At 38.7% G+C, this 230,686-nt stretch carries 202 protein-coding genes, 1 other RNA gene and 1 pseudogene (2 of these 204 running past the window's edge); 150 read left to right on the top strand and 54 right to left on the bottom strand.

Features of this window, described 5'->3' with window-relative positions; genetic code table 11:
• Window positions 1-265 carry the 3' end of a leucine--tRNA ligase gene (gene leuS / locus RV04_RS02150; protein WP_071856826.1) on the top strand. It extends 2,249 nt beyond the left edge of the window, so the window shows 265 of its 2,514 coding nt (coding positions 2,250-2,514); its start codon lies beyond the left edge, outside the window; its stop codon occupies window positions 263-265.
• A 54-nt stretch (window positions 266-319) separates the two neighbouring features.
• On the opposite strand, the gene RV04_RS02145 is transcribed toward leuS, so the two are convergent.
• Window positions 320-1,822 (bottom strand): UDP-N-acetylmuramoyl-L-alanyl-D-glutamate--L-lysine ligase, encoded by a 1,503-nt coding sequence (locus RV04_RS02145; protein WP_071856825.1) that lies wholly within the window; start codon window positions 1,820-1,822, stop codon window positions 320-322.
• Between the two features lie 136 nt (window positions 1,823-1,958).
• Here RV04_RS02145 and RV04_RS02140 point away from each other — a divergent pair, with 136 nt between their 5' ends.
• From RV04_RS02140 to RV04_RS02105, 8 genes are all read left to right on the top strand, one after another.
• Window positions 1,959-3,596 (top strand): putative polysaccharide biosynthesis protein, encoded by a 1,638-nt coding sequence (locus RV04_RS02140; RefSeq protein ID WP_071856824.1) that lies wholly within the window; start codon window positions 1,959-1,961, stop codon window positions 3,594-3,596.
• A gap of 397 nt (window positions 3,597-3,993) precedes the next feature.
• A complete protein-coding gene (gene apf, locus RV04_RS02135) occupies window positions 3,994-4,605 on the top strand; it encodes an aggregation-promoting factor (protein ID WP_071856823.1) in 612 nt (203 codons plus the stop codon).
• 452 nt (window positions 4,606-5,057) lie between these two features.
• Window positions 5,058-6,194 (top strand): 5-methyltetrahydropteroyltriglutamate--homocysteine S-methyltransferase, encoded by a 1,137-nt coding sequence (locus RV04_RS02130; protein WP_071856822.1) that lies wholly within the window; start codon window positions 5,058-5,060, stop codon window positions 6,192-6,194.
• A gap of 10 nt (window positions 6,195-6,204) precedes the next feature.
• Entirely contained in the window at window positions 6,205-7,245 is a 1,041-nt protein-coding gene (locus RV04_RS02125) for a methionine ABC transporter ATP-binding protein (RefSeq protein ID WP_071856821.1), read from the top strand.
• A complete protein-coding gene (locus RV04_RS02120) occupies window positions 7,242-7,913 on the top strand; it encodes a methionine ABC transporter permease (protein WP_084405492.1) in 672 nt (223 codons plus the stop codon). Before RV04_RS02125 ends, RV04_RS02120 begins: the two co-directional genes overlap by 4 nt.
• 25 nt (window positions 7,914-7,938) lie before the next feature.
• Complete coding sequence (locus RV04_RS02115) at window positions 7,939-8,790, top strand: MetQ/NlpA family ABC transporter substrate-binding protein (protein WP_071856819.1); 852 nt, start codon at window positions 7,939-7,941, stop codon at window positions 8,788-8,790.
• Window positions 8,791-8,807: 17 nt separating this feature from the next.
• Window positions 8,808-9,281, top strand: coding sequence for an S-ribosylhomocysteine lyase (locus RV04_RS02110; RefSeq protein ID WP_071856818.1), 474 nt, complete (start codon window positions 8,808-8,810; stop codon window positions 9,279-9,281).
• 9 nt (window positions 9,282-9,290) lie between these two features.
• Window positions 9,291-10,064: an SDR family oxidoreductase gene (locus RV04_RS02105; protein WP_245791029.1), complete on the top strand. Its 774-nt coding sequence runs from the start codon at window positions 9,291-9,293 to the stop codon at window positions 10,062-10,064.
• Between the two features lie 35 nt (window positions 10,065-10,099).
• Here the strand turns inward: RV04_RS02105 and RV04_RS02100 are convergent, their stop codons facing one another.
• A complete protein-coding gene (locus RV04_RS02100; protein WP_071856817.1) occupies window positions 10,100-10,960 on the bottom strand; it encodes an RluA family pseudouridine synthase in 861 nt (286 codons plus the stop codon).
• 217 nt (window positions 10,961-11,177) lie between these two features.
• Here RV04_RS02100 and RV04_RS02095 point away from each other — a divergent pair, with 217 nt between their 5' ends.
• A complete protein-coding gene (locus tag RV04_RS02095; RefSeq protein WP_071856816.1) occupies window positions 11,178-13,349 on the top strand; it encodes a PBP1A family penicillin-binding protein in 2,172 nt (723 codons plus the stop codon).
• Window positions 13,350-13,416: 67 nt separating this feature from the next.
• Entirely contained in the window at window positions 13,417-13,758 is a 342-nt protein-coding gene (locus RV04_RS02090) for a YlbF/YmcA family competence regulator (RefSeq protein WP_071856815.1), read from the top strand.
• A gap of 74 nt (window positions 13,759-13,832) precedes the next feature.
• Here the strand turns inward: RV04_RS02090 and RV04_RS02085 are convergent, their stop codons facing one another.
• The gene (locus RV04_RS02085) at window positions 13,833-14,015 is read right to left on the bottom strand and encodes a hypothetical protein (RefSeq protein WP_071856814.1); all 183 of its coding nucleotides are present in this window, start codon (window positions 14,013-14,015) and stop codon (window positions 13,833-13,835) included.
• Window positions 14,016-14,217: 202 nt separating this feature from the next.
• Between RV04_RS02085 and RV04_RS02080 the strand changes: the two genes are divergently transcribed.
• The 8 genes from RV04_RS02080 to RV04_RS02045 all read left to right on the top strand — a co-directional run bounded on the left by RV04_RS02080 (window position 14,218) and on the right by RV04_RS02045 (window position 26,093).
• Window positions 14,218-15,399: a metallophosphoesterase family protein gene (locus RV04_RS02080; protein WP_071856813.1), complete on the top strand. Its 1,182-nt coding sequence runs from the start codon at window positions 14,218-14,220 to the stop codon at window positions 15,397-15,399.
• On the top strand, window positions 15,389-18,016 hold the full coding sequence (locus RV04_RS02075) for an ATP-binding protein (protein ID WP_071856812.1): 2,628 nt from the start codon (window positions 15,389-15,391) through the stop codon (window positions 18,014-18,016). The genes RV04_RS02080 and RV04_RS02075 overlap by 11 nt, the downstream gene beginning before the upstream one ends.
• A 2-nt stretch (window positions 18,017-18,018) precedes the next feature.
• Window positions 18,019-18,963, top strand: a complete 945-nt coding sequence (locus RV04_RS02070; protein ID WP_071856811.1) for a 3'-5' exoribonuclease YhaM family protein — start codon at window positions 18,019-18,021, stop codon at window positions 18,961-18,963.
• Window positions 18,964-19,160: 197 nt separating this feature from the next.
• Complete coding sequence (locus RV04_RS02065) at window positions 19,161-21,584, top strand: HAD-IC family P-type ATPase (RefSeq protein ID WP_071856810.1); 2,424 nt, start codon at window positions 19,161-19,163, stop codon at window positions 21,582-21,584.
• 103 nt (window positions 21,585-21,687) lie between these two features.
• Window positions 21,688-23,184, top strand: coding sequence for a phosphohexomutase domain-containing protein (locus RV04_RS02060; RefSeq protein ID WP_071856809.1), 1,497 nt, complete (start codon window positions 21,688-21,690; stop codon window positions 23,182-23,184).
• Window positions 23,185-23,412: 228 nt separating this feature from the next.
• On the top strand, window positions 23,413-24,084 hold the full coding sequence (gene sapR / locus RV04_RS02055) for a two-component system response regulator SapR (RefSeq protein ID WP_071856808.1): 672 nt from the start codon (window positions 23,413-23,415) through the stop codon (window positions 24,082-24,084).
• Between the two features lie 46 nt (window positions 24,085-24,130).
• Entirely contained in the window at window positions 24,131-25,153 is a 1,023-nt protein-coding gene (gene sapS / locus RV04_RS02050) for a two-component system sensor histidine kinase SapS (protein WP_071856807.1), read from the top strand.
• 76 nt (window positions 25,154-25,229) lie between these two features.
• Window positions 25,230-26,093 carry a GRP family sugar transporter gene (locus tag RV04_RS02045; protein WP_071856806.1) on the top strand — a complete coding sequence of 288 codons (864 nt, stop codon included), beginning with the start codon at window positions 25,230-25,232 and terminating at the stop codon, window positions 26,091-26,093.
• Window positions 26,094-26,466: 373 nt separating this feature from the next.
• Here RV04_RS02045 and RV04_RS02040 read toward each other — a convergent pair whose 3' ends face one another.
• Window positions 26,467-27,363, bottom strand: a complete 897-nt coding sequence (locus RV04_RS02040) for a LysR family transcriptional regulator (RefSeq protein ID WP_071856805.1) — start codon at window positions 27,361-27,363, stop codon at window positions 26,467-26,469.
• A 156-nt stretch (window positions 27,364-27,519) separates the two neighbouring features.
• Here RV04_RS02040 and RV04_RS02035 point away from each other — a divergent pair, with 156 nt between their 5' ends.
• Window positions 27,520-29,142 carry a malolactic enzyme gene (locus tag RV04_RS02035; protein ID WP_071856804.1) on the top strand — a complete coding sequence of 541 codons (1,623 nt, stop codon included), beginning with the start codon at window positions 27,520-27,522 and terminating at the stop codon, window positions 29,140-29,142.
• 15 nt (window positions 29,143-29,157) lie between these two features.
• Window positions 29,158-30,438 (top strand): 2-hydroxycarboxylate transporter family protein, encoded by a 1,281-nt coding sequence (locus RV04_RS02030; RefSeq protein ID WP_071856803.1) that lies wholly within the window; start codon window positions 29,158-29,160, stop codon window positions 30,436-30,438.
• A gap of 349 nt (window positions 30,439-30,787) precedes the next feature.
• Here the strand turns inward: RV04_RS02030 and RV04_RS02025 are convergent, their stop codons facing one another.
• Both RV04_RS02025 and RV04_RS02020 read right to left on the bottom strand, forming a co-directional pair.
• A complete protein-coding gene (locus RV04_RS02025) occupies window positions 30,788-31,978 on the bottom strand; it encodes a toxic anion resistance protein (RefSeq protein ID WP_071856802.1) in 1,191 nt (396 codons plus the stop codon).
• A gap of 58 nt (window positions 31,979-32,036) precedes the next feature.
• Entirely contained in the window at window positions 32,037-32,690 is a 654-nt protein-coding gene (locus tag RV04_RS02020) for a 5-bromo-4-chloroindolyl phosphate hydrolysis family protein (protein WP_071856801.1), read from the bottom strand.
• A gap of 278 nt (window positions 32,691-32,968) precedes the next feature.
• On the opposite strand from RV04_RS02020, the gene RV04_RS02015 reads away from it, so the two are divergent.
• The 4 genes from RV04_RS02015 to RV04_RS02000 all read left to right on the top strand — a co-directional run bounded on the left by RV04_RS02015 (window position 32,969) and on the right by RV04_RS02000 (window position 35,186).
• On the top strand, window positions 32,969-33,535 hold the full coding sequence (locus RV04_RS02015) for an NUDIX hydrolase (protein ID WP_071856800.1): 567 nt from the start codon (window positions 32,969-32,971) through the stop codon (window positions 33,533-33,535).
• Between the two features lie 32 nt (window positions 33,536-33,567).
• On the top strand, window positions 33,568-33,852 hold the full coding sequence (gene macP, locus RV04_RS02010; RefSeq protein ID WP_071856799.1) for a cell wall synthase accessory phosphoprotein MacP: 285 nt from the start codon (window positions 33,568-33,570) through the stop codon (window positions 33,850-33,852).
• A 64-nt stretch (window positions 33,853-33,916) separates the two neighbouring features.
• The gene (locus RV04_RS02005; RefSeq protein WP_071856798.1) at window positions 33,917-34,609 is read left to right on the top strand and encodes a 5'-methylthioadenosine/adenosylhomocysteine nucleosidase; all 693 of its coding nucleotides are present in this window, start codon (window positions 33,917-33,919) and stop codon (window positions 34,607-34,609) included.
• 31 nt (window positions 34,610-34,640) lie between these two features.
• Complete coding sequence (locus RV04_RS02000; protein ID WP_071856797.1) at window positions 34,641-35,186, top strand: cysteine hydrolase family protein; 546 nt, start codon at window positions 34,641-34,643, stop codon at window positions 35,184-35,186.
• A gap of 37 nt (window positions 35,187-35,223) precedes the next feature.
• Here RV04_RS02000 and RV04_RS01995 read toward each other — a convergent pair whose 3' ends face one another.
• Both RV04_RS01995 and RV04_RS01990 read right to left on the bottom strand, forming a co-directional pair.
• Window positions 35,224-35,898, bottom strand: coding sequence for an HAD family hydrolase (locus RV04_RS01995; RefSeq protein WP_071856796.1), 675 nt, complete (start codon window positions 35,896-35,898; stop codon window positions 35,224-35,226).
• Window positions 35,899-35,990: 92 nt separating this feature from the next.
• Window positions 35,991-36,983 carry an AraC family transcriptional regulator gene (locus tag RV04_RS01990; RefSeq protein ID WP_071856795.1) on the bottom strand — a complete coding sequence of 331 codons (993 nt, stop codon included), beginning with the start codon at window positions 36,981-36,983 and terminating at the stop codon, window positions 35,991-35,993.
• 111 nt (window positions 36,984-37,094) lie between these two features.
• Between RV04_RS01990 and RV04_RS01985 the strand changes: the two genes are divergently transcribed.
• The 8 genes from RV04_RS01985 (at window position 37,095) to RV04_RS01955 (ending at window position 45,603) form a co-directional block, all read left to right on the top strand.
• Window positions 37,095-38,414, top strand: coding sequence for an MFS transporter (locus RV04_RS01985; RefSeq protein ID WP_071856794.1), 1,320 nt, complete (start codon window positions 37,095-37,097; stop codon window positions 38,412-38,414).
• A complete protein-coding gene (gene rhaB, locus RV04_RS01980) occupies window positions 38,411-39,868 on the top strand; it encodes a rhamnulokinase (protein WP_071856793.1) in 1,458 nt (485 codons plus the stop codon). Before RV04_RS01985 ends, rhaB begins: the two co-directional genes overlap by 4 nt.
• Before the next feature lie 27 nt (window positions 39,869-39,895).
• A complete protein-coding gene (gene rhaA / locus RV04_RS01975) occupies window positions 39,896-41,176 on the top strand; it encodes an L-rhamnose isomerase (RefSeq protein WP_071856792.1) in 1,281 nt (426 codons plus the stop codon).
• A gap of 79 nt (window positions 41,177-41,255) precedes the next feature.
• Entirely contained in the window at window positions 41,256-42,089 is an 834-nt protein-coding gene (gene rhaD / locus RV04_RS01970; protein ID WP_143139477.1) for a rhamnulose-1-phosphate aldolase, read from the top strand.
• A complete protein-coding gene (gene rhaM, locus RV04_RS01965; protein WP_071856791.1) occupies window positions 42,086-42,397 on the top strand; it encodes an L-rhamnose mutarotase in 312 nt (103 codons plus the stop codon). The genes rhaD and rhaM overlap by 4 nt, the downstream gene beginning before the upstream one ends.
• 70 nt (window positions 42,398-42,467) lie before the next feature.
• Complete coding sequence (fucO, locus tag RV04_RS01960) at window positions 42,468-43,622, top strand: lactaldehyde reductase (RefSeq protein ID WP_071856790.1); 1,155 nt, start codon at window positions 42,468-42,470, stop codon at window positions 43,620-43,622.
• A 40-nt stretch (window positions 43,623-43,662) separates the two neighbouring features.
• Entirely contained in the window at window positions 43,663-43,830 is a 168-nt protein-coding gene (locus RV04_RS13170; protein WP_169818175.1) for a hypothetical protein, read from the top strand.
• 330 nt (window positions 43,831-44,160) lie between these two features.
• A complete protein-coding gene (locus RV04_RS01955) occupies window positions 44,161-45,603 on the top strand; it encodes a restriction endonuclease (RefSeq protein WP_071856789.1) in 1,443 nt (480 codons plus the stop codon).
• Between the two features lie 99 nt (window positions 45,604-45,702).
• Here RV04_RS01955 and RV04_RS01950 read toward each other — a convergent pair whose 3' ends face one another.
• The 3 genes from RV04_RS01950 to ssrS all read right to left on the bottom strand — a co-directional run bounded on the left by RV04_RS01950 (window position 45,703) and on the right by ssrS (window position 46,778).
• The gene (locus RV04_RS01950; protein WP_071856788.1) at window positions 45,703-46,176 is read right to left on the bottom strand and encodes a universal stress protein; all 474 of its coding nucleotides are present in this window, start codon (window positions 46,174-46,176) and stop codon (window positions 45,703-45,705) included.
• Window positions 46,177-46,234: 58 nt separating this feature from the next.
• Window positions 46,235-46,519, bottom strand: a complete 285-nt coding sequence (locus RV04_RS01945) for a hypothetical protein (protein WP_071856787.1) — start codon at window positions 46,517-46,519, stop codon at window positions 46,235-46,237.
• Window positions 46,520-46,584: 65 nt separating this feature from the next.
• A non-coding RNA gene (gene ssrS / locus RV04_RS01940) (6S RNA) lies at window positions 46,585-46,778 on the bottom strand.
• 119 nt (window positions 46,779-46,897) lie between these two features.
• Between ssrS and RV04_RS01935 the strand changes: the two genes are divergently transcribed.
• The 3 genes from RV04_RS01935 (at window position 46,898) to RV04_RS01925 (ending at window position 52,562) form a co-directional block, all read left to right on the top strand.
• Complete coding sequence (locus RV04_RS01935) at window positions 46,898-50,419, top strand: hypothetical protein (RefSeq protein ID WP_071856786.1); 3,522 nt, start codon at window positions 46,898-46,900, stop codon at window positions 50,417-50,419.
• Window positions 50,420-50,505: 86 nt separating this feature from the next.
• Window positions 50,506-50,973, top strand: coding sequence for a MarR family transcriptional regulator (locus RV04_RS01930; protein WP_071856785.1), 468 nt, complete (start codon window positions 50,506-50,508; stop codon window positions 50,971-50,973).
• A 182-nt stretch (window positions 50,974-51,155) separates the two neighbouring features.
• The gene (locus RV04_RS01925; protein WP_071856784.1) at window positions 51,156-52,562 is read left to right on the top strand and encodes an MDR family MFS transporter; all 1,407 of its coding nucleotides are present in this window, start codon (window positions 51,156-51,158) and stop codon (window positions 52,560-52,562) included.
• Window positions 52,563-52,582: 20 nt separating this feature from the next.
• Here the strand turns inward: RV04_RS01925 and RV04_RS01920 are convergent, their stop codons facing one another.
• Window positions 52,583-53,863: a replication-associated recombination protein A gene (locus RV04_RS01920; protein WP_071856783.1), complete on the bottom strand. Its 1,281-nt coding sequence runs from the start codon at window positions 53,861-53,863 to the stop codon at window positions 52,583-52,585.
• Window positions 53,864-54,097: 234 nt separating this feature from the next.
• On the opposite strand from RV04_RS01920, the gene RV04_RS01915 reads away from it, so the two are divergent.
• The 12 genes and pseudogenes from RV04_RS01915 to RV04_RS01860 all read left to right on the top strand — a co-directional run bounded on the left by RV04_RS01915 (window position 54,098) and on the right by RV04_RS01860 (window position 66,036).
• Window positions 54,098-54,724 (top strand): DNA-3-methyladenine glycosylase, encoded by a 627-nt coding sequence (locus RV04_RS01915; RefSeq protein ID WP_084405490.1) that lies wholly within the window; start codon window positions 54,098-54,100, stop codon window positions 54,722-54,724.
• Window positions 54,725-54,726: 2 nt separating this feature from the next.
• Window positions 54,727-55,203 carry a DUF3013 family protein gene (locus RV04_RS01910; protein WP_071856782.1) on the top strand — a complete coding sequence of 159 codons (477 nt, stop codon included), beginning with the start codon at window positions 54,727-54,729 and terminating at the stop codon, window positions 55,201-55,203.
• A 58-nt stretch (window positions 55,204-55,261) separates the two neighbouring features.
• A complete protein-coding gene (gene prmA, locus RV04_RS01905; RefSeq protein ID WP_071856781.1) occupies window positions 55,262-56,209 on the top strand; it encodes a 50S ribosomal protein L11 methyltransferase in 948 nt (315 codons plus the stop codon).
• A gap of 1 nt (window position 56,210) precedes the next feature.
• Window positions 56,211-56,954 (top strand): 16S rRNA (uracil(1498)-N(3))-methyltransferase, encoded by a 744-nt coding sequence (locus tag RV04_RS01900; RefSeq protein WP_071856780.1) that lies wholly within the window; start codon window positions 56,211-56,213, stop codon window positions 56,952-56,954.
• Window positions 56,955-57,028: 74 nt separating this feature from the next.
• Window positions 57,029-59,239 (top strand): RelA/SpoT family protein, encoded by a 2,211-nt coding sequence (locus RV04_RS01895; protein WP_071856779.1) that lies wholly within the window; start codon window positions 57,029-57,031, stop codon window positions 59,237-59,239.
• Window positions 59,240-59,270: 31 nt separating this feature from the next.
• Entirely contained in the window at window positions 59,271-59,717 is a 447-nt protein-coding gene (gene dtd / locus RV04_RS01890) for a D-aminoacyl-tRNA deacylase (protein ID WP_071856778.1), read from the top strand.
• A gap of 140 nt (window positions 59,718-59,857) precedes the next feature.
• A complete protein-coding gene (fumC, locus tag RV04_RS01885) occupies window positions 59,858-61,225 on the top strand; it encodes a class II fumarate hydratase (protein ID WP_071856777.1) in 1,368 nt (455 codons plus the stop codon).
• A gap of 1 nt (window position 61,226) precedes the next feature.
• Window positions 61,227-62,399 (top strand): annotated as a pseudogene (locus RV04_RS01880) (NAD(P)-dependent malic enzyme).
• Window positions 62,400-62,441: 42 nt separating this feature from the next.
• Complete coding sequence (locus RV04_RS01875; protein WP_071856776.1) at window positions 62,442-62,786, top strand: DUF2200 domain-containing protein; 345 nt, start codon at window positions 62,442-62,444, stop codon at window positions 62,784-62,786.
• Between the two features lie 302 nt (window positions 62,787-63,088).
• Window positions 63,089-65,098, top strand: a complete 2,010-nt coding sequence (gene metG, locus RV04_RS01870; RefSeq protein WP_071856775.1) for a methionine--tRNA ligase — start codon at window positions 63,089-63,091, stop codon at window positions 65,096-65,098.
• Between the two features lie 61 nt (window positions 65,099-65,159).
• On the top strand, window positions 65,160-65,465 hold the full coding sequence (locus tag RV04_RS01865) for a hypothetical protein (protein WP_071856774.1): 306 nt from the start codon (window positions 65,160-65,162) through the stop codon (window positions 65,463-65,465).
• Window positions 65,466-65,844: 379 nt separating this feature from the next.
• A complete protein-coding gene (locus RV04_RS01860) occupies window positions 65,845-66,036 on the top strand; it encodes a monovalent cation/H(+) antiporter subunit G (protein ID WP_071856773.1) in 192 nt (63 codons plus the stop codon).
• Between the two features lie 39 nt (window positions 66,037-66,075).
• Here the strand turns inward: RV04_RS01860 and RV04_RS01855 are convergent, their stop codons facing one another.
• Window positions 66,076-66,588, bottom strand: a complete 513-nt coding sequence (locus RV04_RS01855; protein ID WP_071856772.1) for a type 1 glutamine amidotransferase domain-containing protein — start codon at window positions 66,586-66,588, stop codon at window positions 66,076-66,078.
• A gap of 460 nt (window positions 66,589-67,048) precedes the next feature.
• On the opposite strand from RV04_RS01855, the gene licT reads away from it, so the two are divergent.
• Both licT and RV04_RS01845 read left to right on the top strand, forming a co-directional pair.
• Window positions 67,049-67,891 carry a BglG family transcription antiterminator LicT gene (gene licT / locus RV04_RS01850; protein ID WP_071856771.1) on the top strand — a complete coding sequence of 281 codons (843 nt, stop codon included), beginning with the start codon at window positions 67,049-67,051 and terminating at the stop codon, window positions 67,889-67,891.
• Between the two features lie 27 nt (window positions 67,892-67,918).
• Window positions 67,919-69,817 carry a beta-glucoside-specific PTS transporter subunit IIABC gene (locus RV04_RS01845; protein WP_071856770.1) on the top strand — a complete coding sequence of 633 codons (1,899 nt, stop codon included), beginning with the start codon at window positions 67,919-67,921 and terminating at the stop codon, window positions 69,815-69,817.
• A gap of 48 nt (window positions 69,818-69,865) precedes the next feature.
• On the opposite strand, the gene RV04_RS01840 is transcribed toward RV04_RS01845, so the two are convergent.
• The gene (locus RV04_RS01840) at window positions 69,866-70,783 is read right to left on the bottom strand and encodes a MurR/RpiR family transcriptional regulator (protein ID WP_071856769.1); all 918 of its coding nucleotides are present in this window, start codon (window positions 70,781-70,783) and stop codon (window positions 69,866-69,868) included.
• A gap of 217 nt (window positions 70,784-71,000) precedes the next feature.
• Between RV04_RS01840 and RV04_RS01835 the strand changes: the two genes are divergently transcribed.
• The 6 genes from RV04_RS01835 (at window position 71,001) to RV04_RS01810 (ending at window position 83,213) form a co-directional block, all read left to right on the top strand.
• Entirely contained in the window at window positions 71,001-72,389 is a 1,389-nt protein-coding gene (locus RV04_RS01835) for a 6-phospho-beta-glucosidase (RefSeq protein ID WP_071856768.1), read from the top strand.
• Window positions 72,390-72,415: 26 nt separating this feature from the next.
• A complete protein-coding gene (locus tag RV04_RS01830; protein ID WP_071856767.1) occupies window positions 72,416-73,846 on the top strand; it encodes a 6-phospho-beta-glucosidase in 1,431 nt (476 codons plus the stop codon).
• A gap of 80 nt (window positions 73,847-73,926) precedes the next feature.
• Window positions 73,927-74,724, top strand: a complete 798-nt coding sequence (locus RV04_RS01825; protein WP_071856766.1) for an HAD-IIB family hydrolase — start codon at window positions 73,927-73,929, stop codon at window positions 74,722-74,724.
• Window positions 74,725-75,109: 385 nt separating this feature from the next.
• On the top strand, window positions 75,110-77,869 hold the full coding sequence (locus RV04_RS01820; RefSeq protein ID WP_071856765.1) for a SpaA isopeptide-forming pilin-related protein: 2,760 nt from the start codon (window positions 75,110-75,112) through the stop codon (window positions 77,867-77,869).
• Window positions 77,870-78,284: 415 nt separating this feature from the next.
• Window positions 78,285-81,491 (top strand): SpaA isopeptide-forming pilin-related protein, encoded by a 3,207-nt coding sequence (locus RV04_RS01815; RefSeq protein WP_071856764.1) that lies wholly within the window; start codon window positions 78,285-78,287, stop codon window positions 81,489-81,491.
• A 261-nt stretch (window positions 81,492-81,752) separates the two neighbouring features.
• Window positions 81,753-83,213 (top strand): NAD-dependent succinate-semialdehyde dehydrogenase, encoded by a 1,461-nt coding sequence (locus tag RV04_RS01810; RefSeq protein ID WP_071856763.1) that lies wholly within the window; start codon window positions 81,753-81,755, stop codon window positions 83,211-83,213.
• A gap of 56 nt (window positions 83,214-83,269) precedes the next feature.
• Here RV04_RS01810 and RV04_RS01805 read toward each other — a convergent pair whose 3' ends face one another.
• On the bottom strand, window positions 83,270-83,881 hold the full coding sequence (locus tag RV04_RS01805) for a hypothetical protein (protein WP_071856762.1): 612 nt from the start codon (window positions 83,879-83,881) through the stop codon (window positions 83,270-83,272).
• A 222-nt stretch (window positions 83,882-84,103) separates the two neighbouring features.
• Between RV04_RS01805 and RV04_RS01800 the strand changes: the two genes are divergently transcribed.
• The 12 genes from RV04_RS01800 to pcp all read left to right on the top strand — a co-directional run bounded on the left by RV04_RS01800 (window position 84,104) and on the right by pcp (window position 95,419).
• Complete coding sequence (locus RV04_RS01800) at window positions 84,104-84,880, top strand: TatD family hydrolase (protein WP_071856761.1); 777 nt, start codon at window positions 84,104-84,106, stop codon at window positions 84,878-84,880.
• Complete coding sequence (gene rnmV, locus RV04_RS01795; protein WP_071856760.1) at window positions 84,873-85,436, top strand: ribonuclease M5; 564 nt, start codon at window positions 84,873-84,875, stop codon at window positions 85,434-85,436. Before RV04_RS01800 ends, rnmV begins: the two co-directional genes overlap by 8 nt.
• Entirely contained in the window at window positions 85,433-86,311 is an 879-nt protein-coding gene (gene rsmA / locus RV04_RS01790; protein ID WP_071856759.1) for a 16S rRNA (adenine(1518)-N(6)/adenine(1519)-N(6))-dimethyltransferase RsmA, read from the top strand. Before rnmV ends, rsmA begins: the two co-directional genes overlap by 4 nt.
• A 110-nt stretch (window positions 86,312-86,421) precedes the next feature.
• Window positions 86,422-87,534, top strand: a complete 1,113-nt coding sequence (locus RV04_RS01785; protein ID WP_071856758.1) for a DUF3089 domain-containing protein — start codon at window positions 86,422-86,424, stop codon at window positions 87,532-87,534.
• A 248-nt stretch (window positions 87,535-87,782) separates the two neighbouring features.
• Window positions 87,783-88,736: an oxygen-dependent tRNA uridine(34) hydroxylase TrhO gene (trhO, locus tag RV04_RS01780; RefSeq protein WP_071856757.1), complete on the top strand. Its 954-nt coding sequence runs from the start codon at window positions 87,783-87,785 to the stop codon at window positions 88,734-88,736.
• A gap of 90 nt (window positions 88,737-88,826) precedes the next feature.
• On the top strand, window positions 88,827-89,438 hold the full coding sequence (locus RV04_RS01775) for a hypothetical protein (protein ID WP_071856756.1): 612 nt from the start codon (window positions 88,827-88,829) through the stop codon (window positions 89,436-89,438).
• Window positions 89,439-89,607: 169 nt separating this feature from the next.
• Window positions 89,608-90,312 (top strand): winged helix-turn-helix domain-containing protein, encoded by a 705-nt coding sequence (locus RV04_RS01770; protein WP_071856755.1) that lies wholly within the window; start codon window positions 89,608-89,610, stop codon window positions 90,310-90,312.
• 136 nt (window positions 90,313-90,448) lie between these two features.
• Window positions 90,449-91,612, top strand: a complete 1,164-nt coding sequence (locus tag RV04_RS01765; protein ID WP_071856754.1) for a glycoside hydrolase family 3 protein — start codon at window positions 90,449-90,451, stop codon at window positions 91,610-91,612.
• 560 nt (window positions 91,613-92,172) lie between these two features.
• The gene (gene proB, locus RV04_RS01760) at window positions 92,173-92,952 is read left to right on the top strand and encodes a glutamate 5-kinase (protein ID WP_245791028.1); all 780 of its coding nucleotides are present in this window, start codon (window positions 92,173-92,175) and stop codon (window positions 92,950-92,952) included.
• Between the two features lie 162 nt (window positions 92,953-93,114).
• Entirely contained in the window at window positions 93,115-93,795 is a 681-nt protein-coding gene (locus tag RV04_RS01755; protein ID WP_071856753.1) for a 5-oxoproline transporter, DUF969 family subunit, read from the top strand.
• A gap of 12 nt (window positions 93,796-93,807) precedes the next feature.
• The gene (locus RV04_RS01750) at window positions 93,808-94,752 is read left to right on the top strand and encodes a DUF979 domain-containing protein (RefSeq protein WP_071856752.1); all 945 of its coding nucleotides are present in this window, start codon (window positions 93,808-93,810) and stop codon (window positions 94,750-94,752) included.
• A 22-nt stretch (window positions 94,753-94,774) separates the two neighbouring features.
• Complete coding sequence (gene pcp, locus RV04_RS01745) at window positions 94,775-95,419, top strand: pyroglutamyl-peptidase I (protein ID WP_071856751.1); 645 nt, start codon at window positions 94,775-94,777, stop codon at window positions 95,417-95,419.
• Window positions 95,420-95,483: 64 nt separating this feature from the next.
• Here pcp and RV04_RS01740 read toward each other — a convergent pair whose 3' ends face one another.
• Both RV04_RS01740 and RV04_RS01735 read right to left on the bottom strand, forming a co-directional pair.
• Window positions 95,484-97,241, bottom strand: coding sequence for an ABC transporter ATP-binding protein (locus RV04_RS01740; protein WP_071856750.1), 1,758 nt, complete (start codon window positions 97,239-97,241; stop codon window positions 95,484-95,486).
• Entirely contained in the window at window positions 97,234-98,961 is a 1,728-nt protein-coding gene (locus RV04_RS01735) for an ABC transporter ATP-binding protein (protein ID WP_071856749.1), read from the bottom strand. The genes RV04_RS01740 and RV04_RS01735 overlap by 8 nt, the downstream gene beginning before the upstream one ends.
• A 496-nt stretch (window positions 98,962-99,457) precedes the next feature.
• On the opposite strand from RV04_RS01735, the gene RV04_RS01730 reads away from it, so the two are divergent.
• Both RV04_RS01730 and spx read left to right on the top strand, forming a co-directional pair.
• Window positions 99,458-100,699 carry a 3D domain-containing protein gene (locus tag RV04_RS01730; RefSeq protein ID WP_071856748.1) on the top strand — a complete coding sequence of 414 codons (1,242 nt, stop codon included), beginning with the start codon at window positions 99,458-99,460 and terminating at the stop codon, window positions 100,697-100,699.
• 365 nt (window positions 100,700-101,064) lie between these two features.
• Entirely contained in the window at window positions 101,065-101,490 is a 426-nt protein-coding gene (gene spx / locus RV04_RS01725) for a transcriptional regulator Spx (RefSeq protein ID WP_071856747.1), read from the top strand.
• Between the two features lie 84 nt (window positions 101,491-101,574).
• Here spx and ahpF read toward each other — a convergent pair whose 3' ends face one another.
• Both ahpF and ahpC read right to left on the bottom strand, forming a co-directional pair.
• Window positions 101,575-103,107: an alkyl hydroperoxide reductase subunit F gene (ahpF, locus tag RV04_RS01720; RefSeq protein WP_071856746.1), complete on the bottom strand. Its 1,533-nt coding sequence runs from the start codon at window positions 103,105-103,107 to the stop codon at window positions 101,575-101,577.
• Window positions 103,108-103,116: 9 nt separating this feature from the next.
• Window positions 103,117-103,680, bottom strand: a complete 564-nt coding sequence (gene ahpC / locus RV04_RS01715) for an alkyl hydroperoxide reductase subunit C (RefSeq protein ID WP_071856745.1) — start codon at window positions 103,678-103,680, stop codon at window positions 103,117-103,119.
• A gap of 499 nt (window positions 103,681-104,179) precedes the next feature.
• On the opposite strand from ahpC, the gene RV04_RS01710 reads away from it, so the two are divergent.
• The 21 genes from RV04_RS01710 to RV04_RS01610 all read left to right on the top strand — a co-directional run bounded on the left by RV04_RS01710 (window position 104,180) and on the right by RV04_RS01610 (window position 133,220).
• The gene (locus RV04_RS01710) at window positions 104,180-105,010 is read left to right on the top strand and encodes a hypothetical protein (RefSeq protein WP_071856744.1); all 831 of its coding nucleotides are present in this window, start codon (window positions 104,180-104,182) and stop codon (window positions 105,008-105,010) included.
• A complete protein-coding gene (locus RV04_RS01705) occupies window positions 105,003-109,316 on the top strand; it encodes a SpaA isopeptide-forming pilin-related protein (protein ID WP_071856743.1) in 4,314 nt (1,437 codons plus the stop codon). The genes RV04_RS01710 and RV04_RS01705 overlap by 8 nt, the downstream gene beginning before the upstream one ends.
• Window positions 109,247-111,508 carry a SpaA isopeptide-forming pilin-related protein gene (locus RV04_RS01700; protein WP_071856742.1) on the top strand — a complete coding sequence of 754 codons (2,262 nt, stop codon included), beginning with the start codon at window positions 109,247-109,249 and terminating at the stop codon, window positions 111,506-111,508. Before RV04_RS01705 ends, RV04_RS01700 begins: the two co-directional genes overlap by 70 nt.
• Entirely contained in the window at window positions 111,453-112,124 is a 672-nt protein-coding gene (locus tag RV04_RS01695; RefSeq protein WP_084405489.1) for a SpaA isopeptide-forming pilin-related protein, read from the top strand. Before RV04_RS01700 ends, RV04_RS01695 begins: the two co-directional genes overlap by 56 nt.
• A 721-nt stretch (window positions 112,125-112,845) precedes the next feature.
• Window positions 112,846-113,493 carry a hypothetical protein gene (locus tag RV04_RS01690; protein ID WP_071856740.1) on the top strand — a complete coding sequence of 216 codons (648 nt, stop codon included), beginning with the start codon at window positions 112,846-112,848 and terminating at the stop codon, window positions 113,491-113,493.
• Between the two features lie 73 nt (window positions 113,494-113,566).
• Window positions 113,567-114,169: a class D sortase gene (locus RV04_RS01685; RefSeq protein WP_071856842.1), complete on the top strand. Its 603-nt coding sequence runs from the start codon at window positions 113,567-113,569 to the stop codon at window positions 114,167-114,169.
• Between the two features lie 15 nt (window positions 114,170-114,184).
• A complete protein-coding gene (locus RV04_RS01680; RefSeq protein ID WP_071856739.1) occupies window positions 114,185-115,030 on the top strand; it encodes a hypothetical protein in 846 nt (281 codons plus the stop codon).
• A 15-nt stretch (window positions 115,031-115,045) separates the two neighbouring features.
• Window positions 115,046-115,843, top strand: a complete 798-nt coding sequence (locus tag RV04_RS01675) for a YveK family protein (protein WP_071856738.1) — start codon at window positions 115,046-115,048, stop codon at window positions 115,841-115,843.
• Between the two features lie 28 nt (window positions 115,844-115,871).
• Entirely contained in the window at window positions 115,872-116,633 is a 762-nt protein-coding gene (locus RV04_RS01670) for a CpsD/CapB family tyrosine-protein kinase (protein ID WP_071856737.1), read from the top strand.
• A 6-nt stretch (window positions 116,634-116,639) separates the two neighbouring features.
• Window positions 116,640-117,404, top strand: coding sequence for a tyrosine-protein phosphatase (locus RV04_RS01665; protein WP_071856736.1), 765 nt, complete (start codon window positions 116,640-116,642; stop codon window positions 117,402-117,404).
• A gap of 24 nt (window positions 117,405-117,428) precedes the next feature.
• On the top strand, window positions 117,429-118,145 hold the full coding sequence (locus RV04_RS01660; RefSeq protein ID WP_071856735.1) for a sugar transferase: 717 nt from the start codon (window positions 117,429-117,431) through the stop codon (window positions 118,143-118,145).
• A gap of 13 nt (window positions 118,146-118,158) precedes the next feature.
• On the top strand, window positions 118,159-119,355 hold the full coding sequence (gene cps2T / locus RV04_RS01655; RefSeq protein ID WP_245791026.1) for a beta 1-4 rhamnosyltransferase Cps2T: 1,197 nt from the start codon (window positions 118,159-118,161) through the stop codon (window positions 119,353-119,355).
• On the top strand, window positions 119,356-120,513 hold the full coding sequence (locus tag RV04_RS01650; protein WP_071856733.1) for a glycosyltransferase family 4 protein: 1,158 nt from the start codon (window positions 119,356-119,358) through the stop codon (window positions 120,511-120,513).
• A gap of 5 nt (window positions 120,514-120,518) precedes the next feature.
• A complete protein-coding gene (locus tag RV04_RS01645; RefSeq protein ID WP_071856732.1) occupies window positions 120,519-121,613 on the top strand; it encodes a polysaccharide pyruvyl transferase family protein in 1,095 nt (364 codons plus the stop codon).
• Complete coding sequence (locus RV04_RS01640; protein ID WP_071856731.1) at window positions 121,606-122,745, top strand: glycosyltransferase family 4 protein; 1,140 nt, start codon at window positions 121,606-121,608, stop codon at window positions 122,743-122,745. Before RV04_RS01645 ends, RV04_RS01640 begins: the two co-directional genes overlap by 8 nt.
• Entirely contained in the window at window positions 122,738-123,724 is a 987-nt protein-coding gene (locus tag RV04_RS01635; protein ID WP_071856730.1) for a nitroreductase family protein, read from the top strand. The genes RV04_RS01640 and RV04_RS01635 overlap by 8 nt, the downstream gene beginning before the upstream one ends.
• A gap of 24 nt (window positions 123,725-123,748) precedes the next feature.
• The gene (locus RV04_RS01630) at window positions 123,749-125,179 is read left to right on the top strand and encodes a lipopolysaccharide biosynthesis protein (protein ID WP_084405486.1); all 1,431 of its coding nucleotides are present in this window, start codon (window positions 123,749-123,751) and stop codon (window positions 125,177-125,179) included.
• 75 nt (window positions 125,180-125,254) lie between these two features.
• On the top strand, window positions 125,255-126,376 hold the full coding sequence (locus RV04_RS01625) for a hypothetical protein (protein ID WP_071856728.1): 1,122 nt from the start codon (window positions 125,255-125,257) through the stop codon (window positions 126,374-126,376).
• 27 nt (window positions 126,377-126,403) lie between these two features.
• Complete coding sequence (locus tag RV04_RS01620; RefSeq protein ID WP_071856727.1) at window positions 126,404-127,570, top strand: nucleotide sugar dehydrogenase; 1,167 nt, start codon at window positions 126,404-126,406, stop codon at window positions 127,568-127,570.
• 21 nt (window positions 127,571-127,591) lie between these two features.
• Window positions 127,592-128,464 (top strand): UTP--glucose-1-phosphate uridylyltransferase GalU, encoded by an 873-nt coding sequence (gene galU / locus RV04_RS01615; RefSeq protein ID WP_071856726.1) that lies wholly within the window; start codon window positions 127,592-127,594, stop codon window positions 128,462-128,464.
• Between the two features lie 379 nt (window positions 128,465-128,843).
• The gene (locus RV04_RS01610) at window positions 128,844-133,220 is read left to right on the top strand and encodes a VaFE repeat-containing surface-anchored protein (protein WP_071856725.1); all 4,377 of its coding nucleotides are present in this window, start codon (window positions 128,844-128,846) and stop codon (window positions 133,218-133,220) included.
• 57 nt (window positions 133,221-133,277) lie between these two features.
• Here RV04_RS01610 and RV04_RS01605 read toward each other — a convergent pair whose 3' ends face one another.
• Window positions 133,278-133,709 (bottom strand): DUF2922 family protein, encoded by a 432-nt coding sequence (locus RV04_RS01605; protein ID WP_071856724.1) that lies wholly within the window; start codon window positions 133,707-133,709, stop codon window positions 133,278-133,280.
• A 257-nt stretch (window positions 133,710-133,966) separates the two neighbouring features.
• On the opposite strand from RV04_RS01605, the gene RV04_RS01600 reads away from it, so the two are divergent.
• The 3 genes from RV04_RS01600 (at window position 133,967) to RV04_RS01590 (ending at window position 135,595) form a co-directional block, all read left to right on the top strand.
• Window positions 133,967-134,533, top strand: a complete 567-nt coding sequence (locus RV04_RS01600) for a VanZ family protein (protein ID WP_071856723.1) — start codon at window positions 133,967-133,969, stop codon at window positions 134,531-134,533.
• An 88-nt stretch (window positions 134,534-134,621) separates the two neighbouring features.
• Window positions 134,622-135,221, top strand: a complete 600-nt coding sequence (locus tag RV04_RS01595) for an alpha/beta hydrolase (protein ID WP_071856722.1) — start codon at window positions 134,622-134,624, stop codon at window positions 135,219-135,221.
• A gap of 53 nt (window positions 135,222-135,274) precedes the next feature.
• Window positions 135,275-135,595 (top strand): hypothetical protein, encoded by a 321-nt coding sequence (locus tag RV04_RS01590; protein WP_071856721.1) that lies wholly within the window; start codon window positions 135,275-135,277, stop codon window positions 135,593-135,595.
• A 41-nt stretch (window positions 135,596-135,636) separates the two neighbouring features.
• Here RV04_RS01590 and RV04_RS01585 read toward each other — a convergent pair whose 3' ends face one another.
• Window positions 135,637-136,500 carry a GH25 family lysozyme gene (locus tag RV04_RS01585; protein ID WP_071856720.1) on the bottom strand — a complete coding sequence of 288 codons (864 nt, stop codon included), beginning with the start codon at window positions 136,498-136,500 and terminating at the stop codon, window positions 135,637-135,639.
• Between the two features lie 248 nt (window positions 136,501-136,748).
• Between RV04_RS01585 and RV04_RS01580 the strand changes: the two genes are divergently transcribed.
• The 13 genes from RV04_RS01580 to RV04_RS01520 all read left to right on the top strand — a co-directional run bounded on the left by RV04_RS01580 (window position 136,749) and on the right by RV04_RS01520 (window position 155,026).
• Complete coding sequence (locus RV04_RS01580; RefSeq protein WP_071856719.1) at window positions 136,749-137,243, top strand: sigma-70 family RNA polymerase sigma factor; 495 nt, start codon at window positions 136,749-136,751, stop codon at window positions 137,241-137,243.
• A gap of 78 nt (window positions 137,244-137,321) precedes the next feature.
• Window positions 137,322-137,522: a DUF1659 domain-containing protein gene (locus RV04_RS01575; protein WP_071856718.1), complete on the top strand. Its 201-nt coding sequence runs from the start codon at window positions 137,322-137,324 to the stop codon at window positions 137,520-137,522.
• A gap of 21 nt (window positions 137,523-137,543) precedes the next feature.
• On the top strand, window positions 137,544-137,756 hold the full coding sequence (locus RV04_RS01570; protein WP_071856717.1) for a DUF2922 domain-containing protein: 213 nt from the start codon (window positions 137,544-137,546) through the stop codon (window positions 137,754-137,756).
• Window positions 137,757-137,943: 187 nt separating this feature from the next.
• Window positions 137,944-138,849: a magnesium transporter CorA family protein gene (locus tag RV04_RS01565; protein WP_071856716.1), complete on the top strand. Its 906-nt coding sequence runs from the start codon at window positions 137,944-137,946 to the stop codon at window positions 138,847-138,849.
• A 341-nt stretch (window positions 138,850-139,190) separates the two neighbouring features.
• Complete coding sequence (locus tag RV04_RS01560) at window positions 139,191-143,171, top strand: collagen binding domain-containing protein (protein WP_071856715.1); 3,981 nt, start codon at window positions 139,191-139,193, stop codon at window positions 143,169-143,171.
• Window positions 143,172-143,173: 2 nt separating this feature from the next.
• Window positions 143,174-147,859, top strand: coding sequence for a Cna B-type domain-containing protein (locus tag RV04_RS01555; RefSeq protein WP_071856714.1), 4,686 nt, complete (start codon window positions 143,174-143,176; stop codon window positions 147,857-147,859).
• A gap of 189 nt (window positions 147,860-148,048) precedes the next feature.
• Window positions 148,049-149,065, top strand: coding sequence for a serine hydrolase (locus RV04_RS01550; RefSeq protein ID WP_245791025.1), 1,017 nt, complete (start codon window positions 148,049-148,051; stop codon window positions 149,063-149,065).
• A 142-nt stretch (window positions 149,066-149,207) separates the two neighbouring features.
• Window positions 149,208-150,146 (top strand): zinc ribbon domain-containing protein, encoded by a 939-nt coding sequence (locus RV04_RS01545; protein WP_071856712.1) that lies wholly within the window; start codon window positions 149,208-149,210, stop codon window positions 150,144-150,146.
• A gap of 20 nt (window positions 150,147-150,166) precedes the next feature.
• On the top strand, window positions 150,167-151,105 hold the full coding sequence (locus tag RV04_RS01540; protein ID WP_071856711.1) for a serine hydrolase: 939 nt from the start codon (window positions 150,167-150,169) through the stop codon (window positions 151,103-151,105).
• A gap of 108 nt (window positions 151,106-151,213) precedes the next feature.
• Window positions 151,214-151,921, top strand: coding sequence for an N-acetylmannosamine-6-phosphate 2-epimerase (locus RV04_RS01535; RefSeq protein WP_071856710.1), 708 nt, complete (start codon window positions 151,214-151,216; stop codon window positions 151,919-151,921).
• A 165-nt stretch (window positions 151,922-152,086) separates the two neighbouring features.
• Complete coding sequence (locus RV04_RS01530) at window positions 152,087-152,740, top strand: TerC family protein (protein WP_071856709.1); 654 nt, start codon at window positions 152,087-152,089, stop codon at window positions 152,738-152,740.
• Between the two features lie 355 nt (window positions 152,741-153,095).
• A complete protein-coding gene (locus tag RV04_RS01525) occupies window positions 153,096-154,280 on the top strand; it encodes a double-cubane-cluster-containing anaerobic reductase (protein ID WP_071856708.1) in 1,185 nt (394 codons plus the stop codon).
• Window positions 154,262-155,026 carry an acyl-CoA dehydratase activase gene (locus RV04_RS01520; protein ID WP_071856707.1) on the top strand — a complete coding sequence of 255 codons (765 nt, stop codon included), beginning with the start codon at window positions 154,262-154,264 and terminating at the stop codon, window positions 155,024-155,026. The genes RV04_RS01525 and RV04_RS01520 overlap by 19 nt, the downstream gene beginning before the upstream one ends.
• A 56-nt stretch (window positions 155,027-155,082) precedes the next feature.
• Here RV04_RS01520 and RV04_RS01515 read toward each other — a convergent pair whose 3' ends face one another.
• Window positions 155,083-155,547 carry an Rrf2 family transcriptional regulator gene (locus tag RV04_RS01515; RefSeq protein ID WP_071856706.1) on the bottom strand — a complete coding sequence of 155 codons (465 nt, stop codon included), beginning with the start codon at window positions 155,545-155,547 and terminating at the stop codon, window positions 155,083-155,085.
• 120 nt (window positions 155,548-155,667) lie between these two features.
• Between RV04_RS01515 and RV04_RS01510 the strand changes: the two genes are divergently transcribed.
• Window positions 155,668-156,513 (top strand): SDR family oxidoreductase, encoded by an 846-nt coding sequence (locus tag RV04_RS01510; RefSeq protein ID WP_071856705.1) that lies wholly within the window; start codon window positions 155,668-155,670, stop codon window positions 156,511-156,513.
• Between the two features lie 67 nt (window positions 156,514-156,580).
• Here the strand turns inward: RV04_RS01510 and RV04_RS01505 are convergent, their stop codons facing one another.
• A complete protein-coding gene (locus RV04_RS01505; protein ID WP_071856704.1) occupies window positions 156,581-157,231 on the bottom strand; it encodes a DUF998 domain-containing protein in 651 nt (216 codons plus the stop codon).
• A 196-nt stretch (window positions 157,232-157,427) separates the two neighbouring features.
• Between RV04_RS01505 and RV04_RS01500 the strand changes: the two genes are divergently transcribed.
• The 3 genes from RV04_RS01500 to RV04_RS01490 are packed head-to-tail and all read left to right on the top strand — an operon-like array spanning window position 157,428 to window position 160,579.
• The gene (locus RV04_RS01500; protein ID WP_071856703.1) at window positions 157,428-158,342 is read left to right on the top strand and encodes an ABC transporter ATP-binding protein; all 915 of its coding nucleotides are present in this window, start codon (window positions 157,428-157,430) and stop codon (window positions 158,340-158,342) included.
• Window positions 158,335-159,942 carry an ABC transporter permease gene (locus RV04_RS01495; RefSeq protein ID WP_071856702.1) on the top strand — a complete coding sequence of 536 codons (1,608 nt, stop codon included), beginning with the start codon at window positions 158,335-158,337 and terminating at the stop codon, window positions 159,940-159,942. The genes RV04_RS01500 and RV04_RS01495 overlap by 8 nt, the downstream gene beginning before the upstream one ends.
• A 4-nt stretch (window positions 159,943-159,946) precedes the next feature.
• Window positions 159,947-160,579 carry a TetR/AcrR family transcriptional regulator gene (locus tag RV04_RS01490; protein ID WP_071856701.1) on the top strand — a complete coding sequence of 211 codons (633 nt, stop codon included), beginning with the start codon at window positions 159,947-159,949 and terminating at the stop codon, window positions 160,577-160,579.
• Window positions 160,580-160,654: 75 nt separating this feature from the next.
• Here RV04_RS01490 and RV04_RS01485 read toward each other — a convergent pair whose 3' ends face one another.
• The 3 genes from RV04_RS01485 to RV04_RS01475 all read right to left on the bottom strand — a co-directional run bounded on the left by RV04_RS01485 (window position 160,655) and on the right by RV04_RS01475 (window position 162,471).
• The gene (locus RV04_RS01485) at window positions 160,655-161,407 is read right to left on the bottom strand and encodes an SDR family NAD(P)-dependent oxidoreductase (RefSeq protein WP_071856700.1); all 753 of its coding nucleotides are present in this window, start codon (window positions 161,405-161,407) and stop codon (window positions 160,655-160,657) included.
• Window positions 161,408-161,466: 59 nt separating this feature from the next.
• Window positions 161,467-162,045 (bottom strand): TetR/AcrR family transcriptional regulator, encoded by a 579-nt coding sequence (locus tag RV04_RS01480; RefSeq protein ID WP_071856699.1) that lies wholly within the window; start codon window positions 162,043-162,045, stop codon window positions 161,467-161,469.
• 204 nt (window positions 162,046-162,249) lie between these two features.
• Complete coding sequence (locus RV04_RS01475; protein WP_071856698.1) at window positions 162,250-162,471, bottom strand: hypothetical protein; 222 nt, start codon at window positions 162,469-162,471, stop codon at window positions 162,250-162,252.
• 227 nt (window positions 162,472-162,698) lie between these two features.
• Between RV04_RS01475 and RV04_RS01470 the strand changes: the two genes are divergently transcribed.
• The 5 genes from RV04_RS01470 (at window position 162,699) to RV04_RS01450 (ending at window position 167,281) form a co-directional block, all read left to right on the top strand.
• Window positions 162,699-163,343 (top strand): hypothetical protein, encoded by a 645-nt coding sequence (locus RV04_RS01470; RefSeq protein ID WP_071856697.1) that lies wholly within the window; start codon window positions 162,699-162,701, stop codon window positions 163,341-163,343.
• Window positions 163,344-163,845: 502 nt separating this feature from the next.
• Window positions 163,846-164,985 (top strand): cystathionine gamma-synthase, encoded by a 1,140-nt coding sequence (locus tag RV04_RS01465; protein ID WP_071856696.1) that lies wholly within the window; start codon window positions 163,846-163,848, stop codon window positions 164,983-164,985.
• Window positions 164,986-164,989: 4 nt separating this feature from the next.
• The gene (locus tag RV04_RS01460; RefSeq protein WP_071856695.1) at window positions 164,990-165,769 is read left to right on the top strand and encodes an amino acid ABC transporter substrate-binding protein; all 780 of its coding nucleotides are present in this window, start codon (window positions 164,990-164,992) and stop codon (window positions 165,767-165,769) included.
• A 109-nt stretch (window positions 165,770-165,878) separates the two neighbouring features.
• Window positions 165,879-166,532, top strand: a complete 654-nt coding sequence (locus RV04_RS01455; RefSeq protein ID WP_071856694.1) for an amino acid ABC transporter permease — start codon at window positions 165,879-165,881, stop codon at window positions 166,530-166,532.
• Window positions 166,533-166,549: 17 nt separating this feature from the next.
• Window positions 166,550-167,281 carry an amino acid ABC transporter ATP-binding protein gene (locus RV04_RS01450; protein WP_071856693.1) on the top strand — a complete coding sequence of 244 codons (732 nt, stop codon included), beginning with the start codon at window positions 166,550-166,552 and terminating at the stop codon, window positions 167,279-167,281.
• A gap of 54 nt (window positions 167,282-167,335) precedes the next feature.
• Here the strand turns inward: RV04_RS01450 and RV04_RS01445 are convergent, their stop codons facing one another.
• From RV04_RS01445 to RV04_RS01425, 5 genes are all read right to left on the bottom strand, one after another.
• Window positions 167,336-169,993: a cation-translocating P-type ATPase gene (locus RV04_RS01445; RefSeq protein ID WP_071856692.1), complete on the bottom strand. Its 2,658-nt coding sequence runs from the start codon at window positions 169,991-169,993 to the stop codon at window positions 167,336-167,338.
• A gap of 317 nt (window positions 169,994-170,310) precedes the next feature.
• Entirely contained in the window at window positions 170,311-171,384 is a 1,074-nt protein-coding gene (pepA, locus tag RV04_RS01440) for a glutamyl aminopeptidase (RefSeq protein WP_071856691.1), read from the bottom strand.
• 19 nt (window positions 171,385-171,403) lie between these two features.
• Window positions 171,404-172,147, bottom strand: coding sequence for a methyltransferase domain-containing protein (locus RV04_RS01435; RefSeq protein WP_071856690.1), 744 nt, complete (start codon window positions 172,145-172,147; stop codon window positions 171,404-171,406).
• Between the two features lie 164 nt (window positions 172,148-172,311).
• Window positions 172,312-173,010: a DUF554 domain-containing protein gene (locus RV04_RS01430; RefSeq protein ID WP_071856689.1), complete on the bottom strand. Its 699-nt coding sequence runs from the start codon at window positions 173,008-173,010 to the stop codon at window positions 172,312-172,314.
• 191 nt (window positions 173,011-173,201) lie between these two features.
• Complete coding sequence (locus tag RV04_RS01425) at window positions 173,202-174,638, bottom strand: amino acid permease (protein ID WP_071856688.1); 1,437 nt, start codon at window positions 174,636-174,638, stop codon at window positions 173,202-173,204.
• 354 nt (window positions 174,639-174,992) lie between these two features.
• On the opposite strand from RV04_RS01425, the gene RV04_RS01420 reads away from it, so the two are divergent.
• Window positions 174,993-175,583: an ATP-dependent Clp protease proteolytic subunit gene (locus RV04_RS01420; protein WP_071856687.1), complete on the top strand. Its 591-nt coding sequence runs from the start codon at window positions 174,993-174,995 to the stop codon at window positions 175,581-175,583.
• Between the two features lie 225 nt (window positions 175,584-175,808).
• Window positions 175,809-177,368 (top strand): PucR family transcriptional regulator, encoded by a 1,560-nt coding sequence (locus tag RV04_RS01415; RefSeq protein WP_071856686.1) that lies wholly within the window; start codon window positions 175,809-175,811, stop codon window positions 177,366-177,368.
• A 46-nt stretch (window positions 177,369-177,414) separates the two neighbouring features.
• Here RV04_RS01415 and RV04_RS01410 read toward each other — a convergent pair whose 3' ends face one another.
• The 3 genes from RV04_RS01410 to RV04_RS01400 all read right to left on the bottom strand — a co-directional run bounded on the left by RV04_RS01410 (window position 177,415) and on the right by RV04_RS01400 (window position 179,880).
• Window positions 177,415-178,440 carry a threonine aldolase family protein gene (locus RV04_RS01410; RefSeq protein ID WP_071856685.1) on the bottom strand — a complete coding sequence of 342 codons (1,026 nt, stop codon included), beginning with the start codon at window positions 178,438-178,440 and terminating at the stop codon, window positions 177,415-177,417.
• Between the two features lie 103 nt (window positions 178,441-178,543).
• Window positions 178,544-179,227, bottom strand: coding sequence for a metal-dependent hydrolase (locus tag RV04_RS01405; protein WP_071856684.1), 684 nt, complete (start codon window positions 179,225-179,227; stop codon window positions 178,544-178,546).
• 179 nt (window positions 179,228-179,406) lie between these two features.
• A complete protein-coding gene (locus tag RV04_RS01400; RefSeq protein ID WP_071856683.1) occupies window positions 179,407-179,880 on the bottom strand; it encodes a YbaK/EbsC family protein in 474 nt (157 codons plus the stop codon).
• 122 nt (window positions 179,881-180,002) lie between these two features.
• On the opposite strand from RV04_RS01400, the gene RV04_RS01395 reads away from it, so the two are divergent.
• The 4 genes from RV04_RS01395 to RV04_RS01380 all read left to right on the top strand — a co-directional run bounded on the left by RV04_RS01395 (window position 180,003) and on the right by RV04_RS01380 (window position 183,270).
• The gene (locus RV04_RS01395; protein WP_071856682.1) at window positions 180,003-180,959 is read left to right on the top strand and encodes a sugar-binding transcriptional regulator; all 957 of its coding nucleotides are present in this window, start codon (window positions 180,003-180,005) and stop codon (window positions 180,957-180,959) included.
• A gap of 157 nt (window positions 180,960-181,116) precedes the next feature.
• Window positions 181,117-181,797 carry a fructose-6-phosphate aldolase gene (locus RV04_RS01390; RefSeq protein WP_071856681.1) on the top strand — a complete coding sequence of 227 codons (681 nt, stop codon included), beginning with the start codon at window positions 181,117-181,119 and terminating at the stop codon, window positions 181,795-181,797.
• Window positions 181,798-181,897: 100 nt separating this feature from the next.
• Complete coding sequence (locus RV04_RS01385; RefSeq protein WP_071856680.1) at window positions 181,898-182,269, top strand: DUF1722 domain-containing protein; 372 nt, start codon at window positions 181,898-181,900, stop codon at window positions 182,267-182,269.
• A gap of 62 nt (window positions 182,270-182,331) precedes the next feature.
• Window positions 182,332-183,270 (top strand): NADP-dependent oxidoreductase, encoded by a 939-nt coding sequence (locus RV04_RS01380; protein ID WP_071856679.1) that lies wholly within the window; start codon window positions 182,332-182,334, stop codon window positions 183,268-183,270.
• Window positions 183,271-183,377: 107 nt separating this feature from the next.
• On the opposite strand, the gene dhaL is transcribed toward RV04_RS01380, so the two are convergent.
• From dhaL to RV04_RS01360, 4 genes are all read right to left on the bottom strand, one after another.
• Window positions 183,378-183,977 carry a dihydroxyacetone kinase subunit DhaL gene (gene dhaL / locus RV04_RS01375; RefSeq protein ID WP_071856678.1) on the bottom strand — a complete coding sequence of 200 codons (600 nt, stop codon included), beginning with the start codon at window positions 183,975-183,977 and terminating at the stop codon, window positions 183,378-183,380.
• 29 nt (window positions 183,978-184,006) lie between these two features.
• Window positions 184,007-184,990, bottom strand: a complete 984-nt coding sequence (dhaK, locus tag RV04_RS01370) for a dihydroxyacetone kinase subunit DhaK (RefSeq protein WP_071856677.1) — start codon at window positions 184,988-184,990, stop codon at window positions 184,007-184,009.
• Window positions 184,971-185,390, bottom strand: coding sequence for a dihydroxyacetone kinase phosphoryl donor subunit DhaM (gene dhaM, locus RV04_RS01365; RefSeq protein ID WP_071856676.1), 420 nt, complete (start codon window positions 185,388-185,390; stop codon window positions 184,971-184,973). Before dhaM ends, dhaK begins: the two co-directional genes overlap by 20 nt.
• A gap of 100 nt (window positions 185,391-185,490) precedes the next feature.
• On the bottom strand, window positions 185,491-186,627 hold the full coding sequence (locus RV04_RS01360; RefSeq protein WP_071856675.1) for a glycerol dehydrogenase: 1,137 nt from the start codon (window positions 186,625-186,627) through the stop codon (window positions 185,491-185,493).
• A 167-nt stretch (window positions 186,628-186,794) separates the two neighbouring features.
• Between RV04_RS01360 and RV04_RS01355 the strand changes: the two genes are divergently transcribed.
• Window positions 186,795-187,799 carry a PocR ligand-binding domain-containing protein gene (locus RV04_RS01355; RefSeq protein ID WP_071856674.1) on the top strand — a complete coding sequence of 335 codons (1,005 nt, stop codon included), beginning with the start codon at window positions 186,795-186,797 and terminating at the stop codon, window positions 187,797-187,799.
• 345 nt (window positions 187,800-188,144) lie between these two features.
• Here RV04_RS01355 and RV04_RS01350 read toward each other — a convergent pair whose 3' ends face one another.
• Window positions 188,145-188,780, bottom strand: a complete 636-nt coding sequence (locus RV04_RS01350; RefSeq protein ID WP_245791024.1) for a nitroreductase family protein — start codon at window positions 188,778-188,780, stop codon at window positions 188,145-188,147.
• A gap of 763 nt (window positions 188,781-189,543) precedes the next feature.
• Between RV04_RS01350 and thrS the strand changes: the two genes are divergently transcribed.
• Complete coding sequence (thrS, locus tag RV04_RS01345; RefSeq protein WP_071856673.1) at window positions 189,544-191,448, top strand: threonine--tRNA ligase; 1,905 nt, start codon at window positions 189,544-189,546, stop codon at window positions 191,446-191,448.
• Window positions 191,449-191,486: 38 nt separating this feature from the next.
• Here the strand turns inward: thrS and RV04_RS01340 are convergent, their stop codons facing one another.
• Window positions 191,487-192,077 carry a TetR/AcrR family transcriptional regulator gene (locus RV04_RS01340; RefSeq protein ID WP_071856672.1) on the bottom strand — a complete coding sequence of 197 codons (591 nt, stop codon included), beginning with the start codon at window positions 192,075-192,077 and terminating at the stop codon, window positions 191,487-191,489.
• 102 nt (window positions 192,078-192,179) lie between these two features.
• Between RV04_RS01340 and RV04_RS01335 the strand changes: the two genes are divergently transcribed.
• From RV04_RS01335 to RV04_RS01325, 3 genes are all read left to right on the top strand, one after another.
• The gene (locus RV04_RS01335) at window positions 192,180-193,250 is read left to right on the top strand and encodes an ABC transporter permease (RefSeq protein WP_071856671.1); all 1,071 of its coding nucleotides are present in this window, start codon (window positions 192,180-192,182) and stop codon (window positions 193,248-193,250) included.
• Between the two features lies 1 nt (window position 193,251).
• A complete protein-coding gene (locus RV04_RS01330; protein WP_071856670.1) occupies window positions 193,252-193,926 on the top strand; it encodes an ABC transporter ATP-binding protein in 675 nt (224 codons plus the stop codon).
• Between the two features lie 64 nt (window positions 193,927-193,990).
• Window positions 193,991-194,995, top strand: coding sequence for a nucleoid-associated protein (locus RV04_RS01325; protein ID WP_071856669.1), 1,005 nt, complete (start codon window positions 193,991-193,993; stop codon window positions 194,993-194,995).
• A 94-nt stretch (window positions 194,996-195,089) separates the two neighbouring features.
• Here the strand turns inward: RV04_RS01325 and RV04_RS01320 are convergent, their stop codons facing one another.
• The 5 genes from RV04_RS01320 to RV04_RS01300 all read right to left on the bottom strand — a co-directional run bounded on the left by RV04_RS01320 (window position 195,090) and on the right by RV04_RS01300 (window position 199,104).
• Window positions 195,090-195,632 (bottom strand): Asp23/Gls24 family envelope stress response protein, encoded by a 543-nt coding sequence (locus RV04_RS01320; RefSeq protein ID WP_071856668.1) that lies wholly within the window; start codon window positions 195,630-195,632, stop codon window positions 195,090-195,092.
• A 74-nt stretch (window positions 195,633-195,706) separates the two neighbouring features.
• On the bottom strand, window positions 195,707-195,895 hold the full coding sequence (locus RV04_RS01315; protein WP_071856667.1) for a DUF2273 domain-containing protein: 189 nt from the start codon (window positions 195,893-195,895) through the stop codon (window positions 195,707-195,709).
• An 11-nt stretch (window positions 195,896-195,906) separates the two neighbouring features.
• A complete protein-coding gene (gene amaP, locus RV04_RS01310; RefSeq protein WP_071856666.1) occupies window positions 195,907-196,488 on the bottom strand; it encodes an alkaline shock response membrane anchor protein AmaP in 582 nt (193 codons plus the stop codon).
• 239 nt (window positions 196,489-196,727) lie between these two features.
• Window positions 196,728-198,470: an ABC1 kinase family protein gene (locus tag RV04_RS01305; protein WP_071856665.1), complete on the bottom strand. Its 1,743-nt coding sequence runs from the start codon at window positions 198,468-198,470 to the stop codon at window positions 196,728-196,730.
• A 172-nt stretch (window positions 198,471-198,642) separates the two neighbouring features.
• Complete coding sequence (locus RV04_RS01300; protein WP_071856664.1) at window positions 198,643-199,104, bottom strand: DUF441 domain-containing protein; 462 nt, start codon at window positions 199,102-199,104, stop codon at window positions 198,643-198,645.
• A gap of 139 nt (window positions 199,105-199,243) precedes the next feature.
• Between RV04_RS01300 and RV04_RS01295 the strand changes: the two genes are divergently transcribed.
• Both RV04_RS01295 and RV04_RS01290 read left to right on the top strand, forming a co-directional pair.
• Window positions 199,244-200,194, top strand: coding sequence for an aromatic acid exporter family protein (locus tag RV04_RS01295; protein WP_071856663.1), 951 nt, complete (start codon window positions 199,244-199,246; stop codon window positions 200,192-200,194).
• An 81-nt stretch (window positions 200,195-200,275) separates the two neighbouring features.
• Window positions 200,276-201,091 carry a DUF4097 family beta strand repeat-containing protein gene (locus tag RV04_RS01290; protein WP_071856662.1) on the top strand — a complete coding sequence of 272 codons (816 nt, stop codon included), beginning with the start codon at window positions 200,276-200,278 and terminating at the stop codon, window positions 201,089-201,091.
• A gap of 30 nt (window positions 201,092-201,121) precedes the next feature.
• On the opposite strand, the gene RV04_RS01285 is transcribed toward RV04_RS01290, so the two are convergent.
• A complete protein-coding gene (locus RV04_RS01285) occupies window positions 201,122-201,811 on the bottom strand; it encodes a YoaK family protein (RefSeq protein WP_071856661.1) in 690 nt (229 codons plus the stop codon).
• Window positions 201,812-202,221: 410 nt separating this feature from the next.
• Here RV04_RS01285 and RV04_RS01280 point away from each other — a divergent pair, with 410 nt between their 5' ends.
• Both RV04_RS01280 and RV04_RS01275 read left to right on the top strand, forming a co-directional pair.
• Window positions 202,222-202,977 carry an AzlC family ABC transporter permease gene (locus RV04_RS01280; RefSeq protein ID WP_071856660.1) on the top strand — a complete coding sequence of 252 codons (756 nt, stop codon included), beginning with the start codon at window positions 202,222-202,224 and terminating at the stop codon, window positions 202,975-202,977.
• Entirely contained in the window at window positions 202,970-203,287 is a 318-nt protein-coding gene (locus tag RV04_RS01275; protein WP_071856659.1) for an AzlD domain-containing protein, read from the top strand. Before RV04_RS01280 ends, RV04_RS01275 begins: the two co-directional genes overlap by 8 nt.
• Window positions 203,288-203,349: 62 nt before the next feature.
• Here the strand turns inward: RV04_RS01275 and RV04_RS01270 are convergent, their stop codons facing one another.
• The 3 genes from RV04_RS01270 to RV04_RS01260 form a co-directional block, all read right to left on the bottom strand.
• On the bottom strand, window positions 203,350-203,658 hold the full coding sequence (locus RV04_RS01270) for a hypothetical protein (RefSeq protein ID WP_071856658.1): 309 nt from the start codon (window positions 203,656-203,658) through the stop codon (window positions 203,350-203,352).
• A gap of 86 nt (window positions 203,659-203,744) precedes the next feature.
• The gene (locus RV04_RS01265; RefSeq protein ID WP_071856657.1) at window positions 203,745-204,794 is read right to left on the bottom strand and encodes a sensor histidine kinase; all 1,050 of its coding nucleotides are present in this window, start codon (window positions 204,792-204,794) and stop codon (window positions 203,745-203,747) included.
• Window positions 204,791-205,465, bottom strand: coding sequence for a response regulator transcription factor (locus tag RV04_RS01260; protein ID WP_071856656.1), 675 nt, complete (start codon window positions 205,463-205,465; stop codon window positions 204,791-204,793). Before RV04_RS01260 ends, RV04_RS01265 begins: the two co-directional genes overlap by 4 nt.
• A gap of 129 nt (window positions 205,466-205,594) precedes the next feature.
• On the opposite strand from RV04_RS01260, the gene RV04_RS01255 reads away from it, so the two are divergent.
• Complete coding sequence (locus RV04_RS01255; protein ID WP_071856655.1) at window positions 205,595-207,943, top strand: ABC transporter ATP-binding protein/permease; 2,349 nt, start codon at window positions 205,595-205,597, stop codon at window positions 207,941-207,943.
• 49 nt (window positions 207,944-207,992) lie between these two features.
• Here RV04_RS01255 and RV04_RS01250 read toward each other — a convergent pair whose 3' ends face one another.
• The gene (locus RV04_RS01250; RefSeq protein ID WP_071856654.1) at window positions 207,993-209,186 is read right to left on the bottom strand and encodes a YdcF family protein; all 1,194 of its coding nucleotides are present in this window, start codon (window positions 209,184-209,186) and stop codon (window positions 207,993-207,995) included.
• A 222-nt stretch (window positions 209,187-209,408) separates the two neighbouring features.
• Here RV04_RS01250 and RV04_RS01245 point away from each other — a divergent pair, with 222 nt between their 5' ends.
• Window positions 209,409-209,891 carry a GyrI-like domain-containing protein gene (locus RV04_RS01245; protein WP_071856653.1) on the top strand — a complete coding sequence of 161 codons (483 nt, stop codon included), beginning with the start codon at window positions 209,409-209,411 and terminating at the stop codon, window positions 209,889-209,891.
• Window positions 209,892-209,929: 38 nt separating this feature from the next.
• Here the strand turns inward: RV04_RS01245 and RV04_RS01240 are convergent, their stop codons facing one another.
• From RV04_RS01240 to RV04_RS01225, 4 genes are all read right to left on the bottom strand, one after another.
• On the bottom strand, window positions 209,930-211,222 hold the full coding sequence (locus RV04_RS01240) for a serine hydrolase (RefSeq protein WP_071856652.1): 1,293 nt from the start codon (window positions 211,220-211,222) through the stop codon (window positions 209,930-209,932).
• A gap of 129 nt (window positions 211,223-211,351) precedes the next feature.
• Window positions 211,352-212,149, bottom strand: a complete 798-nt coding sequence (locus RV04_RS01235) for a TPM domain-containing protein (RefSeq protein WP_071856651.1) — start codon at window positions 212,147-212,149, stop codon at window positions 211,352-211,354.
• Window positions 212,146-213,219, bottom strand: coding sequence for a TFIIB-type zinc ribbon-containing protein (locus tag RV04_RS01230; RefSeq protein ID WP_071856650.1), 1,074 nt, complete (start codon window positions 213,217-213,219; stop codon window positions 212,146-212,148). The genes RV04_RS01235 and RV04_RS01230 overlap by 4 nt, the downstream gene beginning before the upstream one ends.
• Before the next feature lie 29 nt (window positions 213,220-213,248).
• Window positions 213,249-214,484 carry an SPFH domain-containing protein gene (locus RV04_RS01225; protein ID WP_071856649.1) on the bottom strand — a complete coding sequence of 412 codons (1,236 nt, stop codon included), beginning with the start codon at window positions 214,482-214,484 and terminating at the stop codon, window positions 213,249-213,251.
• A gap of 182 nt (window positions 214,485-214,666) precedes the next feature.
• On the opposite strand from RV04_RS01225, the gene dnaX reads away from it, so the two are divergent.
• The 17 genes from dnaX to asnS all read left to right on the top strand — a co-directional run.
• On the top strand, window positions 214,667-216,415 hold the full coding sequence (gene dnaX / locus RV04_RS01220) for a DNA polymerase III subunit gamma/tau (protein WP_071856648.1): 1,749 nt from the start codon (window positions 214,667-214,669) through the stop codon (window positions 216,413-216,415).
• Between the two features lie 18 nt (window positions 216,416-216,433).
• A complete protein-coding gene (locus RV04_RS01215; protein ID WP_071856647.1) occupies window positions 216,434-216,748 on the top strand; it encodes a YbaB/EbfC family nucleoid-associated protein in 315 nt (104 codons plus the stop codon).
• A 28-nt stretch (window positions 216,749-216,776) separates the two neighbouring features.
• Window positions 216,777-217,373: a recombination mediator RecR gene (gene recR / locus RV04_RS01210; RefSeq protein ID WP_010745627.1), complete on the top strand. Its 597-nt coding sequence runs from the start codon at window positions 216,777-216,779 to the stop codon at window positions 217,371-217,373.
• Window positions 217,374-217,430: 57 nt separating this feature from the next.
• The gene (gene tmk / locus RV04_RS01205) at window positions 217,431-218,084 is read left to right on the top strand and encodes a dTMP kinase (protein WP_071856646.1); all 654 of its coding nucleotides are present in this window, start codon (window positions 217,431-217,433) and stop codon (window positions 218,082-218,084) included.
• 3 nt (window positions 218,085-218,087) lie between these two features.
• Window positions 218,088-218,417: a cyclic-di-AMP receptor gene (locus tag RV04_RS01200; protein WP_071856645.1), complete on the top strand. Its 330-nt coding sequence runs from the start codon at window positions 218,088-218,090 to the stop codon at window positions 218,415-218,417.
• 1 nt (window position 218,418) lies between these two features.
• Entirely contained in the window at window positions 218,419-219,354 is a 936-nt protein-coding gene (gene holB / locus RV04_RS01195) for a DNA polymerase III subunit delta' (RefSeq protein ID WP_071856644.1), read from the top strand.
• A gap of 29 nt (window positions 219,355-219,383) precedes the next feature.
• Window positions 219,384-220,196 (top strand): PSP1 domain-containing protein, encoded by an 813-nt coding sequence (locus RV04_RS01190; RefSeq protein WP_071856643.1) that lies wholly within the window; start codon window positions 219,384-219,386, stop codon window positions 220,194-220,196.
• Window positions 220,196-220,543, top strand: coding sequence for a DNA replication initiation control protein YabA (locus tag RV04_RS01185; protein ID WP_071856841.1), 348 nt, complete (start codon window positions 220,196-220,198; stop codon window positions 220,541-220,543). The genes RV04_RS01190 and RV04_RS01185 overlap by 1 nt, the downstream gene beginning before the upstream one ends.
• A 119-nt stretch (window positions 220,544-220,662) precedes the next feature.
• On the top strand, window positions 220,663-221,520 hold the full coding sequence (gene rsmI / locus RV04_RS01180; protein WP_071856642.1) for a 16S rRNA (cytidine(1402)-2'-O)-methyltransferase: 858 nt from the start codon (window positions 220,663-220,665) through the stop codon (window positions 221,518-221,520).
• Between the two features lie 150 nt (window positions 221,521-221,670).
• Complete coding sequence (locus tag RV04_RS01175) at window positions 221,671-222,885, top strand: ammonium transporter (RefSeq protein ID WP_071856641.1); 1,215 nt, start codon at window positions 221,671-221,673, stop codon at window positions 222,883-222,885.
• A 12-nt stretch (window positions 222,886-222,897) separates the two neighbouring features.
• A complete protein-coding gene (locus tag RV04_RS01170; RefSeq protein ID WP_071856640.1) occupies window positions 222,898-223,242 on the top strand; it encodes a P-II family nitrogen regulator in 345 nt (114 codons plus the stop codon).
• Between the two features lie 626 nt (window positions 223,243-223,868).
• Window positions 223,869-224,972: a baeRF6 domain-containing protein gene (locus RV04_RS01165; protein WP_071856639.1), complete on the top strand. Its 1,104-nt coding sequence runs from the start codon at window positions 223,869-223,871 to the stop codon at window positions 224,970-224,972.
• Between the two features lie 180 nt (window positions 224,973-225,152).
• On the top strand, window positions 225,153-225,353 hold the full coding sequence (locus RV04_RS01160; protein ID WP_010740784.1) for a cold-shock protein: 201 nt from the start codon (window positions 225,153-225,155) through the stop codon (window positions 225,351-225,353).
• 279 nt (window positions 225,354-225,632) lie between these two features.
• Window positions 225,633-228,386 carry a helicase C-terminal domain-containing protein gene (locus tag RV04_RS01155; protein ID WP_084405493.1) on the top strand — a complete coding sequence of 918 codons (2,754 nt, stop codon included), beginning with the start codon at window positions 225,633-225,635 and terminating at the stop codon, window positions 228,384-228,386.
• 55 nt (window positions 228,387-228,441) lie between these two features.
• Window positions 228,442-228,945, top strand: coding sequence for a cell wall elongation regulator TseB-like domain-containing protein (locus RV04_RS01150; protein ID WP_071856637.1), 504 nt, complete (start codon window positions 228,442-228,444; stop codon window positions 228,943-228,945).
• Window positions 228,946-228,972: 27 nt separating this feature from the next.
• Entirely contained in the window at window positions 228,973-230,160 is a 1,188-nt protein-coding gene (locus RV04_RS01145; protein WP_071856636.1) for a pyridoxal phosphate-dependent aminotransferase, read from the top strand.
• Between the two features lie 40 nt (window positions 230,161-230,200).
• Window positions 230,201-230,686 carry the beginning of an asparagine--tRNA ligase gene (gene asnS / locus RV04_RS01140; RefSeq protein WP_071856635.1) on the top strand. Its footprint extends 813 nt past the window's final position, so only the first 486 of its 1,299 coding nucleotides appear in the window; the start codon lies at window positions 230,201-230,203; its stop codon lies beyond the right edge, outside the window.

Here is a 230,686-nt window from a genome sequence, read left to right as displayed (position 1 = left end):
GGCGATTTTAGGTCATGATGAAGATATCTCGTATATTGCATGGCCAACATACGATGAAGAGGCATTGGTTGAAAATGAAATCGAAGTAATATTGCAAGTCAATGGTAAGGTACGCTCGAAAGTAATGGTCGCGATTGATTTAGCAAAAACTGAATTAGAAAAAATTGCGATGGCAGATGAACATATCCAACGCAATATCGATGGAAAAACGATTCGTAAAGTGATCGTCGTTCCGAATAAATTAGTTAACATCGTAGCTAATTAATAAAAGAAAAGAGCTTGAGACAAAAGTAGTTACTACTTTTGTCTCAAGCTCTTTTTATTCGTCTTTAATAAACAATTCTGCTAAATGATAATCCCCTTCGTAAGGGAGGTGTTCACCATTTACGGTCATGTATTTATCGGTTCCCTTACCAGCTAAAATAATCGCATCATTTGGGCCGGCTGATTGAATCGCTTGTTGGATTGCTTGTTTACGATCTATTTCGAAGTGAACCTGAACATGCTCGTTTTGAATCCCTTGCTGGATTTCAGCAGCAATTTTTTGGGGATCTTCATAATTGGGATCATCACTCGTTAAGACGGCAACGTCTGCATACTCACCGATGGCTTGTCCGAGGCCTGCTCGACGGGACTCAGCTTTGTTTCCAGTTGACCCTGTAATGACCAAAATTTCACCAGCAGGATGTTGTTCTTTAGCAAAGGCGAGCAATGATTTCATACTTAAATAGTTATGGGCATAATCGACATAGATGTGTGCGCCATTTGATTTCAATAATAGATTCATGCGACCAGGAACTAATGCTTCAGCTAAACCTTGTTGACCAGCTGTCCGGTTGGCACCGACTAAGGCACTAGCGATTAAGGCCGCCGCCGCATTTTCTTTATTAAAATCACCAGCTAACAAAATCTGATATTGACCATTGAGCGCCAAATCGTCTTTAGCGCCGGTTAGTGAAAAGGTTAATGGATGCTCTAGTGGTTCCACTTGATAATCTGCTTCGGTATTGTTGCCATAAGTGATCACTGGGATTTTTTTAGCTTCAGCTAATTCATTTAATAAATCGAAGTGATCGATCTCATGGTGTAAAATCATTTGCCGTGAATTAGCTACCAACTGACGTTTACAATAAAAATAATCTTCAAATGTTGGATGTTCGATCGGTCCAATATGATCGGGTGAGATATTCAGAAAGATGCCTACGTCAAAAGTCAGGCCATAAACACGTGCAACTTTGTACGCTTGCGAAGAAACTTCCATCACTAAATGCGTCATACCGTTGGCAACAGCTTGCGCCATCATACGATACAAGTCTAAAGACTCAGGAGTCGTTAATTTAGATTTGAAAAAAGTGACGCCATCTAAAGTCGTGTTCAAAGTAGAAAACAAGGCTGTTTTTTGTTGGGTCGTAATATCTAAGATTTTTTTAATGAAATAAGCAACGGTCGTTTTTCCTTTTGTTCCTGTGATACCAATGAGTTTTAGTTTATTTTGTGGATAATCATAAAAAGCCATACTTAAAACAGCTAAAGCTTTGCGGATATCTGTTACGATAATGGCTAATGCCGCATCTACTTCGTAAGGCTGTTCTGCAATGTAACAAGTCAGACCTGCTTGTAGTGCTTGCTCCAAGTAACTTGTTTGAAAGTTATTTCCTTTGCAGAAAAAAAGTGTTTCTGCATCAGCTTCACGAGAATCATAGGATAGTTTGTGGAATTCTTGTGCAAAAGGAGCAGATAGACTCCAGCGCTCAGGCGTGATAAACTCACGCAATAAGTTTTCTTTTTCAAGGATTTGTTGAATTTGGGTAAGTGTCAGCATATGATAGAAACCTCCATAATATTGTCTAGGCTATTATAGCATAGCTTTAGAAATGGTAGAAAAAGTAAGAAAAGAGTGATTGTCAGAAAACGTTTTTAGTTTTACTATTAGTGTAGTACTTTTGTAGGAGGAGATCATGAAAGAGACACGACCAAGTGACCTGAGTTACCAGGAAAAAATGATCCAAGGTTCAGCCTGGCTGACTGTAGGAAATATCTTTTCACGCTTACTAGGAGCTGTTTATATCATCCCTTGGTATGCTTGGATGGGAGAAAATGCTCGAGCAGCTAATGGGTTGTTTAATATGGGCTATACGTTTTATGCATTGTTCATGATGATTTCCACCGCAGGGTTGCCTGGAGCAATCGCCAAACAGATCGCTCGATATAATTCAAAAGGTGAATATCAGACAAGTCGACGTTTATTTATCAAAGCATTACAGGCGACGGCTTTGCTAGGTATTTTTTTTGGAGGCGTGATGTTTTTAACTGCACCTTTCTTAGCTAGTTTATCCGGTGGCGGTCAACAACTAATTCCAGTAATCCGAGCATTGAGCATTGCCGTCATTGCATTTCCATGTATGAGTGTTTTGCGAGGCTACTTTCAAGGCCAACAAGATATGCGCCCTTCTGCAATTTCTCAAGTGGTTGAACAGGCAATTCGCGTATTTTATATGTTATTGAGTGTCTTTATTATTATGAAAGTTCAGCATGGCGATTATCTGGAAGCTGTGATCCAATCGACATTTGCTGCAGCTGTAGGAATGATCGGATCATATGGTGTCTTGCTTTTTTATTGGTTTAAAGACAAGAAACGCAGCGATCTACAATTGACTTATAGTTTGAATAAAGTAACGATCGATACTAAAAAATTATTATTAGAAACAATCAGGCAAGCAATTCCGTTTATATTGTTAGGCGGCGGGATCACTTTTTATAAATTGATCGACCAAGTAACCTTCATTCGGACAATGGCGGCAAACACCAATTATAGTCACCGCCAATTAGTCGATCTCTATGCGTTATTCAGTGCGAATCCAGACAAATTGACAATGGTAGTCGTGGCGTTAGGAACATCGTTAGCACTCACTAGCTTACCGATGCTAACAGAATTATTTACCTTAAGACGTCGCTTTGAGTTGGGTAAGTTAGTAAATACCAATATTCAATTATTTGCGTTTATCATGTTTCCAGCAGTCGCGGGAATGATTTTACTGGCTTACCCACTAAACACACTTTTTTATACACCAGACGTATTAGGCAGCCGTATCTTAGTGGTAGCTTGTTGGGCGGGATTTGTCTCAGCGTTGTTTATGACGCTGTCGACTACACTGCAAGGTATCTCACACAGCCGCATTGCAGTAAGATATTGGCTGATCGGGTTAGCGTTTAAAGCTGTGATCCAACTGCCGTTGATCAAATTATTTGAAGTTTATGGACCGTTGATTGCGACATTTATGGGCTTAGCTTTGACCTGTGGCTTGTGTTTATGGAAACTTCGAAGAGTTGTTCAAGCAAATTATCAATTGGCCTTTAGGCGGTGTCTTTTAATCGCGTTGCTTACGATAATCATGTTGTTAGTGGCATGGATCGTTCGTCAAGTAAGCTATGTCGTATTGGACCCTACTTCTAGGTTTCAAGCAATGCTGATTTGTATGCTAACAGCAGGGACCGGGGGCTTTGTTTATCTTAGTCTGAGTTTGAAGCTAAGATTAGCAGATAAGTTGATTGGCCCGCAAGCAATGAAGTGGCGCCGACGCTTGCGAATTAAATAAAAAAAGAAACTTCTGCCTTTTTTGGCGGAAGTTTCTTTTTTTATTTAATTTAGTGATAGCCACAATTATTTAGGCAAAATTCTTCAGAAAGACCATAGAAAGTTTAGCGACTTTCTTTACAAAAAGATTTCAATGTTTCTAAAGTTAATTTTTGTAACACAAATATAAAACAGTTACATTTTATTTAAGCCCTGATACATATAGGTTTTTAAAATTATGGATTAATAGTATATATTTCAAAGTAACACACAAATACCATTTTTGTTACATTGTTTCATATTATTGTAATGAATTGTCACAGTAATATTACCCATGAAATACAAAAGGATGGTAAAGTAACTCTCGTAGTCGAAACGACAGAAGAAAAAGAGATAAAACAATCGGAGGAATTTATATAATGAAATTAGGGAAAACACTTCTTTTTAGTACAGTATTAGTGGCAGGTGCAGGTCTAGCGATGGGAGCTACGGATGCACATGCATCAGAAACGTATACTGTTCAATCAGGAGATACTTTATCAAAGATTTCTCATAAATTGGTTGGTAATGATAGTTTAGTAAGTTCAATTGCGAAAGCAAATAAAATTTCTAACGTAAACATGATTTTTGCAGGTCAAGAATTGACCATCAATGGTGATACAAAAACTGCCACAACTTCGACTGAAGCAGCAGCTCCAGCTCAAGAAACTGCAGCACAAACAACAACAGTTCAAGCAGCAGCTCCAACAGTTGCAGCAACAACTACTACTGAAACAACGACACCAGCAGTAGAAACAACGACAACTGCCACAACTTCTTCAGCTAAAGAATGGATTGCTCAAAAAGAATCTGGTGGTTCTTACTCTGCATCAAACGGCCAATATGTTGGACGTTACCAATTATCAGCATCATACTTGAATGGTGACTATTCTGAAGCAAATCAAGAACGTGTAGCAGATCAATACGTAACTTCTCGTTATGGTTCATGGGAAGGCGCTCAAGCTTTCTGGCAAGCAAACGGTTGGTACTAAGAAAATAACTGACTAATCGAAAGTCAAGATCATTAGATCTTGGCTTTTTTTGTAGTAAAAAACCACTTTATTAAAATAAGATAAAAAAAAGTGTTGACAAGAGGAGTAAATAGTGTGATTATAGTGAACAAATAATAAAGCTTTGAAGAGAAGAGTAGCTGATACGTCATAAACACAGAGACCCCGGTCGGTGAAAAAGGGGATTATAAACGTCAGTGAAGATGAGCTCTGAGCTATTTGGCTTGTTCACGCGGACCAAACGGGAAGTGACCGATATATCACCGGGTATCAACAGGTACCGATGAGGCATTATTCGCAAGAGTAATGTAAATGAGGGTGGTAGCGCGAAAACATTCGTCCCTTTATCTATTGCAAGAGCAGTAGGTAAAGGGATGGATGTTTTTTTTGTTTCATCGGCTTTTCTTTAAAGTTAAAAATGGAGGAAATTTATTATGACAAAACGTACAACATCACCATTCACATACGATATCGTAGGGAGCTTTTTACGGCCTGAGAAATTAAAAGCAGCGCGGACAGCTTTTGAAGTTGGTGAAGTAGACCGCGAATACCTAACAAAAATTGAAGATGAAGCAATTATTGATTTAATCAAAAAAGAAGAAGCCGCGGGTTTAAAAGCAGTGACTGATGGAGAATTCCGCCGTAGCTGGTGGCACTTAGATTTTTTCTGGGGGCTTCAAGGCATCGAATTTTATATTCCTGAACATGGTTATTTCTTCCATGGAGAAGAAACACGTCCCGGAACGGTAATCGTCACTGGAAAGATTTCTGGTGAAAACCATCCTTTTGTTGAACATTTCAAATTTACTCAGGCGCATGTCAGTGAAGGAACCGAGGTGAAACAAACGATTCCCGCACCTGCTCAGATTCTGGTTGAATTATTACGACCAGATGTGATCGAAAAGGTTCGCACAATTTATCCAACGAATGAAGAATTAATTGGTGATATCGTTCAAGCATATCGACAAGTGATCACAGATCTATATGCAGCTGGTGCTCGGACGATTCAATTAGATGATTGTACTTGGGGCGTATTGGTGGCACCGTTGCCGGAAGGCTTTATTGTTGAAGAAGGCAAAAAGGAACAAGAGGTACGTAAAGAGTTAGCGCAATTATATCTAACTATCAATAATGCTGTTTTAGCAGATCAACCGGCTGATCTAACCTTGAATACCCATGTCTGTCGAGGCAACTATCACTCGACATGGGCAGCAGCCGGTGGATACGATGATGTGGCCGATCCGCTATTCACTTCAGAAAATGTCACTGCTTATTATTTAGAATATGATACGGATCGTTCTGGTGGGTTTGAACCATTAGCCAAAGTCAGTGGTGACAAAAAAGTTGTCCTAGGATTGATCACTTCAAAAGATGGTGAATTAGAAGATCGGCAACGAGTGATCGACAGAATTCATGAAGCAGCTCAGTACGTTCCATTAGAGCGCTTGTCTTTAAGTCCCCAATGTGGCTTTGCTTCAACTGAAGAGGGGAATATTTTAACTGAAGAGCAACAATGGAAAAAAATTGCGTTGATCAAAAACATCGCCGAAGAGGTTTGGCCAGAAAAGTAGGGATAGAACAATGGTGGAAAACAAACAACCTGTGATCGAATTACAAGAGGCCGTTGTAACGTTTGAGCGTAATAAAAGCGAAATTACGGCTGTCGATCATGTTTCGCTAACAATTGATCGCGGAGAAATCTATGGCATCATTGGTTATTCTGGTGCTGGAAAAAGTACACTGATTCGTTTGATCAATCATCTGCAAGTGCCCTCTGCTGGAAAGGTGATTGTGAATCAACAAGACCTAGCTGATTTAGATAAACAGCAGTTCCAACAAGCACGGAAAAAAATTGGGATGATTTTTCAGCATTTCAATTTGATGAATTCACGCACGATTTTAAATAATGTCGAATTCCCATTATTAGGAGAAAAGTTAAGTAAGACGGAACGACGAGAGAAAGCATTAGCGTTGTTGAAACTTGTTGAATTAGAAGAGTTGGCAGATGCGTTTCCAGATCAACTTTCCGGTGGTCAGAAGCAACGAGTCGCGATTGCACGAGCATTAGCCAATAATCCAGATATTTTAGTCAGCGATGAAGCAACGAGTGCTTTGGATCCGAAAACAACCTTATCGATTTTAAAATTATTGCAGCGGTTGAATCAACAGTTAGGTTTGACGATTGTTTTGATCACGCATGAGATCCAAGTGATTCAAACGATTTGTCATCGTGTTGGGGTGATGGAAGCGGGAAAAATTATTGAACAAGGCAAAGTATCAGAAGTCTTTAGACATCCTAAAGAGCGTCTGACCGAAGAATTTATCGATACATCGATCAACGTTCAAGATGCATTAAGTCGGATCCAGCAAAAACGATTAGACAATTTGTTTTTATTAAAATTTATTGGCGAAACGACCAATCAAGCAGTGGTGACTGAGATGGCGCAAAAATATGCACTTTCAGCTAATATCCTTTTTGCTAATGTCGATCAATTCGATGATCTGACGGTTGGGGTGATGATTCTGGCGTTGAATGGCCCCGAGGTTACTGCTGGGGTCAATTACTTACGGCAACAAGGAGTGAGAGTAGAAGAAATCGCGAAGAGGGTGACACAATCATGAGTCAACTATTTCCCAATGTGAGTGCGATGCAAGCAGATATTTGGCAAGCGACATGGGAAACAATCTATATGACGATTGTTTCTGCAGTGATTGCCGGGATACTAGGTCTGTTGACTGGATTGGTTTTAGTCGTGACGCAACCGGGTGGGATTGCTGAAGATCGTCCTTTTTATAGCATCTTAGATAAGATCGTCAATCTTTTGCGTAGTATCCCCTTTATTATTCTTTTAGCGGTGATTTCTCCTTTGACTAGTTTTTTAGTCGGAACGACTGTGGGAACAACGGCAGCCTTGGTTCCATTAGTTATCGGGATCTTTCCCTTTTATGCGCGCCAAGTCCAATTAGCTTTACAAGAAGTAGGTCCAGGAGTGATCGAAGCTGCTCAATCAATGGGGTTGAGTAATCAAGAAATTATTTTTCGAGTATATTTACGTGAAGGTCTAGCCGATATTATTCGCGTCTCAACACTGACGATCATTAGTTTGATTGGTTTGACTACGATGGCTGGTGCTGTCGGTGCGGGTGGATTAGGAAATGTGGCGATTAGCATAGGCTACGCCCGTTTTCAAAATGATGTGACCTTTGTCTGTATGATCATCTTATTAGTATTTGTATTCATCGTTCAATTTATTGGCGATCGCTTAGCAGATCGATTTATCAAATTTTAAAGCTAGAAAACAAAGGAGATGTACTATGAAAAAAATAATTGCTTTATTGGGTGTGATTGTTGTATTAGGTGTTGTAGGATTCGGGGTACACAGTGTCAGCCACTCACAAAAAAAAGAATCAAATACGATCGTCATCGGATCACAAGGTTCAGATTTTCAAATCTGGCAGTATATCGCTAAAAGTGAGGAAGCTAAAAAAGCTGGTTTAACCATAGAAGTAAAACAAATCACGGACGGTGTTCAGCTAAACAAAGCCACCGCAGATGGCAGTGTCGATGTTAATGCATTTCAATCGTACGCCTATTTCAGTGCCTACAATCAGCAAAATAGTGAGAAGAAGCTAGCAGCTTTAGGAACTACGTATTTAGAACCATTAGGAATCTACTCAGATAAATATGATTCGATCGAAGCTATTCCAGATGGCGCAACAATCGCGATCGCGAATAATCCTGCAAATACTGCACGTGGGTTACTTTTGTTACAAAAAGCGGGACTGATCACATTGAGTGATGATTTTGACGCGTTGAGTGGGGTAGAAGAAATCACTAAAAATCCTAAAAATTTAGTCTTTAAGCAAATTGATGATACAACTGGTCCCCGCGTCTTAAAATCGGTTGATGCTGTGTTGATTTCAAATACGGTAGCACTGGATGGAGACTTGAATGTATTAAAGGATTCTTTATTCCATGAAGAGGTTAATCAAACAACTAAAAATAATATCAATATTCTCGCAACAGCAGAAGAGAATAAAGATAATGCCAGTTTTAAAAAATTGGTGAAGTTGTATCACAATAAAACGATCCAAAAATATATCAGTAAAGAATTTGGCGGAACAAAAATCGAAGTCGATAAACCGCTAAGTTATTTAGAAAAATAAAGAGGAGTGTTTCAACAATGGCAGAAGTAGAAAGTTTCACATTAGATCACACAAAAGTAAAGGCACCATATGTACGTTTGATTGCAAAAGAAGCTGGTCCTAAAGGCGATACAATCACAAATTTTGATTTACGGTTCGTTCAGCCCAATGAAAATGCAATTCCAACAGCCGGACTGCATACGATCGAACATTTATTAGCAGATCTTTTACGCGATCGTTTAGCTGGTGTGATCGATTGTTCACCTTTTGGTTGTCGAACAGGGTTTCATTTGATCGTCTGGGGCGAACCAACTACTCATCAAGTAGCGGTTGCTTTGAAAGAATCGCTAGCAGAAATCGCTGAAAAAATAGAGTGGGAAGATGTTCAAGGAACCGATATCATTAGCTGCGGAAATTATCGCGATCATTCGTTGTTTTCTGCTAAAGAATGGTCGAAAAAAGTTGTGGCTGAAGGCATCAGTGATGATGCGTTTGAACGTCATTTAGTTTAGGTGATGACGATGTTTCCAGAGTTAAATCAAAAAGTTGTTATAGTAATCGGTAGCAGTCAAGGAATTGGTAAAGCTGTGGTGGATACTTTTTTAGCAAATCATGCAATAGTGGTCGCGGCCGATATTTCTTACACGACTCCTCAGCTTCAGCTAGTAGAGAATCAACAGTATTATCAAATTAAATTAGATATCAGCCAAGAATCAGAGATTGCAGCGGTGAACCAACAGTTGATTGAAAATCAGCTGATTCCCGATGTGTTAGTTGATGTTGCGGGAATTTCGACGATGGATTTTTTAGTCCAAAGTCAGACAAAAGATTTTGATAGGACCTTTCAAGTCAATACACGCGGAGCTTACTTGGCGTTAAAATATTTTACTAAAACTATGATTGAGCATCAAAAGCAAGGTCGAGTGATCGTGATTGCTTCTCAAGCAGGTAAAAATGGGTATCGTGGAATGGCTGCATATGTTGCTTCTAAACATGCGGTTTTAGGATTAGTCAAGACGTTAGCAATTGAAACGGCGGCCAATCAAATCTTAGTGAATGCGGTATGTCCGGGCATTATCGAGACAGAAATGAAACAGCGGGAACGAGTGGAAGGCGGATCTTTGCGGGGAATGAGTGCAGAAGCGGTGCAGCAAGAAGACATCAGCCAAGTTCCCTTAGGTCGAACGGGATTGCCGCAAGATGTAGCCAATGTTGTTTTATTTTTAGCGAGTCCTTTAGCTAGCTATATGACGGGCCAAGCAATCAATGTTACAGGTGGGATGACGATGCATTAAAAAAACAGTACAGCAAAATTTGCTGTACTGTTTTTTTACCATAATCCAGGAAGTGCTTGAACTGAGATCGTTTGTCCCGTAAAAGGATGATCGAGAGTTAGTTCATAAGCATGAAGCATCAAGCGCCCTTTAGGATGTTTACTATATAATGGATCTCCAATTAGCGAATGTCCAATGCTCGCAAGGTGCACACGGATTTGATGCGTCCGACCCGTTTCAAGTTGACAGAAAATGGCGCTTTGATTGGCTTTAGTCGATATATTTTTAGCTATGGTTACATGAGTGATTGCTGGTTTGCCATTCTTTTGATCAATGCGGCGTTTTTGTCGCTCATGTCGATCACGGCCAATTTTTTTACGGATTGTCAATTCTTGGGTTAATGAACCGTGAACGAGTGCTTGGTAGCGGCGATAGATTTTCTTTTGTTCCAATAAATGGCCCAAGATTGGTAAAACAAAAGGATTTTTAGCAAATAAAATCGCCCCACTCGTGTCTTGATCTAAACGATGAACAACATGTGGCTGTGTCTCTGGAGCCAGATAAGCTGCTAAATGATTCAATAAGGTGTCTTGCTCTTCTGGTTGATTCGGATGGGTTTTCATTCCGTATGGCTTATTGACGATAATCAAATGTTCATCTTCATATAAGGCATCGATTCTTGAAGCCTTTCCTAAACGAATCTCTCGTTTAGGGTAGTCACTCGTTTCCAGCATAATAGTGATAGTATCGCCGGCTTTGATAAGAGAGTGAAAAGGACGGGCTTCGCCATTAACTAAGATTCCTTTTCGTGTTCGGATAAAGTGCCGGATTTTTCTAGGAACAAACCATTTATTTTCTAGTAGATCTTGGATACTCAGCTCAGAAAAATTGGGTGGTAAAGTGATCGTGAATTTCATATAGCAACTCCTAGATTGATTTTATTAAAGGCTCATCGAAAAATTTTATCGGGTTTATTGTATCACTTTTAACGGATATTTAAGAAAAAAATTAGTCTTTCCTTGAGAAGCCATGCTAGAATACTACCATATGTGTATCGGTCTCTAGACCCACGCAGCAGCATTGTGTTTTATGGTACACTGTGTCTGAATTTTTTTATAGAATGGAGACCAGAAAATGGATTTTCAGGAAATTTGGCGCAAGGTAAAAAACGGAGCGAAAGCGTTTTGGTTGTGGATCAAACCTTATTTACTTCGTTTTCATCAATGGCGCAAACGGATTTGGAAAAAGTATCATGTGAATAAAATCGTGCTACTATTAGCACTTGTCGGTATTTTAGTAATGAGTGTTTACTTATTTATCTTAGCAAAATCAGTTGATGTAGAAACCTTGCAATCTAGTTTGAAGCAATCAACGGTGATCTACGATGAAAAAAATGAACAAGCCGGGACGCTTTATGGTCAAAAAGGCACTTACACGGAAAGTGATCAAATTTCACAAAACCTAAAAGATGCGGTTGTTTCGACAGAAGATCGAAATTTCTACAATCACCATGGATTCGATATCAAAGGAATCGGGCGTGCTGCCCTGGGCCTAGTGACCTCGGGACACATCACAGGTGGCGGAAGTACGATCACACAACAATTAGCTAAAAATGCGTATTTAAGTTTAGACCAAACGTTAGAACGTAAGGCCAAAGAAATTTTTATGGCAATCGAAATCGAAAAGAAATATGACAAAGATCAGATTTTGACAATGTATCTAAATAATGCCTATTTTGGCAATGGTGTCTGGGGCGTGCAAGATGCGGCACACAAATATTTTGGAGTGGATGCGAGCCAAGTAACGGTCGGTGAAGCAGCTACGATTGCGGGAATGTTGAAAGGTCCTGGAATCTACAATCCGATCGATCATTTAGACAATGCGATCGATCGTCGCAATACTGTTTTATCTGTCATGGTAGAAAATGGCAAATTGACTAAAGAACAAGAAGCACAAGAAAAGGCGGTTGATCTAGGTTCACAGTTGAACGACACGTATTCATCGGCTGATTCGGGCTATCGTTATCCATCTTATTTCGATGCTGTCATCGATGAGGCTGTGGAACGGTATGGTTTATCGGAAAAAGATTTACTGAGTAAGGGGTATAAAATCTATACTGCCCTTGATCAAGATTATCAACAACAAATGGAAGCTGTCTATGAGAATAATTATAATTTCCCAGCAAACGCAGAAGATGGTGCGATGCCGCAATCGGCTTCGGTTGCGATGAATCCTAAAAATGGTGGGGTACAAGCATTAGTTGGTCGTCGCGGAGAGCATGTTTTTCGTAGTTATAATTTTGCGACTCAGATGCAACGTTCACCGGGATCGACAATGAAGCCACTGAGTGTGTATTCACCAGCTTTAGAAGCTGGCTATAAACCAGACAGTGTGTTGAAAGATGAACCGCAATCTTATTACACAGCTAAAAATTATGATGGAACTTATCAGGGAGAAGTCCCAATGTATCAGGCAGTTGCCCAAAGTTTGAATTTACCAGCAGTTTGGTTACTACATGAAATCGGATTGAACAAAGGCTATGCTAAAGCCGAAGAATTTGGGATTCCTTTAAGTAAATCTGACAAGTATTATGGTTTAGCTTTAGGGGGATTAGAAAAAGGAACATCTCCACTGCAAATGGCTGCGGCTTATGGTGCGTTTGCGAATGAAGGAAAAGTTTATCAACCGTATTTGATCACCAAGATCATTGATTCAACGGGTGCGGTCGTGGTAGATAATAATAAGCCTAAGTATGAACAAGTGATTTCAAAACAAGTGGCGAATGAGATGACATCGATGTTGTTAGGGACTTTCTCAAACGGAACAGCTGCTCAAGCGAATCCAGCTGGCTATACAGTTGCAGGAAAAACCGGAACAACGGAGACCAATTTTGATGCAAATAAAGTCAATGATCAATGGATTATCGGGTACACACCGAATATCGTGATCTCTACTTGGTTAGGTTTTGAAAAAGTAAGTGAGACTCATTACTTGAGTGGAACGAGTGGTTCAGAAGTTGGACAAGTCTTCAAAGCAGAAGCCGAATCGATCTTGCCGTATGTGAAACAATCGGCCTTTAATGTGGCGGATGCTTATGCTACTGGTGGACAAGTTGTAGCGGCTGATCAAGTCAATAATCAAGAAGACAGTAGTTCGGACTCTAGCAAATGGAAAGAGGATTTAAAAGATATTGGTGGAAAAGCTAGTGAAGGGGTAGCAAGTTTCTTTGAAAAAGCCAAAGCCGGGGCTGATAAGCTGAAAGAAAAAGGCCAAGAACTATGGCAACAGTACCAACCAGGAAATTAGGGTATGAACCCGTTTCCATTCATGTTACAATAAAAAAGTAACTTTGATAGAAAATGAGGGATACGAAATGGCAAATATTTATGATACAGCAAACGGATTAGAACGTGAAATTCGTGAGTTACCAGAATTCAAATCTTTAGAAGAAGCTTTTGCACAATTAAAAGCAAATGAAACAGCTTATGTTGCATTTAAGGATTTCCAAGCTTTCCAACAAGGCTTACAAGAAAAACAAATGCGCGGTGAAGATTTTAGCGATGCAGATGCTGAACAAGCACAAGCATTAGCTGAAAAAGTTCAACAAGAAGAATTGATCAATGAATTGATGATGAAAGAACAAGCTTTCAGCGTTATCATCAACGATCTAAATCGTGTAATTATGACACCAATTCGTGAATTATACGAAGGTTAATTAAAAGAATAAAAGAGGTTGAGTCAAAAGTATTCGCTACTTTTGACTCAACCTCTTTTTTTACGACTGTTTGATCAAAAAAATTTTTTGAATTGTTTTTTTAAGCCCTCAACTTTTTCTGAATTCAACAGGACCTTAGCCTTGTCATAATATTCGCCTAATTCATCTTTGTGCTCTTCAACAAATAGCTTGGCTTTTTCAACATTACCTTCATTTAATAACTCTTTGATTTTTTTGATCAGCTGATCATTCGTCATAGTCATCACTCCTTTTTGATCTTCTTATTTTAACGAATCCGTCGCATTCTTTCGAGAATTTAACTTTTTAAAATCTTCACTTAAATACGAACAGACTTTCGCTTTTTTATGTTAAAATAAGTGCAGATTGGATAAAATACTTAGCAATGCAGGCTTTTAGGCTAAAAAAATAAGTGCATTGTTATAGGTGAGGAGGAGAAAAATGAAATTTTTACATGCAGCGGATCTCCATTTGGATCGCTCCTTTGAAGGTCTGACCACTGTACCCGAATATTTCGAAAAACAATTGATGACAGCTAATCAAACCATGCTACAAAATATCGTTGATGTTGCTATCAATAATAATGTCGATTTTGTTTTATTAGCTGGCGATACATTTCATCAAAATCGACCAACTTTAAAGACTCAACGTTTCTTTTTCCAAGAAATGGCTCGCCTCGAGGAAGCAAGTATTCCAGTCTTTATGAACTTTGGTAACCATGATTTTTATCAAGCAGAACGTTATTGGTTCGCTTTTCCAAATAATATTCAATTATTTTCTGATGAGCAGGTTGAAACAAAACAATTACTGACTAGAACAGGTGAACAAGTCGCTATTACTAGCTTTAGTTATCAGCATCCAACGATTGAAACAGCGATGGCCGAAACCTTTCCTTATAAGAGTTCAGTTGATTTTCACATTGGGATGTATCATGGAGGACAGATGCCCTATGCACCTTTTCAATTGGGTGAATTATTAACAAAAGGATACGATTACTGGGCACTCGGACATATTCATGTACCACAAGTATTGTCAGAAAATCCTTTTATCATCTACCCAGGAACACCACAAGGACATACGCAAAAGGAAGTTGATCTTTCTGGAGTGACATTGGTAGAATCGAACGGCAATCAATTACTGCGTCAAACGGTTCCGGTCGAAGTGATTCGTTGGGAAAAACGAACACTTTCATTAAAAGGTGTTCGCCAACCAAGAGACGTGTTTCCTTTGATTCGTAAAATTGAAGCCACGTTACCGACGATCTTACAATTAGAGTTTTGTGATGTTGAGGGTTTGGGCGACGAATTAAGCTACCAAATTGCTTCAGGGGAGTTATTAGAAGCCGTACAAGAAGAAGTTGCTGATACTATCTTTTTATGGCAATTGACGGTAGCTGAGCAGCCAAAAGAGCGACCGTATCTAGCAGTGGATGAAGCACTGGTAGAACAATTGATCACAACTTATCAAGAACCCGAGATCTTCAATGAATTATTAAGTGAGTTGAATCAAAATCCTCAATTACATCAAGTGATGAATCAATCATTTAGAGAAACGATCGTTGCAACCGTAAAAGACAAAATGGAGCAACGCTATCAGTTTAGGAGGGACGCCGATGTGGATTAAAAAAGCTGAAATCACGAGTTTTGGCAAGTGGCGTCAGCAAAATTTTATATTTGAATCTGCTAATCAATTAGTTTATGGCTTGAATGAAGCTGGGAAATCGACTTTATATCAATTTATTCAAGCAATTTTATTTGGCTTTCCGGCAAAACGTAAAAAAGGTAAAGACTATACACCAAACGACGGCAGTGGTTTTGGAGGCCGATTACAACTTGTCCATCCAACGTATGGAAATGTAACGATCGAACGTTATAAAACAAAAAATAAAGGCAAAGCAAAAGTTTGGCTAGAAGATGGTCAACAAGGGGAAGAGGATCTGTTAGAGCGAATCCTCTATCCCTTAACCTTACAATTGTTTCGTGAAGTATTTACTTTCCAGCAAGAGCAACTCCAACAAATGGATACTCTAAGTGAAGAAAATTTACATGATGCATTGATTTCATTAGGCTTATCAGGTAGCAATGAATTGTTTGAGCAACGCTTGCGATTAAAAAATAATTACGAGCGGATCTATCGTCCGCGAGGAAAAAAACAGCCATTGAATCAAGCTGTTCAAACATACCAGCGTTTGCAACAACGTATCAAAGAAAAAGAATCGCAAGAAGCTTCTTTTCAGCAACTAGTAGGTCAAGCGGACATTGAAAATGAGCAAGTAGCCAAACAAACGCGTAAAAATCGCCAATTGCAAGAGCAACAATTGAAATTAGAACAGCAACGAATGAACTGGTCGGCCTATGCTGAATATTTGACTCTACGTAAAATGGATCTTAAGCGGATAGCAAGTGATACTGAACAACAAACACTCCAAGCTTTTTATCAAGAGTATCAGCAATTATCGAAGGAACGCGAGAAATTACATGCGGCATTGCAACAGCATAGTGGGAATCAAGAGTCAGCCCGGTATTATTTCTATTTAGAATATGAAAATAAAATCCAGCAATTATTAGGAGAAAAAGTAGCGATCAGCCGAATGTTGGATGAGGAACAGCGCATTGCTAATCAATTAGCTGAGATGAATCACGGTCAAATTGCAGGCTGGCAAGATCATCCACCGCGACCATTTGCCGATGAGCAAGCGATCCAGCAGCTGTTTCTTCCATTACAAAATCAGCAAAAAACAGAAGAAGAATTGAAGATTCGCTTGCATCTCATTACTGAACAGCGAAATCAAGCAGAGAAAAATCTAAATGACTATGAACAAAAGCATCCAGAATTATTTGAACAAAAGAAAACAGTGCCATGGGTATTCATCGCAGCAGGAATCGTAGCGATCCTTTCACTATTTTTACCAGCGCCTCTGCGCTATGGCGGGTTAGTAGTAGCCGGTGTTTGTGCGTTTGGTGGCTTTATTAAACGCAATCAACCGGTTGATAAAAGTAATTGGCAGGAAAAATTAGGTCAATTAGATATTTACGAAGGTCAATTGGCTGAATTGAAAGAACAGGCCTTACAGAGTCAGAAAAGTTTGCTTGCTCTGATCAATCAGTTAGAACATGAATTGGCGCAAAGAAATTTAACTAGTGAAATCAATGAATTTGCTGTAATTAAGATAAACCAACAAGCGCAAACTTTTTTAGCGCAGTTAAAGACGAATCGAGAATTGCAGCATCGTCAAGCTGATTTGCGACAAAATTTGATGCAACAAGAACAACGCTTCGATTTTTTAGCGGAATGGTTGCCGTTGCGTGAGAAAAATCTTTCTGAAAAATTACCGATCGTGGAGCAATTCGCAAAAGAAATGGAGCAAATTCGCTTTGCGCAAACTTATCAAGAAAATACGGTCTTGCAGCAACGTATCCACGAGGCTCAGCGTCAGCAGCAACAACTTCTTGATCAACATCAAGTATTGATGGAAAATCTACGGTTGGCTTATCCAGCTGAGATTCCAGCATTCTTGCAACGAGAAGCCGATGTTGCCAAAAATCAAGTACGTCTAAAAGAACTGACTGAGCGAGTAGCGCCATTATTTGATCAAGAAACAACGCAAGCAGAAATCGAAGAAACTTTGCGTACGTTACGACAAACGATTCAAAGCGGGGAACAGCAATTACATCAATTACAAGAACAAGAACAGCGCTCACGTCTTCAGATTCAACAAATGCAAGCAGATGGGACTTTAGATAGTTTATATCAGCAGGCAAGTCAACAACGAGCCCATGTCGAACAGTTGACGAAAGATTATGCAATCACTAAATTGGAAAATCAATTGTTGCAAGATATCGCGACAGAATTGTCTGAGCAGCAATTACCGGAATTACTCGCACAAGCGACAACCTATTTCCGTTTGTTGACGAATCGAGAACAGACCAAACTAGATTTTCATGAAGGAATTTTAACGGTTGATCGGATGAGTGTCTATAATTTGTCGACTGGAACAAAGGATCAGTTGATGATGGCTTTCCGCTTTGCCTATTTAGCCTTGCAACAAAAGCACCCCTTATGCCCGGTTATCATCGATGACGGCTGGTTACACTACGATTATCAACGGAAATATCAATTTGCAAAATTATTACAGCAATTTAGTAAAAATTATCAAGTCATTTGTTTGTCATCTGACCAAGAAATGGTAAGCTATTACCAAGAGCTTCACCAGTCTGTCTGGGAGTTGAAGGGAGTCTAATGATGAAAAAAATTAAAGAATTAACGGTCGATGAGCAATTCGAGATGTATGTATTGATTAAGAATGCCGATGTCCGTTTAGCCAAAAATGGGAAAAAATTTATTGCGTTTACGTTCCAAGATACTTCGGGAACAGTAGATGGAAAATTCTGGGATGCTTCAGAAGAAGAAATCAAACGCTACAAAGCTGGACAAGTTGTACTGTTAAATGGAAAACGCGAAGTTTATCAAGGCAATCCGCAAGTTAAAATCATGCATTTACGTACAACCAAACCAGAAGAACCAAATGATCCTTCTTTATATATGGAACGTGCACCAATCAAGCGTGAAGATATGGAAGAAGAAATCAACCAAACCTTGTTTGAAATTACCAATCCGCATTGGAATCGGATCGTACGTTTCTTGTTAAACAAATACCAAAAAGAATTCTTTGAATTTCCGGCGGCTAAACGCAATCACCATGCATTTGCGGGCGGCTTAGCATTCCATACATTGACGATGTTGCGACTAGGAAAAGCGATTGCGCATGAATATCCGCAATTAAATGCGTCATTACTTTATGCAGGTATCATTATTCATGATCTAGGCAAAGTGATTGAGTTGACGGGTCCTTCTGCGACAGAATACACGGTCGTAGGAAATTTAGTTGGCCATTTAGTTTTAGTCGATGAAGAAATCACAAAAGCGTGTATCGAGTTGAAAATTAATGATGCAGACGAAGATGTCGTGATCTTAAGACATATGGTCCTTTCGCATCATGGATTATTAGAATATGGCTCACCCGTTCGTCCACGGATCATGGAAGCTGAGATTTTGCATCAAATCGATAATATCGATGCATCAATGCAAATGCTATCCGGTGCAGTTAAAAATACGGAGCCTGGAACATATACAGAACGGATTTTTGGGATGGATAATCGTAGCTTTTATGTGCCAAAAGACATTTAATAAAAGTATGTCGTAGCGATGTTACGACATACTTTTTTCTTTTCATTAGTTGGAGTAAGCGTAGAAAATAAGTTAAGAAACAATCTGTAATAATGTTCATCCCCGACTTAAAGTCCAAGTAGTGTTAAGATAAATGTAAACAAAGACATTGATTGCTGAACAGCAGCATTGGTTACAAATGGAGTGAGAGGTACGGTATGAAAAAAAAAAAAGAAACGATCCAAGTAGTGAAAGAAACGTTCGATGATGTATTGATTCCGGAAGAATTAAAAGGCTTGAGCACAGCGGCGGTCCAACAAAAAACAGCGGAAGGACAAGTGAATCAGATTGAAGAGAACCTGCTGAAATCGGATAAAGAAATCATCAAAGAAAATACGCTCAATATCTTTAACTTGTTAAACTTAGTGTTAGCTATATTGGTTTTATTAGTTGGTTCACCTAAAAATACACTCTTTTTTGGTGTCGTTATTATCAATACGTTGATCGGGATCATTCAAGAATTGCGGGCAAAACACACGATCGATAAGTTATCGGTGTTAGCTAAAACGAAAGCAGTCGTCCTACGCGACGGTCAGTTACAGCAAATTGATCAAGAAGAAATTGTTTTGAGCGATATTCTTTATTTAAGAAACGGTGATCAAGTGCCAGTCGATGGAAAATTGATTTCCGGGGCGGGCATAGAAGTCGATGAATCATTATTGACGGGTGAATCTGACCGCGTTCAAAAAAAGGAACACGATGAATTATATAGTGGAAGTTTTGTGACGGCAGGCGAGGGTTTCTATCAAGGTACAGCGGTAGGTAAAGATAATTTTGCAGAACAACTAACCAGCGAAGCGAAAACAAAAAAAACAGGCAATTCAGAACTAACAAAAGTTTTGGATCGTATGATCGCAGTATTGACGATTATTATCATCCCGGTTGGACTAGGTTTGTTTTACAGTCAATACCAAACGTCATCTTCTATCAAACAAGCTGTTTTAGGAACAGTGGCTGCGTTAGTCAGCATGATTCCGGAAGGCTTGATGCTATTAACGAGTGTGGCCTTTGCAGTCGGTGCAGCTAACTTAGCCCGCAAGAAAGTCTTGGTCCAAGCACTGCCGTCAATCGAAACCTTGGCCCGAGTAGATGTGATTTGTTTAGATAAAACTGGCACCATCACAGATGGCACGTTGAAATTTGAAGAGGCACTTTTGGAAAACCTTTCCGAGACACGTTTAAATACGATCATGGGTGCTCTGATGTACCAATTAAAAGATCAAAATGCAACAGCTAAAGCCTTGCGTAATGCGTTTCCTTTGATTGAAGATTGGTCTGTTGAAACAGTCGTTCCATTTTCATCGGCAAGAAAATGGAGTGGGGTGTCTTTCAAAGCAGAAGGGAATTTTGCGGTCGGTGCGCCGGAATTTATTTTTCATGAACGACCAGAAGAATTAGAAACTAAAATTCGACCATATTTAGAAGCTGGTCAACGCGTACTGACATTAGTGGAATATCCAACAATATTAACTGAAGAAATGGCTGCTGAACCTACATTACTAGCCATTTTGATTATTTCGGATAATCTACGCGAAAATGCTCGAGCAACATTTGGATATTTTGCTAAACAAGATGTTCAATTGAAAGTTATCTCTGGCGATCATCCATTGACTGTCTCAAAAATTGCACAAAAAGCTGGAATCAAAGATGCAGAAACATTTGTCGATATGTCGAGTTTGAAAGAACCAATCGATTACTCACAGTTAGTTGAGCATACGACTGTTTTTGGGCGCGTAACACCGAAACAAAAACAATTATTGATCCAAGCCTTGAAAAAGCAACATACTGTTTGCATGACTGGTGATGGCGTAAATGATGTATTAGCTTTACGCGAGGCCGATATCGGAGTGGCAATGGCAAATGGTAGTAGTGCCGCCCGTGCGGCAGCAGATGTCATCTTATTAGATTCGGATTTTGCGCGAATGCAAAACGTTTTGAATGAAGGGCGTCGGGTAATCAATAATATTGAACGGGTCGCTTCGATGTATTTAGTAAAAACAATTTATTCATTGATTTTAGCCGTGATCTTTATGTTCATTGCGAATCCATACCCCTTCGAACCTGTTCAGTTAACTCCGATCAATGCATTGACAGTAGGGATTCCTTCGTTTTTCTTAGCGTTGAAACCAAGTTATGAACGGATAAAAGGTGATTTCTTGAATAATATCTTACGTGTATCGTTACCTGGGGCACTTACGGTTGTAGGCGCAGTCATGATCATCCAACTGGCAGATGTTTTGTTCGATTTAGACTTTATTGCCTCTTCTACGATGTCAGTCTTTCTGACCGGTTGTGTCGGATTATTGGTTTTGTATAAAGTTTCGTTTCCATTGGATAAGAAAAAAATTGCATTGATTGCAGTATTAAGTAGCGCTTATTTTAGCTGTTACTTATTCTTTAGAGAATTTTTTGATTTTGATAAATTGTGGAACCGTAATTTGTTCTTTGTCATTCCGTTGACAATCGGAATTTATTGGTTATTTAAAGGTTTGACCATCGTAATGGATAAAATTGTTTCTTGGCGTATTCAGTGGCAGAAAAAAAGACAAGCTAAAAAAAATCCAACGTCACGCGTCATTTAAAAAAATAAAATTCCAGTAATTTAATAAAACTTCCCGGAAAAGGCTTTCTTTTTCGGGATTTTTGGTATAATAAACTAAAAGTAGAGTTGAAAGGGGCCCATTCATGGAATTAACAAAATTGCAAAATGGTTCAGACATTCGTGGAATCGCTATCACAGATGGAGAAAAAATTAAAAATTTGGGAACAGAAGAGATACGATTGATTGCACAAGGAATTCTTAATTGGCTAGAAAATAAAGGTGTAAAGCGTCCGTTTAAAATTGGTATTGGTCATGATAGTCGCTTGACTGGACCGGCATTAAAGAATGTGCTGATCGAAGTGTTTGAAAAAGCGGGTTGCGAGGTTTTAGATTTTGGCTTAGCAACAACCCCAGCTTTATTTATGGCAACTCAATTTGACGAATTCAAGTGTGATGCAGGGATTATGCTAACAGCAAGCCACTTGCCCTATTATTTCAATGGCATCAAGATTTTTAGCCAAAGTGGTGGGGCAGAAAAAAGTGATATTGCTTTTATTTTAGCTCATACAACAGCAAGCGAAGTAGCAACAGGTGCAGGGACTGTAAAAAAAGCTGATTTATTGTCTCGTTATGCCAAAGATTTAGTTGAAAAAATCCAACAAGGCAGTGGAGCTGAGCAACCGCTCAAAGGATTGAAAATCGTTGTTGATGCTGGGAATGGTGCAGGCGGATATTTTGCAGCAAACGTGTTAGCTGTTTTAGGCGCTGATACGACCGGCTCTCAATTCTTAGAACCAGATGGTCATTTTCCAAATCATATTCCAAATCCAGATAATAAAGAAGCCATGGCTAGTATTAAAAAAGCTGTTTTAACAAATCAAGCCGATCTTGGTGTGATCTTTGATACGGACGTGGACCGTTCTGCGATTGTTTCAAAAGATGGGCAAATGATTAATCGAAATAATTTGATTGCTGTATTATCGGCGATCGTCTTACAAGAGCATCCAGGCAGCACGATCGTAACGAACTCTCCGACATCTGATCATCTGAAAAAGTTTATTGAAGAAAAAGGTGGAAAGCAGTACCGTTATATTTCGGGTTATCGTAACGTCATCAATAAAGCAATTGAATTAAATAATGAAGGCATCGATTGTCAATTAGCGATTGAAACTAGTTCCCATGCAGCTTTCAAAGAAAATTACTTCTTGGATGATGGTGCCTATGTGATTGCTAAAGTATTGATGCTACTGCCAAAATTACAACAAGAAAATCGTGAATTGACTGATTTGATGGCAGAACTAGCACAGCCGAAAGAAACATTAGAGCTTCGCTATCCAATCAGCGGTGAGAACTACCAAGAAACCGGTCAAAAAATGATTGAACGTTTCCAAGTAGAGCTGGCACAACAAGCAGGTTTTACCGTCAATCCGGAGAATCAAGAAGGAATTCGTTTTTCCGTGGAAGAACCTTTTGGCGTAGGTTGGCTGTTATTGCGTTTGAGTCTACATGAACCGCTGTTAGTGATGCAAGTAGAAAACGATCAAGTAGGCCAAATCCAAAAACAATTACCGATTTTTAGAGCTATCTTAGCGCAAGATCCACAAATCGATAGTACAAAATTAGCGCAACAAATAAATTAATAACTAAGCGTCTTGATTTGAACACACCGTCAAATCAAGACGCTTTTTTGGTCGTTAAAATCCAAAAAGAAAACAAGGTTTTACAAAATAATTAATCCGTTTAGCTGCTTTGAGTCACCGAGGAATAGCTGGATCATTTTTGCTAAAGATTACATTAAATGAAGAATAGTTAGCCTTTCATTTCTTGAGCATTCTTTGATATGATGAAGACAGAAAGTGGTGAATGACATGGCAAAAATCATGATCGTAGAGGATGAAGTAGTTATCAGTCAATTGATCAGCGAAGAGCTGACCAAGTGGAAATTTGATGTATTTCAAACCAAGGATTTCAATCAAGTATTTGAAGAATTCGAACAAATCGTCCCGCAATTAGTGCTATTGGATATTAACTTACCAGCGTACGATGGCTATTATTGGTGTCAAAAAATTCGCGAGGTTTCTAAAGTACCGATTATCTTTATTTCTTCTCGCAATACGAATATGGATCAAATCATGGCGATGAATATGGGGGCAGACGACTATATCACAAAACCATTTCAAATCGATATTTTGGTTGCAAAGATTAATGCATTGTTACGCCGTTCATATAACTATGCCGAAAGTGGTGAAGCATTAGAACATAACGGGATCACGTTGAATATCGATAATAGCAGTATGACAATTGATGAAGAAGTCGTTGATTTAAGTAAAAATGAATACCGCTTATTGTTTATTTTGATGAAACAACACGGAAAAATTTTGAGCCGAGACAAATTACTGCGCGCCTTATGGGATGATGAACGTTTTGTCGATGATAATACCTTGACGGTAAATATCAATCGTTTGCGCCGAAAAATCGAACAAGCGGGCATTGAGGATTATATCCAAACCAAAGTTGGCCAGGGATATATTGTGCCATAGACAATTCAATCAATTTTGAATAGCATCCCGCTAAAAAGGAGCAATTATGACATTTATTAAGTATTTAAAAGATCGTTTGTTGATAGTGATTGGCTGGCTCATACTCAGTTTGCTAATGGTTTTTATGGTTTGGCTGACCCCAGGACTCAATCATTTTTGGGACAATATCAGTTACTTGCTTGTCTTGCAGTTATTTTTGATTTTTGTATTTTTTGTGATCGATTACTCTCGGCGTCAAAAATGGTATAAAGCATTGGCTCACCAAACCGATTCACATTTGCAACATTTTGTTGAAGTTGCCAGTACTAACGAAGAACAACTGGTGCAAGAATATATCAACCAACAGGTTCGAGAACATCATTTGATGTTAGAGCAGTTATTAGACAGTCAAAAAGATCAGAAAGATTACATGGATTCTTGGATTCATGAAATCAAAGTTCCTTTAGCCGCGGTTGATTTGATTTTGAATGCGATTGAATTTGATATCCCAGATGAAAAGTTTGTCTCATTACAAAATGAAATCCAAAAAATCGATGAGTATGTTGAGCAGGTCTTGTATTATTCTCGTTCGGATGAATTCGTCAATGATTATTTGATCCAAGAGTATTCTCTGAAAAAAATTATTCAACCGATCATTCGTAGTCAAGCCAATTACTTTATTCAGAAAAATCTACAATTGTCATTGTCTGAAGAGGATGCAAAGGTGTTGACGGATGCAAAATGGATCGAATTTATTTTCCGTCAGTTATTGAGTAATGCAATCAAATATACACCAAATCAGGGAAATATCGATATAAAAATCGTGACTAAAAGTTCAGGAACCTCTCTGATCTTGGAAGATAATGGTATCGGTATTCCAGCGGAAGATTTAGGGCGGATTTTTGATAAGGGTTTTACGGGGGAGAATGGCCGGAAGGCACAACAACATTCTACAGGCATTGGCTTATACTTGGCAAAGACATTAGCAAATAAATTAGGCGTGATGTTGACGGCCGAATCACAGGCAGGAATGGGGACTAAAATGACTTTATTTTTCCCACGGTTAGATTTTTATCACGAAGAACGTTAAATTTTCTATTTTTATATTGCAAAAAAGCCTTTTTTTCGCTAAACTGTTTCAGTTGTGAATTGAAGGGAGTAAGTTTATGAGTATTTTAATTGCCCTAATACCGATGGTGGCATGGGGAAGCATTGGTTTGGTGAGCGGGAAATTAGGCGGAGACGCCAATCAACAAACCTTAGGAATGACAATTGGTGCTTTTGTTTTTGCATTAGTCACTTATTTTGTTGTTCAACCAGCTATGAGTGGCTGGATTTTGTTAATCGGTTTCTTGTCAGGTCTTTTTTGGTCAGTAGGTCAAAATGGTCAGTTTCACGGGATGAAATTCATGGGTGTATCGGTTGGTTTACCGATCTCAACCGGCTTTCAATTAATTTTGAATACCGTCGCCGGCGCAGTCTTTTTCCATGAATGGACAAAAACAAAAGATTTCGTTTTAGGTTTTATTGCATTGGCCTTGTTAGTTTTGGGAGCGTATTTAACCGCTCGCAAAGATGACCAAAGTGGTGTGAAAACAGATAATGGGATGCTGGATTTCGGAAAAGGATTCCGTGCATTGATTTATTCAACCATTGGGTATGGTGTCTATACGATCATTATTACTTGGGCTGGGTTAGATCCATTAGCAATTATTTTACCTCAAAGTATCGGGATGCTAGTTGGCGCAAGCTTCTTTGCTTTCCGTAAAGCCAAAGTTGATCGTTACGTATGGCGTAATACGATTTCTGGTCTATTATGGGGTATCGGGAATATCTGTATGTTGCTAAGTGTTCAAAATATTGGTTTAGCCGTTGGTTTTTCATTGTCACAAATGGGAATTATCATCTCAACTTTAGGTGGTATCTTCTTACTAGGCGAACGCAAAACCAAAAAAGAAATGTACTATGTTATTATCGGCTGTCTGTTGATTATCGTCGGCGGCGTCGTGTTAGGATATATGAAAGCATAATAAAAGAAACTGGGACACCATTGTGAGTAGTCTTAGACAATAAAAGATCGACGCCAAAACTTGAAGAAAGTGGGCGTCGATCTTTTTGTGTAAATAAGGCAACGATAGAAACCTTTTGGCAAACGTGCTATAAAAACATGAATAACAGTGGCAAAAGGATTTGAGCTGGATTATAACTTTTAAACATCACTAAGCTCCTTCAGCGAGCTGTTTTTGACGAAGGGCATTACCGGCTCTTGTAATATTTTGCATACTAAAAAGGAGTTTACAACGCATTTAATGCGAATATTTGTACGCTCTTTTTTTAGTGATCGAATGCTCATAGGTTGTCTATCGTCAGTACAAACTAACCACTAGCAAGCAAAAATGATTTTTATACTTCTTCCTCCCAAGAAATCCCATCCAAAATCCGCATCAATTTCTGTAAATCTTGATTCAATACAGCACTCTTTAAGTAGGCATACTGAATATAAAAAATCTCCTTATCTTCAGGGATTAGTGGGACCTTGACCAAACCATCCATTTCTTGAAACACTGGAAAATCGGTCATCAATGTGATGCCAATATTCGAACTCACCAATTGGCCGATCGTTTGAACGTCCGAAAAATAAAATTGTACTTCAGGTTTTTTTGTTGTTTTTTCACTCAAATTTTGAAAAGCGCGCATGTGAGTATAGCCTTTTTCCAACAGGATAAATGGATATTCCGTAGCTTGTCTAAATGAAATTTCCTTTTTGTTTGCTAAAGGATTGTCTTTTGAGACAAAAATAAAAAATTCCTGTTGAAATAATAATTTGACATTTAAATGAGGATGGACGATCGGGGTAACACTACCAAGTAAACTAAAATCAATTTTTCCTGATAAAAGTTTTGAAAATAACTCATTCGACCCGCCAGAAACCAAATCAAAATTAGAAATAAAGCGAATGATTTCTTTTTCGTCTAAGAGTTTTGAAAAAACTTTAGACCGAATAATTGGTGGGAATCCAATATGCATCCGATTGTTTTTGGCATGTTCGATTGCTCGATCTAATGTTACAAATTCATCCAATATATAGCGCACATGGGCTTTCAAAATTTCTCCTTCGTTGGTTAATGCAATTGATCGATGAGAGGCCTCGCGAACAATTAAATCACAGCCATAATGCTGTTCCAAACGTTTGATAGCATAGCTAATCGTGGGTTGACTGACGGCAAATTTGTGTGCCACTTGCGTAAATGAGAGCATCTCGGCTAAAGCACTGAAGTATTCTAAATCACGTATATTCATGGACTGATTTCTCCTTTGGCTCATTCTAACATAGAAGCCGGTTTGTTATAAATGTTTTTTATGGTATCACTGTTAGTTGACTATAATTCTGAGCAAGGATTACAGTAGCAAATGGAAATGAGCACATGACCAAAATAAATAATTCGGAGGAACATGATGAAAGCACATGAAATTTTAAATAACCCATTTTTGAATAAAGGAACAGCTTTTACGTTGGCAGAACGTAAAGAATTAGGTTTGATTGGTTTATTACCACCGCATGTTCAAACCATCGAAGAACAATCAGAACAAGCCTATTTACAATATGTAACCAAAGATTCTGACTTAGAAAAACGTCATTTCTTAATGGAAATCTTTAATACTAACCGGACATTATTCTATTATTTGTTCAACCAACATATCGTTGAATTTAACCCTATCGTATATGATCCAACAATTGCAGATACTATCGAAAACTACAGCCGTTTATTCGTTGATCCTCAATATGCTGCTTACTTAGATATCAATCATCCAGAAAATATTGAAGAAACATTAAAAAATGCTGCTGGCGATCGCGATATTCGTTTGATCGTAGCTACAGATGCAGAAGGAATTCTTGGTATTGGTGACTGGGGCGTTCAAGGGGTTGATATTTCAGTCGGTAAATTAATGATTTACACAGCAGCAGCTGGTATTGATCCTGCTTCTGTCTTACCGATTGTAATCGATGCTGGTACTAACCGAAAAGAATTGTTAGAGGATCATTTGTACCTTGGAAACCGTCAAGAACGTATCTATGGTGAAGATTACTATCAATTTATCGATCAATTTGTCCAAACAGCAGAAGACATGTTCCCTAAACTTTACTTACATTGGGAAGATTTTGGCCGCTCAAATGCTGCAACGATTTTAGATAAATACAAACAAACAATTCCAACATTCAATGATGATATCCAAGGAACTGGGATCGTTGTTCTTGGCGGTATCTTCGGTGCGTTAGATATCACAGGAGAAAAATTAACCGATCAAGTATACTTATGCTATGGTGGTGGTTCTGCCGGTGCCGGTATCGCAAGCCGTGTCCACGCCGAAATGGTCAGTGAAGGCCTTTCAGCAGAAGAAGCTTATAACCACTTCTTTATGGTAGACCAACAAGGTCTGTTGTTCGATGATATGACAGATTTAACACCAGCTCAGAAACCATTTGCCAAAAAACGTGCAGACTTTGCAAATGCTGGCGATATGACTCAATTGGTCAATGTCATTAAAACAGTAAAACCAACAATTTTAGTGGGTACTTCTACTAATGCTGGTGCATTTACTAAAGAAGTTGTGGAAGCGATGTGTGAAAATACTACTCGTCCAGTAATTTTCCCTATCTCTAACCCAACCAAAAAATTAGAAGCAACTGCTGAACAAGTGATTGAATGGTCTGACGGTAAAGCCTTTGTTGCAACTGGTGTGCCTTCAGGAACAATCCAATACAAAGGTGTCGACTATCAAATTGGTCAAGCGAACAACGCTTTGATTTATCCAGGTTTAGGTTTAGGTATGTTGGCTTCAGAAGCTTCATTATTAACCGATGAAATGATTGGTGCCGCTGCACATTCATTGAGTGGTTTAGTTGATTTGAACCAACCAGGTGCGCCTGTGCTACCTCCATTCGAATATGTGGCTGATGTATCGATCAAAGTGGCTGAAGCAGTTGCAAATAAAGCAAAAGAACAAGGTTTAGCCCAAGCTGAAGAAACAGATATGGCCAAAGCAGTTCAAAATCTTAAATGGTATCCAAAATACTAGGAAGGTCTCTAAAAAATGAATAAATTAAAAACGATGAAGATTTCGGGAATTAGTCTTCCCTTGTATGTATTTTTCATGGTTGTCATATTTGGTGCGATCGCGTTAGACAAGTTGCCGTTAAATATGGTTGGTATCACTCTCTTACTGGTGGCTCTCGGTCACTTGTTGTACTTCATTGGTGAAAAGCTGCCAATCATGAATTCTTATCTTGGCGGAGGGTCAGTCTTCACCTTACTTGGTGCGACTCTTTTAGCTTCATTCAATATAGTACCTACAAAAGTTATTGACGCTGTCAGTAGCTTTATGGGAGGCGGCTTTGGATTTCTTGATTTCTATATTGCTGCTTTGATCTGTGGCTCGATTTTGGGCATGAACCGCAACTTATTGGTAAAAGCATCTACTAAATTTATTCCAGTTGCTTTGATCACTATGGTAGTTGGCTTCTTTGCAGTTGGTTTAGTGGGTATGCTTCTAGGTAACGGTTTTGCTGATTCCGTGATGTATGTATCATTACCAATGATGTCAGGCGGAATGGGTGCTGGGATTACACCACTTTCACAAATTTATGCCGATGGTTTAGCGCACGGCAATCAAGCCGCAATCTTTTCTCAGTTAGCGCCTGCGGTTACTTTCGGAAATATTCTTGCCATTATTGGAGCCTTATTTATCGCTAAAGTTTTTGCGAAAACTAAGTACAATGGTCATGGTACATTGATCAATGCTACCAAAGAAGAATTAGAAAAACCAAAAATTACTCTTGATGCACAACAAATCGGAGTTGGGATGCTGTTTTCATTCTCATTATTGATTGTTGGAGCGATTTTAAACAACTTTTTCCCTAAAATTCACGAGTATGCCTTTATGATCGTGATTGTCTTTATTTTGAAAGCCTTGAATGTTGTACCGAAAAAACTAGAAGACTCTGTTGTGATGTTCAACAATGTTATTATGACCAATTTAACTCACGCGGTCTTAGCTGGGATTGGTTTGGCATTGATTGATTTATCGACGTTAGCTTCGGCCTTTACTTGGCAATTTGTAGTGCTATGTCTAACAAGTGTTGTGTCAATGGGCGCTGCAAGTTGGTTCTTCGGTAAGTTATTAGGCATGTACCCAGTCGAAACATCGATTGGTGCAGGGATGATCAATAACTCAATGGGTGGAACTGGGAATATTGCTGTGTTATCCGCATCTGAAAGAATGGAAATGATTGCTTTCGCACAAATGGCCAATCGTTTATGTGGTGCAATCGTACTGATTTTAGGCGGGATTTTGATTCGTTTCTTTTATGCTTAACCTCACTGAAGGTCTTAGTGAGCTATTCAAGCAATGAATTGAAAAAAATTGTTGAATACTAAAAAAGGAGTTCAAAAACATTCGTATTGGATGTTTTTGAACTCCTTTTTCTTTACAAGAACAAGCGAACTTAATACTCCTAATAAAACCAAAAGTTTGCTTCTAGCGGTAACATGAATTAATTCAGCTATAATTATGTCTATTGTGATCATTTAGATTGGTGTTGTATGTTTTCTAAAAGAAGCATACTGGAATATCTACAAAAAAATATCGACTCTAACATTTTAAGTTTTAGAGTCGATATTTTTGCTGATCTGCGAGTATGCGCAAGTATCCGTCTGGTAATTATTTATTTCCCAGAATTTAATTCCATCAATTTTTCTTTTAAATCATTTTCCATATGACCAATTTCGATTTCAGCCGCTTGACGTCGTTCACGGCCTTCTTTTTGAATCCGCAATGTTTCTTCTAACGTTTCAACTAAATCATTTTGAGTTTGTTGCAGTGTCTCTAAATCAACGATGCCACGTTCATTTTCTTTGGCAGTTTCGATCGTAGAGATTTTCAACATTTCAGAATTTTTCTTCAATAAGTCATTGGTTGTTTCAGAGACTTGACGTTGGGCAGTAGCCGCATCCTTTTGACGCAATAGAGTCAACGCAATTGCTACTTGGTTTTTCCACAAAGGAATCGCCGTGTTGATTGATGCTTGGATTTTTTCGGCCAAGGCTTGGTTAGTATTTTGAATCAATCGAATCTGAGGCGCTTGTTGGATCGTGATTTGACGCGCTAATTTTAAGTCATATGTCCGTTTGTCTAAGCGATCCAAGAATTGTGTATAGTCATTCACGACTTGGACATCCATCTGATCACCAGAGGCTTGGGCTTTTTGAGTTGCTTCGGGAATCGTTTGGAATTTTAGTTCTTCCATTTTTAATTCGGCAGCTGCAATATAGATGTTCAAAGCATCGAAGTAATCTTTATTTTTATTGTAAAGTGTCTCTAACATCTGGTTGTCTTTTAATAGACCATCTTTTTCGACATTCAACTTCGTCGCAATTTTATCGATTTGAGCACCGATTTTTTGATATTTAGTGGTAATTTCATAAATAGACTGTTTTACTTTACCAAACATTTTTTGGAAAATATTGCCTTCGCCGACACGTAATTCATCAGGGTTGGCTTCGTTTAAACGATACATCAATTGATTCAATGAATCACCGATCGGACCGATATCTTGAGAAGATACAGTGTTAAGCATTGATTGGGAAAATTCACTTAATTTGGTTTGCGCAGTTGCGCCATAGCCAATGACAGCTTGAGAATCGTTCACATCGATTTTTTTTGCTAATTCGCGGGCTTGTGCTTGACGTTCCTCAGGTAATTTATCGACTAAACGATCTGCTCGTTCTTGAGTTTGCAAGTTCGAGATTTCTTCTTGCTGAACGGGGGTCAAGGCATCAGTTCCAAACGGATTGCTAAGTAAATCATCTAACGTGTTATCAACTGACTGCGTTTGCGGTTTATTTTCTGGTTCCACTACGGTTCCTCCTGTTCGAAAAAAATCTAGCTAAAGCTAGATTTTTTGTTTCGCTATTTTATTTTGTAGACAAATCAGGATCTTGTTTCAGATTCTTTTTGGCAATTGAAATCTCGATATCCATATCTTCTAGATCGTCTGCAACGAATTGTTGATAGTCTTTGACGATCAAATCGGCCATCTGATCAATGATTTGTGCACTTTCTTCTAGTTTACCATAAACTTCTTTTGACTTGACCTCATGGTCATTGATTTCGACGTAATTATCAGTCAAATCAACAATATTTGGTAAGTGGGTGTATAAAAATTGGCTTGCTTCTGGTAAGCGAGTGGGTTCTTTGACCAATTCTTTGAATAAAGCTTTCGAAGCTTTCAAGGTATCATGACGTAAATCGATCGCTTTTAATTTGGCATTTTTTTGGATGTTTTGTTGCAGTTGTAAAATTTGTTGTTTTGAGAGATTCATTGTTTCGCGGAATAATTCGATTTCACGTTCGCTCATTCCAACTTGTTTATAGTACGCTTCTTTTTCCTTTGTCAAAAATGGTAGCTCCTCTTTGTGTGGTTGGCTTTTTCGACCTTTGAAGCCACGGTAAATTAACCAAAACCCGACTACCAACATTAAAAAGACGAGAAAATCGCCAAAATCGCCTTCGAAAAAGCAAAGAACGCCCAACGCTGCGATGACAATAGGGAATATTTTCCTTCGCATAATAATCCTCCTAATCTAGTAAGAACCCTTCACATTATCTATTCAAACTACTTGATTTCTTTACATGCTAATAATAGCATGAATTTCTATAGATTTAGTATGGGACTAAAGATGGATTTTTCAGATTTAGAAAAAACGTAAGAATTATCTGTGATACAATAAAGCAGAACTAGCGAACGACTGGTCTGAGAAGAAGATACGACTTGATGTAGTGTAAACGCAGTAGTAGGCAGCATCAAGTATGATTTTTTCATGTAAAAAAGGAGGTTAGCAATCATATGTTAGAATATAAAGATTTTGAAGAAAAGACGATCGAACGCACAGAGATTTTCAAAGGAAAAATCATTGATGTTTATTTGGACGATGTGGCATTGCCGATGGGGGGCACTGCCAAACGGGAATTAGTTTTCCATCATGGTGGGGTTGGAATTATCCCGATTACTTCAGAAAATAAAATGATCATGGTCAAACAATTTCGTAAACCATTAGAAAAAGTCGTCTTAGAGATTCCGGCGGGAAAAATCGATCCTGGTGAAGGCCAACAACCAGAAAAAACAGCTAGCCGTGAGTTAGAAGAAGAAACGGGTTATCGTAGCGATAATTTGAAGTACATAAATGAGATGTATCTGTCGCCAGGATTTTCAAATGAAAAATTGTATGTTTATTTAGCAACGGATTTAGTAAAAGTAGAGCATCCCCGTCCGCAAGACGAGGACGAAGTATTGGAATTGTATGAATTAACTTTAACAGAAGCCCAACAAGCGATCCAAGATGGTTCAATTTGTGATGCAAAAACGATTTTTGCGGTTAATTATTGGGAATTGCTTCAGTATAAACAAGGCTAAAACAGTGAATAAGAATTAAGGAGAGGATATGCATGGGCCAATCCCCCCTGGTGACACGCAGTGAATTGCGTAAACGCAAGGAAGCGCAAGAACGCTTGGCAGAAGAGCAACGACAAGCTGCTGAACGAGCATACGAAAAAAGAGAAAAAGAAATCAGTTCTGTTTATCGTAAAGAGTTGAAGAAAAATAAACCAGTGACAAAAAGTCGTAGTAGTGAACGCGCGAAGCAAAAAGAACGCGGCAGTTTTTTAAACAAAGCTATTATTATCGTTTTGTTATTGTTGATCGCAGTCATGCTAGCAGTTTTTTTCCTTTAAACTGCTTCGCTTAGGATGGTAAATAGATATAACAATAATTGATAAAAAGAGTAGGAGAATTTAGATGAAAATTGGAATTATCGGCGCAATGGAACCAGAAGTAAAGGCATTAAGAGAACAATTAGAACACCCCCTTTCTTGGGAACAATCAGGAGCATTATTTATTTCTGGTAGTTTAGGAAAACATGAAGTGATTGTTGTTCAATCTGGTATCGGAAAAGTATTGGCATCGATCACGACTTCAGTCTTGATCCAACAATACAAAGTAAATATGGTCATCAATACCGGTACCGCTGGTGGTATTGGTACCGGTCTTTCTGTAGGCGATTTGGTAATTGCTGATAAAGTGGCTTATTTTGATGTTGATGCGACAACATTCGGCTATAAAATCGGACAAGTTCCAGGAATGCCCCTATACTTTGATGGTTCTACCTATTTAAAAGGTGAGATGATCAAAGCCAGCGAAAAAATGAATCAAACGACGCATGTTGGTTTAGTTGTTTCAGGGGATACTTTTGTCAGCAGTGCTGACAAAATCAATCAAATCAAATCAGCTTTTCCGGAAGCTTTAGCAGTTGAAATGGAAGGCGCCGCTATCGGCCATACTGCCGCTCAATTTGGAATTCCTTTCTTGATCGTACGTGCGGTAAGTGATACTGCCGACGGTGAAGCCACAGAGACACATGAAGAATTTGTTGAACGGACAGGTACGTTGTCTGCGCAATTAGTGATTGAATTTGTGACTCACTTAAAATAAAAAAACTATTACGAGTAGAGGAGGAAGTTAGATGCGCGCGCTGCTTTCAATTGATTACACGTATGATTTTATTGCAACCAATGGGAAATTAACAACCGGTGAAGCCGGACAAGCGATTGAAGAAGCACTAGTTGCTGTAACGAAAGATTATTTTGCTTCCGGTGATTTAGTAGTTTTTGCAATCGATGGTCATGATCCCACTGATCGTTATCATCCAGAAAATAAGTTGTTTCCACCGCACAATGTTGTGGGTACCGGCGGACGAGCGCTTTACGGCTCATTAGCTACGTTTTATCAAACCAATCAAACAGCAGAAAATGTTTATTGGATCGATAAACGACATTATTCTGCATTTAGTGGCACGGATTTGGATGTTCGATTACGCGAGCGGGGAATTACTGAATTATGTCTTACAGGTGTTTGTACAGATATTTGTGTTCTCCATACGGCTGTGGATGCGTATAACTTAGGGTACCAATTAGTGATACCGAAAAATGCGGTCGCCAGTTTTGATCCGGTGGGTCATGAGTGGGCTTTGAATCACTTCCAAAATACTTTAGGGGCAAAAATCATTTAAAAAAAACCGCAGCGAAATACTTCGCTGTGGTTTTTCTTTACTTTAGATAGGTTGAGCTAAAAGTTGAAAAATCATCAATTACGCCATCTGGGGCAAGTTTTTCTGCTTGGAAAATAGCGCGATTTTGATGGAAGGGATCAATTGCGACAATCGTGCCGATTGCAGCATTGCGTGCGGCTTGTAAGCCTGAATAAGAGTCTTCAATTACTAAACAATCTTCAGGTGAGACATTGATTTTTTTAGCAGCAATCAAGAAGATATCTGGTGCTGGTTTACCAGGAAATGAGCCATCATGATAGACAATTTTTTCTTCATAGAACCACTTACCCAAGTTTAAATAATCAAAATAAAAATCCATATTCACTTTAGGCGAAGCTGAAGCAATCGTCATTGGGATATTTTGGATTTTCAATTCAGCTAGTACATCTGTCAAACCAGTCGTAAATGTATTGTGCTCTGGACTTTCAACAACTAACTTCCGATAATACGCTTCTTTTTCGTCCGATAGTTGTTGAATGTCCTCAGTGGATAGATCAGCTGAAAGAAAATGACGTAAAATTACGTCGTTGGTTTTACCGTGGATATTTTTAAGAATATCTTCTTCAGTCATTGTTCTATTTGAGTATTTTTGAATCAGATACAGCCAAGCGGCTTCATGCAAATCAGAATCTAAAAACATGGTGCCGTTAAAATCAAAAATGACGCCTTTCATATAAAACCCTCACTTTTTATTAAGCTAGTTTCAGTGTAGCACTTTCTATTTCGAGTGGCACGAATTTATTAAAGAATAAAATAAACCGGTCCTCAGGAAATCTGAGGACCGGTTTTAGTATTTCGAAAAGCAGTCGGAAGGTCACCGTAAGTTGCTTTGAATTCTTTATAAAAATGACTTCGATTTTTTAAGCCAATCAATTCAACGATATTGCTGATTGATAAAGTCGTACTTTCTATCAAAAACTTGGCTTGTTTCATACGTTGTTTGATCAGTAATTCAGAAAAAGTCGCATTTGTTTTTTTCTTGATGATATTACTTAAATAATTTTTATTATAGCCTAATCGTTGAGCAGCGGTTTCAAGCGAGAGGCTTGCATACTCCTTTTCGATCAGCTTCAACGTATCAATGACTACTTGATTATTGGTTTTATCTTTTTGCTCTTCATGAAAATCATAGGAACAATTGCCAATCAATTCGGTGAATAAAATGGGGATATATAAAGAAATAATTTCATTAGCAAAGACCGGTTCAGAAAAATACTTATCGATCATTTGATCTAAGATCATTTGAACGTGTTCATTTTGGCCACAACGGAAAATTAAGTATTCTTTTCTTGAACGTGTAGCGATCGTTTGTGCTAAAAAATTAAATAGCACACTATTTTTATCATTTAAACTAGACAACCAATCAATATCGACGCGATCATTTGGAAAAATAATATTGATTAAAATATCTTCTTCTCCGTGCTCACCAAGTGAATGGGAGGAACCACGATCGAGCAATAGAATTTCACCACGTTGGATCACTTCACGTTTTCCATTGATATACTGAATGGATTTTCCAGAATAAACATAGTTTAGTTCTAAAAAATGATGACTATGCTTAGGGTAAGGAGCAAAACGGGGGTGCTTGCTAATGTAAATAGAGTTATTTTTTAGGAAGTATTCTCTTAATAAAATCATATCACTCTCATCTGTTTGAAAAGATTTTGCTGGAATATCCATTATAAATTCTTTCTTTTGAAACTGTTCTTTTTCGATCTGATTATGATGTTTTAGGTACTCTTTGACGATTGTATGCATGTCAACACATCCCTGTAAATTCGTTACACTTATTCTATATCCTCGTCATTGAAAGCGCAACCAAAAAATTTAATAATATGCATGTAAATAAATTTAAGGAGCGAGAAAAACATGAGTGGACAAAGCAGTGGAGGAAAGAAAGAAACGATTGCTGTTTCCTTGACCAATTACCTAGATTCAGGTTGTATCGTAGCAGGCGCGAGTGGTTTGACATTGTGGGCGGAACATTTTGGTTTGAGTAGTTTTTCTGTCGGATTGTTGGGGGCCTTGAGTGCGAATGCTTTTGGAGCTGCTGTAGGTGCGTTGGTCGGTGGACATTTATCGGATAAATATGGGCGTAAATTCATCTATACCTATAACCTATTGATTTACATGTTTGGGGCATTATTTATTATTTTCGCCATGAATTTCCCGATGTTATTGGCTGGTTTTTTAATTATGGGACTTTCAGTTGGCGCAGGCGTACCAGCTTCATGGTCATATATCGCTGAAATGGCACACCCTGATTCTAGGGCACACAATATTGGCATTTCACAATTGGCTTGGTCACTAGGTCCAGCAATTATTTTCACATTAGGTGTGATCTTAGCACCATTAGGTTTACTAGGAAATCGTTTGTTATTTGTATCGTTAGTCGTTGTTGCATTGGTTGCTTGGATCTTGCAACGTCAATTAGAAGAATCGAAAGATTGGGCAGAAGAAAATGCTCGTCAAGCGACATTGCAAGAGTCTGAAAAAGCACATCCTTATCGAGATTTATTTTCAAGTGTGGTCAATAGAAAATCGATTGCTTTCTTAGTAGGTGTTTACTTATTCTGGAATTTAGTTGCTGGGGCGATGGGATTCTTTATGCCTTTTGTATATGAAACGGTCGGGGGATTAACAAATTCCCAAGCGAATATGTTGCAAGCGGCATTGTGGGTCTTAACTTCATTGGGTTCATATTTTGGTTTTGCCAAATTAGGTGATAAAGTCGACCATCGTAAATTCTATTTTGTAGGCGCTTTATTAGCTGTAGCTTCTTGGGTCGTGTTGACTTATGTAGGAATGTCTTGGGTTGGACTATGGGTATTTGTTATTCTTTGGGGAATTTCTGCTGGTATTGGTGCGCAGGCTTTCTATGCATTATGGGCATCGGAATTATTTCCAACGAAATATCGCGGTGGCGCACAAGGAGTCATGTTCTTCTTAGTCCGCGGAAGTTGTGGTGTGTGGTCAATCATCTTCCCGATTATTTTAGCCAATTTAGGTTTTACAGTTGCCGGAACAGTCATGATTGGGTTATTACTTGTCTCTTTAGTGATCGGAACCGTTTGGGCACCGAAAACAAGGGGGAAAACATTGGAACAAATCACGCAAGAACGTTATGGCAAGAGTGAAGAAATTGTGACTGAAATGGATCTTCCTCGTGGACAAGAGGTATCAAAATGACAAAAACATACGTAGCGATTGATATTGGGGCATCTAGTGGTCGCTTGATGCTCTCAAAAAAGGATCCGTTTGATAAAATTTCTTTGGAAGAAGTCCATCGTTTTAAGAATGGATTTTCAACGATCGAAGGAACCGATTGTTGGGATACCGATCATTTGATCAAAGAAATTTTACTTGGTTTAGAAAAAATCAAAAAACAAGGAATTGATACTTGTTATGTAGGGATCGATACTTGGGGCGTTGATTATTGTCTATTAGATAGTGAAAGTCAAGCATTGAAACGACCTGTAAGTTATCGAGACAAACGAACGAATAAGGCAATGGAGGAATTTGATTCGGAATTTTCATTACGTCAACTTTATGAGAAAACGGGGATTCAACTGCAACCCTTTAATACTGTTTTTCAATTACTAAAAGAAGAGACTGAAAAATTAGCGCAAACAAATAAATTATTGTTGATGCCAGATTATCTAGGTTATGTCTTAACAGGAAAAGCTGTTTTAGAAAAAACCAATGCCTCGACAATGCAGCTGATGAATCTACAAACTCGAAAATTAGATGAGACTATTTTAGAAGCAATCAAAGTAGATCAAGCAATATTCCCTAAAATGGTTGAACCAGGCTCGATCTTAGGATCAATTTTAAAAGAAAAATTTCCTGAATATGAGTTGCCCGATGCGACATTTATCTCGATTGCCTCGCATGATACAGCCTCTGCTGTGGTGGGAACTCCCGGTAAAGGAGAGAACTGGGCGTATATCAGTTCAGGCACATGGTCGTTGATGGGTGTTGAGATGGAGCAAGGTATTTCCACTCCGGCCGCGTTTGATGCCAACTTTACAAATGAGTGGGGTGTCCAAGGCACGATCCGCTTCTTGAAAAATATTATGGGGATGTGGTTGATCCAAGAAGTCGCTCGAATCCAAGAATATCAATATTCTTATCCCGAATTGGCTGAGTTGGCAAGCAAGGAAGAGGCGTTTGTTAGTTTGATCGATGTGAATGACGCTCGCTTCATGAATCCTAAGAATATGATTGAAGCAATCCAAAGTTACTGCCAAGAATTCAATCAAAAAGTTCCACAAACAGCAGGAGAATTGGCGCGTTGTATCTATGATAGTTTGGCGCTGTGTTATGCCGTTGAATTAGAAAACCTAGAAGCAATCACAGGTAAAACGATCACGCAACTGCATATTGTTGGCGGTGGTTCAAATAATGATTTTTTGAATCAATTAACAGCAGATGCTTGCGGTATCAACGTATTAGCTGGACCTGGAGAAGCAACGGCCATCGGAAATATTATTGTTCAAATGGTCGCGACAAATGGATTCGGTACATTAGCAGCAGGCCGTGAAGGGATCAAAAAATCATTTCCATTAAAGGAATTTGTACCACAAAAAGATAATCATCAAGCAATTGAAAACTACCAAGCATTAACTAAATCATTTGTATAAATCGTATAAAAAAAAGGAGATCTTAACATGACAAAAACAGTAGAAGAACGTTATCAAGAAGCGAAAACTCGTTATGCCGAAATCGGTGTTGATACTGAAGCCGCTTTAAAAAAATTACAAGAGGTAAAAATATCGATGCATTGCTGGCAAGGTGATGATGTTAAAGGTTTTTTAAACCCAGAGGGAGAATTAACAGGCGGAATCATGGCAACGGGTGATTACCCTGGGGCAGCTCATACACCAGATCAATTGCGTCAAGATATGGAAAAAGCGTTAGCATTGATTCCCGGAAAACATAAAATCAATCTACATGCAATTTATTTAGATACGGATGAAGCCATCGATTTAGATGAAATTGAACCAAAACATTTTGAAAAATGGGCCAAATGGGCGAACGAACAAGGTGTTGGCTTAGACTTTAATCCTACTTTCTTCTCTCATCCAATGATGAAAGACGGAATGACTCTGGCACATCCAGATAAAGCAGTCCGAGACTATTGGATTGAACATGGAAAACGTAGCCGTAAAATTGCTGAATATTTAGGAAAAGAAACAGGTCAAACTTGTATCAATAATTTTTGGATGCCAGACGGAATGAAAGACAATCCGATTGATCGTTATACACCGCGTAAACGCATGATGGAATCCCTAGATGAAATTTTCGAAGAAGATCTAAATGAAACATACACGCAAGAAGCCGTAGAAAGTAAATTATTCGGCCTAGGTGCAGAAGCCTATACAGTAGGCTCGCATGAATTCTATATGGGATATGGTTTAACTCGTGATAAATTAATTTGTTTGGATGCAGGACACTTCCACCCAACAGAAGTCATTTCAAATAAATTATCCTCACTAGCATTATTTTCTAAAGGAATTATGCTTCACGTTTCACGTCCCGTTCGTTGGGATTCTGACCATGTAGTTATTATGGATGATGAATTACAAGAAATCGGTAAAGAAATCGTTCGGAATGATTTATTGGATAAAACGAATATTGGGTTGGATTTCTTCGATGCAACAATCAATCGAATCGCTGCGTGGGTCGTCGGTACACGCAACACTCAAAAGGCATTATTAAAAGCAATGCTTGAGCCAACCAATGAATTGAAACAAATCGAATTGGAAAATGATTATACAAAACGCATGGCGCTGACTGAAGAATTGAAAGATTTCCCCTATGCCGATGTTTGGAACTATTTCTGTGAACAAAACGATGCACCGGTTGGTATGAATTGGTATGAGGAAGTTATGAACTATGAACGTGATATTTTATCTACCCGGGATAAAGAATTAGCAACAGCAAAATAAATTATGGATCGTGTTAGCAAGTCTTCATATTGAAGGCTTCTTTCACGAATCTGCAAAGAAAATTTTGGAGGAATCAATCGTGAAGAATATCGTAGAAGCACCATTTGTAAAAGAAATGGTGGAGGTGACAAGCAATTTATATCGCTTAGGTTGGGACGAAAGAAATGGAGGCAATGTTTCGTATTTATTAGATGAGGAGGTTGTTCAAGAGTATCTTGATACTACGAATGTTTTACGTACGATCTCAATGGATTTTGATGGGACAGCACTGTCAGGAAAGTATTTTATCGTTACTGGCTCAGGTAAATATTTTAAAAATGTCATCCAAGATCCTGCAAATAATTTAGGTGTGATTCGTGTTTCAGAAGATGGTCATGGCGTGGAGTTGTTATGGGGATATACAGACGGGGGTGTACCAACTAGTGAATTGCCGGCCCATTTGATGAGCCATATTGCGCGGCTAGAAGTAGACCCAGAAAATCGGATCGTGATGCATTGTCATGCTAGCCATCTATTAGCAATGACTTTTACCCATGAATTAACCGCTAAAGCAATGACTCGAACGCTTTGGGAGATGTGTACGGAATGTATGGTCGTTTTTCCAGAAGGGATTCAAGTATTGCCTTGGCTGATTCCGGGTTCAAATGAGATTGGGCAAGCAACAGCGGAAAAAATGAAAGCAGCTCGGTTGGTATTATGGTCATTCCACGGTGTTTACGGAGCTGGTCGTACAATGGACGAAACATTCGGTCTGATCGAAACAGCAGAAAAAGCTGCACAAATCTACACATATGTTCAAGCTCAAGGCGGTGTTCGGCAAACGATTACGGATGAAAACTTTATTGATTTAGCAAAACAATTTGGTATTACTCCTAATCCAGAGTTTTTTGAAGCGCAGGTGACAAGTATATGATTAAAAAAGCAGTTCGGATGAAATTATATCCTGACTTAAAAGCAGAATATGCAAAACGACACAATGAATTATGGCCTGAGATGCGTGAAATGCTAAAAGATCATGGGGCTATTAGTTACTCTATTTTCTTTGATCCAGAAACAGATTATCTTTTTGGCTATTTAGAAATAAAAGATGACGCAAAATGGTCCAAGACAGCAGATACAGAAATCAATCGTAAATGGTGGGATTACATGGCAGATATGATGGAGACAAATCCGGATAATTCTCCAGTAACCGTGGATTTAGAACAAGTATTTGAATTATAAAAAGAAACTATTCGTAGTTTCTTTTATCAATTTTTGTGAATATAAACACAATTGGAAAGAGGATAAAATAATGACAGTAAATAGAATGCTACTAAATGAAACTTCTTATTTTGGTAAAGGAGCGATCGACGAAGTAGCTAATGAAGCTAAAAAACGGGGATTCAAAAAAGCATTAGTTGTCACGGACAAAGATTTACTTAAATTTGAAGTAGCTACCAAAGTTATTGATGTTTTGAAAGCAGCAGGTTTGGCTTATGAAATTTATGATGGAATCGTACCAAATCCTTCTATCCAAGCTGTTCAGTCTGGTGTAGAAGCTTGCAAAAAGGCCGAAGCTGATTATATCGTCGCTATTGGCGGGGGTTCTCCGATCGATACAGCAAAAGCAATTGGGATTATCATAGAAAATCCGGAGTTTTCGGATGTCATTAGTTTAGAAGGGGTCGCTGAAACCAAAAAAACAGCATTACCGATTTTAGCCGTGCCAACGACTTCTGGAACAGCCGCGGAAGTAACGATTAATTATGTTATCACTGATACTGAAAATCACCGTAAATTTGTCTGTGTAGATCCGCATGATATTCCAGTCGTAGCATTTATCGATAGTGATATGATGATGGGAATGCCTAAAGGATTATGTGCATCGACTGGAATGGACGCTTTGACCCATGCGATTGAAGGATTTATTACTAAAGGTGCTTGGGAAATGAGTGACATGTTACACATCAAGGCAATCGAAATCATTAGTCATTCATTGCGTGATTCAGTCGCTGGTGATCAAAGAGGGCGCGAAGAAATGGCTCTAGGTCAATATATTGCTGGTATGGGATTTTCGAATGTTGGATTAGGCTTGGTCCATGGGATGGCGCATCCGTTGTCTGCTTGGTACAACACGCCACATGGTGTGGCGTGTGCTACATTATTGCCATTGATCATGGATTTCAATAAAGAAAACACTGGCGAAAAATATCGAGAAATCGCAATTGCTATGGGCATCGATGGCGCTGCCGACATGCCATTATCAGCTGTTCGTGTCGCAGCTGTGAATGCCGTCAAACAATTGGGCATCGATGTAGGTATTCCGCAAAATTTAACTGAGCTTGGGATGAAAGAAGAAGATGTCGAACAAGTTGCTAAAGATGCTTTTCGTGATGTGTGTACCCCAGGAAATCCAAGAGACGTTTCTTTAGAAGAAATTATCGCATTGTATAAATCGATGTTGTAGTATTGGGGAGCAGCGCGGCTTTTATTATAAGGAGAAGAAGATGAAAAAGGTAGTTTATCAAGTCTTAACTGAAACAATAAAAGGGGATAAAAAAGAAAAACAATTTAAAAGTTATCGTGAGGCACTGTGCTATGCAACGGATCATGTTCACGTGAAAGTAAGCCAAATTATTCGACAAGGAGAAGTAATCAATACGTTTAAATTTTAAGTGTTTTATTTTATTAGACGGTAGAGGTAGTGCTGATTTCAGCAGACTTTTACCGTTTTTTATTTTTTTAGAAAATAAGTTGATAATTAACTATCAGATAAAATATATCAACCTTAGATTATTTATGCTTGTTCAACAGCATTCAAATAGCTTTTAAAAAAAGATTCAGGTACACTACATTAGAATAATATTAATGTACTATAAAAGAATTGAAAGAAAAAGATAGGAAACCCGATAGTATATGTGTTATATTATTCGAATTTATTGAGTAAGAAAAAATGGGCTAAGAGCATTTATTAAATAGATGAATTATTCTTTTAGAAGAGAGGAATGGAATTGGTCACTAGCAATACTTCTTTTTATGATAGTCAGTTACTGTTTAATGAACAACAAGAAAAAAGATTTACGGAAGAAACGACAGGTTGTCCTACCCTTGAGATTGGGCGAGTGCGATTTTACGAGCCGGATAGTATTTACTTAGAAGGTCGAAACCCAGTGTCAGAAGTTGGAACTCTTTTTGTGGCGGGAAAAGCCGCCTGGATTGTTTTTGATAATTTACTTGAAGATGTAAGAGTCATTCATGAAGAAGCGATGGAATTAAAAATTTTAACGTTTGTAGAATCAAATAGTGCTCAAATCACCTATAATGGGATTGTTTTAGAGCTGACAGATATGAAGCAGTGGGAACGTTTGTCCAATCATGTCCAAAGCATTGAAAAGGAAGCGATTCAGGCAGATATTTCAGAGTATCAAAAAAAATATCATGAGTTGTTAAAAGAGCACCGCATATTATTTATTCGATATACAGATAATTTTATTACGAAATTTGTTCCTCAATCCTTTTTTTATGATTTAGAATTTTTATATTTGGTAGATGAGTGTCTATTAAAAGCAGATCAGAAACTCAAAGCAGTTCGCATCATTGATTATTTGACGGCGACCCGAATGACTTATGCAAAAGAACATGGGTATGAAGGGCATGAACTTCATTTTAAAGATCGGTATCACGAAACGATCAAAAACTTTGAATTATTGAAAAGCCTATTTAAGAAAAAAATGGCGCTTGATGAAGCAACTGCAGCTTTTGTCACGCACCAAATATTTTGGAGTCGCTTAAAACATCATGGTGCTAATGAATGGCATAAAAGTCATGGGGCCTCCTTTAGAGAGTCTGCTAAAAATTTAGCTGCATATATCGAAGTTTATTCGGTCATGCCTGAAATTATTCCCGAAGATATGCGTAATATCACATTGTTTACTTTATACTTGATGGAAATGACCTCCTTTTTAGAAAAAGAAGACTACGTTTTTAGTTTGAGAAAAGTAGAAAGATCAGTTGGGAAAATATTACACGATCGTCAATTAGAAAAATTTGAACAACTTTTATTAAGCAAAGTATCAAAACCAAAAACAACAATCGAAGACATCGATCAAATGAGTAATGAAGATTTTAAAGTATTTATTGCAGGTATTTTTAGAAGTTTGGGATATGGCATCGAATTCATAACCGATGTTCCCGCAGTAGACTTAATTGCTACAATCAAAACGAATTCATTAGGAATCCAAGTGAAACAAATCTGTTTTCCACTAGGTGACACTGCAATTCAAGAAGTAATTGATGGCGTAGCGAAACTATCTTTACATGAAGGACTAGTAGTGACTAATGCAACTTTTACAAAATCAGCAACCGAACTAGCGAAAGATCATAAAATCGTTTTATGGGATCGCAAAAAGCTAATCAGGGAACTTGAAAATACTTTGATTATTAACTGACAATCAAGCAATTATAAAAAGCAAAAGGAACACAACTACTTGATAGTTGTGTTCCTTTTTTAGTATGAATACGTTCAGTACTTCAGTATTCTGATAAACTTATTTTTTTTCTTCAACTGGTACGTTATTGTCTAAGTCCGTCCGTACGATCAATACATCACAAGAAGCATTACGAATAACGTATTCTGAGACAGAACCAATGAACAGACGTTCAACGGCATTTAATCCCGTCGCGCCCAACATGATCAAATCAATTTGATTGTCTTCGGGAATTTGTTTCGCGATCATAATTTTTGGTGAACCATATTCAATGACTTTAGAGATTGTTGAAACACCAGCTTTTTTTGCTTCAGCTTCATAATCATCTAATGTTTGTTTTGCCATATCGGTTGCTTGTTCTGCCAAAACATTATCAAAAGAAGAAACTGTTTGAAACGCACGTGTATCAATAACATGAGCAAGTAATAATTCCGCTTGGTTCCGTTTTGCCACGTTTACTGCTTTTTTGAATGCTAACTCAGCTTCGTTAGATCCATCTACTGCTACCATGATTTTACTGTATTCTTGTTCCATCGTTTCCAACTCCTTTTCACACCTTTATTTTAAAACAAAACGTTAAAAAATGGTACTATTAACCTTTTTTCGTTTTTGCCCCCATCATCAAAGCAAAAATCGCTGCTATCACTAACAAAGCAACCAGATACATCATTGAATAAGCCCGATGATCGATCACACCGATAACGATTCCGATGGTTCCAAGTAAAGCATAGAGATAACCGAATTGTTTTAAAAAACTACGGGCGTCTTCTTGTTCATCTTGGCTGAACAAAACTAAAAAACCAGTGGGCTTTTTGATTAAATAATAGCTACAGAATAATACAATCAAAGCTAATAGAAATAATAAAATACGAACCATGTTCTTCCTCCAATACAATAAAAAGCAATTTGCACGAAGCAAATTGCTTTTATTCCATAAAAAATGGAAATTCCGTCGATGCCGTTATAAACCCGGTAGTATTGATCCCGCAAAGTCTAGCAGGTGGGTTCCATGGTCTAAATATTGAACTACCAAATGAAAAGGCTTGTTACCAACTTTGACACAAGACAGATCCCAAGATATCAATAAAAATGTTCGGTCAACACTGTAATGGGTAATGCGCACATCACAGAACTTCCATCTCAATCATAGCACAGAGATTATTGTGACGCAACGAAGTGGCTTGTTACTACAAATTATAGAAACCAAAAACGTTCTCGTCTTCTATACGTATATTGTATAAAAAAGGAGGGCAATATGTCAAAAAAAAGTGTTTATTTGTTGCCAATTATATATATTTTATTATTTTTAGCTGTTCCACAAGAGGCACAAAGTCAATCGTTAGAACTGATACCTGCTGTGAATCAAGGAGCGCGATATCCAGTGACCGTCGAGGGTTTCAAACAATTATTATTGGATATCGATAAAGCCGGAACAGCCGAAGAATACGATATTTTACTAGACGGTGAATTAGATTTAAGCCAAGCTTCTATTGGAAGAGACTTTGTTGTGGAAGATCCGTCGCTTGATACGATTACCTTGATGAGCATTGAAAGTAAGTTGACTATTAAAGGGAAAACGAAAGATGCCATTCTTAGATTGCCGGATCAATGTTTTCTGGGGCAAGCTATCAGCTTTAGCAATTTGACACTACAAGTTGCGCAACTATTCGGAAATGGCCATTCCTTATTATTTGAAAATATTCAACATTTAGGGAAAACGTGTTTATATGGTGGCGGTAACCGAGATTTAACAGGAGATCCAGTACTTTTGTTTGATCAAGTTGCTGGTGGTACTTGGGAAATTTATGGGGGAAATGAAAAAGGGGCATTAACAGGGGATATTCAAATAAAAATTCTTTCTATGATCGGTGAGATTGATCGCTTATGCGGTGGTTCAGCGACTGGGGAAATTACCGGCAATATCACGACAGAAATCTGTTCTTTAGATGGACGATTACTGGAGTATTACGGTGGAGGTTTAGGTACAGAATTGAATGCAGTCACTGTGAACGGCATAATTAAAAATAGACTCTCTTCTGACAACACAAATTTTACTTTAGGTAATTTTATTGGAGGTGTGGCGAGGAGCACCACAGGAATGATTACTAATAAAATTGAAGGTAAAGGAAGTTTTTCTGACAATGGATGCTTCGTAGGTGGATCTCAAATTGGTGAGATCTATGGAGGAATCACTACGTCAATTGATTCTAGAGCGTTTCATCAAGGAGAAAGAAGTTTTATTGGTGGAAATCAGAGACTTGGTGCAATTTATGGCTCTATCACGAATAAAATCTATGCAGGAAAAGCCAACGCAGGCTCGTTTAAACGAATCGATGGCGCAGGAGGGTTAGATATTTCCAAAGTCAGTCTGACCAACTCCGAAAATTTACTTCCAGCTGTTGATTTGAATGATCCACAAAAACGTACAGCAGAAGAGATTGAGTATGATCAATTAACAGCAGAATCACGTTTAGCTTTGGCTAAAAGCAAAACTAATTTTTTAGTTGTAGGCAATGTGACGACACAAGTGCTAGGTGGTTGTGTGAGCGATGTTTTAGGAATGGATAATACAATCAATGGTGCTGGCTCGATGGGTGTAATCAAAGGCGATGTTCACTTGAGTTTAGGTGAAGCTAGTCTGGCATATAGTAAAAGCTGGGGACTTCATATGCAAAAAGTAGGAAAAGATCCGGATATATTAACAACCGAAAATTATTTAGGTGCTCTCTACGGTTTTAGCGTTGCAGCAGGTGGTGGGAGTGCTCAGGAAACGTTAGAAACTTCGTTGTATATTCAAGGGAAAACAACTTTAGACATTTATGAAGCATTGGTCCAAAATGCCTATGGTGGTAGTTTTAGTGGCATTATCGAAGGTGAGTGCCAAGTAACTTGTAGAGGAGGACAAGTTACGAGTATTTTTGGTGCTGGCAGCGGTTGCTATCGAATTTATGGAGATAGTTTGTTTGAAATGACGGGCGGGAAACTAGAGAACGTTGGCGCTGCAGGGAGTGAAAAGGACCGACGAATGATTGGAACTGCCCAGACAAAAATAGTTGGGGGTGACTTTTTAGGTACGATCGTGGGAACCTATGGAAGAGTTTCGAATCATATGATTGATGGGGATGTCAAAACACATATTAGTGGTGGACGTTTCTTTAAAAGCAATGATCCAACAAAGATAATTGGAAGTGTTGCTAAAGAAGGCATGATCAGTGGTGATATAGAGCTGAGAGTGACAGGAAAAGTCGAATTAGCGGATGACTTGCAAATCATTGCAGGACGGCCTAAAGCAGCCTCTGCTAAGAATTATTTAGGTGGCCCAGCTAAACAGGTTACTTTTTCCATGGAGACGGATCAACAATTTTCGGGTATGGAAATCATTGGAGATGGTTCAGAAAATACGAAAACTTTAAGTAGTTCAAAAGTTTATTTGGACATTTGTACACCCCAAGGTAATTTTTCTTTGGTCCAAGGAATGGTAAAAAATAGTTTTGCTGGAGAATTATTGCATGAAGTAATGGTAGATATCAAAGATGCTAAGGCGATCAAGCAATTGATTGCTTCAGATACAACTAGTTTTACCAATCATTTGATTGCAAAAAGTAAAAATCAAGTAGCGCTAAAAATCGGAACTGCCAAAATAGACGAAGTGCTGAATTTTACCCATTTAACTGTATCTGATCAATTAACTGCTCAGAAAATTTTAAATGGAAGCGAGGCAAAATCAGAAAATTTTGCCCAAATGTATCATCAATTTGGCGAAGTAGAATTATTAAAAGAGGCCATTATCAAAGTAGAACAATTAAAAACGGGGTCATTGAAAGCAGCAACGGAAGCCGAGCTTCATTCACCAGCCGGAGCAGAAAACATCTATTTAAATAAGTTAGTAACAGAATCACACTTGATTTGGCGATTGTTAACATCTAGTAGACAGCAAGAAATTATTGGAACTTACTTCGGCGTACAATCAGGCTTTCCGATTATCACTTTTACAGATCAGTCACAAGGGCTGACACCAGATAATTTTATTGGATTTGATGAGTTTGGCTATTCTTATACAGGCGATAACAGTGAGCAGACAAGTTATGCAGTAGCAGCAACAATTCTTGAATATCAAGTCGTAAGTCCATATGGAGAAATAAAATATCTACCCGCCCGAGCACCGGATAATGAACCTTTGCCAGTAGCTATTTGGGGAAATGGAACGAGTAGGTTCGGACGAGTGGTTGTCCCACTGAATAGCTTGCTCCCGTTAGACATTACTTTTGTCGAATCGGAATCAGTTGAATTCCAGCAGGCAGAACTGAAAATAAGTAACGGTGAAGAAAGACAAATCATTGAAAAAAGATGGTTTCCTGAATCGGGCTATCACCACCAACTCCAAGCATCCTTTCAACAAACAACTGAAAATTTAGAATTAGTAGCAGTTCCTTCAGAAATTGATTTTGGGACGCATTCAATTGGTCAAACGACAATTTTTTATCCACAAATCGTTGGAAAATTACAGATTAAAGATACAAGAATAGAAAAAGAAAACTGGCAGCTTAAACTAAAGGCTATATCGGATAAGAAAGGTGAATTGTTTTTCAAAAAGCAAGGACAGATCTATTCACTTGAAGAGGAATTTTTACTAATGGAAGGTCAGGGGTCATTCGAAACGGATTTTAGTGAATGGGATACGAAGACAGGGATTTTTCTACGAATGGCTAAAGAACGACAGAAAATTGGCACTTATTCCTTCAGCTTTCATTGGGTACTAACAACAAAAGTTGAATGACTTTGTTGAAAAAGAAACAAAAATATCCTAAAATGAGGGAGCGTGTATCAGGACAAGAAGTCTATGTAAATAGATAGGAGAAAAAGATGAGTAAAAGAGAAGAAGTCTTAGAAGGTTACAGTGCGGTATTTAATAAACTTGCTTGGCTCAATAAAGTGAAAATGGAGCAAGCCTTGTCGAAGTATACAGCTTCTGAGGTTCATTGTATTGAATATATTGGTAAAAATGAAGATCCTAACGTAACGAAAATGGCTGAATCTCTTTATATGACTCGTGGAGCAATCAGTAAATTAACGAAAAAAATGTTGGCTAAACATTATATTGAAAGTTATCGTAAAGCAGAAAATAAAAAAGAAATTTATTTTAGATTAGCGGAAGAAGGCAAACAGGTCTTTAAACTTCATGAAAAATTACATGAAGAATTTACAGAACGCGATAAAGAAGTTTTCGCGCCTATTACAGATGAGCAATATGAAGGTTTTCTGAAATTTCTTGAGCGATATGATCAACATCTCGATCAAGAAATCAAAGAGCAAGGAATTAAGATCAATTAAGGAGTAGTCGAAAGGCTACTTCTTTTTATTTTTATTTTTTTGTTGACAAAGAAACAAAAAGGTTATATAGTTTCCTAGGAAACAAAAAAACAATTGGCTGCAGCGATTGTTTTCACGTTAGTATTTATCTAAAAGGCGAAAAAAATATAAATTAATTCTTTAACAAATGAAAGGAGTTCATTATGACTCAATCAAATAAATTACCAAAAGAAGTACTTTCGGCAGCTTGGGCGATCGCTTTAGGTGCCATTGCCCCGATGCTTGATTCTACGATGGTCAACATCGCCATCGATCAATTGACCAAAACATTTCAAACCAATTTAGCGACGATCCAGTGGGCGATCACTGGCTATGTGTTAGCGATGGCCATCGCTGTGCCTATCGCAGGTTGGTTGATGAATCGTTTCAATGGAAAGAAGATTTTTATTGGAGCGGTGATCCTATTCGGAATCACTTCGATTCTTGCCGGGATTAGTTGGAATGTCACTAGCTTCATCGTCTTTCGATTATTACAGGGATTTAGTGCAGGAATCATTACTCCCTTAATGTCTACTTTACTAGTCAAAACAGCAGGTCCAGAAAATGTGGGTCGAGTGATGGCGATTGTTAGCACCCCAATGATTTTTGGCCCAATCTTAGGTCCTGTACTTGGTGGCTTTATTGTACAGGCCGCTTCGTGGCGATGGATATTCTTCATTAATGTGTTTATCATTTTGATAGCCGCACCATTAATGGCACGGACTTTGCCTAATTTTGCGCCCTTTAATCGTAAGAGTAAACTAGATGTTTTTGGGATTGCTGACTTATCGATTATGAGCGCAGCACTAATTTATGGTATTACGAAAGCTGCCGATCATGCTACGTTTAGAAATAGTGAGTCATTGCTATGGACCGGTGTCGGAATCGTTTGTTTAATCACCTATATTCTTTATGACCGGCTTAAAAAGCATGAGACAGTTTTACCGTTAACGATTTTTTCACACCGAAGTTTTAAAGCATCCAGTATTGGGCTATTTTTTGCGAATATTGCAATTATGGGACCGATGCTGATCTTACCGCTCTTTTTCCAAAATTTTCGTCATTTTTCGGCAATGGAAGCAGCGATCGCAATGATACCGCAAGGTGTTGGTATGTTAATTACTCGTCCAGTGATTGGAAAAATGATCGATAAATTAGGTGCTAAATATGTTGTGATCGTCAGCCTGATTATTTCTTTGATTGGTACGATTCCGTTAGTATTTGTAACGAACACTACAAATATGGCTTGGATTGCCTTGATTCTATTTATTCGTGGTACTAGTTTTGGTGGGATCAATCTACCGTTGACCAGTGATGCTTATACAGGTCTAAAGGATGAAGAATTACCTGATGCTGGTGTGGGAATCAATATCATTGAAAATCTGGGCTCAAGCTTTGGTTCCGCAATGATTGCTACGGTTGTGGCGACCGTCTTACAAGGTGCGCAACCAACGATTGCTCATCAATTGGTTGCCTATCATGCCGGTTTTCTTGTATCCGTAGTTGTCTTAGCGCTGATTTTTATCCCAAGTTTATTCTTAACCAATAAAACAAAAAACACAGGCGAATAAGTTGCCTGTGTTTTTTTACTTTATTTTTTTTGTTTTTTCCATTCAGCGATTCGCTGATATTGTTGTCCAAGTGCTTGTTCGTATTTACCCGTTGCTTTGGGTTCATAGTAATGTGCATTTTTTATTTTATTAGGTAAATATTGTTGATCGACCCATGCATTTTCAAAATTATGAGGGTATTGATAACCAACACCACGCTTTAATGCTTGGGCGCCTTTATAATGACTATCACGTAAATGATCGGGAACTTCTCCCGCATTGCCCATCCGAATATCAGCGATTGCTGCATCTAAAGCAGTGTAGGCAGAATTGGATTTTGGTGACAGACAAAGATCGACGACTGTATCTGCTAAAGGAATCCGAGCTTCAGGAAAGCCCAATTTTTCAGCAGCTTGGACAGCTTGAACTGTTCGAGCTGCTGCGGCTGGATTTGCCAGTCCAATATCTTCATATCCAATCACCATCAAACGGCGACAGATAATCGGTAAATCACCGGCTTCGACTAAACGAGCTAAATAATGTAAGGCGGCATTAACGTCACTCCCACGAATTGATTTTTGAAAAGCGGAAATCACATCATAGTGCGCATCACCGTCTTTGTCGTGGGTCAAAGCTTTGCGTTGAATGCATTCTTCAATAATAGAAAGGGTCAAATGAATATGAGCGGATTCATTTACTGGTGTTGATTTGGTGGCTAATTCTAACCCATTCAAGGCGCTCCGCAGATCGCCGTTGGTCGCACGAGCAAGATGTTTCAACGCTTCTTCATCTAATTCTACTGGATATTCACCAAGGCCACGTTCATGATCATTCAAGGCTGTTTGGACGGCCGTTATTATATCCTCTTCATCAAGTGGCTTTACTTCGAAAATTTGTGTCCGACTGCGAATCGCGGGATTGATCGTGATATAAGGATTTTCAGTCGTCGCACCAATCATGATGATTCGGCCGCTCTCTAGATGTGGCAATAGGAAATCTTGTTTGGTTTTATCTAAACGGTGAACTTCATCTAGTAACAAAATGACGGTGCCACTCATCTTAGCTTCTTCGGCCACGATCTGCAAATCTTTTTTTGTATCTGTCGCTGCATTCAACATGCGAAAAGCGTAATTCGTAGAACCAGCAATAGCACTAGCAATACTTGTTTTACCGGTGCCAGGCGGTCCATATAAAATCATCGATGAAAGCATTCGAGCTTCAACCATTCGGCGGATGATTTTTCCTTTTCCGACGAGCTGCTGTTGACCGACTACTTCGTCTAGATTACGCGGACGCATACGGTAAGCTAAAGGCTGTTGCATCATAGACCTCCTTGGTTTAGTTGGTATTAGTGATAAAATAGTTGCTCAATAATTCTATGTATAAAAAGGATTCAAAAGAAATCAATAAAATTTGCTTGTTTGAACAAGTCATACATGGTGAAATCAGCAAATGTATGTTCTAATTATATCATTTTTCGCTTATGTTTGTTGGGTTTTGATTGCTGGGCGTAGCGTGGGACTGGATTATTGTGTATCATGGAGAAGGTGAATGAAATGGAACAAATCATTGAGTATTTTAATCATGAAACGACTGAGAATATTGCGAAATATCTGTTAGGAATGTATATCGAACACGAGACTCCGAATGGAAAATTAGGTGGCTATATCGTAGATTGCGAGGCCTATCTAGGTCCTGATGATGAAGCAGCCCACAGTTATGGGATGCGTGATACGCCCAGAGTTCGAGCGATGTATGAAAAGCCAGGGACGATTTATTTATATACGATGCACACGCATTTGATCTTGAATATGATCACACAACCAGTTGGGATCCCACAAGGAGTGATGATCCGAGGGTTTGAACCAGTAGAAGGCCTGGATCAAATGATTATGAATCGTCATGGTAGGCTAGGTGTTGAACTTTCTAATGGACCTGGAAAGCTAGTCGAAGCACTTGGAATCAAACCAGAATTATATGGCAGATCCATTTTTTCGAGTTCATTGCACTTGGTTCCCGAGAAACGGCGATTTCCTAAAGTGATCGATGCACTACCACGGATTGGTATTCCAAATAAAGGTGTTTGGACAGAACGTCCGTTACGATATGTTGTTCGTGGCAATCCATACATAACGAAACAAAGAAAAAAATTGATTGATGAAGAAAACGGCTGGAGGAAATAAACATGGCAAAAGAAACAATGGTCACTTATTTAGATAGTTATTTGAACCAAAAAATTCCCGATTACGAATTAGCGTTAGATTGGGATGTTCGCAATCGTAGTTTTGAGATTGCTTTTCGAATTTATGGTGAAAACAAAGGACAAATTGCAATCGATGATGTGGATGGAATTGCATCAGAAGAAGAAATTATCGAGTTTGAAGATGCGATTTTGTTAGTGGATCCAGCTAAATCTAACTATGATGCCGAGGATTTTTTGGCAGTCATTCCTTATGAAGGAAAAAAAGGCATGAAGAAAAATGAACTGACGGCCGTGGTGGATTATTTAAGAGATGTGATCGAAGAAGGTCAAAGTGATTTGTTAGACTTCTTAGCGGATGATAGTGAGGATGCAGTCTTTGAAATGGTTTGGGATGATACAATTTTTAAGGCATCAATCAAGCCCAGCGATAGTAGCTATCTACCTTATCCTAATTATTAATTAATCACTATATGTTAGCAAGACAAAAATTATTTTAAGCTGAGCAAGGAGAACCCTTATGAAATGGAATGAAGTAAAAGTTACTACTGAAAGCGAAGCAGTCGAAGCTGTTTCAAATATTTTGATGGAAGCAGGAGCATCGGGTGTGTCGATTGAAGATGCCTTAGATTTTGAAAACTATCAAGAAGATCAATTTGGTGAGTTATTAGACAAAGAAACGATTTCGAGCATTAAAGAAGGTGCGATCATAGCAGCGTATTTTCCAGAAACGATTTTTTTACCTGAAATCTTGCCATTTATCAAAGATCGAATTGCATTATTGCCTGAATTTGGTTTAAACATTGGTAAAAACATCATCGAAGTTAGTGAAGTCGAAGAAAGTGACTGGGCTACTGCTTGGAAGAAATATTACCATCCCGTTCGTGTAACGCGTTACTTAACGATCGTTCCTAGCTGGGAAAAATATGAAGCCCAACATCCTGATGAAAAAATCATTACGTTAGATCCAGGGATGGCTTTCGGAACGGGGACACATCCTACGACAAACTTAACATTGCAAGCACTGGAAACAGTCTTGCGTGGGGGAGAAACTGTCTTAGATGTTGGTACTGGTTCGGGAGTGTTGAGTATTGCCAGCTCACTTTATGGTGCCAAAGAGATCTATGCATATGACTTAGATGAAGTCGCTGTCCGTTCAGCCCAAGAGAATGTAGACTTGAATAAGAATACTGAAAATATCCATGTATCTGCAAACAACTTATTAGTTGGTATTGAACAAGAAGCCGATGTGATTGTCGCGAATATTCTAGCGGATATCATCGTATTGATGGTGGAAGATGCATGGCGTTTATTGAAACAAGAGGGTACATTGATCGTTTCTGGGATCATTGAAGATAAAAAAGAACTAGTACTAGAAAAGATGATTGCTCAGGGCTTTGAAGTGGATCGTATTTTCCAACAAAAAGATTGGTTTGCGATTATTTTGAAGAAACCAGAGGAAATTTAAAATGCAACGCTATTTTATCGACCAACCCTATCAATCAGCCATCAAAATTAGTGGAGAACCCCATCATCATATGTCACGTGTCATGCGAATGACTGCAGGGAATGAAGTGTTCCTTGTCTTCAATGATCAAGTAGCGATCAAAGCGAAAATCACTGAGATTGATAATGACCACGTTCTTTTAGTAGAGGTAGCGAAAGAAGCCTTACAACGTGAATTGCCGATCGCAATTACGATTGCTAGTGGTTTTCCTAAAGGCGAAAAACTAGAGTTGATCGTCCAAAAAGGGACGGAACTTGGAGCTTCAGATTTTGTAGCCTTTCCGGGAGAAACATCCGTTGCCAAATGGGATGCAAAAAAACAACAAAAAAAGCAACAACGATTAAATAAAATTGCGCAAGAGGCTGCCGAACAATCTCATCGCCAAGCCTTACCTACTGTGTGTTTTGCCTCAGCAAAAGAACTAATTAGGTTATTTGAGGAATACGATGCTGTCCTGATTGCCTATGAGGAATCAGCTAAGCAAGGGGAACAAGCCCAACTTGTTCAAACTTTCCAAAAATTAACAGCGGGTCAAAAATTACTGGTCGTTTTCGGTCCAGAAGGTGGTTTGACTCCGAAAGAAATCGAAGTATTCCAAACTGCTGGAGCAAAACTTTGCGGATTAGGTCCGCGAATTCTACGCACAGAGACAGCACCGTTTTATCTTTTAAGTGCGGCAAGTTTCTATTACGAGTTGCAACGCTGATTTGATTGAAAAAGCTTACCAGAGTTTGTATAATAGGAACCATCATTTTCAGAAAATAAAAGGAGGAACGTCACATGGCAAAAGAAGTTGAATTAACTGGTCCTGACGTCATCAGGATGGTTAGTACATACATGGGAAAAGAGCACGTGGCGTTTGTACAAAAAGCCTACGATTTTGCTTACGAAGCCCATAAGCCTCAAGTACGAAAATCAGGCGAACCGTATATTATCCATCCGATTCAAGTAGCCGGGATTTTAGCCGACCTGCATATGGATCCCCATACAGTAGCGACCGGATTTTTACATGATGTGGTTGAAGACACACCCGTAACATTGGAAGATTTAAAAGCAGAATTTGGAGCAGATGTGGCTTCCTTAGTCGATGGGGTGACTAAACTAGGGAAAATCAAATATAAATCTCACGAAGAACAACTTGCTGAAAATCATCGCAAAATGTTGTTAGCAATGGCTCAAGATCTGCGGGTCATCATGGTGAAATTAGCCGACCGTTTGCATAATATGCGGACATTGAAATACTTACGTGACGATAAGCAACGACGGATCGCCCGTGAAACCTTAGAAATTTATGCACCTTTAGCCGATCGTTTAGGGATGAGTCGGATCAAGTGGGAGTTAGAAGATACAGCACTACGTTATTTAAATCCTAAACAGTACTATCGTATCGTACATTTGATGCGTAGTAAGCGAGATGAGCGCGAAGGGTTTGTTGAAAAGTCGGTTAATGAGATCAAAGTAGCAACCAAAGAGTTAGGGATTGAAGCCGATATTTATGGACGGCCCAAACATATCTATTCTATTTATCGTAAAATGCGTGATCAAAAGAAACAGTTTGATGAAATTTATGATTTATTAGCGATTCGCGTCATCGTCGATTCAATCAAAGATTGTTATGCTGTATTAGGTGCAATCCATACAAAATGGAAGCCAATGCCAGGTCGTTTTAAAGATTATATTGCGATGCCGAAAACCAATATGTATCAATCATTACATACTACGATCATCGGTCCTAGTGGCAATCCAATCGAAGTACAGATCAGGACCCATGAAATGCATCAAATCGCTGAATTTGGGGTTGCGGCTCATTGGGCCTATAAAGAAGGTAAGACGGAAAAAACAGAAACAACGCAAGATAATAAACAATTAGATTGGTTCCGTGAAATCATTGAATTACAAGATGAAAGCTATGATGCCTCTGAATTTATGGAAAGTGTCAAAGGGGATATTTTTAGTGATAAAGTCTATGTGTTTACACCCAAAGGCGATGTGACTGAGCTTCCTAAAGGCTCTGGTCCATTAGACTTTGCCTATAGTATTCATACCGATATCGGAAACAAAACAACCGGTGCTAAGGTCAACGGTAAGATGGTTCAATTGGATTACAAATTAAAGAATGGCGATATCATTGAAATCATGACTTCAGCCAATTCATTTGGTCCAAGTCGCGACTGGTTGAATTTAGTCAAAACAAGTAAAGCCAAAAATAAAATCAAACGCTTCTTCAAAACACAAGACCGCGATGAAAATGTTGCTAAAGGCCATGATGCAGTTGTGAAATGTTTGAACGATCTTGGTTTTATGCCAAAAGAATTTTTGACGAAAGACAAGTTAGCGGAAGTATTGGATAAAATGAATTTCCACAGTGAAGAGGATCTATACGCAGCTATTGGATTTGGTGAATTAAGTGCGCTGACTTTTACCAATCGTTTAACAGAAAAAGAACGTCGCGAACAATTGAAACAAAAGCAACAAGATGCAGTTGATGAAATGATCAATACACCAAAAGAACCGGAAAAAATTAAGGTTCGCCATGAAGGTGGGATTGTGATTCAAGGGATCGATAATTTATTGATTCGCATTAGTCATTGTTGTAATCCTGTTCCAGGCGATGACATCGTCGGCTATATCACGAAAGGTCGGGGTATCTCGATCCATCGAGCAGATTGTCCAAATATTACAAAACAAGATGAAGAAGTCCAACAACGTTTGATCGATGTTGAGTGGGAAGATACGTCAAATTCTATTCAGGAATACGATGCGGATTTAGAAATCTATGGTTTCAATCGCAACGGCTTATTGAATGATGTTTTAAATGTTGTGAGTGGCATGACGAAAAAGTTAGTTAGTGTAGAAGCAAAACCAACCAAAGACCGTTTAGCCGTGATCAATTTGACTTTGAAAATTCAAAATTTGAGTCATCTTTATTCGATTGTTGATAAAATCAAAACTATTCCTGATATTTATAGTGTTAAGCGAACAAAAGGATAAAAAGATTTCGGCGTAAGCTGAGGAGGTTCAGATGAAAGCAGTTATACAACGAGTAAGTCAAGCAAGTGTAACGATTGATGGACAAATCATTGGGGAAATCGATCGTGGGTTTATGATTCTCTTAGGCATTCATGAAGAAGATACTCAAGCAGATGCAGATTATTTGATTCGTAAGATTCCGTTACTGCGAGTCTTTGAAGATGAAGAAGGTAAAATGAATCAATCATTGCAAGATATTGCGGGCAGTGTCTTGAGTGTTTCTCAATTCACGTTATACGCAGATACGAGAAAAGGCAATCGACCAAGTTTCATCAAAGCGGCACGACCTGAGACGGCGATTCCGCTGTATGAATACTTCAATGCTGGGTTACGTCAAGCTGGTTTGAAAGTCGAAACCGGTAAATTTGGTGGCGATATGGATGTGGCGCTAGTCAATGATGGTCCAGTAACGATTATTTTTGATACCCACGATAAATAGCAAAAAGGACAAGAGTTTTATTACTCTTGTCCTTTTTCTTTTATCAATAATAAAAACGGACATTTTGAGAAAATAAACTATTAATTAAGTGTTAAATAAGCGATAATTAAGTTAAATAATGAAAATAAAGGAGATGCTAGATGGAAACACGAACGGAACGAGATTCGATGGGAGCGATTGAGGTACCTAAAACTGCTTTGTGGGGAGCTCAAACGGAACGCAGTCGCCAAAATTTTAAAATTGGCACTGAAAAAATGCCGCAAGAACTTCTGCAAGCGCTTATTATCGTTAAAAAAATGGCTGCGATCGCAAACCAACAAACAGGAAAATTAACTCGAACAAAAGCTGAAGCGATCCAAAAAGCTGCAGATCAATTATTGACACAAAAGAAATGGGATGCTTTTCCGCTTGTTGTATGGCAGACGGGTAGTGGGACTCAAACGAATATGAATGCCAATGAAGTGATTGCTTTTCTTGCTAGTCGTGAAAATCTTGTAATCCACCCAAATGATGATGTCAATCTGTCACAAAGTTCGAACGATGTGTTTCCGACAGCCCTACATCTAGCGGGAACATTGAAAATCGAAAGGGAACTCTTGCCAGCGATTCATGAAACGATTGCTACATTGGAAGAATTAGAGGATCAAAATGGTCAAGTAATCAAAATTGGTCGAACGCATCTGCAAGATGCGACACCCATAACGTTTGCACAAGAAATCAGTGGCTGGCGTTCTGCCTTAGAACATAATGAAACGATGTTGATCCATAGTTTGGTGGAACTTCGGCAACTAGCAATTGGCGGGACAGCAGTTGGGACAGGTTTGAATGCATCAAAGGCTTATGAAGAAGCCTTTATCGAAGCGTTAAAAAAAGAAACAGGCATTCATTTTATCAGTGAAACCAATAAATTCCATGCGTTAGCCAATCGAGATGCGGTAGTTTTTGTTAGTGGTGCCCTAAAAGCATTAGCGGCAAATTGTTTGAAAATGGCCAATGACATTCGTTGGCTAGCTAGTGGCCCGCGTAGCGGATTAGGAGAGATCACTTTACCGGCAAACGAACCAGGTAGTTCAATTATGCCAGGAAAAATCAATCCTACGCAATGTGAGGCCTTATCGATGGTAGCAGTTCAGGTCATGGGCAATGATACTGCCATCGGAATTGCGGCATCGCAAGGAAATTTTGAATTGAATGTTTATTTACCAATGATTGCGTTAGATTTGATGCAAAGTATTCGTTTGCTGACCGAGGCCCTACATTCTTTCAACCAAAAATGTTTGAAGGGACTGATAGTCAATACTGAACGGATGAACCAACTAGTCGATCAGTCGTTGATGCTGGTCACAGCATTGAATCCGCACATTGGCTATGATAAAGGAGCAGAAATTGCCAAGAAGGCTTTTAATGAAGGGACGACATTGAAAATAGCGGCGCTCGCATTGGGCTATGTGACAGAAGCAGAATATGACCAGTGGGTTCAGCCGGAAAAAATGATTGGAGAGAAATAAGATGACGATTTACGATGAGGCATTGCGGGCCCATGAAAATTGGCGTGGAAAAATCGAAGTAACGAGTAAAATACGAGTGAAAACCAAAGAAGATCTAGCTTTGGCTTATACACCGGGAGTGGCAGAGCCTTGTCGGAAAATCGCTGAGGAGCAAAAAAAGGCCTACGACTACACGTGGAAAGGAAATAGTGTGGCAGTAGTGACTGATGGAACGGCAGTTCTTGGTTTAGGGGATATCGGCCCTACCGCTGCTTTGCCTGTGATGGAGGGCAAGGCACTACTGTTTAAAGAATTTGCTGGAATCGATGCGGTTCCGATTTGTTTGGATACCAAAGATCCACAAGCAATCATTAGTATCGTGAAAGCGATCGCCCCTACGTTTGGTGGCATCAACTTAGAAGATATCAGCGCCCCTTGATGTGTCGAAATCGAGCGAGCATTGATTGATGCATTGGATATTCCCGTCTTTCATGATGATCAACATGGGACTGCAATCGTAGTCACAGCTGCTTTGATCAATGCCTTGAAATTGGTAAAAAAAGAACCAGAAGCGTTAAAAGTAGTGATTTCAGGAACTGGTGCGGCAGGGAGCGCCATTATTCAAATGTTGGTTGAGCTAGGAATAAAAGAAATCATTGCTTTTAATAAAGAAGGGGCATTGAATCAGCAAATGACCAATCCAACGTTTGTTGAAAAAGAGATTTTGGAATTGATTTCACCGAAAGATTTTGCTGGGACCATGGACGAAGCTTTTGTCGGAGCAGACGTGTTTATCGGCGTCTCAGCCCCTAAAATTGTCACAAAGAAAATGGTTGCTTCTATGAACGAAGGGAGCATTGTTTTTTCAATGGCGAATCCAGAACCTGAAATTTCGTACCCGGAAGCGATTGCTGCTGGAGCAGATATCGTTGGGACTGGGCGCTCAGACTTTCCTAACCAAATCAATAATGTTTTAGCTTTTCCTGGTCTTTTTAGGGGCGCATTTACGGCCGAGGCCAAAAAAATAACTCCTCGGATGAAGGCAGCCTGTGCACACGCAATTGCAGATACGGTCCCTTATAGTGAGCTAAATTCAGACTATATCATCCCGTCAGTCTTCGATGAAAGTGTGGTCGAACAGATTACGTTGAAAGTGGCCGAAGCCGCACGGAAAGATGGGGTAACGAGAGCTTAGAATGCAAAAATGTCTCAATAGCAGAAGCGAGGGGCGACTTTTATGAGTAAAGTTTTTAAGATGCGCTTTGCCTTGATCTATGATCTTTACCTGAAGAAGGTCGAGAGAAAAAATCGCAGCAAAGCAGAATTAAATCAAATAATTGAATGGTTGACCGGATATGATGCAGTAGCGTTACAAAAGCAAATTGATTCTGATCATAGTATGGAAATTTTCTTTACGCAAGCTCCAGCATTAAATGAAAATGTTACCTTGATTAAAGGGGTCATCTGCGGCTATCGAGTAGAAGAAATCGAAGATCCATTGTTGCAGAAAATCCGCTACTTAGATAAATTAGTAGATGAATTAGCTAAAGGGAAAAAAATGGAAAAAATATTACGGCAATAGTTGAAACAGCAAGTCTATATAGACTTGCTGTTTTGGCTCGCTTTGACACGATGAGGATCAAGCGAATACAGTTTGTCATTCTGAGTTATTCCGGTTTATTTTTAGCATGATCTGATCAAATAAAGTGAAGCAACTCAAAACCAATAATTGCTCAACAAAGAGACAAGTAATAACCAAATCTGGCTAGATTCAACTTATGACCAAAAAGGCTACATAGTAATCTAATTGACAAGTATTTTTCGAAAATCATGAGTTGTTTTATGGTATACTACGAGAGAATCTATTTTTAAAGGAGGAGCCTCATGGCAGAGAAGGAAACATTTTATATTACAACACCGATCTATTATCCAAGTGGGAAATTACATATCGGTAATTCTTATACAACGATTGCCTGTGATGCGATTGCTCGTTATAAACGCTTAATGGGTTTTGACGTGTTTTATTTGACTGGGGTCGATGAACACGGACAAAAAATTGAAAAAAAAGCCGATGAATTAGGTGTAGAACCACAAGAATATGTGGACAAAATGGCGACGGATATCAAGAAATTATGGAAAACCTTAGACATCAGTTATGATAAATTCATCCGTACAACCGATGATTATCATCAAGCTGCTGTCAAAAAAATATTTGATCAATTATTAGAACAAGGTGATATCTATCTTGGTGAATACGAAGGTTGGTATTCTGTTTCTGATGAAGAATATTTTACTGAAACACAATTAGCTGAAGTTTATCATGACGAAGAAGGCAACGTGATCGGTGGGAAAGCGCCAAGTGGTCATGAGGTCGAATTAGTGCGTGAAGAATCTTATTTCTTCCGGATGAGTAAATACGCGGATCGTTTATTGGCTTATTACGAAGATCATCCTGAATTTATTCAACCTGAATCACGTAAAAATGAAATGATCAATAACTTTATCAAGCCAGGTTTAGAAGATTTAGCTGTTTCGCGTACGACGTTCAAATGGGGAATCCCAGTCAATGCGAATCCTAAACATGTCGTGTATGTTTGGATCGATGCGTTATCAAACTATATCACTGCTTTAGGCTATGGTTCTGATGATGATAGTTTATTCCAAAAATACTGGCCAGCTGATGTTCATATGGTAGGGAAAGAAATCGTTCGTTTCCATACCATTTATTGGCCAATCATGTTGATGGCCTTAGACTTGCCATTACCGAAAAAGATTTATGGTCATGGTTGGTTGATGATGAAAGACGGCAAAATGTCTAAATCGAAAGGCAATGTCGTTTATCCTGAAATGTTAGTTGAACGTTATGGTCTAGATGCTTTACGTTATTACTTATTGCGTGCAGTACCATTCGGTTCAGATGGCGTCTTTACACCTGAAGACTTTGTTTCACGGGTAAACTATGACTTAGCTAATGACTTAGGGAATTTATTGAATCGCACCATTGCGATGATCAATAAATATTGTGATGGCATCGTACCGGAATACAAATCATTAGTAACAGAATTTGATAGTGAATTATCAACTACCGCTGCCAATGTTGTTAGTCGTTACCGTGAATCAATGGATAAAATGGAATTCAATAATGCATTAGCTGAAATCTGGACATTGATTTCTCGTGCAAATAAATACATTGATGAAACAGAACCTTGGGTCTTAGCAAAAGACGAAGAACGTAAAGCAGAATTAGACAGTGTGATGGTTCATTTAGCAGAAAGCTTACGCATCGTAGCGATTCTTTTACAACCGATCATGACACAAACACCAAAACGGATTTTCGAACAATTGGGCTTGAACCCAGATATGATGGATCTTGCAACGATTCATTTTGGCGAGTTCCCAGCAAACACGAAAGTGACACCTAAGGGTACGCCGATCTTCCCACGTTTAGATATGGAAGAAGAAGTGGCCTATATCCAAGGTAAAATGACTGAAGGAGCACAACCAACAGAAGAAAAAATCAAATGGGATCCGGAAGAAACAGACTTAGCTTCAGTTAAAGACAAACAAATCAAATTTGAAGTCTTTGATAAAGTTGAATTAAAAGTGGCAGAAGTTATGGAATGTAAACCTGTCAAAGGGGCAGACAAATTATTGCAATTCCGTTTAGATGCAGGAGATGACCAAGACCGTCAGATCCTTTCAGGAATCGCGCAATTTTATCCAGACCCTGAAAGTTTGATTGGTAAAAAATTAGTGATCGTCGCTAACTTGAAACCACGTAAAATGCGCGGTGAAATCAGTCAAGGAATGATCCTTTCAGCTGAAGCGCCAGATGGTACCTTAAAAGTAGTAGAAGCACCAAAAGATATGCCCAATGGTGCAATCATCGGTTAAAGTAAAAACTCTCGAATTTTTCGAGAGTTTTTTTAAAATGAACTAAAAGGAGTTGAGTGCAATGCCATTGCTTGCATTACTAGTGGATGTTATAACAGTTGGCTGCTATTTTTTTCAGGTAAATCATGGAAGTTCAGCGCTTTATTTAGTGGGGATAGTTGTCCAGACCATTTTAACGATTATATTATTGATTATCTTGGTAGGCTATCACGGGAAAAAATATTCACGGATCAAGCCAATCGGCTATTCTTATTTTTCGATTCGTTATGCCGTGATTGTGTTATCATTCATCATCAATGGAATCGTATTATTTCTTTATGTATTAAATTATTTAGGAATCAATCATGTGATTTTCGCAGCTATCTGATCAATGTAATGCATTGATTTAAGTTATTCTTATACAAAAAGGGTCATTATTTCGTGTTTTATGTTAGTTATGCTATAATTTAATTAATACGAAAGATATTTTTATGCGACACTTTAACTCATTTTGATGAAATTTAATCAAACTGGCGTAACTATAGGGTTACAAGGATGTATTAGAAGGATTTGGGAATACATCGTTTAAACGAGAAATAGTTAATTTTTAGTAATAGTCAACACCCTCAACTTTAGAATAATAAATATTGATTAGTTAGATAGCCTGCTCAATTTTGAGCAGGCTATCGTTCATTTTAGCGAAATAGATTTAAAAAGTTTCTATCAAGATGAACTCAAGGTAAACTAAGGGAAAAGGAGTTGGATAAATGATTATCGGAGTGATTTTTTTCTTATTAGGAGTTTGGCAATTATGGATAACGAAACGAACGTATACAAATCTCAAAGCTAGTGGTAATCAGGAAACATCGCCTTTTATCATGATTAGTCTGGGAAGTAGCCTAATCATGGGGGTCTTGTTTCTAGGAATCGCTGGCTATAGTTTTACTCAAATGTTTTAAAAAAAAGTCCCGATCGCATAGCGGTCGGGACTTTTTTGATTAGGCGTGTAGGATCTCGATAATCTTTTGATTGAAAGCAGGGATGTCATCCGGTGTGCGGCTAGTAACGAGTTTGTTATCGACAACAACAGCCTCGTCTTTTACGATGGCGCCGGCATAGCCGATGTCAGGACGAACTGTTGTATAGGCAGTCATCGTCCGACCTTTGGTTAACCCTGTTTGAATAAATAATTGTGGACCATGACAAATGGCAAACAATGGTTGATCTTTATCTAGGAAATAGGTAACAAAGGCTACAAAGCGTGGATCGCTGCGTAATTGATCGGGAGAAAAGCCGCCTGGAATCAATAAGGCATCAAAATCTTCTGGTTTTACATCATCAATGCTCTTATCGCTTTTGAATTTAGTTCCTTCTTTACCGGTGATTTCTTGATCAGCTTCGAAGCTGATAATCGTCACTTCGTTGCCATCTTTTTCTAGAGCTTCTTTGGGAGAGGATAGTTCAACATCTTCCACTAAATCAGTAACAAGTGCTGCAATTTTTTTGGTCATTAAGTATACTTCCTTTCCTATCTGATAGTTTCACCCTAAAGGATTCTGCTTAAGAATTCAAATAATTTGTTTTTATCGAATAATAGTCTTCCTTTCTTGCTCTTTTTTTAGAAAACAACGAGTTTTAGTTTCAGTTAAGCTTCGTGTTTTATATTCTCCTTACCCACAAATAATCTTTTTCATTTTGCTAGTCACCCCCTAAGTGACTAGCCTTTTTTTGAAAAGTTATTGACAGCGCTTTCTACGTTTGGTAAGATAATTTTGAATTAGATAGACCAATTGACGGATAGTGATTGTTTTATTACAAGCTAAACCTGATGGGGTGTACGAAAGTTATTTGTCGTACCTTCATGAGGTTTTTTTGTTGCCTTAGATGAGGAGGAGGGAAAGCACAACTAACGAATGTTAAACAAATAAGCGATTATTTAATTGTAAATGTCAAAGGATGGGGGAGTGTTAGATGCAGATTCAAAAGGTTTTGAACAACAATGTAGTGGTAGCTACCGATCAAAATGATAACGAAATTGTTGTGATGGGCCGAGGATTGGCTTTTCAAAAGAAAATTGGCGATGAGATAGTAACTGCTTCAATTGATAAAACTTATCGTCTTGCCAATAGTGATTTAGCGCATAAGTTTCAAGAGTTACTAGCAGATGTACCGATAAAATATGTTGAAGTTGCAAATGATATCATCGATGAGGCCAAAGTTACGTTAAAAAATCCTTTGAATGATTCACTCTATATCTCAATCACTGACCATCTCTATGCTGCGATCCAACGAGTGAAGGAAGGCGTACGGGTTCGTAATTTATTACTTTGGGATGTTAAACGATTCTTTCCAGATGAATTTTCGGTCGGAATAGATGCTATAAAAAAAATCCAAGCCGAATTCGGGGTGGATTTAGGTGAAGATGAAGCCGGCAATATTGCTTTGCACTTGGTTAATGCTCAGACGGAAAATGGAAATGACAACGTTGTTGTGATGACTGAGATGATGCAGGAAATTATTCAAATCACCAGCTATTATTTTAAAGTTCAATTAGACGAAGAATCTGTTTATTTCTATCGTTTCACGACTCATTTACGTTTTTTTGCTTCCCGTATCATGAACCAACGCCAAGTAACAGATGAAACAGATGATGAATTGTTAATGATCATTCGAAAAAAGTATCAGAATGCTTACCACTGTGTTGGAAAAATTGCTGATTATATTGCGCAAACCTACCATTATGAAATGTCGAATGATGAGAAATTATATTTAACAATCCATATTGCACGACTAGTCCAAAAGGTAAACCAATAACAGGAAAACAATTAGGAGGAATAGACTGTGGGAAAATATCATGAATTAGCTGAGAATATTGTTGAAAATGTCGGTGGCAAAGAAAATATCAATAGTTTGACCCATTGCATCACTCGTTTACGGTTTAAACTAAAAGATGAAAGCCAAGCCAATGAAGAGGCTTTGAAGAATATGGACGGTGTTGTGACTGTGATGAAAAGCGGTGGACAATTCCAAGTCGTGATCGGAAATCATGTACCATTAGTTTTTTCAGAAGTCTTAGATGTTGCGGGGATCACTGGCGAGGCTTCAGAAGAAGAAACAGAAAAAGGCAATATTTTTAATCGCTTGATCGATGTGATCTCAGGTTGTTTCCAACCATTCTTAGGGGCCTTGGCTGCTTGTGGGATGTTAAAAGGATTCAATGCCTTGTTTCTCTACCTAAACTTCTACGCTGCGGGTAGTGGAACCGATCTATTCTTGACTGCGGTTGGGGATTCTATCTTTTATTTCATGCCAATCGTGATTGGGCTAACAGCAGCCCGCAAATTTAAAGTCAGTGAATTCACTGGAATGGCTATTGGAGCAGCATTGGTTTATCCAACGATCCAAGCTTCAGCGTTAAGCGCTGGCAAACCAATTATGACCTTATTTGCCAATACGATGTTTGAAAGCCCTATTTTTGTTCGCGTATTCGGCTTGCCGATCATTACCAATGACTATACAAGTAGTGTCGTGCCTATTATCTTAGTAATTTGGTTTGCTAGTCATGTTCAGAAATTAGCGAAAAAAATTATTCCGGAGTTAGTTCAAACCTTCCTAGTTCCATTATTTACGATTTTGATTTCGGTCTTTTTCGGTTTCTTAGTCATCGGTCCGATCATTACCTTCTTGACCAATCTTTTGGGTAGCGGCTTTACGTCGTTATATGAGTTCTCTCCTGTTTTGATGAGTGTGGTAGTCGGATTCTTCTGGCAAGCATTAGTAATTTTTGGACTACATTGGAGTTTGATCCCGCTAGCTATGATCAATTTATCAACTACGGGTTCTGATATTATTCTCGCAGCCTCTTTCACAGCCAGTTTTGCACAAACGGCTGTTATCATGGCAATGTTCTTCAAACTAAAAAACGCTAAGTTAAAACAACTATGTATTCCAGCAGTTATTTCCGGGATTTTCGGTGTGACTGAACCAGCCATTTACGGCTTATCATTACCAAAGAAAAAACCATTCATTATCTCCATGATCGGTGGGGGTGTCGGTGCGTTAGTAACAGCCTTATTTGGAGCAAAATATTATACGATGGGCGGTCTTGGCGCTTTTGGATTCGTCAATCATATCAATTCAGCGACGAATGATGCCAGTGGAATGGTCGGACAATTCGTAGCTGTTGGCGTCGCGATGGTCTTTAGTTTTGCTGCAACCATGCTTTTCTGGAAAGATGAAGAAACAGTCGAAGTACCAGAAGGAAAAACAGCGATGGAAGTACGTAAAGAAATCGTGACTGCGCCGGTTCAAGGCGCGATTATGCCCCTAGATACTGCGCAAGATCAAGCATTTGCTCAAGGTATTTTGGGTAAAGGTGTCGTGATTCATCCAACGGTTGGCGAAGTTATTGCTCCTTTTGATGGAACGATCATGACGATGTTTCCAACAAAACATGCAATCGGTTTAGTTTCAGATAATGGGCTAGAATTATTGATCCACATCGGTTTAGATACAGTCCAATTAAATGGCGAATTTTTTGAAGCCTTTGTTAAACAAGGTGATAAAGTAAAACGTGGTGATAAACTAGTCACATTTGATATTCGTGCGATCGAAGCAGCAGGTTACAGTGTGGAAACACCAGTTATTATCACAAATTCAGCTGATTATTTAGACATTATCGAAGCAGATCAAGCAGCGGCTATCACCCATAGTGATGAATTACTGACGGTTTTAGTTTAAACAAAAATGGACTATGTCATTTGTGGCGTAGTCCATTTTTTAATGCTATCAATTGGGACGAAAAGATTCAGTGAAGCGGATCATAGATTCAGGTGATTCAGCCATGATGGCCGAACTGGTTTTACGAGTATCTGCTAAGTCACCAATCTCAATTAAATGATTGAGATTTTTTTGATAATCTTCGGCAAACACACAGCTGTATAAAACATCCAGTAAATAGCAGATCGAAGAATTGATCGTGAAATTAGCAATTTTTGAATACAAGCGTTCACGAGTCGTCATCCGTAATACTGCGTGGCTGATTGAAGCCAGTGTATTATCACCGATACTAGTCAAGGCAATGAAAGGAACTTTTCGACGTTGTAGAATTTCAGCAACTTGTAGGATGTAACTATTTTCTCCGGTATAAGAAATCAAAATCGCACAAGTATCTTCTTGTGAGTTGAACGCTTCATAAGCATTTTCGCCCATGGTTTGACTCGTTACGACATCTTTTTGAATACGCCGCATTTTTAGGGCAAAATCTTGTGAAATCAGCAAGTTAGCATTGCTACCGAAAATTTTTATTTTTTTCGATTTTAGCAGTAGTTGTTTCGCTTTTTGTAAATCGTCATGATTCAGTAAGCTCAACGTGTCGTTGATGGTTGTCCGTTCAAGTGAAGCAATCTTATTGGCGATCGTCATGAGGCCATCATTTGTTTGAAAGGGCAGATTAGCATCGACATCATCAAAATACGTTTGCAGGTATGTTTGTTCAGATAGAAATTCATCACGTAATTCTAACCATCCATTATAGCCTAATTTTTTAGCGACCCTGATCAACGTTGAAGGATGGACAAAATTTGCATCAGCAATTTCTTTGACGGTTAAATCTTTGATAGCAAGGTCTTGTTTTAAAATATAGTCGACCAGAGTGTTTTCAGCATTTGAAAAACGAGTTTGTCGCATTTTTTCAGTTAATAACATTCGCTACACTCCTTTATTTACATATATTATAATCTAAACGTAAATATAAAAATAGCCAATAGAAAGATGAAAAAGAATTATTCCATTGATATTTACAAAATCGCGCGGTATAAAACAAAAATTTGTAAATGGAAATGGATTATCTGTCAGTTTGATTGAAAAACTATTTTACAAATAAGATAATTATATTGTAAATAAAAACAAAGGAGTCGATCATATGGCGACAGGCGTAAAAATTGCCACAATTGGTGGCGGCAGTAGCTACACCCCTGAATTAATGGAAGGTTTTATCAAACGTTATGCTGAATTACCGATTCGCGAAATCTGGTTAGTAGATATTGAAGCAGGAAAAGAAAAGTTAGAAATCGTTGGTGCGATGGCTCAACGAATGTGGGATGCTTCGCCATATGATGTAAAGGTTTACATGGCGCTAGATCGCGAAGAAGCCTTGAAAGATGCCGATTTTGTTACCACTCAATTTAGAGTTGGTTTGTTAGAAGCACGAATCAAAGACGAAAGAATCCCAGCTTACTATGGCATGTTAGGTCAAGAGACAAATGGTGCTGGTGGGATGTTCAAAGCTTTCCGGACGGTTCCGATTATTTTAGAAATCGTTGAAGATATGAAACGCTTATGTCCGGATGCTTGGTTGATCAACTTTGCCAATCCGAGTGGCATGGTAACGGAAGCGGTCGTCCGCTATGGAAAATGGGACAAAGTGATTGGATTATGTAATGTACCTGTCATGGCAACGATGGTGGAACCAGAGATGTTAGGCAAAAGTGCCGATGAATTAATCTATAAATTTGCTGGCTTGAATCATTTCCATTGGCATAAAGTTGCTGATGATCATGGTAAAGATATCACGATGGAGATTGTTGAAAAAATGTATGCGGGTGAAACGGGCTTACCCAAAAATATCCATGATATCCCATTCCCACGTCGTCTATTAGAACAAATGCAAATGATTCCTTGTGGCTACCACCGCTATTATTACATGGAAGAAGAAATGTTAGAGCATGCCTTGGAAGAATATCAGACAATCGGGACTCGAGCTCAGCAAGTGAAAAAAACAGAAGCAGAATTATTTGAATTATATAAAGATCCAAACTTGGATCATAAACCAGAACAACTTGGTCAACATGGTGGTGCGTATTATTCTGATGCCGCCTGTGAATCGATTGCTTCGATTTATGCCAATAAAGATACACAACTTGTTGTCTCTACAAAAAATAATGGTGCAGTCCCAGATCTTCCAGCAGATTGTGTCGTCGAAGTATCTGCTTATATCGGCGGACAAGGTGCACGGAATGTTGCATTTGGCGAATTACCGACAGCAGAACGTGGTTGGTTACAAGTCATGAAAGCAATGGAACTACTGACGATCGAAGCTGCTGTAACGGGGGATTACGATACAGCTTTACAAGCTTTCACGATTAATCCGATGGTCCGTTCAGGAAAAACAGCCCAACGAATGATGGATGAATTATTTATTGCCCACAAAGCTCATTTACCAAACTTTAAAACAACGATCGATCGTTTGGAAAAAGAAGGTATTGAGGTACAAGACGAAGTAGCACGTGAATTAGACTTAGTAAATGTATAGAAGAAATTGCAGAAAGCAGGGAAATCATGGGATTTAGAAAAGACTTTTTATGGGGTGGCGCAACGGCTGCCAATCAATGTGAAGGTGGCTATAACGAAGATGGACGTGGCTTAGCCAATGTAGATGTCGTGCCAATCGGAGAAGATCGTTTTCCGGTCATCACTGGGCAAAAGAAAATGTTTGATTTTGATGACGAACATTTTTATCCAGCAAAAGAAGCGATTGATATGTACCATCACTGGAAAGAAGATATCGCCTTATTTGCTGAAATGGGTTTTAAAACGTATCGTTTATCCTTAGCTTGGAGCCGTATCTTTCCAAATGGCGATGAAAAAGAACCAAACGAAGCAGGACTGAAATTCTACGAAGACATTTTTGAAGAATGTAAAAAATATGGGATCGAACCGTTGGTGACGATCACTCATTTTGATTGTCCAATGCACTTAGTAGAAAAATACGGGGCATGGCGGAGCCGTGAATTAGTCGGTTTTTATGAAAACCTATGTCGTGTGATCTTTAACCGATATAAAGGATTAGTTAAATATTGGTTGACCTTCAACGAAATTAACATGATTTTACATGCGCCATTTATGGGAGCCGGGCTTTACTTTGAAGAAGGCGACAATGTGGAACAAGTCAAATATCAAGCAGCCCATCATGAACTAGTCGCTTCAGCGATTGCAACAAAAATTGCACATGAAGTAGATCCTGAAAATCAAGTCGGTTGTATGTTAGCAGCGGGTTCATATTATCCATACACACCAAAACCTGAAGATGTTTGGGCGGGACGTCAAGACGAACGTGAAAACTATTTCTTTATCGATGTTCAATCACGTGGTGAATATCCAGCGTATGCATTGAAGGAAATGGAACGCAAGGGTATTGAAGTGGTCATGGAAGAAGGCGACAAAGAGCTATTAAAAGCTCATACTGTTGATTTTATTTCTTTTTCTTACTACTCTTCTCGCGTGGCAACGACAGATCCAGAATTACTTGAACAAACAGCGGGAAATATTTTTGCTTCAGTTAAAAATCCGTATTTGGAATCAAGTGAATGGGGCTGGCAAATTGATCCGCTAGGCTTACGTATTACGATGAATGATCTCTATGATCGTTATCAAAAACCATTATTTATTGTAGAAAATGGCTTAGGAGCTGTGGATACACCAGATGAAAAGGGTTATGTTGCTGATGATTACCGAATTGATTATTTAGCCCAACATGTTCAAGCGATGCGAGATGCTGTTGATTTAGATGGGGTAGATCTTTTAGGATATACCACTTGGGGCTGTATTGATTTAGTTTCTGCCGGAACGGGTGAAATGAAGAAACGTTACGGCTTCATTTATGTTGATCGTGACAATGACGGAAATGGTAGCCTAAAACGTAGTAAGAAAAAATCATTTGATTGGTATAAAAAAGTCATCGCAACTAATGGTGAAGATCTAAGTATTTAATAAGGAAACCGAGGCCATGTATTTTAAGTCTCGGTTTTCTTTATCATCCTTGTGGGAGAAATAGGTAAGGAGTAACATTCATGATTAAATTAATATTAACAGATTTAGATGGAACTTTTTTGAATGATCAAGGTGATTTTGATCATGAATTGTATCGGAAAGTAAAGCAATTAATGGACGAGAAAAACATTGCTTTTGCACCTTGTACAGGTAAACAATGTGAACGAGTAGAAAAATTGTTTGAATTGGAAGACGCTAAAAATTTATGGATTCTAGGAGATAGTGCAACGCGGATTAAACACGCAGGCAACTATGTATACGAGTCTTTACTGCCCAACGAATTAGGTCAAGCGATTCTTTCGAAATTATCAACTGTTGCAATTGGAGCGACAGTCATTGCTTGCACGCCTTCTGCGGCATTTGTCGATGCCAATGTGAGCGAAAAAGACATGGTCGCTGTACGCGGATCTTATCAAAATGTAAAAATCATCTCGGATTATCAATTGATTACTGAAGATTTTGTGAAAATAACTGTTTATGATGCTCAAGCACGTTGCTTTGAATTGGTTAAAGAATTAGTAGAATTTAAAGAAAAAACTTATATGGTTGCATCAGAAGCCTCTTGGATCGATATTTCGAATCAAGATGTCCACAAAGGGTCCACTGTTAAAAAATTACAAACAATGTTGAATGTGAAGAAATCAGAAACAATGGCGTTTGGTGATGGCTTAAACGATCGAGAGTTACTAGAAGAAGCACGTTATAGTTTCGCAGTGAGCAATGCATTTGCTGAAACGAAAAATAAGGCTAAGTATATTATCGGAACTAATAATGATAGTGCAGTATTGCATACGATAACTGATTTTTTACAAGCATAGAGTATAAGTAAGAAGCCTAAAAGGGGATAGCCTTTTAGGCTTTTTTGTTGTTTTGTACTAAAAAGGTAATAAATCCAAAAAAGGATAGATAGCTAAAGATATTGAGTATTCATGACTATTCAAAAACATTAAAAAAATAAATAAAATAACACATGATAATAGAAAGTTCTTTTGCTTCTTATTTATAGTAGTTACTACCTTGCAAATAATAACAATAGTAAAAAAACTATACGGAAAACGTAAAAAAAGAATATTTGCTATTCTAAAGCTGCATTCAGTAGAGAAACTCTTTGAAATAAAAAATATAGGAGTGACGGTCATTGGAATATCGAGTAGTGATAAATTGGTTGCAACAACAAAAAAACAGAAATAAGAGGAAAAGGTATTGAAAAAACGTTCATTGCTCATTTTTTTTCTTTTAATCAGTGTTATGCTCATGGAATTAGTTTCTTCCGTAAATGTAGTTTATGCGCAAACTCAAGCATCACAGGGAATCAGCGAACCTACACAAGAGTCGTCACTAAATCCGATGTTCAAGTCTGAATTGCCTTTCTCAGAATCAGACAAGCCTTTGCTGTATACAAATAAGGAAACGCAATATATAACAGATGCTAAGGGAACCTATCCTACGTATTCTTGGCAACCTAAAAATCAACAGAATGTTTTGAACCATCAAGGTGGTTCTGAACAGATTGATGGATGGGATGCAGAAACAAGTTGGGACCCCGGTCAAGATGATTATACTAAATCGTATATCCATTATGGAAAAAGTCCGCTAGATAGTACGATTTCACTGAGAAAATATGCGCAACAGACAGACCAAGCAGATGAATTCAAGATGAAATTAAATGTTCGAGGAAATACCAGTTATAAATCAGGTGTAGATATCGTTTTTCTTTTAGATAACTCAGACTCTATGTCTGTGGAAGAATACAATGTACCAAATACGAGAAAAAAAGATGCAGAACAAGCGCTTGAATCGTTACTTACCGGATTAACGAAAATAGTTGATTCCGCAAAGGGCGACATACGTATTGGTGGTCATATTTATTCTGATTATGATATCAATGCTTGGGGAAATAAACCCGGCCAAATTAGTACTTTTCCATTATCTAATGATCCGAGCAATTGGGGAAAAATGCTCACTGAATACAAACGAGCAGATGCAATGGGAGCTACATTTACTCAACGAGGATTAATAGAAGCAAAAGATATTTTTGATGCTAGCACAGAGAAGGAAAAGCGCTATAAACTATTATTTGTATTAACGGATGGCGCCCCTAATCTAAGTTGGCCGACGAATGATACAGGGATATTTAATGAAAATATGTACGTGGATAAATTATATTTTGAACATTTTAATTCAGGGCCGAAAGGAAACTATAGGCGTGGTGATGTTCTAGGAACTAGTGGATTCAAAACAACGATTGTTCCGCCCTATCACGGATTGATCAATAGTCATATCACCACTACGAATTCGGCAGCAATGGATGTAAAAAATGCAGGTATTGAGATTCATACGATTGCGCTTAGATTAATGGTGAACGTTAATGAATTAAATAAACAGCCGGAGTTATTGCGTGGTCTGTACAAAATGTCGAGTAAAAAAATCAATTCTACTAATGGACCCGACACGGATACAGCAGCAGATTATCATTTTTATAATGTAGAAAAAGAAGATGATTTATCTGCGTACTTTAATAATTGGTACGAGACAATTACTCGAACCATTGATCAAGGAATTTTATCTGATCCGTTAGGTGATATGGTTGATTTGATTGATACACCGACTTGGAAACAAGTAGATACGACGGGGCAAAAGATAAAAAAAGAAGATGAACCTAAGATCTCAGTATCAAAAGACGGTAGAAACATTACAGTGGCGCCTATTAATTTAGCCAATAGCCAAGAAATAGAGATAACATACACAGTCAAGCTAAAAACCACCGATTCGAGTTTTGTTTTTAATCAGTGGTATCCTACGAATAACTTAACCACCCTTCAGCCGATGCCAGAACGTACAACGGATCAACTAGAGTTCGGAAGTCCTTCTGTTAAATATCAGCAAGCACCTTGGACGATCCCGGTAGCGAAAATTTGGTCTGATACGTACAAAGAGATCCCTGATTATTGGGACTTACGACCGGAGAAAATCACGGTAACGTTGCAAGAATGGGTGGAAGGTTCTTGGAAACCAATTGAAGAAAAGGAGATTTGTGAAAAAGAAAATTGGCAGACTACATTTAAGCTCCTACCAGAAAATCCAGCAACCGTTTATCGAATAATGGAAAATGAACGTGTTTCAGGATACCAATCGCCCACGATCAACCAAGCAACCTTTACGTTAAAAACATTGAACGAAGAGGGGATAAAAATTACGAATGAACTTTTGCGTGAGAATCATCAATTTTGGAAATTTATGGCAGACGGACAAACGGTATTTACTAAAGACTTGCCTAGCTTTAGCATCACTAGAGAAGATGGAAAAAGCCATAGCGAGGACTTACAACCGGATGATACAGGTAAAATTGAGATCGCCAATCTTTCAATTGGTCGCTATGTCGTAGAAGAGACGTATGTGCCGAACGGATTTGTTAAAATGGTTAATTTTGATATCCGAGTAGTTGAAAATTCTACGGGTGATTCTTTGGTGGTTACTATTGATAATACTTCAGAGCAGTATTTTGTACGAAATGTGCTTAAAGATTTTAGATTGGTTGTTGAAAAAGTTGATGTTCAAGATCAACCGCTTCTAGGTGCAATTTTCAAATTAGAAGGCCCTAACGGAGAAATTAGCCAAGAGACAACTAAAGCTATTCATTTTTCAGGATTACGTCCCGGTAAATACGCTTTGTGTGAAGAACAGGCTCCTCTTGGATATGAAAAAATAATAGAACCTATTTTGTTTGAGATACGATTAGACGGGAGTGTAGAAATTTCAAGTCATCCGAATATGAGTGGTATGAGTGATCTTAGCGGAAATACAATAAAATTAAAAGTACAAAATAAGAAAATCCCCAGTGGATCATTACCTAACACCGGTGGAGTTGGGTTAGCTAAATATCGTCTCTTAGCTATATTACTGTTGGTCATAGCTAGTTTTACGAGTATTTTTTATGGTTACTGTAAGTATGTAAACGAATAACTAAGGATTCGGAAGAACATGTTCTTCTGAATCCTTAGTTTTTTTCTTAGGGATTACAGTCAATGCGACTAAAGTATCCGAGGATCAAAAACAGCAAGAGTTGAAATGGCCGTCTGTAATAGTTGAACTGTAACAGGTGCTGATGATGGCACGTACAAAGTATATTTTTATAAAGTATTCAAAAAATTTTTTTTTTTCAGGATAAATGAATCTCATTAATTTTAATTTATAGTTATAAAAAAGAGTAGCATAACATTTAATTAATAATATTCATTGTATTAAAAGTGAAAATGAAACGTTAAATAACTTGTTTTAATAATAGGTTCTATCGAACGAGGGAATTTCTAATCAGTTAAGATATTGTTATGGATAAGAAGTGTAGGCAGGAATAATGATAAAGGAGGAAAGCAAAAAAATGAAAAAAAAGTATTGGTTCATAGTCGGGATTTTTCTACTTTCTTACGTTTGGGGAGTGTGGAGCGCAGTTGTGCCGAGCTATGCTTCAGCAACGAAAACAGAGTTGATCCAAAAAGACGGTCTTAATCTTTCTTATGAGTATTCAGCACAAGAAAATACGAATCGTTGGCGGATATTGTTTAGTCGGAAAAGTGAAGCAGAAAATAGTGAGCAATGTCTAAAATTAAAAATACTGGATGAAAAAGGACAAACAATAGCGTATCCGGTGAATGAAAATATGGTTGTAGAGGAGGATTGGTTAGTTGAAAAGAATTATTCTGCTTCTTTTGAGGATGAATTGATGATTGAGTTGCCGAAATCAACCAAAAAACTTCATTTACTTGTACAAATGTATGAACGAACAACCGCTAAAAAACAGAATAAGAGTAGTCAAAAAACAATAGAAAAAATCAATGATTCTTTTGAACTAACAATCCAAGACGCTTCCGTGACGACAATTGAGGCAAATGAAAATGACTCGACCTCCGAAGAAACAGAAACTCTTTCCTCAGAGGAGTTTATTGGACCACGTGAAGTGACCCCTGTCTCTGCGACTACAGTTCCTTATAACGGGTTGACTAGGATAACACCAAAAAGTTATACGAATAAAGAACCGGATTATACAACGGTGGGAGAGAGTATCTATCCAACACATTCTTGGCAACCGATAGGACAAACGGCGGTACTCAATCACCAAGGAGGAGATGAAACTTCTACTACGTGGGATGGGTTGACTAGTTGGGATACTTCTGCGAATAATTACGAGAATTCTTATATCAATTATGGTGTAGCAACCAAAACTCCCGATATCAGCTTACGTAAGTATGCTAGCGAGGCCGCGAAAGCAGATGAATTTACAGTTCGGCTAAATGTCCGAGGAAATACGATTGCTAAATCTGGTGTAGATATTTGTATCGTCATGGATAATTCTAGATCCATGATTCTAACAGAAGGAAATATTGGTGGAAAAACGAAAAAAGCACTTGCAGATAGTGCTCTGCAAAAACTAATCGATAAATTCAAAGCTGCTGAATTAGACGCAGGCAGTTTAAGAATCGGTGGAATCATTTATTCGTCTTCTGAAGACCCTAAGTTTGCTAATCAGACCATTCCTATGTCTGAAGCGGAATCTGATTGGCAAGGATTGGTAAATGCGTATAAAAATTCTACTTCTAATGGGAATACTTATACACAAAAAGCATTGATGGATGCGCAAAGTATGCTGAACGCTAGTGGGAATCCTGAGCGTCAAAAAGTTATTTTTTTAATGACCGATGGCGCCCCTAATTATAGTGTGGAACCATTAGAAGGATATGTAGCTCCGTCCATTTATTACGATGGCATGCGCTTTACGAAGTATAATCAAAATACGATTGCTACTGGCAGCAACTTGCAAGGAAATCCAGCAGGTGGATTTGGGATTGTTTATATTCCTTTAGGACATAGGGTAACAGGCATAAGTAGATTAATGTACAGTCATCTAACGCCGATGAATTCTACTGCTGCTGATATCCGAGAGCAAGGAATGGAAATCCATACAATTGCGATCAATGTGCAAAAGACCTTGACTTCAGAAGTGCATACGACTGCTGATCTAGTCAAGGGGCTATATCGCGTCGCTTCAAAAAAAGCTAATACGGACGAAAAATCGGACAATGCCAGTGATTATCTTTTTCACAACATCAGCACGACGGGTGAGTTTGAGACTTCTTTTGAGGAATGGTTCAACTCCGTTATTTATACTGTCAACAAAGGGAAGATCACCGATCCAATCGGAGAGATGTTTGAATTAGTCGGAACACCTAAAGTCACTGAAGTAAAAAAAGCAGACGTCCCAGCGATTGAAGCAAGTAAGATGGCAAACGATCCTGTGGTTTCAGATAAGACGATAACGGTTGAGAATATTAATTTGTACGACCAACAAGAAATTCAATTAGAATATACGGTCCGCTTAAAGAAAGAAGCGGATGGATATCAATCCAATACCTGGTACCAACTAAATGGTCGAACAATTCTTGAACCAACACCTGAAAAAAACAATGTTGCATTGGATTTTGGGGTGCCTTCAGCACGCGAAAAAGAGGCAGAAATTCAAATTCCAGTTGAAAAAAAATGGGTGGATAAACAACAAACGTTAGAAGACTATTGGACGTTGCGAGCAGCTAGTATCAATGTGTCGTTACAGAAAAAACAAGTGGATGGTGATTGGCAATCGATCAGTACGAAAAATTTAACTGGTAATAATGACTGGCGGGGATACTTTACCGTCAAAAAGGACGATGCTATTTATCGTGTGGTTGAAGAAAAGCGTGTCACAGGCTATGAAAAAGCGAGCATTAACAGTGAAGAATTTACCGTAGAGACATTGCCAACGGAAGGAATCATCTTGACGAATAAGTTGATGTTGACTGAAGCTAGTTTTTATAAATACGGCAACGATGGTAAAACACCTTTTGATAAAAATTTACCAACATTTAAAGTGATACGTAAAGCCGATCAAAAAGAACTAATTGCTGAACTTACACCAGATTCAAGTGGTCAAGTGAAGATCTCAAATCTCCCACTCGGTGAATTTATTATTGAAGAAACGAATGTTCCGACAGGGCATGTTAAAATGTCTGAGATCGAACTAAAAGTAACAGAGAATCAGGCAGGTACAGGATTAAACGTTACGATGGATGGAGAAGTGACCTCTTTAGTAGTAACCAATAAGTTAAAGGATTTTACTTTGAAAGTCCATAAACTTGACCAAAATGAAAAAGAATTAGCTGGTGCTTCGTTCAGACTTGAAGGAACTGATTATGATGAACGCGTGTCATCAGGTACGACTTTTATTTTTAAAGGTTTACGACCAGGCACGTATCGATTAACCGAAGTCGGGATCCCAGAGGGTTATAAAGGCTTGAAAGACCCAGTGATGATCCAAATTTTCGATGATGGAACAGTTTCTATTCCAACGAGTCCTAATGTAGCAGGCTCTGGGAGCGTTGGAACAGAAAAAAATTTGATCACAGTGAAGGTGAAAAATCAGAAACAACCTAGTGGCATTTTGCCGCAAACTGGGAGTACCAAACGAATAATAGTCACAAGAATTGCCTTTGGAGCTTTTGGCATTGGCAGCCTACTGAGTATTGTGTATAGCGTTTATCGTAGAAAGTATCGGTAATACCTTATGAATAAGGGATAAAAAATAAAAAGCCCCTCTCGTTAAACGAGGAGGGCTTTTTTTAATCATTGAATAAGCGGATTTTTTGAGCTTTAAACTTAAGCGTGTTAGGCTTTAATAAGAAATAAAATTTTTGTAGAAATAGCATAATCCTGATTCCGCTATCTGTGAGTACGTCACATTTAATGAGTCATGTGTTGAAAGAATAATTTTTTGGAAAATTAGATCGATACAAATGAAACTTAGGAGGAAGAAAGCTTTATGACAAAAAAACAAGAATTACCAACAGTCGAGACCCGTCTTTATATTGATGGAAAATGGATCGATGGATCGCAAGGGACAACAGCCGTTATCAATCCTGCTACGGGAGAAACACTGGCAGAGGTTCAGGCTGGAGGAGAAAAAGAGACCTACGCTGCTATAAAAGCTGCAAATAAAGCCTTTACTGATTGGTCACGCCAATCACCTGCCGAACGAGCGAAATTAATGAATAAAATGGCTGATTTGGTGGAAGCAGATGCCGATCGATTAGCAACTATTATGACAATGGAACAAGGAAAACCGCTGACACAGGCCAAGGGAGAAATTCAGACTAATGTGGAAAATTTACGTTGGAATGCCGCAGAAGGCCAGCGATTATTTGGTGAAATCATCCCTTCACCAGTGACGAATCAGTGGCAAGTTCGCAAGCAAGCAGTCGGTGTCGTGGGAGCAATCACTCCATGGAATTTTCCTTCGAACATGATTATTCGTAAAATTTCTCCTGCAATCGCAGCAGGCTGCACCGTTATCTTGAAACCCTCAAAACAAACGCCTTTATCGGCATTAGCGCTAATGGAACTATTCGATCAAGCCGGATTTCCGGATGGAGTCGTCAATATCGTGATGGGAGACTCTTCGACAATTGGGAAAATTTTATCAGAATCAGAAGAAGTCCAAAAAATTACATTTACAGGATCAACAGGTGTGGGACAAACGTTGAATGAACAAGCTGCGCCAACTTTAAAAAATGTCTCAATGGAACTTGGTGGACATGCCCCGTATATTATTTTTCCGGATGCGGATATCGAACGTGCGGTAGAAACGTTGATCCAGACAAAATTTATCAATAATGGTCAAGTGTGCACCTCGCCCAATCGAATCTTTGTGCATAAAGACATCAAAGAAAAAGTAACCAATTTATTAGTAGAAGCAATCAAGCAAGTTACTGTGGGGAATGGTTTAGATGATACCACGGTGGGACCGTTGATTAATCAAGCAGGTGTTGATAAAGTAGCGGATCAATTAGCCGATGCGACTGATAAAGGAGCGAAAATCTTAGCAGGTGGTCATCGCTTAGATAAGGATGAGTATGCTAATGGGTTCTTTTTTGAACCAACGATTTTAGACGGTGTAACAAAAGAAATGGATATCTTTTATAAAGAAACATTTGGCCCGGTGATTCCTTTGATTACTTTTGAAGATGAAGAGCAAGTAATCAAAGATGCAAACGATACAGAGTTTGGCTTGGCGTCTTATTTCTTTGCAACCAATATCCATACGATCGACAATGTGAGCAATAAATTACAATACGGGATGGTCGGAGTTAACGATACAAGTATTTCAAATTCGGCGACACCATTTGGTGGGGTCAAACATTCAGGATTTGGCCGTGAAAATGGTTCATATGGGGTCGAGGAATATGTAGAAGTAAAATTTGTAACTATTCGAACTGCCAAGTAGATTGAAAGAATCAATAAAACGAAACATCAGCGATGATTCCCATCGCTGATGTTTTTTTAGCTTTTACGGTTTAGTCGAGTTGTTTTTTTAGCTACAGCTGTTTTGGTGAAAGGTTTTTTGAAGCGTTTTGGTAAAAGTAAAGCAACCAATTCAAAAGGAGCTGCTAAAATCGTCCAAGCGACTTGTCTGGCACTAGGGTGAAAGGTATAGACTTTCAATAGAGCAAAATGTAGGCATAACAATCCTGGGAGTAGTTCCAAACCAATTTGCCATGAAGCGTTCCAATGAGTAAAATAGCGCAATAAACTCATGGTTAAAGGGTATAGATAAAACCAAGCGGTCACTGCATTGACGCGCCAACTTTTCGTTAACAAACGCAAGTTAAACAAAAAGAACAAAGCTGATAAAACGATTCCGATCGGAGGGAAGAGACTGACTAACATGGAATAAATAGCACCGAAAAGCAACATTCCTGGTCCCTTAGCTAGTGCACTGATCAAAATCAATAGGCCGATCAACAGTAACTGCTGTTTGACGATTGCTACAGCAAGTAAACTAAATAAAGCCAGCATGCTCCAATGCCAGATGCTGTTAGTCGGTGACTTTTCAGGATATTTTTGTTTCAGATAATGTGCGGTCTCTGGATAATCCCGTTGAAAATTAGGCATGTGATCCCTGCTTTCATATAGTAAAATTCTTGGTTAGAACAAAGTGATGTAGTAAAACCCTAAACTGAGGGTATACGCAAGTATAAAAGGAATTTTTCCAATCCGCATCCGTCTTTTGACGGATTTTCATAGAGAATGAGAAAATCTGGATTTTGTGCTATTGTATGGTAGACATCTGTTCACAATGGATCACTAGGAAATAGAAAGAAAAGAGGAAATTAAATGATTTTTGATTCGCATACGCATTTAAATGCAGAGCAATTTGAAAATGATATTCCGGAAACTGTCCAACGCGCACAAGAATTAGGTGTGACTGAGATGGCCGTCGTAGGTTTTGATACCCCAACGATTGAAAAAAGTCTGGAATTAAACCAACAATATGAAGGAGTTTATTCGATCATTGGTTGGCACCCAACAGAAGCGGGCAGTTATACAAAAGAAATCGAAACGGACTTGATCCAAAAATTGACCTTACCAAAAGTTGTGGCATTAGGAGAAATCGGTTTGGACTATCATTGGATGGAAGATCCGAAAGAAGTCCAAGACCGCGTTTTTCGTCGTCAAATCGCGATTGCTAAAGAAATGAATCTACCGATTAGTATCCACACGCGCGAAGCCCTAGAAGATACGTATAAAATCTTAAAAGAAGAAGACATCCGTGATATCGGTGGGATCATGCACAGCTTCAGTGGAAGTGGGGAATGGGCCAAACGTTTCTTAGACTTAGGTATGCATGTTTCTTTTTCTGGCGTCGTGAGTTTTAAAAAAGCGCTGGATGTCCAAGAAGCAGCAACCATCGTTCCAATAGAGAAGCTATTGGTAGAAACGGATGCGCCATATTTGGCACCGATGCCATACCGCGGCAAGCGCAATGAACCCGGTTATACACGTTATGTCGTTGAAAAAATTGCTGAATTACGAAATCTGCCTTGGGAAGAAGTCGCACATCAAACGACTGAAAATGCTCATCGCTTGTTTAGGATCAGTGATCATGGCTAAAGAAAAAATCGAAGAAATCATCGTTGTTGAAGGCAAAGACGATACCAAACGATTAAAAGAAGTATTTGATGTAGATACGATCGAGACACGAGGATCAGCGATCGATGAGAATATCTTAGAACAAATTGAACATGCTCAAGCTACTCGCGGAGTCATCGTGTTTACGGATCCTGATTTTTCAGGTGAGAAAATCCGCAAAACGATCATGGAAGTTATCCCCGATGCACAACATGCCTTTTTATCGCGTCGGATGGCGGCGCCACAAAAGCGCGGCGCAAGTTTAGGCGTCGAACATGCCAGTGATGAGGCAATCATCGAAGCTTTGCAAAAAGTGGTGACACCAGCTGAGAGCGATGAAGCGGAAATAACTAGACAAACCTTGTTAGAGTATGGTTTAATAGCGGGAGCTCAAGCGCGAGAACGTAGAGAAAAGCTTGGGGATGAATTGAAAATTGGCTATACGAATGCCAAACAATTAGAAAAACGTTTGAGAATGTTTCGGATTACGGAAGCTCAATTACATGAGGCCATGAAGAAAGTCGAGGAAACCTTGTGAACAAAGATATAGCAACGCCTTCTAGAACTAAAGAGATTCTACAAAAATATGGATTCTCCTTCAAAAAAAGTTTAGGTCAAAACTTTTTGACGGAACCCAATATTTTACAAAAAATCGTCGCTACTGCAGAGATTGATGAACAAACCAATGTGATCGAAGTCGGACCAGGGATCGGAGCTTTGACCGAACACTTAGCGCGAGCAGCTCATCAAGTGTTAGCTTTTGAGATTGATGATCGTTTGATTCCCGTTTTAGCGGATACTTTAAGTCCTTATGATAATATCAAAGTCGTGCATAACGATATTTTAAAAGTCGATTTGAATCAAGAAACGACTTATTTTGATCAAAAAGGTCCAATCAAAGTCGTGGCCAATTTGCCGTATTATATTACGACACCGATCATGATGCATATTCTAGAATCGAAATTAGCTGTCGATGAAATGGTGGTAATGATGCAGCGCGAAGTTGCTGACCGAATCTCAGCGAAACCAGGAACAAAAGCCTATGGTTCATTGTCGATCGCGGTTCAATATTATATGGAAGCAACCACCGCATTTATCGTGCCTAAGACCGTTTTTATTCCGCAACCGAATGTGGATTCCGCGATTTTACGCTTAGTTCGTCGTGAGAAACCTGCAGTTGAGGTTACGAATGAAACAGAATTTTTCAAACTAACGAAATCAGCATTTGTCTTACGCCGTAAAACATTATGGAACAATTTATTGAATACTTATGGCAAAGATGAGGCAGTAAAAAATTGGTTAGAAACAAGTTTGCAACAAGCAGAGATCGATCCAAAACGGCGTGGTGAGACGTTGTCATTAGCAGAATTTGCCCGTTTATCAAACGCGCTTGAAGCGAATAAACAAAAATAAAAAGAGCGAGAGCTCTTTTTATTTTTTCATTAAATCCACATAGAATTTGGCAATTAAAACCGATCTCTTCTATAATAGAGACAATAAAATCGTTTTATTTGGAGGAAAAAATGAAAAAATTAGTCATAGGATTGCTTGTAGTGGTAGTACTTGGTGTAGGTGGCTACTACGCGTATACCACCATGAATAATAAAGAAGAACCAAAAGAAGAAACGCGTAAAACTTCAGTCAAAGACAACGAACCAGAAAAAGCCGGCGAAACCATCAAAGCAACGGACTATAGCGATGCAGATAATTGGTTGTCAAAACCGACTGAAATCACGAATCAGGCGGATGTCTTCATGTTGTATCCAAGTGCCTATGCCAGAAAAGATAAAAATGCTTCACCAATCGCAAAAATCGATAATGCTAGTATGCGAGCTGGCGCACAAGTATTTTTAGCTAGTCAAGGTTCAGCTTTTGAAACGAGCGGAAACATCTATGCTCCATATTATCGTCAACTAGATGCTAATTGGTTATTGTCTAAATCAAAAACAGAACAAAATGAATATGTCGATGGTGTGCCAAAAGCCGACGTGATGGCTGCGTTTGATTACTATATCAAACATGAAAATAATAATCGTCCCTTTATCTTAGTCGGTCACTCACAAGGTGCTCGGATGCTTAAAGCGATCATGTACGATTATTTCAAAGAAAACCCAGGTGTCAGTGACCGAATGATTGCCTCTTATGTGATCGGCCAATCTGTGACACAGCAAGAAATGAATGATAATCCGCAAGTTAAATTTGCAACCGGAGCCGATGATACGGGCGTTGTGATTTCGTATAATACGGTCGCTTCTGATTTTACTGGTCAGTTACCTACATGGGATGAAGGTGCATTAGCAATCAACCCAATCAATTGGACAACCGATGGAACGACAGCTAGTGCAGCAGAAAACTTAGGCTCGTATGTTCGAAATGATTCTGGCGATTATACGAAAGAAATGAATCTAGCAGATGCAACCGTCGATGCGACTCGTGGCTTAGTCGTCTGCTCGACAGCAGATGAAGCAAAATATTCGATGCCTGAAAGCACGCGTAAGATTTTCCCACAAGGCTCATATCATAATAACGATATTAGTTTTTATTATTATAACCTTCAGGCGAATGCTGAAAACCGAGTTGCGCAATATTTAGCCGCGCATCCGGATCAAACACAAACTACTCAAACAGCACAATAAAGCAAAGTGATTGAGATGAAAGTAGAAAATACTTTTATCTCAATCTTTTTTATAAAGAAGAAGTTTTTTGTCACTCTTTGTAAAAAAATTTACAAGCATCAAATTAGAAAAAACGATTTCTATCTCCTATAGTAGTAAAAGATTAAAAAAATGCTGATCAAATATAGGTTCAAAAAAGAGTTAGTGAACGAACGTACAGGATCGGAGAACCTTTTTAAAAAGGGTGAGACAACTTAGGAGGAACAACTATGAACTATCGTGTATTACTATATTATAACTATACAACTATTGAAAATCCGGAGACTTTTGCCAAAGAGCACAAAGCCTTTTGTCGTGACTTAGATTTGAAAGGTCGAATTTTAGTTGCTTCAGAAGGAATCAACGGGACCTTATCAGGAACAATCGAAGCGACGAATCAGTATATGGCCGCAATGTTAGCCGATGAACGGTTCAAAGATACCTATTTCAAGATGGATGAAAGCGAAGGGCATGCGTTTAAAAAATTATTCGTTCGTCCACGTGAAGAGCTAGTAGCGTTGAATCTAGAAGAGGATGTCGATCCCAAGCAAATAACCGGGAAATATTTAGAGCCCAAAGCCTTTCGTGAAGCACTTGTTTCAGAGGATACGGTAGTGATCGATGCTCGCAACGATTATGAATACGACTTGGGCCATTTTCGTGGGGCAATTCGCCCAGAAATCCGGAATTTTAGAGAATTACCTACTTGGATTCGTGACAATAAAGAACAATTTATGGATAAAAAAATTGTCACCTATTGTACTGGTGGTATTCGGTGTGAAAAATTCTCTGGCTGGCTATTGCGGGAAGGTTTTGAAGATGTGGCCCAACTTCATGGCGGAATCACAGCATATGGGAAAGATGAAACAACTCGTGGAGAATTTTGGGATGGGAAGATGTATGTCTTTGATGAACGTATCAGTGTCGAAATCAACCAAGTAGACAAAAAAGTTATTGGGAAAGAGTGGTTTGATGGAACGCCTTGCGAACGCTATATCAATTGCAGTAATCCCGAATGCAATCGTCAAATGTTAGTATCTGAAGAAAATGAAGTAAAATATTTAGGAGCTTGTTCGATTGAGTGTGCACGCTATCCGCAAAATCGGTATGTGAAAAAACACCAAATAAATGCAACTGAATGGGCACAACATCTTACTGAATTAGAAAATCAATTGGTACAATAATAAAAAGTCTCATGTGTCTTGACACTTAAAATGGTTTGAACTAAACTAAAGTCAAACCTATGTGTCTTGACACTTTTTTGGAGGATAAAAATGAAAAATAATTCAGTAAGACAGTTGACGATCTCAGCGTTATTGATTGGATTAGGAGTGCTGATCCCGATGGTCATGCCAAAAATCGTGATTGGACCGGCATCATTTACATTAGCTAGTCACGTACCGGTATTTATTGCCATGTTCTTCTCGCCAGCAGTCGCCATTGCAGTCGTTTTAGGAACCACCTTTGGTTTCTTCCTTTCCACGACACCGATTATCGCCATGCGAGCATTGTCTCATTTTATTTTTGCCGTAATCGGGGCCGCGTATTTACAAAGGCATCCCGAGATTGTTTTGAAAAATGGGAAATTTACCTTAGCGAATGGACGTTTCCAATTGTTTAACTTAATAATTGGTTTGATCCATGCTGTAGCTGAGATGTTGGTAGTCTCGGTCTTTTACTTTATGGGAAACATGCCCGAGACCTTTTACTCACAAGGATACATGTATACCATTTTTATTTTAATGGGTGTTGGTGGACTCATTCATAGCTTGATTGACTTTAATATCGCTTATTTTGTAGCAGGTGCTTTATACAAACAATTCAACTTACCAATTTTTGAAAAAGCTATTAAACGTAAGAAAAACTTAAACAATGCTACGGTCTAAATCGCGACTAAAATCGCGATTTTTTCTTTATTTTACGTTAAAAAAAACAGAAAAATGAGGAATGTTCATAATTTTATTTAATATCATATAAAATAAGACCATTTATTCGCTTAGTTTTAAGTTATATTCAATTTATAATAATTATTGAATAGAAAATGAGGGCGATTAAATGGTTCGGGTACTAGTTTTAACTAAAAATATTTTAGCGGAAGAAATTCTAACAACAAAATTACAACATCTAAATTATGAATTCTTCTGTTCAACAAGCATCTTGGAAGAATTACAAGCAACTGGTCAAGTGTCTGATTTTGTTAACTATTTTCCAATCGTGATCATCGGAGAAACTATTTCTAGTTACGAAATGGAATTGTTGTTACCGAAATTACAAGTAGGTGAACAAAGTGTTTTACGAGAAGTCGATCACTCATTGGCAGAAGATGAAAAAGCAATTTTATATGAACAAGGCTTAAATGGATTTGTACAAAGCAGTGATTCGATTGAATTGTTACGAGAACAATTAGCTGCGGTAGCAACACAATATCAGGGCAAACCTTTTGGACCGGTTCAGGTTAATCGCTGTTTTGCCGGGGAAGAAGAACGGGATATTACGTCCATGACATTGATCAACCTCTCTTCATTAGAATTACAAGTGCTAGAAATATTACGTAATAACTCTGGTGAGATTGTTTCGCGCGATGATTTATGTATGGCACTTTGGGGTGACGTCTCTCAATCACGTTTAGCACAGCTTTCTTCGTTAGTAAAAAATATCAAATTAAAATTAGAATGTTTGGAAACAGATCAAGAAATCATCCAAACGATTTGGGGAAAAGGCTACCGTGTACGTAACGACGTAGCGATTCAGACTAGATAAAAGAAGCGATGGAACGAAAGTAATGTTTACTTTCGTTCCATTTTTTTGTTATGAGCAGATTCTAATAGTTAATAGTAAATAGGCGCTTCTCGCTAATAGCTGTGCTAAAATAACCATGTGTAAAAGGGGGATCAACATGAAGAAACGTCTGTTATTTAGTTTGTTGGTGATGACTTCAATCGTTGCACTTGCCGCCTGTGGCAGTTCAGAAAAAAAAGCTGCAAACAGCAGTCAATCATCGACTACTAGCAAGTCAACAACGAAAACGTCGAAAGAGGATACCACCAAAAATAAAAGTGTCAAAGAAAAAGTAAAACAAACGATGGATGGGATGTCAGTCGAAGAAAAAGTCGGACAACTATTTATGGCTCGAGTACCTGAAGAAAATCAAATTGCTGATATCCAACAATACCACCTAGGTGGGTATCTTTTGTTTGATCGAGATATGGCAGGCAAGGGACAAAGTGACTTAAAACAAACCATCGCTAGTTATCAAGCGGCTAGCCAAACACCAATGTTTATCGGTTCAGATGAAGAAGGTGGAACCGTGAGTCGGTTGAGTCGCAATCAAATCGTCTCACCAGCTTTTGAGAGTCCGCAAATGCAATATCAAGCGAATGGTTGGGATGGGATTACCCAAGATATCGATCGCAAAGCACAAGTCTTCAAAGAATTAGGCATTCAAATCGGTATGTTCCCAGATGCAGATGTCTCGACAGATCCGCAATCGTTTATCTATGATCGAACGATTGGAATGGACGCAGCGGGCACCAGTAAATATGTGACATTAAGTGTCGATGAAATGAAAAAACAAAATATCGGATCGACCTTGAAACATTTCCCAGGCTATGGTAACAACCGGGATTCGCACGTTGAAATTGTGACGGATGATCGTTCATTGGATGATTTACGTCAGAATGACTTTTTGCCTTTTGAAGCAGGAATCAAAGCAGGAGCTGACAGCATTATGGTTTCACATAATATCGTTCAAGCAATCGATGACAAGCGTCCAGCTTCAATCTCTAAACCTGTTCATGATACGATTCGCAAAGAATTAGGCTTTAAGGGAGTCATCATGACGGATGATATGGATATGGCGGGTTTAGCTAATTTTATCTCACAAGAAGAAGCAGGGCTGCAAGCTTTGCAAGCTGGAAATGATATGATTTTATCGTCTAGTTACAGCACCCAAATCCCTTATATTTTAGCGGCTATCCAAAAAGGTGAATATAGCGAGAAACAATTAGATCAATCGGTCGAACGTTTATTGACTTGGAAAGCAAACCTCGGATTGCTTTAAATAAAAACTTCTATTGATTGACTCAATAGAAGTTTTTTTATATCGTTCAAAAAATATGTTTTTATAGCTAGTAGAATCATGAATGGCTCAGATACTTCGCTGATAGCTATAAATGGCAGTCAGTTGTTTTAACGAAAATGACTCATAGCATCTTTTGAAGTATCGATTTGTAATCTAAACAAGCTAGGATAAAACATTTTAGGTTTAAGTTATTAAAACTAAATGGATGTTTATAGATTAGATTATAGTGAATAATGGATTGTAATGTTTAATCAAAAGTACTTGTTCGATTTGAAGAATATAAAAAAAGACAAAAAGACTAATTTAGCCAAAAATCAGTCTTTTTTAGTTGTAAATGGATGGATATATGATTATTGAAGTAATGAAGGTCTTCGATAAGAGTGTTTTCGGGTTTATATTGATTCTTTTTTACATTGTGAATAGTATTTTTATAAAATTTTATTTCATAAAAGCTATTTTTTTATTTACTGTTATGATAATATAATTAGAAATTGAAAAAGAGCTATATTATTTGATGTTATTATAAAAAGGTGAAGCGAATGTTGAGAAGAGAAATAAGAGATGCAAATGTTATTGTAATAAAAGTTGGAACTAGCTTATTAGTATCTTCCGAACACGGGGTCGCGGAATCAGTGATTACGCGTTTGGCTTGCGTATTATCTGAATTAACGGCCGAAGGAAAGCAAGTGATCTTGGTTTCGTCTGGAGCAGTTGGGATTGGCTTGATACAACTAGGTGCTGTCTCCCGCTCTGCAGCAGCTGCTGTCGGACAAGGAAAACTAACTAGTTTGTATGAAAAAGCATTTGAAAAGGAAGATCAGCAGATTGGTCAATTGTTACTAAGTCGTGAAGTATTGGCCTATCCTGAGAGTCAAGCAAACTTTGCTGAAACGATCCATGAGCTATTAGCCAATAAAATCTTACCTATTATAAATGAGAATGATGCAGTAACGATCGATGAAGAGAACCACTTAGCGAAATTTGCTGATAATGATGAACTGGCCTTATTAGTATCAAAAGCTGTTCAGGCGGATTTACTGATTATGCTTTCAGATGTCAATGGCCTTTATTCCGAAAATCCGTTTATGAATGAAGAGGCAACCATGTTTCAACATCTAGCTACGATCGATCAAACATTGATTGAAAATGCAAGTCCAGCATTGGATGGATTTAGCCGTGGCGGTATCCGCAGTAAGTTAAAGACTGCTTCAGGCGCGTTAGCATCGAACATTTCAATGATTTTAGCTAATGGCAAACGTCCAGAAGTACTATTTGATATTTTAGCTGGCCAAGAGATCGGTACGTTATTCAAGCGATAATCTATTTTATTTAAACTGAAAATTCAGAAGATTAAAAAAATAGCGTTTGTTGAATAATCGGTGAAAGAATCAATTTGGTATCACGTTAGTCGTTTTAAAAAAAGAAATCAAACTCATTTTAGTAAATGAATAGATTAATTTAATTAAAGGGGAATAGTTAATATGGAATTAGTAAAATTGATTGGTATTCTGATCGTTATCATCGGATTTGCACTAAAATTAGATTCAATCTTGATTATTTTAGTTGCAGCGGTAGTAACAGCGATCACTGGAGGATTAGGTGTAGAGGGCTTATTGACGACGTTAGGAACGAGCTTTGTTTCGAATCGTTCGATGGCGATCTTTATCTTGATCATGTTGGTCACTGGAACGTTAGAACGAAATGGTTTGAAAGAATCTGCAGCTAAGCTGATTGGAAAAATTAAAAATGCCTCTGCCGGAGCAGTCATAGGTGCCTATGGTATTATGCGTTCACTTTTTGCAGCGTTCAATATTAGTTTTGGTGGGGTTGCCGGTTTTGTTCGTCCGATCATCATGCCGATGGTTATCGGTGCAATCGAAGCAAAAGGCAAAGAACCAGAAGAAGAGTATGTGGAAGAATTGAAAGGCATGTCGTCTGGGATGGAAAATATTGCTTGGTTCTTCTGCCAAGTATTATTTGTCGGTGGACCTGGGGCGTTACTAGTCCAAGCCACATTGAAGGATCTAGGTTATGAAACAAGCTTACTTGATTTAGCTAAAGTAGAAATTCCAGTCGCACTCTTTGCAGTAATCGTTGCGATTATTTATTACTTCCTAAAAGACCGAAAATTATACAAAAAATATTATGGCAACAATAAATAAGGAGGAACGTCGATGTCATTTTTTCTAAGCCAAGATGTCTTATTATCTGAGAAATTACTTGAAATTATTTATATTATTATGGGTGCTGTAGCGGTCTATACAGGGATCAAAAACGCACGCGATAAAGAAAATCCAACCCCGCTTGGCACGGCGATTTTCTGGTGTGCTTTAGGGATCGTGATGATGTTTGGTCGTTGGATTCCACCAATGATCGATGGTGTATTAGTGATTATTATGACCTTGCCGCCGATTTTCAAAAAAGTCAACAAAGGCAAAGAAAATGCGCCAACTGAAGTCTTCACGAAAAAAATGGCGGATAAGATCGGGATGAAGATTTTTATTCCAGCTTTATCAATGGGGATTTTCGCAATTATTTTTGCAGTCTTTACGAACCTAGGCGCATTAGTCGGTGTCGGTGTCGGTGTATTGGTAGCGATCGTGATCTTGATGGTCTACTCGCATTCAAATAAACCAATCGTTTTCTTAGATGATGCTGAACGGATGTTATCCACGGTGGGACCTTTAAGTATGTTGCCGATGTTATTAGCGAGTTTAGGGGCGATCTTCACGGCTGCGGGTGTTGGAGAAGTTATATCTGATTTGGTAGCCAAAGTCATTCCAAAAGGTAACGTTAACCTAGGAATCATTGTATTTGCGATTGGGATGATGTTGTTTACAATGATCATGGGGAATGCTTTTGCAGCAATCACGGTCATGACCGTTGGGATTGGCGCGCCATTTGTTTTAGCTTATGGTGCGGATCCTGTATTGATTGGTATGATCGCGTTGACTTGCGGCTATTGTGGAACATTATGTACACCGATGGCAGCCAACTTCAATATCGTACCAGTAGCGATGTTAGAAATGAAAGATCGTTTTGGCGTAATCAAGAATCAAGCTGTTCTAGCGGTGATTTTCTTAGTATTCCAAATTTGTTACATGATTCTATTTAAATAATTGATAAGGAAAGGTGAGAGCAATGAAAGTATTAATTACCGGTTTTGATCCCTTTGGAGGCGCAGAGATAAATCCTGCGTATGAAGCAGTCAAATTATTACCAGATACGATCGAAGGAGCAAGTATTACTAAGCTAGAGATTCCAACGGTCTTTCAAAAAGACGGAGAAGTTTTAGCTGAAGCAATCGAAGCTGTTCAACCAGATATCGTGATCTGTGTAGGACAAGCAGGCGGGCGGTCAGATATCTCGATTGAAAAAGTAGCGATCAATTTAATGGAAGCTCGAATTCCTGATAATGAACAACAGCAACCATTGAATCAAGTGATCCATGAAGATGGTGAAACAGCCTATTTTGCAACGATCCCAGTAAAAGCAATGGTCAACAATGTGAAAGCCGCCGGGATTCCTTCAAGTGTCTCTTACACTGCCGGAACATTTGTCTGCAATGATATCATGTACCGTCTATTGTATTTAGCAGAAAAACAAAACAAAGATCTTCGTGGAGGTTTCATCCACGTGCCGTATTTACCAGAACAAGTAGTCGGCTTACCAGTGGGAACGCCTAGTTTACCAGTTGAAACGATCGCAAAAGGATTAGAATTTGCAATCGCTGCGGCCGTAACAACAAAAGAAGATCAAAATACAGCTATGGGTACGATCATGTAAATGTAGAAAGACCACAAAAAGAAGCTGGGACAAAAGCAGTATTGCTTTTGTCCCAGCTTTTTTGTTAACTTTGCGAAAATTGTGCTTGATAAAGTTTTTTGTAATAGCCATCAACTTGTAATAGTTGCTCGTGGCTACCAATTTCGACGATATTTCCGTGATCCAATACTAAAATCTTATCAGCACTTTGGATCGTTGATAAGCGATGGGCGATCACGAAGCTAGTATGATTTTCCATCATCGCCAGAAAGGCATTTTGGATTTTTTGTTCCGTTAAAGTATCGACTGAACTAGTCGCTTCATCCAGAATAAGCATCGAAGGACGACTGATCATCGTGCGAGCGATCGTTAGCAATTGTCGCTGGCCATCAGATAGTTTCACGCCAGCTTCACCAACAATTGTATCCAGTTTGTCAGGCAAACGCATCACGAAATCATACATATACGCATCTTTCAATGCGTCATAAATCTCTTCATCGGTCGCTGATTCACGGCCATAACGAAGATTTTCTCGCAGGCTGCTGTCCATCAACCAGGTTTCTTGTAAGACCATCCCGAATTGCTGACGTAAACTGTCACGAGTCAAATAGCGAATATCCGTCCCGTCGATTTGGATCGTACCATGATCGACTTCATAAAAACGCATTAGCAAGTTGACCAGAGTTGATTTGCCAGCCCCGGTTTTTCCGACGATCGCGATTGTTTGTCCAGGCTCAACGACTAAATTGAAATCTTCAATCAATGGTTGCTCTTTTTGGTAAGCAAAGTCCACGTGATCAAAAACAACTTTGCCTTTAGCTTCCGTTAAGACTTTGGCATTCATGGCATTCGGTTTTTCAATCGGTTCTTTTAATAATTCGAATGAACGGTCCAAGCCGGCAATCGCCGTTTGGATCTGGATCGTGATCCCAGACAATTCAATGAATGGTTTGGTGAATTGGCTAGAATAAATCGTGAAGCTCGAAATAATCCCGATCGTGATATCGCTGTTAGTACGTAGCGCTAATAAGCCACCGACTAAGCCGACTGACAAGTAAGCCAGATGATCGACGAATCGTGAAGACGGGTTGGTCAATGAGGAGATGAATTGGGCTTTTTGTCCTCGGACATACAATTCTTGGTTCAATGCTTCAAAATTCTGTTGGTTTTGCTCTTCACGTTGGAAGGCTTTGACGATTTTTTGATTGCCCACCATCTCAGTGATAAAACCTGAGATCGAACCAACCAATTGTTGTTGATTAGTAAAAGATTGTTGCGATGCTCGCGCCACCACATAAGTAAGCAAGAAGATGATCGGTGTCGCGACTAAGACAACCAAAGTTAGCATCGGGCTAAGGAACAGCATAAAGACCAAAGCGACTAAGACAACGGTCATTCCTGAGAAGACTTGGTTGAAGACAGCCGAGATTGCCGTCGAGATATTATCCATGTCATTGGTGAAACGACTGACGATATCGCCTTTGGTACTTTGATCATAATAACTTAGCGGCAATTTATTTAAGTGTGTAAATGTCTCTTCCCGCAGTTTGGCGACGGAATCAAAAGCAACCGTATTTCCAATTCGTTGGATGAAGTATTGACTGACGACTGTGACTAAAAAGATGCCGATAAAGAGTTGTAGGATATGAAATAATTGAGCGAAATCAACCTGGCCATTATCGACCATTTGATCGACGGCGACTCCGATATAATAAGTCATCAAGACGGAGGTGATCCCACTAGCGATTCCTAAAATAACCGCAAGGATCAATTGTTTTGGATAAGACGCTAAGTAAGGCATAAATAGCTTCATTGAATGGAAGAAGTTTTTTTGTTTACGCATGTGTTTTGACTCCTTCCGCTTGGGATTCGACTAATTCTTGATAAAGAGTTGAGTTTTTCAATAAGGCATCGTGATTCCCTTTGGCCACAACTTTTCCGCTATCCATGAATAAAATTGTTTCTGCTTCTTGGATTGAACGTAAACGTTGCGAGATGATGATCACACCACAGTTCAAATCACGCTTCAATGCTTGGCGCAGGTCAAGGTCCGTTTGATAATCTAAGGCTGATAAGGAATCATCCAGGATCAGTAATTCTGGTTTGCGAATCAAGGCCCGAGCGATCGTTAGGCGTTGTCGTTGACCACCAGAAAAGTTTTTCCCATTTTCTAAGATCACGGTATCTAGGCCTTTAGGTAATGTTTCAACAAATTCACTCGCTTGAGCGGTAGCTAGGGCTGCCCAACATTCTTCGTCGGTAGCATCTACTTTTCCCCAAAGGAGATTTTCTCGAATCGTTCCACTGAATAAGACTGCAGTTTGAGGGACAATCGCGATCTCTGAACGCAAGGTATCCAAATCCCAAGCTTTTACATCGTTACCTGAAAAAGCAACGCTTCCTTTGGTAGCATCGTAAAATCGAGGGATCAAACTGATCAAAGTCGACTTCCCACTACCGGTCGCTCCTGTGATGCCGAGGATCTCATTTTTTTTCATTGAAAAAGTAATCCCTTCTAGGGCTAAACCAGATTTTTCAGTGTAGCGAAAATCAACCTTGTCAAAAGTTAAGAGAGTCGCTTGAGGATTGGTCTCTTTGATTGTTCCGTCATTGGCTAACGTCGTATCGGTCGCAAAGACTTCATTGATCCGATTTGCAGAAGCCGCTGCCCGCGTGAAAAGGACCACTAAGTTTGACACAACGATCAATGCTAATAGCATTTGATTCATATAGTTGATCAAGGCTAAGATCTGTCCTTGCTCTAAGTGGCCGACATTAACTTTAAAGCCACCAAAGTAAAGCAGTGCAGCTACACCGGCGTTCATGATCAACGTCGTACTAGGTGAAAGTAAGGCCGAGATATTGGCTACGCGTTGGTTCAAACGAGAAATTTCTTCGGCTTCATTGTTGAAGTGACTTGTTTCTGTATTTGTGCGAGCAAATGCTCGAATCACACGAACTCCCGTTAAATTTTGTGTGACTAATTGATTCAATTGGTCTAATTTTTGTTGGATCTTTTTATAAAGAGGGACTGAGTAGCGGATGATCAAGTAAAGGATCAAACAAAAAATCGGTAGTAAAATCAAAAAAATCAGTCCCATTTGCCAATCGATATAAAAGGACATGATCACCGAACCGATACTTAAAAAAGGGGCCCGAATTACTAAGCGGATCATCATGGCTAAGGCGCCTTGCGTTTGGTTGATATCGTTGGTCATTCGAGTGATCAAGGTATCTGTTCCAAAGCGATTCAGTTCATTGTGAGAAAATTGATTGATTTTTTCCATCAACCGATTGCGTAGCACTGTTCCGAATCCTTGGGAAGCAACTGAAGCATAGTACTGACAAATCAACGCACAAATCCAACCGACGACCGATAAGGCGAGCATGATCAAAGCCATTTGAATCACTTTGCTACGATCATGCTGGGTGATTCCTTCATCGACGAGCTTGGCCATAAATAAAGGCAAAACTAACTCGAAGACGGCTTCTAAAAATTTAAAAAAAGGGCCAAGGATCACTTGTTTACGATAATCTTTGGCGTAGCGTAAAAGCTGAATCATATAAGTTCCTCCATTAGATAAAGTAAAAAATCGACAATCAACCGGTTATTCTTTTGTTCTCATTGTAGCTTATTTCTAAGGATTGCAAAAAAATAAGCTTCTATATTTAAAAGAAGAAAACAGGTCATCACCTGTATGATAACAAAAGATATTTAAAAATGAAAAAGATTTAGAAAATTATCATTCCTATTTTCATCGTGAGCTACAGACTATTCGAGTCAATCTTGCTCTAAAAAAAACAAGCAAGCGGTCTCTTCAATGAAAAAAGCTGTAAAGTGAATGCGGATTACTAATGAAATATTACAGAAATATGACAAAAAAGAGAGTCCTTTCATCGTTGGAGCAACTCTCTTTTTCAATAGATCTCGCGTTAGAAAATTAGTTTCTCTTCTTTTTCAGCCTGAATCTGTAATCAATTGTAATGCTAGTGAAATAATATTTAGGATTTTTTTTCGTATAATGACAAAGGGGAAAAATAGAAGGGTGGACTTTTTAAGTGAAAAAGCAGGCATTTGGGGTCGTTGCAACACTATTGTTGGGTGTTAACGTACTCTTCCCAGTCTTTGCACAGGCAGAGTCGCTGAGTGAATTAGATAAGCAAGAATCCGCGATCACGCGTCAAAGCGATAAGATCAGCGGTGAAATTCAACTAGCATTGAATGATGTGAATGAAAAATATCAAGAAGTAAATGAGATCCGGGCAAAGATCAGTCAAAATGAGACGAAATTAGCCAAAACTAAGACTGAAATTACTGCGACGGAGCAAAAAATTGAGCGTCGTAAAACAGCGATCGCTGAGCGAATGAAGACTGCTCAAGTCAATGGGATGAATGAACGGTCGATCACGGCTTTATTAGAAGCAAAAGATTTAGGTGAATTTCTAAATCGAGCATTTGCGATGTCAGTCATCCAAAATACAGAAAAGACTAAAGTTGCTAGTCTAGGTGAAGCCAAAGAGCAATTAACTGAATTGAAAGCAGCGCAAGAAAAAACACAAAATCAATTAACCGCAGATAGCAAAAGCTTAGAAGCTGAAACGGTAAAACTAGATGCTAAAATGGCCAATCTAAAACAAGAGTTGGCTGATAACAAAGTCAGTTTAGAAAAGATCAGTCAAGATAAAGAAGTCGAAAAGGCACGCCAAGCAGCAGAAAAAGCGCAAGCAGCAAAAGCAGCTAAAGAAGCAAAAGAAAAGGCTGCTGCAGAAAAAGCACAAGCAGAAAAGGCTGCAAAAATCGCTTCAGATAAAGCGGCGGCCCAAGCGCAAGTAGCCAAAGAGTCTGCTGAAAAAGCAGCTGCGCAACAAGCAGAAAAAGCGGCTCAAGCACAAGCAGCCGCGACAAAGGCCGCAAGTTCTGCTGCAAGTAATGCTACATCAACGACCACCTCATCCAGTCAGCAAGCAACACAAACAACGACTGAATCGACTACGCCAAGTACACCAACTACTTCTGGTCGGACCTTACAAATGGAATCAACGGCTTATTCTTGTGCTGAATCAGTCAATACGTATTTTACAGCGATGGGGATCGACCTACGTCAAAATCCACAAGTGATCGCTGTGGATCCAAGTGTGATTCCATTAGGATCGATGGTAGAAGTTTCAGGTTATGGGATTGCAATCGCGGGTGATACTGGTGGTGCAATTAAAGGGAATATCATTGACTGTCACTTCTCGACAGTCGCCGAATGTATCCAATGGGGTCGACGTTCTGTGACCGTGACGATCATCAGTTAAAATGAAAACACATGCGACGCTTCAAGTCGCATGTGTTTTTTAGATCTTCACGCTAAAACGCCTTCACTCAGCTTTTGTCAATTTTTGGAAATTATTGATAAAAAACAGACGAACAATTCAAAAGTGTTATAAATTAGTCTAGACCAATTGTATTATTAGGAGTCGAAAGTCAGCGTGGAAGGCTATGTGTGATAAACCATTCAAATAAAAATAATATTTATAGTTATATAAAATACATTTATTTATATCTTTATCACTTTCGCAAGCGGAAAATGTAGTGAAATAGTTAACAAATGCTATAAAAACCTGTACTATTTAGTCATAAAGTTTTTCACTGCAATTTATGGATGAAAGGTGTGTTTTATGTGATCAAAGTATATAGCTCTTCTAGTTGTAGTTCTTGTCGCAAAGCCAAAGCTTGGCTAGAAAAACAAGGACTTGAAATCGAGGAACGAAATATCCTTGCGGAGCCTTTGAATGAAGAAGAAATAAAGAATATTTTATGTCTGACTGAATTTGGAACTGACGAGATCATTTCCACCCGATCAAAAGTCTACGAAAAGTTAGCGATCGATTTTGATGAATTGTCCTTGAGTGAAGTCGTAAAATTAATGGTAGAATACCCAAGTTTATTGCGACGACCAATCATCACCGATGGGAAAAAGTTGCAGATTGGGTACAATGAAGAAGAAATCCATCAGTTTATTCCACGGAAAATTCGTAAACTCAGTTCACTAAAAATGGCGGAGCATTTGCTTTATATGGATCTTGAAAAACATCAATTCGCTTAATAAACAGGAAGTGGTACATGGTGCCGCTATATAAAATTAAAACTCATTCAGTTTCTTCGAAAAGCAGAAACTGAATGAGTTTTTTTAGGTTTGGCGGATGAGATAATCAAAGGCGCCTAAAGCAGCCGTCGCACCAGAACCCATAGAAATGATGATTTGCTTATAGACACTGTCAGTACAATCTCCGGCAGCAAAAATACCCGGAATGTTCGTTGCACCATGATCATCCACGAGGATTTCCCCACGTTGATTTAAATCAAGGGTGCTATCCAGCCATTCAGTATTTGGCATCAAGCCGATCAAGATGAAGACGCCTGCAACATGCAGGGTATGTTCTTCATTCGTAATTCGATCATTATATGTTAAGGCTTCGACTTGAGACGTGCCGGTGATTGCTTGGGTCGCGGCATTGGTGATAATCGTTACGTTACTTAACGAATGTAATTTGGTTTGTAAGACTTGATCCGCTTTTAATTCAGGTAAGAATTCCAAGACATAAACGTGTTTCGCTAAGCCGGCCAAATCGATCGCAGCTTCGATCCCAGAGTTTCCCCCACCGATCACGACGACTTCTTTCTCTTTGAAAAGCGGCCCGTCACAATGAGGACAATAGGCGATACCTTTATTTTTGAATTCTTTTTCACCAGGTACATTGATGGCACGCCACCGCGCACCGGTAGCAAGAATCGCCGCCTTTGTTTTTAGGAGTGCGCCATTTTCTAAGGTCACTTCGATCAGCTCTTTTTTCTGGATCGTTTGCGCACGTTGTCCCTTCATAATATCCACAGCATATTGTTTCACATGTTCTTCCACCTGGCGCATCAATTGCGGACCTTCAACATACGGCGTCCCGACGACATTTTCGATTCCTAGTGTTTCTAAGACTTGACCACCAAACGTTTCAACGACCATGCCAGTTTTGATTCCTTTTCTAGCTGCATAGATGGCTGAACTAGCACCAGCCGGGCCACCGCCAACGACTAAGACGTCGAAGACTTCTTTGGTCTCAAATTCATCTGCAGGCAGTGGTCCAGCAACTTTGGCTAAAATTTGTTCAATCGACAAGCGACCACTAGCCAATTCTTCGTTGTTCAAGAATACGGTCGGCACCGCCATTACATGTTTTTCATCGACCTCTTGTTGGTACATGCCACCTTCGATCATTGTATGGGAAATCTTCGGATTCAAGACCGATAAAATATTTAAAGCTTGGACAACATCTGGACAATTATGACACGTCAAGCTGACATAAGTCTCAAAATGCAAGGTTTGTTCAATCTGTTTGATTTGTTGGACAGAGGAATCATCGATTTTTGGTGGGCGACCGCTGACTTGCAAAAGCGCCAAAATAAAAGAAGTAAATTCATGGCCCATGGGTAAGCCAGCAAATACGATCCCGCTAGCGTCTGCTCCTTTTCGATTGATCTCAAAACTAGGCGTACGAAGTAACTGCTTGGTTTCGATCGAAAGCTGATCACTCATTGCGGCAACTTCCGTCAAAAAAGTCTCTACTTTTTCTGAAGCTTCTGATTGATCTAAGCACGCTGAAAAAATGACTTCTGATTCTAATAAAGCTAAATATTGTTTGAGTTGTTCTTTGGTTTCATTTTCTAACATAGCGACTCCTTATATTTTCCCAACTAAGTCAAAGCTTGGTTTCAACGTTTCGCCATCTTCTTTCCATTTCGCTGGGCAAACTTCTCCTGGATGAGTCCGGACATATTGGGCTGCGCGAATTTTATCGATCAGACCACTAGCATCACGGCCGATACCATCCGCATTGATTTCCATCGCTTGGACGATCCCATCAGGGTCAATGATGAATGTTCCTCGTTGGGCTAGACCGGCAGCTTCATCTAAAACGTCGAAAATACGCGAAATATGATGCGACGGATCCCCAATCATGGCGTAGTTGATCTTACCAATCGCATCTGAGGTATCATGCCAGGCTTTATGCGTGAAGTGCGTATCAGTAGAGCAAGAATAAACTTCCACATCCAGTGTTTGCAATGTTTCGTATTGTTCTTGCAAATCTTCTAACTCGGTAGGACAGACAAAAGTAAAATCGGCCGGATAAAAACAAAGGATCGACCATTTTCCTTGAAGTGTTTCATTTGAAACTTCGATGAATTTACCTTGACGGTAGGCTTGTGCTTGGAACGCTTCGACTTGTTTTCCGATTAATGACATAGATGAACCCTCCTGAATTTAGATTGAGAAATTATTCTCATAGTTGATAATAAGAGGCCGTAAAAATGGGGGAAGTTTGACCGCTTATTTAAAATAATTATAAACAAAAAGCGAGAAGCTTGTAAACGTTTTTCTCAGCTATCGAACAGTGCCATAACGATATAAAAAGACTGGAGGCTGATTTATCAATGTAGGTAACGGATTAAATGACGATTTTTTGTTTTTTTATTTTTACGTATAGCAACTTTACGATGATCGATATAGCTTTTGTTAAAAATCAAAAATAATTCAATTTAGTATTGTTAAGAAATAGACAATATGAAGATAGTAACAATAGTTATATGTCTTTATGCGTTACTATTTAGCAAGTCTATTATTTTAGTCTTTTAAAGTTATATTTAGGAGTTATTATTTGTAAAAAAAAATAAGACATAGGATAATATGATTAACTATTATGGAATAATTAATTGTTTTTTTAGAAAAATTAAGGGCGGGTAATATGAAAAAATGGGTTAATGTGGCAATGTTGGTTACCTTAATGGGAAGCATCGCGTCACCAATTGTGGGATCTGCGGTTGAGGTGACGAATTCTTCTACTAGTTCAGCGGTGAACGGCAGTACGATTCGTTCGGTAGCTAGTGATCCGCAAACACTAGTTTCGTCAACATCGAATACTGCAACTACGGCATCTTCTGAGACGACTGAAACAACGAGTAACACCGAAAAGCCAGTCGAAGCAACGAATCAGTTAGAGTTTGATAAAAAAAGTACATTCAAAGAAAAAGATGCTGAAAAAAACCAGTATGAATTGGAATTAGTAGGAAAAGTTGTTAGTTCTACGGATAATCATGAGAAAATAACTTTTGAGATGACAAAAGAGTTTACTCCCTTAGAAACAGCGACAGCAGAAAAAAGTATTTTAGATGAAGGAAAACAAGAAATCGGGACGTATACTGTAGACACGACAGGTGAGCGAAACGTTTATCAATTGAATTTTAATAAATTAGTCAAAGGTGAGAACCGATTTAAGCTAATTTTATTAGGGACAATCGCTCGTGGTCCGGATAAGCAAGCAGCTTTTTATCAAAATGACAAAAGACTGTTTCAGTTGGCACTACCAGAAATACCGACGGAAGAAAGTTCAACTGAAGCAAGTAGTTCTGTAGAAAGTAGTACAACGGAGAGCACTAAAGAGTCTAAAACAACGACCACTTCAGAATCTGCAACAACACAGAGTAGCAGTGAACAAAAAGATAAACCAGCCAGCAAGCAAGTTAAAAAAGCTGCTATAGAGGAAGAAACAAGAACAGCGAGCGGGATCATTGGATGATCTATTTGCTCAGTATGCTCCAGGGGATAACTTTGTGACAGCTAGTAATTTGACTTTTTCTCCAAATCCCCCGACGATTAATTCGTCCATTCGATTTAGTTTGGATTTTGCCATACCAGAAGCCGTACGAGTCGAGATGGTGGAAGGTGATTACTATGAAATGGATATTCCAGATGGGCTAGCGATCACTGCGCCTTCTCCTCAAGGAGATTTGAAAGATGCAGACGGCATGGTCTATGGGAAATACATCTTTGACGTCAATACTCAAAAAATAAGAATTACGTTTACTCAACCAACTGGACAGGAATTTTTACCGCCAGAAGCCGGAAATGTGACAGCTACTGTGCATTTCGACACAAAGAAAATCACACAGCCTGGGACAACAACCATCATTTATCCAAGTAAAACCAATATTCCACCATATACGGTTACGATCAAACCAACAGGTGGAACTTCAATTAGTAAGGCAGGCCATACAGATACGGCCAATAATCCCAATAAAGTTACTTGGCAAGTTGATTTCAACAAAGATTATGCGACGTTAGCTAATCCAGTGATCACTGAAAAATTCCCTGAACAAGTCACCTTTGATAAAACTGAGACGGGTGCCGTGTCGATCTATATCCTAAACGTAGATTTTAATGGGAACGTGACGAGTACAGCAACGACACCGCTAGACCCAAGTAACTATACGGTGGACGATGATGGATCGATCCATTTTAATAGTACGATTGACCGTCCTTATCGGATTGTTTACTCTACGAAAATTAAAGATGAGATCAAACCATCAGACGGTGGAACGATTCCAATCACGAACAATGTCACCCTTACAGCAGGGACGACCAATTTGGCTGCCTCTGCGACCGTGCAACTAAACTATAAAAAAGCCTTGGAAAAAGTGCGGACGGGGTATGACAGTGCCAATCAAATCTATAGTTGGCAAATCCGGTATAACTATGGTCAAAAAGAATCGGCTGATGATACGATCATCTCAGATACGTATACGAATATGACGATTGATCCCGATAGCTTTAGCGTTTATACGGTCAATTTTGATGACAATGGAAATGCGATCAAGGGGACGACGATCAGTCCGTCAGACTATGAGATCGACACAACCAAAAAACCATTTACCATCACTTTCAAAAATAATGTCCAAGTGGGTAAAGCGATCAATATCGACTACAAGTCAAAAGTCGATAAGATCGTGACCGGATCGCCAAATAATCCAGTCAATGTTACCAATACCGCTGAGACCAAAAATGTACCAAAGACCCCGACGATTACTGAAACACCATCGGAACAAGTCGTAATCAAAAATCGGCCAACTGTTAATCCGGGGACCAAACTGGCCAGCTACGTCATTGATATCAATAAAACAAGATATGAAATGACCAATGCGGTCTTTACTGATACGATGTCTTACACTGAGCAAGGATATGTCACTACCCCATTTAAAGTTGCTGATCCTAGTAAACCAGAAGATGCGGGAGTAGTCATTCAAGATGTCGATGATAATAATCGTACCTTGATTGGAGCTTTCCAGTTAGTGACCGCTGATGGGACGGTTCAAGATACGATTGGCGATCCGACGACGGCTGATTATGTCATAAACGTGAATTTGACCGCTGATCGATCTGGGTACAAAAATTTTACTACAACGTTCCAAAATGCGTATAAAACAACTAGCCATCAGTTTAAGATGACCTATTATGTCGGCTACAATCAATTTAGTGTCACCAATCCTAATCCGAATACGTCAGTAAATTACCAAAATACCATGGGGGTCAATTTTTTAAATAATGGCACACCTTATGATTCTAGCAGTACGACTAACTTTAACACCAGCACACAAGAAGCCAATCAAGGAATGAAATCGGGGAGTTATAACCCAGTAACGAAAGAAATCACTTGGACGATCGTAACAAACTATAATAATTTAGGGGTCTCACAATTCAATTTGAAGGATCCGATTACCGGGAATCAAGTCTATCTACCAGATTCATTGACTGTAAAACGTGGGACGATCGATGCAAATGGTAATTTCAAGGCCACGACGTTAACCGATTATAAAGACAATCAAATTAATGAAGATTATCTAACGGTGACTGAGCCAACGGTAACGGGAGAGAATCAACAAGGGACCCTAGAGCTACAAGTTGGGAAAGATGGAAAATCCATTCCTGGTTGGAACGCGACGGGATCACCTAAGGTTTTTCAGATTCAATTCAAAACATCGTTGGAAGGGAAAATCGTTTACGACCAATCGACATACGCGAATACAGCGACTGTTCAAATAGCCGGCGTACAAGAGCGACTTTCAGCATCGGTTTCAATCGCTTTTGGTGGGAAATCAGCGCTGAAAAATGGGAGCTACAATGCAAATCGTAACTTGATCGATTGGTCACTGATCATCAATCCAAACCAATCCTTATTAGCAGATGTCAAAGTTGAAGATAGCCCTAGTGCCAATCAAATCTTGCAAGATAGTTTTAAATTATATACTGGAAAATATTCAGGCTCTGGCAGTTCGACGACAGTAGTAAAAGATCAAGAAGTCCCAAGTGATCAATACAGTGTCGTCGTTACGACTGATCCGGCAACCGGGCAACAAAAGTTCACACTTGATATGTCAAAAATCAAAGAAAAAGAAGACCCGAACAACTCAGGGGGATATGAAACCGGAGTAATTGAAAAACCGTATTTATTGACGTATGAATCTGAACCAAATTTTTCATCCAAGACAGAAACAGTCACGAATAACGCCTCGATTTCAAGTGAGGGCAAAGAGCTTCCTGGAAAAGATACCCAAACCAATATTTCGGTAACGATCCAAGACTCTAGCGGGACTGCGTATGGCTCAAAAGAAAAAGTGACGGTTCAAAAAGTTAATGGTAACAATGCAGCCGTACCCGGTGCAGTCTTGCAATTGATCCGTAAAAATCTTAAAACAAGTAAAACAGATATCTTGTATCAAGCAACGACGGATAGTCAAGGAATGATCACGTTTGGGAATTTGATCGCGACGAGTGCGACCTATGAATACTATGTCAAAGAGATCGAGGCACCAGATGGGTACACGATTTCAGATGAATTATTAAATGGGAAGAAAGTAACGATCAATGCGACGAGCAGTACGACAGTCACCCAGATTAAAAACGAACCAGTGAAAGTACTATTTGAAAAAATCAATAGTAAGGGAACCAACTTATCTGGTGGGTTGTTTACTTTATACCGGAATACGGGAACGAAGGAAGCCCCTAATTATTCATTTGCGCGTGTGATCACAGCAGAAGATCAAGGAAAAGACCTCTCTGGCCTAGCAGATGGACAGTATCGGATCCAAGAAGTTTTTGCTCCAGATGGGTATCAAATCAATCAAACGTTGCTTGATTTCGAAGTGAAGAAAAATGAGAACAATACCCGTAGTGTCTACGTGAATGATCAAGTCATCAGTAATGGGATCTTACAACTAACAGACTATCAAGGGTCTGCAGTGTTGCAAAAGACGACTGAAGCAGGTGATAGCTTAGCCGGTGCGAAGTTCCATTTGCAACGGGCAGAGTTGAATTCTGATGATTATGGCGATTACGGTGACCAAGCGTCTTATGTAACGAGTGATAGCGGGAAGCTAGAATTAAAAAATCTCGTGCCAGGTAAATACAAACTAACAGAAGTTAAAGCGCCAACTGATTACTATTTAAACAATCAGGAATTGACCTTTGTTGTCGATGCGATCAGTGAAGGAGATCAAGCACCTGCAACCATCGAATTGAATGCCGGCGAAAACTTTATCAACTATCAAGGATCTGCTCGTTTCCAAAAAGTCGATGGCCATGCGTATGCCAATGACAAAACAACCGTTTTAGCTGGAGCGAAATTCCAGCTATATGATGGTAGTGGAACAACTAAAATCGGTGAGCCGATCACTTCCGATGCCGATGGCTACTTTACATTTGAAAATCTAGCACCAAGTACCACGTATAGTTTCAAAGAGACGAAAGCACCAAATGGCTATATCCAAAATGATCAAGTCGCTCGATTTACGACTCCGGCGACAAATCAAGAGGATTCAGCAGTGACGATCGACTCGGCCGATCAGAAATTAGTACTAGACGAGAAAACGCCTTATAAGAACTATAAAGAAGGGGCAAGTTTCCAAAAAGTCGACGCTAAAGGACATGGACTAGGCGGAGCCAAATACAAATTAGAAATGAAAAATGAAACAGGTGACGGTTGTGGTCTACGATCGATGGGAAAGAACATGATGCTGGCGATGATGGTTTGTTCACATCGGATGAACTAGATGGCGTGGTTCATGCTTCTGAACTTTCACCAGGTGACTATCGCTTTACGGAAGAGTCCGCACCACAAGGCTACGTGTTGAATACCAAAGTCATCACCTTTACGATCAAAGAGTCGCAAGAATCTGATCCTGGCGTCTTAAACATCGACATCAAGGATGATGAAAATGTGAATTATCAAGGCTCTGCTCAGCTTTATAAAGAAGCCGAGTCTGAATCAGACGATACCTTCGCAGCTTTGGAAGATGCTACCTTTGATGTCTATACAAAAGCGGGCCAAAAAGTTACAACCGACAGTATCAAATCAGATGCTGAAGGTAAGGTGACTGCAACGGGTCTAGCACCTGGAGAGTATTATTTCAAAGAGGTTGCAACAAAAGACAACCAATATCTAGTCAATGAAAAGACGGTTCCCTTCACGATTCCTGCAACAGCTGAAGGAAAACCCGCAGTTGTTACGAGCAATGATGAGGGCAAATTAAGCTTGAAAAATTATCTAGGTAGTCTGGAATTGAAAAAAGTCGGTCCAGATGATCAAGACTTAGCGGGTGCGACCTTTACGATTTATGACAGTGAAGGAAAAGCAGCTGGCACAGGAACTTCTGATGCTAAAGGGCTTGTCCAAATCGATAAATTGTCACCAGGTGCATACACATTAAAAGAAACCAAAGCACCAGAGGGCTATTTGATCAATACGCAAGCTGTCGCAGTGACGATTCCTGACACAGCCAATGGAAAACCCACAACAATTAACATCGATGAGCCGTTCAAAGACTATCGTGGCGCTGTTCGTTTAATCAAAACAGATGTTGATGGCAAGGCTTTGGCAGATGCTAAATTTGTCTTGTTAGATAGTGAGAACAATCAGGTGAGAGATGGCGAGGTCCAAACGTCAAACGCTGACGGTGAAGTGATCTTTACCGATTTGGCACCAGGCACGTATACATTTGAAGAATCCGATGCACCGAAAGGGTATATCAAAAACTTAGAAACCATTTCAGTAGTCGTACCGGGTCGCTTCGAAGGAGATCCTAAAGTCCAAACAGCAGATACGAAATTGATCAACTACCAAGGTTCAGCGGAATTAACCAAAACGGATGATAAAGATAAACCTCTAGCAGGTGCTACCTTCAAAGTTGTCGATGCAAATGATAAAGACGTTGCAGGTAAAACGGCTACTTCAGATGAGAATGGGTTAGTACGTGTGACTGGACTTGTACCAGGAAATTACCGTTTCGTTGAAACAGAGTCACCTGACAAAGCCGATGCAGAAGGAAACTTTGTGTTATCGGGTAAAGAATTAGCCTTTACGATTCCGACCGAAGCCACTGGCGAACCAACAACACAAAAGATCGAGCAAAATGTTCAAAACTATCGTGGAAAAATCTTGCTGCACAAAATTGGTAGTGCGATCGACGATGACGAACAAAGCATCGATTTGGCAGGTGTCGAATTCACGTTGTATACGAAGACAGACTTCAGTGATACAAATCCTATGAAGACGACTTCTGACAAAGAAGGGATGGTTGAATTTGCCAATTTAGCACCGGGCACGTATTACATGAAAGAAACGGCTACGATCGAAGGGTATAAAGTTAATACCTTCCCGATAAAAGTCGTGATTCCAGCTCGGGCACCTGATGTATTGGAAAATCCAGAAACAGCGAAGAGTCCCTATACAGATGCTGAAGGCCATTTGAACAAAATAGAAAATGGGGCTTATGTCGTGGATACCGGTGATTTCCAAAATAGTCGCAAAGAAATCGACTTCAAGAAAATCGATGGTGAAGCGGCTGGTGATCTCGATGTGAGTAAAACAGCGTTTGCCTTGTACTTCGATGATGGTTCAGCAGATGGGAAATTAGTCGAAAAAACACTAAATCCGAAAAAAGATGGCTCGATCGATTTAAGTAATTTGGCATTGAAAGATGGCAGCTATAAATTGGTCGAAACCAAAACAGCTGATAATTATCTGATCAATAGCCAGCCTGTGTACTTTGTAGTCAAAAATACACAAGCCCTGGGTATCTCTGTAGATATGGACAACTATCAAGGCTTTATTGAAGCAACAAAAGTCAGTGGCGATAAGAAATTGGCGGGCGCCGAATTCAAATTGTATCGAGCAAATGATCTGACCAATCCAAATCCATACGACGAACAAGCAAGGAAAAGATCAGACGATCATTACCTCTGACAAAGCTGGAGCGATCTTTGCCAAAGGCTTGAGTGCGGGAGATTACGTGCTCAAAGAAGTCAAAGCACCAACCGGGTACATCTTGGATACAACCGCACATAAATTTACGGTTTATCCGCAAGTAGGGAAAGTAACGGCTACCCAATTAGGCACGCTTGAAAACTATCAAGGCAGCGTTGAATTAACGAAGGTCGACACTGCGAATGTAAATCAAACATTAGCCGGAGCGAACTTCCAATTATTGGATGCGAACCATAAAGTCGTAAAAACCGACCTAACCACAAATGGGCAAGGTCAAATTACCGTAACAGGGTTAGCACCAGGAAAATATGCCTTCAAAGAAACCAAAGCACCGAACGGCTATCAGTTGGCAACACAGACGATCGACTTCACGATTGCTGCAAGTCATAAAGGCCAACCAGTAACAGTCAAAGTCACAGCCGAAAATACGAAGACCCCACCAAGTAGCAATCACAAGAACCACAGCAGAGGGAATTCGCATAAATGGTATTACCCAAAAACTGGGGAAGAAAAGGCTCGTTTCTTAGCGATTATCGGTGGCGTCATTATAATAGTAGTAATTGGTCTGATCGTCTGGCGTAAAAAACGTCAGTAAAGATTGCAAAAAGTAGTAAAACAAAAAGAAGATAGGTCTGTGAAACGCCAAAGCGTTCCAGACCTATCTTCTTTTTATCAAAAAAATTTTTATTATAAAGAAAGGTTGAATTTTATTATGTGCTTAATTTCTATATACTTTTAATATTGATTATTAGAAGTTACGACATCGTGAAAAAACATTATATTTAGTAAATCGTTCTCATAATCTGGGTATAAAACAATATTATTTGAATTCTATTGTAATTTTATAGATGAAATCACATTTTTATTTTATGTTAGACCAATTATAAAATATCAAATATTGATATTTGTAAACCCTCTATAATACAAAAAAACACTTTGTTAAATGGGCTAGACAGGTTTACAAAACAATATTAAAAATGGCAAATCATAACAAAACATAAAAAAATAGAAATAATCCTTAAAAACGTTCATTTAATCGGTATTTCGAGTGATTATGAACATTATTACTGGGATCAAAGTGTATTAATAATGAACTTTGTCGCTTGTCAATCACATTTGTTAATATAATAATAACTAAAAAACTATTAATGTTTTTTTGAAAAGTAAATGAGTACTATTCGATTAAAATTAAATTTTAAATTTCATTGTTTTTTTTAAAAAATCTAAGTATACTAAGAATTGCAGAAAGAATTATGTTTTTTTTGCGAATATGTGATATCTGTAACAAAAAAATAATAAGTAAGGGAGGTATGTAAATGAAGAAAGTTATCAGTGGAATCATTGCACTTGTCGCAGTCGTTTTATTCTTCGCACCAACAGCGCAAGCAGCTGGAGCGATCACGGCCGATGAGCAACGAATCCTAGACGAGTTGAACCAAGGTGTTTCTGTTGGTGGAAAAACGTTTAACCTACGCGCATCTGATATCGCGCAAGCCGAAAATCATTTGAAACAAAATGATATCTCAGCTAGTGAAGCGAACCAAGTAATCGCTCAAATCCAACAAGCACGTGCATTGATTGCAAGTTCAGGTGTTGATGTATCAAACATCAATTCAATCGAGGACTTAATCAAAGCCTTGCCATTGGACATCAAGAACCAATTAAAAGATGTGATTACGCAAGCGGCCAATATTTTAGGACTGTCGATCTCATTTAATCAAAATGGATTTACGATCAATGGTTCTAATGGCACAAACGGAGCTGATGGAGCCAATGGCTCTAACGGTACAAATGGAACGAACGGTTCTAACGGTACTTCAACATCAGGTTCAAGTATTGTCTATTCATCAGGCAGTGCTGTGAAACAAACTGGCGCGACATATGTTGCTAGTGCAATTTCATTCGCAAGCTTATTACTTGTTGCAGCAGGTGCAGCAGTAGTAGGACGTAAGAAGATTGCATAAATCTTCTCGCTTGAAGAGGGTTGGGGTGACTATTGTCACCCCGATCATCTTTCTAATTTGCGGTTATTCTTTGATGTATGTGATAGGGAAACCTGTGATCCAATTCGTGACTTCTTCTATTCAATTGTTTCTATTGACAGATACTCCCGAGTTTCAGGCGACAGAGCAGTCTTTTACCGCTGTAGATAATCAATCTGTCAAAACCAATGACAATAATGAGTTGCCATCGAGCGAGGTCGATTACCCCGTTGGTGGTCAGCTATATGGGAAAGTAAAAATAGAGAAGTTAAAAATGGATGTTCCTTTATATTTCGGAGATACCGATGAAATTTTACGAAAAGGTGCCGGCCAATTTATGGGTTCGGTCTATCCTAGTGAGATCGGGACGTCGTTGATCGGTGGTCACAATGTCGATGACTTCGGCAAATTGGGTGCAGCCCAAGTCGGTGACGAGATCGAGATCCAAACGACTTACGGAAATTATACGTACCGCATCACCAAATTAGATGTACGCAATAAAAATGATAAAGAAATCAATGACATGATCTATCAACGCAATGATCGCCGCTTGATTCTATATACATGTTATCCACTGGATAGTTTAGGATTGACCGATGAACGATTGTTTGCCATCGGAGAGTTTGTCTCTGGGCCGATGATCAATGCAAACGAGTAGGAGGAAAGCCCCAAGATGAATCACAGAACACGAAATATACCGCGGTGGATCTTAGCGTTTATCGGGTCTTTGCTCCTGTTTGCATCAGTTGCTCTGATCTGTATCCGCTTGACCTTGTTCAATCAAGACTTTATGATCCGTCAAGTCCATACGACCAATTACACCGCAACAGTCCGCAAAGACTTGACTGACAGTATCCAAGACGTCGGTCGGGGCAGTAATATCCCACCAGATGTATTGGCTGACGTAGTCTCTGAAAAGACGATCGCGACCAATGTCGACAATTACATTCGTAGTATCTATAACGAAGTGCCTTTCAAGATCCAAGGAGAGGACCAGTTGAAAGAGAAAATCTTGACGAATGTCCACCAATACGCGCAACAAAAAAATATTACGGTCGATGATACGACCCAAACGAATATCGAGAACCTAGCCACGAATGCGGCGAAGAATTATTCTTCGTTCATCGAAATTCCTTATCTATTGAGTTACGGCCAAAAAGTCATGGCCTTCCAATCAGCATTGACCCTGATCTTGATCATTATGAGCGTGGCCTTTTTATTTGTCTTTATCGGGTTGATTTTGATGGTCCGCATGAGACACCAAAGAGTCCGTTGGGGCAGCATGCCGATCCTAGGCGCTGGACTGATGCTTGTCGTATTACCAGCAATTATTTATTTTAGTGGCGTCATCAATCATTTAGGTATCTCATCAGAAGGTTTGTATCGCTTCGTGACTCGTTACATCACAGCGTTTGACTTAACGTTTGTCTTTGCTGGAGCGATCTTGATCGTCCTAGCGAGTATAATGATCCTAGTCAGTGAACGGATGCGTACCAAAAAATTACATAAGAGTTACTAATGAAGGGAAATGACTATGGAAGAAACAATCAGCTTAGAAGAATTATTCCAAGTGCTTAAGAAAAAGGCGCTACTTATTATTATGATGACGATTGCTGGGATCGGGATCGCAGCAGGCGTGACCTTCTTCTTGATCACACCCAAGTATGATTCTGCCGCCCAATTGATCGTCCAAAATTCGCAAAATGATGCCGCTAATACCAATCTGCAAAACGACATCAACGGTAATGTGCTAATGATCAATACCTATAAAGACATGATCAAAGGCGATGTCGTGATCGATGCCGTCCAAAAAGAATTAAGCGACAAATATCAATACACTTATAGCAATAGCGAATTGAAAAGCATGATCGAAGTCGAACAGTCACAAAATTCACAAATGTTCCAAATCGTGGCGACCTCACCAGAGCCAAGAAAAGCGGCCACGATCGCCAATACGACGGCGATGGTCTTTGAACAAAAAGCCGAAGACGTCTTAGCAGTCAATAAAGTAACGATCACCTCAAAAGGCGTCGTACCCTCAAGTGCGGTCTTTCCAAATAATAAATTAAACTTATTGATCGGAGCCGTAGTTGGTTTGATGATCGGTGTGGGTCTAGCCTTCTTGATCGAACTACTGGACAAGACGGTCAAAGATGAACGCTTCATCGCGGAAGTCTTAGAATTACCGATCTTAGGTCAAGTCTCAGAAGTCAGCAAAAAAGATTTAGCCAAATCACGTATAGAACCAACCGGAACTGACCACGCATCACAAACGGAACAACCTGTCAGTCACAATCGCAAAACAACGCCCCGTCAACGTCGTCGGGTCTAAGCGATAACTAAAAGCGAGGAGTAGTTAGATGGCCAAAAAAAATAAAGGCATCACGCCTGTTAATCTGATCGCTGCGATCAATCCTTTTTCCACCGCAGCGGAGCAATACCGGAAGATCCGGACCAATATCGAGTTTTCTTCTGCCGATAAAAAAATCAAATCACTCGTGGTGACGTCATCAGGTCCTTCTGAAGGCAAGACCACGACAGCTGCGAATCTAGCAGTGGTCTTTGCGAATGCGGGCAGTAAAGTCCTTTTAGTCGATGCCGATCTTCGTAAACCTAACGTCGCACTGAGCTTTCGGGTACCAAATGTCAATGGCCTAAGCAATTATCTGACCGAAGCCAATGCGGTGAGTGATAGCTTCTTATCTACACAGACCACTGATAATGCCTACTTAGCTCAAGGAGACAATCAAATCGGTAGTCGCTTAGTTGAGACGGAGATCGAAAACCTCTACTTATTCCCAAGTGGTCCGACACCACCCAATCCATCTGAATTATTGGCCTCAAAACGAATGCAAGAACTGGTCGATACCTTAGCCGAATCTTTTGATCTCGTGATCTATGACATGCCACCAGTCGTGACTGTGACCGATGCTCAGATCGTCGCGGCCTATGTCGATGGCACGATCCTAGTCATCCGAGAACGCAAGACCAATAAGCAAGCAATCCTTGAAGCCAAACACTTACTAGATATGGTCAAAGCAAAAATCATCGGTGTCGTCTATAACGGTAAGAAGCAAGGGGAAGAGTCTTACTATTATTATGGCACAGAAGGAACGAAGTGAAGTTAGATGATCGATCTACATAGTCACATTTTGCCAGGAGTCGATGATGGTGCGACGACAATATCAGATAGCCTGGCGATGGCAAAAAAAGCCGTCGACCAAGGCATCACCCATCTGATGTGTACGCCCCATCATAACAATGGACACTTCAATAATCCCGCAAGTACTGTCATCCCCGCCGTTGATCGCTTGCAGCTAGAGCTAGATCAACGGGGGATCGACCTGACCTTACTGGAAGGGCAGGAAGTTCGATTAACAGAATACTTGTTAGCAGAGATCGAACAAGGCGAGATCTTGTTTACCGATCTGAATAACACCTATCTCTTAATCGAATTTCCCACCAATGAGATCCCGGAATATGCCGAGCGCTTGTTTTACCGGTTGTTGAGGCTCGGCCATACCCCAGTGATCGTTCATCCCGAGCGCAATGCTGGCTTTCGAGCTGAGCCGAATCGCCTGATCCCCTTTTTGGAGATGGGGGTTTTGACACAATTGACCGCACCAAGCATCGTCGGAATCTTCGGTAAAGACATCAAAAAGACCGCCAAACAAATGCTCGAACATGGGATGTTGTACATGGTGGCCTCTGATGCACACAACTTAAAACAACGCTCGTTTTATTTAAAAGAAGCATATGCTGAGATCAAAAAAATGGGTGGTCGAAAAATGGTCGCTGCGATGGATCAAATGGCGCGCGATCTGGTCAATGGCGATCCGGTCACACGCCCGGTCTATCAGGAGATCAAAGCGACACGCTTTAAATTTTTCTAAGTAAAAATGATTGGGGGGTTAATAGTGAAAAGTGAAAAGACTTTAGTGGATGATACGATCCTAGAAAATACATCTTTCCCAAGTGAAGGCACCGCTCGTTTGATTTGGTTAGACAAAGCCAAAATCAAACGCCAAAGAGTCTACGACTTTGGGAAGCGACTCATTGATATCATGCTTGCCTCATTGGGAGTGATCTTCATCTCACCGGTCTTCTTATGGGTAGCGTATAAAATAAGAAAAGAAGAACCAAAATCATCAATCATCTTTGCCCAACAACGAGTTGGTCGTGATGGAAAGATCTTTACGATGTATAAGTTTCGCTCGATGTGTATCGATGCCGAAGCAAAACTAGCTAGTCTGTTGGATCAAAATGAAGTCGAAGGTGCGATGTTCAAGATGAAAGAAGATCCGCGAGTGACCGAGATCGGCAAATTCATCCGCAAGACCAGCCTAGACGAATTGCCACAATTGATCAATGTGATCAAAGGCGATATGAGTCTGATCGGTCCACGACCACCGTTAAAACGAGAAGTCGCAGAGTACACGCAGTATGACATGCAACGTTTGTTGGTCAAACCAGGCTGTTCAGGCCTATGGCAAGTCAGCGGCCGAAACGATGTCCACTTCAATGAGATGGTGGAATTCGATATCGAATACATCCAAAAACGAAGCATTCGTTATGATCTCTCATTGATCGTAAGAACGATAAAAGTAATGATAAAGCCAGATGGGGCGTACTAGGGGAGTTATGTTTGTGAAGGAGCAAAAGCAACAAGTGTATATTATTGGGTCAAAAGGGATTCCCGCAAAGTACGGCGGATTTGAAACGTTTGTTGAAAAATTAACCGAATATCAAGTAGATAAGAACATCCAATACCATGTAGCGTGCATGACTGAAAACTCAGCCAAATCAGGAATCACTGAAAAGCACTTTGAGCATAATGGCGCAAAGTGCTTTAATATTGACGTTCCTAATGTCGGACCAGCCAAAGCGATTTATTATGATATTGCAGCGTTGAACTATGCAATAGCGTTAGCGAAGAAAAATCAAGATAAGCAACCAATTTTTTATGTTTTGGCTTGTCGGATCGGACCATTTATCGGAAGCTTAAAAAGTAAAATCAAGGCATTGGGTGGAAAATTATTTGTCAATCCTGATGGTCATGAATGGATGCGGGCAAAATGGAGCTATCCAGTCCGTCGCTATTGGAAATATTCAGAACAATTAATGGTAAAACATGCTGATCTGTTGATTTGTGATAGTAAAAACATTGAAAAATATATACAAGAAGATTATGCACAATACAAACCAAAAACAACCTATATAGCATATGGGACAGATTTAGAAAAGTCTAAGTTAACCAAAAGTAGTCCTGAAGTCAACAATTGGTATCAAGCAAAAAATATTCAACTAGATAATTATTACTTAGTAGTCGGACGATTTGTACCAGAGAATAATTATGAAACAATGATTCGTGAATTTATGAAGTCTGATACGAAAAAAGATTTTGTTTTGATTACGAACGTAGAAAAAAATAAGTTCTATGAAAAACTAAAAAAAGAAACCAATTTTGATCAAGATCCACGAATAAAGTTTGTTGGTACAGTCTATGACCAAGAATTATTAAAATTCATTCGTGAGAATGCGTTCGCCTACTTACATGGACATGAAGTAGGGGGAACCAATCCATCATTATTAGAGGCATTAGCTTCAACTAAAGTAAACTTATTATTGAATGTAGGCTTCAATCTAGAAGTAGCTGGTGATGGGGCTTATTACTGGGAAAAAGAAGAATTACATAAAGTAATTAATAAATTTGAAAATATTTCGAAGAAAGATCGCGCGATTTTAGATAATAACTCTTTACATCAAGTTCTTCGATATTTTAGTTGGAATCTAATTATAAAATCATATGAATCACTATTAGTAGGTGTGAACGGAGAAAATTAAGTGAAAAAAATTCTTTACTTACATGCTGGTGCAGAAATGTATGGAGCAGATAAGGTTCTTTTAGAGTTAGTCTCTGGGATAGATAAGAGTAAATTTGAGTGCACAATAGTATTACCTAACGATGGGGTTTTAGTTAAAGCTATGAAAAAAAAGGGGTTAAATGTATCAATAATTCCATATCCCATTTTACGTCGAAAGATTTTCAGTCCAATCGGGATAATTAAATATGCTTTTGAATATTTTAAATATAGTTTGATGTTAATAAAATTGATAAAAAAATATCAGATAGATATAATCCATATCAATACTACAGCTGTGTTAGAAGGTATTCTAATTAAAATAATTACTCGAAAAAAAGTATTATGGCATGTACATGAAATAATCACTCAACCCAAATTTATTTATAAAATAATTTCATTCTTAGTTAATAAATTTTCTGATAAGGCTGTTGCAGTATCTAAAGCTACTAAAGAACATTTAATAAATAGTGGACTAGTTGATAGAAAAAAAGTATCAGTTATATATAACGGCGTAGATGGGGAAGTATATTCACCGTTTAACCCAATTGATTATCTTTATAGTGATTTTAATATTCCTACAGACAGCATTGTTGTGGGAATGATTGGAAGAGTTAATTCATGGAAAGGCCAAAAAGATTTTATATTGGCTATGGAACCTTTAATGAAAGAAAATAAGAAAATCTACGCTGTTTTAGTAGGTGGGGTATTCGAGGATGAATATCATTTTATGGATGATCTAAAACAAATAATTCAAAATTCAAAATTTGAAGAAAGATTTATTGTTTCAGATTTTCGAGATGATATAGCTAATATTCATAATTTTTTTGATATATTTGTGTTGCCTAGCACTAGCCCGGATCCTTTACCAACGGTTGTTTTAGAATCCATGGCATCAGGTAAGCCAGTTGTTGGGTATAGACATGGTGGAGTAACAGAAATGGTAGTAGAAAATCAAAATGGATTACTGGCAAATCCCAACAGTCCTAAAGATTTGGGAAATAAAATCCAACAATTAATTATAGATACAAATAAAAGAAAAAAATTTGGAGAAAATTCCCTAGAAAGACAAAAAAAATTCTTTGATAAGAAAATGTACATTTATAACTTTGAAAATAAATATGGAGAATTGGAAGGCTAAAAGAAATGAAAATTGGAATACTAACGCATCATTATGTAAAAAATTTTGGAGCCACTCTACAAGCTACTGCACTATATGAAACAATAAAAAAAATAAATCCAGATGCAAAAGTAGAGTTCATAAATTACACTATAAAAAAACATAAATTTAAAAACGTAATTCGCTTTTTTCGATACAGGTATGATAGAGATACACCTAAATCTTATGTTGAAAAATTAAAACTTCTGAATTCTCATAGAAAAGATGAAAAAAAATTACCTCGTAGTAAAAAAATGAAATCAGCTGAAGATATTAATTCAGAAAATTATGACCTTATTATAATTGGTAGCGACGAGGTGTGGAACTTTAAAGACATAGCCTACTCTCCAATAAAATTTGGTTATGGATTAAAAAAAACAAAGGTAATTACATATGCAGCTAGTGTTGGTGATTCAAGCATTGAAGATGAGGTGCCGAAAGAAGTAATGGTAGGAATAAATTCATTAAATTCTATTTCTGTAAGAGATAAAAAATCTTTAGAATTATGTTTTGATACGGGTCATATGGCTACAAAGGTTTTAGATCCAGTATTTATTTATGAATTTCCCCAAATAAATCTATCAGAAAATAACTTTGATAAAGAAAAAAAAGATTATATTTTAATATATGATTGTAGGATAACTAATGACCAAATTAATGAAATAAAAAAATTTGCGAAAAAAAAAGACTTAGATATTATTGGGGCTGGAGAACATCGAAAATGGTATTCCTATGATAAAACTAATGTAACTGCTCTAGAATGGGCAAGTTTGTTTAAAAAGGCAGCTTTTATTATTACTGGAACATTTCACGGGGCATCTTTTTCTATAAAATACCGTAAGAATTTTATTGTTTATGCTACAGAAAATAATAGAATAAGAAAAGTAAGTTCCTTGTTGCAAGATTTAAATCAAAGAGAACGTATTATTACTCCTAATTCAGATTTCAATAAGCTTCAAAAACTATTAAATACTCCAATAGATTATAACCAAACAAATGAGATATTAAATCATAAAATAAATGAATCAATAGCATATCTTAAAAATAGCATAAAGGATGATGAGAATATAAAATATGTCTAAAATATTATTTGTTCGAACGGTACCATACGAATTAGATTTTTCAAAATATAATGTTCAAGCTTTAGGGCTAGGTAAAGAATTAGTAGATAATGGACATAATTTTGATTTTTTATATTTCCCTTATTTAAAACGTAAAAATAGAGAAGAAATAATTTATAAACATGGTAGTAATGAATTAAAAATAATACAACATAAAGGAATACGTTTTTTTCGAACGGGGTTTTCCTATAACACGTTATCCAAAAAATTTTTAAATCAATACGATTTAATCATTTGTTGTGAATATAATCAATTGATGTCGTACTTTATATCTAAAAGACACAAGAATACTGTTATTTATTCTGGGCCTTATTATAATCTATTTATGATTCCCGCTCTATCAAATCTCTATGACAAAATTTTTGTAAAAAAAATTAATAAAAGCGTTAAGAAGATATACGTTAAATCCGAACTTGCAAGAGAATATTTGGAAAATAAAGGATATATTAATATTGAAACTATCGGAGTAGGATTAGATATTAGTAAGTATAATGATGTAAAAAAAATATCTGATGAAGCAAAGGATATCCTTGCTTATTTAAATAATAACGATAATGTATTGCTTTATGTGGGGGCATTAAGTAAACGAAAAAACTTTCCTTTCTTATTGAAAGTTTACAATGAAGTTTTTCAAAGAGAAAAAAATATTAAACTTTTAATAATAGGAAAAGGCAATAAAAAATATGTAAGTGAAATTTTGGATAACTTTGATAAAGAAGTCTTAGAAAATATTAAAATAGTTCCAAGTTTATCAAATGAACAACTTAGCTATATTTATCCTAAAGCAACTTTATTCTTACTTCCATCAATTAATGAAATATTTGGAATGGTCTTACTAGAAGCTATGTATTTCAATACTCCAGTAATATCAAGTAAAAACGGAGGATCAACAACAGTAATAAAAAATAATTATAATGGTTTTGTTATAAATGAATTTGATGAAAAAAAGTGGGCAGATACTATAATTGATAATATAAAGAATAAGCATAAATTACTTGAATTAGGAAAAAACGCAAATCATACAGTTGTTAACAATTATTTGTGGAAGAATATTTATAAAAAACTTCTGAACGGAGATGATTCATTTGATTAATAAGAATAGTAAGTACTACAAAATTATAAAAAAAAGTATTAATCCATTTAGACTGAAAAAAATTTATAACCATGATTTTAAAACTTTTAAAATTAACTCATATGAGTTAAATAGAAATAAAAGTTTTAATAATGTTCGAGGAGAAATTACATTTTTATACCATGCATTGGAAAAGGGAATGATACATAAAAAACTGAGATTAGGGTATGGTAAAGAGAAAATAAATAAAATTATGGATTTGATTGATTATTCAATCAAGTCAAATTTCGATTTGAATGATGATCGTATTCAAACCGCTATATCAGTTCTTAATGAATATGTGCGTTTGCATGAGAAAAATAATTATGATGTTTCTTATATAAAAGAATTTTTATTGTTACATGAGCTAAAAAAAGATACTTTTACTGGCGGAATAATTGAGGAATCTAAAGAAAATATACTGAGGAATGTAAAAGGAAACTTTGAAGACTTATCATTTAGTAGGCATAGTATTAGAGAATTTACAACTGATCCAATACCCAAGGAACTGATTGAAAATGCTATTAGAATAGCTTCAAAGACACCTTCTGTCTGTAACAGGCAAGCTTGGAGTGTTACTGTAGTTAAAGATAATTCATTAATAAAGGAATTAATGAAAATTCAATCTGGAATAAATGGTATGGCTGAAAATATGAATACATTAATAGCTATCACTACAAGTTATGAATATTTTGGGAATATACATGAGAGAAATCAAGCATTTATAGATGGTGGGCTATTCGCAATGAGTTTACTTTATGCATTAACATATTTGGGTGTAGGTACATGTGCTCTCAACGCCAACTTAAGAATATCTGATGAAATTACAGTAAAAGAAAAATTAGGTTTATCGAATGCCGACAATTTAATAATGTTTATTGCAGTTGGTCATTATCAAGAAACCGTTAAATATCCTAAATCTAATAGAGATTCAGTGACTAAAATTGTTAATTTTATATAAATACTATAGTTTTGGAGAATTTGTATGTTAAATCAATTTAGAAATGGTTTTTTTTATACAGTATTAGGTCAGTATGGAAATATGATAATAACTTTTTTAATAAATATTGTGTTGTCAAGATTATTAACACCTTCTGATTATGGAACAGTTGCAGTGGTATCTGTATTTATTATTTTTTTTCAAATGTTAGCGGATATGGGGATTGGACCTGCAATTATACAGAACAAAGAATTAGATGAGCTAGAAATAGCTAAAATATTTAATATTTCTGGCATATTTTCTTTAATTTTATCAGTTATTTTTTTAGGAGTAGGATATATTCTCTCTGTAATTTATAAAAATGAAATATATATAACTTTATCCCGAATATTAGCTATAGCTGTGTTTTTCTATTCTATTATAGTTGTACCCATGGCAAAACTAAAAAAAGAAAAGAATTTCAAGATGATTAACATATCACTTATTATTTCTTCACTGATAGGAGGAAGCATAGGTGTCACTTTTGCATTACTTGGATTCGGGGTCTATTCTTTGGTTATTAATAGCGTGATTTCTTCTTTAATAAATTTTTTAATTTTACTAAAAAAATCAAAGCTTAGGTTAACAAAAATTGTAGATTTTTCACCATTAACAAAAATATACGGCTTTGCTAGTAATCAATTCGCATTTAATTTTTTTAATTATTTTTCTAGAAATATAGATAGTTTTTTAATAGGCAAGTATATTTCTCCAGCAGCATTAGGTAATTATAATAAATCTTATCAATTACTGATGTACCCAGCTGCTGTATTCAATGGAATAATAAACCCTGTGTTACAACCTATTTTGTCAGATTATGAGGAAGATGTTGAGACAATTAGAGATGTTTATTTTAATTTAGTTCATATATTATTGCTTTTCGGAATGCCTATTTCTATTTTTATGTCTTCGTGTAGTCAAGAGATAGTATTTTTCCTTTTTGGACAACAATGGATAGATAGTATTTTTCCTTTGAAAATGTTGTCATTAACAATCTGGATTCAGGTGATAAATATAACCACTAGTGCCATTTATCAATCTCGTAATAAGACAAAATACTTACTTTTGAATGGCATACTATCCTCTCTTATTATTGTAGGATCAATTTTATGTGGTTTGTATTTTAAAAATATTCAAGCAGTATCTATTTCCCTAGCTATAGGTTTCTTTATCAATTTTTTGTGTTCTATAAGTATATTATTATATAAAGTATTAGATTCAAAATGGAGTAGCATAATTTCTTTCTTTATTTCTCCAATCATAATTTCCTTTTTTATTTTTATGGCACTATTTATTTTTCAATATCAATTTAGTTTTTTAGTAAGTAATAACTTCTTGTTATTGCTTATCCAAGGAATTATATTTATAGTTGTTTTATTTACAGGATTCCTGTTAACTAAAGAATATCGTTATATTCTTAAATTTTTTAAAAGATAATTTAAAAATATGTATTACTACCCCATTTGTTGACAATTAGTATAATAAAAATTTAGTAAATAAGAGGAGAATTTGATGAAGATTTCCATTAACAAAAATACATTCCTTTTTTATATTGGGGTTTTCTTACTCATATTATCCAGTACCTTTATAGTTAATATTGATAATAAATTATTTTTTTATACAAAAGTAATAGCATATGTATTTTTTATCTTGAACTTTTTTTTGGAAAAAAAAAATATCAGAAATATTCTTAATTTAACTATCTTTTTTTTAGTATGTCTATTAGCATTCTACCTAAATAGAAATACTGATATAATCACGTTTGCTTTAGTAGGTATTAGTTGCGTATCTGTAAATTTTAATAAAATTATTATTATCCAATTGTTTTCAAAAATTCTAGGAATATTTCTAACTTTAATCTCATATGCCTTAGGTTATTCTAAAGATGTTATTATGATGAGAGAAAATGGTCAAATCAGGCATTCAATGGGATTTATACATCCTAATTCGTTCGCTACTCATGTTGCTTATGCTTCGCTCATGTATTTTATTATAAGAAAAAAGAAGATAACGCAATTTGAATTATTTATAATATCGGTTTTAAATGTTATAGTTTCCCAAGTAACAGGAACTAGGACAAGTTTATTTGTAATTATTTTAGGAGTATTGCTTATTATTTTCTCTAAATTAGTTAATAGTAATTTTTTTAGTATTTTTGATAAGATAAATTGGTTTTATTTATTTGGAGCTATTTCTATAATTTTTAGTATTTTTTATACTCAACATTCTAATTTAATCTATTCGATAGATGCATTATTTAGCGGTCGCCTTAGACAGGCATCATTTTTTTTATACAAATATGGTCTATCAATTTTTGGTCAATTTATACAAACAGGGCAAGAAAATACAATCGGAATTGAAAATGGTCGAATATATATATTAGACAATATGTATATCAAGTTAGTTGTACAATATGGATGTATTTTAACTGCTTATTTTATCGGTTATTTCAACTATTTAAGGAAAATATTTAAATATAATTTTATTATACAGATTTGTTTATTATTGTTGGCTTTGTATGGAGTATCTGAAAGCTCTCCGATAAAAGTAGAAACTAACTTCTTTTTATTTGGAATTGGAAACTGGGTTAAGTGTAGTGTATTTACTTTAAGAGAAAAGAAACTTGATATATAAATTAATTATTTAGCGAGAGGTTAACTTATGGAAATTTCAGTTTTTGGTTTAGGGTATGTTGGTTTAGCCAATACCCTATTATTAGCACAAAAGGAACAAGTAAAAGCATACGATATTGTTTCTGAAAAAATCGAGATGCTTAATAACAAGAAATCTCCATTGGAAGATAAAGAGATTCATGAATTTATGGAGCGCGATGATTTGAATGTTGAGTTTACGCAAGATTTTGAAGCTGCAGTCAAATTCGGCGATTATCTGATTATTGCAACACCAACAGATTATGATGAGAAGAAAAATTATTTTAACACTTCTACTGTAGAAGATGTGATCGAAAAAGCATTGGCGATTCGTCCAGATGCAACTTTTCTCATCAAATCAACTGTTCCGGTAGGTTATACAGATGAATTGAGAGAAAAATATGGCACAGAGAACATCATCTTCTCACCTGAATTTTTACGAGAAGGCCGCGCCTTGTATGACAACTTGCATCCATCAAGAATTATCGTAGGTGAATGTTCAGAGCGTGGGCAAGAGATTGCCAATATGTTTTTAGAAAATGCTTTAGATGAAGATGTTCCCGTTTTATTGGTACATTCTACCGAAGCAGAAGCTATCAAATTGTTTTCAAATACGTATTTAGCTTTACGAGTAGCTTATTTTAATGAACTAGATACATATGCGGAATCACGTGGTTTGAGTAGCAAACAAATCATTGAAGGTGTTGGACTAGACCCACGTATCGGTGATCATTACAATAATCCATCGTTTGGTTATGGTGGCTACTGTTTGCCTAAAGATACGAAACAATTACGTGCCAATTATGAAGATGTACCAAGTAATATTATTGGTGCGATCGTTGATTCAAATACAACCCGAAAAGATTTTATTGCGGAACAAATTTTAGCGAAAAATCCCAAGGTAGTTGGAATCTATCGTTTGACGATGAAAGCCAATTCGGATAATTTCCGCTATTCTTCAATTCAAGGAATTATGAAACGTTTGAAGACAAAAGGTGTTGAAGTTGTAGTCTTCGAACCAACCTTAGAAGATGAAGAATTCTTCCATTCAAGAGTAATCAAAGATTTTGAAGAATTTAAATTAGTCTCTGATGTTATCGTGACGAACCGTTTTGAACCAGAACTTCAAGAAGTTGAAGAAAAAGTCTACACACGTGATATCTTCAAACGTGATTAATCATTTATTGGAGGAGTTACTATGCAAAAAGTTCGTAAAGCAATCATTCCGGCGGCTGGGTTGGGTACCCGTTTCTTGCCGGCGACCAAAGCTGTTGCCAAAGAGATGCTGCCGATTGTCGATAAACCAACGTTCCAATTTATTGTAGAAGAAGCCAAGGCTGCTGGGATCGAAGATATTTTAGTCGTGACCGGTAAAGCCAAGCGTCCGATCGAGGATCATTTTGATGCAAATATTGAGTTGGAACAGAGCTTGGCCGCAAAAGGCAAGCATGAGTTATTGAAGTTAGTCGAAGAGACAACGGATATCAACTTGCATTTCATCCGTCAAAGTCGTCCGTTGGGCTTAGGCCACGCGGTATTGCAAGCGAAGTCCTTTGTCGGAAATGAGCCCTTTGTGGTGATGTTAGGCGACGATATCATGTTTGATCAAGTGCCGCTAACGAGACAGTTGATGGATAATTATGAGAAGACGAATTCTTCGACGATCGCCGTGATGCAGGTGCCACACGAAGATACCTCTAAGTACGGGATCGTTGAGCCGGAGTCACAACTGGGCAAAGGCTTATACAATGTGAAGAGCTTTGTCGAAAAGCCAAAACCAGCAGAGGCGCCAAGTGATCTGGCCATTATCGGTCGGTACTTGTTACGTCCAGAGATTTTTGAGATCTTAGAAAATCAACAGCCGGGCGCCGGCAATGAGATCCAATTGACGGATGCGATCGATACCTTGAACAAGACCCAGCGCGTCTTTGCTCATCAGTTTACAGGTAAACGCTATGATGTCGGTGATAAGCTAGGGATGGTCCAAGCCAACATCGAATTAGGTTTGAAGCATCCAGAAATCGGTCGTGATTTGCGGAAATACCTGAAAGAACTAGCGAAAGACTTATAAAAGATGATAGAAAATCAATCAACAAGCAGTTATATAACTGTTTGTTGGTTGATTTTTTTTGATAAATAAAATGATTCTTTTTTGGATTGATTTGGAGTATTAGACAGTATTTTCTTCTTTGTTCTACCCGCTGCAAATAACTTTAATAATAACTATTTTTTCTGATTATTTTAAATATTGATTTTATTTAGATATATAATGGTTGTTATTCGTTTTTTTATAAAATGATTTTGTTATTAGTTTTCAAATTTATAATATTCATGTTAAAATTGTTATTTGAAATAAATATTTTGTTGAAAATTGACGATTTTGTCGGGTGGAAGACTATTATTTCCGTGTTGCTTTGTAACTTTTGGATGATAGAAAGAAGGGAAAGAAGATGAAGAAAAATTTAGGGAAAGTACTACGAATTGTTTTGACGCTGATGATGGTCGTCAGTAATATCGGCTTTTTTAATATAAGAGCTGAAGCATTTGATGATAGTTGGGGAAAAGGAGGAGCATCTGCAGCAAGAGGTCAGTCGGCATTGGGCTATCGCTATACTTCTGCAGAAACTGAAACCAACTTAGCATTAAGTTTTGGGTCATATAGTACTGGCGGAAAAACTTTGGGACCTAATGCAACTGTTGGAGAGTCTTTTTACGCTTTTTGTATTGAGATGGGTATAGCTGTTTATATGGATAATCCTGTGGGTAAAAGTTCAGTGAATGATCCTGTAGCAGCATTTATAGTGGATCATTTTATCAATCGGGGCACACCAACTACTGGATGGGGTGAAAACAATCGTCTGGATCATGCAGCTGTGGGCATGTATTTCCGTGAAAAATATGAAATAAATAGGGAGGACTATAATAAGGCTAAAGCTAATCTTGATGATCGTACTGATTGGAAACAAATTAAAGATCGAATGGATTACATGGTAGCCTTTGCCAAAGATAAACTTGGTGAGTATACAGGTACGGTAACTTTAACACCAGATGAGAAAACTCAAACGGCGAAAGTTGATTTTAGTCTTCGTTCTTCATCTAATGTTGAGATGAAAAATATCGATGCCTATGATGTGACATTAAAAGCGACTAATGGAACATTTCAAAATAATTCGAACACACTTACTTTTAAATCAAATGCACAACCGAGTAATATAACGGTGACACCTACGAATACTGGTGAAGTGACTGTCGATATGAGTGTGAAAGGATTACCAGGAACGACGGTACAGCGATACAAATTTGAAAACGGGCAAGACTTCATGGTGGCTTTACTAGGTGATCGTCAGAATGTGACGGCTTCAAAAAAAGTCAAATTAATCAAACCATTCAAAATTGATGCGACTACGGAAACACCGCTACTATTGAAACAAGGTGATCAGTTAACAGACAAGATCACTGTTTCACTAGCAGGGAATACGACTTGGAGTAAGGTATTAGATAGCGATGAGAATGTCACTGCCAACTTAAAACTAGACTGGTATTATTCAGAGACGGACTATAAAGAGCAAAAAATCAATGTAGCTGATCTTGGAAATCATCCAGACATCAGCAAGTTGACGGATCAATCAGAAACGATAGCTGTGAATAAAGTAGGGACAGTTTCACATACGTCAGAATTAACTGCTGATAAGTATGGTTTCTACTATCCAGTGGTTCGTTTTGAACGTGCGGATCAAGGGGATAAACAAAATTATTTCACCGATGATGCGGATTTCCAAAAGCCGTTCAACGATACAAACGAACAGTCGCTTGTAAAATGGCAACCGAAAGTTGAAACAAAGAACTTAATGTTGAGTGAAGATGGCGAGACTTTTGAAGCAGGCTATCGATTACCAGCAACTGGTGGGACGGTCAAAGATCAATTAAAGGTGGATGACAACAAATCCGATCAAGAGCTTACGATCGTCAGTAAGTTATATGGTCCATTCTTGACGAAACCAGATTTCATTGAAAACAGTAACCAACATGATGGTGGTTCAGCAGTGGCTATCCCTAATGATGTCAAGCCGTATGCTACGGTCAAAACAACCATCACAGGAAATGGCACATTTGAAACACCGACTATTGAAATTGCTGAAGAAGACAAAGGTTGGTATGTCTGGGTCGAATCGATCGAAGGAACCGACTATACGGAACAATGGAACTCTAATTTCGGTAGTGATGATGAATATGTCTTGGTGCCATGGGATCCAAGTATCAATACAGAAGTATCGACGACTTCGGCACTTGTTGGTCAGCAAATCTACGATAGTATCAAAGTCACTGACTTGCCAGGGATGTGGGGCTTGCTAGGTGATGGTGACGGAAACATCGGTGATGAAAACAAGCACGCTGAACTAAAAGGGAAAGATCGTGATCCAAATACAGATGGCACATATAATATGCCAAAAGGCTGGGGTGAGAGTAAAGAAGATACAGCCTTGACTGCGACCTTCACGATGTATTATTCACCGGTCAAACCGACTAAAGGCGAAGTACCGGCTGATGCGATCGTCTTTGATGAAGTGACGGCGCCACTGATCTCTGGTGAGCTGAACACGAAAGAGTTCAAAGAATTTGATAAACCAGGATACTATACGATCGTCGTGACTGGTGGAGATAACGATGGCCGTGTGGCCGCATTCCAAACCGAGTATGGAGTGCCATCAGAGACTGTCCATGTCACGAAAAATGAAGGCTTCTACACCCAAGTCAATGCTGAAAAAGTGCATATCGGTGATCCGGTATGGGATACATTGACGGTAACAAAAGATCCAATCAATGAAGCCGAAGCAACATTCACGCTTTATAAATATAGTGATGATGTCGATAGCTTAGATTTTTCAAATCCAGAAAAAATCACTGAAACAACTAAAGTGATGACGATTACTAAAGCAGGAAACTATAAGTCAAATGCCAAAGGATATGGCTTAGAGGATCTAACGCTGGATGCGGCTGGGACATATGGCTGGGTCGCTGAAGTAACAGATACTAAAAATGGCAATACCTTATACAAAGGGGAACATGGCGAAGGCGGCGAAGTCTTCTCTGTGACTGATGTAGAACTTAAGACCAATGCCATCGATAAAGACACAGAGATGGATGAAGGTCTAGCCAATGAACGAGTAACGATCGTTGATACGGTTTCTTATTCAGGCTTGATCCCAGGAAAAGAGTATACGATCTCTGGTGAATTGATGGATAAAGCAACGGGCAAAGCATTCGTAACGAGTGACGGCGACAAAGTCACAGCGTCGAAAACATTCACAGCAAAAGAAGCGGATGGCAGTCAAACATTGGAATTCGTGGTCAAAAAAGGTGATCTAGCGGGTAAAACAGTCGTCGTCTTTGAATCATTGCAGTATGATAATCGCGAGATCGCGGTCCATGCGGATATCGATGATCAAGATCAAACCGTCAGCTATCCAAAAGTTGGCACGAAAGCAGCACAAGTCTCTGGTCTAGAAGATGAGTACATCACGATCAAAGACCAAGTTTCATATGAAAACTTACGACTAGGTAAATCGTATACAGTCAAAGGTGTCTTGATGAATAAAGCAACGCAAGAAGCTTTTGTCGTGAAAGATGAAAAAGGCCAAGACGTAACGGTTACTGGTGAAGCAACGATCCCTGAAGATCATGAAGGAAGTGGCATGATCGAGGTGGAATTCACCTTCCCACGTAGTGCCTTGACGGAAGATCTAGAGTTAGTCGTCTTTGAAGAGTTGTTCAATGTCGAAGGGAAATTGGTCGGCGAACACAAGGATATCGATGACGAAGAACAAACCGTTCGTCAGCCAGAGATCCGTACGAAAGCGACAGATAAAGAAACTGGGTCAAATGTGGGTCTAGCATCAGATGCAGTGACGATCGTCGATGAAGTCAGCTACAAAAACTTAGTGGTTGGTAAGACATATACGGTCAAAGGTGTCTTGATGGATAAAGAGACCGGCAAACCATTCTTGACACGTGAGAACAAAGAAGTCCACGCGGAGAAAGAATTTACCGCAACCCAAAGCAACGGAACAGTGAACTTAGAATTTGTGATCCAACAAGGTGATTTGGCTGGTAAGACGATCGTGGTCTTCGAAGATTTATATAATGAAGACAAGAAGATCGCAACGCATGCAGACATTGAGGATCAAGACCAAAGTGTTCATTATCCGAAGGTCGGGACACAAGCCGTTGAGTTGAGTAAAGATACTGATGAGACAGTCATCATCCGTGACATCATCTACTACGAGAATTTGATCCCAGGCGAAAGCTACACAGCTCGTGGTAAACTAATGATGAAAGAAGCGAATGAGCCATTTACTGTTTTAGGCAAAGAAGTGGAAGGTCAAGCAACGTTCGTAGCTAGCGATACAGGAACAGGCTATGTAACAATGGACTTTGCCTTCAGCCGTAAAGTATTGAGTAATGATGTGACGTTAGTTGTCTTTGAACGTGTCTATGATGCAAATGGTCATCTGATCGGTAAACACGAAGACATCAATGACGAAGCACAGACATTGAAGATCAAACAACCGACAGAACCGGAAGAACCAGGTACACCAGAAACACCAAGTACACCGGGAACACCTGGTGGAAGTTCAACTGGTGCTTTGCCAAGTACAAAAGGTGGTACGACATCTAATGGTAGTGGTGGAAGCAGCGGTAGTAGCGGCGGTACATTACCAACGACAGGTGAGCAAGTAATGGAGATCCTTCCTTACTTAGGCGCGTTGTTGATTATTGGCGCAGCAGCAATTTATTTCTACCAAAAACGTCGTCACGCAGAAAGATAAGTAATTACTAAGATCAACTAACGAGTAGGTACTTCCTACTTGTTGGTTGATTTTTTTTTAGGTAAAGCCGTAATCAAGCAGTCTCCTTTTCCGTTTTTTTGTTCCTAATAACTTGAGGAGTGTCAGCCATCTTTTGCTCAAGGATCTAATGGGGGATTTATCTATCTGGATATCCACTGGGGATAGAGTTTGAATCGGTGGTTCATTATCGCTTAAGTCGTGATCGACCGGATCTGTCAGATCAAAGATCGGTGTTTCGATCGTGGTCACGAGTTTGGCACGCAAAAGTTTTGCAAAGAGTAAGACACCCTCTTTTTCAAAGAGGTCTAATTGAGCGATCTGCTCACAGTAAGCCCGGAGCTGGCTAGGCGATAGACTAGGATCAACATCCGCATAGGTCCATTGGTGCTTTTTGCCGGTGCTATCTAAGAAAATCGCGACTAATTTGGTCGTGATCTTGTTTTGGATTGGATTATGGATCGCACGCATGATCGCTTCCTCCTATCATTGATAGCTTTAAGATAATCGCTTTTCCGGAAAAGGGCGAAGGCGAATCTTGCTAGCTTGGAAAGATATTGCTAGGAGAAGAACGGAGGAATGCGGGATGCAGCGTTACATCTAGCAAGATTTTACTGGTTGGCGAGGCTTTATTTTTAAGTGACTGTTAAGCTTTTCTTGGGAACTTAGGCTTTTTAATGCAGGGATAAGGTTCGTTTCGTATAATGGATAAAAAGGGGGAGTAGGGTATGAAAAAAATCATCGCCGGCATCGTTTCGTTGGTCGCAAGTTATGGGATGGTCTATTATTTAGTCATGCCGACTTTAGCCAATTATCCCCGTCTGTATCGAGTAGCACAGCGGTTTGAATATACGGATGAGGCTTTGTGGCTATTCATCTTCTTGAGTTTGTGGTTGTTCTACTGGCAATGGGAGCAGCGCAAAATGTGGAATATTTACTTGTATTTATTTTATAGTTGCTATATTTTATTGTTGTTCATCATGTTGTTCACCAAGGCGCGTTTGTATCATTCCTTCAATTTAAATCCGTTTGAATTGTATCTAAACAACAGCCAGCAAGTCAGTGAACTGATTTTGAACACCGGCTATTTTATTCCTTTGGGTTTTTTATATGGTTTTCGCGCAACTAAGGTCGAAGCAGTCGTGATTGCATTGGTCACGATCTTGGGCATCGAGACGATCCAGTATGTCTTTTATATCGGAACATTTGACATCTGGGATATCATCACCAATTTCCTTGGCTGTATGATCGGGTATTTTTTATGTCAAAAAGTTCGAACGAGAATCAGTGGTTAGCGTAAGCTGGCTGCTTTTTTTTAAAACAAAAAAATTGAATCCGTTATCGATACATGATAACTTACACTTAGTAAGTGAGGTGCTGGAAATGAAGTATATTTATCAAGCAGGCAAACCGGAGGGAAAAAAATTTATTTTGTTGCATGGCACAGGCGGCGATGAGACTTCATTGATCGACTTGGCCCGGTTGTTGGATGCGAAGAGTACGATTTTAGCTTTACGTGGTCAGGTGAAAGAAGATGGGATGCATCGTTTCTTTCGTCGAAATGGGTTGAATCAATTTGATCTAGTCAGTCTAGAAAATGAAACAGATCATTTATTGGAAGAAATCACTCGGATCAGCGAAGAAAAAGGCATCGCGCTAGCTGATTGGATCTTAGTCGGGTACTCAAATGGCGCGAATATCGCGGCGCATCTCTTATTGGAACGTCAAACGTCCTTAGCTCAAGGCATCTTTTTCCACCCGATGTCCTTAGGGGTCCACACCAAAGTTTTTGATCTCTCAGATAAAAAAGTCTGGGTATCTTATGGCGGTATGCGCGATCAAATCGTTAGTGAAGCAGCCTTTGATACGCTGACAGAGGCTTTTGATAAACGGGGTGCCGACCTAACTATCATGGAAACGAATAGTGGTCATCAGTTGTTGATGGAGGAAGTCCAGTCAGCAAAGGCATGGCTGAAAGAGTAGTGTTTCTGCTTTTTGATGTGGTAAAATAAGTCTATAAGGGGTGCAGAAACGATATGGCAGACTCATTTGACTACAAAGGTTTGACGCTGACACCAACGGATCTATCGTTTACAGATCAAGAATTGCAAAAATTATTGACCTTTGAAGGAGCGATCACGCACGAACGCTTAAAGGGCCATAAATTTCACTATTTCTTGATGGGACAATACGATCTCGAAGGTTTGTTAGCAAAAATTGGCGGCGCTGAGCGGAAAGCACGGCGAATTTATTACATCACGGGGCAGTTGGTCTCAAGTAATCTGTCGGATATGACAGTAGACGGCTATTATATGCCGACTAGTTGGGGCTTTATGCGTGTGGCGAAACAAAAATAAGAGGTGAAAGGAAATTTCCTTTCACCTCTTATTTTTTTTCGTTAATTAAAAATACCCCAACTCGCATCCGTTCGTTTTTTGCCATCGGATTTGCCCGTAGCTAGGTAAGCATACGTACCATCATGGCGCTTTTGCCGGATCCAGACATAGCCTTGTTCGTGAGCAAAGGCGTCATACTGGACGGTCGAACCAGTAGGTAAGATCCCAAGGCTTTGAGCGGATGTATTTGGTGCAGTCCGGAGATGGATCGCTGTTGCTAGGGTAAAGTAGCCTTTTCCAGCGATGCCCCAAGTAGGAAGATTGCCAGCTTTTCCCGTGAAGTAATTCAAGGCTTTTTTACCAGACAAGCGGTTGAAATCTAAGACGCCATTGTAGCCGGATAAGCGACCGTTCGACGTATATTGGTGCAAGTCATAGTGTTTATTGACTGTTGGATCGCTGCCTTGATAACTGCCAGTATTTTGTCCGTAACTTGGTAACCAGAGAGCATCAAACTGTTCGACAGCCAGATTGAATTGGCGGTATAGATGATGGGCGACATAGACACCGACTTTTTGATTGGTCAGTTTTTTCAGTGTTTGTCGATAGACTTCGACACCACCACGCATGTCGATCATGGATTGTTCTTCAACGTCTAACCAATAAAAACATGGCTGGAAGACCTTTGCTCGTTCATAAAAGGTTCGGGCTTCTTGGGCCATATCTTCGTGGCTAGTTCCACGGACCCAGGCATAGACGGCTGTTGGAATACCTAGATCTTGGAACCTTTGTAAGTGGGTTTGATAGTATTTGTCGCAATAGGCTGAGCCGTATTGGACGCGGACGATCACATGGTCGATCTGTTTGGCTAGTTGGGCATAATCAATCTGGTCGGGGTGTTGCCATTCACTGATGTCGATAATCATGGAGGCTTCCTTCTTTCTTTGTTTTTTTACATGATCATGTGGCCTCAGTTTGCGAAATCTGGCAGCAAAAAGGCAGCTAGAACTTTGCCTATCGGTTTCACATAGTATCCACCACCGCCGCGTAGTGACAAGCTTTTATTCAAGCAAGCTGGCATCATTGGCTTTTTTTGTGCAAGCTTCGTTTTCGCGGGCAAGGTCTGTTTCTGTCATTTTTAAGTCACCAACTAACAAGTAAAGGAGACTAAAAAATGACACAAGAACCAGCAGAACAATTCGTCCAACAATACGAAGCCCTATGCCTGAAAGTTTTAAGTGATTGTCAGATTTTTGACAGGAATCCTGATTATGAAGATTATCTCCAGATTTTACGAATCACCTTGTTTGAAAACCATCAGCGCTTTGAAGGTGAGGATGCACAAGTCACCTTGATTTATCGCTTTTTACGCTGGCGCTTACGGGATGCACAACGCAAACAACAACGGCAACAAAAAATTTTGGAACGAGTAAAAAGTTACCAACAAGAACACTTGATGATCAATGATGATCCGCTCGAATCGACAGAGCACTTGGCCCGTTTATGGCCGAAGCTGAGTTTAGGTGAGCAACGGTTTCTTTATAGTCGTTTATATCATGGGCTGACGTATCAACAGATTCGAACATACTATCAAGTCAGTGCTGGAACTGTCTGTAATTGGAAAAAACGACTCATCCAGCATTGGAGTGAGGACGATGAAGCTTCATGAACAGGTTGATGACAGGTTGCGTTAATACTAGTGTAAACCGTCGCGACGTTTATAAAAATAGGAAAGGAGGGTTTTGCGATGATTCAAAAGTTAGGGAATAAGTTGCAAGTCCAATTGCAAAGTGAGGAAGGTAAAAAACGTAACATCAATTTTGCCAATGTAATCGATGATCCAGCGGAAGAAAAAGTCTTATTGTTAGGAGAGATCATGGCCAATCTAGCGGTCGAGCATGACTTAGACAGTGTGGTCTGGACTCAACAATCTCGTATCAGTAAATAAATCAAGTAAGGAGGGGAAACAATGTTAAAATTAGCGGCTACTTTTGCTAACAATGAAGGCAAAGCCCACCAATGGAATTTTTCTGAACCAAATCGCAACTTATCAAGCAATGAGATCCAGACACAATTAGAGATGTTGTGTACAGTGGGATTGTTTGAAAAAGAGGGCAAAAAACTCTACGATCAAGTCACTAGTGCTAAATATATCGAGACGATCGAGACACCAATTTTTTAAATTAAATGAAGGCCTGACGCGAAAAAAGCGTCAGGCTTTTTTAGTTGGCAAAAGGAAAATTTTTTTGTAATTTAGTCAATAACTAAAAACTGCTGATTTAACATAACGTTTGTCCGTTTATAGCAGTATTTTTGATCGTTCTATGTTAGAATGCAAACGATAGAAATGATAGCTAGGAGATAGGTCCATGTATACAAAAGAAGTATTCAATCACAAGATGAACCGCTGGGTCAATACCGATGCGGAAGATAAAGACGAATTAAAAAATTTGTACCGTGATTATGGGATCGACAGTGATTTTGTCGAGTACTCATTAGATAGAAACGAACGAGCCCATTTAGATTATGACAAAGACACTGATGTCTTGATGCTGATCTTCAACGTACCGAATCGGCGCAAAATCGATAACCATTATGAGACGGTACCGATGACCTTTCTCGTTGTGGATCGGACATTGATCACCGTGACCAATCAACAAAGCAAATACTTGTATTTCAAATTTAAAAATTATTTGGATCGCAATCCTGAAAGTAGTTTGTATGAATTATTGTTTGGTTGTTTGTTCGTCATCTCAGATGAGTATTTCCCTTTTGTGGAAGGGATGGATCGTGACCGCAAACGAATCAGCCAACTGTTAAAACAAAAAACGACCAAACAAAACTTATTATTGCTCTCGGACTTAGAGACGGGGATCGTCTATTTCGTGACGGCTTCACGGCAAAACGTCTTGTTGGTCCAACAAATCAAGAGCCACGGGATTTATCGCCGTCTGACCGATGAAGAAAAAGAAGGCCTAGATGATGTCATGATCGAAGCCCAACAGCTCGTCGAAATGACGAAACTGTCTTCGCAAATCTTGCAGCAATTATCGGGCACCTATAACAATGTCTTGAACAATAATCTGAACGATACGATGCGAATTTTGACCGTCTTATCCGTTTTATTGACGATCCCAACGATCATTACAGGATTCTTCGGGATGAATATGCCATTGCCATTGGAAAACAATGCCTCTGGCTGGATCATTACGATCGGAGTCAGCCTGGTACTGTGGTTTGTACTGGCTTATATCTTCCGAAAATTAATGCGTTAAAAAACATAGTTGTTTGGAATAAAAAAAATAAAATTAACTGTATTTCAACTATATTTTCTGTCCCTTTATCGATGTTTTTCATTGATAAAGGGATTTTTTTAGGTTGAAGTAAAAAAAATACATTTAAAATAACGCTAGTGATTTTAGGTGTTGTTATAAAATAATGAAAAATTATTTTAATTAAGCATTTATTTATGAATAAAAAACAATTATATATAAAATAAAACGGCTATCTTATTCTTTATTCAATAATTATGGTTTCTGTTTTGAAGAAAAAAACAAATATGTTAAAATAAAATTATAAAATAGGATATTTTTTATTGATTAAGGAGGAGGAGAAAATGAAAAAATTACTTACTTTTTTTGCAGCATTGATGATTGTTTTTCAAATGTTGCCTGTAACTGTCATTGCCAATGAACTAAGCCCCCCGGAGACCCATGCGGTCGTCCAATCCAATTCGGAAGAGGTAGCAGATCAGCAAACGGAGAATCCCAATATACCTGAAGCAGACACGAATACGACGACCGCTCCTGATATAGAAACCAATGAAGAAAGTGAAACTGATTCGACACAATCAGCGAATGCCCCACCAGAGACGACTGAACCTTCGGAATCTGAGGAAAATGAGCAATCGGAGGTGGAAAGCGTGGAACGTGCGGCTGCACGTGCAGCTCTTCCTGAGATCGATCTTGACGGAGATAGTTCATCAGAAGAATACAATTCAACTTTTGCCATGCAAAATGTTCGTTACTTTCCTAATTTCGATGAATCTGATGGCAAACAATCTGATAGTGGGAATATCGTAGAAGCTAGAACCTTGATCAATGCTGGAAAATTTAGTCATTCACCGGAATCGACTGCTTTTGGCGCGTTGCATGAAATAAAAGAAGTTGCTTTTTCGATCGGTATCAGCGGGAGCATCAAACCTTCATCGGCTACGTCAGTGAAAGTATACATGATTTCAGACATCAATAATTTAGACATGGACAGTCAAGATCCATTGTATATCACTGATTTAGCAAGCATTGCGACTGAGATCCCACTTGATGGCACAGATGCTACTGGTGTGAAGATAACAGAAGACAACGGGACTTATACGATCGACACGAGCCAGCTTGCAGATCAAAAAGTTAGTTTTGTGATCGTCGAATCGGATGAATTAGACGGACCTGTCACGAATGATACTTACGCCAAATGTGTCAATGACTTGTCTATTACAGCGATTGCCAATAATGCTGGCCAAGATTGGGATGGAGAAGAAGCCAAATTTCATTTGACGAGTATCGACGAATTAAAGTCGTTGCAAAGTGATAGCAATCATCAAATGGAGGATGGTTTAGAGGATGTCAAAGGCAATACGATCATCACTGGTGTCAAGATCAACGGGGATGAGAACGGCCAGATCACACCCGGACAAACCAATCAAAAATTAGAATTGAAATGGTCCTTAGACAATTTGATCCCTGTTTCGGGTGATGAGCTGATCACCCTAGCACCAGTCAACGGTGGCTCCTACTATACATTGAAGTTGAATAACACCGGTGTTTCCTATCCTTATGTCGATATTCCGAGAGAAGTCATGGGAACAGTAAATGGTCGGACTGAAGTCATCGGATACTATACCTTATCACGTGATGGCTATTTAACAATGGTCTTTTCAGATAATCTGTTAGACACGAGTGAGCAGACCGGAACGATCACGATCGAATTAGATGGTTTAGATAATTACGGTACATCAGATACGATCATCAAAGTTCCATTAAACGATGAGACCAAGACAGAAGTTGACATCCCTGGTGTTCAAAAGGAGATGACATTAAGTAAGGCAGGCAGTTTGCCATCGACTACAGTGAATAGTGAGGGTGAAGTGATCTTTCAAGATATCACTTGGACAATTAATGCGAGTACAGAAAACAATCAAGTAACAGGATTGAAAATTTCGGATACTTTGCCGACACCTAGTAATAGCAATCCCGCAACACATAAACTGACCAAAGCTCAGTTAGCTAAACTAGAGATTCGGGATGAAGCTGGAAATTTGTTAGATGAGGATGAATATAATATACTGGTGACCCCAGTCTACTGGGACACGAATAATCCTGATGACACTGATTTAAAAGGTTGGACAGCCACGATAACGAGCGTTGATGATGAGGAATTTTCTGGGAAGTTCACAGCAACGTTCAAGACAACTGCGACAGCTGATGCGGGGCAAAAGTTTACAGGAAGTCCTGGTTCTATCAAATACACGAATAAAAGTACGTTGAAAGATCTGACGAAAGATAGTACTTTAAAAGAATTATCCACTGATGCAACGGTCACCGTGAATAAAGATAATTGGTTTAAAAAGGCGGGAAATGCAACTGTTGATGCTTCAGGAAACGTGAGCGGGACTTACACGATCACGCTAAACCAGCAAAGGTTAACGATTTCTGCTGGCGTGATAATTTCAGATATCCCACAAGCCGGTTGGATTGATACAGCCGGTAAATTCATCGGAAATACCATCACTCCAGCGATGGCTGACTTGGTAATTAAAGAAAATGGAGTAGCCTTAAATGTAGGGACAGATTATACGTTTTCTTACACGGACGGTAAGCTCACAATTACTTTAAATAAAGCCATCACTAAAGCCGTGACGATCAGTTATACATTGACGGTGAAAAAAACTGAGATCCCTAATCGACCTAAAGGTGCGACAAGTTTCCAGATTGCCAACTCAGCGACGATGAGTGGAACGACTGCTGGTAAGACCAACAATTTCCCTAATATCGTTAAAAAAACTGGGACGATCGATTACAATGCTAGAACAGTGCCTTTTACGATCACGGTCAAAAATGATATCTACCAAATTGAACCAGGCAGCTATGTGATCGAACAACTGCCAAAAGGATTCGCACCAGCTTCCTTTGAGTCATTTGAAGGTAATTTAGCGCAAGCAGACTACGAAGAAAAATTATTGGCAGCTTTAAAAGCGGATATTTCAGTAGCGGGACTCGGGTCTAATGATTATGAATTGATTTTAGTAGATAGTGACAATGAGAGTGACGTGAGTACACGCGAACAAGCTGATCCACAACGAGTGATGATCAAATTTAAGGTTAAGACGGACAAAGATATCGTCATCACGTTTGATACCCAATACTTCTTTGATCCTAATATCTTCGGTACAGTAGCGGGTACGGCACTATTTGAGGGAAATAATAAAGTCGAACAAACAGCTGGCAATGATTTTACCAATATGGCCTATTTACATGGGGAAAATGGCGACGATTGGGGGAAAGCGACTTCTGATGGGAACATCCCTGATAGTATTTGGAATGCGCAACAAAAATCTGGTTCAGGTAATTTCCAAGACAAGAAAATCGATTGGACGATCGATTTCAATGCCAAGGGAGAATCGTTAAAAACTTTGACCATCAAAGACCCGTTGGTTGCTGGTAGCACTGATGCAGCTGGAAATAACAAGGTACCTGCGAGTAAGCAAAGTGTTGATACAGAAAATTTGTGGAACAATGTCGCATTCTACAAATTGGCGTATGATACCAACGGAAAAATACAAGTTATGGAAGAGCTAACCGCGGCATTCCAAAATAATGGTAAGTTGGCGTTAGATAACGGAACGCTGACGTATAGCTTGAATTCAGGGGCAAAATTAGCCATTGATCATCCTGTGCGCATGATCATCACGACGGATTTGACTGGGGATATCCAACCTTATTATACGAATAAAGTCAATGTAGACTACACTTATGGAAATGACGGCGAAACCAATACGGACCTTGAGGCTACTGTATCATTCGATTGGGCCAAAAATCCAAATCGCAAAAGTGGAAACGGTTACACTGCTAGCAGTGAGGACAGTGCCCATGTGGATTACTCAGTCGTTCTGAACGGAAATCGTTTGACCTATGAAAACACTACGATCACCGACACACTTGATGTAACGGGAGGTGTTCAGATCACACAATTAGTCGCAGATTCGCTATCGATCCATTATGCGAAGGCGCTCCAAGAAAATGGTCAGTGGGTTATAGATCCAGATCGTCAAATGACGCTGAATGTGGATTACTTCCTTAACTATGATCCAAGCCCGGATAATCTGGAGGGCTTTACGATCTCGTTTAAAGAAGGCTTGAAAATCACTGAACCGTTGATTTTAAGTTATCGTGCCAATGTTGTTGGCTATGGTGACACGACAAAAGTCAAAAATACGATCAAGATCGAAGGAACTACTATCACGAGACGCCTGGTGACAGTGATACAGGAGTCAAAGATGGTGGTTCTTGGGTCAGCGGCTCGGCGAAAAACTTTAGTCTAAAATTGAATAAAGTTGATGAAGCTGGAAAACCGATTTTAACAGGTGCAACCTTCAAGTTACTAGATGCCAAAAAGAGTGCTTTGGCGCTGCGACAAGCCCGAACAAATGATGCGGGTATAGCAACGGTGTCAGCCATTCCGAAAGGGACCTATTGGTTATACGAATCACGCAGTCCCTCTGGCACAGTCTCACGCTTTGGAACACCAGCTACTGCGATCCAAATCAAAGTAGACGGGTCAGGCAATCTCACGTTAGGCAATATTGCCGATGCTAAAAGTAAAGGTGTCGTACTAAAAACCGTTGATGGTGTAAATTATCTTGAAATAGAAAATATCAAAGGTGAAACCATCGATTTATCTGGGCAAAAGAAATGGGCGACCGATGATCCAATCGCCTATTCAGGTGTAACGATCGAATTGAATCGGAAAACGGATCAAGACCTGGGCTATACGAAAGTCGATGAAGTCTATGCACAAGCAAGCAACCAATTTAAGTATCAGTTCTTGAATTTGCCTAAACAAGATTTAGCTGGCAATGACTACCATTATCAAGTCGTTGAAAAAGACGCTATCGTAGGTTGGGAACAAGTGGCTGAGGCAATTACCGTTGCTGATGATGGCAATCTCATTGCGAACATCACGAATTATCCTATAACTGGCACGATCAAATTAGAAAAATTTGGTCAGCAAGTGACCCAGGCTGAGAATCCAAATTTCGTGACTACGACACACTTAGCTAATATTGAATTTGAACTCTATGAAATTGGCAGTGGAATGATCAAAAAAGGTAGTTATTTCACCGATAGTGCTGGGAAGCTTGCAATCGGCGACTTGAAAGCAGGCCACTATAAACTAGTCGAGGTAGCTTCGGCTGCGAACCAAAACTATATCGTTGATGGAGAGCAAGAATTCATCGTCTTTGATAGTGGTAGGATCGCTCTTGGAAATACCACAGTAGAACCTGAGGCAGATGGCTATACGATTCCGACGATTTCGATGACAAATCAAGTTAAGGCTAAGTTACAGGTTGCAAAGGAATGGGTTCGGTCGACCGATACAGTCAAATTACCAGAGAAACTGACTGTTACGATCACAGGAGCGACAGACAATCTAGATAGTCCAGTCATTGAAAAGATCGTCGAATTGAATGCTAAGAATGAGTGGCAGGCAAGCTTAGAGGATCTACCATATACGGATAGTTATGGGAATAACTATGTGTATACAGCAAAAGAAACGTTTGAAGGATCGGCGGGCTATGAGTCGGCCATGACCAGTAAGCTGACGATCAAGGAGGGTATTCCAAGCTATAGCTTCAAATTCACCAATACATTAAAAACGGTCGATCTTGAAGGTCATAAAACTTGGGATGACCAAGACAATCAATACAATACACGCCAACCAATCAAAGTCCAATTGTTGCAAAATGGCAAAGCTTATGGCGATGCGTTGGATGTGACAGCGGCGAATCAAGCCGATGAGGATGCGAACCAATGGCAGTATACTTTTACCGGTCTACCAAAAGCTGATGAAACTGGTAAAGACTATATCTATACGGTAAAAGAAGTCGTGTTTTCTGATAACTATCAATCAGAAGTAGTCACAGATGACGCCGAACAAGCCACGCTGAATCTGAAGAATACGTTAGTGGTAAGAGATTTGACTGCCACGAAGACCTGGGAAGACGAGGACAATCGTTACGGTATCCGTCCTGAAACATTGCTAGTGACCTTAGTTTCACGAACGGATAGTCAAGACGATTATCAAGTCGTGTTGAAAAATGGTCAAGCAGTCACTGCGACACTGGAAAAAGATCCAGACAACACGAATCAATACCGCTATACATTCAAAGATCTACCTAAGTATGATGCGAAAGGCAAAACGATCGATTATGCGATCCGTGAAGCTCAAATCGCGGGTTACGAAGGCAAAAATGATCAAAAAGAATTGACCAATCAATTGTTGACCAAAAAAATCACAGGGACAAAAACATGGAAAGATAACAATAACTTCTATGGCATGCGTCCAGAGTACCTCGAATTAGAATTAATGGTCCAAGATGCGAACGGCAACTTCAAACCATTTAAAGACGTCTTTACGAATGCGACGGATGCAGTCAAAACAACCCAAGAGATCACTGGAAATTCAGCTGCTAGTAGTTGGTCATATAGTTTTACTGATCTGCCGTCCGTGATCCCAACCGGACAAGCGGCTATTTATGGGGTGAAAGAAAACCTTCACTATCCAGCTGGCAAAGAAGTCTATCTGACAGATAGTGACCATGTGGCTGAAACTGAAGGGACACTTACAAATAGCTTGAATGAAGTCGAGATCGAAGTCCAAAAGACGTGGGATGATCAAGCAGATAATTTCTTGACCCGACCAAATTCGATCCGTTTCCAATTGTATGCCTATGCGGACGGAACAAATCCAGCCGATGCTCAGTTATTCAAAACGAACAATCCTAATGACAATGGTCAAGGTCAGTTTGTGATGACCCGACCAACCAATGACTCGGGTACGTGGACATTAGCGATCACGGGATTGCCTGAACGGAATAAAAATGGCACATTACTTCATTATTATGTCCGTGAAATCGTTAATGCGGGAGATATTGCACTACCTGATTATACGGTCGATGACGGTTCATTACAGATCACGAATACACTTTCGGTGACAGATATCACGGTCAACAAGACGTGGCAAGATGACGGTTACAGTGAAAAACGTCAGGATGTTACCTTGCAGTTGCTCCAAAATGATCAACCGATGACCGATCGACAAAATAATAGCTACGAAGTGACCTTGAAAGTGGCGGATGATCAGTGGAGCTACACCTTTGACAACTTACCTAAAAAGGACAAGCAAGGAAATCTTTACACCTATACAGTCAAAGAAACGAGTAGCCAACCAGATTATCAAGCTGAAACAACTGGCTTGACGGCAACGAACACGTATCGTTTGACGAGTGTAGAAGGTCAGAAAACGTGGCAAGATACTGAAAATAGCTACCAAGTACGACCAAGTCAAATCGAAGTCCAACTGTATCAAAATGACGAGAAATTTGTAGATCCGGATGGGAATGAAGTCATCCAGACAGTCTCAACGAATCCAGCTGGCACATGGAGCTATCAGTTTGATCAGCTACCAGAATTGGATCCTGAAGGCAAAGCCTATAACTATTCAGTCAAAGAGATACAAACAGATCAGTTGAAAAACTATACGGTAACTGAAAAAGAGCTGGCGATCAAAAATGAGTTGCAGTTTATTGAAAAAGCAGTCAGGAAAACATGGGATGACCAAGACAATCAATTGAAGACACGACCAACATCGATCAGTGTCCAATTGAAACAAAACGGTGTGGCGTATTCTTATCCAGATGGCAAAGCGGCCATCGTCAAATTGAGTGCGGAGAACGATTGGCAAGCGACATTCACTAAGCTAGTCGAATTCGATGCTGAAGGAAATCCTTATGACTATACAATGGAAGAAGTAATGACCGACGATTTGAAGAATTACACGGCGACTGTGGCAGATGAAGCCGAGTCACCAACGGTTATTACGAATACGTTGACGACCATTAGTAAAGAAGCTACGAAAAAATGGGATGATCAAGCGAATAGTTATGATACTCGCCCAGAATCGATTAAAGTCCAATTGTATCAAGATGGCAAAGCATATCAAGATAGTGAAGGCCAGCCAGTGTTCCAAGAGTTAAAAGCGTCTGATAAAAACACGAATACGTGGCAAGCGACGTTTGATAATTTACCGGAATACAAAGCTGACGGAACGGCCTTTGTCTATACGATCAAAGAAATCGTCACTGAAAAAGATCAGGCCTTGTATCCAAACTATCAAGCAGTCGAAGAAGGAATGGCCGTGACTAATCGTTTGGAAACAATCGAATTGACTGGTCAAAAAACATGGGACGATCAAGACAATGCCTACAAATCACGTCCAAATGCAATCCAAGTCCAGCTTTATCAAAATGGCAAAGCCTATACGGATAAGGACGGAAAAGAAGTCATCGAAAAAACGACTGCGAAACAGGACTGGAACTATACTTTCAAGGATCTAATCAAATATGATCAAGCCGGAAAAGAATATGCATATACTGTGAAGGAAGTAGTGAAAGATTCAGCTGGCCAAGTGTTATTACCAAATTACCAAGCAACAGAAGAGGGGATGGATGTCACGAATAGCTTGTTGACGATCGATATTTCTGGTCAGAAAACCTGGAAAGATGATAATGATGCTGCTGAGAAACGGCCAAATACTATTACTGTCTATCTGTTCCAAAATGAGAAGAAAATCGCGGAAACGGTAGCTAGCCGAGCATCGAATTGGCGCTACACCTTTAAAGACTTACCTGAAAAAGATGCTTCAGGCAAACGCTATGTCTATACGATCGATGAAGCAACAGTCGAAGGGTATCGCAGTCAAGTATTTGGTTATAATCTGACCAACACGCTCAAAGCAAGTGAAAGAAAAAATAGTCGTCTAACTTCTGGCAGTAATACAACAAGTGGTACAAACCGAAGTACTGGCGGAGCTACAAGTCAATCGAGTAGCAGTAAGGGGATGCTTCCTTCTACCGGATCGCAAACCTTAGATATAGTGATCTACTTAGGGGCATTGATTGTTTGTCTATCAGTAGTTATGTATATCTACCGTAAGAAAAAGGTAAATTAAGAAACAAAGACTAAACGTCAACGTGGTCCTAGCAAGAGAGCCCTCAGTTTTTTGAGGGCTCTTTGTTTTGTTTGGGAAAAGGCACGATTCAAATCAATTTTTTTATTTTGTGTCAAATAAAGGAAGTTTGTTTTGGATTTATGATAAACTTAATCTGACGAATAGTGGGTCTGTGACCGACGGGAGAAGGTGAAGGAATTGGGCAGACATAGTGAGCCGAGTGAGATCAAGGTGAAAAAATATATCGTAGTCGGAGTGGCAACTTTGGCAATTGCAGGTGTAGCGATTTTTGGTGCTACGCAATTGTTTAGTCATTCGGAAAAAGCACCCCAAGCAATGGTAGCTACTAAAAAAAGCCAGTCGACAACTGAAAAAAATTCTTCGACACAAGCGAGCACCACAACAAAAAGCTCAGCAAAAAAAGCCACGAAGAAAGCCACCAAAAAGAGTAGCTCGACAACGAAGGCCAAAGAAACAAGTGCTAGCACGAGTAAAACAGAAGCCAGCAAAGAAAAAGCCACGGTCAATTTAGATGCGACTGCTTTATTAAATAGTGCAGGCAATGTGTCGTATGGTGTCTATTATTTTAAAGACAAAACGGATTTGAACCATCAGAACAATCAGCCGATGGTGGCAGCCAATGTAATCAATGCGTTTATCATGGATTACGCTATGAATCAAACCGGTGGTAGCCAGCAAGTGATCGAAAATAAAACGTTGAGTGAGTGGTTAGCACCGATGATCCAACAAAATGATATCGCTGCAACGAATGTTTTGATTGATCATTATGGCATGGATGCGATGAACGCCTATTTCCAAGACCAAGGGTATTCGGATACGCGGATCGAACGGCGGATGTTGGACATCAATGTTCTGAGCACCGACAAAGAAAATTATACGTCGGTCAATGATTGTATGACTCTTTTGAAAAAGCTCTATAGCAAGCGTAAAAAGGCACCGCAAAAAGCGATGCTCCAATTGATGGAAGGACAGCAGATCAAAAATAAAATTCCAGAGAAGATTCCTAAAAATATGACGATTGCCAATCTTTCTGGTGCACAACAAACCGTTGAAAATGATATTGGGATCGTCTTTGATAAAGACCATCCGTTTGCCATTGTGGTGCTTGCTAGTGAGGTGTCAGACATTGTCAGTACTCGGACGGCGATCGCTGAATTTAGCTTAACTGCCAGCATGTTGAAATAATAAACTTATCCACACTGATTGTGGGTAAGTTTTTTTGTGAACTAAAAGAATCTCCGACGTTTGCAGGGGTGATATGGTAAAATCGGGGTAAGGAAAAAGGATCGTAAAAAGATATAAGCAAAATTCAAGGAGTCGATGAAAAATGAAATATTGTCCAACGTGTGGGGCGGAAAATAATGAGCAATCACGTTTTTGTGAACAATGTGGGTATGCATTTGAAACGGTTGAAAACACCCCTAAAAGAAATCAAGGAACGAATTTGCAAAAGAATCCGGAGCCAAGCAATCAAACGCCTAATCCTAAAGGTGGCTTTCCTAAATGGCTGATGGTCCTGGGCGGTGTAGTGATCTTAGCTGTCGTCGTTGGTGTAGGGCTAGCGCTGGCGGGAAGTTCTAATGATGAAGCAACAACACCGTCATCGACTGCAGCTACATTAAATAGTACGTCATCTTCTAACAAAATCGATACCAGTAAATACGATAAGTTGATCGCAGAAGCGAAAGAATTGACGATCAATGGTGAGTACAAAAAATCTAATCTGAAATTAAGTCAGATTTCAGCTAGTGATCTTGGACGAAGTGAGTTTGCTGAAATAGCCGATGAAGTCGATGAACTGCAAGAAAAGAATGATGATGGCTTGAAGCAAGAGGATCAAACCACGGATTCTAGTCAAAAGGCGAAGGACTCAGCCAAGTCTTCTTCAGGCAGTGCCTTTAGTGGTGATTATGCTAAGTGGGCAAATACTTATTATTTCTACTATTCACAATCAAGTCAAAAACAAGGCTCATTAACGATCGGAGCCAATGGTAGTGTGACACAAAAAAATGTCAACGGTACGCAGTATTTTGGTCAAGCAACGATCACTAGTGCTAGCGGAGATGTTTTAAGTTATGAGACCAACGATCAATACCCATCAGATATGCCGGATACTAAAATGATCAATCCGAATGTCCGTATCACGGTGACTTGGGATGCCGGTAGCACTCAAACATATTATGGCTACGTTTCTTATTCTTCTCGCTTGGCTTTAACCGATGGCGTTACTAAAAATGATGGTGTCAACGAAGTCTGGATCTCTTAATAGAAAGAAGTTGAATCCTTTTGGCTAGACACGCAAATCCTAAAAAAATAAAACGAGTCAAATCAATTGGCATCGGGGCCTGTTTTTTAGCCATCGCGCTTATTTCTTATAGTGTTGGCCGTGGGTTATTAAATCAGCCCGCTAAACCAAGTGCAACGACACAAAAAAATCCGCGTACTATAACTAAAGCAACGTCAAGCAGTCCAATGGAAGTATCGACTACGAGTAGCAGCTTACCGACAATGACGAACAGTTCTGAGCAAACGAAGGAAGCGGCCAAACAATTAGATGCCAGCAAGCTACAAGCCAATGCGAATCCAGTTTACTATGGGGTCTATTATTTTGATAGTGGGAAAGAATTATCCAGCAATAATTCTGCACCGACAGTGTCGGCGAGTGTTATTAAGGTATTCATCATGGAGTACGCCTTGACCCAAGCCAATTCAAATGAGGAGATCGAAGGAAGTTCCTTGATGGATTGGCTTCTTCCGATGATCCAACAAAGTGATAATGCCGCGACCAATGCCTTGATCACCCATTTTGGCATGGAAAAATTGAATCACTATTTCCAAACGCAAGGCTATCCTGATACTCGCTTAGAGCGTTTGATGTTGGATAACGATGCCCGAGCACAAGGCAAAGAAAATTATACCTCACTGACTGATTGTATGACTTTTTTGAAGCGCCTCTATCAGCAACGTGCGATCGCGCCGTATTCTACAATGCTAGAAATCATGGAAGGGCAAACGGTCCGCACCAAAATTCCTAGTAAACTTCCGACGGATGTCGTCGTGGCAAACAAAACAGGGGAATTAGATACTGTCGAAAATGATATCGGCTTAGTCTTAACCAAAGAAAACCCCTTTGCGATCGTTGTATTGACACAGAACTTTACGAATACCGAAGCCATCCGTTCTGCGATCGGTGATTTTTCTTTAGCTGCAACAACCATCAAATAAAATAGCCTATCACTAAAAATAGTGATAGGCTATTTTTAACTAGTCAGTGACCGCTTTCAATGTTACCCTTTTCATAGAGAGTTAAAAATGAATGGAGTGGAATCATAGATGGAAAAAATAGATTTTTTGAATCAAATCAAAGATGGTCTGATTGTTTCTTGTCAGGCATTACCAGGAGAACCTTTATATACAGAAACTGGCGGGATCATGCCATTGATGGCGTTGGCCGCAAAGGAAGGGGGTGCCAAAGCGATCCGCGCGAATTCTGTTCGTGATATCCAGGAAATCAAAGCCCTAGTCGATCTACCACTGATCGGTTTGATCAAAAAACAATACCCACCGGAAGCTCCCTTTATTACTGCTAGCATGCAAGAAATCGCTGAATTAGTCGCTTGCAACGTTGAGGTCATCGCCTTAGATTGTACCTTGAGAAGCCGGCACGATGGGTTAACGATCAATCAATTCATCCAACAAATCAAAAACCAATATCCTGATCAACTATTGATGGCAGACATCGCCACACTAGCAGAAGGAAAAAATGCTTATGCAGCTGGGGTCGACTTCGTGGGAACGACCTTGAGCGGTTATACACAAGAAAGTGCTGATCGAGCTACAACAGGACCTGATTTTGAATTGATGGAAGCCTTAGTAAAACTAGGGATCCCCGTGATCGCAGAAGGACAGATCCAGACACCAGAACAAGCGAAACAAGCACAAGAACTTGGTGTAAGCGGTGTTGTAGTCGGCGGTGCGATTACTAGACCAAAAGAGATTACTGCACGATTTGTCCGTGAGTTAAATAGCGAGCGGCAGTAAATGATTGAAAAGAAATTTTAGCCTAAAAACAATTAATTTCTATTATACTTTTTAGTCTAGATGTCCTACAATAGAACAGGTCATAGTGAAAACTAAGCGTTTTTTCATGGCTTTTTTCAGAAAAAGTGATAGGATAGACCAGATTAGTTTAGTAGGAGTGGGAATATGAGTATTGCAATGGTATCGAAGATTCTTTCGATTATTGTGTTGAATTTAGTTTTAAGTGGTGATAATGCGGTCGTCATCGCATTAGCGACTCGGAAATTGCCGGCTGTATCGCGAAACAAAGCAATCATTATCGGGACTGCTGGGGCAGTCGTTTTACGAATCATCTTAATGTTGATCGCGGTAGAATTATTGACGATCCCCTATGTCAAAATCATTGGTAGTGTCTTATTGTTTTATATCGCCTATGATCTATTGCGTTCAAATGGGGAAGAAACCAACGTCAAGAGTGAGACGACCTTCTTTTCGGCCGTTCGCACGATCATTATCGCAGATTTGGTGATGAGTTTAGACAATGTCTTAGCAATTGCCGGCGTAGCCGATGGGCATTTTCTACTAGCGGTTTTTGGTTTAGTTATCAGCATCCCGATCGTGGTCTTTGGTAGTCAAATGATTTTAAAATTGATGGATCGTTTTCCATTCTTGATCTGGATCGGCGCGCTATTGATTGCCTACACAGCCGGTTCAATGTTTGTGGAAGATGATTTTATCCACCATCTATTACGGAGTCTAAGTAGCGGACATATCGTATCGATTGCCTCATGTGTTTTATTAGCAGCAATCTACTTTTTATTTAATCGTAAAGAATCATAAGTAAAACGTGAAGAAAACTGTCGCAGAATTGCGGCAGTTTTTTTACTATCGGGTTATTCAGCTAGCATAAAAATGAAGCAATCCAGTAAAACAAAAACATTGTGAATCAAAATACATGATGAGAACGATTCTCTTTTAGAAGTGTTGTAGTAAAAAAAGACTTTCGTTATACTGTAGCTGATAATGAAAAGGCTTGCAACGCGTGTTTGGAGGTGGAAAAATGGTTCGACGATGACAATTATCGGCATACTTAGAGGTTCTAAGGGCTATTTTTCCTTCTGGAAGAAGATCACGCTAAAAAGGACTCGACGATTTTCTTTTTAAAGGGATAAGCTAAAAAGAAAGGGTGAAACAAATGGATGTAAAAACAAGCTTACCAGAGATTTTTACTGATTTTGGTGAAGCACGTAGACAAGGTTTTTTAGCAGTCAAAGAGATCAAAGAAAAAGGGATTCCCGTCGTAGGTGTTTATTGTACGTTTATGCCAGAAGAATTAGTATTGGCAGGCGAAGCGATCCAAATCAGTTTGTGCTCGACCTCAGACGAGACGATTCCGGATGCTGAGGAAGATCTGCCACGTAATCTTTGCCCACTGATCAAATCGAGTTATGGCTTTGGCAAAACGGATAAATGTCCGTATTTTTATTTTTCTGATTTAGTAGTTGGAGAGACGACGTGTGATGGTAAAAAGAAAATGTATGAATATATGGAAGAGTTCAAAGAGACGTATTTGATGCAGCTGCCCCATACACGTACGAGTGAGGCGAGCAAACAATTATGGTATAGCGAGCTAGTGCGTTTTAAAGCAAAACTGGAAGACTTTCTGAATGTCGAAATCACAGATGAAAAAATTCGGTCTGCAATCAAACTGAAAAATCGTGAGCGTGTAGCCAAACAGAACTTCTATCGTTTGGGGCAACTGAACCCGCCAGCTATCAGCGGGCAAGAAATTTTCAAAGTGATGTATGGTGCTCAGTATAAATTTGATAAAGAAGAAGTCATCCAATTATTGGAAGAAACAACGACTAGAGTCAAAACAGAGTATGCCGCAGGTAAACGTTTGGATGCCAAACCAAGAATCTTAGTAACGGGCTCACCAATGGGTGGGGTGACTGAAAAAGTGATTCGAGCAATCGAAGAAAACGGTGGGATCGTAGTAGCTTATGAAAATTGTACGGTAGCCAAAGCAGTGGAGCGCTTGGTCGATGAAGAGGAAGCCGATGTGTACCAAGCACTGACAGATAAATATATCAATATTGGCTGTGCCTGCATGACGAATAATCAACCCCGGAAAGAGCTCTTGAGTCAAATGATCGATGACTATCACGTCGATGGTGTGATTGACATGGTCTTGCAAAATTGTATCCCTTTTTCGGTCGAATCTCTGAAAATCAAACGCTTCTTGAATGAAGAAAAGCACATTCCATATATGTATTTAGAAACAGACTACTCAACTGCTGATATCGAGCAGATCAATACTCGGGTGACGGCCTTTATCGAAATGTTGGAAGAAGAGATCTTATGTACACAATCGGTTTAGATTCGGGCTCGACCACGACCAAAGGAGTGCTTTTTGCAAAGGATCAACTTGTCGATCGTTATTTGATTCCCACCGCTGGTAATCCTCGAAAGGCGATGACCGAAGTCGTGGAATATTTTAAAGAACAATCTGGCTTGACTAAAGTGAAATTAGTGACTACCGGTTACGGTCGTAAATTGATCCCAGCTGACCTAGTAATGACTGAGATCACTTGTCATGGAAAAGGGGCGGAATACCTTTTACCTGGAGTGACGCAAGTCATTGATATTGGGGGACAAGATTGTAAAGCAATTCAATTAAATGGTAAAGGCAATGTGACTGAATTTAGCATGAATGATCGCTGTGCAGCTGGAACAGGTCGCTTTGTAGAAGTGATGATGCGGACATTAGGCGAAGAAATCACTGACATCGATCGATTTGTCCAAGTCGCTACACCGATCACGATCAATAGTATGTGCACTGTTTTCGCTGAGTCAGAAGTTATCAGTTTGATCTCAAAAGGCGAAGAACGAGCAGATATCGCATTAGGTGTTCTCCATTCGATCGCTCAACGGATCAGCAGTCAATATTCAAAATTACGACCTAAACGAGGGGAAAGAATCTTATTCACCGGCGGTCTATCAAAAAGTACTGCTTTTACGAGCGTCCTAGCACAATATGTAGCGGCGCCTGTTCTAACCGATGAGCTTTCGCAGTTTGCGGGTGCTATCGGAGCGGCTCAAATCGGGATCAAAAAATTGTATTAAAAAAGACCGTCCTAAGAAATAGGGCGGTCTTTTAGCGTAAAAAGTGGAAAAGTAGTTTATGAGAGATACGGTTTCACAAATACAGCATTCTCAGGTCTTTTTTCTGATTCAGCGATTTGCTCGATGATTTGTTGCAGGCTGATTTGGGACATTTCAGCTTCAACGGATGCTTGCAAGCGTGTATAGGTCGAAGTTAAGACATCTTGGATATTCGCGCCCACAATACAATCTGGGTTCGTCTTTGGATCGACTTGAATCAGATTGGTATTTCCTTCAATACTTTGATAGACATCCAACAAGGTGATTTCTGTTGGTGATTTTGCCAGGGTTGGTTTGGCTTTTCCTGTTTGCGTAAGGATCAAATGGGATTTCTTTAAATTGCTCATGATTTTTCTAACATTCGCAGCATTCGTTTCGACGCTACTGGCAATCATTTCACTAGATAAGTAATTCGTATCTTTAAAAATTTCTATGTAAGTAAGAATGTGGATGGCATCACTGAATTGGATTGAATATTTCATTTTAAAAGCTCCTTTCATTTTTTTTACTTGACTAATACTACCATACTGTTTATTATAAAGGTGTAACTTATAAATGTACAGCAAGAAAGATAACAATTAAAATAAAGGAGTGTTAATGATATGACTTATTTAGTAACAGGAGCAAATGGTGGTTTCGGTGGACTTGCATTGAATTTTTTGAAGGAATTAGTTCCGCAAAATAAAATTTATGCGTTAGTTCGTAGCGAAGAAAAAGGTGCCGCTTTGAAGGAAGCAGGCTTCAATGTAAGAATTGGTGATTATTCTACTATCGATTCGATGAAGTCAGTTTTACAGGGGATTGACCGTTTACTATTCGTCTCAGGGGCACCAGGAAATCGCCAAGCAGAACATGAAAATGTAGTAAAGGCAGCTAAAGAAGTAGGGGTTTCATACATTGCTTATACAAGTTTTGCAGATGCCGATCACTCAACAAGCGAACTAGCAGCGGATCATATTTTTACTGAAAAAGTAATCGAAGAATCAGGGATCGCTCACACATTCTTACGAAATAATTGGTACCTAGAAAATGAAATGCCAATTATTGGTCAAGCCTTAACTAGTAGTAAATTCGTTTATGCTGCTGAAGCTGGTAAAGTTGGTTGGGCATTAAGAAGAGAATATGCAGAAGTGGCTGCAAAAGCGGTAGCCGGAACAACATACCCTGCCATTTTAGAATTATCAGGTGAGCCGATCACTTATGCAGAATTAGCTGAAGCATTAAAAGTAGCAACCGGAAAAGATATTGAAGTCATCGCTTCTGACGACCAAGGCTTTGTTGATAATTTAGTAGCAGGTGGTCTACCACAGCCCGTTGCAGAAATGTTCCTTTCTTTCCAACACGATATCAAGAATGACCAATTGGATGTTTATTCTGATAATTTTGCTGAAGCTTTAGGCCGACCTTTAGCCAGCCGTGTCGCAGCGTTAAAAGAACTATTAAAATAAATTGAAGCCTAAAATACCCGATCAAGTAATTGATCGGGTATTTTTTATTAAGTCTTATGGAGCAAGCTCAATAGACTTGGCTTGATGGATACTTCAATTGTCTAAGAGCAAGCGTCGCTGCAGGTAAATAAAGGAATAGGAGGGAAGTGCGTTGCCAAAAACCACGTGTTGTTGTCAGCAACTTTCCAATCACAGGTAAATAGTAAGCAGCAAATAAGATCAACGTGATGATCGCGATCACTAAACAAACCAGATAAAAGCCAGCAAGCCCTTTTTTTCCTTTCAAAGAAGCTTCATAGGCCAGTAGCAAGGGGACGAACATCATTGCTACCATCGCAATGCCTGAAAAAGCAGCATGTAAAAAATAAGCGGGACTAAAAAAACTAGCAGATTCACTGATGTGGACGATCCCGGTCAAAAGACAATCACCAAAGCCATACAGCGCAATGGCACTGGTCAAGATTTGTGCCATCCGTTTTGATTCCGTGACAAAAAAAGGATAGACGCCGAGGCTGCCTAAGATAAATAAGGTTCCAGTAATGACTGATCCATGATTAAAAGCAGAGTACACAGGACTATTGGCTTCACCGAGTTGACTGATCAACATCGTCATTTGATTAAAGCCGGGATAAGCTGGCCCTAATAGATAAGGAAGAGAAAAATCACCGACCACGGCTAATAGTAAGAGTAGTGGCGGTATTTTTTTACTAATCGTCATAAAAAGCTCCTTCAATGGTTTCCTTTATCATACGTCAGTTTCCGAAAAACTTCGAGAAATATGTGGCTAATAGTGAACCTAGATTCCTACATTTAAGCGCAGAGATTGGAAAACGTTTGATTGACTGCTTAGTCATTGACTGGTAAGTCAAAAAAGCGTATTCTCACAGTAAAGAAGAAATCAAGGAGTGAGTGAGATGGATCAACCGATTGTTTCATTACAGCAAGTCACTAAAAAATTTGGGCATTTTGAAGCCTTGAAAGATATCACCTTTACGGTCAATCAGGGGGAAGTACTGGGATTTATTGGCCCAAATGGCGCAGGAAAATCAACAACCATTCGAATTCTGTTGGGAATGTTGAAAAAGACAAGTGGAACAGCCCAGATTTTTGGTCAAGATGTTTGGCAAGAAGATACGGCGATCCATCAACGACTTTCTTATGTTCCAGGGGATGTTTATCTGTGGCCCAACTTGACCGGAGGAGAAATTATTGATTTATTGTTACGTTTAAATGGCCAGCAACGGACGGAAAAAACGGAAACCTTGATCCAAAATTTTCAATTAGATCCTAAGAAAAAGGCTCGGACTTATTCCAAAGGAAATCGTCAAAAAGTTGCCCTGATCGCAGCTTTGTCACAAGAAGCCGATTTATATATTTTTGATGAACCCACTTCAGGATTGGATCCCTTAAACGAAAGGACATTTCAGCAAGAAGTCATGAGACTCAAAGCTGCGGGGAAGAGTATTTTGCTTTCTAGCCACATTTTATCTGAAGTAGAAAAAATGTGTGATCGGATTGCGATCATTCGTGATGGCGCGATCATTGAGACAGGCGACTTACTTTCTATGCGGCATTTAACGCGCATAAAAATGACAGTCAGGACTGAAGATTCTTTGACGGGACTAGAGAAGCTACCGGGAATTTATGAGCTGAAGTTTAGCGATTCACAACTACAAAACGCAGAATTTTCTGTTGATCGTGATCAAATGGACACCTTGATGCGCTTTTTAGCGGAAAGAAAACTGATTGATTTGATCTCTGCACCACCAACGCTAGAAGATCTGTTTATGCATTATTATGAAAAGCGGGGAGTTGATTCTCATGCATAGTGGAGCAAAAACGAATTATCTTCTTCAAGCAAATCTTAAACAAAATCGGATCAAACATTTGATCTGGATCGTTGTCTTAGTTGGATTATTTGCTTCAGCAGCAATAAAGTTTAATGTTTTATTCGGGACACAATCAGACATCACTGCCATTGTTCAAACATTGAAATTGCCTGCGATGGTTTCACTTTTTGGTGAGTTTACAGCAACCAAACCGTATACTACGGCTAATGTTTTTGCTTCAGAAATGTTGGTTTTTATAGGGATGTTTATGGTTTTTATGAATATTTCATTGGCCATCACTAATACTAGAGCAGCAGAAGACAGCGGTCTATTAGAAATGGTCCGTGCGCGTTCGGTTGGGAGATTAGCACTCCTTTATGCGACGACGATCGAAATCATTTTGATCAATGTTGTGATGGCGGGAATGTATATTGGCAGTTTATTCATAGCACAGCTAAACGGTGCCAACGATGAAGGTAATTTTTTGATGGGCATCAGTATTGCTAGTATGGGTATTTTGTTTGGTTTTCTTAGTTTACTCATGGGGCAACTAATGAACGATACTCGCAGTGCTTATTTTACTAGTTATGGTCTGTATGCTGTTTTGTATATCTGCCGGATGCTGACAGATGTCAGCGATCCAAAATGGACCTGGGTTTCACCAGTTGGCTGGGTCGAGAAAACCGAAATTTATTCGCAAAACAATTGGCTTCCCGTCGTTTTGATGCTCGGTTTAGGTGTCGGTTGTTTACTTGTAGCGACCAGGGTTGCAAGTAACCGTGATATAGGTAGTGGTGTTTTTTCGAGCAAAGAAGGAAAAGCCACAGCCGGTAGTTTACTCTCATCACCGATTGGACTGGTTTTACGGCTTGAACGAAACAGCATGATTGGTTGGGTTTTTGGCAGTCTTGTTTTAGGAGCTGCTTACGGATCGATTTTTCAGACGATCGGAGATATTATCGGAACGAATCCGACCTATAAAAAATTATTGGGTGTTTCTCAGGTTCATGCAGCGAATCGTGCATTACTGTTGAACTATTTAAATATGCTAGGTTTGTTTTTTGTTGTTTTAGCAGTTGTCAGCGGTATTTTAGTGGTTTTCCGTTTGGAATCAGATGAACATAAAGGGTATTTAGAAATGATCCATGCTAAAAAAGTAACAAAGACGAATCTAGTCTTGAGTTATTTCTTAGTGGGGGTAGGCCTTAGCCTACTTGTTTTTACTTCAGCGTTAGTCAGTACTTTTTTTATTGGGAATAGTACTTTGCAGGCCCCCTTATCGTCAAATTATTTTTGGCAAACATCTATGGGCTTTTTACCAGCGATCTTGTTTTTTATGGGCTGTGCAACTGCGCTTGTTGGGATCGTGCCAAAAGCCAGTAAATTGTTATGGGGCTATTTAGCTGTAGGAGTCTTGGTGAAAATGTTTGGTCCGCTGATGAATCTTCCAGATAAATATGCGGCTATTTCACCTTTTGGTTGGGTAGGAAAGGTCCCTAGTGAAGCTATTAATCAGCAAGTGACCATCCTATTAGGACTTGCTTTTATTATTTTGACGATTTTAGGATTTGTGGGCTACAATAAGCGAGACATGGAGTGATGGAATGAAAGAAATAGTAAAAGATCCTAAGAAAGAAAAAAATATTCTATTAGCTAGTGCAGAATTATTTGGAACTTCGGGATATCGTGAAACAAAAACAGATGAGATTGCTATACAAGCCGGCGTATCCAAAGGACTGGTATTCCACTATTTTAAAAATAAGAGTGGGCTTTATGAAGCCACTTATGAATACGCAGCTGATTTTTTCTATCAAAAAATCGACTATTCTGTGTGGACAGGAGCGAATGACTTGATCGAGATGGTGATCGCAGCGACTAGATATAAGATCACGTTGCAATTGAAATACCCTGTAGCTTTTAATTTTTTGATGAAAGCTTATGCGGAGATTTCGATCTTGCCGGAACCTTTACGAGAAAAGATGAATCAAAAAATCCAAGCTGATTTTAGTAAAAATCTTACTTTAACGGAAGAGGTCGTAGATAAGTTGCCTTTGCGTAAAGGGGTAGAAAAAAAGGACGTATTAGAAGTCATTTATGCGGTGTTAAATGCGGAAACGATCAAGATCCAACAAGAGCTAACAGTACATCCTGAATGGCAGACGATTGAAGAACTTGCTCCAGTGATCGACCGCCTAAAACGTAAATTAACAATCATTGAGTATGGATTTATCGAATAAAAACTACCTAGCAGATTTTTGCTAGGTAGTCCAGCTCACAAGGGTGTAAAGTAGTTGCCAGTCTCTAAGTAAGGGTTATTTGTTTTTACTAAAGATGTTGACTTGTTTAAGTAGGTGCTTTGTTAATGAGCCTGCCATCCCTGAACGGCTCAATATTTTTCCTTGATGTGATTTTCCATCAGTTAAAACATCTACGATTGACTTGGTGCCTTCGGGTAATGTTCGCATCATCCAGCCGGTCATATGGTCGTTCAAATCGGTCTGAATCCCACCGGGCATGACACCAAAGATATCGACAGAAATCTGGTTTTTCTTAAAGTCATACCCAAAGTTACGAATCATTGAATTGAGAGAGGCCTTGCTAGCCATATAGGCGAAAGGTCGAAAAGAACCAGCGCCGATTCCGGGAAGGGTCACATGCAAGATTTTCCCTTGATTTTTGCTTAAAATCGGCGTGAAGGCTTTAATCATCGAGAAGTTTCCATAAACATTGACCTCTGTAACGGCTTTTAATTCATCAAGAGTAAAATCTAAAGGCCGCTTATGCATATCGCCAGAAATCCCTGCATTATTGATCAATGCATTCAAATCAGAGTGGTTTTCTCGAATGTAGGCAGCGGCGTTAGTGATTGAAGCCAAATCATTTAAATCAATCTGGACCCATTCGACATTAGCGATCCCTTCATTTTTAAGCTGTTGGACGGCTGCTAAGCCGCGTTCTTCATTTCTGGCCCCCAGCAAAATATACCATCCTTTGTGGCCTAATTGACGTGCGCTCTCAAAGCCAATTCCTTTATTAGCTCCAGTAATCAATACTTTATTAGTCATAGTGTGATCTCCTTAGTTATTCGATACAGAACAGTTTCGTATCGTAATTAGTTAAAAAATTATTCCCAAGTAGAGAATAATTGTTCTAAAATTGGTGTGAGTGCTCCGGCTACTTCCTCTTGTGGACGTAAAAGAAACTGAGCAGTAAAAACGCTGATTAGTGTCTCGGCTGCAATTTTTGGATCAATGTTGGGTGATAACTTTTTTTGTGTTTGTAAGTTTTCTAATAGAGCAGCCAGATCTTCTATTTGTGGAATAGCGTGGATATCCCAATACGCCTTGGATAGTTTATCACTGGAAGTCGTTGTATTCACAGCCATCATGATCATTCGTCTACCGGTTGGATTATTGTAGGTCGTTAAAAAACGAGTGACGATTTCTGAGATGATTGCTAGAGGAGAAGCATCTAGTGATAAATTTGTTAGATCCATAGACTTAGCATCGGCTAAGGCAGCTAAGATCAATTCATCTTTGCCTGCATAGCGACGATAGATTGACGCCTTTCCGACTTGGGCATATTCTGCGATGCCCTCAATCGATAATTTATCTGGACTATTTTGGGTCAACAGCTCTCTGACCGCACTTAAAATTTTCTCGTCGACTTCTTTATTTCTAGGTCTTCCCACATTTTTTCTCAAAAATTTCACCTCTTTTATTACGATACAATAGCGTATCGTAATTTCTTTGTCAATCTTTTTTATTTAAAAGCAGCCAAAAAATTTTTCTATAAAGAAAATCAGCGATAAATCATAGCGTAAATTAAACGTTAACTGGAGATCCATTACCGGGACTTAAAAAAACAGACGAACCTCAAAGAGTGAAGTGTCGTCTGTTTTTTTAGTTTATAATTCTATCAAAATTGTCAATAAAGCAAAGCCTTCTTCAGCGAGTGCACCAAAGAATAACAGCAGGCTGTCGATAAATAGTACGCTCATGTTTACCCCAAACATTACAGCTAGTTTCTCCAGACTATCCTTAATTTTTTTCTCTTTAAAATAAACATAGAAAAGATAAAAATTGACCAAAGCAATCAAAATAGTGGAAAGAACCATCGCTGTTTTCATAAGTATACCCCTTCACTTGATTAAAAGTAATCGTTTTTATACTGTTAGTATACCCTACTAGCGACAGAAAAAAAGCGTTTTAAAACAAAAGTGTTATTTTTCACAAAAAAGATTTAAAATAGTCTAAAGCTGTTAATCATTTAACTTTAACTGAATAAAAGCAACTGACTTTTGTCCGTCTGTCCGTTATACTTAGAAAAAGTTAGTAAGTGAAAGGAGGGGAGCAGATGGATTTTGCGACCGCCGATTTTGATTATTATCAACGAACGATCCATAAGATGTATCAAACCTATTATTGGAAACGGATCAGCTTGTGTACAGCCGCGTTGCTGATCATTGCCGCTTATAGCTTCTTTTTCGGGGAGCATTTATTGCTGAATCTTTTGCTGATCGTTATTTTGCTGGGTATATTGATTTTCTTGGTGATCCAACAGCGTAAATTTCCAGAAGTCTATCAAGCCTTTTTAGCGAAAAATCAACCTGAAGCTAAGATCGTTAAAATCGAAGAAACGGAATATAGCTATCAAGTAATCGACCAGGAGAAAGTCGCTATTAGCAAGAAGAATGTCCGTAATTTACCATCAAACAACAAGCGTTATACGCTAATGGTGGGCTTTGCTAAAGCATTTTTTACTACTGAACCTCTACAGATCATTTATTATGATATCTTGGAATTGACCTATGAAGAAAAGTTTCGCTTGAAACGCAATGGGTACAGTTCTGTGCCACGTTTTTTACGGCGTTTTACTTGGGGGAATTTAAAAGCTAGTGCTGGAAATGCCGTGGGCTTCGTTTTGGGAAATTTGTTTCTTTTATTTATTTTGTTCCGTTTGTTACGCTATCTTTGGTCTTTTCTACAGATGTTTTTCTAACGTCTTCGTTTTTGAGGCCACGTTGTAGTTTTTTTATACGCTGATTGTTTTATAAAAAAGCGCACATTCAGAAAATTAATGAGAATCAACATTTCTAGATTAAAGTTATTTTAAGAAATGACAGAAATTAATTTATTGACTTCTCATTTTTAAAATGCTAAATTTAAGCCAATCAATTAAGGGGGTCCGAACCATGACGAACGACATGACAATGATGAACCATCAAACAGTTAAATCAGCGTGTTGTTGTATGATGCAAAAAAACATCATACCATTTTGTCATGCCTATTAACTGTTCTGGACTCGTTTAAATGCTTTTTACTTTTAACGATTGCAAGAGGTACAGCTTTAATAGCTTGTGCCTCTTTTTTTGTATTCAAATCTGCCTAATGAAGAAGGAGGAGTCGCCATGTGTTGTCGCAGCGCTCTGGAAAGACTTTAAAATAAAACTGATCGATTGAAAAAAATTCTTGAGAAATGTAAAAAATAGGAGGAAACAACGATGAATTTATCAACAAAATTGATCCACGGTGGTATTAGCGAAGACCCATTGACAGGTGCGGTCAATGTTCCAATCTATCAAACCTCGACATATCGCCAAAAGAAACTTGGACAACCAGGTGATTTTGAATATTCTCGTTCAGGTAATCCGACCCGTTTAGCTTTAGAAGAATTGGTCGCTGAACTTGAAGGTGGCGTGAAGGGTTTTGCTTTTGCTTCAGGTCTGGCAGCAATCCATGCAACATTATCAATTTTCAAACCGGGTGATCATTTGATTTTGGGAGACGATGTTTATGGCGGAACTTTCCGTTTAATGGATAAAGTCTTTAAACCTTTAGGATTAAGTTATACAATGGTGGATAGTCGAGATATCTCTGCTCTTGAGAGCGTCGTAACAGACCAAACGAAAGCCTTGCTTTTGGAAACACCAAGTAACCCATTATTGAAAATCATCGATATCGAAAAAAGTGTTGCTTGGGCCAAAGAACATGACTTGTTGACGATCGTTGATAATACGTTTGCGACACCTTATCTACAGCAACCCCTAGCACTTGGTGCAGACATTGTTGTCCACAGTGGCACCAAATATTTGGGCGGTCACAGTGACTTAGTAGCGGGCGTTGCTACGACGAACAACGAGGAGTTGGCTGAACAGATTGGTTTCTTCCAAAATTCGATTGGTGGTGTGTTAGGACCGCAAGATAGCTGGTTGCTACACCGCGGGATCAAAACACTAGGTGTTCGAATGGAAGCTCATCAAAAAAATGCAGCCGAAATCGCGAGCTTTTTAGTCGACAACCCCTTGGTCTCAAAGGTATACTATCCAGGTTTGAGTGATCATCCCGGACATGAAATCGCAGCAAAGCAAATGCGTGGTTTTGGTGGAATGGTGGCCTTTGAATTAGCGGATGAAAGGACCGTCGCTTCATTCGTTGAATCACTGAAAGTCATTACACTAGCCGAAAGTTTGGGTGGTGTTGAGAGTTTGATCGAAGTACCAGCTGTGATGACGCATGCATCGATCCCAAAAGAAAAGCGGGAAATTTCCGGAATCAAAGATGGTTTGATACGATTATCAGTAGGAATAGAAGATATTGAAGATTTAAAAAATGATTTGCAACAAGCGTTGGAGGGAAAATAGAAAAATGAAAAAATCACTTATTGCCGTTGCTAGTATCTTAGCAGTAGGAGTCTTGTTTTTAGCAGGCTGCCAATCAAAATCAGATGACAGTAGCGATTCAAGCTCAAAAAAAGTTTTAAGAGTCGGGACAGAAGGAACTTATTCACCGTTTTCTTATCGTGATGACAATGATAAACTAACTGGTTTTGACGTAGATGTGGCAAAAGCTGTCGCTAAAAAAATGGACTATGAAGTTAAATTTGTAGAAGCACCATGGGATTCAATGTTGGCTGCTTTTGATGCAAACAAAACAGATGTCGTTTTCAATCAAGTATCAATCACTGATGAACGTAAAGAAAAATACTTGTTCACGACACCTTATTCAGTTTCTCACCCAGCATTGATCGTAAACAAAGACAATGATGATATCAAAGACTTCTCAGATTTGAAAGGGAAAACTTCAGCTCAATCATTGACGAGTAACTATGCACAAATGGCTGAAGACTTAGGCGCAGACATTTCTAGTGTCGATGGATTTAGTAAAGCAGTTGAATTGGTTGGGGACAAACGTGCCGATGCAACATTGAACGATGACGTCACTTACTATGACTATTTGAAACAAAAACCAGATGCACCAATTAAAATTGTAAAAACATCAGATGAATCAACGAAAGTGGCTGCGATGCTCCATAAAGATGACAAAGATTTAGCCGATAAAATGGATAAAGCCATCAAAGAATTAGAAGCAGATGGCACATTGACGAAATTATCTGAGAAATATTTCAATAAAGATATCACTAAATAAGCATACTTTTTACCTCTTGTCGCAATGCGGCAAGAGGTAAAACGGTATCTGCTAGCAATGTTGTCGGTACTAATTACCGGCAGCTGATTATGAACGAGGGGTAAACAACATGGAACGAACACTTGATATTATTCAAAGCTCAGCGCTGCCTTTATTTTGGGCACTGATAAAAATGACGATCCCATTGACTTTGATCTCTTTTGCGTTGGGGATGATTTTAGCATTGGTCACGGCCTTAGCTCGGATCTCTAAAAATCGTTTGATCAATGGAATCTTTTTTATCTACGTCTGGATCTTTCGCGGGACACCGTTACTTGTCCAATTATTTATTGTCTTCTTCGGCTTGCCATCTGTCGGGATCCAAATGGATGCTTGGACAGCAGCGATTTTGACTTTTTCATTAAATACAGGGGCTTATGCTTCGGAAAATATCCGCTCGGCGTTATTAGCGATTCCTCAAGGGCAATATGAATCGGCTGCGTCACTCGGAATGAGTCGTTGGCAGATTTTATATCGCATCATTGCACCGCAAGCTTTTAAAATCGCCTTGCCGCCATTATCCAACAACTTTGTCAGCTTAGTAAAAGATACTTCACTAGCTGCCAGCATCACGATTGTAGAAATTTTTATGACGGCCCAAAGAATCGCCGCGCGCACCTATGAACCATTACTGCTTTATTGTATGGTCGCTGTCTATTACTTGATTTTCTGTACTCTTTTAAATTATCTACAATCTGTGCTTGAAAAACGGATGGTTTATTAGGAGGAGGAGAACAGACAATGTTGACAATTGAAAATTTAAATAAAACATTTGATGGAAATCATGTACTTAAAGACATCAATCTAACCTTCCAACCAGGTGAAACGACAGTGATCTTAGGACCATCTGGATCTGGAAAAAGTACCTTATTACGTTCAATCGATCTATTAGAAACACCAGACAGCGGAACGATCACGATCGGTGACGATAAACTGACGTTTCCGCAAAAAATTGCTTTTTCGCAATTAAAAAAATACCGCGGACATTTTAGTATCGTTTTCCAAGCGTATAATCTTTTCCCTCATTTTACAGTCATCCAAAATGTGATGGAAGGTCCGACCCAAGTCAAAAAAGTGTCAAAAGAACAAGCTCGGACCCAAGCAGAAGGTTTATTGAAACAAGTTGGTTTATCCGACAAAGCGAAGGATCGTCCTAGCCAACTATCTGGTGGGCAGATGCAACGGGTCGCCATTGCACGCGCACTCGCGATGGAACCAGAATTTATGCTTTATGATGAACCAACGAGTGCGTTAGACCCTGAGTTGGCACAAGAAGTATTACTAGTTATCAAAAAATTGGCCGAAACAGGAAATGGCCAAATCGTCGTGACTCACCATGTCGAATTTGCACGAAAAGTTGCAGATCGGATCGTCTTTTTAGAAGATGGTGAAATCACGTTTGATGGGGATACGCAGTCATTTTTTACTAGTGACAATCCTCGGATCCAACGCTACTTACAACAATTACTATAAATAAAAAGGAGGTACGACAATTGTCGTACCTCCTTTTTTTGGTTTAGTTCTTACTTATTGCGCTATTCCTTTTGATTGTTGGATGTTGACGATAATCAGTTTCGTGATTTCCATCAATACGACTGCAGCGACAGCTAAGCCAAATGCTATGCTAATGTCATTGACAGTAAAAGTTGCAGGAATGGCAAAGACTTCTCTTAAACCAGGCAATAGTGTCAGGCTGAACAATCCAGCACACACGACAACTGCTAAAATAACCATTTTATTACTGAAGAAACCCGCTTGGAAAGCAGTTTGGGTATTCGAACGAGCAGCAAAGGTCTGTAGTGTCCGACTTAAAATCAAGGTCGAAAAGGCCATCGCGACCCCGATCTCAGCCGATTGCTGGTTACCGATCCATTGAGCCGTGACCACAGCGAGCGCAATCAAGATTCCACGATAGGTTACAGAGGTCAATGTTTTACCAGTAAAGATCCCACTGTTAGGATCACGAGGCTGGCGCTGCATGATGGTAGGCTCCGCTTTTTCCATTCCTAAAGCGATCGCTGGAAGCGAGTCATTGACTAAGTTGATGAACAATAATTGTAAGGCTGTAAATGGATTTGCCCAACCAACCACTAAAGCAAAGATGATCGAGATGATCGCACCTAAGTTACCAGCAAAAAGGTACGCAACGGCTTTTTTGATATTATCAAAGACATTTCGTCCGACTTCTACGGCTTTAATGATCGAAGCAAAGTTGTCATCGGTCAAGACCATTGAAGCAGCATCTTTAGCGACGTCGGTTCCGGTTCCCATTGCGATTCCGATATCGGCTTGTTTCAAAGCAGGCGCATCATTGACTCCATCACCCGTCATTGCTGAGATCTGGCCTTTATCTTGCCATGCGCGAACGATCCGGATTTTGTTTTCAGGTGAGACTCGCGCATAAACAGTGATCGCTTCTAATTGTTCTGTGAGTTCAGTTTCCGTTAAACGATCTAATTCAGCCCCTGTCAATGCTTGGTCACCTGATTGGAAAATACCGATTTCTTTGGCGATCGCTACGGCAGTCGTCTTGTGGTCACCGGTAATCATAATAGTCTGGATTCCAGCTGAATTTGCATCAGCTACAGCTTGGAAAACTTCTTCTCGTGGCGGATCGATCATCGCCATCAAACCAACAAGAACCAATTCTTCTTCATCTGCTAAAGTGATTTCTGGATTTACGACCTCTTTATAAGCAAAGGCTAAGACACGCAACGCTCGCTCTGAGAAAGCTTCATTTTGTTTTTGGAATTGGGCTTTGATTTCTGGTGTAAGGGGAACGATCTCATCATCCAATAAGACTTTGGTACTACGTTCAAAAACGACGTCTGGACCACCTTTTGTCAGCATCATTTTTTTCTGATCGATCGTGTGTAATGTCGACATCAATTTACGATCAGAATCAAACGGCAATTCATTTTCACGTGGATATTTTTTACGCAGTTCGCGATACGATTGATTTTGCTTTTCGCTGAAATCAATCAATGCGATCTCCGTTGGATCACCTAATTTGGTGCCATCTTCACTGATCGAAGCATCATTAGCTAAAACACTGATTTCAACTAAGCGTTGTTCATCGTTATCCCAATCGGTTGGATCATTGGGGAATTCACCAACTTGACCATTCGCTAGATAATGATCCACGATCGTCATTTTGTTTTGAGTTAGTGTTCCTGTTTTATCCGTACAGATGACACTGGTCGAACCAAGTGTTTCAACTGCTGGTAATTTACGGATGATCGCATGATGTTTGGCCATTTTCTTTGTTCCTAACGATAAAACGATGGTCACGATTGATTGCAAGGCTTCTGGAATCGCAGCCACCGCCACGGCTACCGCAAACATGAAGGCATTGACGATATCTTGAGTCATATCAGTAGAGCCATCTAAGAAAATCCGTAGTAATTGAACGCCTAAGATAATCAGTGACAAGATCAAAATCGCGATACTCAATTTTTTACTAAAGCTATCTAAACCGCGTTGTAAGGGCGTTTTTTGCTCTGTCGTAGATTCTAACAAGCCAGCGACTTGTCCAATCTCTGTTTCATTTCCTGTAGCCGTTACTAAGAATTTCCCGCGACCATAAGTCACGATTGTTCCGCTGAAGACCATGTTGATGCGATCACCAACAGGGGCTTCATTCGTCAACGTCGTCAATTCTTTTTCAGCCGGAGTCGATTCTCCCGTCAACATACCTTCGTCAACTTTCAAAGAACCGGCTTCCAATAGACGTCCATCGGCCGGAACATAATCGCCAGCTTCTAAAATCACGACATCACCGACAACGATCTCGTTCGCTGGAATACATTGTTCTTGACCGGCGCGTAAGACGCTCGCATCTGGTGCAGAAAGTTTTTTCAAAGCATCCAATGAGCCTTCTGCTTTTTTTGTTTGGATGACACTAACGACCGAGTTCAATAGTAAGACCGCAAAAATCACTAGTGATTCGACATGGGCACCCATCACCATTTGAACGATAGCAACGATCAGTAAGACTACGACCATGGCATCTTTAAACGTATCTAAAAAGAGGGTAAGGGTCGATTTTTTCTTTGCTTCTTTTAATTGATTGGGCCCATTTTCTTGCAGCCGTTGTTGGGCTTCTACTTGGCTCAAGCCTTCTGGTACAGTCTGTAATTCTTGTATCAATTCGTTTGTTTCTTTTTGATAAGTTGTTTTTGTCAATTTGGATCCTCCAATTTTTTTATTCACTTGAAATGGTCGATTTAGACAAAAAAAGACCTAAGGCAAGTGTGAACACTTGTCTTAGGTCTCACCATTTCATGCGATACCAGAAAACCATCACTGGTTAACTTATTGTTGACATCACAGCAAAGATTATTGCCGATTACTCCCCTAAGGTGTTATTAATATATCTAAAGCTTAACGGAATGTCATGTTGATTGCAAGTAAAAAGCGCAATATATTTAAATAAAAGCTTTAAATATAACGAAAATAGCGGCGATTCAAATTTTTAGAATGATTTATTTTTTATTAAGTTGTTATTTTCCAGCAACGATTGTTTGGATCGTACTTGCATCCAAGCCTTTTAAGACTTGAATCAACATTTCTCTAGCTGCATCAAAATCAGCAATACTAAACATTGTTTGATGGGTATGGATATAGCGTCCGCAAACACCAATGACTGTACTTGGGATGCCTTGATTCGCTGTGTGAGCCGCGCCAGCATCAGTACCACCTTTAGAAACAAAGTATTGGTAAGGAATATGATGAGTCGCAGCAGTGTCTAACAAATATTCACGCAAACGAGGCAACAAAATCATGCCAGGGTCTTGGATCCGCAACAAAGTCCCTTCACCTAAGTGACCAAATGTTCCGTTGGTCGTAACTAGATCATCTGCGGCTGAACAGTCGACCGCGAAAAACAAATCCGGCTCAAATTTAGTAACTGCAGGTTTTGCGCCACGTAAACCGACTTCTTCTTGCACATTCGCACCCGCGATCAAAGTGTAGTCCAGTGTTTCTTTTTGTAAGGCTTCCAAAGCTTCTAAAACGACGGTACAACCATAACGGTTATCCCAAGCTTTACTGATAATATTTTTTCCATTCGCTGTTTTGACTGTTTCGGTTTGGGGAACGATCGTATCACCTGGCAAGACACCAAAAGCTAACGCTTCGTCTTTTGATTCGAAACCGGCATCAAATAAAATATCTTCTACTTTTACTTGTCCTTGGCCACTCGTGCCACGTAATAAATGTGGTGGGACCGAAGAGGAGATACAGGGGTAATTTCCTTTTGCTGTTTTTAATGTAAAACGTTGAGCAGAAACAACGTAGGGATTCCAGCCGCCTAAAGGAACGACTTTGAATAAACCACGCGGAGTGATCTCTGTCAGCATAAAACCAACTTCGTCCATATGAGCCGCAACCATGACACGAGGTTTGTCCGTTGCTGCATGTCGTAATCCAAAAATTCCGCCCAAGCCATCTTGTTGAACATCATCGACTAAAGGCGTGATCGCCGTGCGCATATAACTACGAATATCTTCTTCAAAGCCACTTGTGCCTTGTAATTCGGTCAATTCTTTAATCCGTTGAAATGTTTTTTCTTCCATCTAGGTCATCTCCTAATTTCTACTGACTACCATTCTCATTATAAACGTTTGGTACTTGAAAATAAATCAATTCAAAAGTTAGTGACTGCTGATTGGCTCTTTCATGGTCTGAGCCAAAGATTTCTTCTGTAAGTGCCTCTAATTTTTCACTCGAAAAGTCTAAAGCAAAATAATCATGAAAAAAACTTTTTGTGATAGCTTCTGTTTTTTTGTATTCAAAGCGCTTAGTTTGAAAGCCAATCTGTTCTTTGAGCAAATAATTTTTGTAGCGTTGATTCAAAAATAAATCAGGATTTTTTTCTTCAAAGGGCGAAAAGAGCTGGTCTTCATCCTCGATGAGTCGTAAGAGCAACACCCATTGGCGGCTTGCCTGACAACAGGCTAGTAGTTCGTCTTTCGTTAGGATTGCTGGATTCATTGCTGAAAAAACGACATCGTAGCGTTTAGTGTTAGTAGATAAAAAACTTGTTTGTTCTTGGTGGAGCAGCTGGGTATTTTTAGCAGCTTTAGTGGTAGCGATCTTTAGCATCTCAACGGAGATATCTAGTAAAGTATATTGCTGGGTATGTGATTGGAGCACTTCTAAATACCGTCCCGTTCCACCAGCTAAATCTAAAAAATCAGCACAAGGCAGTATTTTTTGTTGAATCAAAAAGTCGGCCAAATCTGCCGCAATCAAAAAGCTGGATTCTTGTTGGATTTCTTCATATTCTTCAGCAAAATTATCCCAGAAGGCACTTAATTCATTTCGCTCGTTTGTCATAGAATTCCTCTTTCTATTACTAGTATTTGTTTAGTATACAATAAGGCGGGGCGTAGTTTAAACAGAAGGACTACAAGCAAATGAAAAATAAGGCTCGTTGATGTAAGGATGAAAAAGTATTTTCTAGGTAAAAAAAAACCGTTGAGCACTTGGCTCAGCGATTTTTAAAAATAATAATATTGTACGACCATGATAACGATCAGTACCACGATACCTGGTAGATAATTTGAAACCCGAATCTTCGTCAATTTCATGACATTAAGACCAATGGCTAGGATCATTAAACCACCAATCGCGCTGATTTCGTTCATCAACATATCCAATAATTCTTTTGGTAAATAGCGTATGATGATACTTGCAAAAATCGTGATTGCGCCTTGATAAATCAAAACTGGAAAGGCTGAGAACAATACACCGATACCAAGAGATGCGGTCAACATGATCGACATAAATCCATCCATCACAGATTTTGTAAACAGTGTTTGATGGTCACCGGTCACACCGCTTTGGATTGCGCCGATGATTCCCATCGAGCCGATGAGATAAATCAAGGTCGCCGTCACAAATCCTTCAGCAAAATTACTATTACCGCGGGCAAAACGGTTTTCTAAAAACAAACCTAAGCGCGTCATCGAGTCTTCGATCTTTAAAAATTCACCAATCATTCCGCCGATACAAATGCTGATGATAATGATAATAAACGAACTGGCCTGCATTGACATTTGGATCGCAAGCGCAATGACCCCTAACGCGATCCCTTTCGTTACAGTATCTTTGGTTTGCTCAGTGATATTTCGTAAAACAACTCCGGCAAAACTCCCCGCAATGATGGCAAGACAATTCACCACCGAACCTAAAAACATATCCCCACACCCGTTTCTATTAGTTTGATTAAAATTAAATGAAATAACATTTAGGATTTATCTTAACATGGAGAAGTCCGTTTTTGAATAGTCCCAAAGGAATAAGTTAGTCGTCGCATCTTTGGGTAGGAGTAAAGGTAACAAAAAAGGTTAAAACAAAAGACGGTTCCTTTTGCTTTAACCTCAGTCTATTATTCAGTTACTTTTTCGCGTTCGCGTTTGGCTAGCATCGGCATAATGAATCCTAAACCGATCAAGACCACGATCCCAACGATATTGATGATCAATTCGTGCCAGAATAGGCTTGAGCCATATGGAGCATCTTGGGGTAAGACGCCAAATAATGTTGCGATGATCGTAACGACCAAGCACCAGCCACCCACAAAAACAGCCATCCGGTCATTTTTGATAAAGACATAATCTGATTGGAATTTTCGACTATCCAAACGAATCTTGATAAAGGCATAAAAAATCCAACAAGTCACACCTGGGGAGATAATACCATTTAGATTTAACAGCCAGTTGAAAATATCGTTCATTTCCGGTAAGAAAACACCTAATAATAAGATGAAGGCACTCAAAGCCGTGGTTAAGATATAACCATTGATGGGTAAACCATCAGCATTTAATTTTGTTAATTTTTTCGGCATAAATTGTTTACCTGTGTCAGAAATCAACATCCGAGTCATAGCATCCAATAAAACAGCTAACAAGGCGCACATATAAATGATTTGAGTCACTGCAAACACATACATCAATGCATTGCCAAGATGGAAAAATTCACCCAAGCGTTGAAAAGCATAGTAAGAGCCATTCATTTTTAAATTATTTGGTAAATGATGGGCATTGAAGAAGACCCCTAGGGAGAATGAACCGAAAACCGTTAAAAAGATCGTCATGACCGTCAGCATAATCATAGCCTTTGGAAATTCACGCTGTGGTTTTTTCATTCGGGTTACGAAAGGTGCGACTAATTCAGCCCCGTTGATGGCATAGATCAGTAAACCAATCGTTGTTAAGTAATGTAGATTAAACTTAGGGACGATTGCACCAAGATTCATCGGTTGTGTTTCGATATGACCGTTTGGCATAAATAATGAAGCAAATGTCATAAAGACAAAGAGTAAAGCCATGATGAACATCGCACCGCCACCGATCGTACTCAATACTTCTAATGATTTTTTGAAGCGACGTTGTAAGAAAATAAAGGCTAAGAACACGCAAAACGTCAACAAAGCAAACATTGAATTCGACATCGTATCTTCCATCGAATCATTGCCATTGAATAGCCAACCAAAACCAACAACCACTGCATTTGCAGTATCTACAACATAAGGAATCGAGGCTGCCCAATACGTCCAAGCAGTAAAGTAACCTAGACGATCACCACTCGTTCCTCGTACCCAAGAGGTCAAACCGCCACCTTCATGATTGAAGACGGAACCTAGTTGTCCAACCATCAATGAATAAGGAATCACATATAATAGCAATAAAATAATCCAAGAAGTAATAACGCCTAAACCTTGGTTGGCAAAATTATAAATAATATCATCAAAACCGATAACAGTAACAAACGACATCATGGCAAGCACAGGCCATGAGATAAAACTTTTCTTTTCCTCGATCATTTCACATACTCCTATTTCGTATTAAAGTAATTATTTTTACAGGTAAAAATAAGTTTGATTCTTAAATTTCATATATCAAAAGAATATAAAATTTGGATTCAAATAGTTTAATCAAATGGAGCGAATGATGGAGGCTTATTTCGATAGGCCACGAAGATCCCCCTTCTATAGACAAAATACGATCTATCTTCCCATAAAAATTCGAATTGTGCCACTAAAATCTGTCTTTTTACGGCTAGTTTAGCATATTTTCTCATTCGAAGAAGAATAAGATGGTTTTGAAAGCTCTTTCTGTTCATTCTAAAATTTTTTGGCTATACTTAATTAAGATAGAAGAAAGAGGAGGATCATCACATGAATAATTTTTTAAATGAAGAAGAAACAGAAAAAATGGAAGAAAAAAATCCCATGTTGTTGAAATTATTGAAACAACGGACGATTTTAATTTACGGCGAGATCAATCAAGAGTTAGCCAAGACCGTGACAGAACAATTATTGTACTTGTCTGCGCTCAGTGATGAACCGATCACACTGTTTATTAATAGCCAAGGAGGGCATGTGGAATCGGGTGATACGATCCATGACGTGATCCGCTTTATCAAACCAAAAGTAAAAATGATCGGAACCGGTTGGGTTGCAAGTGCGGGGATCACGATTTATCTAGCTGCTGAAAAAGAAGATCGATATAGCCTACCGAATACGCGCTACATGATCCATCAACCAGCTGGTGGAATCCAAGGTCAATCAACAGAAATTCAAATCGAAGCCAAAGAAATTTTGCGCATGCGTAAACGGGTCAATCAATTGATTGCCAATGCCACGGGGCAAACACTAGAACAAATCGAAAAAGATACCGATCGTAATTTCTGGTTGTCAGCAGTAGAAGCCAAAGATTATGGGATCGTTGGAAAAATCGTGGAATCAGACGATGCAATAAATAAATAAATAATCCAAGAGGCTGAGATGAAAGTAATTTGAAGTGCTACCCAATAGTTAGTCTAAAAAACTAACTTGGAAGGTCCGCTTGATTGTTGCTTTTTTCTCAACCTCTTTTTATTTGGTCAAAATAATCTGATTTTTCTGAGAAGTTTGAATAGACAAGCAAATATGAATCTGATAATGTTAGAAAAAGCATAAAATTTGATGTGAAAAAAATAAGGAGGGAATGTGTTGGGGGCTAAATTAAAAGAGTTGTTGGAGTTACCTTCTTTACGTGAAGCACAGCTATTAACTGGAAAAAATAGCTTAAATCAGACCGTTTCCGCCCTGTCTTTTTTAGAGATTTCTGATCTGGATGATTGGGGTGCCTTCACAGAAATAAGTGAGTATCATTCTGGAGAATTGGCATTGACTTCTTTTTTCAACATCAAAGATGATAGCGCAAAACAATGTGAAACGATCAGTCAGTTACACAAAATGGGTGAATTAGGAATTATTTTGTATTATGTCGGGATCGTCATGCCAACATTGGCACCAGAAGTTTTAAAAACGGCAGAAGAGTTGGATTTTGTGATCATTCAGATGCCAAAAGACCAAAGTCATATTCGGTATAGTGAAGTCATTGCCGATGTAATGGCTGAAATTTTAAAAGATCGTTCGACAGAAAATATCGTCAATGAAGTCTTAGAAAAAGCCTCTTTATTACCGGAACATTTGCGTACAGTTGAAGTGACGTTGAAATTATTATCAGATATTTTACGAGTCAACATCGTCTTGACGAATCCTGATAATGAAGTAATCAATGAAATCAAGTGGCCACGTAATTCGTCACTAGATTTGGAGCAGCTTTTGCGCCGAGTGGTCATCGAAGAAGGTGAGCAAGTCCAAAAAAACGACTATTCGATCTATTACAAAGAACTGTATCATAAAGGTCATGGAATCTTACATTTTTATATGATCAAAGAACATGATTTTTTAAGCCAACATGAATGGGAACAATCAATTGAACTTTTGCAAGTAGCAACAAATCTCTGGGGCAAAAAACATGGGGAAGTTAGTGAATATGCATTAGTCCAAGCCATTCTAAATGATGAAAGTGAAAAAATGTATCGCTTGGCGAATCATCTGGAAATCGACGTCAAGGGGATTGGTTTGATGTGGTTGCTGCAATTGAATGATATTCGATCGGTCAAGGAAATACGTGAAGACTTATTGACTTACGTTTCAAAATTCTATAAAACGTCAATTGTCCAAATGATTGATGATCAATTGATTGTTTTACTCGGTAATTATCAGCACGCTGGTTCAGAGCTGGAATTGGGCAGAAAGTATTTGCGAAATACTCTTTTTGAAGCCAATATTGAAACGGTTGTTTTTTGCCCTCAAATGAGGAATACTAACGATGTAAGAAAATCCTATCAACTAGTTAGCGAAGCAACGATGCGATTACCAAAAGTTTTTCACGGCAAGCGAAATTTTTCGATCAGTGAGATTCGCCAAGTAGCACATGCCAGTCATTTGATTCAGACAGGACAAGCAGAGGTCGAAGAAACTATGAGCATCTTGGCTCCGATTATGAGTAGCAAAGAACAATTAGCGACGTTATGTAGCTTTTTATTAGATGCAGGGGCTGATTTCCAAGCCTGTAGTGATCAATTGCAGATTCATAAAAATACAGTAAAATATCGGATCAAAAAGATCAGTGAAACCTTAGGCTATAATGTTACGCGTTTTTCAGAAAGTTATGAATGCTACGTAGCTTGTATGATTTACCGACTAATTAGTTTATAAAAAGGGCTGAGACAAAAGTAGGCTCTACTTTGTCTCAGTCCTTTTTTTACAATAACGTTAATAATTCGTCGATATCGGCTTCCTTGGTCGCCCAACTAGTGGCAAATCGGATCACAGAATGCGACTCATCAAAGGTTTCCCAAAAACCAAAAGCTACCTTCTTTTTAAGTTCCTCTAATTGCTTATTTTGAATCACGATAAATTGTTGGTTTGTAGGCGAATCAAGATAGAAGCGATAGTTTTTTTCTTGCAAGCCTTTTTTTAACCGCATAGCCATGGCGATCGCATGTTGACTAATCGTAAGGTACAATTGATCAGTAAATAAGGTATCAAATTGCAACCCTAATAATCGACCTTTTGCCAATAAGGCACCTTGTTGTTTCATATGAGCTAAGAAGTACTCTGGACAATTATGCTTTGTAAAGACGATGGCTTCACCTAAAAAGGCTCCAACCTTAGTCCCCCCAATATAAAAAACGTCACAATATTCTGCAATCATCGGTAAAGACAAATCTGATTCGGGACTAGCTAAACCATAGCCAAGTCGAGCACCATCTAAAAATAAAGGAATCTGATAGTCATGACAAACTTCTGAAATAGCTTGTAGCTCTTCTTTGGAATAAAGTGTGCCATACTCAGTTGGGTGAGATAGATACACCATGCCTGGGAAGACCATAAATTCGTGATTAGCATCAGCCCAAAAAGTTGTCAAATAGTCGCGAACTTGCGTGGCTGAAATCTTTCCTTGGGTTTGTGGCAACGTCAAGACTTTGTGCCCGGAATATTCGATCGCACCTGTTTCATGAGTTGCGATATGTGCTGTTTCGGCGGCTAAAACACCTTCATATTTTTTTAGCATGGAAGCAATCACTAAAGCATTTGTCAATGTACCACCAGAAATAAAATAGACATCAGCTTCTGGACAAAGGCAAGCTTGGCGAATTTTGTCGACAGCGGAAGCTGAATATTTATCATGACCATAGCCAGTCAGTTTTTCTTCATTGGTTTCAAGCATTCGTTGTAAAATCTTCTCATGAGCACCTTCTAAATAGTCGCTTTCAAAATTTAACATACAGGCTCCTCTCGTAGAACATATTTGTTTTATTGTATCAGATTTTCTGTTACTAAAATGAGCAAAAAAAATTTACGCATCATAAGACACGTAAATTTTTTGTTTAAAGCTCTAAGGTTTCGCCCACTACCATGACTTTCCCAATATTATTAGGTAATAAATGAGTGAACGCTTGGGGATCTTGTTTAATTAATGGGAAAGTGTTGAAATGGATTGGGACGACTTGTTTTGCTTTTAATAATTTCGCTGCATGAGCCGCTTCCTCAGGTCCCATCGTAAAATTATCCCCGATCGGCAAAAAGGCTAAATCAATATTGAGCGTTTCACCAAGCAGGGCCATATCACCATAGATTGAAGTATCCCCAGCAAAATAAATCGTTTTTCCTTCGATTTGTAGGAGAAAGCCAGCCGGTTCGCCCATATAGATCATTTCTCCGTCTGTTTCATAACCCGAGCTGTGGAGCGCCGGTACCATTTTTACTCGGCCAAATGGAAAATCAAAGGCACCACCCATGTTCATACCATGAGTTTTTTTCACCCCATTTTTCGCAGCAAAATTACAAATTTCAACGATGCTGATGATGGTTGCGTCTGTCCGTTTAGCGATTGGAAGGGCGTCTCCAAGATGATCGCTATGCCCATGCGAAATTAAAATCCAATCTGCTTCGACTTGGTCGGCTTTTAAATCGGTCAAATCATTTCCGGTGATAAAAGGATCGAAGAGCAGTGTTTGCTTTTCTTTCGTAACGATCGAAACGACAGAGTGGCCGTGATAGGTGATTTTCATAGAAAAATTCCTCCTCAAAGTAGGTTATGGTTTCTATTATAACCAAGAACAATTGAAAGCGTGCATCATTTGTTTTTCAACATTGAAAGAGTCACACGTAGAATAGGAATGATTCTAAAAAATAGGGCCTAAAAAGACGGGTAGTAAACTGCTGCTCTTGTGTTCCAGTCGCCAGTTACTTACCAATTCTTACAGACATCGACCCAAGTAGCAAAATTTGTATAACGTTCCAAATCAGCAATCGACAACTCGATCGCGCTGTTAGGGCTACCACAAGCAGGAAAGACGGTCTGGAATCGTTTCAACGATTCGTCCAGATAGATTGCTACCGTTGAAGGAACAGCAAAAGGACAAACGCCGCCTATAGGGTGACTGATCGTAGCTTCCACTTCATCGGCTTTTAGCATCAATGCGCGCTCATGGAAGCAGGTTTTGTATTTTGCATTATCGATTTTGGCGTCGCCTGCAGTGACGATCAAAATGACTTGGTCGGCTTTTTTTTGCTTGAAAGAGAGGGTTTTAGCAATGCGTTCAGGGGCACAGCCCAAAGCTTGAGCAGCTAATGCCACTATTGCACTAGATACAGGGAATTCTTGGATCTTATCCGCTATTCCATATTGAGAAAAATACGCTTTGACCGTTTCGATAGACATAAAAGACCTCCTTGTCTCGTTTTTCTAATTTTATTTTAATAATTAAAAGAAGACAGGTTTTAACAAATGAAGTAAACAAAATTTGATAGAATAAAGTGAAGCGCTCTTAGGAGGTTAAGTAAATGAAAGTAGATAAAAAGAAATTATTGGCAAAGGTTGCCTACATGTATTACGAACAAGAATTGACCCAAGCTCAAATTGCAAAAGAACTCTCGATCTACCGAACGACCGTCAGTCGAATGCTGAGCCAAGCAAAAGCCGAAGGGATCGTTGAAGTAAAAATCAATTTCTTTGAGGCCTATTTATTTGAATTGGAAGAACAGCTAAAAGAACTTTTTGGTTTGCAATCAGTCGAATTAGTAGCAACAGATAAAGAAATGACAGAAGAGCAAAAAGAACATCAGCTTGCTCAAACAGCTGGTGCCTACATTCGACGTCAATTAACTGATGGAATGGTGATTGGCTTATCTTGGGGGGCGACTGTTGGCAATGCGGTTAATCAAATCGAGGCAAAACAAGTTTCGAATGTCACAGTCGTTCCGGTAGTCGGCGGGCCAAGCCATATCAATTCACGCTACCATGTAAATACGTTGGTCTATGAATTGGCACGAAAATTAAATGGTCAAAGTCTCTTCGTCAATGCGACTGTTATTCAAGAAAGTAAAGCATTGGCTGAGGGGATCTTCGATTCTAAATATTTCCAAGAGTTACGAAATTATTGGGATCATCTTGATCTAGTCGTCGTCGGAATAGGTGGACCATTAAGTTATCAAAAAAGTCAGTGGCGGGATTTATTGTCGCCAGCAGATTATGAAGAACTCAAATTGCGAGAAGCCATAGGAGATTGCTGTTGCCGTTTTTACGATCTTTATGGCAAACGTTTGAATGGGTCATTGAATCAGCGAACGATCGGCCTTTCATTCGATCAATTAGTCACGATTCCTCAAACTGTTGGAGTAGCAAGAGGAATCACAAAAGCGAAATCAATCGCACCGCTACTTGAAAAAGGGTATTTAAAAACCTTGATCACCGATCAAGAAACAGCCGAAGAAATCATTCGATTAACTGAACGAAAGTAGTTTTTTTATTGATGAATGCACATTTGTGCAAAATCTAAAAAGATCAATTACCGAAAGGCTTGATATCAAGCTTTTCTTTTTTTATTCCGTGTAGAAACCCAAAATAGGGCTTTGAATGCTATGCTTAAATCAACTAAAACACAAGGGAGTTTTTCAAATGGAATTTATGTTAGATACTGCTAATTTGGCTGAGATAAAAAAATATGTTGATTTATTACCGATCGCTGGTGTGACATCAAATCCTTCAATTGTTAAAAAAGAAGGACAAATTGAATTTTTTAAACACATGAAAGAAATTCGTGGAATTATTGGGGAACAGCGCTCGTTACATGTTCAAGTAGTTGCAACCGATTATGAAGGGATCATCAAGGATGCGGAGACGATTTTGACGAAGATCGATAAGAAAGTCTTTATCAAAATTCCAGTCAATGAGCCGGGACTAAAAGCGATCAAAGAATTAAAACGCCGTGGAGTAAACATCACAGCGACAGCCATCTACACTAAGTTTCAAGCATACTTAGCGATCGCCGCCAGTGCTGATTATATTGCACCGTATTTTAATCGAATGGAAAATTTGAATATCGATCCACGAGCAGCAATTTTTGAAATGGCTCAAGAAATCGAACGAACTCAAAGTTCAACAAAAATCTTAGCTGCTAGTTTTAAAAATGCTGGGCAAGTCAATTCTGCTTTAGAAAATGGCAGTCAAGCAGCAACGATGGGCGTAGATATTATCCAGCAAGCATTAATGATGCCATCGATCGGTCAAGCAGTCACTGATTTTACAAATGATTGGGAAGGGATTTTTGGAACAGGTATTACTATTACTGATCTATAATTAGTAACAAAAAAAGGCTGCTGTAGACAGCCTTTTTTTGTTGAGCGCATCGATATCAGAATAACTAAAAACATGCTATGCTTTTTTTGAGGTGATTGAAATGTGCGAACTAAAAGTAGCTCAAAAAGAATGGGCCAAATGGAAATATTATGTAATGGCTCGTTCACAAGCCAGTTACGTAGATTTACGTCAGCTTTTTTCAGGTAATCAGTGGTCTCAGGAAAAAGAAGCACACTTCAAGCAGCAAATTGCAGCGGTGAAAAAATTACCAGTAAATGTGAAGGCGCGAAGAAATGCTTATGAACATGTCTGGGGTTACTTCAAGAAAATGGTCACACATCAGGAACGAGCCACATTTTTACGCTTGGTTCAAGCGATGACCGAGACACAAGATGAAGCACTGCCTTATTTAAAACAACTAGCAGAAAAATATCAAATCGCTTATATATTAGACTCCTATTTTTTTGATTAAGCATATCTCTTCTGATTTTTTGTAAGTAATTCTATAATAGAAAAATACGGAGGGATGTACAAATGGAAACACGTGCAGTTATTATTGAAGAATATGGTCATGCAGACCAATTAAAAGAAAGTACCGTGACACTACCAGAGTTGGGTGAACATCAAGTGCTCGTCAAAGTGGCAGCAACTTCAGTGAACCCGATCGATTGGAAATTACGTGAGGGCTACCTAGCACAAATGATGCCTTGGGATTTTCCGATTATTTTAGGTTGGGACGTGGCCGGAGAAATCGTTGAGATCGGTTCAGCAGTCACTGACTGGAAAGTCGGCCAAAAAGTTTTTGCTCGTCCTGAAACAACTCGGTTTGGAACGTATGCGGATTATACGATCGTTGATGACCATTTGTTAGCAACAAAACCTGAAAATGTCTCTTTTGAAGATGCAGCAGCAGTACCATTAGCTGGTCTGACCGCTTACCAAGCGCTATTTACTCATGGGCAATTAAAAGCTGGTGAAAAAGTATTGATTCATGCCGGTGCTGGTGGTGTCGGTATCTATGCGATCCAATTAGCTAAAAATGCGGGTGCGACAGTCATTACGACAGCCAGTGAAAAAAATCATGCCTTATTGAAAGAATTAGGTGCAGATCAAGTGATCGATTATCATACGACAGATTTTTCAGAAGTATTGACTGATATCGATCTTGTCTTTGATACTATGGGTGGTGATATTCAAGCCGATAGCTTCAAAGTCTTGAAATCAGATGGCCGCTTGATTTCAATCGTTGGTGATCCAGATGAAGCATTAGCCAAAAAGGTAGCTGTTGCAAAAAGTATTTGGTTACAACCAGATGGCAAACAACTACAAGAAATCGCGGACTTGATGGAAGCTGGTAAAGTGAAAAGCGTGGTCGGACATCTTTATCCATTAACGGCTGAAGGTGTGAAAGAAGCTCACGAGTTAAGCGCGACTCATCATGCTAAAGGAAAGATCGTTTTAGTAAATGAATAAACTAAGTTACTACAGTTGATAAAAGAAGCAAAAAACCTCACGATGTTCGTGAGGTTTTTTGCTTCGTATTATAACTTTGTTGAAATTATATGAACGAGGACTTTTTACTAGTCCAAGTAAGGCAATAATGTTTGAAATAACAAAGCACTAGAAGCTGCGCCAGGATCGATGTGGCCGATGGAACGTTCTCCTAAATAAGAAGCTCGCCCCTTTTTAGCTTGCATATTTTTAGTATGATCTTTGGCTATAGCAATACTTTCTTTAGAAAAAGTATTATTTTCCAAGTCTTCAACAATAGCAGACCAAACATCTACCATGGTTTTGTCACCTACAACGGCTTTTCCTCGGGCTTGAATTCCTACTAGCCCCGTTTTCATTAGTTGAGCCAACTGTGTTGTACTTGTGATTTCAGTGATATCCTTGGTAGCTTTTGTTAGATTCATAAAAGCAGAACCATATAATGGACCAGAGGCACCACCTACTTTTGAGATCAATGACATTGAGAGAAGTTTGAATGTGTCGCTAATTGTCGTAGGTTGTTTTGTTTCAAAAGCATGAAGATATTCAGTCATGCCCCGATTCATATTATTCCCATGATCACCGTCCCCAATCGGTGTATCTAATTCACTTAAGTAATCTTTATTTTCAGTGATTATTTCAGCAAAATCGGCTAACCAAGCTTGAATTTCAGTTGTAGTTAATTGCATATGCATATACTCCTTTGAAGATATTCTTTTTACCAAGAGATTGTTTTGACTGGACTAGTTAATGCGGCTTGCCATTTTGTGTCTGTCAAATCGATAAAAGTTAATGATAAGCCTTGCATATCAATGGAAGTCATATAATTACCGACTTTATGAAAGGCGACTTGAATGTTTTCTTGTTTTAGTAAATTTAGGACATCATTGATAAAAATAAATTGTTCCATCAAAGGTGTGCCACCCATTCCGTTGACTAAAACGCCAATTTCTTGCGGTTTTTGTTTATAAGAAACGAGTAATTTGTTAACAAGTTCTTTGGCTAAGGTCATCGATGATTGTAATTTTTCGCGACGATAACCAGGTTCACCATGAATACCAACGCCGAATTCGATTTCGTTTTCTGCTAATAAAAATCCAGGTTTGCCAACTTCAGGAACAGTTGCGGCTTTTAAAGCTACACCAATCGTCTTTATTGCGGCTACCACTTGATCCCCTAATGTTTTTAAATCGGCTAAGTTGGTTCCATTTTTTGCGGCATCACCAAGAATTTTATGAACTAAGATCGTGCCAGCAACACCGCGTTTTCCTGCTGTATAAGTGCTGTCTTCCACAGCAATATCATCATCGACCACAACCATTTTCACATCAATGTCATTCATTTCGGCTAAGTCTTTTGCCATTTCAAAATTTAAGATATCACCAGTATAGTTTTTAACGATTAATAAAACCCCAGCACCTTGGTCAGCATGTTCAATTGCAATTTCGATTTGATCAGGAGTAGGAGAAGTAAAAACATCCCCCAGTACAGCAGCACTCAACATACCTTCTCCGACAAAACCAGCATGAGCAGGTTCATGTCCACTTCCACCACCAGAGACGAGACCGACTTGTTTTTTTTCTACATTTTTTATAATGACTCTTGAATCATCCACACGATGAACGAGTTGTGGGTAACTATTAACGATTCCAGCTAACATTTCTTCAATAATATCTTTTGTCTCATTGATTATTTTTTTCATAATATTTCCATCCTTTTTTTGGGGCATTTAATGCTTCTGCTACGATATGGTTGATATCATCAGAGACACTTGCAGTAATACCAGCCGCAAACGCACCTTCGACGAGTGGTGCATCCACTAAGACATATTTAGATTGCTGATGGTCTTCTAACATGTCAAAAGCTAATTCAGCACTTAATACTGCACTGCCAAGATCTGCGAAAACCAAAAATCTATCAACAGAATCAGCTTTGTTAACAACATCAATGATTCTTGTGGGATCACTGCCAAGATCTCCTTCAGAAGTCCCACCTAAAGAATAGATATCCAGTGAATCACTGTGAGCCATTTGTTCGATCATCTCTTTGATACCGTCAGTAATTTTTTGACTATGTGACACTAATAGGATGGCTTTTTTCATAAAAATACTCCTTTTTTAGTAAAAATCATTTTAAGGTTATGTTTTAAGAGTGTTCCTACTTCAGGGAAAGACAATAGAGAAACAATTTTTTTTTAGGTGTTTATAAATGATGAGCATCTTTATACGCTTGTCCAATTCGATCAGCTACAATAAGAGCATTGGCAACTTCTTCCTCTACAATTGGGAAGGGCATAGAATGAATAGATTCTTCAGGTATTGAAGCAATTTTCGCGACGGCTAAAGCTTCTTCAAAGTTGATTGATTTCACACCAAGATCAGCCAAAGTAAGTGGCAAGCCAATTGTCGCCATAAAGTCCATTACTGCATTCATTTCAGCTGTTTCAGCATCTTCTAAAACGAGTTGAGCCAAGGTTGCAAATGCAACCTTTTCACCGTGCAGGTAATGATGAGTTCCGCTGAGAACCGTCATTCCGTTATGAATGGCATGAGCAGCAGCCAAACCACCACTTTCAAAACCTAAGCCAGATAATAAGATATTTGTTTCCACAATTTTGTTCAGAGCCTCAGTAGGTAAATTGGCATCGCAAGCAATTTTTGCATTTAAGCCATCTTCTTGTAAATTTTCCCAACAAAGTTTTGCCATGGCTAAAGCAGCATACGTGCCACTAGCTGGTGGTGTTTGACCATCAAGCGAGCCCATAGGTAGGCTAGCATTTACTCTTGAATAAGAATTGTGGGTAGCACGGGCCTCAAAGTAAGTGGATAAAGCATCTCCCATCCCTGCAACTAAGAAACGAGTTGGAGCCGTAGCAATAACCTTCGTATCAACTAGTACAACACTAGGACTTTGTTTAAAATAAGCATAGTCGTCGAATGAACCATCTGCATGATAAAGAACAGCAGAATGTGAAGTCGGTGCATCTTGAGCAGCAATTGTCGGAACGATGATCAAATGTTCTCCTTCAGCCACCACTTTTGATGCATCAATAGCTTTTCCACCACCTAAACCGATAATGCAGTCTGTTCGTTTTTCTTGAGCAATCGATTGTAATCTTTTTGTTTCTTCACGAGTAACTTCGCCATTAAACCCACCCTCAACGAATGAAATACCGAATTTTTCTGCGGTGGTACGAAGTTGTGGACGAACTCGCTCAACGTCTTCAGGATTTGCAATTAATAATGCTGTTTTGCCAAAGGTAGTCACAAAATATCCTAAATTTAATAGTTCATCTTCACCTTGAACATATTTGGTCGGTAAAATTAATGCTTTTCTCATAGTGAAACCTCCTTATTTTGTTTACAAGACAATCATAAAGCGTTTTTATCAAATAAGCATTGGATAATGTTACCGCTTTCTTATATAATTTTGTTGTACTATTTTGATAAATAGAACTATTTTGTGATTGTTGAAAAAAGATTTATAGTAGATAAAGAGGTGATCTTATGAATAATGCACAATTTGATATTGAGCGAGTATTGGATTTGAATAAATGGGAAAGTGTCCAAGAAAGTCTGGCTATCGCCACGCATTTGGCAATTATTTTAGTAGATTATCGTGGGAGACCTGTAACTAAACATAGTCAGATTCAACCATTTTGCCAGTTGGCTCGGCGTTCTCCAGAATTGTCTGTTCATTGTGAAAAATGTGATTCAAGAGGCGGGCTAGAGGCTGTACGTTCAGGTCAACCGTTCATCTATCGCTGTCATTTCGATATTGTCGATATGGCGATCCCAATCATGTTCGATAATCGGTACGTTGGTGCAATCATGGCTGGAGAGATATTATTAGAAGAAGGACAGGAAGAGTTAGAACAAGTTCTAAAGTTAGACGATCAGCAATTTGTAAACAACTTTAAAAGAGAAAATCAACAATTTATCGATCAGTATCCACGTTTTAGTAAGGATGATTTAGCAAATACTGCGATGATGTTAGAAAAAATTAGCGAATATATTATCAGTGAAGCGATTAAAAAAGATTATTTGATTAATGCTTATAAGCAAACCTTACGCGTCTCAAAACGTGAAGAGCAAATTAATGAGGATTCATTAGACTTAGAATTTGTACAAAAAGATATTCAACATTCAAAATTACAGAAGCGATTAGTAGAATCTAAGGGTGTTTATGTAGCTAAAAATCAAGTGCTACAGCCAGCCGTCGATCTAGTGTTTGAAAATAAAGAAAATCACGTTGATCTTACTACATTAGCTGACGTAACTAATCTTTCAACGAGTCATCTCAGTCGTTTATTGAAAGAAGAATTTGGGGAGCCATTTAGTAAAATATATGGTAAGTTAAAAGTATATTGGGCAGAACAATTATTGAAATCTACTGATTGGTCGATTACAGAAATTAGTGCTGCGCTAGGTTATATTGAACCCGGATATTTTATCCGTATGTTTAAAAAAATAACCGGGGTAACTCCTTTGAATTATCGAAAAATCTACTGAAGTGATTAATCATTTGAAATCTTAGCATGATTTCGTCAATAAAAAGGTTAAGGAGTAGTGAAACTACTCTTTTTTTTAGATAAATAATGCTTTTGAATCTCATGACTATTCTTTGCTACTCCATCAGTTCATCCTGATTGCTTATCGTAAAGATATTTATATGGATCGTTGGAAATTGAACGATGTTCAGATAAAAAACGATCCCTAAAATTGTATCTAGGAATCGTTTCAGTGTAGCTATTTTGTAGGCTAAATCAAGAAGCCTTGTTCTTTCAAAAAATCCACTGTATTTTGTCGTCGTGGTTCAGCGAAATGCTGTTGGACTTTTTGTGACCATGTGGCTTTTTACGTATTGCTCGTACGACTTTGGTAATAGTCAGCAGTTTGTTGATCATATCGGCTGATCATTTCAGAGGTTAAGCTATGATAGGTATCGGTTTTTAAAATGGAATCTAACGGCAAGCGTGGTTTGACCTCGTTCTTTTTAGCTGGATGACCAATAAACATACCGAAAAGCGGATAAGTCAATTCAGGTAATTCAAGTAAGTCTTTGATGGCAAATAAATCATTGCGAATCCCACCAACATAACAAATACCTAAATCAATCGATTCCGCATAGACGGCCATCGATTGGGCGGCAATCGCTGTGTCTACGATTGAGACGACCAATGACTCCATTGAGCGTAGATGTTGGTCTGATTGTTGCTCTTGAGCCAAGACTTGGGCATGTTTATTTAAGTCTGCGACAAAAAGATAAAGATTCCCCTTTGTACCGTTATCGATTGGAAAGCGAGCAATCGTTTCGATTTTTTTTCTTTTTGTGGGGTCAGTGATTTTAACTAAAGAAAAAGCTTGTAAAAAATTAGAACTGCTAGCGCTTTGGGCAGCCAAAAGCAGATGCTCTTCTATTACTGGTGTAATTGATTGATCCGTAAAAGAGCGGACGGATGAATGATGAATCATTGTTTCAAAAAGTTCCATATAAAAACCTCCACAGAATAAACTATATTTTTCAGAAAGTGATTTGAAAATATCATCTTCATTATGATAGGTAATTCCGAAGGATAAGTAAAGTAACTTGTACACGGAAACAGCACACGAACAAACAAAGCTCTCAGTCTTGATGATTGAGAAGTGACGTCGTATAGTTTCCGAGAAAACATAGTTTTTACACATTTGAGAATTCTTTTTGGTTAGGGTCTAGGAATCATCTAGACATAATTTATTTTAGCTCAAGTTTCGATAGAAATAATTCTCTATTCATTGGTCGTGATTTGAGCGATGTATTTTGATTAAAGCACATCAAACTGATCGATGCGCTGAAATCAAATGAGTAATTTTGAAGAAATTGATTGACAAAAAAAAATTCGAGGTCTATGCTTTAATCACATAGAAAAAACTACGAGAAGGACAAGATTTTATTTGGACCTCGCCGCAAGAGAAAGAAGTCATCGGCTGAAAGCTTCTGGTTGAGCAAATGAAAATTACTCCCTTTGAGTGACTGAAAAAAACAGTCCGTTTGATGCACGTTAGGCATCACGAGAGCCAAAAGGTGGAAACTTTTTGGGAACTTGGGTGGTAACACGTTTATTCACGTCCCTATTTTTTAATAGGGACGTTTTTTTATTTTCACTGATTTCGTGATAGGTTGTCAGTTGAAAAGCCTTTTTAGTATTTGTTACACTAAATAAGCAGGTATTTTAAGGCCAGAAATAAGATAAAACACAGGATGGAGTTGAGTTGTATGTCAAAAGAAATCGAAATCGTTTTACCAGATGGAAGTAAACAAGAGGTGGTTGAGGATACTACCTTGTTTGAAATAAAAAAACAATTTATGAAACAAGCGATCGTTGGTAGCATCGATGGCGAACTTGTTGACTTAGCGACTCCGATCGATCACAATGTAGAAATCGTTTTTTATGATCAAGCCTCAAAAGAAGGCCAAACAGCGATCAATCATTTAGTTAGTTTATTATTAGAAGAAGCGGTCAAAGAATTATACCCTGAGGCATTATTTGCACATCCACAACGGGAAGATAAAAAAATCTGGTTAGATATGCGTGTGGATCAACCGTTGAGCGCTTTAGTCTTAAAAGACTTGGAACGCCATATGCGCAAGCGGATCAAAAAAGGGATTCATATCGAAAGTTCACACCTTTCAGTTGCCGAAGCAAAAGAAATCTTTAAAGACAATGCGTTGAAATTAGCTGCTTTATCACAGCTTGATCCACAACAATTAGTCTTTGTCTATTCATTAGGGGAAGTCAGTGAATTCTTTTTAGAACCAGCGGCTTTAGAATTAGCAAAAGCTAGTCACTTTGCTTTGTCTAAAGTATCGGGGGCTTATTGGCAAGGCGATGCTAAAAACGAAATGCTCCAACGAATCAATGGCGCGGTCTTCGCTGAAAAATCAGAATTAGATGGGTACTTAGAATTTTTGGCGGAGTCTGAAAAACGTAGCCATCAAAAATTAGGTAAAGAACTAGATTTATTCATGTTCTCGGAAGAAGCACCTGGAATGCCATTTTATTTAGAAAATGGCTTGATCATCCGTAATGAACTCCAAAAATTTCTACGTGAACTCCAAGCGAAATACGAATACAAAGAAGTCCAAACACCATTGATCATGAATCAACGATTATGGGAACAATCGGGACACTGGGATCACTATAAAGACAATATGTATTTTACAAAAGTCGGTGATGAAGATTATGCATTAAAACCAATGAATTGCCCAGGTCATTGCTTGATTTTCAAAGATCGCAAACGGTCATACCGTGATTTGCCGATCCGAATGGCTGAATTTGGTCAAGTTCACCGTCACGAATTTAGCGGTGCATTAAATGGTCTTTTAAGGGTCCGGACATTCTGCCAAGATGATGCTCATATCTTTGTTCGTCGGGATCAAATCGAACAAGAAATCGCCTTAGCGTTAAAGATCATCGATGAAGTCTATAAGATTTTTGGTTTCGAATATTCAGTAGAATTATCGACGCGTCCGGATGATTTTATGGGAGAAATCGAATTGTGGGATGAAGCCGAAGCTTCTTTAGGTAAAGTATTGACAGATTTAGGGTACAAATACAATATCAACGAAGGCGACGGAGCATTCTATGGTCCTAAGATCGATATCCATATCAAAGATGCATTAAATCGCAGCCACCAATGTGCAACCGTTCAATTGGATTTCCAAATGCCTGGAAAATTCGACTTGAGTTACATTGATGAAAACAATCAGCCAGCTCGTCCAGTAATGATCCACCGGGCAGTCTTTGGATCATTGGATCGTTTCTTAGGGATTTTGATCGAACATTATGCCGGAGCTTTTCCAGTTTGGTTAGCGCCGAAACAAGTAACATTGATCAATGTTGCCCAAGCACATGAAGCCGGTGTCGATAATTTATTCCGTGAATTCAATGAAGCAGGAATCCGGACAGAAAAAGATACACGAAATGAAAAATTAGGAAAGAAAATTCGCGACGCAGAATTGAAAAAAGTTCCTTATATTTTAGCAATCGGGGACAAAGAATTAGCGGAAGGTAAATTTGCTGTCCGTAAACATGGCAGTGATAAAGTGGTCGAGATGGATAAAGAAAACTTTATCCAATTGGTCAAACAACAAGCTCAAGAAAAAAGCGCACAGTACTAAGTTTGAATTGGATAAACAAAAAAAGCTGAAGCATTGCTTCAGCTTTTTTTAATGCCGTTGATCAACCATTGTTTTTTGAAGCGAAAATCTTGGAGCAAGGTTTCTTTATCCCATTGATTGGCAATCATATCAGTCAAAGAATCGATCACGAGCTTCATGGAAAAATATAAAAAACTGATTTGTTCTTCATGCGTAGGCATCTCCAACTGATTCTTCTCCAACATATTGTGCCAAGTATCCAATCCGCGCGTCGTCTCTGGACGGTATGAAAATAAATACGTATTTTGGGTCAACAAGGCTAACTGGCGGTAACGAACAGAAGCATGGTCAAGATTGACATAAAGGACTAAAAAATTTTCAATACCTTGAAAAAAATCATTTTCTTGTTCTAACATGTGTTGAATGATCTCGCCATGGATTTGTCCGGCATAAAAATGGATCAAATAATCATAGGCATCGTTCAAATCTTCAAAATATTTATAAAAGATTCCGCGCGACATTTGCAACGCGTCGACAATCTCACTGACTTTCACTTGGCTAACGGGTTTTTCAAAAAAAATAGTTAATAAAAGATCACGGATCTCTGCTTGGCGGGAGGTAGGTAAATTTAAAAAAGTTTTTTTTGGCATGGGCTCACCTCGTGTTTTTCATATCTCCAGTATAACATAAAAACAAAAACGGTGACAAAGTGTCACCGATGAGGTATGATGTTTTCAGAAAGGGTGATTTAAATGTTTTTAGCATGGAAAGAAATTCGTTATGCGAAATTAAGATACGGGCTGATTGCTGGAATTATGCTTTTAGTCGCTTATGTTGTGTTTATGCTGTCTGGTTTAGCCAATGGATTAGCGGACGGAAATCGACAAGCAATTGATGATTGGCAAGCTACTACTATTATTTTATCAGAAGACAGCAATAAAATTGCCAATGCCTCCCAACTGCATCTTAGTGACTTGGAACAAGTATCGGCTAAAGAAAAAGCAGGTATAGGAATCTATTCGACAGCGATCGAGAAAAAAAGCGGCAGTGAGAAAACCAATGTTTCGATTTTTGGAACGGATAACCAATCTTTTGTCGTCCCTAAAGTAATTGAAGGAAAGTTATACAAAAATGATCACGAAGCAATCGTTTCGGAGAATCTATTAGAAGACGGGTACAAATTAAACCAAGACTTTAAAGTCAACGATCAATCTTTTAAAATCGTGGGCGTCACAAAGGCAACTACGTACTCGATTGCGCCGGTCGTCTATCTTAGTTCTCCAGCTTTTAAAACCGTGAAATACGGAGTTCAACCAACAGAAAGTGATCCTATCAATGTTATTGCCACAAAAGGCAAAACTACCGTCACAAATAAAGCAAGTCAAACGAAATTACAAAAAATGACGTCCGATACGTTTATTGAAAGCATTCCGGGCTATAAACCAGAAAAATTAACGCTGAATACGATGATTTATTTCTTATTCGTAGTTGTTGCAGCAATCATTGGAATCTTCATGTACGTGATCACACTTCAAAAGACAGCAATTTTTGGAGTGATGAAAGCGCAAGGCGTTGCAACTAGTTATTTAGTTCGCTCGATTTTAGCGCAAGCCTTTTTGGTAGGGATCATTGGTGTTGTTGTAGCAATCGGTTTGAGTGTGTTGACTAGTTTGGCATTGCCAAGTGCTATGCCATTTGCAGTTCATTGGACGGAGTGGGCATTATACGCAGTGATTTTAGTTTTCGTTGCGATGATCGGTGGCTTATTCTCAATGCGAACCGTCACAAAAGTCGATCCTGTCACTGCGATTGGAGGAGAATAACATGACAAAAGATGTCTTAAAAATGGAAAAAGTAGTCAAAAAATTTGGTCAAGGTCATACGGAAGTCACAGCTTTGAAAGAAGTTGATTTTAAAGTGGCAGAAGGTGAGTTTGTTAGCGTGATCGGTCCTTCGGGTTCTGGGAAAAGTACTTTTTTAACGATTGCTGGTGGGTTACAGACTCCGACGGCAGGAAACATTACGATCAATAGTGCTGACTTTAGTCAAATGAACGAAAAAGAGCGCTCAAAAGCCCGATTTAAAGAAATAGGCTTTATTCTTCAAGCATCTAATTTGATTCCTTTTTTGAAAGTCCAAGAGCAATTTCAATTTGTGGAAAAAATTGAGAAACAAAAAAATCCTGAAAAAATCGAAGAACTATTAAAATCGTTGGATATTTGGGAATTACGAGAACAATATCCTAAAGCCTTATCAGGGGGAGAACGTCAGCGTGTAGCGATCGCACGCTCTTTGTTCAATGATCCTAAATTGATTTTAGCCGATGAACCGACGGCTAGTCTTGATTCAGATCACGCATACGACGTAGTGAAATTATTAGCTAAAGAAGCTCATGAACGCAACAAAGCCATCGTCATGGTAACGCATGATGAGCGAATGACTCAATGGAGCGATAAGATCTATCAAATGAATGATGGAAAATTGGTTGTGAAAGAATAGTTGCGAAATCCGGTGTTTCCTGTGTATGATAAACAAGATCGAATTTTTAGAAAGCAGGGAACACATGGATATTTATTTAAAAAAAGCAGCACTGCATATTGTAGATCGTGAATCAGGTGATCCTATCTACAGCCAAAGTGAATTAGATTTAACCAAAGAATATATTCGGGAATATCTGACAAAGAAACTCCAGAAATTGTCTTCTGCTCAAACGAAGACGGGCACATTGACCGAAGATTCTACGTTTGCCTTTTTGAGTCAACAGGCCGAGCATGATTTTTTAGCTGCTAGTGAAAAAATTGTTAACCGTTGGTATCAAGCCTATAAAGAAAGCGAAGAGGCGCCTAGTGCGGATGCTTTTGTCGTATTGTACGAAGAAGACACTCAGCTGTATTTAGCCTTTTTGAAAGTCAATTACCACGAAGGTTATACACATATCGTCGACTCGGATGAAAGTGGCTTAAAAAATGAGTTGATTATCCATCGAGCACTGCTGTCAAATAAATCGCAAAAAGCTGATGAAGGCATTGTTGTCAATCTAGGAAATTTACGCTATGAATTGATCGAAAAAAAATATCCCTTCTCAGGTGATAAACGCTTGTATTTTTCAACCCAAGTAATTGAAAGTCAACCGGCACCCTCATTAGAAGAAAATGTCCGAGTAATCAAAAAAGTCGCTGAAAAAATCGGTGCTAAATTTGAGAATCAAAAACATGATGTGATTGCAGATGTGAAAGAAGCGGTCTATGATGTCGTGGAAGAAAGCGGACAAATTGATGCCAAAGTCGTAGCACAAAAAGTCTTTAAAGATAATATTTCTGCTCAAATGGCCTTTCAAGAAGAGGTGATTGAGAAAGGTTATGTCGATCAGGCTCCTCTATTGAGAGAAGTCCGTGAAGTAACTGAGAAGAAATATGGTAAACAAAAATTAAAATTATCTAATGGAATCGAATTAATCGTCCCATTAGAAGTTTATCGCAACCCCGAGTTGATCGAGTTTATCAATAATCCTGATGGAACGATTTCTGTAACGATCAAAAATGTCGATGAAGTGATCAATCGTCTATAGAAATTAAAATGGAAAAGCCCATTGCGTATTCTACGTAGTGGGCTTTTTTTACAAAAAAAGACTACCTGCAAAAGCAGATAGTCTAAGTATATTTTTATTCAACACGTGGTTCTGATTCTAAGTTGTCACTGATTTTATCTGATTGATTGCTGATTGCATTTTTGGCACGATTTGTTTGTTTTGAAGCAAATTGGCCGGTTGTTTGGGCTGCACTAGTTACTTTATCTTGAACAGTTTCACTATCAGATTCATATTCTTCGCGTGTTTTGATATCCGTTACGTTCACGTTGACTTCGATCACGTCTAAATGCGTCATTTTATTGACTTGTTCAGAAATCAATTTTTTCATTTGTTCATAAATATCTCGAATATCTCTGCCGTATTCTACGACAACATCCATATCAACGGCCACTTGTTTTTTGCCAACTTCAGTATTAATACCCGAAGTAACATCGTCACTGTTCACCAATTTGTCTTTCACATTAGAGAAGAAACCACCGTCGACAGTCAATAAACCTTGAATATTTTCTAATGCAATCCCGATAATTTTTTGAACGACTTTGTCTTCATACGTCAATTCGCCCTTAACATCTTTTACATCTGTGTTTTCTGTTGATTTGATTGTTGTATTATCCATAATTTCTTCCTCCTAGACTTTATAAAGCTTCAACTTTTCCTTTAAGGAAAAAGTTTTCCGAATGTAAGTGGTGACTATTTTTTCAAATAATCGTCTAAAATATGATTGTTTTTTAGATAGATTCCAACGCCTATCCCAATGGCCGTGATCACAATCAGTAAAATCGTTTTAAAGAAGCCGATCGTAAAGAATAGCACAGCTAAGATAAAACCGAGAATACCGAAGATCACAGGTAGCTTTTCTCGTGTAAAGAAGTCTTGCATCGCTGTTCCTCCTATTCTACTCGCGGCTCTGCCGGCGTGCGTGTATTTGTTGTAGTTGGTTTTGGTTCAAGATCTTTGAATTTTACTTTGATCATGATTTTTTCACTTGTTCCGATCAAATGATGAAGATCGGATTCAACATTTTTTGCCCAACGATCTGTTCGACCGACTAAATCAGAAGTCTTTTTCAAACGTCCGTGGACATCGACATCGATTTTGTTTTTTGTGGCAGTTACTTTCACTTTCGGGTTATCCATAAAGTTCTCTTCCTTGATGCTTGAACGGACATAGCCTTCGATCGCACGTTTATCCAAAGTTAGCTTTCCACGCTTTTCATTTAGTGTAAAGGTTGTTACTCTCTTCGGATAAAAAATAATGACTAAAATCACAATCACCATCAAAATAGCTAATACAGCGCCGACCCAGAATAAATAATTTTGTGCATACTCATTGGTCAAAACGAAACGCTGAAGCGAGCTAAGATCTAATGGATTATTAGGAACAATAAAGTAATAGATTGCTGCTACCGATAGAAAAATGGAAAGTAAAACCAATGAACAAATAATCAAGATGGTTTTAATCGCCTTATTCATAAAGTACCTCCTCACATAAATATTTTTTCTTTGTCTATATTAAAATAGTATAATTTTCAAGCGTTTTTGTAAAAAAAAATGCTCTATTATATTCAAAAAAATAAATCTCATTCAGGTAAACGGACTAAAAAACCGGTTTCTTTGTAGTTGAGCCGAAAAAATAAAAAAATCACATTCGAACAATTGCATAAAAAAAACTGATACAAAAGCATGAGCTACTTTTGTATCAGTTTCAGTCTTCATCGGTCTTTCCATTTTCGATAGCGCCGATAAAAACTTTCTGAGATCAGGAAGAGGATAGATAGTGCAGCAATCGAATAGCCGAAAATGCCAAGATTAGAAATCAGCGTGTGCCCACTAGGTGAGGTCTGGACCAATAGGGAAGAACCAATCACTAGCGCCGATAAAATTAGACCAATCACTAAGCGATTGACCATCGCTTCAGCACGTTCTAAAAGGGCTTTTTGATTTTTAACTTCAAGATTTAATTTTCCTTTGCCTTTTGAAAATGTATCTAGGACAGTCAGGGTATGACTCGGAAGCTTAGGCAAAGCTTTCAAACTGGATAAATAGTCTAAACCCATTTCCTGTAATTCATCTTTGAGGTGTAATTGTTTGATAAAAAATTTTTGAGCAAAAGGTGCAACGACTTCAAATAAGGATAGATCCGGGTTCAAGTCTTCGATCACACCTTCTAACGTGCCAAAAGCTTTAATCAGCATCGTTACTGAATCATCGATTTGCAGATTGTTGTCATGACAAATCGTGACGACTTGTGAGAATAATTTTTGTAAATCGATTTCTTTAATTGGTAGATTTAAGTAACGATTTAAAAACTCATCTAATTCGCTCGTAAATTTTTCTTCATCAAAACTACCCTTAGTTTTACAAATAGATCGAACAGCATTGGTGATCCGCTGATTGTCTTTACTGTAAAGGGCAATGATTGTATTGCCCATCTTGGTCTGCATTTCCGGGCTGATCGTTCCCATCATACCGAAATCAATAAAATTCAAACGAAAGGGCTGGAGCTTTTGATGATAAGAATAAGAAAGGTGATAAGTCTGCTTGCCGAGCTTTCTGACCAATTTTTTTGATTTTAGAGGCTGATCTGCCTGATTTTCAGCTTCATCAAGCAATTGAAATAAGATATTTCCTGGATGAGGATCTGCATGGAAAAACCCATCTTCAAATACTTCTTTCATAAAATGCTCGACCAGTAATTCACTGATGGTTTTCTTTAGTTCACTATTAGTCAATCCAGCCTGGAGTATCGGTTCTTCTGGGGCTTGAATCAATGTTTCTAAACTATTGCCCGGCATCCATTCCATCACGATGATTTTTTTAGTGGAGTATGCCGGTTCCATTTTAGGAACACGAATTTCTTTCCAACCATTATTTAATCGATAAAATTCTTCAGCAAAAACGATCTCTTTTTGAAAATCCAATTCATTTTGTAAAGAATTACGAATTTCTCTAACTAAACTTTTTAAATCGATCACACTGCTTTGAGGGACCCAATTGACGAGCGGAAGTGCCTTTTCAAATAGTGCTAGATCTAGCTCAATTTCAGAATCAATACCCGGATGCTGGACTTTGACGACGACTTTTTTGTCATTTTTTAATTGAGCATGATGGACTTGAGCAATTGAGGCCGAAGCAAAAGGATTTTCATCAAATTGAGTAAAAATATCAGTTAAAGGCACATCCAACTCTTGTTCGACGGCTTTTTTAACCGCAGTAAAGTCATCTGTTTTAACCTGATCTTGCAGTTTGCGTAGCTCACGTGTGAAATCCACAGTAAACAGGTCAGTTCGAACCGACATCATCTGTCCAACTTTGATAAAGGTCGGACCAAGTTCTTCAAATGCTTGGCGAACCTCTATAGGATTTTGTTGGAGAGTAATATTTTTAACGACACTGTAGTGATTGAGAATTTTTATGATTTGCCGTAAACGAGCGGTCTTCGTTTGTTCAGTCATCACTGCACCTCCTAGTTCTTATAAAATAAGATCTTGTGCTATTTTCAATATTTTTTAAAGTGATTCTTGTATTTATTGAATCGGTCCTTATTTTCTATCTTACAAGAGAATTTTATGAGAAACAAATAAACACTCGACTCTTTTAAAAAAAGAAAAAGCCGAGTGTTTAAAATTAACGGTTCATTACGATTTGAACGACTTGCATGATGCAATAAGTCATTCCAGCAGCAATCACGGGACCCGCAGCGATGCCTTTTAAGAAAACAACGCCCATAATCGTTCCAAAAACTAAGGCGACTGTTACTTCCGGCGATTGATTGATCAAGCCGACACCTTTTGATGAGAGGACAGCAACTAAGACACCACAAATAGTAGCGACCCAGCCAAGCGGTGATTTCAATGTATCTAATAAATCTTTTAATACGATATCGCCCGTTGCAATTGGGACTAAGATCGTTGCTGAAATCAAGGTCACACCCCAATTGATTCCCCGTTGATTTAAGGTAGTCAAAATTTTATCTGAATGGGGTAATAATTTTAAAAATAGGACGGCAAGTGTTGCAATCAATAAACTTTGATTCTTTGCGACAAAGGCAATCAAGAGAATCACACCTAAAAAAATCCAGCTTTCCACAGTTTCCACTCCTTTTAGCGTATAAAATAATCATTAAAATTTACTAGGATCACTTCGACTTATTTACTATACAAGATATTTTAGTCAGTTGCGACTTTTTTCAAAAAGTAGTGTAAGCTTCTAGTGAAGGAGGGATAGCATGAAATTTGGCCTACGAACATTTAAAACCGCGATTGCTGCGCCGATTGCTTTGTTATTAGCGAACGGTTTGGGTTTGGAGTCGGCTGCATCGGCTGCAATCATCACGCTTCTTACGGTAACGAATACGAAGCGCTCAACTGTCAAAACGGCAATCAATCGCTTTTTTTCATTGACCCTTGCTACGGGTATCGCGGGGTGCTGCTTTTTACTGTTAGGTTACCATCCACTGGTTTTTGGTTTGTACTTATTTATATTTATTCCAGCCTCATTGGCATTAAAGCTTGGCGAAGGGATACCGGTCAGTTCCGTGTTGATCACTCATTATTTAGTAGCGCAAGAGATGTCGGTTCGCTTGATCATTAACGAATATCTCTTAATGTCTATCGGCGTAGGTTGTGCGCTATTAGCAAATCTTTATATGCCGAATACTGAAAAAAAATTACAAGCTGACCAAATGGTCGTCGAAGTAGCTATGAAGAAAATGTTGAAAGACATGGCGCTGCATTTGAATCAGTCAAAAAAAGAAGAAGATTTACGTCAAGAATGTTTAGCCTTATTGGCATTTGTCAAAGAAGCCCAAAAACGAGCACAGGAATTTGAGGAGAATCATTTTTTCTCTAGTAACGGTTATTATTTTGAATATTTTGCGATGCGACGGTTACAATTAAAAATTTTGACAGCAATGCTACAGATTTTGCATCGTCTAACAGCCGAACCAGAAGATGTCATAGAATTACAGGAACTTTTGGAATTTACCGCTGAAACTTTATCCGAAAAGAATGATGGTTCAGAAATTTTACTCAAAATTACGGAGTTGGATCAACGCTATCAAGAAAAAGAGTTGCCAGAAAACCGCCAAGCTTTTGAGAATCGGGCGATGCTGTTTCAAATATTTCAGTTATTCCAAGAATTCATTGAGGTAAAGGCCGGATTTTATCGAGATAAATAACCAGAATCAGCCGCAAGTCCAATGAAAACGGTTGTGGAATCCTTTATGATAAAGAAAAAGAATTCAGACAAGGAGCAGAAGATGAAAAAAATCATCGTAGGGGGCATTTTGGTTGGTGCAGCACTGGTTAGTATCAGCAGTCTGATTTTTCATAATCAAGTCAGGCAAACAGAGTATGTCACTAAAAATAAAATTGATACATTGATTGTAGATGATCGGAATACACCGATTCAAGTGATCGGAACTAACGCAAAACAAGTTCAGATTCATTATTCGAAAACGCGTAATACAGACTATAAGATTCAGCAAAAAGATCAAACACTAAAATTCGTGCGTAACCGTAGCAATTGGTGGAGCCCAAATTTCTTTGGCTTGGGCAATGATCATGCGCAAGTAACGATTCAAGTGCCGCAAGAGCAGTTAAAAGATCTACAGGTCGAAACATCAAATGCTCAAGTATCGGTGAAAAATGTTTCATTAGCTACTCTAGAATTAGAAACGAGTAATAGTGAAGTTTCTGTCTTAGATACAAAGGCAGATGAGATCGAAACTCAAACAAGTAATGGTCACTTAGAATTAACCAATCTGACTTTTAATGAAGGATCATTTGAGACGAGCAACAGTAAAATCACTTTAAAAAATCTACTATTCAAGACGGGCGAATTTGAGACGACGAATGGAGCCATTCATCTAGCTAACATTCAACCTAAGGAGTCATTAGCACTTGAAACGAGTAATGCAAAAGTCACAGGAATAATGATCGGAAATCAAAATGACTTCGCCATCGATGCTAAGACAAGCAATGCCAAAAACAATCTAGTCAAACGAGCAACAGGTTCGAAAGAATTAACGGTCCGGACGAGCAATGGAGCCATTGATATAGCCATTCAGCCATAAAAAAACTCTTCAGCGTATTTCGCTGAAGAGTTATTTTTTTTCAAGTTTAAAAACGTTCCGTTGAAATTGCCAAACTAAGAAAGTTTCAGATACAGCCATCAATAAGAATAATCCTGAGATGATCCATAAAGCTTTAGTTCCAATCAAGCGATAGAAAAAGACTGAAACGATCGCACCGGCAATAAAAGCCAGTACAACTAATAAAAAGTGGACAAAACGTGTTCTTGCTGCTTGATCTTTCGTACTAAGGTAATCATAAAGATTCGTTGCTACCCCTTTTAGATTTCCGGTCGTAAATAAATTCGTGTAGGTTAAGCCATTGATTTTATCAAAAGATACCCATTGAATCGAGGCAGTAAAAGCAATCATGATCGTAACGATCGCTGGATAAGGATCTAAAAAGTGTAGACTAATCACGAAAAAGACGACTGCTTCAAAATAAAGTAAAAATAAACGCCAGAAATGCAGTTCTTTTTTCCTAAAATAATCGATCATAAACTTGGCTAAAAGAATCCCGACAAAGAAAAAGAGGGTGGAAAGCAATTTTTTCCCAACCATGTTCCATTGTCGCTCATACGCTTGGATAATGGCCAAAATTAAATTCCCTGTCTGCGCAGAAGCAAATGCTTCATAACGGATATAGGTATAACTGTCCATCATTCCTCCAATAAAAGTCAGTAGCAGCCCTACTGTACGATTCTCGTGGAAACTATTGTTCATCTATCATTCAACTCTTTTCGTTGAATATAGTACCACATTTTTTCAGAAAATGGCTAAACAACTTACAAGTCTATTTTTTTCGGAATAAATAAAGTGCAGCCGTTAAATTAGTCTGAAAAAAAGTACGAACAGCTAAGGTAGATGAGGTTTTCATAAGAAAATTTTAAGACTTTCCTTTTTCTAAAAAATAAAAACAAATGATTTTAAATAATATATAAAAATAATTCGTAATCAATGTTTTATCTGCCTGCTTATTTGTTTTTTTGTGGTTTATTAATTTAGTTTACGAATAATAGAGTTTTTTTTTTGATAAAAAAAAGTTATTTAGGGAGTTGTATCTTTTTATCCAGAATGTGTTAGAATGAAAATGCTTTTTATCCTGTGAACGTGAAGGGAATTGAGAACATACCATGCCTGTAAAAAAAAGGACACCATGGTTAGAGGCGTTATATGCGGCGATGCCGCTGTGTTTGAGTTATATTCCGGTCGGCTTGGCTTGTGGCATGTTGCTACAAAAAGCGGGATTTAACATTTTATTAACGGCTTTACTGTCGATGCTTGTTTTCTCTGGAGGCGCCCAATTTTTAGTAGTCTCGATGATAAGTGTTCATGCATCATTTGTGTCCACAATCTTAATGGTTTTTTTCTTGGAGCTGCGCTATGCTTTACTAGGCTCTAGTTTGTCACAATTTTTCAAAAATGAAAAACGCTCATTTATTGCACTGTTTTCGCAGTCGATGAATGATGAAAATTATGCAGTAAATTATTTAAAATACTCTACTGATCCTGAGTGGAATCGTAAAAAAGCATTATACGTCAATTGGTTTTCGATGCTTTCTTGGACAGGAAGTACGATTGTCGGAACTTTATTTGGTTCAGTTATCCATGTGGATACCGAATTGGTTCATTTTGCGTTGACGGCAATGTTTATTTTTATGTTCATGATGCAATTGAATAATGGCTTGTTGTTAATCACAGGCTTATTTTCTGGTGGCTTAGCGATCGTCTTTATGTTGCTATTTAAAAATACCTTTGGGTTGATCTTGGCAACATTACTTGCTTCTTTTGCTGGTTATCTAGTTGAACGCAGCCGAAAAACTGTCGATACCGATAATGACGGGCCGGATCATTACGATCTGACTGGTGGGGAGGTTCATCATGAATGATTCTTCTTTGCTGTTACTGATTCTTTGTTTGTTCGGAGCGTCCTATTTACCGCGATTGTTTCCGATGCTCTATTTCTCCCAACGCCAAGTACCACAATGGTTTAGCGATTGGATGAAATATGTGCCGATCTCATTATTTGCGGCATTGGTTTTCAAAGATGTTTTTATCAGCAACAATCAATTAGACATCGTTGGTAATGTACGGATCATTGCGATGTTTTTAGTTGCAGGCGTTGCGTACAAAACTCGTTCAATGGCGATTTCTGTCATTACTGGTTTAGCCGCAGTCTTTTTATTATCGATGATTTAAAAAAAGCGAAGTACTCTAGCTGAGTGCCTCGCTTTTTTTGACGAAAAAAATTTCGTTCTAAATTAGTTTTGATATTCCGCAATCGGACGGTAGGTCAAAACTTGCATTTTTCGATAAAATTCAGCGGGCAAATGTTTCCATGATTCAAGTAAGTTACGGAAAAAGCCGCCCTCCGCATTAATTGTATATTCATTCAATAAAAGCCCAAAGGATTTTTTACTTTTTTCCTTAACGAGCTTTTCATAGACTTCGGTCGCTTGCTCTTGATTGTCTGCAACAAAAAGTGTATTTACTTCAACGTATGCGCCTTCGATATTCTGGGTTTCTTCGACAAAATATACGGATTTCGTTACTTTTTGTTTCTCCATCATATGAGTCACCCTTTCTTTAAGTTACTCATAGCTTACAGTATAAATATTAACTTATTATGAATTAATCAGCCAAAATGACAAAAAAATTATGAATTTTTTGGGATATTTGGTAAAAACAATTTAAATTGACTGCCTTTATCCGGCGAACTATTGACTTCGATCGTTCCTTGGTGTAGCTCGATGATCTGTTTTGCTAGAGCTAATCCTAACCCATTACCTTTTTGTTTACGGCTGGTATCGCTTTGATAAAACTTATCAAAAATCCGATTGGTGACTTCTTCAGACATACCGATGCCTTCATCACTAATCGTTACTACTACGCCTTGTTCTTTTTGCGTGAGATGGATATGAATATTTCCATCCTCATGGCTATATTTGATCGCATTGTCCATCAAATTCAACCAGACTTGATAGAGAAATTCTTCATTTCCATTGTAAATGGTTCGTGGTAAATCTAGATCTAGGATTAAATGGCGTTGCTCCCATTTAGGTTGTAAAAAAAGGATCACTTCGCGGATCTGTTCATCTAGACGGAAGGCTTGAAAATCCAATCCTCTGCCTTGGTTTTCAAGTTTGCTTAATTTTAAAATATTGTCTGTTAAATAAGTTAACTGGTGGGTACCATCCAACATCCGTTCTAAATAAACTTGTCGTTCTTCTGCTGTCAGTTGTTCATTTTGCAGTAATTGAACGTAGCCTTTGATTGTTGCGATCGGAGTCTTGAACTCATGAGAAATTGTAGAAACAAAATCATTTCGTAAAGTTTCGATACTATTCAATTCTTCTACCATTACATTAAAGGCATGATATAATTCTTCAACGTCTTCCAATGATTGGTTTTCTTGCAATTGGATCGTAAAATCCCCCTTTGCTACGTTACTCATTGCTTGCCGTAGATCACCGATTGGTTGAAGGATTCGTTTTCCAACAAAGAACGCTAAAGTCGCTCCGATGACGAGGCTTAAAAAAAGGATAAAGTACAGTGGGAAAAGATGGCCTTCGCGTTCGGGAGAGAGTAATTCAAAATTGGTGACTAAAAAAAGTAGTCCGATAAATACACCGAGTACGACGACCATCATCAAGAAGGTGATGCCAACAAAATACATCCATAACTGGGAAAAAAATTTTTTTCTCATGAACGGATGACCGCCTTATAGCCTAAACCGCGAATTGTCTCAATTGAAAAATCGGGATTACTTTCTAAGCGTGTCCGTAGTCGTTTGATATGGACGTCGATCGTTCGTTCATCCGTATCAGAGTCTAGGCCCCAAATCTCATCCATCAATTGCTGACGAGTAAAAATTTTGTTGGGATAAGCCAGTAATTTATACAGCAATAAAAATTCTTTTTGGGGCAAAGTCATTTCTTGGTTGGCTTGTTTAACTTGATAGGTTTCTTGATTTAATTGGGTCTTTCCAATAATCAATTCTTTCGTGTGGACGATTTGTGCTCGTCGCAATAACGCTTCAACACGTAAAATCATTTCATTGACATCGATTGGTTTAACCATGTAATCATCGATACCTAGCATAAATCCACGCTTTTTATCCTCAAAAGAATCTTTAGCGGTAATGAATAAAATTGGCAATTCATAATTTGCTTCACGGAGACTTTGGGCTAACTCATAGCCATCCATATCCGGCATCATGATATCACTAATGATTAGGTCAATGTATTGCTGATCTAAAATCGTTAAGGCTTCAAGTCCGTTTTCAGCTCGAAAAACTTCAAAGCGCTGATTTTTTAACGCTGATTGATAAAGTAATGATAAGTTTTCATCATCTTCTACGATAAGTATTCGATTCATTTGCCATGTCCTCCTTTTTGCCAGATAATAATAACAGATTACTGTGAACCTAGTATGAATTTTTGTTCATTTTGAGTTAATAATGGCATGCTATCTTTACAAAGTAAACTTAAGGAAAAGGGTGACACGATGTTAGAGTTAAAAGATATAAAAAAATATTACCATGTTGGTGACACGACCACTAAAGCACTAGACGGCGTATCGGTTTCATTCCGACGTCAAGAATTTGTGGCAATTTTAGGAGCCAGTGGTTCTGGGAAAACAACGATGCTAAACGTAATCGGTGGGTTGGACAATTATGATTCCGGCGATATGATCATCGATGGAAAATCGACCAAAACATTTAAAGATGCTGATTGGGACGCCTATCGTAATAATTCGATCGGCTTTGTTTTCCAAAGTTACAACTTAATTAGTCATTTAGGCATCATTGATAACGTGGAATTAGGAATGACCCTAAGTGGTGTTTCTAAAGAAGAAAAGAAACAAAAAGCAGAAGATGCCTTGCGTCGTGTTGGATTGGCAGATCATATGCATAAAAAGCCCAACCAACTTTCAGGAGGTCAGATGCAACGGGTCGCGATCGCACGTGCATTAGCAAACGATCCAGATATTTTACTTTGTGATGAACCGACGGGGGCTTTGGATACAGAGACCAGTGTCCAGATTATGAATTTGATCCAAGAATTATCAAAAGAAAAATTAGTAATCATGGTCACGCACAATCCTGAATTGGCTAAACAATATGCAGATCGTATCATTGAATTTTCTGATGGCCGGATCATGGATGATTCTCATCCACATATTGAAGGGAAAAAAGGGGAACAATTCCAATTAAAACGTACGAAGATGAAATTCATGACGGCGTTGAAACTTTCCTTCAATAATTTGCGGACTAAAAAGGGGCGGACCTTATTGACCGCTTTTGCTTCAAGTATCGGGATCATCAGTATCGGAATCGTGCTATCACTTTCTAGCGGATTCCAAAAACAAATCGATAGCACACAAGCAGAAACAATGTCGAAATATCCAATCACTATTTCAAAAACGACAACGGATCAAACCGCGAATCGTGATCAAGCATTAGGATCAGATACATCCAGCGGTTCTGACAAAGGTAATGAGAATAATATCGTCGCTAAGATCAGTGATGAAGACCGGGCGCAACACACGAATAATATCAATCAAGACTATGTTGATTACATCAACAACATCGATCCAAAATTAAGTAATAATATTGGTTATACCCGTGTAGTGGGGATGAATTTATTGCGTGATGTCGATGGAGACGTAAAACCAGTCCAACTATCAAATACGGCATCTGATAGTAGTCCCTCAATGATGAGTGCGATGTCTAGCATGACTGGGATGGGTGTTTCTTCCTTCCCGACACAACTAGATAAAGATTCAGGCAATTTCCTAAAAGATAACTACAAGTTATTATCAGGCGCTTATCCAACAGCGGCAACGGATGTTGTTTTGATCGTAGATGCTAATAATAGTACTAATATCAACTCATTGAAAAATTTAGGCTTTGATGTCAAAGATGGCACAAAAATTGATTTTGATAAAATCGTTGGTACCGAATTTAAGTTGGTCAATAATAATGAATATTATTCAAAACTACCAACTGGGAATTTTATCCCCAACACAGATTACCAAGCGATGTATGACAATGCGAACAATGATACATTGAAAATCTCAGGGATCTTACGTGTAAAACAATCGTCAACGATGGATCTTTTGGCACCAGGAATTGCCTATAGCAATGAATTAACCTCTAAAATTGTGAAGGACAATCAAAATTCTGAAATCGTCAATGCACAAAAAGCTACCGATACGAACGTTATGACAAATGAAAAACTAGATGCGACGACAAAAGAAAGCACGATGGCTTACTTAGGCGGTGATAGCTTACCGAGCAGCATCATGATCTATCCAAACAACTACAAAGATAAAGAAAAAATCTTAACGTATTTAGATAAATACAATAAAGGTAAAAAGAAAGCTGATAAAATTATCTATACTGACTTAGCTGGTACGATGACTGAATTAACTGGTGGTTTGATGGATGCTATCACCTATGTCTTAGTAGCCTTTGCCGGTATCTCATTAGTAACAAGTATGATCATGATCGGGATCATTACCTATACATCTGTGATTGAACGGACCAAAGAAATTGGGGTATTAAAAGCTTTAGGAGCACGTAAAAAAGATATCACTCGTGTATTTGATGCGGAAACATGTATTTTAGGCGTAGCGTCAGGAACATTAGGTGTTTTGATCGCTTACCTAGCTACTTTCCCAATCAATGCGATTTTATACAATATGACTGACCTTAAAGATGTTGCCCAACTTAATCCAGTTCACGGCCTCATTTTGATTATCGTTTCAACTGTTTTAACGATGATTGGCGGACATATTCCTGCCAAAATGGCTGCCAAAAAAGATGCAGCGATCGCTTTACGAGCAGAATAGAAAAAAGCTGGAACAAAAGTAGAAAATACTTTTGTTCCAGCTTTTTTTGTTAACCACCAAAAAAATAATTGATCGCTGCTAAAGCGATGTAACCAATCGTGATCAAACTACACACGATCAAATGTGCTTTTTTATGCATTAAAGCAATCGCGATGAACTCACGCAAGAAAGCATTTGGTAAATAATATTTTGCAGTTTTAGCTCCGATACCATCAATGTTTAATCCAACTTCTTCAGCATACATACCAGCTCTAAAAATATGATAATTGTTAGAAGAAAAAATCGCTTGATAACCGGAAGGTTTTTCGCGCTCCATGACTTCTTTACTAAAGCGCATATTTTCTAATGTATTGGTCGACTGAGCTTCCATGAGGATCTCATCCTCAGGAATTCCTTGTGCTAGCGCATATTCACGCATCGCTTGTGCTTCGGGTACTTTTTCATCGGGCCCTTGTCCACCAGACATTACGAGTCGTGGTGGCGATAAGGTCGCTGCACTTTGTTTATGATAAAACTGGAGCGCACGATCGATCCGTTTGGCTAATAACGGTGTAACTGTTTCACCATTGATTAAACCGGCCCCCAAAACAACGATAAAGTCTTGCTCATATTTTGGTTGATTGAATTGATACAAAACGGAGATCGATAAGAAATTCCAGAAAACAACGAAGAAATAAAGCGCAATCGTTGTTGGAATCGCAAGCAAGACCAATGACCAACTAGGTAAAAATTTGGCACCGATTGTCTGTAAAAGAATTAAAGCTAAAATTGCTAATCCTAAAATCAAGGTCAATAAATTTGGCAAGCGTCGAGATTCTCTTCTAAGGACGATAAAGCTATTGCCGATTAAAAAAATCACGGCAGCATAGACACCAAAAGCGACTGCAATCAGAAATAAAATGAGTAATACAGCTGAGATACCCATTCCAATAATTGATTGGGCTGTAAAACTAATCAATCCGACGTAGATCATAAAGCTGATCAAAAATAGATTGAGTAGCCATCCATTTCTTAACCGACACTTTTCTTTGAAATAAAAATAGCAAAATAATAAAAAGAAAAATACAGGAATCAAAATAAAAAAAGTTTTCCTTTGAATTTCAAGGAATAAAAAATATAAGAGCAAAAAAATTCCTGACCAACGTAAAAAGAGATTGAAGCGTTTATGTTTGAAACGATTCAGTAAAACGAATAGAACAAGCAAGTAGATTCCTAATGCTAGGAAGTCTCGCTGGAAGTCCATACCATCACGCCTTTCTAAGCTATAAAATATAAAAATTTTTTCTAATTCGACCGACTATCAAATAGTTACCAATCAGTAGGAAAAAATCATTTGTTACAGTAGACAGTATATCAAAGAAACGAGTAAAATCGCAGTGAAGAATGATTTATTGGTTTTTATCAGAAAGCTCGGTAAAATGAATTTAGGAAATGAGCTTTTTATTTTAGATGGGGAGGAATGACAGTGAAGATTAAAGGGATTAATCGAGTCGATTTGCCCACGATTTATGTAATTGGAAAAGAAGGACGAGGTTTAGCAGAAGAGGGGGCTTCTTGGGTCCCATTATTATGGGATCAAGTCAATGATCATTTCGAAGAATTAGCAGCAACGCTAGCAAACCCAGAAAAAGTACCTTTACATCTTTGGGGGTTGATGAGTGATGGCACACAGTGGCTAGAGCCCTGGGAACATGAAGGACGTTATCTAGCAAGCGTGCAAGTAGCGAAAGAAATTTTTGTACCAGAAGGGTGGACACGTTGGGAACTTCCAGCAAAAAGTTACTTAACAGTCAAAGCTAATGGGGATAAGATCGAAGCAGCCACTAACTTGATGTTGGGAGAGATCTTTCCTTTAGAGAAGCTAGAACTTAATGGTGCGATCCAGGAACATTACTTACCTGAATTTACGCCAGGAGAGGTCGAATTGTATTTTCCATTCAAAACATAAAAAAACTTTCGACTCTAACAAAGTCGAAAGTTTTTTATTTATGCAAAGGCATTGGTGATTTTTTGCCAAAGAATTTCAAAGACATTGGCTTTTTCAACGGCTGCTTTAGTAATTAAATTTGTTGTGGCTCCTTCGTTTTTACGAACATAGCCTAGAGTATCTTGAGCAAGTTGAACACTAACAGTGCCCACTTTTTCATCCTTATGGACAGGAGCAGTAATTTTTTTATCATCTAACAATGAATTATCCACAGTTGATTTGATTGTTAAATTTGTGGGATCCATATCACTACGTACCCAAAGTGTTACTGGTTTTTCCATCGCTAAAGCTACACGATCTTGTTTGCCTTCAATAACGGCTAAAGACTTCTTATCAGTCGGTATTTGTCCTGCAGTAGTCACTTCTTGCTGATGCCAATTATCCAAGCAGTAATCCATCAATTTACTAGTTTCAGTAAAGCGAGCATTGGTATCATTGGCTTCATTCAAAGCATTTAAAATAACCGTAATCACACGACGACCATCTTTTTCAATCGTCCCGACAAAGCAGGCACCGGCTAGATCAGTTGTTCCAGTTTTTAAACCATCTACGCCTTCTTTATAATTGTCACCTTCGAAAAGCATAACATTCCAATTTTTCATCTCACTGGGATGAGTCGTGTTTGGCGCAAACGTTTTTTCTTGGATTTTTGATGTTTCTAAAATTTCTGGAAAATCTTTGATCAAATGTTGTGCAATGATTGCGACATCTTTGGCTGACATCATATTTTCATCGTTTTCTTGAGTATTTGGATAGCGATGATCGCCTAAATAAACATTACTCAATCCTGATGAATTGATGATTGTTGCATCGGTGATGTCCCATTTTTTTAATTGTTCACGCATTTGATCAACAAAAGTATGCTCGCTACCGGCCACAAGTTCAGCTAGTGCAACTGCACAAGCATTTGCTGATTGAACGATCATAGCTTCAAAAATATCTTTGACCGTATATTTTTGGCCACTGACTAAAGTAACGTTGGATAAGTCGGGAACCGTACTCAATGATTCAGCATATTCTGAAATTGGTACTTCTTGATCCCAAGTAATTTTCTTTTGCTTGATGGCGTTTAAAACCAAGTAAGCAGTGACAGTCTTCGTGATAGAAGCAATCCCTTTTGGGGTATCGCCATCTTGATTAAAGAAAACTTTTCCCGAATCCGCATCAATGGCATAACCAGCACCGGCGTTGACAGAAAAATCATCATCAGCTCGTGCAGTGATTCCAATGAAACTTTGGAAAAAGAGGATCAAGGTAACCAAAACAAGGGGAAATCTTTTCTTTTTATACATTGGTAAGCTCCTTTAGTTTATTACCTAAAAAAGTTTAGCAAAATAAAAGGAGGAATACAAGCAAATCCCAGTGGATTCCGAGTGTTTCGGAAATCCGCTGGGATCAGTAAAAACTTTTCTTTTTAGTAATTAAAATCCGCGTCCACCGCCACCAAAAGTTCCACCACCGCTAGAATTAGTGGTACTTCCACCGCCACCACCACCGCCGTTATTGTTAGCTGGTCGTGGGATTCTCCGAGTGGTAACAAATGAATTGACTAATTGGTCTTGTCGTTCTGTTAAGTCAAGTTTTGCATTTTGGCGATAGGGATAACGATACGTACCTTTTTTCATTTGATAGCGCAAACGGACAGAAACAAAGAATGCGATCGCTGCGGCTGCGGCAATAACAAAACCAATTGCAAATTCGATCGGTGTGATCGATTTATAATAAGTGATCTTGCCAGTCTTTTCATCGATTCGATAGGAACCTTTTGGGACGCCAGCATCAACAAATTCTTTGGTTGTCGAAAGGTAATCTGCTCCGGCTTGAAAGTAATCTTCGTTTTTCATCGCCGTGGTCACAGTATCTAAAATTGCATCGACACGCTTGTCGGTTAAGTAATCGATCATATTACCAGATGTAGCTACATAAATTTGTCGTTGATTCATATCGATCAGTAAAAGAGCACCGTTATTATCTTCTCCGACACGCGCTTTTAACTGTTGGTTTGCAAAGGTGCGAGGCTCTTCACTATTAGTATTCGTCGTTAGGATAAAAACTTGGCCTTTGATTTTTTGATTGAGAGTATCGGCTTGCTTTGCTAATTCTGTGCGTTGCTGTTGTGTTAATAGATTTGCTTGGTCATCAACGCTATCAGAAGCTGCATGAACTTTCAAAGGAATCAATAAGATTAAAAAGCTGAACAATAAAAAGAGTTTTTTCATAGGAAATACCCCACGATCATCGCTATGGCTAAAATACCAGCAAAGATACCTGCAGAGAATAAGCCTAAACGTTTATTGCTGATAGGCAACACCCCGCTGACCTTGCCAGTTTGCCCATTCATAGCATAATAATAGGTCTTTTTATCCGCGGCTTGATAGGTAACAAGCCAAACAGGTAATAGCATATAATGATTATCTTGTTTTTCCACCGCAACGGATTTGTTTTTAGCGGTGAACGTTGTATAGCCAGATACCGTATCCCGCAATAAGTCTTCAGTATATGCACCTAATTCATGCTGGATCTGATCGGCTAATTCAATGATTTCAATATCCCGTTTTTCTGCTTGGAAACCTGAAAGATATTCAGTATGAAAATCAACGGCTTGGTCAATTGGGAAAGGTTGAACACCTTCGACCATTTTTTGTTGCAGATTTTTAGTCAATGCGTTTTTGGTTAACTGCTTGATTTTAGCCGTTCCTTTGCGGAAAACTTGATAGACTTTAGTCTCGGTATATTCGATATCACCAATCACCCAAACCCTTAATGATGTCCCGCTACCAGTTAAATTCCCATTGGTTTCAGCATCGATCACCCAATAAGGAAAATAAACACCAGTCATTTTTTCGATTTGTTCTTGGTTGAAAAAATCTTTTGGAACGAAACGTTTTTTCTTAGTCCAAGTTAAAAAATCTGCGATTGCTTTTTCGCGGTCGATTTTAAAAGGTAATACTTTATTGGGTAAAAATTCTCCCGTTAAGCGCCCAGATAAGACTACTGGGTTATGACAGAAGTAACAATAAGTTGCGGCAGTCGTGTGATCGGTGACGATTTGAGCACCACAACTGGGGCAGAGAAATAAATCCATTTCACTGCCATCAGTTTTTTCGATTGATGAAGCCTCTGCCGCGCTATTTTCTACAGCGGCAGTCGTTGCTTTCGCTTCAAATGTTTCGATATCTTCTACGGTGAAAATACTCAAACAATAGTCACAATGAAATTTTTGATCACTCGGATTGAACGTTAACGGTCCGCCGCAGTTGGGACAATGATGTGTTATAACATCCGCCATTTGCAGACCACCTCAATTCAGCTTATTTTTTAATCTAATGACACGCCTTGAAATGGTTTGCCACAATGCGGACAAAATTTTGGTACGCCACTACTTAAATCGACGATTTCACCGCATTCACTACATTTCATTTGAATTTTTGCCGCTGCAGCAGGTGCTGGTTTTGGTTCACCGCAATTACTGCAGAATTTTCCTGTATTTTCAGTGCCGCATTTTGGACAAGCCCATTGTTCACTTGCTGCTTGAGTTTGGGCTTGTTGATGTTGTTGCATCTGTTGATTATTGCTTTGAGAAGCTTGGTTTAAAAAATCACCACCGGCATTCATGCCCATGCCCATTCCGAAGAATCCAGTGCTAGCACCGGCATCATTTTTTCCAGCAGCTTCCATCCCGCGAGCGACGGATCCTTGAACATAGCCTTCACGGACGCTGGGATCACCGAGCATGGCGCCTTCATTTCGCATGTTGATTAATTTGGTCGAATCATCGGTGTAAGAAATGCTTGCTACGGCCACGGAAACGATCTCTATGCCACGTAATTCCTTCCAACTATCATCCAAAGCTGTCGCTAAATATTTACTTAACTCTAAACTTTTTGACGGGACGTAAGAAATACGTTGGCCGTCAGCGGACATTTGATTGATCGATGCTTGTAAGCCGGTTAAAAATTCTTGTAAGTATTGCTCATTGATATCGTTGATATCGACTTGATCCAGGTTGCGAGGAATCGCATTGGCATAAAATAAAATTGGATCGGTCACTTTGATCGAATATGTCCCATGAGCGCGTAAAAACAATTCGGCATTATAAAAATTATCGAAATAATTCAATGGAGTACTTGTCCCAAATTTGATGCCTTTAATTTCTTGGAGATTGATGTAAAAGACTTGTTGTTTTTGTGGAGTCACACCGCCGAATTTGAAGCGGCTAAATGTCTCTGCGACTGCATCTTTCAACGAACCATTGAACATCGACGGGGCTGAATTGTTTTGAACAGTATAATAGCCTTCTTCAGCGGTGTAATCGATGATTTTCCCACCATCTACTAAAAGCATCATCATATTCGGATAAACGTGAATAACAGAACCGTCGGTAATCACGTCGGCAGTGCCTTTTTTATTACTTCCACGTTTATCATCTTTGCGTACAGCGGTCCCTTTTGTCATGACGGTCGTTTGACCCATATCGGCAGGTTCGATGACTTCAAGCCATTGATCGGCTAGTCCGCCACCTACACTACTAGTTGCTGCTTTGAATAGTCCCATGAATATCCCTCCATAAAAACGTTTTTTTCATTATACCATAGGCTATTTTCGAAACCGAAAAGATGCAACCGCACAAATTAAAACTGATTAAACAATTCAATCGAACAGACGGTTTATATAGTTTTTTTCGGTAAAATCACGTATAATAAAAAGCAGTGATTTTGAAAGAGAAGAGGAAAATTATGGCTTATCAAGCACTTTACCGCGTTTGGCGTTCTCAACGTTTTGATGACTTAGTTGGACAAGAAGCAATCACAAAAACGCTGAAGAATGCGATTCAACAACAGAAAACTTCCCATGCTTATTTGTTTACTGGTCCTCGCGGAACTGGGAAGACAAGTGCGGCAAAAATCTTTGCCAAAGCGATCAATTGCCCAAACAGTGTTGATGGCGAGCCATGTAATGAATGCGAAATGTGTCGCTCAATCACTGATGGCCGCCAAGAAGACGTTATTGAAATCGATGCAGCTAGTAATAACGGAGTCGAAGAAATTCGTTTTATCCGTGATCGGGCGAACTACGCTCCGACAACAGCTAAATACAAAGTGTATATCATCGATGAAGTTCACATGCTTTCGACTGGTGCTTTTAACGCGTTGCTAAAAACATTGGAGGAACCAAAAGAGCATGTGATCTTTGTCTTAGCGACGACGGAACCGCATAAAATTCCAGCCACGATCATCTCTCGGACCCAGCGCTTTGATTTCAAACGAATCAACGTCCAAGCGATTATCGGTCGGATGAAATATATTTTAGAAACAAGCGATCAGCCTTATGAAGAGCAAGCATTATCTGTGATTGCTCGCGCAGCAGAAGGTGGGATGCGAGATGCTTTGAGTATTTTGGACCAAGCAATTTCTTTTAGTAATGAAACAATTACCTTAGAAGATGCCTTAGCAGTTACTGGAAGTTTGACGACAGAAATGATGGATAGCTTCATTGGAGCCTGTTTGCAACAAGATGTTAGCGGGGCGTTAGAAGTTTTAGAAAATATCTTAGCGGAGGGGAAAGAAGCACGTCGTTTGACCGAAGATTTATTATTATATTGTCGTGATTTATTAATGTATCAGCAAGCGCCAAAATTATTAGAGAATCGGGCTTCTTACCTAACAGATAATTTTAAGCAATTGGCCCAAGCCACAGCTTCAGAACGTTTGTACGTAATGATCAAAATTTTGAGTGAGACACAAAATGAGATTCGTTTTACAAACCATGCCAATGTTTATCTAGAAGTAGCGACCGTAAAATTGGCAACTCCGCAAACACCACTTGCACCAACTGTTGGGGCTGTAGAATCAGAGATGATTGAACCTGTTGCAGTGAATCCAGCTGATTCAGCCGAACTACTAATGCTAAAAAAACAAGTTCAACAATTACAAAATGAGATGAAACAACTAAAAACACAGCCTACTGGTGAAAAAGAAGAACGAAAAGTGGTTCCGAAAAAAAATACCAGTACCTATCGTGTACCGACTGAACGTGTATATCAGGTGCTAGGTGAAGCAACTAAAGAGCATTTGATAAATGTGAAGAATGTTTGGGAAGATCTATTGATGGCTTTACCAGTGACCCAACGAGCGATGTTAAAAGCCAGCGAACCAGTAGCAGCAGGACCGAATCTATTGCTAGTTGCCTTTGACTATGAGATCGTTTGTCAACGAGCGGACACAAATGATGAGCTGCGCTTGAATATGCAAAATAGTTTAAGTATGATGGTCAAAGATTATGTCCCTGAATTTGTCTTTATTACCAGAGAAACGTGGCCACGTTTACGGCAAGCTTTTCTCAGTCAAAACCAGGAACGTCCAGATTTAATAGAAGAAAATGATTCAGAAGCTGGACAAGTAGATCTGTTGCCTACAGAAACCAACGAAGCCGTGGAACAAGCAAAAAGTTTGTTTGGCGATTTAGTGACAATCAAAGAAGATTAAAAGGAGCGAATAAATAATATGATGCGCGGAATGGGAAACATGCAAGGTATGATGAAACAAATGCAAAAAATGCAAAAAGAAATGGTGAAAGCACAAGATGAGTTGAATGCCAAAAAATTTACGGGTAGTTCGACGAACGATCTTGTAACAGTTACCTTTACTGGTGATAAAAACATGAAAGCAATGGCAATCAACCCTGAATTGATCGATCCAGAAGATCCAGAAATGTTACAAGATATGATCGTTTTAGCGGTTAATGATGCGATCACTAAAATCACAAAAGAAACCGAACAAACCATGGGTAAATACACAAAAGGCCTTCCTGGAATGTAAGCGACGTTAATCAGAAAGGAAGAACGAGATGCAATATCCAGAACCAATTGCAAAACTAATTGAGAGTTATATGAAGTTGCCGGGAATTGGTCAAAAGACCGCAACTCGTTTGGCTTTTTTCACGATCGATATGAAAGACGAGTCTGTCAATGAGTTTGCTCGTTCATTGATCAGTGTCAAGCGCGATTTACGCTTTTGTAGTATTTGCGGAAACATCACAGAAGAAGATCCTTGCGAAATTTGTTCTGATACAACAAGGGATCGTAGCACGATTTTAGTAGTAGAAGAACCTAAAGATGTGATGTCAATGGAAAAAGTTCGTGAATATCATGGACTCTATCATGTTCTTCACGGAGTATTGTCTCCGATGGAAGGAACTGGACCAGAAGACATCAATATCGCACCATTGATTAAGCGACTTCATGATGATGAAGTCAAAGAGGTGATCATTGCGACGAATGCCACGACAGAAGGCGAAGCAACGGCAATGTATCTTTCTCGTTTGATCAAACCAGCCGGTATCAAAGTGACGCGTTTAGCACATGGATTATCCGTGGGTAGCGACATCGAGTATGCGGATGAAATTACTTTATTGAAAGCTGTAGAAGGACGCCGTGAACTATAATTTTTCGCGGTGTTTTTTTGAAACATAGACAAGATTAAATAGTTGGAGGACAAGCAAGTGAACGGATTATTTATTACGATTGAAGGTCCAGATGGCGCAGGTAAAACGAGTGTGCTGAATGAACTTTATCCAAGATTACAGTTAACAGCGAAAAGGACGATCGTCAAAACAAGAGAGCCTGGAGGAATCCCAATCGCTGAAAAAATTCGCCACGTGATTCTTGACCCAATCAATGATCGCATGGATGAACGAACAGAGGCATTGCTTTATGCAGCTGCTCGTCGTCAACACTTAGTGGAAAAAGTTTGGCCAGCACTTGAGGCCGATGAAATTGTTTTGTGTGACCGCTTTGTAGACAGTTCATTGGCGTATCAAGGTGCTGCTAGAGGGATTGGTATGGATGAAGTAGCAGCGATCAATAAGTTTGCGACTGAAGGAACGACACCCAACATTACCTTGTATTTAGATATTGATTCAGATACTGGATTGCAACGAATTATGAAGAATCGGACCAATCAAATTGACCGTTTGGACTCGGAAGGGTTACAATTTCATCAGAGGGTCCGACATGCATACTTAAAAATAGCAGAAGCAAACCCAGATCGGATCATAAAAATTGATGCTCGGAAACGCTTAGACGAGGTCGTAAAAGAATGTTTTTATGAATTAGTAACGCGTTATCCAGACTATTTTCAATCACGAGAGGTGTAGATTATGAAACTTATTTTAGCAATCGTTCAAGACAAAGATTCAAATCGTTTAGCAAATGAATTTATCGATGCCAATATTCGAGCAACAAAACTTTCTTCTACAGGTGGCTTCTTAAAAGCTGGAAATAGCACTTTTATCATCGGGATCGAAGATGAACGAGTAGAAGACGCACTAGCTTTAATCAAAGAAACTTGTCAAGCGCGTACTCAATATGTGACAACACCTGTAACGCTAGATATCTCATTAGATGGCCAAATCCCCTATCCAGTTGAAGTCGAAGTTGGTGGAGCAACGGTTTTTGTTCTTCCAGTCGAAGGTTTCCATCAGTATTAATATGGCAGAGATAGAAAAACTAGAAACCATTCAGCCGATTGTTTTTCGTCAACTACAAAATAGTTTTGAGCATGGGCGTTTGGCCCATGCTTATCTTTTTGAAGGCGATCAAGGAACAGGAAAAGCAGCGCTTGCGCTATGGTTCACGAAACATCTGTTTTGTCTGAATCTGCAAGACAATATGCCGTGTGAAAAATGTAATAATTGTCTGCGGATCACCAGCAAAGAACATCCTGATGTGGTCGAGATCGAGCCAGATGGCCAGTCGATCAAAGTCGATCAAATTCGGGCGTTACAAATTGAATTGACGAAGAGTGGCTTTGAATCGGCCAAGAAAGTAGTCATTATTCATCAAGCAGAAAAAATGAATACTAATTCAGCAAATAGTTTATTGAAATTTTTGGAAGAACCCCCTGCAAACTTCATGATTATCCTAGAAACACAGTCATTAGGCAAAATTTTACCAACGATTCGTTCCCGTTGTCAGATTATCCATTTTCAAGGATTATCGACACAACAGCTACAGGCCCGTTTGGAAGCAGAAGAAATTCCGGCTAAAACGGCGAGCCTCTTAGCTAATTTAACAAATAGTTATGGAAAAGCTGTTGAAATCTCAAAAGATGAATGGTTTAATGAAGCTAGAGATGCTGTTATTCAATGGTTTAATTACCTTGCGAAAAATGATTCACAAGCGTTTATCTATGTTCAAAAAAAATTGGTTAAAACTTTCAAAGACAAGCAGCAACAACAACTTGCATTTGAGATGTTGGCGTACTATGTCAAAGAAAAACGAAATCAAATGATCAAGCAGAATCCAGCAGCATTAGATAAATACAATTATCTGTTAGAGGAAGTTTTATTGGCCAGTCAGAAATTAGAAGCGAATGTTTCATTTCAAAATATTGCAGAACAGATAACGCTACGGATCGTGTTTTAAACACGTTATTTAAGAGAGTAGGGACAGTCATGGTTGAAGTTGTAGGTGTTCGTTTTCGCGACGCGGGACATGTTTATTATTATGCTCCGGGGAAAGATGAATATTTTTATAATGATAAAGTCTTGGTTGAGTCACAACAAGCGCACCAGATCGCGACAGTGGCAATTCCAAAAATAGAAATAGCAAAAAAAGATTTGTCAGATGATTTGAAAATGATTTTACATAAAGCATCGGATAAAGAATTAAAAAAATTAGCCAAAAATGAAGCGGATGCCGAAGCGGCTTTTAAAATAGCGAAAGAAAAAATTCGTACGCATGAGTTGGATATGAAATTGATCCAAGTTGAGTATACGTTCGATCGCAGTAAGATGATTTTCTTCTTTACTGCAGATGGTCGGATCGATTTTCGAGAATTAGTCAAAGACTTAGCAAGTATATTCCGGACACGGATCGAATTACGCCAAATCGGCGTGCGGGATGAAGCAAAGATCCTAGGGGGACTTGGACCTTGTGGTCGCCCATTGTGTTGTTCAACCTTTTTAGGGGACTTTATTCCTGTTTCAATCAAAATGGCGAAAGACCAAGGCCTATCTTTGAACCCAACGAAAATATCTGGCTTGTGCGGTCGTTTGATGTGCTGTTTAAAATATGAAAATGGTGAATATGCAGCGGCTAAAAAGGCGATGCCGGATTACGGCAAAGAAATCGATACCCCGGAAGGCCGCGGGAAAGTCGTTGGTTTGAACCTATTAAGTAAAGTTGTAAAAGTTCGTTTGTTCGGCCGCGATGCAACGGTCGATTTTGATTTCCAAGAATTAGTTGAAGCAGGTGGGGTATCATGATGGATCGACGATCACTTTACGATGGCTTGAATCGATTAGAGCAAGATATGCATAAAAATCTTGACGATCTCGCTTCTATGAAGGAAACGTTGTTAGAAATCGTAGAAAAAAACACAACGTTAGAAATGGAAAATGAGCGATTGCGTGAGCGTATTCGTGAAATTGATGAAAAGAAATCGCCCGTTCAAGATGAACGTCAAGAACTATCTGAATCACGCTTGAATTTAGAGAAAATCTATGAAGATGGGTTTCATGTCTGCAATTTACTTTATGGATCAAGGCGAGAACAAGATGAACCATGTGCATTTTGTTTAGATGTCATCTATCGCGAGAGTAAACATAAATAGAAAAAAAGGACCTAATTGGTCATTATTGAAAGTGGGCATGACGTTGCTTTTGTCACGCCCATTTTCTTTTGTTTCGGAGAAAAAAGAATGAGCAGACTGAAAGAGTAAGGAGAATATTTGTGAGAATCCAAAAAAGTTTTGCGCAAGAACAGGGGACACTGTATTTAGTTCCTACACCAATCGGTAACTTGGAAGACATGACCTTTCGTGGTGTTAAAACATTGCAAACAGTTGATTTGATCGCTAGCGAAGATACGCGGAATACTCAAAAGTTATTGAATCACTTTGAAGTAAAAGTACCGCAAAAAAGTCTGCATGAACATAATTATAATGAGCGGGTTCCAGAATTGATTGCTTTTTTAAAAGCAGGTAAATCAATCGCACAAGTGAGTGATGCCGGAATGCCATCTATTAGTGATCCGGGACATGAATTGGTGGTAGCTTGTATCAAGGAAGATATCCCAGTCGTGGCACTTCCTGGAGCAACTGCTGGGATGACCGCATTGATTGCTTCCGGACTTTTGCCGCAACCATTTTATTTCTATGGTTTTTTACAACGGAAAAAAAGTTCCCAAAAGAAAGAACTAGAAGAATTAAAAAAACAAACAGCGACGCTTATTTTTTATGAATCTCCGCATCGAGTCAAAGAGACACTAAAAAATATTTTAGAAGTTTGTGGCAATCGTGACGTGGTGATTTGTCGTGAATTGACCAAACTTTATGAAGAATATCTACGCGGAAGTGTGGAAGAAGTATTAGAATATCTAGCAGATCATTCCTTGAAAGGTGAGTGTTGTTTGCTTGTCTCTGGAACAATGGAACCAGGGGAAGAAGAAATCATCTTTGAAGGAACGCTAAAAGAGCAAGTCGAATTCTTGATTTCAGAAGGACAGTCTTCTAAAGAAGCAATGAAAGTCGTAGCAAAACGACACAATCTGAAAAAACAGGATGTCTATAAAGAATACCATCAATTATAAGAGTAGGAGTTTGCTCCTACTCTTTTTGTGTGAACTTTTCTAACACAAAAAGTAATAAAATTAGAATTAAATGAAATAAAAAGGATTAAACACTTTTAATTTTAATTTATGGTGTTAGAATACTTAACGTAAATAGAATGGAGTGATTCGATGGCAGCTAATATTGCATTTATATTAATTTGTTCAGGATTTGTGTTTCTAATGACACCAGCATTAGCCTTTTTTTATGGCGGTTTAGAACGCAGAAAAAATATTCTGAATACCATGATGATGGTAATTTGTACGACAGGCTTAGCTTCCTTGATTTGGGTAGCTGTCGGATATTCGTTATCTTTCAGTGGTGGTGGAGATTTTATTGGTAATTTAGATAAAATATTTTTTAACCATGTCTCGATGACAAAAGGTGAGGGTATTCCAGAAGGTCTGTTTGCTTTCTTTCAAATGATGTTTGCGTTGATTACGACGGCGATCTTGACTGGATCTGTTGCAGGTCGGATGCGTTTTTCAGCGATTTTTATATTTATCGCCATTTGGCTAGTTGTGGTTTACTTCCCTATGGCACATATGGTTTGGGGTGGCGGTTTCTTAGATAAGATTGGATCGATCGATTTTGCCGGTGGAAATGTGGTTCATATAAGTTCGGGAATTTCTGGTTTGGTTTTGGCTCTCGTCTTAGGTCGAAGACGAGAGTATCATTTAGGAAATTATCGTCCGCATAATGTTCCTTTTGTTGTTTTAGGAACTGGACTTTTATGGTTCGGTTGGTTTGGTTTTAATGGAGGATCAGCTTTAGCAGCGGATGGATTAGCCATCCATTCAATGATCACAACGAACACTGCCGCAGCCTGTGCGATGCTTTCTTGGATGTTGATCGAAAAGGTGTTGAATGGCAAACCGACAGTGGTTGGCGCCTGCACAGGGGCCGTGGTTGGATTAGTAGCAATCACACCAGGGGCAGGGTTTGTTTCGATTGGTTCCAGTATAGTGATCGGTGCTTTGGTCAGTCCATTTTGCTATTATTTCATCGCAGTTATCAAACAAAAATTAGGATTTGATGATGCGCTAGATGCATTTGGTTGTCATGGTGTTGGCGGAATCTTTGGCGGAATCGCAACCGGAATTTTTGCGGACCCATCGGTGGGTGGAAAAGCTGGACTACTCTATGGTGGGACACCTTTGTTTATCGCGCAGATCGAAAGTGTGGGATTTACTTTATTATTTGCAGGAGTTGCCAGCTATTTGATTATTTCGTTGATTCGATTGTTTATGCCGATTCGTGTCTCGCAACAAGAAGAGGCGTTGGGCTTAGATCAAATCGAACATGATGAAAATGCTTATCCAACTTTCATGGGAATGGATTCATAGAGGAGTAGTTAGATGAAAAAAGTAGAAGCGATCATTAGACCAGAAAAAGTAGAAGCAATCAAATTTGCGATCGATCAAACGGGGAATGTCAATGGGATGACCGTCAGCCAAGTACTAGGCTGTGGTTTACAAAAGGGGCAAAAGACCTATGTGCGCGGTCAAGCGGTCATCACAACGTTACTTCCTAAAGTATCCGTCAGTTTTATTTTAGCGGATGAAGATGTCAATGCAGTGATTGATTTGATTTTAGATATCTGCCAATCTGATGAATGTGGTACAGGAAAAATTTTTATTTCTCCAATCGAAGAAGTTATTCGAATTCGTACGCGGGAACATGGTCAAGCAGCGATTCAATAAAAAAAGAACTGCTCAATAAATTTGAGCAGTTCTTTTGATTGGTCTAGTTTTTATCAAATATATATGCTGATTGTTATAAACTTATTTTATTCATTTTGTTTGCTAACAAATGTTAAATGGTTTCGCTTTCGAAAAAGTGATAAAAAGGAATAAGGCTTTCTATTAATATAGTAGTAAAAATGATTTATTTTCTTTAAAGTACTACATCAAATTTAAAAGCGCTTTTAAATCTTCGGTGAGTCAGATAGGTTTAATGCAAATTGAATTTTAAAATATCCAAGGTGATTTTTAAGTTTCTTTATGAATAGTACAGCTATTAGAGGGCAAAATAAAAAACCACCATAGCCGTCACTATGGTGGAAATGAAGGTTGTTATTTACTCTTGGTAGGAGTAAGTATGAAAAAACCAATTCGGGATAATTGGTATATTATTATAATAAAGCATCCTTTGAATGAAAGTATGAATAAGACTTTGTTAAACACTAAGAAATGTATTAGAAAGAACTTATGCAATTTTGCATGAAATTTTTTGGTATTTTACACAATGTAAGGGTTGCATTTTGTTTTTAGGAATTTCGAGTCTGTGCTACACTGAGAATGGAAGATTTTATTAGGAGGTTAGTTTTATGGCAAACATCAGTAAAAAGTTAACAACTGAATTGATTTCAGAAGAAGCGAATGGTCCGTTTATCACCTTTATGTTGAATACGCATCATGCGCACCAAGAAGTAGAAAAAGATCAAATCACGTTTAAAAACTTTTCTAAAGAAGCAAAGAAACGCTTTGAAAAGAAGTACACTGAAACAAGCTTTGAACCATTCCAAGAAAAAATCGATCAATTATTAGCAGACGGAGATTTTTGGCGCAGCGGAACGAAAAGTGTCGCAGTAATTTTGACTAAAGATCAAACGTATGTCCATCGCTTAACTATCGATGTGGACGATCAATATTATGTAAGTGATTTGCCTTATCTATTAGCGATCATTAAAAATGCACAATTTAACTATTCGTACTATCTATTAACTTTGAACAAAGACTCAATGAAACTATACACTGTTCATAACAAAGAAATAAAAGCCGTTGAATTACCTGAAGGAGCACCAACCGATGTTGTGACTGCTCTGGGTGATGAATTGACTGGTGGCAACTTAAACGTTTCTGCGCGTGGTGGTGAAGTAGGAAGTTTCCATGGAGTCAACACGAAAGATGAAGAAGTTGAGATCGACTGGATCAACTACTATCAAGCAGTGGATAATTTCTTGAAAACATTAGACAACCCCGAAAAATTACCGATTTATGTCTATGCTTTACCGGAAAATCAAACACAATTCAAAAAAGTAGCTAAAAATCCATATTATTCAGATAAAGCTGCGATTATCGGCTCTCCTGCTCAAGCAACAATCAATGATTTGAAGAAGGAAACTGAAAAACTGACGGATCAATTAGCAGCTATAGAAACAACCACTTATCAAGAATTAGCTAACAAGAAATTTGTTGATCAATTGGTCGATATTGTTCCGGCTGCAAAAGAAGGAAAAATTTCGCATTTGTTCATTGCCACGTCGAACCTTGTGGATGGTTTTGGTGAAGATCCCGATGTAGAATATGATCGTCGTCAAGTACTGAATGAACTTACAGCAAACGTCACAAAAACGGGCGGACAAGTGTTTATTCTAGAACAAAAGGATGCGCCAGATGAGAAGAGTTTGTTAGCGGTTTTACGATATTAAAAAGACAGGTAAAAAAGCAAAAAAAAATGAGCGATAATCTAGTGTTATCGCTTTAAATATGCTATAATTCTTTTTGTAGTTGTTGTACGGTAATATTGGTAAGTTTGTTTCAAACAACATCCTTCCTATTTCACCATTCAAGTAATTACAAATCAATTTTATCCTAGGAGGATGTTTAACATGGAACAAGGTACAGTAAAATGGTTTAACTCAGAAAAAGGCTACGGATTTATTACTGCAGAAAACGGAAACGATGTATTCGTACATTTCTCAGCAATCCAAGGCGACGGATTCAAAACTTTAGAAGAAGGTCAAGCAGTGACTTTCGATGTTGAAGATGGCCAACGTGGACCACAAGCAACTAACGTAAACAAAGCTTAATTAGTTGAATTTTACAAGCCGGATGCGCAAGCATCTGGCTTTTTTTGTGTAGATCGAAAAAATAGCAGACAGCAGACCAAATACCAGATAAAATTTTTACAACTATTTTTAAATGAAAACGATTGATTGAAAGAACTTTCTTGAAGAACGTGTTACTATTCAGATATAATGCCTTGAGGTACTTTGAAAATAAAGCAGTTTATAATCGCTAAATCAATCATACATAATAACGGAGTTTATTTGATGTTGTATGGAAACGTTGCGAAAGGAAGAGCATGTGTGAAAAAGAGTTACGCAGTCGTGGATATTGAAACGACAGGAACAGATCCTAAAACGAGTCGAATCATTCAATTTGGCTGTGTCTTAATCGAAGATGGAAAAATAATGAGTCATTTTTCGACGGATATTAATCCTGATCAAACGATCCCGCCGCAAATTCAGACATTGACAGGCATCACTAATCAACGGATCCGCAAGGCGCCTTATTTTGAAGATGTCGCTCAGACTATCGCAAATTTATTGGAAGATACGGTGTTTGTTGCGCACAATATTCATTTTGACTACCCGTTTTTAAGTAATGAATTAGAGCGTTGTGGGTTACCAGCGTTAACAATCCCTGGAATCGATACGGTGGAATTGGCCCAAGTCTTTATGCCGACTTCGTTAAGTTTTCGTTTAAAAGATTTGGCTGAAGAGTTGCAGCTAGTCCATGAAAATCCACATCAAGCGGATAGTGATGCCGACGTTACAGCACAATTATTGTTACATTTAGAAAAAATTATCAAAGAATTACCAATCATCACTTTAGAAAAAATTATTAGTGCCGCCGATCAAATGGCTTTTCAAACAAAGGATTTTTTAGTGGATTGTTTAGCCGATATGCACTTGCAGCCCCAGCTGTTATCAGAAGAATTGACGATCGTTCATGGCTTTGCTTTACACAAAAAAAGTGTGCCGCTTTTTGCTGAGAATTATTATGGGAACAAAGCCTACCCTCGTTCACGTAAAGCAAAAGAAAAAATCTATCAAGGTGCATTGACGTTTCGTAAAGAGCAAGCCCGTTTGATGAATTTGGTTTATGACTTTTTCAACAAAAAGACTGATAAAAATATTTTAGTAGAAGCGGCGACCGGTATCGGAAAAACATTAGGTTATCTATTACCGATGAGTTATCTTGCAACAGCAGAGCAACCGATCATTATCAGTACAGTCTCGCTGTTATTGCAAGAGCAGATCCTAACGCATGATCTGCCACTGATTAATCGTTTACTGGATCAGCCTTTACAAGCCGTGGTGATGAAAAGTAGTCGTCATTATTTGGATCTGGAACGTTTTTACCAGACTTTTGAAAAAGGATCGCAGCAAAAACAATACACGTTATATCAAATGGCTTTATTGGTTTGGTTGACTAAGACTGAAACTGGAGACTTCGACGAGTTGAATATGACGAATTTAAATCACCCGTTTTGGCAAGATGTTGCGCACTTAGGGCCACACTCGTTGAATCCAAAAAGCCCCTTTTACGCGGTCGATTTTATTCATCACCGACAAAAAAAATTGGCTCAAAGCAATCTGATCGTAACCAACCATGCTTTTCTAGTGCAAGAAGATCAACGAAAAGAACCGCAATTACCAGCAAGTCCTTATTTGATTATTGATGAAGCGCATCATTTGACCCGTTCGTTAGAAAGAAATAGTACCCATCAATTGAATATTCTAGCGATTCAACGTCAATTTCACCAACTGAATGAGCATCAACTTTTTCAAACTTGGCGAGAATTAGTTAAAAAGGATCAATATACGCAGCATATGGTTGAACTTTTTCAAGATGTTTTACAAGAACTAAATGAAGAATTAACCGATTTGTATCAAGTCTTTAAACAAGAGTATCCAACAGAAGAAGATCGCTTGATCACAAAGGCAATGATCGATCAGTTATCATTAGCTGGAGAACAAGTTTTGCAGCGGATTGGACGACTATATCAGGATGTGCTGATCTTGGGCGAACGTTTGCAAGAGTATCATGAGATCTACAAAGAAACATTTAGCATCAAGGAACACGCTGAGTGGGATGAATTGCAACTTGTTTTAGAAAGTTTACAACACCAACAAATCGCGTTTGACTGTTTCAGTGAGCGCTGGGATGCACGCTATCTCCACTGGTTCAACGGAAAACGAAAAACCTTCCATGTTCAAGACTTAGAAGCTTCTTTGATCAGTGATACAAAATGGTACGACCGTTATCAACAAATTTTGTATCTTGGTGGGACACTGAAGGTAGGTAGCGATCGACGTTACTTTGCGAAACGTTGGGGTATTCCTGATACGCCACTGAAAATCATTAGCAGTCCCTATGATTACGCCCAGCAAGCTCGATTGTATTTGCCAACGGATAGCATTAGTATTCAAGGAACTTCTCCGGATCATTACGCCAATTATTTGGCTCAAGTTGTTCGTCAATTAGCAGAAAATCAAAAGCGACCCATTTTGGTTTTATTCACTTCCCATGATATCTTGAATCGAGTGTATCAACGGGTTCGTGTCCCTTTATTGAATGAAGGGCGAGAAGTTTTAGCCCAAGGAGTCGGCGGTAGTCGAGAAAAACTACTAAAACGATTTTTACTTTCTGAAGATGCGTTACTATTTGGTGCAGATAGTTTTTGGGAGGGGATTGATTTACCAGGAGAAGTCTTACAGATTTTGATCGTGACGCGGTTACCTTTTGAAAATCCTAAACGCCTCCAAGTTCATGCTCGTAATGAATTTTTATCTGCCCAAGGAATCAATCCTTTTTATCAAGAATCCGTTCCTCAGGCTTCGCTACGTTTACGCCAAGCGCTAGGACGGTTGATCCGATCTGAAAATGATCGTGGAGTGATGCTTTTATTGGATCAACGATTTATTACAGCCAGTTATGGTGAGAAGTTACGGAAATCTTTGCCCAAAGAGTTACCGATCAAGCAACTGCCATTAGCAAAAATCTTAAGAGAAACCGACGAATTTTTAAATTCTGACAAAAATGTAGAGAATTAATGAGGGTTCGCTTGTCTTTTGGTATAATGTAGCTTGTCTGAGAGGAGTATGATTTTTGGATACGAATAGTACAAAACAACAAAAACTAAATCACTGGTTAGTGGGAATCATCATCTTCTTACTAATTGTCATCGTTTCAGTAAGCATGCTCTTTATCCGTTCCAATCGACCGATGCAACAAGCAAAAAAAGAAGCTGTAAAAATGGCCGAGAAGTACGCTGATATAGAGGATGTCGATCATTTCTACTGGTTCAATCTTGAAAAAACTTATTTTACTGTCACTGGAAAGAATAAATCTGGCGAATCGCTCGTCGTGATTATTCCAAAATCAGGAGACAAAGTAAAAGTTTTAGATCAAAAAGCGGGAATGACTGAACAGCAAATTGAGAATAAATTTATTGAAGATTATCCTGATTTGACTTTTGAAAAAGCCAATCTGGGAATTTATCATGATCAAACGGCCTGGGAAGTTACTGCCAAGGACGAAGCGGGAGCGATCCAGTATTACTTGTTGGCATTTAGTGACGGCAAGATGATCAAAGTCATCAAAGGAATCTAAAAAATCTTGGTAGGGGAGTTATCAGTTATGAAATTATCGCAACGTGTAACAAACTTAGAACCATCCGTTACTTTAGCAGCTACTGCGAAGGCCAAAGAATTAAAAGCCCAAGGATTAGATGTGATTAGTTTGACTGTGGGGGAACCAGATTTTACCACTCCAGAAAATATTGAAAAAGCAGCAATTGAAGGGATCAAAAGTGGGAATGTCAGCTTTTATACTCCTTCTGGTGGAACACCAGAATTAAAAAATGCGATCATCGACGTTACGAAAAAAAATTACGATTTGACTATTGATGCTAGTAATATCATCGTGACCAGCGGGGCAAAATTTGCATTGTATACCTTGTTTCAAACGATTTTAGATGCAGGCGATGAAGTAATTATACCTGTCCCATATTGGGTAAGTTATGGGGAGCAAGTAAAACTAGCGCAAGGAAATCCAGTATTCGTCAGCGGAAATTTGGCTAATGATTATAAAGTCACTTTGGATCAACTAGAAGACGTTCGAACAGCACAAACAAAGGCTGTGATTATCAATTCACCGTCAAATCCAACCGGGATGATTTATACCGAAGCTGAGTTGCGAGCAATCGGTGAGTGGGCTGTTCGTCATGATTTATTGATTATCTCAGATGATATTTATGATCATCTTGTTTATAATGGAAATGAAGCACCGCACATTGCTTCTTTATCTGACGAGATTTTCCATCATACCGTGATCATTAATGGGGTATCAAAAACTTATTCTATGACTGGTTGGCGTATCGGTTATGCAGTAGGAAATCCGGAAATTATTGGCGGGATGACTTCGATCGCTTCTCAAGCGACCAGCAACCCTGCAGCAGTTAGCCAAGCGGCAGCTGTCGAAGCACTAATAGGTCAACAAGAGACCGCAGAAGCGATGCGTCAGGCCTTTGAAGAACGTTTGAATACCATTTATCCAAAAGTTGCAGCATTACCTGGATTTGAATTGAAGAAGCCACAAGGCACCTTTTATTTGTTCCCGAATATTGCTGGAGCAATGAAAATGGGTGGCTATGATAATGTTACGACTTGGGTCAATGATTTACTGGAACAAGAGCGCGTGGCCTTAGTGACTGGCGAAGGTTTTGGTTCGCCCGAAAGCGTTCGGATGAGTTATTCAACTAGCTTGGAAGATCTAGAAGAAGCCGTTGTACGGATTCGTCGTTTTATTGAAAATAGTCAAAAGTAAAAAAATCAATTTCGGGATAAATAAGATAGGAGAGACATTTGTGGAACAAATTCAAATCATCGATGCCAAGAATCATGTTGGCGAAACAGTAAAAATTGGTGCTTGGGTAGCAAATAAACGCTCAAGCGGAAAGATTTCTTTTTTACAATTACGTGATGGAACAGCCTATTTCCAAGCAGTTGTTGTAAAAAGCGAAGTATCTGAAGAGGTTTTTCATTTAGCCAAAGAATTGACACAAGAAACATCAATCATTGTAACTGGTGAGATCCGTGAAGATACACGTTCAAAATTCGGTTATGAATTAGGCGTCAAAGAAATCGAAGTAATCGGTGAAAGCCATGATTATCCGATTACACCAAAAGAACATGGGGTTGATTTCTTAATGGATCATCGCCATTTATGGTTGCGTTCATCACAACAACATGCCATCATGTTGATCCGTAATGAAGTGATTCGTGCAACGTATGAATTCTTCAATAATAATGGCTTCGTGAAAATCGATCCACCAATTTTAACTGGTTCTGCG

The organism is Enterococcus hermanniensis (assembly GCF_001885945.1).
In the GTDB taxonomy this organism is placed as follows: Bacteria; Bacillota; Bacilli; order Lactobacillales; family Enterococcaceae; genus Enterococcus_A; species Enterococcus_A hermanniensis.
Note: the sequence above shows the minus strand (reverse complement) of the source record. Positions and strands in the feature narration are given on the sequence as shown.

Bases quoted from the DNA above. Each gene is read 5' to 3' on its own strand.
- RV04_RS02145 (WP_071856825.1), bottom strand. From the start codon at position 1,822: ATGCTGACACTTACCCAAATTCAACAAATCCTTGAAAAAGAAAACTTA.
- RV04_RS02140 (WP_071856824.1), top strand. From the start codon at position 1,959: ATGAAAGAGACACGACCAAGTGACCTGAGTTACCAGGAAAAAATGATC.
- apf (WP_071856823.1), top strand. From the start codon at position 3,994: ATGAAATTAGGGAAAACACTTCTTTTTAGTACAGTATTAGTGGCAGGT.
- RV04_RS02130 (WP_071856822.1), top strand. From the start codon at position 5,058: ATGACAAAACGTACAACATCACCATTCACATACGATATCGTAGGGAGC.
- RV04_RS02125 (WP_071856821.1), top strand. From the start codon at position 6,205: ATGGTGGAAAACAAACAACCTGTGATCGAATTACAAGAGGCCGTTGTA.
- RV04_RS02120 (WP_084405492.1), top strand. From the start codon at position 7,242: ATGAGTCAACTATTTCCCAATGTGAGTGCGATGCAAGCAGATATTTGG.
- RV04_RS02115 (WP_071856819.1), top strand. From the start codon at position 7,939: ATGAAAAAAATAATTGCTTTATTGGGTGTGATTGTTGTATTAGGTGTT.
- RV04_RS02110 (WP_071856818.1), top strand. From the start codon at position 8,808: ATGGCAGAAGTAGAAAGTTTCACATTAGATCACACAAAAGTAAAGGCA.
- RV04_RS02105 (WP_245791029.1), top strand. From the start codon at position 9,291: ATGTTTCCAGAGTTAAATCAAAAAGTTGTTATAGTAATCGGTAGCAGT.
- RV04_RS02100 (WP_071856817.1), bottom strand. From the start codon at position 10,960: ATGAAATTCACGATCACTTTACCACCCAATTTTTCTGAGCTGAGTATC.
- RV04_RS02095 (WP_071856816.1), top strand. From the start codon at position 11,178: ATGGATTTTCAGGAAATTTGGCGCAAGGTAAAAAACGGAGCGAAAGCG.
- RV04_RS02090 (WP_071856815.1), top strand. From the start codon at position 13,417: ATGGCAAATATTTATGATACAGCAAACGGATTAGAACGTGAAATTCGT.
- RV04_RS02085 (WP_071856814.1), bottom strand. From the start codon at position 14,015: ATGACGAATGATCAGCTGATCAAAAAAATCAAAGAGTTATTAAATGAA.
- RV04_RS02080 (WP_071856813.1), top strand. From the start codon at position 14,218: ATGAAATTTTTACATGCAGCGGATCTCCATTTGGATCGCTCCTTTGAA.
- RV04_RS02075 (WP_071856812.1), top strand. From the start codon at position 15,389: ATGTGGATTAAAAAAGCTGAAATCACGAGTTTTGGCAAGTGGCGTCAG.
- RV04_RS02070 (WP_071856811.1), top strand. From the start codon at position 18,019: ATGAAAAAAATTAAAGAATTAACGGTCGATGAGCAATTCGAGATGTAT.
- RV04_RS02065 (WP_071856810.1), top strand. From the start codon at position 19,161: ATGAAAAAAAAAAAAGAAACGATCCAAGTAGTGAAAGAAACGTTCGAT.
- RV04_RS02060 (WP_071856809.1), top strand. From the start codon at position 21,688: ATGGAATTAACAAAATTGCAAAATGGTTCAGACATTCGTGGAATCGCT.
- sapR (WP_071856808.1), top strand. From the start codon at position 23,413: ATGGCAAAAATCATGATCGTAGAGGATGAAGTAGTTATCAGTCAATTG.
- sapS (WP_071856807.1), top strand. From the start codon at position 24,131: ATGACATTTATTAAGTATTTAAAAGATCGTTTGTTGATAGTGATTGGC.
- RV04_RS02045 (WP_071856806.1), top strand. From the start codon at position 25,230: ATGAGTATTTTAATTGCCCTAATACCGATGGTGGCATGGGGAAGCATT.
- RV04_RS02040 (WP_071856805.1), bottom strand. From the start codon at position 27,363: ATGAATATACGTGATTTAGAATACTTCAGTGCTTTAGCCGAGATGCTC.
- RV04_RS02035 (WP_071856804.1), top strand. From the start codon at position 27,520: ATGAAAGCACATGAAATTTTAAATAACCCATTTTTGAATAAAGGAACA.
- RV04_RS02030 (WP_071856803.1), top strand. From the start codon at position 29,158: ATGAATAAATTAAAAACGATGAAGATTTCGGGAATTAGTCTTCCCTTG.
- RV04_RS02020 (WP_071856801.1), bottom strand. From the start codon at position 32,690: ATGCGAAGGAAAATATTCCCTATTGTCATCGCAGCGTTGGGCGTTCTT.
- RV04_RS02015 (WP_071856800.1), top strand. From the start codon at position 32,969: ATGTTAGAATATAAAGATTTTGAAGAAAAGACGATCGAACGCACAGAG.
- macP (WP_071856799.1), top strand. From the start codon at position 33,568: ATGGGCCAATCCCCCCTGGTGACACGCAGTGAATTGCGTAAACGCAAG.
- RV04_RS02005 (WP_071856798.1), top strand. From the start codon at position 33,917: ATGAAAATTGGAATTATCGGCGCAATGGAACCAGAAGTAAAGGCATTA.
- RV04_RS02000 (WP_071856797.1), top strand. From the start codon at position 34,641: ATGCGCGCGCTGCTTTCAATTGATTACACGTATGATTTTATTGCAACC.
- RV04_RS01995 (WP_071856796.1), bottom strand. From the start codon at position 35,898: ATGAAAGGCGTCATTTTTGATTTTAACGGCACCATGTTTTTAGATTCT.
- RV04_RS01990 (WP_071856795.1), bottom strand. From the start codon at position 36,983: ATGCATACAATCGTCAAAGAGTACCTAAAACATCATAATCAGATCGAA.
- RV04_RS01985 (WP_071856794.1), top strand. From the start codon at position 37,095: ATGAGTGGACAAAGCAGTGGAGGAAAGAAAGAAACGATTGCTGTTTCC.
- rhaB (WP_071856793.1), top strand. From the start codon at position 38,411: ATGACAAAAACATACGTAGCGATTGATATTGGGGCATCTAGTGGTCGC.
- rhaA (WP_071856792.1), top strand. From the start codon at position 39,896: ATGACAAAAACAGTAGAAGAACGTTATCAAGAAGCGAAAACTCGTTAT.
- rhaM (WP_071856791.1), top strand. From the start codon at position 42,086: ATGATTAAAAAAGCAGTTCGGATGAAATTATATCCTGACTTAAAAGCA.
- fucO (WP_071856790.1), top strand. From the start codon at position 42,468: ATGACAGTAAATAGAATGCTACTAAATGAAACTTCTTATTTTGGTAAA.
- RV04_RS13170 (WP_169818175.1), top strand. From the start codon at position 43,663: ATGAAAAAGGTAGTTTATCAAGTCTTAACTGAAACAATAAAAGGGGAT.
- RV04_RS01955 (WP_071856789.1), top strand. From the start codon at position 44,161: ATGGAATTGGTCACTAGCAATACTTCTTTTTATGATAGTCAGTTACTG.
- RV04_RS01950 (WP_071856788.1), bottom strand. From the start codon at position 46,176: ATGGAACAAGAATACAGTAAAATCATGGTAGCAGTAGATGGATCTAAC.
- RV04_RS01945 (WP_071856787.1), bottom strand. From the start codon at position 46,519: ATGGTTCGTATTTTATTATTTCTATTAGCTTTGATTGTATTATTCTGT.
- RV04_RS01935 (WP_071856786.1), top strand. From the start codon at position 46,898: ATGTCAAAAAAAAGTGTTTATTTGTTGCCAATTATATATATTTTATTA.
- RV04_RS01930 (WP_071856785.1), top strand. From the start codon at position 50,506: ATGAGTAAAAGAGAAGAAGTCTTAGAAGGTTACAGTGCGGTATTTAAT.
- RV04_RS01925 (WP_071856784.1), top strand. From the start codon at position 51,156: ATGACTCAATCAAATAAATTACCAAAAGAAGTACTTTCGGCAGCTTGG.
- RV04_RS01920 (WP_071856783.1), bottom strand. From the start codon at position 53,863: ATGCAACAGCCTTTAGCTTACCGTATGCGTCCGCGTAATCTAGACGAA.
- RV04_RS01915 (WP_084405490.1), top strand. From the start codon at position 54,098: ATGGAACAAATCATTGAGTATTTTAATCATGAAACGACTGAGAATATT.
- RV04_RS01910 (WP_071856782.1), top strand. From the start codon at position 54,727: ATGGCAAAAGAAACAATGGTCACTTATTTAGATAGTTATTTGAACCAA.
- prmA (WP_071856781.1), top strand. From the start codon at position 55,262: ATGAAATGGAATGAAGTAAAAGTTACTACTGAAAGCGAAGCAGTCGAA.
- RV04_RS01900 (WP_071856780.1), top strand. From the start codon at position 56,211: ATGCAACGCTATTTTATCGACCAACCCTATCAATCAGCCATCAAAATT.
- RV04_RS01895 (WP_071856779.1), top strand. From the start codon at position 57,029: ATGGCAAAAGAAGTTGAATTAACTGGTCCTGACGTCATCAGGATGGTT.
- dtd (WP_071856778.1), top strand. From the start codon at position 59,271: ATGAAAGCAGTTATACAACGAGTAAGTCAAGCAAGTGTAACGATTGAT.
- fumC (WP_071856777.1), top strand. From the start codon at position 59,858: ATGGAAACACGAACGGAACGAGATTCGATGGGAGCGATTGAGGTACCT.
- RV04_RS01875 (WP_071856776.1), top strand. From the start codon at position 62,442: ATGAGTAAAGTTTTTAAGATGCGCTTTGCCTTGATCTATGATCTTTAC.
- metG (WP_071856775.1), top strand. From the start codon at position 63,089: ATGGCAGAGAAGGAAACATTTTATATTACAACACCGATCTATTATCCA.
- RV04_RS01865 (WP_071856774.1), top strand. From the start codon at position 65,160: ATGCCATTGCTTGCATTACTAGTGGATGTTATAACAGTTGGCTGCTAT.
- RV04_RS01860 (WP_071856773.1), top strand. From the start codon at position 65,845: ATGATTATCGGAGTGATTTTTTTCTTATTAGGAGTTTGGCAATTATGG.
- RV04_RS01855 (WP_071856772.1), bottom strand. From the start codon at position 66,588: ATGACCAAAAAAATTGCAGCACTTGTTACTGATTTAGTGGAAGATGTT.
- licT (WP_071856771.1), top strand. From the start codon at position 67,049: ATGCAGATTCAAAAGGTTTTGAACAACAATGTAGTGGTAGCTACCGAT.
- RV04_RS01840 (WP_071856769.1), bottom strand. From the start codon at position 70,783: ATGTTATTAACTGAAAAAATGCGACAAACTCGTTTTTCAAATGCTGAA.
- RV04_RS01835 (WP_071856768.1), top strand. From the start codon at position 71,001: ATGGCGACAGGCGTAAAAATTGCCACAATTGGTGGCGGCAGTAGCTAC.
- RV04_RS01830 (WP_071856767.1), top strand. From the start codon at position 72,416: ATGGGATTTAGAAAAGACTTTTTATGGGGTGGCGCAACGGCTGCCAAT.
- RV04_RS01825 (WP_071856766.1), top strand. From the start codon at position 73,927: ATGATTAAATTAATATTAACAGATTTAGATGGAACTTTTTTGAATGAT.
- RV04_RS01815 (WP_071856764.1), top strand. From the start codon at position 78,285: ATGAAAAAAAAGTATTGGTTCATAGTCGGGATTTTTCTACTTTCTTAC.
- RV04_RS01810 (WP_071856763.1), top strand. From the start codon at position 81,753: ATGACAAAAAAACAAGAATTACCAACAGTCGAGACCCGTCTTTATATT.
- RV04_RS01805 (WP_071856762.1), bottom strand. From the start codon at position 83,881: ATGCCTAATTTTCAACGGGATTATCCAGAGACCGCACATTATCTGAAA.
- RV04_RS01800 (WP_071856761.1), top strand. From the start codon at position 84,104: ATGATTTTTGATTCGCATACGCATTTAAATGCAGAGCAATTTGAAAAT.
- rnmV (WP_071856760.1), top strand. From the start codon at position 84,873: ATGGCTAAAGAAAAAATCGAAGAAATCATCGTTGTTGAAGGCAAAGAC.
- RV04_RS01785 (WP_071856758.1), top strand. From the start codon at position 86,422: ATGAAAAAATTAGTCATAGGATTGCTTGTAGTGGTAGTACTTGGTGTA.
- trhO (WP_071856757.1), top strand. From the start codon at position 87,783: ATGAACTATCGTGTATTACTATATTATAACTATACAACTATTGAAAAT.
- RV04_RS01775 (WP_071856756.1), top strand. From the start codon at position 88,827: ATGAAAAATAATTCAGTAAGACAGTTGACGATCTCAGCGTTATTGATT.
- RV04_RS01770 (WP_071856755.1), top strand. From the start codon at position 89,608: ATGGTTCGGGTACTAGTTTTAACTAAAAATATTTTAGCGGAAGAAATT.
- RV04_RS01765 (WP_071856754.1), top strand. From the start codon at position 90,449: ATGAAGAAACGTCTGTTATTTAGTTTGTTGGTGATGACTTCAATCGTT.
- proB (WP_245791028.1), top strand. From the start codon at position 92,173: ATGTTGAGAAGAGAAATAAGAGATGCAAATGTTATTGTAATAAAAGTT.
- RV04_RS01755 (WP_071856753.1), top strand. From the start codon at position 93,115: ATGGAATTAGTAAAATTGATTGGTATTCTGATCGTTATCATCGGATTT.
- RV04_RS01750 (WP_071856752.1), top strand. From the start codon at position 93,808: ATGTCATTTTTTCTAAGCCAAGATGTCTTATTATCTGAGAAATTACTT.
- pcp (WP_071856751.1), top strand. From the start codon at position 94,775: ATGAAAGTATTAATTACCGGTTTTGATCCCTTTGGAGGCGCAGAGATA.
- RV04_RS01740 (WP_071856750.1), bottom strand. From the start codon at position 97,241: ATGCGTAAACAAAAAAACTTCTTCCATTCAATGAAGCTATTTATGCCT.
- RV04_RS01735 (WP_071856749.1), bottom strand. From the start codon at position 98,961: ATGATTCAGCTTTTACGCTACGCCAAAGATTATCGTAAACAAGTGATC.
- ahpF (WP_071856746.1), bottom strand. From the start codon at position 103,107: ATGTTAGAAAATGAAACCAAAGAACAACTCAAACAATATTTAGCTTTA.
- ahpC (WP_071856745.1), bottom strand. From the start codon at position 103,680: ATGTCATTAATCGGAAAACAAGTCGAAGCGTTCCAAGCACAAGCCTAC.
- RV04_RS01710 (WP_071856744.1), top strand. From the start codon at position 104,180: ATGAAAAAATGGGTTAATGTGGCAATGTTGGTTACCTTAATGGGAAGC.
- RV04_RS01690 (WP_071856740.1), top strand. From the start codon at position 112,846: ATGAAGAAAGTTATCAGTGGAATCATTGCACTTGTCGCAGTCGTTTTA.
- RV04_RS01685 (WP_071856842.1), top strand. From the start codon at position 113,567: ATGTATGTGATAGGGAAACCTGTGATCCAATTCGTGACTTCTTCTATT.
- RV04_RS01680 (WP_071856739.1), top strand. From the start codon at position 114,185: ATGAATCACAGAACACGAAATATACCGCGGTGGATCTTAGCGTTTATC.
- RV04_RS01675 (WP_071856738.1), top strand. From the start codon at position 115,046: ATGGAAGAAACAATCAGCTTAGAAGAATTATTCCAAGTGCTTAAGAAA.
- RV04_RS01670 (WP_071856737.1), top strand. From the start codon at position 115,872: ATGGCCAAAAAAAATAAAGGCATCACGCCTGTTAATCTGATCGCTGCG.
- RV04_RS01665 (WP_071856736.1), top strand. From the start codon at position 116,640: ATGATCGATCTACATAGTCACATTTTGCCAGGAGTCGATGATGGTGCG.
- RV04_RS01645 (WP_071856732.1), top strand. From the start codon at position 120,519: ATGAAAATTGGAATACTAACGCATCATTATGTAAAAAATTTTGGAGCC.
- RV04_RS01640 (WP_071856731.1), top strand. From the start codon at position 121,606: ATGTCTAAAATATTATTTGTTCGAACGGTACCATACGAATTAGATTTT.
- RV04_RS01630 (WP_084405486.1), top strand. From the start codon at position 123,749: ATGTTAAATCAATTTAGAAATGGTTTTTTTTATACAGTATTAGGTCAG.
- RV04_RS01625 (WP_071856728.1), top strand. From the start codon at position 125,255: ATGAAGATTTCCATTAACAAAAATACATTCCTTTTTTATATTGGGGTT.
- RV04_RS01620 (WP_071856727.1), top strand. From the start codon at position 126,404: ATGGAAATTTCAGTTTTTGGTTTAGGGTATGTTGGTTTAGCCAATACC.
- galU (WP_071856726.1), top strand. From the start codon at position 127,592: ATGCAAAAAGTTCGTAAAGCAATCATTCCGGCGGCTGGGTTGGGTACC.
- RV04_RS01610 (WP_071856725.1), top strand. From the start codon at position 128,844: ATGAAGAAAAATTTAGGGAAAGTACTACGAATTGTTTTGACGCTGATG.
- RV04_RS01605 (WP_071856724.1), bottom strand. From the start codon at position 133,709: ATGCGTGCGATCCATAATCCAATCCAAAACAAGATCACGACCAAATTA.
- RV04_RS01600 (WP_071856723.1), top strand. From the start codon at position 133,967: ATGAAAAAAATCATCGCCGGCATCGTTTCGTTGGTCGCAAGTTATGGG.
- RV04_RS01595 (WP_071856722.1), top strand. From the start codon at position 134,622: ATGAAGTATATTTATCAAGCAGGCAAACCGGAGGGAAAAAAATTTATT.
- RV04_RS01590 (WP_071856721.1), top strand. From the start codon at position 135,275: ATGGCAGACTCATTTGACTACAAAGGTTTGACGCTGACACCAACGGAT.
- RV04_RS01585 (WP_071856720.1), bottom strand. From the start codon at position 136,500: ATGATTATCGACATCAGTGAATGGCAACACCCCGACCAGATTGATTAT.
- RV04_RS01580 (WP_071856719.1), top strand. From the start codon at position 136,749: ATGACACAAGAACCAGCAGAACAATTCGTCCAACAATACGAAGCCCTA.
- RV04_RS01575 (WP_071856718.1), top strand. From the start codon at position 137,322: ATGATTCAAAAGTTAGGGAATAAGTTGCAAGTCCAATTGCAAAGTGAG.
- RV04_RS01570 (WP_071856717.1), top strand. From the start codon at position 137,544: ATGTTAAAATTAGCGGCTACTTTTGCTAACAATGAAGGCAAAGCCCAC.
- RV04_RS01565 (WP_071856716.1), top strand. From the start codon at position 137,944: ATGTATACAAAAGAAGTATTCAATCACAAGATGAACCGCTGGGTCAAT.
- RV04_RS01560 (WP_071856715.1), top strand. From the start codon at position 139,191: ATGAAAAAATTACTTACTTTTTTTGCAGCATTGATGATTGTTTTTCAA.
- RV04_RS01545 (WP_071856712.1), top strand. From the start codon at position 149,208: ATGAAATATTGTCCAACGTGTGGGGCGGAAAATAATGAGCAATCACGT.
- RV04_RS01535 (WP_071856710.1), top strand. From the start codon at position 151,214: ATGGAAAAAATAGATTTTTTGAATCAAATCAAAGATGGTCTGATTGTT.
- RV04_RS01530 (WP_071856709.1), top strand. From the start codon at position 152,087: ATGAGTATTGCAATGGTATCGAAGATTCTTTCGATTATTGTGTTGAAT.
- RV04_RS01525 (WP_071856708.1), top strand. From the start codon at position 153,096: ATGGATGTAAAAACAAGCTTACCAGAGATTTTTACTGATTTTGGTGAA.
- RV04_RS01520 (WP_071856707.1), top strand. From the start codon at position 154,262: ATGTACACAATCGGTTTAGATTCGGGCTCGACCACGACCAAAGGAGTG.
- RV04_RS01515 (WP_071856706.1), bottom strand. From the start codon at position 155,547: ATGAAATATTCAATCCAATTCAGTGATGCCATCCACATTCTTACTTAC.
- RV04_RS01510 (WP_071856705.1), top strand. From the start codon at position 155,668: ATGACTTATTTAGTAACAGGAGCAAATGGTGGTTTCGGTGGACTTGCA.
- RV04_RS01505 (WP_071856704.1), bottom strand. From the start codon at position 157,231: ATGACGATTAGTAAAAAAATACCGCCACTACTCTTACTATTAGCCGTG.
- RV04_RS01500 (WP_071856703.1), top strand. From the start codon at position 157,428: ATGGATCAACCGATTGTTTCATTACAGCAAGTCACTAAAAAATTTGGG.
- RV04_RS01495 (WP_071856702.1), top strand. From the start codon at position 158,335: ATGCATAGTGGAGCAAAAACGAATTATCTTCTTCAAGCAAATCTTAAA.
- RV04_RS01490 (WP_071856701.1), top strand. From the start codon at position 159,947: ATGAAAGAAATAGTAAAAGATCCTAAGAAAGAAAAAAATATTCTATTA.
- RV04_RS01485 (WP_071856700.1), bottom strand. From the start codon at position 161,407: ATGACTAATAAAGTATTGATTACTGGAGCTAATAAAGGAATTGGCTTT.
- RV04_RS01475 (WP_071856698.1), bottom strand. From the start codon at position 162,471: ATGAAAACAGCGATGGTTCTTTCCACTATTTTGATTGCTTTGGTCAAT.
- RV04_RS01470 (WP_071856697.1), top strand. From the start codon at position 162,699: ATGGATTTTGCGACCGCCGATTTTGATTATTATCAACGAACGATCCAT.
- RV04_RS01465 (WP_071856696.1), top strand. From the start codon at position 163,846: ATGAATTTATCAACAAAATTGATCCACGGTGGTATTAGCGAAGACCCA.
- RV04_RS01460 (WP_071856695.1), top strand. From the start codon at position 164,990: ATGAAAAAATCACTTATTGCCGTTGCTAGTATCTTAGCAGTAGGAGTC.
- RV04_RS01455 (WP_071856694.1), top strand. From the start codon at position 165,879: ATGGAACGAACACTTGATATTATTCAAAGCTCAGCGCTGCCTTTATTT.
- RV04_RS01450 (WP_071856693.1), top strand. From the start codon at position 166,550: ATGTTGACAATTGAAAATTTAAATAAAACATTTGATGGAAATCATGTA.
- pepA (WP_071856691.1), bottom strand. From the start codon at position 171,384: ATGGAAGAAAAAACATTTCAACGGATTAAAGAATTGACCGAATTACAA.
- RV04_RS01435 (WP_071856690.1), bottom strand. From the start codon at position 172,147: ATGACAAACGAGCGAAATGAATTAAGTGCCTTCTGGGATAATTTTGCT.
- RV04_RS01430 (WP_071856689.1), bottom strand. From the start codon at position 173,010: ATGTTTTTAGGTTCGGTGGTGAATTGTCTTGCCATCATTGCGGGGAGT.
- RV04_RS01425 (WP_071856688.1), bottom strand. From the start codon at position 174,638: ATGATCGAGGAAAAGAAAAGTTTTATCTCATGGCCTGTGCTTGCCATG.
- RV04_RS01420 (WP_071856687.1), top strand. From the start codon at position 174,993: ATGAATAATTTTTTAAATGAAGAAGAAACAGAAAAAATGGAAGAAAAA.
- RV04_RS01410 (WP_071856685.1), bottom strand. From the start codon at position 178,440: ATGTTAAATTTTGAAAGCGACTATTTAGAAGGTGCTCATGAGAAGATT.
- RV04_RS01405 (WP_071856684.1), bottom strand. From the start codon at position 179,227: ATGAAAATCACCTATCACGGCCACTCTGTCGTTTCGATCGTTACGAAA.
- RV04_RS01400 (WP_071856683.1), bottom strand. From the start codon at position 179,880: ATGTCTATCGAAACGGTCAAAGCGTATTTTTCTCAATATGGAATAGCG.
- RV04_RS01395 (WP_071856682.1), top strand. From the start codon at position 180,003: ATGAAAGTAGATAAAAAGAAATTATTGGCAAAGGTTGCCTACATGTAT.
- RV04_RS01390 (WP_071856681.1), top strand. From the start codon at position 181,117: ATGGAATTTATGTTAGATACTGCTAATTTGGCTGAGATAAAAAAATAT.
- RV04_RS01385 (WP_071856680.1), top strand. From the start codon at position 181,898: ATGTGCGAACTAAAAGTAGCTCAAAAAGAATGGGCCAAATGGAAATAT.
- RV04_RS01380 (WP_071856679.1), top strand. From the start codon at position 182,332: ATGGAAACACGTGCAGTTATTATTGAAGAATATGGTCATGCAGACCAA.
- dhaL (WP_071856678.1), bottom strand. From the start codon at position 183,977: ATGCAATTAACTACAACTGAAATTCAAGCTTGGTTAGCCGATTTTGCT.
- dhaK (WP_071856677.1), bottom strand. From the start codon at position 184,990: ATGAAAAAAATAATCAATGAGACAAAAGATATTATTGAAGAAATGTTA.
- dhaM (WP_071856676.1), bottom strand. From the start codon at position 185,390: ATGAAAAAAGCCATCCTATTAGTGTCACATAGTCAAAAAATTACTGAC.
- RV04_RS01360 (WP_071856675.1), bottom strand. From the start codon at position 186,627: ATGAGAAAAGCATTAATTTTACCGACCAAATATGTTCAAGGTGAAGAT.
- RV04_RS01355 (WP_071856674.1), top strand. From the start codon at position 186,795: ATGAATAATGCACAATTTGATATTGAGCGAGTATTGGATTTGAATAAA.
- RV04_RS01350 (WP_245791024.1), bottom strand. From the start codon at position 188,780: ATGGAACTTTTTGAAACAATGATTCATCATTCATCCGTCCGCTCTTTT.
- thrS (WP_071856673.1), top strand. From the start codon at position 189,544: ATGTCAAAAGAAATCGAAATCGTTTTACCAGATGGAAGTAAACAAGAG.
- RV04_RS01340 (WP_071856672.1), bottom strand. From the start codon at position 192,077: ATGCCAAAAAAAACTTTTTTAAATTTACCTACCTCCCGCCAAGCAGAG.
- RV04_RS01335 (WP_071856671.1), top strand. From the start codon at position 192,180: ATGTTTTTAGCATGGAAAGAAATTCGTTATGCGAAATTAAGATACGGG.
- RV04_RS01330 (WP_071856670.1), top strand. From the start codon at position 193,252: ATGACAAAAGATGTCTTAAAAATGGAAAAAGTAGTCAAAAAATTTGGT.
- RV04_RS01325 (WP_071856669.1), top strand. From the start codon at position 193,991: ATGGATATTTATTTAAAAAAAGCAGCACTGCATATTGTAGATCGTGAA.
- RV04_RS01320 (WP_071856668.1), bottom strand. From the start codon at position 195,632: ATGGATAATACAACAATCAAATCAACAGAAAACACAGATGTAAAAGAT.
- RV04_RS01315 (WP_071856667.1), bottom strand. From the start codon at position 195,895: ATGCAAGACTTCTTTACACGAGAAAAGCTACCTGTGATCTTCGGTATT.
- amaP (WP_071856666.1), bottom strand. From the start codon at position 196,488: ATGAATAAGGCGATTAAAACCATCTTGATTATTTGTTCATTGGTTTTA.
- RV04_RS01305 (WP_071856665.1), bottom strand. From the start codon at position 198,470: ATGACTGAACAAACGAAGACCGCTCGTTTACGGCAAATCATAAAAATT.
- RV04_RS01295 (WP_071856663.1), top strand. From the start codon at position 199,244: ATGAAATTTGGCCTACGAACATTTAAAACCGCGATTGCTGCGCCGATT.
- RV04_RS01290 (WP_071856662.1), top strand. From the start codon at position 200,276: ATGAAAAAAATCATCGTAGGGGGCATTTTGGTTGGTGCAGCACTGGTT.
- RV04_RS01285 (WP_071856661.1), bottom strand. From the start codon at position 201,811: ATGAACAATAGTTTCCACGAGAATCGTACAGTAGGGCTGCTACTGACT.
- RV04_RS01280 (WP_071856660.1), top strand. From the start codon at position 202,222: ATGCCTGTAAAAAAAAGGACACCATGGTTAGAGGCGTTATATGCGGCG.
- RV04_RS01275 (WP_071856659.1), top strand. From the start codon at position 202,970: ATGAATGATTCTTCTTTGCTGTTACTGATTCTTTGTTTGTTCGGAGCG.
- RV04_RS01270 (WP_071856658.1), bottom strand. From the start codon at position 203,658: ATGATGGAGAAACAAAAAGTAACGAAATCCGTATATTTTGTCGAAGAA.
- RV04_RS01265 (WP_071856657.1), bottom strand. From the start codon at position 204,794: ATGAGAAAAAAATTTTTTTCCCAGTTATGGATGTATTTTGTTGGCATC.
- RV04_RS01260 (WP_071856656.1), bottom strand. From the start codon at position 205,465: ATGAATCGAATACTTATCGTAGAAGATGATGAAAACTTATCATTACTT.
- RV04_RS01255 (WP_071856655.1), top strand. From the start codon at position 205,595: ATGTTAGAGTTAAAAGATATAAAAAAATATTACCATGTTGGTGACACG.
- RV04_RS01250 (WP_071856654.1), bottom strand. From the start codon at position 209,186: ATGGACTTCCAGCGAGACTTCCTAGCATTAGGAATCTACTTGCTTGTT.
- RV04_RS01240 (WP_071856652.1), bottom strand. From the start codon at position 211,222: ATGTATAAAAAGAAAAGATTTCCCCTTGTTTTGGTTACCTTGATCCTC.
- RV04_RS01235 (WP_071856651.1), bottom strand. From the start codon at position 212,149: ATGAAAAAACTCTTTTTATTGTTCAGCTTTTTAATCTTATTGATTCCT.
- RV04_RS01230 (WP_071856650.1), bottom strand. From the start codon at position 213,219: ATGGCGGATGTTATAACACATCATTGTCCCAACTGCGGCGGACCGTTA.
- RV04_RS01225 (WP_071856649.1), bottom strand. From the start codon at position 214,484: ATGGGACTATTCAAAGCAGCAACTAGTAGTGTAGGTGGCGGACTAGCC.
- dnaX (WP_071856648.1), top strand. From the start codon at position 214,667: ATGGCTTATCAAGCACTTTACCGCGTTTGGCGTTCTCAACGTTTTGAT.
- RV04_RS01215 (WP_071856647.1), top strand. From the start codon at position 216,434: ATGATGCGCGGAATGGGAAACATGCAAGGTATGATGAAACAAATGCAA.
- recR (WP_010745627.1), top strand. From the start codon at position 216,777: ATGCAATATCCAGAACCAATTGCAAAACTAATTGAGAGTTATATGAAG.
- RV04_RS01200 (WP_071856645.1), top strand. From the start codon at position 218,088: ATGAAACTTATTTTAGCAATCGTTCAAGACAAAGATTCAAATCGTTTA.
- holB (WP_071856644.1), top strand. From the start codon at position 218,419: ATGGCAGAGATAGAAAAACTAGAAACCATTCAGCCGATTGTTTTTCGT.
- RV04_RS01190 (WP_071856643.1), top strand. From the start codon at position 219,384: ATGGTTGAAGTTGTAGGTGTTCGTTTTCGCGACGCGGGACATGTTTAT.
- RV04_RS01185 (WP_071856841.1), top strand. From the start codon at position 220,196: ATGGATCGACGATCACTTTACGATGGCTTGAATCGATTAGAGCAAGAT.
- RV04_RS01175 (WP_071856641.1), top strand. From the start codon at position 221,671: ATGGCAGCTAATATTGCATTTATATTAATTTGTTCAGGATTTGTGTTT.
- RV04_RS01170 (WP_071856640.1), top strand. From the start codon at position 222,898: ATGAAAAAAGTAGAAGCGATCATTAGACCAGAAAAAGTAGAAGCAATC.
- RV04_RS01165 (WP_071856639.1), top strand. From the start codon at position 223,869: ATGGCAAACATCAGTAAAAAGTTAACAACTGAATTGATTTCAGAAGAA.
- RV04_RS01160 (WP_010740784.1), top strand. From the start codon at position 225,153: ATGGAACAAGGTACAGTAAAATGGTTTAACTCAGAAAAAGGCTACGGA.
- RV04_RS01145 (WP_071856636.1), top strand. From the start codon at position 228,973: ATGAAATTATCGCAACGTGTAACAAACTTAGAACCATCCGTTACTTTA.